This is a genomic window from Pseudomonas reinekei (assembly GCF_001945365.1).
In the GTDB taxonomy this organism is placed as follows: Bacteria; Pseudomonadota; Gammaproteobacteria; order Pseudomonadales; family Pseudomonadaceae; genus Aquipseudomonas; species Aquipseudomonas reinekei.
In genome coordinates, this window is record NZ_MSTQ01000006.1 from 113,946 (window position 1) to 342,626 (window position 228,681).

Genomic DNA, 228,681 nt, shown 5'->3' on the forward strand with positions numbered 1-228,681 from the left:
CGACGGTCTGCTCAGTGTCTCGGCCCGTGAGTTGGGTTCGGGTGTTGAGGCCAGCATCCAGGTCAAGCCGTCCTACGGTCTGACCGACGGCGAAATCGCCAAGATGCTCAAGGATTCGTTCCAGCACGCCAACGATGACAAGGTTGCTCGCGTATTGCGCGAGCAACAGGTCGACGCCCAGCGCCTGATCGAAGCGGTGCAAGCCGCTCTGGAGGCTGATGGCGAGCGCTTGCTCGACGCCGAAGAGCGAATGGTCATCGATGCGCAGGTGCAGGAACTGACCGAACTGATGAAAGGTACCGATGGTTACGCCATCGAGCAGCAGACCAAGCGTCTGTCGCAAGTGACCGATGCCTTTGCTGCCCGCCGCCTGGATTCGACGGTCAAAGCCGCGCTGGCGGGGCGCAACCTGAATGAGATTGAGGAATAACGATGCCGCAGGTCATTTTTCTGCCACACGAGAAGTTCTGCCCCGAAGGCATGGTTGTGGAGGCTGAGCCTGGCATATCCATTCTCGAACTGGCCCACGAACACCATATCGAGATGGAAAGTGCCTGCGGCGGCGTCTGCGCCTGCACCACTTGCCACTGCATCATTCGCGAAGGTTTCGACTCGCTGGAAGAGGCTGACGAGCTGGAAGAAGACTACCTTGATAAGGCTTGGGGTCTTGAACGCGAGTCCCGTCTGGGGTGCCAGGCCAAGGTCGGTACCGAAGACCTGACCGTCGAAATTCCGAAATACTCGCTCAACCACGCAGCCGAAGCGCCGCACTGATTCAAGGAATTGTCATGAGTCTCAAGTGGACTGATGTGCTGGAAATCGCAATCCAGCTGGCTGAAAGCAAGCCCGACGTGGACCCTATGTCGGTCAACTTCGTCGATCTGCGCAAATGGGTGATGGAACTGCCCGAGTTCGACGACAAGCCTGAGCATTGTGGCGAGAAGATCCTGGAGGCCATTCAGGCCCACTGGATCGAAGAACGCGACTGAGCCACGCTGCAGGTTAGGCAATACCCAAGAACCCGCGTATAATTCGCGGGTTTAATTTTTCGCAAATTACCGTTTCTGGAGTTACACCATGGCTGTTCAACGTACTTTCTCCATCATCAAGCCTGACGCCGTTGCTAAAAACGTGATCGGCAAGATCACCACTCGCTTCGAAGACGCTGGCCTGCGCGTTGTAGCTTCGAAACTGAAGCAACTGTCCAAAGCTGAAGCCGAAGGCTTCTACGCTGAGCACAGCGAGCGCGGTTTCTTCGGTGACCTGGTTGCCTTCATGACTTCCGGCCCGGTTGTCGTTCAGGTTCTGGAAGGCGAAAACGCTATCGCACGCAACCGTGAGCTGATGGGCGCTACCAACCCTAAAGAAGCTGCTGCCGGCACCATCCGTGCTGACTTCGCTGAATCGATCGACGCCAACGCCGTTCACGGTTCGGACTCCGAAGCCGCTGCTGCTCGCGAAATCGCTTACTTTTTCGCTGCTACTGAAGTAACCACTCGCTAAGCATTGGCTTAAGAGTGAAGGTGAATCCATGACTACATCGACTGTAAAAACCAACCTGCTGGGGCTGACTCAACAGGAAATGGAAAAATTCTTCGACTCAATCGGGGAGAAGCGTTTCCGTGCCGGTCAGGTAATGAAATGGATTCACCACTTTGGCGTCGATGATTTCGACGCCATGACGAACGTCAGCAAGGCCTTGCGCGAAAAGCTCAAGGCTGTTGCTGAGGTCCGTGGTCCGGAAGTGGTCAGCGAGGACATCTCCAGCGATGGCACCCGTAAATGGGTGGTGCGCGTGGCGTCCGGCAGCTGCGTCGAGACCGTTTACATTCCCCAGGGCAAACGTGGCACCTTGTGCGTTTCGTCCCAGGCAGGCTGTGCCCTGGATTGCAGTTTCTGCTCCACCGGCAAGCAAGGCTTCAATAGCAACCTCACCGCCGCCGAAGTCATCGGCCAGGTATGGATTGCCAACAAATCCTTTGGCAGCGTCCCGGCAACCGTCGACCGTGCCATCACCAACGTGGTGATGATGGGCATGGGTGAGCCGCTGCTGAACTTCGACAACGTTATTGCGGCCATGCATTTGATGATGGACGACTTGGGCTACGGCATTTCCAAGCGCCGTGTGACCCTGTCGACCTCCGGCGTGGTGCCGATGATCGATGAGCTATCCAAGCACATCGACGTCTCCCTGGCGTTGTCCCTGCACGCACCGAATGATGCATTGCGTAACCAATTGGTGCCGATCAACAAGAAATATCCGCTTAAGATGCTGCTCGAGTCGTGCCAGCGCTACATGTCGTCCCTGGGCGAAAAGCGCGTGCTGACCATCGAGTACACCTTGCTCAAGGACGTGAACGACAAAGTCGAGCACGCCGTGGAAATGATCGAGCTGCTCAAGAATATCCCGTGCAAGATCAACCTGATTCCGTTCAACCCGTTCCCGCATTCCGGCTACGAGCGGCCGAGCAACAACGCCATTCGCCGGTTCCAGGATCAGCTTCATCATGCCGGTTTCAACGTCACTGTCCGCACCACCCGTGGTGAAGACATCGACGCGGCCTGTGGTCAACTGGTAGGGCAGGTGCTGGATCGCACCCGTCGCAGCGAACGTTATATCGCCGTGCGTGAACTCAGTGCCGACAACGATATGGCGCAGAACGCCGCGAAATAACCAAGAGAGGATCTCTATGTCCCTGCGCTTTGCGCTGCTTTTGCTGTTGGCCAGCCTGTGTGCTGGCTGCGTGCTTTCGGGTGATTACAACCCGATGAAGACCAGCAAGGGCCGTGACGAAGCGCGCCAGGCCTATGTACAGCTTGGTATTGGTTACCTGCAGCAAGGCATGACCGAACGGGCCAAAGTCCCATTGAAAAAAGCGCTGGAGCTCGATGGCTCCGATCCTGATGCCAATGCAGCGCTGGGGTTGGTGTTCCAGGCTGAAATGGAGCCTGAACTGGCCGACGAGCATTTTCGCAAGGCGCTGTCTTCCCGTCCCGCCGACGCAAGAATCCTCAACAATTACGGCAGTTTTCTGTTCGAGCAAAAGCGTTACAAGGAAGCCTACGAGCGCTTCGAGCAGGCCGTCGCCGATACCCTGTATCCTGAGCGTTCGCGCGTGTTCGAGAACCTTGGCATGACCGCTTCAATGCTCGGTCAACGCGAGTTGGCCCAGCAACAACTGGAAAAAGCCCTGCGTTTGAATCGACAACAACCACGCGCATTGCTGGAAATGGCTGAGTTGTCTTACGAAGACAGGCATTATGTGCCCGCGCGTGACTATTACGACCGTTTTAGCCTGCTCGCCGAGCAAAATGCACGTAGTCTATTGCTCGGCGTTCGGCTGGCCAAAGTGTTTGAAGATCGCGACAAGGCCGCCAGTTTTGGCCTGCAATTAAAACGACTCTATCCCGGTACACCGGAATATCAGCAATACCTGTCGGAGCAATGATGAAAGCGGCGCATCCTGAAGTTGTAGCAGCGAATCGCGTAAATCCCGGTGAGACTTTGCGCCAGGCCCGCGAAAGCAATGGCTGGTCGCTGGCCGAAGTGGCCCTCAAGCTCAACCTCACCGTCAATTCCCTGAGTAATCTGGAAGCCGGTGCATTCGACAAGCTGCCGGGGCACACTTTTGCCCGTGGCTATATTCGCGCCTACGCCAAATTGCTCGGCATGGATCAGGCCGTTCTGGTTCAGCAATTCGATCAATCCACCGGCACCGATTCCCAAGGCAGCTCCGTGCATAGCCTGGGGCGTATCGAAGAGCCGGTGCGGGTTTCCCACACTATTCTGCGCATCGTCAGCCTGCTGTTGCTGGTGGCGGTGATTGGTGGTGGTTTTGTCTGGTGGCAGGATCAAACCTCGCTGCGCACCAAGGACCTGATCGGCCTCACACCGGAACACGTTGAAGTCGAGGGGGCCGACGGCACTACCCAGATTCATCCGCTGGACGAGCCGGAAGACCAGGCTGTCGTGGAAGGTCAGGCCGAAGGCGAGACTGCGCTGGCGTTGCCGCAGGCCGAGACTTCGGCAGAGGCGCCGGCTGAAACGTCGGTAGCCGCACCTGCTGCGCCGGCTGCAACAGCGCCGGCCGCGCCTGTTCATAACGCCGCTCCGGTTGCCGCCACTCCGGCAGCACCTGCCACTCCGGCTCCTGCGGTGCCGGTCGTACCCGCTCCAGTTGTGACGGCTCCTGTGGTGCCGAGCACACCTGCGTCAGCCCCGGTGACGACGGCGCCTGTTGCCGGTCAAGGCCAGGTACAAATTCAGTTCACGGCTGATTGCTGGACGCAAGTGACCGACGGTAGCGGCAAAGTGCTGTTCAGCGGTCTCAAACGTAAAGGCGACAATGTTTCCGTCAGCGGCAAACCGCCGTTCGCTGTTCGTCTGGGTTATGCCCGTGGCGCACAGGTCAGTTACAACGGTCAGGCGGTTGATGTTGCTCCGTTCACCAGTGGCGAGACTGCTCGCCTGAAGTTGGGTCAATAAGTCATGCACGGCGAATCTCCAATCAAACGTCGCGAATCGCGCAAGATCTGGGTCGGTAACGTGCCTGTTGGCGGCGATGCGCCCATCGCTGTGCAGAGCATGACCAACAGCGATACCAATGATGTCGCGGCCACCGTTGCCCAGATCAATCGTCTGGAAGCGGCGGGTGTCGATATCGTGCGGGTTTCCGTCCCGGACATGGACGCCGCCGAAGCGTTCGGCAAGATCAAGCAACTGGTCAAGGTGCCCTTGGTGGCCGACATCCACTTCGATTACCGCATTGCATTGCGCGTCGCCGAACTCGGCGTCGACTGCCTGCGAATCAACCCGGGCAACATCGGTCGTGAAGACCGCGTGCGCGCGGTGGTCGATGCCGCCCGTGATCGCGGCATTCCGATCCGTATCGGCGTCAACGCCGGTTCCCTGGAAAAAGACCTGCAAAAGAAATACGGCGAGCCGACCCCGGCCGCGCTGGTCGAATCGGCCCTGCGCCATGTCGAACACCTTGAGCGCCTGAATTTCCAGGACTTCAAGGTCAGCGTGAAAGCCTCCGACGTGTTCATGGCCGTCGAAGCCTACCGCCTGCTGGCCAAGGAAATCGTGCAGCCGCTGCACCTGGGAATCACCGAAGCCGGTGGTTTGCGTTCCGGCACAGTGAAATCTGCCGTGGGCCTCGGTATGCTGCTCGCCGAAGGGATTGGCGATACTATCCGCATCTCGTTGGCGGCCGACCCGGTCGAGGAAGTGAAAGTCGGCTACGACATTCTCAAATCCCTGCACCTGCGTTCCCGTGGCATCAACTTCATCGCCTGCCCGAGCTGCTCGCGGCAGAACTTCGATGTGGTCAAGACCATGAACGAGCTGGAAGGGCGCCTCGAAGACCTGCTGGTGCCGCTGGATGTTGCGGTGATCGGTTGCGTGGTCAACGGCCCGGGTGAAGCCAAGGAAGCCCATATCGGCTTGACCGGCGGCACGCCAAACCTGATTTACATCGACGGCAAGCCGTCGCAGAAACTGACGAACGACAATCTGGTGGATGAGCTTGAACGCTTGATCCGCCAGAAAGCGGCCGAAAAGGTTGAAGCTGACGCTGCCGTTATTGCGCGCGGCTGACCCTGACCGAAGAGCCGAACGAATTTAAGGATTTAAAGTGAGCAAGTCTCTGCAAGCCATTCGTGGCATGAACGACATCCTGCCCGAACAGACTCCCCTGTGGCGTCATTTCGAGGGCACCGTTTCGCGTTTGCTGGATAACTACGGTTACAAGCAGATCCGCATGCCGATCGTCGAGTTCACCGAGCTGTTCAAGCGCTCCATCGGTGAAGTGACCGACATCGTCGAAAAAGAGATGTACACCTTCGACGACCGTAACGGCGATTCCCTGACCCTGCGTCCTGAAGGCACGGCGGCGTGCGTGCGTGCGGTGCTCGAGCACGGCATCACCGGCGGTGGCCAGGTTCAGAAACTGTGGTACATCGGCCCGATGTTCCGCCACGAGCGTCCGCAGAAAGGCCGTTATCGCCAGTTCCACCAGATCGGTGTCGAAGTGTTCAACCTCGACGGTCCGGACATCGACGCCGAGCTGATCGTGCTGACCTGGCGCCTGTGGGGCGAGCTGGGTATTCGTGACGCGGTCAAGCTCGAACTCAATAGCCTGGGCACCAGCGAATCCCGTGGTCGTTATCGCGAAGCACTGGTCGAGTTCCTGTCCGGTCACCTGGACAAACTGGACGAAGACAGCCAGCGCCGCCTGAAGACCAACCCGCTGCGGGTCCTGGACACCAAGAACGCCGATACCCAGGCGATTCTGGTCGATGCGCCGAAAATGGCCGACTACCTCGACGACGAATCCCGCGCGCACTTCGAGGGCCTCAAGGCTCGCCTGGACGCCGCCGGCATTCCTTACGTGATCAACCCGAAGCTGGTTCGCGGGCTCGATTACTACAGCAAAACCGTTTTCGAATGGGTCACCGACAAGCTCGGCGCCCAGGGCACCGTGTGTGCCGGTGGTCGTTACGACGGCCTGGTCGAGCAGATGGGCGGCAAGCCTACGGCGGGCGTCGGCTTCGCCATGGGCATCGAGCGCCTGGTGCTGTTGCTGGAAACGCTGGAGCAGATCCCGCAAGAGATCTCCCGTCAGGTCGACGTCTACCTCTGCGCATTCGGCGAAGAAGCCGAGCTGGCCGGTCTGGCCCTGGCCGAGCGTGTGCGTGACCAATTACCCAACCTGCGCCTGCAAGTGAATGCCGGCGCCGGCAGCTTCAAAAGCCAGTTCAAGAAAGCCGACAAGAGCGGTGCGCTGTATGCATTGATCCTCGGTGACGACGAGATGGCCCAGCAAGTGGTAGGTTTCAAACCCCTGCGTGGCCAGGGCGAACAACAAAGCATTGCCTGGGATGCGCTTGCCGCTCACCTGGCCACCTGCGTCGTGCAGGGTTGAAGCTGTCTTAACAGCCGATTTAGCGATTAAGGAGTATTGGGGTGTCGAGTACCGAAGACGAACAGCTGGCGGATTTGAAGGATTGGTGGTCACGCAACGGCAAGCCCCTGGTCACTGGTGGCCTGTTGGCGCTGGTCATCGTGTTCGGCTGGCAGGCGTTCCAGAAGTATCAGAGCAACCAGTCGCAAGGCGCCTCGATGCTCTATCAGCAATTGCTGGAAACCACGCTGACGCCTGATGGCAAGCCTGATGCGGCCCGTGTTTCCGATCTGGCCGGCAAGCTCAACAGCGAATTCGGCGGCAGCGCCTATGCGCAGTACGGCAGCCTGTTCGTGGCGAAAGTCGCTGTCGACAGCGGCAAGCTCGATGACGCAGCCAGCGAGCTGAAAGCCATTGTTGCCAAGCCAGCCAACCCGGCGCTGGGCGAAATCGCCCGTCAGCGCCTGGCACAAGTGCTGGCCGCGCAGAACAAGGCCGATGAAGCCCTGAAACTGCTCGAAGGCGATGCCGACAAGGCGTTCCTGGCCACGCGTGAAGAACTCAAGGGCGACCTGCTGGTGCAGTTGGGTCGTACCGATGAAGCACACGCGGCGTATCAAAAAGCCAAGGCAGCACTGTCGGATGAAGCGGCAGTGGGTGGCCTACAAATCAAGCTGGACGACCTGGCCAAAGGGGATGCGTGACGTGATCCGTTGGAAACATGCAGCATTGCTGGCTCTGGCCATTCTGGCCGCGGGTTGCAGCAGCAACAGCAAGAAAGAATTGCCACCGGCCGAGTTGACCGACTTCAAAGAAGAAGTGGTTCTGCAGAAACAGTGGAGTCGTTCGATCGGTGACGGTCAGGGCGAAACCTACAACATGCTGGTCCCTGCGGTCGATGGCGATACCATCTATGCCGCCGATGTGACCGGTGTGGTGATGGCACTGGATCGCAGCAACGGCGACGTCAAGTGGAAGAAAGATCTCGAACTGCCTGTTTCCGGCGCCGTTGGCGTGGGTTACGGGCTGCTGACGATCGGTACGATCAAGGGTGAAATCGTTGCCCTGGACGCCATCAACGGCGAAGAGAAATGGCGCGCTCGCGTGTCCAGCGAAGTCCTCGCGCCACCGGCCAACAACGGTGACGTGGTGGTGGTTCAGACCCAGGACGATCGTCTGATCGGTCTGGATGCCGCGACCGGCAACCAGCGCTGGTTGTACGACAGCACCCCGGCGGTACTGACCCTGCGTGGCACCAGCGCACCGATCGTCACCAACCGCCTCGCGGTGGCTGGCCTGTCGACCGGTAAAGTGGTCGCCCTGGACATTTCCAACGGCGTGCCGGTGTGGGAGCAGCGTGTAGCGGTCCCGCAAGGTCGTTCGGAGCTGGAGCGTGTTGTCGACATCGACGGCGGCTTGCTGCTGTCCGGCGGTACTTTGTATGTCGCCAGCTACCAGGGTCGCGTTGCGGCACTGGACCTGGAAAGCGGTCGTCAGCTCTGGCAGCGTGATGCTTCCAGCTATGCCGGTGTCGCCCAGGGTTTCGGTACCGTTTATGTAAGCCTGTCTTCGGGCACCGTTGAAGGCGTCGACGAGCGTTCCACCAGCGCATTGTGGAGCAACGACTCGCTGGCCCGCCGTCAACTGTCGGCTCCGGAAGTGTTCTCCAGCTACGTTGCAGTCGGTGACCTGGAAGGTTACCTGCACTTGCTGAGTCAGGTGGACGGTCGTTTCGTCGGCCGCGAACGCATCGACAGCGACGGCCTGCGCGCCCGTCCGCTGGTGGTGGGTGACACGATTTATGTCTATGGCAACAGCGGCAAACTGGAAGCCCTGACCATTAAGTAAAGGTTTGACTATGCTTGGGGTTAATCCCCAAGCGGCCCCGTTCTGCGGGGCTCGCAGCGCTTACAGGCGCTGCCCCGAGCACCAGCCGCTGCCTCGCAGCGGCTTTTGTATTTTCTGAAATAACGAAGTGGAGAGCCGCATGGTTCCCGTAATCGCCCTGGTGGGCCGACCGAACGTCGGCAAGTCCACCTTGTTCAACCGCCTGACCAGGACTCGCGACGCCATCGTTGGCGACTTGTCCGGTCTGACCCGTGATCGCCAATACGGTGAGGCCAAGTGGCAAGGGCGTTCCTACATTCTGGTCGACACCGGCGGTATCTCCGGTGACGAGCATGGTATGGACGAAAAAATGGCCGAGCAGTCGCTGCTGGCCATTGAAGAAGCGGATGTTGTTCTGTTCCTGGTAGATGCCAAGGCCGGTTTTACCGCCGCCGACCAGATGATCGCCGAGCACTTGCGCAAACGTAACAAGCGTTCCTACGTGGTTGCCAACAAGGTCGACAACATCGACCCTGAAATGGCCCGCGCCGAATTCGCTCCGTTGGGCATGGGCCACGCGATTCCAATCGCCGGTGCTCACGGCCGTGGCATCACCCAGATGCTGGAAATCGCCCTGAGCGACTTCCCGAAAGACGAAGAAGAGCCGGAAGAAGGCGAGGAAGAGATCGTTGCCGAAGGCGAGGAAGCCAAGCGCATTCCTGGCCCTAGCGAAAAAGACGGGATCAAGATCGCCATCATCGGCCGTCCGAACGTTGGCAAATCGACCCTGGTCAACCGTATGCTCGGTGAAGACCGGGTTATCGTCTATGACCAGCCCGGTACTACGCGCGACAGTATCTACATCCCGTTCGAACGGAATGAAGAGAAGTACACGCTGATCGACACCGCCGGTGTGCGCAAGCGCGGCAAGATCCACGAAGAAGTTGAAAAGTTCTCCGTGGTCAAAACCCTGCAGGCGATCAAAGACGCCAACGTGGTGATCTTCGTGATGGACGCCCGCGAAGGCGTGGTGGATCACGACCTCAACCTGTTGGGCTTTGCCATCGAGTCGGGTCGTGCGCTGGTTATCGCGATCAACAAGTGGGACGGCATGACGCCGAGCGAGCGCGACTTCGTGAAGGTCGAGTTGCAGCGTCGTCTGTTCTTCGTCGACTACGCCGACATCCACTTCATCTCGGCACTGCACGGCACTGGCGTGGGCAACCTGTACGCCTCCGTCCAGAACTCGTTCAAGTCCGCGGTTACCCGCTGGCCAACCAACCGCCTGACCCAGATCCTGGAAGATGCGGTTGGCGAGCACGCGCCGCCGATGGTCAACAACCGCCGGATCAAGTTGCGCTATGCCCACTTGGGGGGGGCTAACCCGCCGATCATCGTGATTCACGGTAACCAGATCGAGAAAGTCCCGAAGTCGTACGTGCGCTATCTGGAGAACACTTACCGTCGTGTCTTGAAGCTGGTCGGCACGCCGATCCGCATCGAGTTCAAGGGCGGCGAGAACCCGTACGAAGGCAACAAGAACTCGCTCACCGACCGTCAGGTCAACAAGAAGCGTCGCTTGATGTCGCACAACAAGAAGGCCGACAAGAAGCGCCGCGACAAGCGCTGACATTCCCGTAGGAGCCGGCTTGCTGGCGATGGTGTCACCGCGGTTCATCTGAAACACCGCACTGACAGGATCGCCAGCAAGCCGGCTCCTACAGGGCTCGGTCGTAAGGAGGGCGCTCACTGGAGCGCCCTTTTTTTGTGGGCGCCGTTTGGGCTATCCTCGGGCTCTCCCGCGCCGACGTAGAGCCGGGTGTAGAGCAGGGAATCACCGATGATCACCAGTAAGCTGCCGAATGTCGGCATCACTATCTTCACTCAGATGTCTCAGCTCGCGGCGCAAACCGGGGCGATCAACCTGTCCCAGGGCTTCCCGGATTTCAATGCGCCGCAGGCCCTGTGCGATGCGGTCGGGCGTCACGTTGCCAATGGCCACAACCAGTATTCACCGATGACCGGGCTGCCGGCGCTGCGTCAGCAAGTGGTGGCGAAGATCGCCCGCAGTTACGGCATCCAAGTCGATGCCGACCACGAAGTGACCGTCACGCCCGGCGCCACCCAAGGGATCTTCTGCGCGATTCAGGCCGTAATCCACAGCGGCGATGAAGTCATCGTTTTCGATCCGTGCTACGACAGCTACGAACCGGCCACGGAACTGGCTGGCGGTCGTTGCGTGCATGTGCAACTCGGGCTGGACGATTTTTCCATCGATTTCCAGAAGCTCGCTGAGGCGATCACGCCACGCACGCGGATGATTGTTCTCAATACGCCGCATAACCCGAGCGGGGCGCTGATCAGCCGTGCCGAACTGGACCGGTTGGCGGATCTGATTCGTGACCGCGACATTTACATTCTCAGCGACGAAGTCTACGAACACCTGGTGTTTGACAGCGTGCCCCACGTCAGCGTGCTGAATCATGAAGAGCTGTATCAGCGTGCCTTTGTGGTCAGTTCGTTCGGCAAGACCTACCACGTTACCGGCTGGAAAACCGGCTACGTGGTCGCGCCACCGGCGCTGACGTCGGAGCTGCGCAAGGTTCACCAATACGTGAGCTTCTGTGGTGTGACGCCGCTGCAATACGCCTTGGCCGATTTCATGGCCGAGCACCCGGGGCACGTTGAAGAGCTTCCGGCGTTCTATCAGGCCAAGCGTGATCTGTTCTGCGATTTGCTGGCGCCGTCGCGTTTCAGTTTCACCCGGGTGACTGGCACCTATTTCCAGCTGGTCGATTACTCGCAGATCCGCCCGGACCTCAATGACGTCGAAATGGCGTTGTGGATGACCCGCGAACACGGTGTGGCGAGCATCCCCATTTCGGTGTTTTACCAGACGCCTCCCGAAGGCCAGCGCCTAGTGCGGCTGTGCTTTGCCAAACGTGAGGAGACCCTGCGTGAAGCAGCGGAAAAACTATGCGTGATCTGAGTGCTCTGCCGAACCTGACCGTTGCGTTGATACAGACTTCGTTGGCGTGGCATGACCGTCAGGCCAACCTGGAGCATTTCGAGCCGTTGCTGGAGCAGGCTCACGGCGCTGACCTGATCATCTTGCCGGAAATGTTCACCACCGGTTTCTCCATGGAGTCGCAAACCCTTGCCGAACCGGAAAACGGCCCGACCAGCAAATGGCTGCGGATTCAGGCGGCGAAGCTTAATGCAGTGATCACCGGTAGCGTGATCGTTCAGGCGGCTGACGGCAGCCATCGCAATCGCCTGCTGTGGGCGCGGCCGGACGGTGAGGTGTTGCATTATGACAAGCGCCATCTGTTCCGCATGGCCGGTGAGCACAACCACTACACCCCCGGCGAACGCCAGGTGCAGTTCGAGCTCAAGGGCTGGCGCGTGCGGCCGCTGATTTGCTACGATTTGCGCTTCCCGGTGTGGAGTCGTGATGCTCAGGACACCGACCTGCTGCTGTACACCGCCAACTGGCCGGGGGCGCGGCGCCAGCACTGGAACCGCTTGCTGCCGGCGCGGGCGATTGAAAACCTGTGTTATGTGGCGGCGGTGAATCGCATCGGCACTGACGGTAAGGGTTTTGCCTATACCGGTGACAGTCAGGTGCTGGATTTTCAGGGCGAGACGCTGCTCAGTGTGGGGGAGGCGGACGGTGTGTTCACGGTGGTGCTGAGTGCGGCGGAACTGGCGGCGTATCGCACGCGGTTTCCGGCGAATCTGGATGCCGATACCTTCGAGTTCACCTGAGTTCAGACAACACAAAACCAGCAGGCAAAAAAAGGCCCCGGGATTCGCATCCCGGGGCCTTTTGCATTTCTGCGATGGCTTACGCCGCTTTCGCTTCCGGCTGGCTCAGCGAGCGGTTCAGCGCGCTGAACAGTGCCTTGAAGCTGGCTGTGGTGATGTTTTCGTCGATGCCCACGCCGTGCACCGCACGTTCACCGTTCACACGCAGTTCAATGTAGGCCGCTGCCTTGGCATTGGTGCCCGCGCCGATGGCGTGTTCGTTGTAGTCCATGATTTCCACCGGGATCGGCAGGCCTGCCACCAGGGCCTCCAGCGCACCGTTGCCCTTGCCGCGCCAGTGCAGGTTGGTTTCGCCCTGGCCTTTGCTCGCCACTTCCACTTCGACGGCGCTGTTGCCGTTTTCTTCCTGCAGACGATGGCTGACCAGCGCGTAAGGGGTGTTGGCTTGCAAGTACTCGCTGTGGAGCAGCGCGTGGATCTGCTGGGCAGTCATTTCCAGGCCCAGGCGATCGGTCTCACGCTGCACGACCTGGCTGAACTCGATCTGCATGCGACGCGGCAGGCTGATGCCGTATTCCTGTTCCAGCAAGTAGGCGATGCCACCTTTGCCCGACTGGCTGTTGACGCGAATCACCGCCTCGTAGCTGCGGCCGATGTCAGCCGGGTCGATCGGCAGGTAAGGCACTTCCCACAATGCGTCGGATTTCTGCTGGGCAAAGCCCTTGCGGATCGCATCCTGGTGGGAGCCGGAGAACGCGGTGTGCACCAGGTCGCCAACGTACGGGTGACGTGGGTGCACCTGGATCTGATTGCACTCTTCGACGACCTTGCGCACGCCGTCGATGTCGGAGAAGTCCAGTTGAGGGTCAAGGCCCTGGGTGTACATGTTCAGGGCCACGGTCACCAGGTCGACGTTACCGGTGCGCTCGCCGTTGCCGAACAGGCAACCTTCGACACGGTCGGCGCCGGCCATCAGGCCCAGCTCGGTAGCGGCAACGCCTGTGCCACGGTCGTTGTGGGTGTGCAGGCTGATGATCACGCTGTCACGACGGTTGATGTGACGGCCGAACCATTCGATCTGGTCGGCGTAGATGTTCGGGGTCGCGCATTCGACGGTGGCCGGCAGGTTGAGGATCATCTTGTGCTCAGGCGTCGGGTTCCAGACCTCGATCACCGCGTCACAGACTTCCTTGGCGAATTCCAGCTCGGTAGCGCTGAAGGTTTCCGGCGAGTATTCGAAGGTCCACTCGGTTTCAGGCTGCTGGGCGGCGTACTTGACGAACAGCTTGGCCGCGCTGACGGCGATTTCCTTGATCCCGTCCTTGTCCTGGTTGAAGACAATGCGGCGGAAAGAAGGGGAGGTCGCGTTGTACAGGTGAACGATGGCTTTCTTCGCCCCGCGCAGGGATTCGAAGGTGCGCTGGATCAAGTCTTCACGGCCCTGGGTCAGCACCTGAATGGTGGTGTCGTCCGGAATGTGGCCGCCTTCGATCAAGGTGCGAACGAAGTCGAAGTCAGTTTGCGAGGCGGCCGGGAACGACGCTTCGATTTCCTTCACGCCCACCTGCACCAGGGTTTTCCAGAAGCGCAGCTTCTTGACGGCGTCCATCGGCTCGATCAGCGACTGGTTACCGTCACGCAGGTCGGAGCTGCACCAGATCGGCGCGGCGGTAATGGTTTTCGATGGCCAGGTACGGTCCGGGATATCAATGGTCGGGAACGCGCGGTATTTCGAAGACGGGTCTTTGAGCATGCTCATCGGGAAATCCTTATTGTGTGGGCCGAAAAAAGGCGGCCTGCCGGTGGATCAAAATGTTCTGGGGTAGAGCGTAAGACAAGGCGTCGCGATTCAGCCCGGCAGTCGTGCGCTGACTAGGCACAAACTGCGGTGCTGGCGAAGCTGAATGAGGGTGTGAGAGGTTTTCATGCCTTCAACCCTAACCGCGAGGGGGAAGGTTGGCAAGCAGTCGAAAAAAATTGAGAGAAATCCTCGTCAGGACATATTTATCGCGATTTTATTGCTGCGATTAGTCTTGATCTTTGGGTTGTTTGCGCAAGGTTTGATCGATGCGCAATTGATGAGGGGGCACTTCTGGACGCCCTTCGGTGTCTGTGAAAGGGCCATCGCGAGCAACTCGCTGCCACAGGTTCGCGCAATCCCCGTGGGAGCGGGCTTGCCCGCAAAGAGGCCATCAGCCTCGGCGAGGATTCAAGGCTGAAACGCACCAATGAAGATAGCCGGATCCACCCGCGCATCATTCAGGCTGACGTTCCAGTGCATATGCGGCCCGGTTGCCCGGCCAGTCGCGCCGACCTTGCCCACCACGCCACCGCGCGCCAGTTGCTGGCCGACCTTCACATCGATTTTCGACATGTGGCAAAACATGCTGATGAAGCCCTGGCCGTGATCGACAAACACCGTGTTGCCATTGAAGAAGTAATTGCCGATCAGAATCACCTTGCCCGCCGCCGGAGTCTTGATCGGTGTGCCCGCGCCCACGGCGAAATCCAGGCCGGAGTGAGGGTTGCGCTCTTCACCGTTGAAGAAGCGGCGCACGCCGAACTTGCTCGACAGCGGACCGTTGACCGGTTTGTCCAGCAGCAGATTGCTAGGGGTGTTCGGGCTGAAGGTGCGATAGGCGGCAATCTGTTCGGCCAGTTCCCGCTCGATGCGCTTAAGGTTGTCCGGGTCTGGATTGACCTGCTGAGTGTTCTTCAGAGTGATGCGTTGTTCCGGGTATTTCTTGGCGCCGACCGTGAAGCTCAGGTGGCGTCCGCCGCTGCTGATGGACTGGGTGCCCGGTTTGACCGTCAGCGGTACGCCGACAATGGCCAGCCAGTTGTTCTGCTCCTTGACCACTAACACCGGTTTGCCCTGATAACTGGCTTTCGGCGCTTGCGCGGAAGCGCCCAGGTCGACCACAGCCACGCCGCCCGGTACCGGTTTATTCAACAGGCGGGTGATGTAGCTGTCGGCATGGGCGTTGAAGGTCAGGCACAGCAACAGCAGCGAAGCGAAAAAACGCGGCATGGATCAGTCCAGTAAAGAAAGGGTGATGGGCGTCAGGTGATTGTCTTCGACCCGCACTTGCAGTTCGCCTTCACCCAGCTTGGCCTTCAGGCGCTGGCCGGTGTGGGTTTGGCCTGCGTTGCGGATCGCGTTGCCGCGCTCGTCGAGCAAAATGCTGTAGCCACGGCCGAGGGTCGCCAGCGGGCTGACCACGTGCAGCGTCTGCATCTGGCTTTGCAGTTGCAAGCGGCGGCTTTTCAAGCCTTCGCGCATGGCGCGGGGCAGGCGCTCGGCGAGGCTGTCGAGGCGTTGGCGCAGCATCGCCAGTTGCCGCCCGGGATGTTGCCCGGCGAGGCGGGTTTCGAGGCGGATCAGCCGCTCGCGACGGGTATTGAGACTGCGTTCGAAGGCGCGGCGCATGCGCATGTCCAGATCGTCCAGGCGTTGCGCTTGCTGGCGCAGGCGTTCGCCCGGATGACGCAGTCGGCGCGAAATACCTTCCAGGCGTAGTCGGTCGCGCATCAGGCGATCACGCATGCGCATCACCAGCCGGCGATGCAGGCTTTCAACCCGGCGCACCAGATCGCTGGAGTCCGGTGCCAGCAATTCGGCGGCGGCGGAGGGCGTTGGCGCGCGCACGTCAGCGACGAAGTCACTGATCGAGACATCGGTTTCATGGCCGACGGCGCTGACAATCGGCGTTACGCAAGCGTCTACGGCGCGGGCAACGGCCTCTTCGTTGAAGCACCAGAGGTCTTCCAGCGAACCGCCGCCCCGGGCCAGGATCAACGCGTCGAAACCACGGGCATCCGCCAGTTTCAACGCGCGAACAATCTGCGCGGTGGCTTCGCGGCCCTGCACGGCGGTGGGGATCAGCGTCAGTTGAATCTGCGGCGCGCGGCGGCGAAATACGCTGATGATGTCGCGGATCACGGCGCCGGTGGGCGAGCTGATAATGCCGATCCGCTGCGGATGCGCTGGCAACGGCACCTTGCGTTCGGCACTGAACAGGCCTTCGGCGCTGAGCTTTTCCTTCAGCGCATCGAAAGCCAGGCGCAACGCGCCATCGCCGGCCGGCTCGACTGTGTCGAGGATCAACTGGTAGTCGCCGCGTCCCTCGAACAACGAGACCTTGCCGCGCACCTTGACCGCCAGGCCATCCTTCAACGCCTGGCGCACGCGCGCGGCGTTCTGCCGGAACAGTGCGCAACGCACCTGCGCGCCGCTGTCCTTGAGGGTGAAATACACGTGGCCGGACGCCGGGCGGGCGAGGTTGGAGATTTCGCCTTCGACCCAGATGTTGCTGAACACGTCTTCGAGCAACACCCGCGCGCGGCCGTTGAGCTGGCTGACAGTCAGGACTTCGCGGTCGAGGCCGAGTCTTGCAAAGGGATCTTTAATCATGGAGCGCAGTTTAAAGGCATTAGGTGATCAATCTCCAAGATCCGCCATCAATCCCTTGAGGGAGCGAGCTGGTTCGCGATGGCGGTCTGTATGGCGAATCCGTTCTGAATGTGCCGGGCTCAACACGAGCCAGCTCGCTCACACACACACATACCTCGCCACAAATGAGCGCAAATCACTCAGTCGTTGTACTGATTCAACAAGCGCTCAAGCCGCGCACTCAGGCGCCGTTTGATTTCGGTTTCGATGTGCGGTGCGAAGTCGTCGATCACGTCTTGCATGATCAATTGCGCGGCGGCACGCAGTTCGCTGTCGAGGTACAGCAGCGCATCGGCGTTTTTCTCGGCGCTCGGCGCCGGTTGAGCGGCGGGCTTGGCAGGCTGTGTCGGTGCGACGGTCGCAGCGGGTTCGCTGACAGTGTCGAACAACATGGGAATCTGTTCCTGGTCACCGTCCTCGACCGTGTCGGTCAGCAGGGGCGGTTGCAGGTTGTCATCGCCGAGCAATTGGCGGATCGACTCGAGGTCGTCCAGCAGGTGCGCGGACTGTTGCAGCGGTTTTGGAGTGTCCATCGGAATGCTCAGAGTCGCTGTAAACGGTGATCTTGCAGAGGATAGCCCTGTTCGCGGTAGAAACGGAAACTCTCCCGCGCGGCCTGGCGTATCGCCGGATCTTCAACCACCACTTCCGCCACGCGGGCGAAGCGTTGGGCGAAGGCCGGGACTTTCAGGTCGAGGTTGACCAGCAAATCCTGATGTTGACCGCAATCATCGCCAAGTCCCAACACGATCAGGCTGTCCGGCTCGCTTTCAGCAGGGCCATGGGGCACGAAGCTTTCGCCCTTGAAGGCCCACAGGCGCGCATCAAGATCATCGCGCTGGGCGGCGTCGCTGCAATGCAGGTAGACGCGGTGGCCCATCCGCCAGGCTTTTTCGGTGAGCTTGCAGGCGAAGTCCAGGCGTGCCGAAGGATCGGCGCTGGGCAGGATATAGAAATCGACTTTGGTCATTGCGGTTCCTGAGCCGGGGCGACGTCACTGCTGAGCAACGTCGCCCGGGATCATCGGTTTCAGGCTTTTGCGCGGTCCAGCAGGTATTGGGTCAGCAGTGGAACCGGACGGCCAGTGGCGCCCTTGTCCTTGCCGCCGCTGGTCCAGGCCGTGCCGGCGATGTCCAGGTGCGCCCAGTTCAGGTTCTTGGTGAAGCGCGACAGGAAGCAGGCAGCCGTGATGGTGCCGGCTTTCGGGCCGCCGATGTTGGCGATGTCGGCGAACGGGCTGTCCAGTTGTTCCTGGTACTCATCGAACAGTGGCAGTTGCCAGGCACGGTCGTCGGCAGCCTTGCCGGCGCTCAGCAGTTGGCCGATCAGTTCGTCGTTGTTGCCCAGCAGGCCCGAGGTGTGGGCGCCCAAGGCAACCACGCAAGCGCCGGTCAGGGTGGCGATGTCGATCACCGCTTGCGGCTTGAAGCGCTCGGAGTAGGTCAGGGCGTCGCACAGCACCAGACGGCCTTCGGCGTCGGTGTTGAGGATTTCCACAGTCTGGCCGCTCATGGTGGTGACGATGTCGCCCGGACGCGAAGCGTTGCCGCTCGGCATGTTCTCGGCGCAAGCCAGGATGCACACCAGGTTGATCGGCAGCTTCAGTTCGAGCACGGCACGCAGGGTACCGAACACGCTGGCGGCGCCGCCCATGTCGTACTTCATTTCATCCATGCCGGCGCCCGGTTTCAGGCTGATGCCGCCGGTGTCGAAGGTGATGCCCTTGCCGACCAGTGCGTACGGCTTCTCGGATTTCTTGCCACCGTTGTATTGCATGACGATCAGGCGCGGCGGCTGGGCGCTGCCCTGGCCGACGGCATAGAACGAGCCCATGCCCAATGCCTTGATCTTCTTCTCGTCGAGGACTTCGACTTTCAGGTCCTTGAACGCTTTGCCGAGGTCTTTGGCTTGCTCACCGAGGAACGTCGGGTGGCAGATGTTCGGCGGCAGGTTGCCCAGGTTGCGGGTGAACGCCATGCCGTTGGCGATCGCGGTGGCGTGGGTCACGGCGCGCTGTACTTCAGCCTGTGCAGCCTTGATGGTCAGCAGGGTGATTTTCTTCAGGGCGCGGGGTTCGGCTTTCTGGCTTTTGAACTGATCGAACTGATACTCGCCGTCCACCAGGGTTTCGGCCAGCAGACGGGTCTTGCCGTAGCTGTCGCGGCCCTTGACCACCACTTCGTCCAGCGCCAGCACGGCGTCGCTGCCGCCCAGTCCTTTGAGGGTGTTGAGGATGCCGGCGACGGTTTTGCGGAACGGACGATCGCCCAGTTCTTCATCCTTGCCCACGCCCACCAGCAGCACACGTTCGGCTTTGAGGTTCGGCAGGCTGTGCAGCAACAGGCTCTGGCCGACTTTGCCGGTCAGGTCGCCGCGCTTCAGGACGGTGCTGATGGCACCGCCGCTGAGATCGTCGAGTTGTTTGGCAACGGCACCGAGCTTGCGGCCTTCGCTGACGGCAACCACCAGCGTGGCGGTCTTCAACGTTTCCGGGTTAACGCTTTTTACAACCAGTTCCATGTCCGGGTCCCTGAATTTGATGGTCAACACGCAAGCGCCCGACAACGTGGGGATGTCGTTCGCCTATAAATAGAAAGGCGCCGGTCGCGACCGGCGACGAAGGCCGCAGTTTGAACCTCGCTACCGGCGCCTGACAACCCTCGGTTGTATGATCTTCAGCGCTTTGACAGCCTGTGCAAGCGGTGCGAAGTGACAGGCGCGTTCAATCACAGGATAATGCGCCATCTTTTTCGGCGGCTCTGCATTGCGGGCCGTCTGATATGTTTGCTTGTTTGGCCGCCTTAGCCTGACAACCCTGGAGTGTCTGGTTTGATCGTCTTCCGTTATCTATCCCGCGAAGTCCTGTTGACCTTGAGCGCCGTCAGCGCCGTGCTGCTGGTCATCATCATGAGTGGACGCTTCATCAAGTACCTCGCCCAGGCCGCTTCGGGCCAACTGGATCCGGGGTCGTTGTTCCTGATCATGGGCTTTCGCCTGCCGGGCTTCCTCCAGCTGATCCTGCCGCTGGGCCTGTTTCTCGGGATTCTGCTCTCCTACGGTCGCCTGTACCTCGAGAGTGAAATGACCGTCCTTTCGGCCACCGGCATGAGCCAGCAGCGCCTGTTCCGCATGACCCTGTTCCCGGCCACGCTGGTGGCGCTGGTCGTGGCGTGGTTGAGCCTGAGCCTGGCGCCGCAAGGGGCCAATCAGTTCCAGCTGTTGCTGAACAAGCAGGATGCCCTGACCGAGTTCGATACCCTCGAGCCAGGTCGTTTCCAGGCGCTGCGTGACGGCACCCGGGTGACCTACACCGAACAGTTGTCGGATGACCGCATCAACCTTGGCGGCGTGTTCATTTCGCAGAAAAACATCAGTTCCGAGAAAAAGGATCGCGGGATTTCCGTGCTGGTCGCTGAAAAAGGCCGACAGGAAATCCGTCCCGACGGTAACCGTTACCTGATTCTCGACAATGGCTATCGCTACGACGGTAACCCGGGGCAGGCTGATTACCGGGCGATCAAGTACGACGAATATGGCGTGCTGCTGCCCAAGCCGGATGTCAGCGACGAAGTGACCGACCGCGATGCGATGACCACGGCGACCTTGCTGGGCAGTGACGACATTCGCTCCCGCACAGAATTGCAGTGGCGCCTGTCCCTGCCATTGCTGGTGTTTATCGTGACCTTGATGGCGGTGCCGCTGTCGCGGGTCAATCCGCGCCAGGGCCGTTTCCTCAAGTTGTTGCCGGCGATTCTTTTGTATATGGCTTACCTGACCATCCTGATTGCCGCTCGCGGCGCCCTCGAAAAGGGCAAGATTCCGCCGGCGCTGGGCTTGTGGTGGGTGCACGGGATATTCCTGCTGATTGGCCTGGGTCTGCTCTATTGGGAGCCTTTGCGCTTGAAGATGGCGAGTCGCCGCAGCGCGCTGGAGGTGGCCCGTGGTTAAGCTCGATCGCTACATTGGTAGCAGCGTATTCATGGCGATCCTCGCGGTACTGGGGATCATCCTTGGCCTGGCGACCCTGTTTGCGTTCATCGACGAGATGGGCGATGTCAGCGATACCTACACCCTGGTCGACGTGCTCAGCTATGTACTGCTGACCGCGCCGCGACGTCTGTACGACATGTTGCCGATGGCTGCGCTGATCGGCTGCCTGATCGGCCTCGGCAGCCTGGCCAGCAACAGTGAACTGACCATCATGCGCGCAGCGGGCGTATCGATCGGGCGGATCGTGTGGGCGGTCATGAAGCCGATGCTGGTGTTGATGGTGGTGGGATTGTTGATTGGCGAATACGTCGCCCCGGCGACCGAAGGCACCGCTCAAGCCAATCGTTCGCTGGCCCAGGGCAGCGGCGATGCGCAAAGTGCCAAGCATGGTCTGTGGCACCGTCAGGGCGACGAGTTCATTCACGTCAACTCCGTGCAACCCAACGGCATTCTGTATGGCGTCACCCGTTATCGTTTCGACAAAGAGCGCCATATGTTGTCGGCAAGCTTTGCCAAGCGTGCGGAATTCGACAAGGATCACTGGCAGTTGACTGAAGTCAGCACCACTCTTTTCCACGACAAGAGCACCGAAGTGGTCTCCGCGCCGGTCGAGCGTTGGGATGTGGCGCTGAGCCCGCAATTGCTGAGTACCGTCGTGATGTCGCCAGACTCGCTGTCGATCACTGGGCTTTGGGGGTACATCCATTACCTGGCTGACCAGGGTTTGAGCAATGGCCGCTACTGGCTGGCATTTTGGGTCAAGGTGTTGCAGCCGCTGGTCACCGCCGCGCTGGTGTTGATGGCGATCTCCTTCATCTTCGGTCCATTGCGTTCGGTAACCCTCGGCCAGCGCGTGTTTACCGGTGTGCTGGTGGGTTTCACCTTCCGTATCGCCCAGGATTTGCTGGGGCCTTCGAGCCTGGTTTTCGGCTTCTCGCCGCTGTTTGCAGTGCTGGTGCCTGCCAGCGTCTGTGCCCTCGCCGGGTTCTGGTTGTTGCGTCGCGCCGGTTGATGGCCGCTTCCTGCTGACCTCGCTGCTGATAAAAAACGCCCCTGTCGCAAGACCGGGGCGTTTTTGTACTGGCCGTCTGGCCTGCAAACGTGACGCTAGCACCGGGGATCAGGTACAATTCCCGGCTATTTTTCGGCGGGCTATGCCTGCAGCCTTTTTGAGTGTTGATCCGTGAGTGATTTGAGTCATATCCGCAATTTCTCCATCATCGCCCACATTGACCATGGCAAGTCGACGCTGGCCGATCGCTTCATCCAGATGTGCGGCGGCCTGGCCGAGCGTGAAATGGAAGCCCAGGTACTGGATTCCATGGATCTTGAGCGTGAGCGCGGGATCACCATCAAGGCGCACAGCGTGACGCTGTATTACAAGGCTCGCGATGGCGTCACCTACCAACTGAACTTCATTGATACACCCGGTCACGTTGACTTCACCTATGAGGTGAGCCGTTCGCTGGCCGCCTGTGAAGGCGCGCTGCTGGTGGTCGATGCCGGTCAAGGCGTTGAAGCCCAGTCGGTTGCCAACTGCTATACCGCGATCGAGCAGGGTCTGGAAGTGATGCCGGTCCTGAACAAGATCGACCTGCCACAGGCCGATCCGGACCGCGTTAAAGAAGAAATCGAAAAAATCATCGGCATCGATGCCACCGACGCGGTCACTTGCTCTGCCAAGACCGGTCTGGGCGTCGATGAAGTGCTCGAGCGCCTGGTGACGACCATTCCTGCGCCGACCGGCAATATCGAAGATCCGCTGCAAGCGTTGATCATCGACTCCTGGTTCGACAACTACCTGGGCGTCGTGTCCCTGGTTCGCGTGCGCCACGGCCGCGTGAAGAAGGGCGACAAGATCCTGGTCAAGTCCACCGGCAAGATCCACCTGGTGGACAGCGTCGGTGTATTCAACCCGAAACACACCGCTACCGTAGACCTCAAGGCCGGTGAAGTAGGCTTCATCATCGCCGGTATCAAGGACATTCACGGTGCGCCAGTGGGTGACACCCTGACCTTGAGCTCCACGCCCGACGTCGACGTGCTGCCTGGTTTCAAACGCATCCAGCCGCAGGTCTACGCCGGTCTGTTCCCGGTCAGCTCCGACGACTTCGAAGATTTCCGCGAAGCGCTGCAAAAGCTCACGCTGAACGACTCGTCGCTGCAATACACCCCGGAAAGCTCCGACGCGCTGGGCTTCGGCTTCCGTTGCGGCTTCCTCGGCATGCTGCACATGGAAATCATCCAGGAGCGCCTGGAGCGCGAGTACGACCTGGACCTGATCACCACCGCGCCGACCGTAATCTTCGAGCTGCTGCTCAAGACCGGTGAAACGATCTACGTCGATAACCCGTCGAAGTTGCCGGATCTGTCTTCGATCGAAGACATGCGTGAGCCGATCGTGCGCGCCAACATTCTTGTGCCGCAGGAGCACCTGGGTAACGTCATTACCCTGTGCATCGAGAAACGCGGTGTGCAGGTCGACATGCTGTTCCTTGGCACCCAGGTCCAGGTGACCTACGACTTGCCGATGAACGAAGTGGTACTGGACTTCTTCGATCGCCTGAAATCCACCAGCCGCGGCTATGCTTCGCTGGATTACCATTTCGATCGTTACCAATCGGCTAGTCTGGTGAAACTGGACGTGCTGATCAACGGCGACAAGGTCGACGCTCTGGCGCTGATCGTGCACCGTGACAATGCGCACTACAAAGGTCGCCAGTTGACCGAGAAGATGAAAGAACTGATTCCGCGGCAGATGTTCGACGTGGCAATCCAGGCCGCCATTGGCGGGCAGATTGTGGCGCGGACAACCGTCAAGGCGCTCAGAAAGAACGTATTGGCCAAATGCTACGGTGGTGACGTCAGCCGTAAGAAGAAACTGCTGGAAAAGCAAAAGGCCGGTAAAAAACGCATGAAGCAGGTCGGCAACGTGGAAATTCCACAAGAAGCCTTCCTTGCCGTGCTCAGGTTGGATAGTTAGGTCCTATGTCACTAAATTTCCCGCTGTTGCTGGTCATCGCCGTGTTCGTCTGCGGCCTGTTGGCGTTGCTTGATCTGTTGATCCTGGCGCCGCGTCGTCGTGCCGCCATCGCTTCCTATCAGGGCAGCGTCAGCCAGCCGGACAGGGTGGTGGTCGAGAAACTGAACAAAGAGCCGCTGCTGGTTGAATACGGCAAGTCGTTCTTCCCGGTGTTGTTCATCGTGCTGGTGCTGCGTTCGTTCCTGGTGGAACCGTTCCAGATTCCTTCCGGCTCGATGAAACCGACCCTGGACGTTGGCGATTTCATTCTGGTGAGCAAGTTTTCTTACGGGATCCGCCTGCCGGTGATCGACAAGAAAATCATCGAAGTCGGTGAGCCGCAGCGCGGTGATGTGATGGTGTTCCGCTACCCAAGCGATCCGAACGTCAACTACATCAAGCGTGTGGTGGGTTTGCCAGGTGACACGGTTCGCTACACCGCCGACAAGCGTCTGTTCGTCAACGGTGAGTCGATTGCCGAGAAACTGGTCGGCTCCGAGCCGGGTACGCTGGGCAGTGCCGAGCTCTACAAGGAAAAACTCGGCGCCGCCGAGCACCTGATCCGCAAGGAAATGAGCCGTTACCGCGCAACGCCGGACCGTACCTGGACCGTGCCAGCCGGGCACTACTTCATGATGGGCGACAACCGCGACAACTCGAACGACAGTCGCTACTGGGATGATCCGAGCATTCCCAAGGATCTGCTGGGCATGGTTCCCGACAAGAATATCGTCGGCAAGGCCTTTGCAGTCTGGATGAGCTGGCCGGAACCCAAACTCAGTCACTTGCCGAATTTCTCGCGGGTTGGCCTGATCCAGTAATCAAACACGGCGCTGTTGAACACAGCGCCGAATGCATTTCTGGAGTCGGCACAATCGGCGAACAGAAGCATGAACACAATGATATTCAGGACGTTATTTTTGAACACAGCGTTAATTGTCCCAAGCCTGCGCCGGATCACGGCGATGGCGGTGGAAACCAACCACGAACTCAGCGTGGGTAAACCGTGAGCGTCTCCTTAAGCCGTCTCGAGCGTCAGCTCGGCTACACCTTCAAGGATCAGGAACTGATGGTCCTGGCCCTGACCCACCGCAGTTTTGCCGGGCGCAACAACGAGCGCCTGGAATTCCTCGGTGATGCCATCCTCAACTTCGTCGCTGGCGAGGCGTTGTTCGATCGTTTCCCGCTGGCCCGCGAAGGCCAGTTGTCGCGTTTACGCGCACGGTTGGTGAAAGGTGAGACCCTGGCCGTACTGGCCCGTGGTTTCGATCTGGGCGAATACCTGCGCCTGGGCTCGGGCGAGCTGAAAAGCGGCGGTTTCCGGCGTGAGTCGATTCTGGCCGATGCCCTCGAAGCGCTGATTGGTGCGATCTACCTTGACGCCGGCATGGAAGTGGCACGCGAGCGCGTACTGGCCTGGCTGGCCGGAGAGTTCGAGGGCCTGACGCTGGTCGACACCAACAAAGATCCGAAAACCCGCCTGCAGGAGTTCCTGCAGTCCCGTGGTTGCGAACTGCCGCGTTACGAAGTGGTGGATATCCAGGGTGAGCCGCATTGCCGGACGTTCTTCGTCGAATGCGAAATCATCTTACTGAATGAAAAAAGCCGAGGTCAGGGTGTGAGTCGTCGTATTGCCGAACAGGTAGCGGCCGCCGCAGCACTGATTGCCCTGGGTGTGGAGAATGGCAATGACTGATACAAACGCAACTCGCTGTGGCTATGTTGCCATCGTCGGCCGTCCCAACGTGGGCAAGTCCACGCTGCTGAACCATATCCTGGGTCAGAAGCTGGCGATCACCTCGCGCAAACCGCAAACCACTCGCCACAACATGCTCGGCATCAAGACCGAGGGTGATGTGCAAGCGATCTACGTCGACACGCCCGGCATGCACAAGGGTGGCGAGAAAGCGCTCAACCGCTACATGAACAAGACCGCTTCGGCGGCGTTGAAAGACGTCGACGTGGTGATTTTCGTGGTCGATCGCACCAAGTGGACCGACGAAGACCAGATGGTCCTCGAACGCGTGCAGTACGTGACCGGCCCGCTGATCGTGGCACTGAACAAGACCGACCGCATCGAAGACAAGGCCGAGCTGATGCCGCACCTGTCCTGGTTGCAGGAACAGCTGCCGAACGCACAGATCATCCCGATTTCCGCGCAGCACGGGCATAACCTCGATGCTCTGGAGCGCGTGATCGCCGATCACCTGCCGGAAAACGATCACTTCTTCCCTGAAGACCAGATCACCGACCGCAGCAGCCGTTTCCTCGCGGCCGAACTGGTACGCGAGAAAATCATGCGCCAGATGGGCGCCGAGCTGCCGTACCAGATCACCGTCGAGATCGAAGAGTTCAAGCAGCAGGGCAAGACCCTGCACATCCATGCCTTGATTCTCGTCGAGCGTGACGGCCAGAAGAAAATCATCATTGGCGACAAAGGCGAGCGGATCAAGCGTATCGGCACCGAGGCGCGCAAGGACATGGAGCTGCTGTTCGACTCCAAGATCATGCTCAACCTGTGGGTCAAGGTTAAGGGTGGCTGGTCCGATGACGAGCGTGCGTTGCGTTCGTTGGGCTATGGCGACCTGTAACACGTTCTCCGGATCAACAATGATCCCCTGTGGGAGCGAGCCTGCTCGCGATAGCGGTCTGTCAGTCAACGAGTCTGTTGAATGTTAGGCCCCCATCGCGAGCAGGCTCGCTCCCACAGTGGTTTTGGGGTTGTCAGTCATGCCGTGCTCACTCATTGAGATCTGCGATTTCCATGTCCCAACCCATCCCTCAACCCGCCTACGTCCTCCACAGCCGCGCCTACCGCGAAAACAGCGCGTTGGTGGACTTCCTCACGCCGCAAGGTCGGCTGCGGGCGGTGTTGCGCAGTGCGCGGGGCAAGGCCGGGACGCTGGCGCGGCCGTTCGTGCCGCTGGAAGTCGAGTTTCGGGGCAAGGGCGAGTTGAAGAATGTCGGACGCATGGAGAGTGCCGGCGTCTCCACCTGGCTCAATGGTGAAGCACTGTTCAGTGGCCTTTACCTCAATGAGTTGCTCATTCGTTTGCTGCCTGCGGAAGATCCTCATCCTGGTGTGTTCGATCACTACGCCGCCACCCTGTTGGCGCTGGCCGAAGGCCGTCCGCTGGAGCCGTTGCTGCGATCGTTCGAATGGCGATTGCTCGATGATCTCGGTTACGGTTTCGCCCTGACCACTGACATCCATGGCGAGCCCATCGCCTCGGACGGTCTCTATCGTTTGCAAGTGGATGCCGGGCTGGAGCAGGTCTACTTGCTGCAACCGGGGCTGTTTAACGGCACCGAGTTGTTGGCCATGGCTGAAGCTGACTGGAGCGCGCCGGGTGCTTTGTCGGCAGCCAAACGCCTGATGCGCCAGGCGCTGGCGGTGCATCTGGGCGGTCGACCGCTGGTTTCCCGCGAGTTGTTTCGAAAGCCGTAAATTCCCCGTGTATGCTGTGCACCGAACTTTCTCTTCTTCTGGAGCGCTTTCCGTGACCACCAGCACCCGCATTCTTCTTGGCGTGAACATCGACCACGTTGCCACCTTGCGTCAGGCCCGGGGCACTCGCTATCCGGACCCGGTCAAGGCTGCACTTGATGCGGAAGAGGCGGGCGCCGACGGCATCACCGTGCACCTGCGTGAAGACCGCCGGCACATCCAGGAACGCGACGTGCTGGTGCTCAAGGACGTGCTGCAAACCCGCATGAACTTCGAAATGGGCGTCACTGAAGAGATGATGCTGTTCGCCGAACGCATCCGCCCGGCGCACATTTGCCTGGTACCGGAAACCCGTCAGGAGCTGACCACCGAAGGCGGTCTGGACGTGGCGGGGCAGGAGGAGCGGATCAGGGCGGCGGTTGAGCGTCTGTCGAAGATCGGCGCTGAAGTGTCGCTGTTCATCGACGCCGACGAGCGGCAGATCGAGGCGTCCCGCCGTGTCGGCGCGCCGGCCATCGAGTTGCACACCGGTCGCTATGCCGACGCGCAAACCCCGACCGAAGTCGCGGAAGAGCTCAAGCGTGTGGCGGACGGCGTGGCGTTCGGTCTGGCCCAGGGCTTGATCGTCAACGCCGGCCATGGTCTGCACTATCACAACGTCGAGGCTGTGGCGGCGATCAAGGGCATCAATGAACTGAACATCGGCCACGCGCTGGTGGCTCATGCGCTGTTCGTGGGCTTCAAGTCGGCTGTTTCGGAGATGAAGGCGCTGATTCTGGCAGCCGCTGCCAAGGCTTGAAGGTCAACCCTAAACCACTGTGGGAGCGAGCCTGCTCGCGAAGGCGGATTATCATTCAACCTCTTTGTTGGCTGACACACCGCTTTCGCGAGCAGGCTCGCTCCCACATTTGCTTTAGGGTGCCAGTTAGAGCGGCGCTGGTTCCTGCGCCGGTTTGGACTTGTCGATCCCCGGTACGTGCAGTTTGCCCTCGGCGACCTGGTCGCCTTCAAGCTGCGGCTGCGTGACCCAGGTCAGGATGTCGTAGTAGCGACGGATGTTCGCCACGAAGTGCACCGGTTCGCCGCCACGGGCGTAGCCGTAGCGGGTTTTGCTGTACCACTTCTTCTCGGACAGGCGCGGCAGGATTTTCTTCACATCCAGCCATTTATCCGGGTTCAACCCTTCCTTGGCCGCCAGTTTGCGCGCGTCGTCGAGGTGACCGCTGCCCACGTTGTAGGCCGCCAAGGCAAACCAGGTGCGATCCGGCTCCTGGATCGAATCGTCCAGTTGGTCCTTTACATAAGCCAGGTATTTGGCGCCGCCCATGATGCTCTGCTTGGGATCGAGGCGGTTGGAGACGCCCATGGCTTGCGCGGTGTTCTGGGTCAGCATCATCAGCCCGCGCACGCCGGTCTTGGACGTGACGGCCGGTTGCCACAGGGATTCCTGATAACCGACCGCCGCCAGCAGGCGCCAATCGACTTTCTCTATTTTGGCGTAGGTCTTGAAGTGCTTTTCGTACTTGGGCAGACGTTGCTGCAAGTGCTGGGCGAAGGTGGTGGCCCCCATGTAGCCGAGCACATCGACGTGTCCGTAGTAACGGTCTTTGAGCCGCTGCAGAGTGCCGTTTTTCTTGACCTTGTCGAGGTAGTCATTGATCTCGTTGAGCAGGCTGTTGTCTTCGCCTGCCGCCACGGCCCAGCTCTGGTCGCTGGCGTCACCCAGGTCAAAGGCGACCCGGATGTTGGTGAAATACACCTGGTTCATCGCGACTTCGTTGGAGTCGACCAGGGTCAGGTCGATCTGGCCTTCATCGACCATGCGCAGCAGATCGACCACTTCAACCTGGTCGGACTCTTCGTATTCGATGCCGGGAAATTTCTGCTTCAGTTCCGCCAGTTGCCCGGCGTGGGTGCTGCCCTTGAGCACCATGATTTTCTTGCCCACCAGATCCTTCGCGTCGGTCGGCCGCGACTGCCCGTTGCGGTAGATGACCTGCGGGGTGACCTCCAGATAGGAGTGGGAGAAACGCACCTGCTTCTTGCGCTCTTCGCTGCTGACCAGTCCGGCAGCCGCCAGCACCGGGCCATTGGGCTTGCCTACCTGGTTGAAAATGTCATCGAGGTTGTCGGCTGTCTCGATTTTCAGCTCAACCCCCAGATCGTCGGCGAAGCGCTTCACCAGCTCGTATTCGAAGCCGGTTTCACCGTTGCGATCCTGAAAGTAAGTGGCGGGGCTGTTTCGGGTAATCACCCGCAGCACTCCATCCTCCTTTACGCGCTCAAGCGTGTTGGGTTTATCAACACAGCCACCGAGCATCAGGAAGAGTCCGGTTGCGATCAGCCATTTGGCGTACCGCGGACGCAAAGCCGTTGGGGAAAACATCTGCGCAGTATACGCAAAGGACCACGGGCGCCATATCTCGACAGCGAAGGGCTTGTCTGCTAGAGATCACAAAACCGGTCGAAACCCCGCAGGAATGGGGCTTGTCTGCAATTTGTTACAGTAAAAATAAGCTGTCTTCACCCCTCCGGTTAACCTGACTCCGGAGGCAGAAACACAGATTGATACCCGAGTGCAACCGTGCGTAGCGTTTCGGGTGATGTCGCGGGCTGTTTAGGCTAGAATGCACGGCCTCAAAGCACACCCCTTCCCGAGGCTGTCCCGAAGATGTTGATCCTGCGCGGCGCTCCTGCCCTTTCTGCCTTTCGCCACAGCAAGCTCCTTGAGCAACTGAGCCAGAAGGTTCCGGCTGTCAGCGGCCTGTATGCTGAATTCGCTCACTTCGCCGAAGTTACCGGCGTCCTGACCGGCGACGAACAGCAGGTGCTCGCGCGCCTTCTGAAGTACGGTCCAAGCGTTCCGGTCCAGGAGCCGACCGGTCGTCTGTTCCTGGTGCTGCCACGTTTCGGCACCATCTCGCCATGGTCGAGCAAGGCCAGCGACATCGCTCGCAACTGCGGCCTGACCAAGATCCAGCGCCTGGAGCGCGGCATTGCGTTCTACGTGGCCGGCCAGTTCAGCGATGCTCAAGCGCAGCTGATTGCTGACACGCTGCACGACCGCATGACCCAGATCGTCCTGGGCAACCTCGAACAGGCTGCCGGCCTGTTCAGCCACGCCGAGCCAAAACCCCTGACCGCGATCGACGTGCTGGGTGGCGGCCGCGCCGCGCTGGAAAAAGCCAACACCGAGCTGGGCCTGGCCCTGGCTGAAGACGAGATCGATTACCTGGTCAACGCCTTCGTCGGCTTGAAGCGTAACCCGCACGACATCGAACTGATGATGTTCGCCCAGGCGAACTCCGAGCACTGCCGTCACAAGATCTTCAACGCCAGTTGGGACATCGACGGCGAGAGCCAGGAAAAAAGCCTGTTCGGCATGATCAAGAACACCTACGTGATGCACAGCGAAGGCGTTCTGTCGGCTTATAAGGACAACGCTTCGGTGATCGTCGGCTCCGTGGCCGGTCGTTTCTTCCCGGACCCTGAAACCCGCCAGTACGGCGCGGTGCAGGAGCCGGTGCACATCCTGATGAAAGTCGAGACGCACAACCACCCGACCGCGATTGCCCCCTTCCCGGGCGCATCCACCGGTTCCGGCGGCGAGATCCGTGACGAAGGCGCAACCGGACGTGGTGCCAAGCCAAAGGCTGGCCTGACCGGCTTCACCGTGTCCAACCTGCAAATCCCTGGTTTCGAACAGCCGTGGGAAGTGCCGTACGGCAAGCCTGAGCGCATCGTGACCGCGCTGGACATCATGATCGAAGGCCCGTTGGGCGGCGCCGCATTCAACAACGAATTCGGCCGTCCGGCCCTGACCGGCTACTTCCGTACCTTCGAACAGTCGATCACCACGCCGCACGGTGACGAAGTTCGCGGTTACCACAAGCCAATCATGCTCGCTGGCGGTATGGGCAACATCCGTGAAGAGCACGTCAAGAAAGGCGAGATTGTCGTCGGCTCCAAGCTGATCGTGCTCGGCGGCCCGGCGATGCTGATCGGCCTGGGTGGCGGCGCCGCTTCCTCCATGGCCACCGGCACCAGCTCGGCTGACCTGGACTTCGCTTCCGTACAGCGCGAAAACCCTGAGATGGAACGTCGTTGCCAGGAAGTCATCGACCGTTGCTGGCAGCTGGGCGACAAGAACCCGATCAGCTTCATCCACGACGTGGGTGCCGGTGGTCTGTCCAACGCCTTCCCGGAACTGGTCAACGACGGCGACCGCGGTGGCCGTTTCGAGCTGCGCAACATTCCAAACGACGAGCCGGGCATGGCCCCGCACGAAATCTGGTCCAACGAATCCCAGGAACGTTATGTTCTGGCGGTCGGCCCGGCTGACTTCGAGCGCTTCAAGGCGATTTGCGAACGCGAGCGTTGCCCGTTTGCCGTCGTCGGCGAAGCCACTGCCGAGCCGCAACTGACCGTGACCGACAGCCATTTCGGCAACAGCCCGGTGGACATGCCACTGGAAGTGTTGCTGGGCAAAGCCCCGCGCATGCACCGCTCGGTGGTCCGTGAAAACGAGCTGGGCGACGATTTCGATCCGTCGACCCTCGACATCGCCAACTGCGTCGAGCGCGTCCTGCATCACCCGGCCGTGGCGAGCAAGAGCTTCCTGATCACCATCGGCGACCGCACCATCACCGGCCTCGTGGCCCGTGACCAGATGGTCGGCCCGTGGCAGGTTCCGGTGGCCGACGTTGCCGTCACCGCCACCAGCTTCGACGTCTACACCGGCGAAGCCATGGCCATGGGCGAGCGTACACCGCTGGCGCTGCTGGACGCTCCGGCGTCGGGCCGCATGGCCATCGGCGAAACCCTGACCAACATCGCGGCCTCGCGCATCGGCAAGATCTCCGACATCAAGCTGTCGGCGAACTGGATGTCGGCGGCTGGTCACCCGGGTGAAGACGCACGTCTGTACGACACCGTGAAAGCGGTCGGCATGGAGCTGTGCCCTGAGCTGGGCATCACCATTCCGGTGGGCAAGGACTCGATGTCCATGGCCACTCGCTGGAACGATGAAGGCGTGGACAAATCCGTCACGTCGCCCATGTCGCTGATCGTCACCGGTTTTGCGCCAGTCACTGACATCCGTCAGACCCTGACCCCGCAACTGCGTATGGACAAGGGCACCACTGACCTGATCCTGATCGACCTCGGTCGTGGCCAGAACCGCATGGGCGCCTCGATCCTCGCGCAGGTTCACGGCAAACTCGGCAAGCAGGCGCCGGACGTCGATGACGCCGAAGACCTGAAAGCCTTCTTCGCCGTGATCCAGGGCCTCAATGCCGACGGTCACCTGCTGGCTTACCACGACCGTTCCGACGGTGGTCTGCTGACCAGCGCCGTGGAAATGGCTTTTGCCGGTCACTGCGGCCTGAGCCTGAACCTCGACGGTCTGGCGGAAACGTCGGCCGACATCGCCGCGATCCTGTTCAACGAAGAGTTGGGTGCGGTGATCCAGGTTCGCCAGGACGCCACCCCGGACATCCTCGCGCAGTTCAGCGCTGCCGGTCTGGGCGAGTGCGTGTCGGTGATCGGTCAGCCGATCAACAATGGCCAGATCAACATCACCTTCAACGGTGACACCGTGTTCGAAGGCCAGCGCCGTCTGCTGCAGCGCCAGTGGGCCGAGACCAGCTACCAGATCCAGCGTCTGCGTGACAACGCCGACTGCGCCGATCAGGAATTCGACGTGCTGCTGGAAGAAGACAACCCGGGCCTGAGCGTCAAGCTCAGCTACGACGTCAACCAGGACATCGCCGCGCCTTACATCAAGAAAGGCATCCGCCCACAGGTTGCCGTGCTGCGTGAGCAGGGCGTCAACGGTCAGGTGGAAATGGCGGCGGCGTTCGACCGCGCCGGTTTCAACGCGATCGACGTGCACATGAGCGACATTCTGGCCGGCCGTGTAGACCTGAACGAGTTCAAGGGCCTGGTGGCTTGCGGCGGTTTCTCCTACGGCGACGTGCTGGGGGCCGGCGAAGGCTGGGCTAAATCCGCGCTGTTCAACAGCCGTGCCCGCGATGCGTTCCAGGGTTTCTTCGAGCGTAACGACAGCTTCACCCTCGGCGTGTGCAACGGTTGCCAGATGATGTCCAACCTGCACGAGCTGATCCCGGGCAGCGAGTTCTGGCCGCACTTCGTGCGTAACCGTTCCGAGCAATTCGAAGCGCGCGTGGCGATGGTGCAGATCCAGGAGTCGAACTCGATCTTCCTGCAAGGCATGGCCGGTTCGCGCATGCCGATCGCCATCGCGCATGGCGAAGGTCATGCCGAATTCTCCAGCGAAGAAGCACTGCTGGAAGCCGATCTGTCCGGTTGTGTGGCGATGCGTTTCGTCGACAACCACGGCAAGGTCACCGAAACCTACCCGGCCAACCCGAACGGTTCGCCGCGCGGGATCACCGGTTTGACCAGCCGCGACGGTCGCGTAACGATCATGATGCCGCACCCGGAGCGCGTGTTCCGCGCCGTGCAGAACTCGTGGCGTTCGGAAGACTGGAACGAAGACGCACCTTGGATGCGTATGTTCCGCAACGCACGCGTGTGGGTTAACTAAGCGCTGTGTTCAAGCTCGGCTTTTTCGTTCCCGACAGTCATGTCGAAGTGGTCAAGAGTGCCGTATTCGCTGCCGGTGGCGGGCGGATCGGTGCTTATGACCACTGCGCCTGGCAAGTGAAAGGCCTGGGCCAGTTCCGGCCACTGGATGGCAGTCAGCCGTTCATTGGCGAGGCGGGGCAGGTCGAGCAGGTCGAGGAGTGGAAGGTTGAGCTGGTGGTGGCGGATGAGTTGATCGTGGCCGTAGTGGCTGCGCTGAAACTCAGCCATCCCTACGAGACACCAGCTTATGAGGTGTGGCGGCTGGAGGATTTCTGATCCTTCTGTCGCTCAAATAAAAAACCCGCTGAAAGCGATTTCAGCGGGTTTTTTGTTGGTTGCGATTCCCCTGTAGGAGCTGCCGCAGCCTGCGGCAGCTCCTACAGGAGTGGCGTCAACCTTATGGGCGGATTTCGATCATCGTGCCATCCGGCACCAGGTTCCACACTTCACGCATGTCCATGTTGCGCATGGCGACACAGCCGTCGGTCCAGTCCAGGGTGTGGAACAGGTCTTCCGGGTTCTCTTCGGTGTCCGGGGTGCCGTGGATCATGATCATGCCGCCGGGCTCGACGCCCTCGCGGCGGGCGCGGGCGGAGTCGCTGATGTTCGGGTAGGAGATGTGCATGGCCAGGTTGAAGCGGTCGCTGACCTTGCGCCAGTCAACCCAATAGAAGCCCTCCGGCGTGCGCTTGTCGCCCTCCATCAGTTTCGGCCCCTTGGGGTTTTTACCCAGGGAAATGCGATAGGTCTTGAGCGGCTTGCCGTCATTGATCAACTGCAATTGATGGGCGGACTTGAGAACCAGAATTTTCTCGATGGGCTTGCCGTCCAGGCTGCCCACGGCAGAAGCCTGGGACACCGCGATGAACGACAAGCAAAACAGGGCAAGCAACCAGCGCATTGAAACGATTCCCCAAAAGGTGTCGCGACTATCTATAAGTTATAGGTGTTTTTGTAGGAGCTGCCGCAGGCTGCGATCTTTTCGCGCCTGCAACGTTACCCAAAATGGAATCAGGTGATGGCCGACTGAACCAACGGCGGGATCGATTCGGACCGCACAGGGTAGACCTCGGTCCGTCGGTCAGCGAAGAAGCATTCTAAGGTACGGCCCACCGTGCGGAAAGCCAGCTCGTCCCAAGGGATGTCCGCTTCGTCGAATAATTGCACTTCGAGGCTCTCCGGACCTGCGGCAAAGTCGAGATCCGCCAGCTCGGCGCGGAAAAACACATGCACCTGGCTGATGTGTGGCACGTCGATCAGGGTGTAGATGCTCAGGTTGCGCACCCGGGCGCAGGCTTCCTCGGCGGTCTCGCGAACTGCCGCCTGCTCGATGGTTTCACCGTTTTCCATGAAGCCGGCAGGCAGGGTCCAGTAACCGCGGCGCGGCTCTATCGCGCGGCGGCAGAGCAGGACCTGGGTACCCCAGGTCGCGACGCAGCCAGCGACGATATTGGGGTTCTGGTAGTGAATGGCCTGACAACTGTCGCAGACAAACCGCAGGCGCGAATCGCCTTCGGGAATGCGTTGGGTCACCGGGTTGCCGCACTGACTGCAAAATTTCATGCTTGGGTTCCTGAATGCTGCGCCTATCTTGGCGTGCGGCGGTGTCTGTCGGCAAGTTGTCGTTTCGCGACACGTCGCTGTCCGGGGGCTTGGGCGACCGATACGATTGGTGCATGATGCAGGGTAAGGCACAGATCGAGAACACTCATGCTGGACGAGCTACTGCATCGGGTAAGTCATCACACACCGCGCACGCTGGAGACTGACCGACGTTTCCCCGAGGCCGCCGTACTGTTGCCTATCACCCGCAGTGACGAACCGGAACTGGTTCTGACCCTGCGCGCCAGCGGACTCTCGACCCACGGCGGCGAAGTCGCCTTCCCCGGCGGCCGTCGCGACCCGGAAGACCCGGACCTGATTTTCACCGCCCTGCGCGAGGCCGAAGAAGAGATCGGCCTGCCACCGGGGCTGGTCGAGGTGATCGGCCCGTTGAGCCCGCTGATCTCCCTGCACGGCATCAAGGTCACGCCTTATGTCGGGGTGATTCCGGATTTCGTCGAGTACCGGGCCAATGATGCCGAAATCGCCGCGGTGTTCAGCGTGCCGCTGGAATTCTTCCGCGAAGACCCGCGTGAACACACCCATCGTATCGATTACCAGGGCCGCAGTTGGTACGTGCCGAGCTACCGCTACGGCGAGTACAAGATCTGGGGTTTGACGGCGATCATGGTCGTCGAGTTGATCAATCTGCTCTATGACGCGAAAATCAGCCTGCATCAGCCCCCAAAAAGCTTCATCAATACTTGAAGCCGTCGTTCGAATGGCCGCAAACGCGACTGCCTGAGCCCTGAGGAAAACCACAATGAAATACCGCCTGGGCGACGCCCGTGTCGAAACCCACCCACAAAGCTGGGTGGCACCCAATGCCGTGCTGGTGGGCAAGGTCAAGCTGGAAGAGGGCGCCAATGTCTGGTTCAACGCCGTATTGCGTGGCGACAACGAATTGATCCTGATCGGCAAGAACAGCAACGTCCAGGACGGCACCGTCATGCACACCGACATGGGCTACCCGCTGACCATCGGCACCGGCGTGACCATCGGCCACAACGCCATGCTCCACGGCTGCACCGTAGGCGATTACAGTCTGATCGGAATCAATGCGGTGATCCTCAACGGCGCGAAGATCGGCAAGAACTGCATCATCGGCGCCAATTCGCTGATCGGCGAAGGCAAAGAGATTCCCGACGGGTCGCTGGTGATGGGTTCGCCTGGCAAGGTCGTGCGCGAGCTGACGGAACAGCAGAAGAAAATGCTCGAAGCCAGTGCCGCTCATTACGTGCACAACGCCCAGCGTTATGCCCGTGATCTGGCCGAGCAGGAAGAATGACCACGCCTGAACGTCCGGTGGCATCGCCCTGCGTGAGCATTTGCGCGCTGGATGACGATGATGTTTGCACCGGTTGCCAGCGTACGGTGGAAGAAATCACCCGTTGGAGCCGCATGGATAATGATGAGCGCCGCAAGGTGCTGGGGTTGTGTCATGAGCGGGCGAAGGCCAATGGTTTGATCTGGATGTTGCCGACCAAATCCAGTCACTGAATAGTGCGGGCTTTTGTGGCGAGGGAGCTTGCTCCCTCGCCACAGGTTATCTGTGCACGGAAGATGAAGTACCCTGTGCGCCAAATCAACAGGTGCCTAAATGTTCTTCCTGATCGCCTACATCAGCAGCGTCGTGCTGATCAATTTCGCGTTTTCCACCGCCCCGCACCTGGACATCATCTGGTCGGCCTGGGGTGGCTTGGTGTTTATCTTGCGCGACATGGTGCAAACCCGCTTCGGCCACGGCGCGATTGCGGCGATGCTGGTAGCGCTGGTGTTGTCTTATGTCACGTCCGATCCGTCCATTGCCCTGGCCAGCGCTACGGCGTTCGCAGTGTCGGAGTGCATCGACTGGCTGGTGTTCAGCATCACCAAGCGCCCGTTGCACGACCGCCTGTGGATAAGTTCGGCGCTGAGCATTCCCCTCGATACCTTCATTTTTTTCGGCATGATCGATGCGCTGACGCCGGGTGTGATCCTCACGGCGCTGGGCTCGAAGTTCGCCGGTGTGACCGCCGTATGGCTGATCATGGCCTGGCGCCTGCGCAAACAAGCTGTCGTCAGCTGAAGTTCATGTAAAATGCCGCGCTTTCTCCCCATGGGAAGCGTGCTTCCCTCGATGATCCGCTCCTTGAGGACCTTCAGATGACCCGTATCGGAACTCCGTTGTCGCCGACCGCGACCCGCGTATTAATGTGTGGCTGTGGCGAATTGGGCAAGGAAGTGGTGATCGAGCTGCAACGCCTGGGCGTTGAAGTGATTGCCGTGGACCGGTACGCCAACGCACCGGCCATGCAGGTGGCGCACCGCAGCCAGGTGATCAACATGCTCGATGGCGCCGCCCTGCGTGCCGTGATCGAAGCCGAGAAGCCGCACTTCATCGTGCCGGAAATCGAAGCCATCGCCACCGCGACCCTGGTCGAGCTGGAGTCCGAAGGTTTCACCGTGATCCCGACCGCACGCGCTGCGCAGTTGACCATGAACCGCGAAGGCATCCGTCGTCTGGCCGCCGAAGAGCTGGACCTGCCGACCTCGCCGTACCACTTCGCCGATACCTTCGAGGATTACAGCAAGGCGGTCGAAGACCTCGGTTTCCCCTGTGTGGTCAAGCCGGTGATGAGCTCGTCGGGCAAAGGCCAGAGCCTGCTGCGCAGCGCCGATGACGTCAAAACAGCCTGGGACTACGCGCAAGAAGGCGGCCGTGCCGGCAAAGGCCGCGTGATCATCGAAGGCTTCATCGATTTCGACTACGAAATCACCCTGCTGACCGTGCGCCATGTGGGCGGCACCACATTCTGCGCGCCGGTCGGCCATCGTCAGGAAAAGGGCGACTACCAGGAATCCTGGCAGCCACAAGCCATGAGCCCGATTGCCCTGGCCGAGTCCGAGCGCGTGGCCAAAGCGGTGACCGAAGCCTTGGGTGGTCGTGGTCTGTTTGGCGTCGAGCTGTTCATCAAGGGTGATCAGGTGTGGTTCAGCGAAGTGTCGCCGCGCCCGCATGACACCGGCCTGGTGACCCTGATTTCCCAGGATCTGTCGCAGTTCGCCCTGCATGCCCGCGCGATTCTGGGCCTGCCGATCCCGTTGATCCGCCAGTTCGGGCCTTCCGCATCGGCGGTGATTCTGGTGGAAGGGCAGTCGACCCAGACCGCTTTCGGCAATCTGGGTGCCGCGCTGAGCGAGCCGGATACCGCGCTGCGTCTGTTCGGCAAGCCTGAAGTCAACGGCCAGCGCCGCATGGGTGTGGCCCTGGCGCGCGACGAGTCGATCGAAGCCGCCCGCGCCAAGGCGACCCGTGCCTCGCAAGCGGTGGTCGTAGAGTTGTAAAAGCCGCTCTGGCGGGCCTATACCTGCTATGGGCTCGCCACAATTTACTGTGGGAGCGAGCCTGCTCGCGAAAGCGATGTTCGCACCAACATCGATGTTGAGCGTGAAGGCGCTTTCGCGAGCAGGCTCGCTCCCACAAGGATTTTGCTTAATTGCCGAGTGTTCGATTGCGCAAGTCTTTTCATTAAAGCTCCAGGCCGTTACCCATGAATTCGCAAAGCATCATCGTCCCGAAAATCTCCACACTGCCGGTGCACGAGCCCCGGGCACGGGCGATCGTGCGTTGGCTGGTGCGCAAGAACATCGTCAAGGAAGAACTGACCACCTGCGGCCGCACTGGCAATCGCATGGCGCACGCCATTGGCGACGGCGCCCGAGCAGTGGTCCTGCATCCGGAGGCCTTGCCGTTCGGCGAGCCGGTCAACGGCCTGGAGATCGTCACCAAGCGCTGCATCTACACGCCGGCCAAGGGCTTCCTTGAGGAGGCGGGCTGCGCCGAGTGCCGCAAGGAGATTGGCGAAGCGCTGTTCGAAAGCCTCGAAGACTGGATGCCCGGGCGCACCGATAACTTCACCTGCCCGGAATGCGGGCACGAAGACGACATCAACGGTTTTCTGTTTTTGCAGGAGTGCGGTTTTTCCAACCTGGGTTTCATCTTCAACAATTGGGCGGAAGCCGGGTTCAAACAGAGCTTTCTCGACGAATTCGCCGATTGGCTGGATCAGCCGGTGAGTTGGGTCAAAGTCGAGTTGTAGGCGGCAATTATTCCCGTATATCAGCAATACCGATAATAGACAGAGTTTTACATTGAACCCGAAGGGGTGTCTGACTATAATGGCGCGCTTCCATTTTCCCGCTCGGGAGCCCCCGCGATGCTGCGTATCAGCCAAGAAGCTCTGACATTCGACGACATTCTCCTAGTGCCCGGTTATTCCGAGGTGCTTCCTAACGAAGTCAGTCTCAAGACCCGCCTTACCCGTGGCATCGAACTGAATATTCCACTGGTTTCTGCCGCCATGGACACCGTCACTGAAGCCCGTCTGGCAATTGCCATGGCTCAGGAAGGTGGTATCGGCATCATCCACAAGAACATGACCATCGAGCAGCAAGCTGCCGAAGTGCGCAAGGTCAAGCGTTACGAAGCCGGTGTGGTCAAGGACCCGATCACCATCGACGCCGACGCTACCGTGCGCGAGCTGTTCGAATTGACCCGCATGAACAACATCTCCGGCGTTCCGGTGCTGCACAATGGCGACCTGGTCGGCATTGTCACCTCCCGTGACGTGCGTTTCGAGAACCGTCTGGAAGCCACCGTCCGTGATGTGATGACGCCTAAAGAGCGTCTGGTCACGGTCAAGGAAGGCGCCGACAAGAATGACGTCCGCGAGCTGCTGCACAAGCACCGCATCGAACGCGTTCTGATCGTCGACGACAAATTCGCCCTCAAAGGCATGATGACCGTCAACGACATCGAAAAAGCCAAGGCTTACCCGCTGGCCAGCAAGGACGATCAAGGTCGTCTGCGCGTTGGCGCCGCCGTCGGCACCGGTAAAGACACCGGTGATCGCGTCGCGGCCCTGGTCAATGCCGGTGTTGACGTGGTGGTGGTCGACACCGCTCACGGTCACTCCAAAGGCGTGATCGACCGCGTTCGCTGGGTCAAACAGAATTTCCCTGAAGTGCAGGTCATCGGCGGCAACATCGCCACCGGCGCTGCCGCCAAGGCCCTGGCCGAAGCCGGCGCTGACGCCGTCAAGGTCGGTATCGGCCCTGGCTCGATCTGCACCACCCGGATCGTCGCCGGTGTCGGCGTCCCGCAAATCAGTGCCATCGCCAACGTTGCCGCTGCCCTTGAAGGCACTGGCGTTCCGTTGATCGCCGACGGCGGCATCCGTTTCTCCGGTGACCTGTCCAAGGCCATCGTCGCCGGTGCTTCCTGCGTGATGATGGGCTCGATGTTCGCCGGTACCGAAGAAGCGCCGGGCGAGATCGAACTGTTCCAGGGCCGTTCGTACAAGGCTTATCGCGGCATGGGTTCGCTGGGCGCCATGTCCCAGGCACAGGGTTCCTCCGACCGTTACTTCCAGGACTCCTCGGCAGGCGCCGAGAAGCTTGTACCTGAAGGGATCGAAGGGCGTGTGCCGTACAAAGGCACCCTGAGCGCGATCATCCACCAGTTGATGGGCGGCCTGCGTTCCTCGATGGGCTACACCGGTAGCGCCAACATCGAAGAGATGCGCACCAAGCCTGAGTTCGTGCGGATCACCGGCGCTGGCATGGCCGAGTCCCACGTTCACGACGTGCAGATCACCAAGGAAGCGCCAAACTACCGCGTAGGTTGAGCCTTCAAGCAACACGACAAGCAACCGGGGCTGTTTTATTCAGCCCCGAGTTGTTTCTGAATCACGACTGTTTCCGAATTTTTTAGACGAGACTGAATCATGGCCCTCGACATTCACGCTCACCGCATCCTGATCCTCGACTTCGGTTCCCAGTACACCCAACTGATCGCCCGCCGCGTGCGTGAAATCGGTGTGTACTGCGAACTGCATCCATTCGACATGGACGAAGATGCGATCCGCGAATTCGCTCCTAAAGGCGTCATCCTCGCTGGCGGCCCAGAGTCGGTCCACGAAGCCAACAGCCCTCGCTGCCCGCAAGCCGTGTTTGACCTGGGCGTGCCGGTCTTCGGTATCTGCTACGGCATGCAGACCATGGCCGAGCAACTGGGTGGCAAGGTTGAAGGTTCCGAGCTGCGTGAGTTCGGTTATGCCCGCGTAGACGTGGTCGGCAAGAGCCGCCTGCTGGACGGTATCGAAGACCACATCGACGCTGACGGCCTGTTCGGCCTCGACGTATGGATGAGCCACGGTGACAAGGTCACCAAGATGCCGGAAGACTTCCACATCCTGGCCAGCACCCCGAGCTGCCCGATTGCCGGCATGTTCAGCGACGAGCGTCGCTACTACGGCGTGCAGTTCCACCCGGAAGTGACCCACACCAAGCAGGGCGGTCGCATCCTGTCGCGTTTCATCCTCGACATCTGCGAGTGTGAAGCCCTGTGGACACCTTCAAAGATCGCTGAAGACGCCATCGCCCAGGTTCGCGCCCAGGTTGGCACCGACAACGTCCTGCTCGGCCTGTCCGGCGGCGTGGACTCGTCCGTGGTTGCCGCGCTGCTGCACAAGGCCATTGGCGACCAGCTGACCTGCGTGTTCGTCGACAACGGCCTGCTGCGCCTGCACGAAGGTGAGCAGGTGATGGCCATGTTCGCCGAGAACATGGGCGTCAAGGTGATCCGCGCCAACGCCGAAGAGCAGTTCCTCAACAACCTGGCCGGCGAGTCCGACCCGGAGAAGAAGCGCAAGATCATCGGCCGTACCTTCATCGACGTGTTCGATGCCCAGTCCAATAAACTGGAAAACATCAAGTACCTGGCCCAGGGCACCATCTACCCGGACGTTATCGAGTCGGCTGGCGCGAAAAGCGGCAAAGCCCACGTGATCAAGTCGCACCACAACGTGGGCGGCCTGCCGGAAGAGATGAACCTGAAACTGGTCGAGCCACTGCGCGAACTGTTCAAGGACGAAGTCCGCCGTCTGGGCCTGGAGCTGGGCCTGCCGTACGACATGGTCTACCGTCACCCGTTCCCGGGCCCGGGCCTGGGCGTGCGGATCCTCGGTGAAGTGAAGAAGGAATACGCCGACCTGCTGCGTCGCGCCGACCACATCTTCATCGAAGAACTGCGCAAGGCCGACTGGTACCACAAGGTCAGCCAGGCCTTTGTGGTGTTCCAGCCAGTGAAGTCGGTTGGCGTGGTCGGCGATGGCCGTCGTTACGCCTGGGTCGTGGCCCTGCGTGCCGTGGAAACCATCGACTTCATGACCGCGCGTTGGGCGCACCTGCCTTACGAACTGCTGGAAACCGTATCCGGCCGCATCATCAATGAAATCGAAGGCATCTCCCGCGTCACCTACGACGTGTCGAGCAAGCCGCCGGCGACCATTGAGTGGGAGTGATCCCGCACCAGCCCTGAAGGGTTGATCGCAGGATGAAAAGCCGTGTGAACGAGAGTTCACGCGGCTTTTTGCATTGGAGCCGGCCGTACCTGCGGCCCGACGTCACGCCCGCTTTGCTGTTGCTTTCGCAGTTGCAGGTGTATCGTATTCGCCTTTTCCGGGCCCCAGGCCTGACGCTGATTTGTGAGGTAGTTGAGTTCATGTCCTTTTCCCGTCGACAAATACTCGGTGGACTGGCCGGTCTTGTGGTGGTTGGCGTGGGAGCCGGTGGGGCGTCGCGGTACTGGCTGGGCAAGATGGCCGATGCGGACGCCGGTCATGACTATGAACTGATCGCCGCACCACTGGACGTCGAGTTGGTGCCGGGACACAAGACCGAGGCCTGGGCGTTCGGCCCGTCGGCGCCGGGCACCGAGTTGCGCGTGCGCCAGGGCGAATGGCTGCGGGTGCGCTTCATCAATCACCTGCCGGTCGCCACCACCATTCACTGGCACGGCATCCGTCTGCCGCTGGAGATGGACGGCGTGCCGTACGTCTCGCAATTGCCGGTGCTGCCGGGCGAATATTTCGATTACAAGTTCCGCGTGCCTGATGCCGGCAGCTACTGGTATCACCCGCATGTCAGCAGCAGCGAAGAGCTTGGTCGCGGGCTGGTCGGTCCGCTGATCGTCGAAGAACGTGAGCCCACCGGCTTCAAGTACGAAAAAACCTTGAGCCTGAAGAACTGGCACATCGATGAGCAGGGCGCTTTCGTCGACTTCAGCATTCCCCGGGAAGCCGCCCGTGGCGGCACGGCGGGGCGGCTTTCGACCATCAACGGCGTGCCGCTGGCGGTGATCGATTTGCCTGCCGGGCAGATCACCCGCGTGCGTTTGCTCAACCTCGACAACACCCTGACCTATCGCCTGAACATCCCCGGCGTCGAAGCGCAGATCTATGCGCTGGATGGCAACCCCATCGAACCGCGCCCGCTCGGCAAGGAATACTGGCTCGGTCCGGGCATGCGTATCTGCCTGGCGATCAAGGCACCGCCGGCCGGTGAAGAGTTATCCCTGCGCAACGGCCCGGTGCGCCTGGGTACGCTAAGGTCTGTCGCCAATACTGACGCGCCGACGCAGTGGCCGCTCGCGCTGCCCGCCAACCCGGTGGCCGAGCCGGACCTGGCCAATGCCGAGAAACTCAACTTCAATTTCGAATGGGTCGGTTCCGTGTCGGTGAACGTCGACAACGGCAAACCGCCGAGCCTGTGGCAGATCAACGGCCAGGCCTGGGACATCACCGACAAGACCTGCGCCGACCGCCCGATTGCTAAGCTCGAGAAGGGCAAGAGCTACATTTTCGAACTGAAAAACATGACCCAGTATCAACACCCGATCCACCTGCACGGCATGAGCTTCAAGGTGATTGCCTCGAACCGGCACAAGGTGATTCCGTACTTCACCGACACCTACCTGCTGGGCAAGAACGAGCGCGCGCAAGTGGCGCTGGTGGCGGATAATCCCGGGGTGTGGATGTTCCATTGCCATGTGATCGACCACATGGAAACCGGCCTGATGGCCGCTATCGAGGTGGCCTGATGCGTCAGATTCGTCCCGCTGCCATCATCGATCGCAGCCGAGATCGCGACTTCATGCGCGAAGCGTTGGCGCTGGCTGCCCAAGGTGCGGCGCTGGGTGAAGTGCCGGTAGGCGCGGTGCTGGTGCAGGATGGAGAAATCATCGGCCGCGGCTTCAACTGCCCGATCAGCGGCAACGACCCCAGCGCCCATGCCGAGATGGTCGCGATCCGCGCGGCGGCACAGGCCGTGAGCAACTATCGCCTGCCGGGCAGCACGCTGTACGTGACCCTGGAGCCATGCAGCATGTGCGCCGGGCTGATCGTGCATTCGCGGATTGCGCGGGTGGTGTATGGCGCGCTGGAGCCGAAGGCGGGGATTGTGCAGAGCCAGGGGCAGTTCTTCACCCAGGGCTTTTTGAATCACCGGGTGTTGTATGAAGGCGGGGTGTTGGCCGAGGAGTGCGGGGCGGTGTTGAGCGAGTTTTTCAAGGCACGGCGCGCGAAGCCCTCAGACTGAACTCGACACTGTAGGAGCTGGCAAGCCAGCTCCTACAGGTTCAATTGGTACCTGGGGGATTGGGTTACTTCTTAGCCACGATCACCGCGCGCATCGGCGCCGGCAGCCCTTCGATGGTCTTGCTGTGATCCTCGGGGTCGAGGAAATCATTGAGCGATTGATACTTCATCCACTCCGTCCCGCGCTGTTCCTCAACCGTGGTCACGCTCACATCTACGCATTTCACATCGCTGAACCCGGCCCGACGCAACCACAATTCCAACGCCGGCACCGACGGCAGGAACCACACGTTGCGCATTTGTGCGTAACGATCTTCCGGCACCAGCACCTGATGTTTGTCGCCTTCGACCACCAGGGTTTCCAGCACCAGTTCCCCGCCCTTGACCAGGCAATCCTTCAGCGCCAGCAAGTGCTCGATCGGCGAGCGGCGGTGGTAGAACACGCCCATGGAAAACACCGTGTCGAAACCTTCGAGGTTCGGCGGCAGGTCTTCGAACGGGAAGGGCAGGTGCCAGGCATTCGGCTCGGACAGGTAACGCTTCACGGCCTGGAACTGACAGAAGAACAGCCAGTTCGGATCGACACCGATCACGCTGTCGGCACCGGCGCCAAGCATGCGCCACATGTAGTAACCGTTGCCGCAACCGACATCGAGGATGCGTTTGCCCTTGAGGTCCAGGTGCGGTGACACCCGCGACCATTTCCAGTCCGAGCGCCATTCGGTGTCGACGTGTACGCCGAACAAATCGAACGGCCCTTTGCGCCACGGCGACAGGCCCATGAGCGCAGTGCGCATCTGCGCGCGGGTCGCGTCGTCGCAATCGGTGTCGAGCTTCAAGCCTTTAAGCAGATCGACCTCACTCGGCTGGATCTTCGGCAGGGCGTCCAGTGCGCTCTGCCAGCGCTCCAGGTCGCCGTGACCCTTTTCCATTTTCTTGTCGAGTTGCGCCTGCAGGGTGTTGGCCCAGTCGGCCAGCGGCGTGCCGGCCAGACGCCGGGCGAGGGGGGACAGATCAATCATGGCAAGGCAATCAACGAGGCAAAGTTAAGACACTGGAACCACGGCACGACTTTCGAGAACCCGGCGACCAACAGGCGTTCGCGGTGTTCTTCGAGGCTGTCGGGCTTCATGACGTTTTCAATGGCGCTGCGCTTCTGGGCTATTTCCAGTTCGCTGTAGCCGTTGGCGCGTTTGAACGCGATGTGCAGATCGGTGAGCAGCGCGTGTTCCTGCTCGTCTTCGAAGCGCAGTTTTTCCGAGAGGATCAATGCACCGCCCGGCAACAGCGACTGACGGATGCGCGACAGCAGTGCCGTGCGCTGGTCCCGGGCGATGAATTGCAGGGTGAAGTTCAGCGCCACCACCGAGGCAGGCTGGAAGTCGAGGGCGAGAATGTCGCCTTCGATCACGTCCACCGGCAGCAACTCCTGGAACATCGAGTCCTGTCCGTTGAGGTACTCGCGGCAGCGTTCGACCATGGCCGCGGAGTTATCCACAGCGATGACGCGGCAACCGTCGGTGCGCACGTGTCGGCGCAGGGCCTGGGTCACGGCGCCGAGGGATGAGCCCAGGTCATACAGCACGCTGTGGGGCTGGGCGAACTGCGCGGCGAGCACGCCAAGGTTTTCGACGATGGTCGGATAACCCGGCACCGAGCGCTTGATCATGTCCGGGAACACCCGCACCACGTCCTCGTTAAAGGCGAAGTCAGGCACCTGGGCCAAAGGCTGGGCGAAAAGGCGATCGGGTTCTTTGCTCACGGCGGTTCCAGCGGCGTAGGTGGAAAAGGCCGGCATTTTAGCCAACTTGGCGCGGGGATGCGCGGGTTGTCTGATAAAGAGGCATGCCTCGGAATCTTCGCCATCAGTGATATTGCTTTCGCGAGCAGGCTCGCTCCCACAGGTTGATCACCGTTCCTGTGGGAGCGAGCCTGCTCGCGATGGGTCAACTCGGTTTCTGATTAAATGCCGAAGCCGTAATGCCCCATTGCCCCAGCCAATAGCTGAGGATGATCACATAAGGCGCCGCTTCAAACGGCATCACAAACCGACTGATGCCGATCACGCTGTCGGAGAACACAAACGCCACTGCGCCAGCGGCAGCCAGCAGTGCCGAACGTTTCGGCACGTCAGTGCCGAGCCGGGCCAGTGCGCGCCAGAGCATGGCGCTGATCGCCAGGCCGTAAACAATCACCGGAATCAGCAGCGACCCCAGCCCGTGAGAGATCAGAACCCCCAGCAGTAGGGCGCCAACGCCGAGGGCCAGAATCAGCGGCAACACGGCCAGACGTCGACAATCGCTCAAGTACGCTTTCAGATAAGCCAAATGGGCAACCAGAAACGCCCCCAGCCCAAACACGAACAAATCCCCGGGCCATGCCAGCAGCACATCGCCGAGCAGGGAGAAGATCAAGCCAAGACTGATCCAGCGCCGGTATTCGCTGGGCGGCGCATCGTGCAGCCAGCCGAGCAGGGCCAGAACGGGCAGCGGCTTGACCAGCAGGCACAGGAGCGAGGCGTGCACGCTCAAACCATAGAGGAACGTCACTGCGCCCATCAGCGCCAGAATCAACCAGCCCACGGTCAGTTGACCGAGATGTTGCAGTCGAAGGAATCAACCGGCAGCACTTCCGGCGCCCAGGGTTGTTGCGAAGTCAGGCGCAAACGTCCGGTGCCGGTGGCAAAGGCTTGAAAACGCCAGGTTGATACACCCGCAGACCCCACGATACCGGCGTCTTCGGGGTTGCGATAAACCTCTGGGCCTAACGGGCGCAACACGCCACCGGCCGAATCCTGAATGGCCCAGCGGTAACCCGTGGTCGGATTGCTCGGCAGGGTCAGAATCAGGTTTTGCCCGTTAACGAGTTTCACCGGGCATTCGCTTTGTTTTTCCACGGTCACGTTGTGTGCAGGTTGCGTGGCGCATCCGGCCAGCAAGGCGAGGGCGAGGGGGAGAAACAGGCGAGTGTGGGACATAGGCTCAGGGGCTCCGGCGTTTACGACGAACGGCGAGCATAACCGAGATGAGACAAATTGTGACAGCCACTGAAGGAGGCGGTGTCAGGGCTGACGCTTTCGCGAGCAGGCTCGCTCCCACAGGTTTTTTGCAGCGATCACGAAATGTGTGAACACCACCGATCATTGTGGGGCAGAGGCCTGCACAGGGGTTGGCAGTGAACACAGATTTTGTGAACACCGCCGACCACTGTGGAGCCTGCTCGCGATAGCGGTTGTGCAGTCGCTACAGGAACATCAGAAAAGCACCTTCGCCACCTCCGCAAAGCGCTTGGCAAAGTGCACGGTAATCCCTTCCTTCAGATACTCCGGCAACTCCTCGAAATTTCCCCGGTTAGCCTCCGGCAAGATCAGCTCGAAAATCTTCTGCCGCCGCGCGGCAATGACCTTCTCGCGCACCCCGCCAATCGGCAGTACATGCCCGGTCAACGTCAGCTCACCGGTCATCGCCACGCCTTTTTTCGGCGCCTGATTGCGGGCCAGGGACAGCAGGGCGCTGGCCATGGTTACACCGGCGCTCGGGCCGTCTTTCGGCGTCGCGCCTTCCGGTACGTGCAAGTGCACGAAGGCTTCGTCGAAGAACTTCGGATCACCACCAAACGACTTCAGGTTGGAGCTGACGTAGCTGTAGGCAATCTCCGCAGACTCCTTCATCACATCGCCCAGCTGTCCGGTGAGCTTGAAGCCACGGTTGAGCGTATGGATGCGCGTCGCTTCGATCGGCAAGGTCGCGCCGCCCATGCTGGTCCAGGCCAGCCCGGTGATCACGCCCGTGCCCGAGAGCACCTGTTCGTTACGGAACACCGGTTTGCCGAGTGACGGCTCGAGGTCTTTCGGGCCAAGCTTGATCACCGATTTCGGTTCGTCGAGTAGCTTCATCACCGCCTTGCGCACCAGTTTGCCAAGGTTTTTCTCCAGCTGACGCACACCGGCTTCACGGGCATAACCGTCGATCAAGGCTTTGAGCGCGCTGTCGCTGATGGTCAGGCTGCCTTTCGATACACCGGCCTTCTCAAGCTGTTTCGGCCACAGGTGACGCTTGGCGATGGCGACTTTTTCTTCGGTGATGTAGCCCGACAGGCGAATCACTTCCATCCGGTCCAGCAATGGGCCAGGGATCGAGTCCAGGGTGTTGGCGGTGCAGATGAACAGCACTTTCGACAGGTCCATGCGCAGGTCGAGGTAGTGGTCGAGGAATTCGACGTTCTGCTCCGGATCAAGGGTTTCCAGCAGCGCCGAGGCCGGGTCGCCCTGGTAGCTCTGGCCCATCTTGTCGATTTCGTCGAGCATGATCACCGGGTTCATCACTTCGACGTCTTTCAACGCCTGCACCAGTTTGCCCGGCTGCGCGCCGATGTAGGTGCGACGGTGGCCCTTGATCTCGGCTTCGTCGCGCATACCGCCGAGGCTGAAGCGATAGAACGGCCGGCCCAGGGATTCGGCGATGGATTTGCCGACGCTGGTTTTACCCACACCTGGTGGTCCCACCAGCAACACGATGGAACCGCTGATCTCGCCTTTATAGGCACCGACTGCGAGGAATTCGAGGATGCGGTCCTTGATGTCGTCGAGGCCGGCGTGGTGTTGGTCCAGCACCTTGCGCGCGTGTTTGAGGTCGAGTTTGTCCTCGCCGTACACGCCCCACGGCACCGAGGTCGCCCAGTCGATGTAATTGCGGGTCACCGCATACTCCGGCGAGCCGGTCTCAAGGATCGACAGTTTGTTCATTTCCTCTTCGAGGCGTTTCTGCACCTGCGCCGGCAGGACTTTGCCTTCCAGCCGCTGTTCGAATTGTTCGAGATCGGCGCTGCGGTCGTCCTTGGTCAACCCCAGTTCCTGCTGGATGACCTTGAGTTGTTCCTTGAGGAAGAACTCGCGCTGGTGCTCGCCGATCTTGCGATTCACTTCGGCGGAGATTTCTTTTTGCAGGCGAGCGACTTCGACTTCCTTGCGCAGCATCGGCAGGACTTTTTCCATGCGCTTGAGCATCGGCACGCAATCGAGCACTTCCTGCAGTTCGCTGCCGGTGGCTGAGGTGAGGGCGGCGGCGAAGTCGGTCAGCGGCGACGGATCGTTGGGGCTGAAGCGGTTGAGGTAATTCTTCAGCTCTTCGCTGTACAGCGGATTGAGCGGCAGCAATTCCTTGATCGCATTGATCAGCGCCATGCCGTAGGCCTTGACCTCATCGGTCGGCTCGGTGGGCTGGTGCGGGTATTCGACCTCCACCAGGTACGGCGGGCGATGGTGCTTGAGCCAGGTCTTGAGGCGGACGCGGGTCAGGCCCTGGGCGACGAACTGCAGTTTGCCGTTTTCGCGGCTGGCGTGGTGCACCTTGACCAGCGTGCCGTACAGCGGCAGGGCCGAGGTGTCGAAGTGGCGCGGGTCTTCCTGGGGCGTGTCCATGTAGAACAGGGCCAGGGAGTGGTGATCGGACTTGCTGACCAGGTCGAGGGTCTCGGCCCACGGTTCTTCATTGACGATGACCGGCAGCACTTGGGCCGGGAAGAACGGTCGGTTGTGGATCGGGATGATGTAGACCTTGTCCGGCAGGTTCTGGCCGGGCAGGGCGAGGCCTTTGCCGGTGGAGTGATGGGCGGCGTTTTCCGGGTCGGCGTATTCACTCGGGTCTTCGGGAAACTCTTGCTTATCGGTCATGGGGCACCTGCGCAATGGGGTATGGGTCTTAGATGGGGCAGGTTGGCGGTGGTTTCAATGATGCGTTGGCGTTAATGAATCATTCAAAGGTGTGTTCAGTCGACAGACAGGTTAGCTGAACCATGGCTGTTCACAGGCAAAGGTGGGAGGGAGCCTGCTCGCGATGGCTGTTGAATATTCAGCATCAATGTTGGCTGACCTGCCGCCCTCGCGAGCAGGCTCGCCCCCACAGTTTGTTCCGCGCAGGCAATAAAAAAGGCGACGCCTGTGAGGGCGTCGCCTTTTGTCTTACTGCCGTTACAACTTACTCGGACAGTTTGTACGCAATCACGTAGTCACCCTGTTTGGTGCCCAGCGAGCCGTGACCGCCGGCGACGACGAGCACGTATTGCTTGCCGTCCTTGCCGGTGTAGGTCATCGGTGTGGTTTGTGCGCCGGCTGGCAGGCGGCCTTCCCACAGTTGCTTGCCGTTTTTCACGTCGTAGGCGCGCAGGTACTGATCGAGCGTGCCGCTGAGGAAACCGACGCCACCGGCGGTGGTGAAGGTGCCGCCCAGACTTGGCACGCCCATGCTCAGCGGAATCGGAACCGGCGAGCTGTCGCGCACGGTGCCGTTTTTGTGTTTCCACAGGACCTGGTGGTTGGTCAGGTCGATTGCGGCCACATAACCCCACGCTGGCGCCTGGCACGGCAGCCCCATTGGCGACAGCAGCGCTTCGAGGACGACGCCGTATGGCGCGCCTTTATTCGGCTGCACGCCTTCGGTTTCGCTTTTGCGCGGGCCTTGGGCGGCGATCTCTGCGGCCGGGATCATTTTCGATTTGAACGCCATGTAGCTCGGGTTCACGAAAGCGATCTGACGCACCGGGTCAACCGAGATACCGCCCCAGTCGAACACACCGAAGTTGCCTGGATACACAATCGAACCCTGCAGCGATGGCGGTGTGAACGGGCCTTCGTAGCGCATGGATTTGAAATCGATCCGGCAGATCAATTGGTCGAACGGCGTAACGCCCCACATGTCGCGCTCTTGCAGCGGCGGCGGCATCAGGTTGAGGTCGGATTTCGGCTGGGTCGGCGAGGTGTGATCGCCTTCCACCGCGCCTTGCGGCACCGGCACTTCATTGATCGGCACGATGGCCTGGCCATTGCTGCGGTCCAGCACGTAGATGCTGCCTTGCTTGGTGGAGGCCAGTACCGCTGGCTTGACACCGTCTGCGGTTTTCAGGTCCATCAGGGTCGGCTGGCCACCCACGTCCATGTCCCACAGGTCATGGTGGGTGAACTGGAAGTGCCAGCGCACCTTGCCGGTGGCGATGTCCAGCGCCGTCAGGCCAGCGGCGTGCAGTTCCGATTCAGGCGTGCGTGCGCCGCCGAACTGGTCCGGGGTCTGGTTGCCCATCGGCAGGTAGAGCATGCCGAGTTTTTCATCCACGGCGAACATGGACCACATGTTCGGCGAGTTGCGGGTGTAGACCTTGCCTTCGGCAATCGGCGTGGTGTCGTCCGGGTTGCCGCTGTCCCAGTTCCACACCAGTTTGCCGGTGTGCACGTCGAACGCGCGGATGACGCCGCTTGGCTCATCGGTGGAAACGTTGTCGGTGACGTGTCCGCCAATCACCACCAGGTCCTTGGTGACCGCCGGTGGCGAAGTGGAGTAGTAACCACCGGCGGTGAAGCCGCCGATGTTGGCGCGCAGGTCGACCTGGCCCTTCTCGCCGAAGTCTTCGCACATCTTGCCGGTGTCGGCGTTGAGCGCGATCAGGCGGGTGTCGGCGGTCGGCAGGAAGATCCGGCGCGGGCAGACACTGGCCACCGGAGCGCTGGCGCTGCCGGTGGGGCTCTGCTCGGTGGCATACACCGCGTCATCGTGATAGGTCACGCCACGGCAGGTCATGTGCGCCCAACCCTTGAAGTTCTCCGCGTTCTGCGTGGAGAGCTTCGGATCGAAACGCCAGATTTCCTTGCCGGTGTCCGGGTCCAGTGCAATTACCTGGCTGTGCGGCGTGCACACGTAGAGCATGCCGTTGACTTTCAGCGGGGTGTTTTCGGCCGTGGTTTCGCCCGGGTCGTTCGGCCCTGGCAGGTCGCCGGTGCGGTAGGTCCAGGCCGGAACCAGTTTGTTGACGTTCTGCGGGGTGATCTGCGCCAGTGGCGAATAACGGTCACCGTGGGCGCTGCGGCCGTAAGAGTTCCAGTCGCCATCCGGCATGGCCGGGGCGGTGTTGGTCATGCCGGGTACGCTGTCGCGGTCCAGTTGGCCCTTGATCTCACCTGGGTTGGTGAACTGGCTGGCCAGTGCCGTCACGCCAGCGAGCACCACGGCCACGCTCAGCGCGCCGGTGCCCACTGGTGCGGCACCGTCACGCAGCAGCGGACGACGCAACCAGGGCAGCAGCATCACCAGGCCCAGGGCAAACAGCATTGCCAGGCGCGGCACCAGTTGCCACCAGTCGAGGCCGACTTCCCACAGCGCCCATACGGTGCTGGCGAACAGCACCAATGCGTACAGGCCCAGCGCGGCACGGCGTGCCAGCAACAGCAGGATGCCGGTCAGCGCCAGGCCGATACCGGCCAGCAGGTAATACAGCGAGCCGCCGAGCATGCTCAGCTTGATCCCCCCGGCCAGCATGGCCAGGCCCATTAGCAGAAGCAGTATGCCAAGCAGGCTTGGCCATAGACGGCTTCGACCCAAGGCACCATCAGTGCTCATAGTGTGATTCTCCGTGACGTTTCAAGTAGTCCCGCGCAAGTTCACTGTAGATGACGATCATGTGCGGGCAGGGTTCAGTTGCAATGTGTTCGGTAGACGCAATCTCCCTGTAGGAGCTGGCTTGCCAGCGATAGCAGTGTTTCAGTTGGCACGGATGTCGACTGATACGCCGCCATCGCTGGCAAGCCAGCTACTACAGGGTTTTGTGGTGTTGGTTAGAACGATGACTGGATCTTGATCCCGCCAATCAGCGCGTCGTCGACGTCGTTCACGCCACCGGGGTGGCGGATGTATTGCAGGTTCGGGCGCACGGTCAGCCAGTGGGTGACGTGCACGCCGTAATAGAGTTCGGCGCTGTATTCGGTGTCTTGCGGCGGCAGGAAGGCCGGGTCGTCATAGTCGAAAACCGCGCGGGCCTGGTTAGTTGCCTCGGCATTCTTGCGATAGGCCGGGTTGACGTGCACGCGGGCCATGGCGAAACCGATGTCGTCCTTGGCTCGGGCGTCAAACAGGCCTTTGTAGACGACGCCGGCCTGGACATAGTTGTCGATGGCGTTGGTCTTCTTGTCGTGCAGGGTGCCGTTGGCGAACACGCTCAGGCCGCGGGAGTGGTCGCTGGCGATGCTGGTGATTTGCTGCTGAATTCCCAGCCACACACCGTGTTTGCTTGACGCGCTGCGGTAAGCCTCGCCACTCAGGGCGGCGGGCTGGCCGTTGCTGTCCTTGTAGGCGTCGGTCGCGTCGGCGTTGCTGTAGTAATAACCGGCGCGGTATTCACCCGGCAGGCCATTGAGCTTGGGCGACCACACCAGTTCCACCGGCAGGATTGCGCCCTGGGTGCCGCTGCCGCTGAGCTTGAAACCGTTGTCGCGATCGAGGTTCGACGGGTTCTGCTCGTACACGCCGACCTGCGCGTACAGCTCTGGGGTCAGGTGATACTTGACCCGCATCGCCCATTGGCTGACCGGCCAGTTGTACCAGATGCCGCCGACCCAGTTGCCGACCTGGGAACCGCAGAACGCCAGGTTCTGGAAGTCGCAGGGGAAGCTGTTGAAGTCTTCGCCCTCACCGAGGCGGCCGACCTTGAGGTCGAGTCGCTGGTCGAAGAATTTCTGCTGATACCACATCTGTGTCAGGCGCCAGGTCTGGCCGCGCCCCCAGACTTCCTGGGCCGAGGTGAAACCACCGACACGCGGATCGTTGATGCGGTCGTTGCTGATGTTGTTGCCACTGCGTTCGGTGATGGTCAGTTGAAATTCAGCGTCGTGCCAGCCGAGGATTTTTTGCAAGTCCAGATGGCTGCCCAGCGCAAACTGATCGCTGTAGCGCGCTGTGCGGTCGTGATCGTAGCCACCGCGCAGATTGCTGCCCATTTCGCCGGTGTAATCGACGTTGAACTCGTAGCCTTTTTCCGCCAGTTCCGTACGTGTGCCGTTCCAGTCGCCGAGCATCCACGGAGAATCGCTATCGAAAGCCGGTGCAGCCTGGGCGCAAGTGGCAAGGCTCAGTGCGGCGCAACTGCCAAGGAATGTCAGGGGTTTTCGGCAGGCGACTGGCGTAGAGACAGCGCTGTCTTGCAAGAATGGGGCATCAGGCATAAAAGGAAATTCTGGGTTCTTTTCAGTGGGATGAACGTAAAAGCAGAGGGGGAAGCGAGTTAGCAAAAGCGTTTCAGCTAAAGCGGGCGCAAGGATAATGTTCTGTTACAAATAGAGAAAGGTCTTTTACTGACATGCATCTTTTCGGATTTGGTAACAGTCCACGAAATGTCGCAGCCTGCGATCTTTTCCGTTTCACCTACATTTAACGTAAGGTGCGCGGCTTCCTCATCCCAACACGCGAAAGGCCCGGCATGACCGAACACAATACTGACCCGCTGCACGGCGTCACCCTGGAGCAAATCCTCAATGCCCTGGTCGAGCACTACGAATGGTCCGGGCTGGCCGAGCGCATCGATATCCGCTGCTTCAAGAGCGATCCGAGCATCAAGTCGAGCCTGACGTTTTTACGTAAAACGCCGTGGGCGCGGGAGAAGGTCGAGCGCTTGTATGTGAAGTTGATGCGCACCAAGCGCCCACTCTGAACATGCTCAACGCGCCTGCCATGCGACGTCGATTTGTGGTCGTGGCTGCCATCCTCGGTTGGGCCGGTTTGAGCATCCAGATGTACCTGATCTTTCATTCGCGCTGGACCCTGGGCGCGAGTCTGTTGGGTGGGCTGATGAGTTTCTTCAGCTATTTCACCGTGCTGAGCAATACGCTGGTGGCCACCGTGCTGACCTGTGAAATGACGTCTCGCGAGTCGGCTGCGCGCCGCTGGTTCTTGCAGCCGTGGGTCAGCAGTGGCATCGCCGTGAGCATCGTTGTGGTTGGGTTGGCGTACAGCCTGTTGCTGCGCCATCTGTGGCATCCCGAAGGCTGGCAATGGCTGGCCGATGAGTTGCTGCACGACGTGATGCCCGTGCTGTTTCTGGTGTACTGGTTTTGCTGCGTGCCCAAGGGGGCTTTGCGTCTGCGCCATATTGCTCTGTGGATGATTTATCCACTGGCGTATTTCGGCTATGCGCTGTGGCGCGGGCATTTTCTGGCGGTTTATCCATACCCGTTCATTGATGTGGAGAAGCTGGGTTATCCACAGGTGTTTATCAATGCCGGGGGATTGTTGGCGGGGTTTGTGGTGATTGCGTTGGCGCTGATCGGGCTCGATCGGTGGCGCGCTCGAATCTGAACGCGGAAAGCATTTGTGGCGAGGGAGCGAGCTCCCTCGCCACATGTACGGTTTCCGCCTTCTACTCCTCGTCGGTGTCATCCAGGCGCCAGTAGCCCACGGCTTTGACGAACTGCTCGTCCAGCCCATGCTCATCGAGCAACACCCGGCGGATCTGCCGCGATACCCTGGATTCCGTCGCGACCCACGCGTACAGGCTGCCGGCCGGGACATCGATCTGCCGTACGGTGCTGAGCAAATGGTCCTTGCCACCCTCGCGCAGTACCCAGATCACACTGACCTCGGCCGCGCTTTCCAGTACTTGCTGTTCCTTGCCGTTTTCCACTTCGATGATCACCAGCGCACGGCGGTTGGCTGCCAGGCCTTCGAGGCGCCGGGCAATGGCGGGCAGGGCGGTTTCATCGCCGATCAGCAGATAGCTGTCGAACATGTCCGGCACGATCATCGACCCCCTTGGCCCGCCGATGTGCAGGAACTGCCCGGGTTTGGCCTGCTCGGCCCAGGTCGAGGCGGGGCCGTCGCCGTGCAAAACAAAGTCGATGTCCAGCTCCAGGCTGTCCAGGTCGTAGCGACGCGGCGTGTAGTCGCGCATGGCCGGCATCGGGCCGTCGTTCTTACCGGCGCCGAGTACCAGGGTTTCCATTGCCGCCTGTTCCGCCGCGTTCTGCGGGAACAGCAGTTTGACGTGGTCGTCGGTGCCGAGGCTGACGAAGCCCGCCAGCTCTGGCCCGCCCAGGGTAATCCGGCGCATGCGTGGCGTCAGATCGACCACCCGCAGCACCTCAAGGCGACGGCGCTTGATTTCGTGCATGACGCGGTGAATGGCTTGTGTGTTCACTTCAGTCATTCGCTTTCTCCTGGGTAACTTGAACGGCGGGCCCGTCGACAATGGCTTTGGCGGTGTCGTTGAGCAGTGCAGCGACACGCTGGATTTCTTCGGCGCTCCAGCGCCCGTGGTGCAGTTGCAGCGCGTGACGCAGGTTGTGCACGGCTTCGTGAATTTCCGGCGGGCGATCATGGCCGCGCAAGGAGCGTTTGCTCACATCGATGCGCACCCGCACCCCGTCAAGGGCGACGGCCTGTTCGGCCAGGGACTGGCGACCGGTGTCGGTCACGCAGTAGCGCTTTTTCCCGCCTTCAGCGTCGCCCAGGATCATTTCGCTTTCTTCGAGAAAGGTCAGGGTCGGGTAGATCACGCCGGGGCTTGGACTGTAGGCGCCATCGAACATGCCTTCGATCTGGCGGATCAGGTCGTAGCCGTGGCACGGCTGTTCGGCGATCAACGCCAGCAGCAGCAATTTGAGGTCGCCGGGGGCAAATACCCGGGGGCCGCGCCCACCGCGTTCGCGGCCGGGTCGTTTTTCGAAGCCATCGCGGCCGTCGCCGTGTTCGCGGTGGGATAAATGATGGTCTCTCATTTTCTTCGTTCTCTCGTCGTATTTAGATACAACTTAAGATATATCTTATGGCTATACAAGAAGGTCCGACCAGCGGTCGGCGACTTCGTGCCGGACGACGCGCGACAGATTCTTCAGTGCGCTATCGCCCGTTTTCAAATGGCGGTGTCCTGGCCTGGCCCGGTCTGGATGTAAACGTTTTTATGAAGTTTGAACGGTCATTCATATGTTTTGATTTGTTTCTTTTGAAACGTTTTAACTTGAATGTTGTTTTGTTGTGGTTGTTACCGTTTGTGATCTTTTGTTTTCCTTCTTGGTTGGTTCTTTGTGGCTACGTGTGAAGTCGAATTTTCCTACTTACTTTAAATATTATTTGAATGATCATCTGCGCCGCTAAAGTTGAGTGACGGTTCTTCAACTTCCTTAAGTTGGTTGTTGATGACGTGTCTGTTTTAACTTTTTTGCGAAACCATTCTTTTAATAACGGGTACGTAAGCATGTTCAAAAAAATTGCCTTCGCCGCGTCCATGGTTGTTGTTTCTTTGAGTTCTGCCGTGGCGTTCGCTGCTGAAGAATCGCGCAATGTCATCCACATCAGTGCCAGCATTCCGAGCAAGGTTTTCCACGCTCAGCCGCGGGACCCGAACTTCGGTAAAGACGAAAAAATGAACTATGTCCTGGCAACCGGGGAACTGACCGCGTTGCGCGCGCTGTATGACGTCAGGCACACCTCCGGCGGTGTAGGTGCTTACATCGAAGGTGGCCCGCAGGCATTGCATAACGGTGTCAACAGCATTCCACTGACGTACACCTTCAATGGCGTCACCCTGACAGGCGCCTCCCAGGAAGTGGTGACCGAGGCCGCAGCGGCGGGGGGGATCTCCGCCGACCTGGTCATCACGGCGGCGAAACCGGGTGACACCCAGAATGGCGAATACAGCGCCACTCCCGTATTGATCTTTGATGCCCTTGCCAAGGCTCCGTAATAAAACGCCGTAGTTTTATTTAAGTTGTCGATCGGCGAGTGACTTTCTGCTCGTCGATCCTGGATCGATATATTTATTTTTCGAGTATTAACTACATGTTCCCGATGACGCCCATCGCGATGGCGCTCGCACTTGTTTTTTGCGCAAACGCTTTGGCCGTGGCAGCGGATAGCGGCCTTACTCCGCGAAGTTTGCTGGCTCAGTCCAAGGGCTTGCCCCGGGAATTCGAAGAGCACTTCTTTGATGTTCCGTTAGCGGTCCGTGTGGAACTTGACCAACAGTTTCTCGGTGAGGCGATGGTGGTGTTAAGTCGCGACGATCGCATCACCCTCGTTGATTTCACCGAAGTCAGTGGCAGCAAGATCAAGTCGGTCGAGCGAGACACCTGGTCGACCTACCTCAAGCAAGGAATAGCGCTCGGCGCCTGCCAAACCAAATGCCCGGAGCAGTTGCTCGCCGTGTACTACAGCCTTGAAAACTCAATGCTGTCGATCCTCACTGAGAACGTCGAACGTGATGATCAGGCACGACGCTTCTACCACTTGCCGCAGGGCGGTAGCAGCGGCCTGATCGTGCGCAATCAACTGAATCTCAATGGCGGTCAGCACCAGGATCTCGGCGGGCGCTACGGCCTGCAAGCCAGCGGCAGCCTGGGCAACTGGTCCCAGTCCGTCAACCTGCAACTGTCCCGAACCGGTGGCATCGACAACCAGGTCAATCACGCCGTGCATGACCTCTATACCCAGCGCGAACTGGAGGGCAACTTTGTGCGTCTGGGCTACTTCACTCCAACCTCCGAAGGGCTGAGCCGCCAGCCACGTACATTCGGCGCGAGTCCGGATACGGCATTGGGTGTCATGTATGGCAGTTCCGACAGCCTGGTGATCAACAACCCGAAGCCGTCGATCTATCCGATCTACGTGACTGCCAACCGCCAGGGCTCGGTGGAAATCTACCGCGACGGCTTGTTGATCAATACGCAAGCGGTTCCGGCCGGATTACAAACGCTGGATACGCGCCCGCTGCCGGGTGGCATTTATGAGGTCGAAGTGCGACTGGTCGTGGATGGCCAGACCATGTCCAGCACTCAGGAGCTGGTCTACAAGCCGAACAACTGGCGCAATCATGACGAGCGCTGGCGCTACAACCTTTTCACCGGACGTGAATCCAGTTTGCTCAGTAACTGGGACAGGCAGGCTGACGGCGATTGGGTCGCCGGTGCGGCATTCAACTACCTGCTGCACCCGCGAGTGATCCTCGGCATCAGCGGTCGACAGGTACGCGACACCCAGCAATACGGCACATCGATCGACTGGACAGTCATCAATAATGCCAGCCTGTTCGCCAATATCTACCAGACCGAAGACTATGGAACCGGTCTCGATTTACAGGGCATGTACGCTTATGGACGGGGCAGTATTGTCGCCAGCCATAATCGTAGCTGGCTCGACACGACGCGACTCTACGACACCTTGCCTGACGGGACGCGGTCGCGGCAGCGTCATGTGTTTGTCGGCCAGACCCGTCACTCATCGTTGGCGCTCAATCACCGGCTGACCCCCAAAAGCTCGGTCAATGCCCGGTTCTCCCACAGCCAGGGCAATACCGTGGGCACGGGAGTGGATCTGGGCTGGACTCAGCGCACTCAACTGTTTGGCAATGATGCCAACTGGCGCTTTTCACTGTTCGATCGACCGGGCAGCTACAGCGCGGGGAACGGCCGGGATCGCGGGATTGACATCAGTCTCAACCTCGCTCTGGGCGGTCCGGAAGAACAACTGACCGGCAGCATTGGTTCGCGTACGGCACGAAACGGCGGCAACGATCACAATGCATCGCTGACCTATCGCAAAAGCCTTCAGGATCACCTGCTGCAAAGTGTCTCGGCCACGGCGACCACCGACACCTATGGCGTGGGTTTGTCGGCCATGGCGACGATGCATTCGGACAGGGTCAGTGGCGATGGTTTTCTCCAGCGTTCCTCCTACAACAATGACCTTACCGGTGGCCTCAATCTGGACAGCACCGTGGCGATCGGTGCGCGGAAAATGGTCATGACCAGCCAGGCACACCGTGATGGTGCGGGCATGATCATCGACGTGGAATCGGACATCGACGGTATTGCCCTGCGTGCCGACGATTTGAGCGGCGGCAGTGCAGTACTGCGACCAGGTCGCAACTTTGTACCGCTCACGGCTTTTAAAAGCAGCTCGGTGCACTTCGATTTCGAAGGCAATCATGTGCCCGCCGCGAGCATCCAGCCGCCACGCTCCAGCTATCACCTGAACAAGGGGGGCGTGGACTACCGCAAGATCACCATCAGCAAAACGGTCACCGTGCTCGGTCGCCTGATTGATCCTCAGGGTAATCCACTCAAGGGTCATCACATCATCAATCACGCCAGCCGCGGCGTGAGTGAAGTCGACGGTTTTTTCTCCATGGAAATGAACGCCGGTTCACCGACGCTGGAAGTGCGTTCCGGCAACCGGTTGCTCTGTCAGTTCCGCCTCGATCCGGAGAACTCACGTCGAGAGAACGATGTGCTGATGATCGGTGATTTGCGCTGCTCGCCGAAGACGTTGGTCGATGCAAATTCCAAGTCCGAGAGACCCGGTTGAGGCGCCGTTGAAATAACAGTGGATGCACCGCTGAGCCGGCCTTCACCGGACCGGATTCGGCTGAATTCAATATTGAGGGGGTACGTCATGAAACGTCTGTTGGCATTGTTCGGCTTTTCGCTGTTTTCTCACGCGTCCCTGGCCGCTCCGCAAATCAATGTCGGGGTGGTTCACGATTATCTGGATGGCGATAAGAGCTCTTATCTGAAACGCATATTCAATGGGGGCGACAGCACGGCTTTCGTCAAAATCAATATTCTGGAAATCATCTATGACGCCGATGGCAATGCCAGGGAAGTCCCGTTGGTCAATCAAGCCGACGGCACTTCGCGCGATGGCTTGATGGCCAGCCCGGCGCGATTGATCGTGCCGGCCAATGGTTTACAGGGCAGCCGATTGCTGTATTTGGGGGCGCGCGCGAAAGAACGTTATTTTCGCGTGCGTTATGTGCCCGTCGTGCCAGAAAAGGAAGATGAATTCGCCCTCTCGGCAGAAGAACGTGACGACTATAAAAAGAGCCTGTCGGCCGGGGTAAACGTCCTGGCCGGTTATGGCACGGTGTTCTTCGTCCGGCCCAAGGAAACCCGTTTTGACAGCGTGAGCGAGAACGAGGCAGAGCAATATCGGATCCGCAACAACGGTAACAGCGTGGTGGTGATCGACGAGTTAAAAAATTGTTCGATCAAGAACCCGCAGGAGTGCCTGCCCACTACCAAACATCACATTCTGCCCGGTCGGACTTTTCAGTTCGAAAAACAATCAGGCCGTCACTATCGTTTCACCCTGATTGAAGGAAGCAAAAGCCAAAAACTGGATATCAAGGGTTGAGTCCGGTTTAGCGGCCTTATCAGTTGAGTTGCTTTCTTGAAATCTCATATCAGCTTCGGCTTCTTTGTTTGCAGCATTGAAGTGCTAGTCATAGGTGAAGGTCATGTTTGAGAAGTGGATAACCGTCATCTCGACGGTGTGTCTGACGCTGTCCAGTGCTTACGCATATGCCGTTATGGAACGCGAAACGTTCGAAGTGTCTGTTTCTATTCCGACCGCGGAGTTTCATGTATTGCCGGTGGACCCGGGCTGGATGGGGCATGAGCAGAAACTGCACTGGAATCTGGCGACGGATGAACTGGGGTCGCTGCGCAAACAATTCGATGTCAAAAACACTCACGGTGCCATTGCTGCTCGATTGAGTGAAGAACCCTATATCAGCAACGGCCGGGAGGTCGACAACATTGCGCTCGCCGTCATGTTCAATCGAATAAAACTCACGGTGGACAATGCCCAGGTGATTACAGCGTCAGAGGCGAATATCGGCAAACGCGTGGAGTTGTTGGTTGCGGCGATCAAACCGGACGAAGGTTATAAGCCCGGAGATTATTTCGGCAGTGTGCATTTGATTTTCGAGGCCCTCGCGCCTTGATGCCTCAGGGGCAACCGAGTGGCGTTTATATCGCCTTATTGAAAATCCAGGTTAATTCAAAATGAAGTTATTCTTTTCGTCAGGAGCGATGGCTGCGCTCTCGTTGGCGGGTGGCTTGCTGGCCGGGTTGCATACTTCGTCAGTGGCAGCAGTGGAGCAGGAAATAACCGCGAAGTTTGTGCCTGATCCGGCAAATCCCTTGGTCAACCGGTTTGTTAACACAACGCCAGAGAGCGGGGTGTGTCCAAGGTTCATAGCGGCTCGCTGCGCGCAATTGGGTATTTTCAGTCTGCAAGTTCCCCGACTGAAATTCCGCTCTATGCAGCCGATTCCGGCCGGTCATGTCGATCCCAGGCAAGGGGCAACCTTCAGTGTGCCGTCGAGCTGGCGCACCGTGGACGTCGTCCATAATCGTACGGGTGAGCGAGAGGTGGTTGAGGTGCGCATCGCCGGAATTGGCGGTACGTGGTCCCTCGCAAGGCCGCCGGGAGTTAGTGCCTGGACGCCTCCGGGAGGCGGCTATTGGCGCAACCCATGGATATCACCGCCTGCCCCCTGTACCGGTCTCAATATCAACATAGCCGGAGTCAACCATGCGTATTTCTTTTGGCTTGTTCCTGAAGGAGCAGGGGCCTGTGGCGTAGTGCCCACGATGGATATTCCCTGGTTCGAGCACGCCACAGTCGAATACGTCTATGAACTCAAGACCCCCAACCCTCTGGGGATGTCATCAGGGGAATATCGTGGTTCCTTGACCTACACCACAGGACCTGGGGGGGATTTCGATTTCGGCGACGTGATGTTGCCAAACGACCCGGTCATCACGCTCAACTTCACCCTGGACGTTCAGCATTCGCTAAAAGTCGAAGTACCGCCGGGCGGTCATCGAGTCGAGCTGATTCCTCAGGGCGGCTGGCAGGCCTGGTTGAATCAGGGGCGCAAGCCTGTGCGGTTGTTCCGGGACCAGACGTTCAGTGTATCGGCGTCCTCGCGCTTCAAGATGCAGCTCGAATGCCAGTACTCCGCTGGCAATACCTGCGCATTACGCGATACCGGATCTTCTCAGCAAGTGCCATTGAACATCGGCGTGAGTCTGCCAGGTGGCTTGGCGGATGCCGCCGGCCAACCGGTGCAGCGTCGCCCGTTGCGTCTGGATGGCAGTGGCACCGAGTTGTTTCAGCCGGGTTACTACGTCGACCGCAAGCCGGGCACGCTGCACTTTGAAGTGGCCGGGGAGCATGTCGAACAGATGTTGCGCGAGGGAGCAGGGAACACGTGGTCGGGCAATGCCACGGTGATCTGGGATTCGGAAGTGCTCTGAACCTCCAGCCCTGAAGGCTCGTCAAGCGAGTGCTTCAGGGCGATCCGCAGCCTTTTTCGAGACGATGAATGTAAAGAGCCTGTTTTTTTGGATGTCAAGGCAATGAATTTAGTGTTAACTCTCTAATGTTGGCTTTTGGGCCTTAGTTTACGGCTTGTGTAGTATTATTCTTACGGAAGTTCTTCCGCTCAGATGAGCTTGTTGATATTGATTATCGGCGTTTTGTAGTACTCTTCTTACAGCAAAGCATTGTGTTTTAGTTTATCAGGCGTTTTTTCTTTCTACTGTGGTAGCACTTTGGCTACGCACTTGCAGGAACTTGCCTGCTTACTTTCCAGATAAATTGGTCGATCATCTTTCGGCGTTGAAAGTTCAGCTGAGCAAATAGCTGCTCGTGACAGTTTTGCTCAGCTTGAACTTTCTGCGCTTATCCTTTTTAAAAAACAGGTACTGAAAGATGTTCAAGAAAATTGCGTTCGCTGCCCCTCTGGCTGTTCTGGCACTGAGTTCTTCCGCCGTATTTGCCGCGGGTGAAGCCCGTCATTCCATTAACCTTGTCGCTCACGTACCCACCAATGGTTTCTACGTGGTGCCGGTCGATCCGGACCTGGTCAATAAGGACCAGAGAATGGATTACTTGCCAAGCAAAGGCACCATGGATGAGGTCAACGGTTTCTTCGACGTGCGCAACAACAATGGTTCGGTGCACGCCAGCCTTGAAAGTGTGCCGAAGCTGATCGGCGGAGCTTCGGAGATTGGTCTGCAAGTGGCACTCAACAATGTGGTGCTCACCACCACTCCGCAAATGGTCGTCGGTGAAAGCGAATCGAACGTGAACTATCGTGCACCTCTCAACATCAAGGCGCTGGGCACTACCTTTGCACCCGGTGATTACACTGGCGCGGTCACCATGATGTTCGATGCTGTTCCTCCTGCTCCTTGAACAAGAGTCATAAACGCTTACTTGCATAAGTAACGTGACCGGTCGGCAATGTAAAAGTTGCCGGTCGGGATTCAACTTCTTTGTTATTAGAGTATTTGTTCATGTTCCCGATGACGCCCATCGCGGCAGCGCTTGCGTTGCTGTTATGCAGCAGTGCATTTGCGGCGCCCACTTCTGTTGATAATACGCCGCGAAGTTTGCTGGCCCAGGCCAAAGGCCTGCCCACAGAGTTCGAGGAGCATTTCTTTGACGTTCCGCTGGCGGTTCGGGTCGAGCTCGATCAGCAACCGCTCGGCGAGGCGATGATTGTGTTGTCCCGCGATGACCGGGTGACGTTGCTCGATTTCACCGATACCAGTGAAAGCCGTTTAGGTGCCGGGGAGCGCGAGACCTGGGCAGATATCCTCAAGCCCGGCGTGGCTTTGGGAGCCTGTACGGGACAATGCCCGGAGCAAATGCTGGCTGTTCACTACAACCTGGAAAATTCCTTGCTGTCGATCGTCACCGAAAATGCCGAGCGCGACAGCGAAGCCAAGCGTTTCTACGCTCAGCCGGAGGGCGGCAGCAGCGGCCTGATGGTGCGTAACCAACTCAATCTCAACGGCGGCCAGGATCAAGACCTGGGCGGTCGTTTCGGTCTGGAGGCCAGCGGCAGCCTGGGCAACTGGAGCCAGACTTTCAACATGCAACTGGCACGTCTGGGCGGACCGGATGACAAAACCTACCACTCCGTGCATGAGCTTTTCACCCAGCGCGAACTGGAGGGCCGTTTTGTCCGCCTGGGCTACTTCACGCCCAACTCCGAAGGCCTGACGCGCCAGCCCCGTTCGTTCGGCACCAGCCCCGACATCGCCGTGGGCGTGATGTATGGCAGCTCCGACAGCCTGGCCATCGACAGTCCGAAACCCAGCGTGTACCCGGTTTATGTCACGGCCAACCGCCAGGCATCGGTGGAGATCTATCGCGATGGCCTGTTGATCAACACCCAGTCGGTCCCGGCCGGTTTGCAGACCCTCGACACACGGCCATTGCCTGGCGGCATTTACGAAGTGGAAGTACGACTGATCGAGGATGGTCAAATCACCTCGACCACTCAGGAGCTGATCTACAAACCGAGCAACTGGCGCAACCACGATGATCGCTGGCGCTACAACCTGTTCGCGGGGCAGGAAAGCAAACTGCTGAGCAACTGGGATCAACAAAGCAGTGGCAATGCCACGGCGGGCGCCTCGATCAACTATCTGCTGCACCCCCGGGTGATTCTCGGCCTGTCTGCACGCCAGGTGCGGGAAAAGCTCCAGTACGGCAGCTCGATCGACTGGACCCTGGGCAACAGCACGAGTGTCTACGCCAACCTCTACCAGACTGAAGACCACGGCACCGGTGCCGACCTGCAAGCCCTGTACAACTATGGTTCCGGCAGCCTGGTGATCAACCACAACCGTAGCTGGCTCGACACCACCAATACCTACGACACGCTGCCCGACGGCACCCGCGTACGCCAACGCAATGTATTCAACGGCCAGACCAGCAATTCATCGCTGGCGCTGAACCACCGCATCAGCGGCAAGAGTTCGCTCAATGCCCGGGTGTCCCACAGTGAGGGCAACGTCGAAGGTGTTGGCGTCGACCTCGGTTGGACCCAGCGGACCCAGTTGTTTGGCAGCGATGCCAATTGGCGCCTGTCGCTGTTCGACCGCCCGGGCAGCTACAGCAGCGGCGATGCGCGCAATCGCGGGGTCGACCTGAGCATCAACATGGCCCTTGGCGGTCCCGGCCAGCAGATTTCCGGCAGCATCGGCAGCCGTACCGCCCGTGAGGGTGGGCGCGATAACAACGCTTCGCTGGGGTGGCGCAAAGACTTGCAAGACCACGTACTGCAGAGCGTGTCGGTGACCGCGCTGACCGATACCTATGGTGTCGGGCTGTCGAGCCTGGCGAACTTTCGTACCGACGAAATCAATGGCGACGGATTCATCCAGCGCTCGTCCTTCAACAACAAATTCACCGGTGGCCTGAACCTCGACAGCACACTGGCGCTCGGCGCGCAGCGCATTGCATTGACCAGCCAGCATCAAGGGCGCGGCGCCGGGATGATCGTTGACGTCGAGTCCGACATCGACGGTATCGCCTTGCGCGCCGACGACCTCAGCGGCGGCAGTGCAGCCCTGCGGCCGGGGCGCAATTTCATTGCGCTGACGGCCTACAAAAACAGTTCGGTGAGCTTCGACTTCGAAGGCAATCACGTGCCGGCAGCCAGCATCGAACCTTCGCGCACCCGCTATCACCTGAACAAGGGCGGCGTGGAGTACCGCAAGGTGCGGGTGATGAAAACCCTGACCGTGCTCGGGCGCCTGCTCGACCCGCAGGGACGGCCGCTCAAGGGGCACCACGTGATCAACCACGCCAGTCGTGGGGTCAGTGAAGTCGATGGTTTCTTCTCGATGGAAATGAACGCGGGCTCACCGACCCTGGAGGTGCGTTACGCCGACCAGTTGCTGTGCCAGTTCCGCCTCGATATCGACAAACACCGCAGCGAAAACAACGTGTTGATGATCGGTGATTTGCGCTGTTCGCCGGACACCCTGGCGGACGCCACCCACAGCGCCGAGACGGCGGGCTGAACGGCCCGCGGTTGAATCTGGTTATCGGAGGTCAGACTTACATGAACGTCTCGCGTTCTTTCATTTCACGTACCAAGGGGTGGGTGGCTGGCGCATTGCTCACCAGCACCATGACCGCTCCGGCCAGTGCCGAGGACGTCACGATCACTGCCGTGTTCAAGCCGGACTCAGCCTATCCGCATCTGAACAAGTTCAAGAACACCACGCCGCCCAGTGGTTATTGCGGGAATTGGCCTGACCAGTGTGAATTGGAGCAGTTCTTCAGCTTGAAGGTGCCGATTCAGTTCAATTCACGTTCACCCATACAGGCCAATCATGCATCCGTGCGTCAGGGGGCGATGTTGAAAGCGCCGGCGCAATGGCGCGAGTTGACTGTCTATCACGAAACGACCAGAGAACCCGAGACGGTGAGGGTACGGATAGCCGGCATTGGTTCGCAGGCGGTGACCGATGATGTGATGGAACTGGTGGGAGGCGCCGATGATTACCGCATTGCGCACAACCTGTTATGGGGCCTGAGTTGGGTGAGTGCACCGTCACCCTGCCTCTACAGCGGGGTGGGCTGGTACACCACCACCACCTACGATTTTTTCTGGCGAACGCCCACCGAAGGCATCTGCGCAAAACAGGCAAAGTTCAATGTTCCGTGGCTTCGCTTCAATCACCTGGATTTCGCCTATGAACTGGAGACCCCCAACCCCTTGGGCATGTCTTCAGGGCACTACACCGGCTCACTGACTTACAGCATCGGCCCCAATGGCGATTTCGATTTTGGCGATGTACTGATACCGAGCGATTCGGCGTTGACGATGAACTTCAATCTCGACGTGCAGCACACCCTCAAGGTCGACATCCCGCCCGGTGGCGAAAAGGTCCAGTTGGTCCCGGCCGGTGGCTGGCAGAGCTGGCTGCAGGCGGGACGCAGGCCCGTGCGGCTGTTCCGTGACCAGACCTTCAATATTTCGGCGTCTTCGCGTTTCAAGATGCAGATGGAGTGCGAGTTCACCGGCTCCAGTTACGACTGCCTGCTGGATGATCGCGTCTCCAAGCGGGGCGTGGAGCTGCAGGTCTTTGTCACCCTGCCCAATGGCCTGACCGACATGAGCGGGCAACCCGTCAGGCACATGCGACTGCGAGCGGGAGCCGCCAACGCACTGTATTTCCAGCCGGGTTTCTACGTCGACAGGGCACCGGGTGTCCTGCACTTCGAGGTGCCCGAAAGGGAGATGGAATTCATGTTGGAGCCCGGTGCCGGTCCCTATTACAGGGGCAAGGTCACCGTGATCTGGGATTCGGAAATTTGATGGGCCGCCTATCGAGGGTCCGCGCCTGTGTTGTGTTCAATGTCATGAGGTTCAAGGGTATGAAACGTCTGTGGTTGCTGTTGGGTTTGAGCGGGTTTTCTCTGGCGGTTCAGGCCGGTCCGCAGATCAATGTCGGAACGGTGTACGACTATCTGGACGGCGACAAGAGCACCTACCTCAAACGCGTCTACAACAGCGGCGACAGCACCGCGTTCGTCAAGGTCAACATCCTCGAAATCATCTACGACGCCGATGGTAGCCACCGCGAAATACCGGTCGCAACGCAAGCGGATGGCAGCGGCCGGGATGGACTGATGGCCAGCCCGGCACGGCTGATCGTGCCGGCCAAAGGCATGCAGGGCACGCGCTTGCTGCACATGGGCGCCCGTGACACCGAGCGTTATTTCCGCGTGCGCTTCGTGCCGGTGGTACCGGAAAAGGAAGATGACTTCGCGGTGTCCAGTGAAGAGCGCGATACCTACAAGGAGAACCTGTCGGCGGGGGTCAACGTCATGACCGGCTTCGGCACGGTGTTTTTTGTTCGCCCGAAGAACAGCCGTTTCGACAGCGTGATCGATGACAGCCCCGGTGTTTATCGACTGCGCAATAACGGCAACACCGTGGTGGTGATCGACGAGTTTCGCAACTGCTCGCTGAAGAATGAAACCGAGTGCGAAGCAACTACCAAACATCACGTTCTGGCGGGCAAATCGTTCGAGTTCGAGAAGAAACCCGGTCGGGAATACCGCTTCAACCTGATCGAAGGCGCCGACAAAAAAGCGTTGCGCATTGCCAGCCAGTGACACCGCCAAAGGCGAGTCGCGCTGAAGGACTCGCCGCTTTTTTTCACGCAACAGGTAACTGACATGATCAAGCAATCGGCCATCGCCCTGTGTGTGGGCGTGATGATGTGTGCCCAGGTTTTCGCGGCACGGGAAGAGCGCACATTCGAGGTGTGGGCGGACATTCCGACCCTGGGCTTTTACGTGATACCGGCCGAAACCAACTGGATTCATCTGGAACAGACCCTGCCGTGGAATCGCAACACGTCGCGGCTTGAAGGGCTGCGCAAGAATTTCGACGTCAAGCACGACACCAGTGCAATCGAAGCGCGGCTGGATGCCGAGCCCTATCTGTTCAACGGGCGTGAAGACCAGAACATCTACTTGCGGGTCAGCTTCAACGGCCAGGAACTGAGTCACGATCCGCAACCGCGCGAAGTGGTGTCGGCGACGCAAGCCATGGCCGGGGGGCGCTTTGCCCTGGACATCCAGCCGAAAGAGCCGGCCGGTGGCTATAAGCCGGGGACCTACTACGGCACTGTCCAGCTGATTTTCAGTGCGGCGGCACCCTGACCTGTGTTTGCCAGGGATCAAAAATGTGGGAGCGAGCCTGCTCGCGATGGCGGCGTGTCAGGCGCCATGGAGGCTGAATGTGCCGGCCTCTTCGCGAGCAGGCTCGCTCCCACAGTGATTTTCGTTGCACTGCATCCCCTTTGCTTATGCCGGGCTTAACAGCATTTGAAATGTCGAATGGAAATCGACTCTCGCCGGGAACAGGGCGGGGGTTATCGGAGATGGATACAGATGAGTGTCACCGGTTTTTTGTTTTCAACTAGGCATCCAGGGTTGTGGATTCTTTTGATGGTGTGGTGGCTGATGCCCCAGGCGTTGGCCCAGGACGTTTCAATCACTGCGTTGTTCAAGCCTGATCCGACGCACCCCCATCTCAACCAGTTCAAGAACACCACCCCGCCCAGCGGTTACTGCGAGCGATACCCGGGGCAATGTGTCGAAAATCAGACGTTCAGCCTGCAAGTGCCGATTCAGTTCGAGTCCAGCCAGGCGATCCCGGCCAACCATGGGTCGCCGCGCCAGGGCGCAACGTTCAGGGTGCCGGCGCAATGGCGCGATCTGACGGTTCGTCATGAATCCGGAGCGGTGGAGACGGTAAAAATGCGCATTACCGGTGTGGGCTCCAAGTATGTGACGGAGGATGTTCGGCAACTGACGGGGGACACCAACGAAGACTACCGATTTGCACATAACCTGTTATGGGGATTGAGCTGGGTGAACAGCTCGGCGCCGTGCCTTTACAGTGGAGTGGGTTATTACGGGACCAACTACTACGGTTTTTTCTGGAAGACGCCGGTTGACGCCGCCTGTAATAAACAGGCGAAATTCCAGGTGCCATGGATGCGTTACGAGTTTCTGGATTTTGCCTATGAGCTTGTCACGCCCAATCCGTTGGGCATGTTGGCGGGCCATTACACGGGGGCATTGACTTACACCGTCGGCCCCAACGGCGACTTCGACTTCGGCGATGTCATGCTGCCGAGCAGTCCCCTACTGACCATGAACTTCAATCTCGACGTTCAACATACGCTCAAGGTCGATGTCCCGCCCGGTGGCGAAAAGGTCCAGTTGCTCCCGGCCGGCGGCTGGCAGAGCTGGTTGCATGCCGGGCGTAAACCGGTGCGGCTGTTCCGTGACCAGACCTTCAATATCTCGGCCAGTTCTCGCTTCAAAATGTTTTTGCAGTGTTCAATCACCGATGGACGGGTCTGCTATATGGCTGATCGGAATTTGATACTGACCGCACCATTGAAAGTCAGCGTGAGTCTACCGGGTGGCTTGACCAATAGCGCCGGAAGACCGGTCCAGCGCCAGGAACTGCTGACTGAGGGCGGGAGCGAGATTTTTCAGCCAGGCCACTATGTGGATCGTAAGCCGGGCACCTTGCACTTCGAGCTTGAGAAACCCGATCATCTTTTTTTGCCGGGGGCACCCAAACAGTATTTCGGCAGCGTCACCGTGATTTGGGATTCCGAAGTGTAAGGCCAGTGCCCTGAACCTGACGGCGCAAACCGCCGTCAGGCTGTCCTCACTTGCTTGGGTTTTAATGGCCGGCGCGCTTCATGGCAGCACGGGTCAGGCTTCGCGACAGTTCTTTCTCGGCGTCGCCCAGGTCGACCAGCAATCGGTCGAAGATCGCATCGCTGAACGGCTCATCGGCAAAGACCACGGTGTCCGGCACCGGCAGATCGTTTATCAGTTCCCTGAGTTGGCTGCGCAATTCGGCGCGGCGCAGATCCGATGTCGACTCGACCCATTCGCGCTGGGTATCGCGCAGGGTGTCCAGTTGATCCGACAGGCGCTGATAGCGATGTTTATTGGTTTGCAACGGGTTCGCATAGCGCTCGTTCAAATAGTCTTGCCAGAAATCCTGTTCGAGCATCCGGTCGACCAGACCATCGCCTTCGCCCAAGGCCAGGACCGTGTCATAGGCTTGATCGATCATTGCGTCAGTGACGCCGGACACTGGCCGGTAAAGCATGCCTTTTGATTGCCAGGGCAAGTCGAGGCGCTCTGCCAATCCGGTCTGATAGGCCAGGTAGACCTCGACTTCGTCCGGGTTGCCGCCCCGACCGGCGACATCGGCGCGGGCAATGTCGTTGACCTGTTCCAGTCGCGCCGCGCCTTTGGCCAGGGTCACCAGTTTCTGCTCCAACTGAGCCGTGTCGGTGGTGTACGCATGGGCCTCGTAGGCGAGCACGTGGATCCCCATGTGATTGAACAACTGGGCGCCGGCGTCGGCGCAATCCACTGGCGCGATGGCCATGGTAAACAGCTTCTCCCGAAGAGATGTGTCGACGTACACGGCATCGAGCATGCGCCAGACACGTTGCACCAGTTTATCCCGGGCTTTGTCGCCGGCCCGGTAGTCAGCGGAGAGCCGGGTATCGAGCAGCACGTTCAAGAAGCGCTCGGCCTGGGGCTCGTCGACCAGCTCCGACCACAGATTGGCCCGGTCGACGCCCCAGCCGGGCACATCCCTCCAGTGGTCCGCGCTGTAGTCGGAACTGACCACCCATTCGGCCTGGCTGTTTGAGGGCACGATGGGCTCAGGGGGCAATTGCACCGAACGACGGATCGCCTGATAGCGAACCTGGTCTAACTCCGACAGGTTGCCGACATCCAGCCGGGTGCGTCCCACGACCCAGGCCTGCGGTGAGCCTGGGACCACTTCGGGAATCAGGCTGATCGGGTTATCCCGAAGATCCAGCAGAAAACCACGAGGCCTGGTTTTGCTCAACGTACCTTCAGGCCAGCTGACAATGACCGTGTCCCGCAGACCGACGACTTTCAGCCGGGGCATGCGTGAGATGTCAACAACCCTGCCCAAGGGGTTTTCATCCAGGCGCAGGATCTCCAGGTAGGTCAGGTGTTTGAGTTGCTCGACGGCGGCGGCGTCCAGCACGATCTCATTGTCACTCAAACGCAGGCGTTCGAGCCGGTGCATGGCGCCGATGTTTTCCGGCAGACTCGTCAGGCTGCATCGACTGGCGCTGAGTTCGCGAAGGTTGGGGAAGTCTTTCAGCAAACCGTTGGCTGTGGCGGAAAAACGGGTGTTGTCGAGTTTCAGGATCGTGACCTTGTCCAGAAACTTTTGCAGCTGCGGCAGCTCGGGCCACTCGGATCCCAGGTTCGTAGACATCAGAAATCGTTCCTGTGACAGATCCAGCGAATAGCCATGCAGATCCGTACGACTATCGAACCCGGTGTTCTTTCGGTGAAAGCAGTCGAGCAAGCGATCGGCAATCCGTGCCCGGACGGGGTTACGTGGCCAGTGTGTTCCGGATTCCTCATCGTAATGCGTTCGGCTCCAGCGAGTCATGATTGTTCTCAACTCGTTGAGCTCGTTTTCTTGCTCCTCCAGAAACTGCATCGGCTCGCCCCTTTCAGTCAGGGCACGGGCAAACGTATCGACCTCGGAATCGCTGAAGTGCGGATAAAGGTCATGGATGCGTTCGTGTACGGTCTGGCCATCTCTGCTGAGCCAGCCCCCACGCACCAACAGCATCGTTTCGTGCTCGGCCACCATGCGAACGGGCGGCTCGGCGAGCACGACCCGGCGTTCGCTCGGCGGAGCCGATTTGACCATGACCCACTGCCTGAACAGTTCGGCCTCCCCCGGTTTGTAGCCCAGGGCGTTTTGTCCATTTTCCTGCGTGGCCTGCAGCACGGCTTCGAAAAAATCATCGGCCTCATGGATCGGCTGATCGTCACCATCACGCACCTGATACTGCCCGGCCTCGTCGCGAATCAGGACTCGCACCCGCTTGGCGTCATCGGGGCCGACGCTGTAACGCAGCTCGCCATCGAAGGTGCCCTGACGAATCTCCAGGCGCAGGTCGCCGAAGGTATCGGTGTTAAAGCGCAAGGTGCCTAGCACCAGTCGCTCGGTGTCGGGGGTAATTGATGCGCTCGGGTATAGACCCTGGGCGGCCCGCACCGCCCGGGTTTCGAATTGCAGCTCTCGGGCTTGGGTTTTCAGGCGCAGGGGCAGGCGTTTCTTCTGGGCAATGTGCTGATCTTCCGTGGCACTCGCGCCCTCGATGATGTGTTCGGCAACGGTCGCCGGCAGCTCGGGGAATTCGCTGAACAGCGGCGCGATTTCAGGGGATAGCGGCGCAGGCGCAATGGCGGGTGTAGCCAGGCGTTGCAGGGTATCGGTCAGCAGCGGCGGGGGCGGGGTGTTTTCAATGTGTACCCTGCGCAGCACGCCTTCATCGGTGCCGCTGATCTGGCGGATCTCCTCCAGCTGTTCATCGTTGAAACCCTCGGTGCTGTGGCCGAGGCGGCGCATCAGGGTCGAGCCTTCCCACTGGCGGGGGGGTTCGGTTTCGCAGACCCAGGCCCCATGGCCGTTGTGGCGCAGGGTCGGTGCGTAAGCGTCGAAGCGCTGCGGATGGCGGATGCGCTGTTGGCCGGTGACGGCGTCTTCCAGCACTTCGAAGTGTTGATCGTCCAGGCGCAGGATGCGGCGGCCCTGATGCTGGTGAATACCCTGGTTATCAGGCCGGGCGTCCGCCGGCAAATCCACGTCGGTGCGTTGATAGGGACTGAGGTCAGGGTTCCACAGTCGTCTATCGCCGTTGGCCAACTGCACCGGTTTCAGACTTTCGAAAAACGGCGAGAGCTTCGCCTGTACGACGTGGCCGACCGCACCTGCCGCCGCGAACACGCCCAGCTGGACGACGCTTTCCAGCACGCCGAGGGTCTGCTCTCCGGCCTCGGCCAAATGTCCTTCGGCCAGATCGACCAGGCCCTCGACCACGCCATCGGTCAGTTGCCAGGCCGTGTACGCCAGCATCAGTGGACCCAGGCCAGGCACCAGTGGTGTTGCTACCAGCAAGGCAACATTGAGAATGTCCGAGAGCATTTTTTCCAGATTGTCCCACCAGGCCCACCTGGCCATGCGGTCGGCGTATTCGGTGGAGATGGCGATCTGCCGGGCATCGTTGAACACCTTGTTGAGGGTCTGCCGGTAGCGGTAGCCCCACAGATCATTGTTGAAGGTCGTCTCGCGGTCGATCTTGATGCTCGACACACTGAATTGCAGATCGGGTTTATCCACAGGCGTTTCCCGCCAGCTCGGCAAGTGTGAGCCGGCGGCCACCGGTTGCCATTTCACCGTGCTCAGACGCGCGTTCAACCCGGCAAAAAAAAGGCCGCGCTGATCATGGGGCACGAACTGGCTGAAGAACTGCTGATAGCGGTTGGCGGGTGCGCCGTCGCGCAACTGGCGTGTGAGTTCCTCCATGAATTCGAGTGACGAGGGGTATTGCTTGAGCGGGTGCAGCGGATCTTGGGGAACATAGGCAATCACCGGCACCGGGCCGCTTGCGCTGGAGGTGTCCGCCGCGATCAGGATGATGCCGCTCAGGCGCGTGTCCATCATCGCCAGGTTGTAATAATCGACGGTTTGGCCTTTCCACTTCAGTCGCGAACGATCATCGAGCATACCTTGCACGACATCAAAGGCCTCCTGGTCGATGTCGTTCTTCATCAGGGCCATTTGCGCGGCGACATTCAGTGCGCTTTTCTGGCTGAGAATGACGTTGTGGCGCAGGACATTGCTCGCCGTTTTGTCGGTGGGACGTAAAACGTCTTCAAGGTGCTGTTGGTATTGGGCGCCGATGTCCAGCTCGCGACACAAGGACTTGAACTGTTCGAGGCTGAGTTTGTGTTTGAGCTTCACCACGTTGAAATGCCCGCGTGCATCGGGGCGGGTGATGAACTCCGAGTCCTGGGTGAATGCCTCGTCCCGGGAAAAATTGTGCAGGGCGGCGTCCAGCAGCGAAACGGTTCGACTGGTGGTTCCGCCGGAAAAGTCGTGCACCCACCAGGCCGTCGTCACCGGGGCATACAGCCGCAACCAGGTTTGCTCGACATCGTCTTCAACGCCGAAGCGGTCCCTCAAGGCTTTCTGCAGCAGGGGTTTGGCAAAGGCGGAAATATCCTGCACATCACTCAGTGTCTTATCCACGGTGTTTTGCGCGGTCCAGCCGAGCTGGATGGCTTTTTTCAACTGGCGGTGAGCCGTGGTGGACGCGTTCTTGTGCCAGTCGGGCAACGTCAGCCTGACCGATTTCAGGGCGTCGACACGCGATGGCGAGGTGTTCAGCAGCCAGGCAGGTATCGCCTTTCTGACCTGATGGAAATGGATGCTTTTATCGAAAGGGGGGAGGTCGAGCAGGGTTGATCCCTGGATCGCCGAGGGTGAAATAGGCATTGCGTGATCGTCCGTTGATCAGAAGTGGGACGATCAGACTAGGTAAGCGAGTCAGGCAAAAAAAGCGCAAAAAACTGGTGGGTCAGGCGTGTGGAAACGCTTTGAATCTGCGAAAAACATGGCGTGAAAAATACATATGTACCGCCATTGCGAAACCGCTGTGTGCGCTCGCTCAACGGCCAGCCGTCACCTGGCTTGGCTGGCACATGGTATGGGTGCCGGGTTGCAGGTATTGCGTCAGGATCGGCGCCATGCCCTTGAGCACTTGCACAGGCAGCGCCGAGGTGAAGGTGAAGTTTTCCGCCGAGCGGCCTGGCACATAAGCGGTCAGCGTGCCGAAGTGGCTTTCGCCGATATAGAACACGAACGTGGCCGTGCGGTTGACGGATTTCGAACTGAGAATGCGTCCACCCGAGCCGATGGCTTCGATACGGTTGTCGCCGGTACCGGTCTTGCCACCCATGGACAGAGGTGTGCCATCGGGCAGTTTGAAACTGCCGGCCAAGCGCCTTGCGGTCCCGGCGTCCACCACTTGCGAGAGGGCTTCGCGCATGGCGCTTGCGACTTCCGATGGCATCACCCGTTTGCCGACATCCGGGTCGTTGGTCAGCCGGGTTTCATAAGGGGTATTGATTGCGAACTGCAGGCTGTCGATCCGCAGTGTCGGCATGCGCACACCGTCGTTGAGTATCGTTCCGATCAGTTCGGCCAGGGCTGCCGGGCGGTCGCCGGAGCTGCCGATGGCGGTGGCCAGTGACGGCACCAGATGGTCGAACGGGTAGCCGACTTTCTGCCAGCGCTGGTGAATGTCGAGGAACGCTTCGATCTCGAGCATGGTGCGGATGCGGTTGTCTCGGGCACCTTTGTGCCGGCTCTTGAACAGCCAGCTGTAGACTTCCTGACGTTCAAATTTGCTGGCCTTGACGATGTCCTTGAAAGTCGCCTCCGGATGATTGAGCAAGTAGCCCATCATCCACAGGTCCAGCGGATGCACCTTGGCAATGAAGCCCTGATCGGGCAGGTCATAGCGGCCGGGGCCGTAGGCTTGATAGAGCCGCTCAAGGCGTTCGTCGGTGAGTTTTTCCGTGAGTTTGGCGCCGGTGAGGTGCGAGCGCACGAAAGTGTTGAAGCTTTGCTGACTGGCCTGCGGCAACAGGTAGCGGTGCACGGCGGCCAACCGGATCGGGGTCGGGCGCATGCTGTCGAGGAAGGTTTCGAGCCGCGCCTGGGTGTCTTTGTTGCGGTATTTTTTCCAGAACTTGAGCAGGAACGATGTGCCCTCACGGTCGGCGAACGAGGCCAGGTATTCCTGACGGCGCGGATCGCGGTCGTCCTTGAGCAGTTCGGCACTGTTGTTGGGGCCGGAGTAGGTGGTGTAGCGCACCAGGTCACGCATCAGGCGAATGAACGGCAGGTTGATCGACTCCCGCAAGGCGTCGCGCAGGGTTGGCAGGCGACCGTTGTCTTCCTTGCGGAAGTTATGGAACGTGTGCAGCCCGCCGCCGGTGAAAAACGCTTCGCCAGGGCTGGCGGAATATTTGCGGTCCAGCGCGGCACTGAGCAGGGGCTGCAGGCTGTGGTCCTTGTTCTCGATCAGGTAGTCGACGACCCAGCGACTGAGGCGGTCCTGTTCCGGTACTTCGACTTTCTTCAATTCCGGTACGCCCATGTCGGCATATTTTTCGTGCAGTTCGGCGATGATTTGCAGGTACGTCGTCATCACCCGCATTTTCGCGGTGGAGCCCAGTTCCAGTTTGCTGCCTTCGTTGATGTCGAACGGCTGGTCGGTACTGTCGGTCTGGACCCGCACCCGCGAACCGTCCGGGGTCAGTTCGAACAAGGTGAAGCTGTAGCGCACCTGGGTGGTGCTGGTGGGGGTCAGCAAACGTTCGCCCATCAGGCCGATTTCGGCGGCATAGGCCGGGTCGGCGAGTTTTTTCAGATAGGCGGTTGCCTGAGTTTGCAGTTCACCTTGCAGCGTGCTGGTAGCCGAGAGGTCGAGGCGGTCGAGGTCGTACAACGGACGGTTGAGCAATCCGGCGAGCCGGCTGCGCGCCACGCTAATACCCTTGTTGGTTTCGATCGGCTGTATGGTCGGCTGGGTCGCCCAGTCGCGGTAGGTGACTTTGCTGGACAGTGCTGCCGCGGCGAACGGCGCATCGATGACGTTATTCTGTGCCAGCAGGCGAATATGGCTGTCGGTGAGGTCGGCCAGTTCATCCCGGCCTTTGGTCAGGTAATGCGAAGGGCGGCGCTGGGCGATCATCAAAGACAACATTTCGCGCAAGGCCAGGCCTTTCTCCGCGAGGCTTTTTGGATCCGTCGCATTGCTGGCCAGGCGTTCGTTGGCCGTGTTGAAATCGGCGCCGTACCATACGCGCAAACCTTCAGCCATGCCGTGGACTTCACCGTGGCCCGGCACGGCTGACAGAGGCACGCTGTTGAGGTAATCGCGGACCACGTTCTGCCGCGACTTGAGTGTTTGCGGGCCATCCTGATAAGCACGCACGCTGGCGGAAATCATCTGGCGGATCTTTTCGCCGCCCGATACGGTCAAGCCATCGGGCGAATGCCGGTATTTTTCCAGTTGCGTCGCCAGGGTACTGCCGCCCGCCGATTGACCGGGCAGATGCAGCATCTTGGCGACCTGGGTATAGGCCGCCATGCCGAACCGTGGCCAGTCCACCGCCGGGTTGGCCAAGGGTTGGCGAGGGTCGAGCAGGAAGCGGTTTTCGATGAACAGCAGGCTGTTGACCACGACCGGCGGGATCGCCTCGAAGCTGGCATAGAGCTGTTGCGGATAGTTGTACTGATACAGCGGCGCCGCGCGGCAATCGGTGATCGACAGGCCGGCCTGGATTTTTTCCGCATAGGGCACGAACAGGCCTTTGTCGGTGTAGTTCATCAGCGCCGGGGAAAAGCGCGTTTGCTCGGTAATCACGTAATCGCGCTTGAGCAAGCGTGGCAGGAACTCGCCCAGGGAGCTGTAGCCCAGGCGCAGGTCGAACGGACCGGCCCCCGGATAGTGAATTGCATCGCTGGGGCCGGGTTTTAGCTCATACGTGAGGGTCTTGGCGAACTTGCTGACTTCCCGGGCTTGAAACCTTGAGGTGCGCATTTCCTTGGCAGCCGCGAGCCCTACCACAATGGCAATGATCACCAACAACAGCCAAAACGCCTTCCAGCCGTGCTTGACGCGGCTGCGAGGAGGTTTTTCAGGTAATGGCGCTTCATCCACAGGTTCAGTCTGGACCACGGTTTTACTCGAATCGGTTTGCCATAAAGCGCCCATAGTCGACTGATCCATTCACGCAGATTGATCGGACTTGTCTGAAGCTTAGACGGTGGTTGGCGTTGGTGAAAAAATTGTGGACCTCCAGACATCGGGTAGCTGCTCCTCCTGTGGCGAGGGAGCAACGTTGGGTTCAGGGCCAGCGGGCATCTGGGTGTGGAAGATTTCTTTGCCTGCGGGCAGCTTCAACGTCTGCGGGACATGTCCGAAATCCCTAAGGGAAAGTGAGCCCCTGTGGCGAGGGCGCAAGTTCCCTCGCCACCGGTGACTGATTGCTCGCTCTATTTCTGATGAGCATCACTGCGGTCGATTGGCCGGGGCGTTTGCATGTCAGGCTGTTGCGCTGCGCGTTGATCGGTTCAAACGCTTGTTGAACTCCAGCCAAACCGCCAGCAACGCCATCAACCCAGCCCCCACCAACGCCGTAAAAATCTGCATGGCGAACGCATCGTCAGTCAGCGCATTGATCATGTCCGCGAGGGGCGCCAACAAAACGCCCAGACAGAAAACCTCCAACGAAAAACGTCCCATGCGACAGCTTTGCTGTGCCAGCCAGTTTTGCGTCCATCCGGTATCGGGCAGCAGTTTCGCGGTGACATAGGCCAGCGCCAGGAAGTGCAGCAAGCGTTGGGGTGACAGGTTGGTCTTGCTGATCGGGTACAGCAGATTGCTCAGGCTTGATGGCATCAAGGCGTCGTGGACCTGAGGCCAGCGCCACAGGACAGTCAGCACCCCAGCGACCGCAATGTACACTGCCGCGGTCATGAACAACGGCTGACGAATCAACGGTCGGGTTTGCGGTATCCGCGGACGCTGTGAGTGAATCGCTGCGGCGCCGCCAAGGATAAACAGCAACTGCCAGGCCACGGGATTGAAGTACCACACGCCATCCTTGATGGCGGCCAGGTTCCAGCCGGCCAACGGCACCATCAGGTACAACGCCACTGACATCGCCACCACCACCCAGGTCTTGCGCACCAGGATCGGCAGCACCAGCGGCAACCCCGCCAGCAACACGATGTACAGCGGCAGCGGGTCCATCAGGTTCGGCTTGAAGCGCAGCAGCAGCTCATCGATCAAGGCCTGTTGCGGGTCGCTGATGAAGTGGTGCATGCCCATTTCTTCGACCAGGTCGCGGGTTTCCACGTGGCTGTTGGCGAAGAACACGATCCCCATCAGCATCGCCAGCAAGAAAATATGCACCACGTAAAGCACCCAGGCACGGCGCAGGATTTTCACGCAGGCGATCAAAAAACCCTCGCGCGCGAGGATTTTGCCGTAGGCCAGCACGGCCGCGTAACCGGCCAGGAACACGAAGACTTCGGCAGCATCGCTGAAGCCGAAATTACGCATTGTGATTTGACCCAAAGGGTTATGGGGCACGTGATCCCAGAAGATGAAGATCAGTGCCAGACCGCGAAAAAAGTCGATCCGGTGATCGCGCGCTAGCGTCATGACGGCAGGCTCGTGTTCGGAGTGTTGAACAAAGGAGTATCCGAAAGCGGCAAAGATTACAGGCCGCTCATCGGCGGCGCGCAGGGTGGACTGATTCGCCTTCAATTGCAAAGTCGGGATATTTCGGAATGTCTCCTGGCCGGGTCCCCGATGATAACCGCTGGTCTGAAAGACAGGCCAACCTGCGATTTCTGACAGTAGACAAGCTCCAATGCTTAGGGTACGCAACGGATTCCAGCAGGATCGTCAGCATGAGACGTTTGTGGCGAGGGCTATCCAGCTATACGGTGATCGGGGTCGCCAACACCCTTATTCACTGGCAAATCTTCTTCCTGCTCAGCGTGGCGGCCGGGTTCAGTCAGGCTGTCAGCAATCTGGCGGCGTTTTGTGTGGCCGCATCGTTTTCCTTCTACATGAATGCGCTCTATACCTTTGACAGCAAAATGTCGGTCGGTGGTTACCTGCTGTTCATGGTGGCGATGGGCGCCTTGAGTTTTAGCGTCGGCCATGCCGGTGATAGGTGGCGGCTGCACGGTCTGCTGACCGTGGCGTTGTTTTCGGCGTTGAGCCTGGTACTGGGTTTTCTGTTTTCCAAGTACGTGGTGTTTCGCGAGCGTGAGGCATGAAAATCTCGCTTATTGTTCCGGTGTTCAACGAAGAACAGTCAATCGACATTTTCTACCGGGCTGTTCGACGAGAGTTGAAGCTCGATGCCGAGGTGGAGATTGTATTTATCAATGACGGCAGTTCCGACCGCACGGCCGAACAGGCCGCCGCGCTGGCGGAAGCGGACGAGTTGGTCATGCTGATCAACTTTTCCCGCAACTTCGGCAAGGAGCCGGCATTATTTGCCGGCCTTGAGCATGCCACCGGCGATGCGGTGATCCCGATGGATGTCGACCTGCAGGATCCCGTCAGCGTCATCCCGCTGCTCGTGGACCGATGGCAAAAAGGCGCGGATGTCGTATTGGCCAAACGTCGCGACCGGGGCGCCGACGGCTATCTGAAGCGCCACAGTGCGTCGCTGTTCTACCACCTCTTGAATCGTATCTCGTACACCCGGATCGAAGAAAACGTCGGCGATTTCCGGCTGATGGACCGCAAAGTGGTCGATGTGATCCGCACCTTGCCCGAGCACCAGCTGTTCATGAAAGGGGTATTGTCGTGGGCCGGCTTCACTACCGTGGTCGTGGAATACGAACGGGCTCGGCGTGTCGCGGGCAATAGCAAGTTCAACGGCTGGAAGCTATGGAACCTGGCGCTGGAGGGGGTGACGTCGTTCAGCACCGTGCCATTGCGACTATGGACTTACGTCGGTGGCGCCGTGTCGATCTTCGCCGTGCTGTACGCGGTGTACATGGTGCTGGACAAGATTTTCTTCGGCAACAGCGTGCCCGGGTATCCGTCGCTGATGACCGCCATTCTGTTTCTGGGCGGTGTGCAGTTGATCGGCATCGGCATCCTCGGTGAATACGTCGGGCGGATTTACATCGAGGCCAAGCATCGGCCTCGATATGTCATCAAGGACATCGTTGGCGGCAAAGACCGGCATGAGCGCTGACATGGGCAGGCTCGGCGACTTTTTCATAAAGGAGCTCGGGGGCCGCCAGGTCTGGCTGTTTTTTCTGATCGCGACGTTGCTGTACGTCTTGCCACTGATCCTCGCGGACTATCCCTACATCGATGACAACTGGCGTTCACTGTCGGGCGGCATGGCCTGGGCAGAGCAGGGGCGATTATTCACCGAACTGTTCTACAACGCGCTGACCTTCACCGGCGCCGCGCCGAACATCTTTCCCTTGCCGTTGTTGTTAGCCACGCTGGCGATGACCTCGGCGCTGACCAGCCTGACTTTCCACTATTTTCGCCAGCCGACCATCGCCTGTTGCCTGGTGTTGTTGCCGCTCTGGTACAACCCGTTTTTCCTGCAGAACCTGTCCTACCAATATGACGGCGCGCCGATGGTCTTGAGCGTGGTCGCGGTGATTTACGCGATCACCTGGCGTCACCCGCGCCGCAGTCTGCAATGGCTGGTGCCTGCCTTCCTGATCGCGCTGGCGCTGGGTTTGTATCAGGTGAGCCTGAATGTGTTTCTGGGCCTGTGTTGTCTTGAGGTGCTCAGGATCGCCCACGATAAACAGGCGTGGCCGGCATGGTTGAGTGTGATCGGCGGGAAATGTGCGCAGGTCTTGCTTGGCTGGTTGATCTACGGCGTCAGCGCGTTCCCGTTCATGGGCCATGGTCGGACGTTGATGTTGAATCTGTCAGCGCAGCCCTGGCTGCAATTGCAGATAAACGCCGAACGTGTGCTGGAGAAAATCATGCTGCTGTTTCATGGCGGCTTTGCGTGGGTGTTCGCCGGGCTGTTGTTATGCGCCATCGCCGGTGCGGTCCGGCTCGCATTGACCCTATGGCAGCGCGAAGACAGTGGGACTGCAAAACTTCTGGCCGGTCTCTTGTGCGTGCTGGTCGTGCCAGTGGTGGTGGTGCTGGTGTCCGGTATTGCGTTGCTGTTTCGCGACTTCAATGAAGGCGCCAGAACCTTGATGGGGTTTGCCGTGTTGCTGGTGCTGCTGTTCTATTTGAGCCATTTGGCGCTGGCGTCGGTGCATGAGCGGTTGCCGCTGTTGCTGGTAGTGCCGCTGCTGGCGATGCTGTCGTTGTCATTCGCCTATGGCCGGGTGCTGACGGTGCAGAAAACCTTCGCCGCCAGTGCCTTGTTCAGCCTTGAGCGCGACATTGCGAGCCTGCAAGGGCTGCGTGACGCCAAGCGCATCTACATGTCGGTGACCTATTCAGACCTTTGGCTGGTGGGGGCGGCGGGTTCTTACAAACGCCTGCCGGTGCTGCACTATCTGCTCAATATCGACTTTTACATGTTGGCCGAGAATCTGCCCAAGGTGGGCATTACCAACGTGGTCGCCGAGAAGGAACGGCGTAACGCCACGCGCGTGGGCTACCAGCATTTCCCGGCCCTGGTGGAGAACCGGTACTACCGGATTTACCTGATTGGCGATTACGGATTTATCGTCTTCAAAGAGCCGGGTCGGATCAAAACGTTGCGTTGGTGAAGATCAAGAGATCGCAGCCTGCGATCTCTTGATCTTTGATCAGGCCGCCGCTACTTCATTGGGCTCAAAACTGTCCGCCCGCGCCATCTGCCACATCCGCGAATAGAACTCGCCATTCACTTCGCCGGTGAGCAGTTCGCCGGGTTTGAGGAAGACATGCAGCTGCGAGAACAGCTTGATCTCGGTGGCCGACATGCGCCGCACCAGATGCTTGGCCGACAGCTGCGACGGATGTTCGAGACCGGCGGCAGCCAGCATTTCGGCCAGGCCCTTGAGGGTGTTGCGGTGGAAGTTATAAACGCGCTGGGCCTTGTCCGGCACCACCAGCGCGCGTTGGCGCAGGGTGTCCTGGGTGGCGACGCCGGTCGGGCATTTGTTGGTGTGGCAGCTCTGCGACTGAATGCAGCCGATGGCGAACATGAAGCCTCGCGCCGAGTTGGCCCAGTCGGCGCCGATGGCCAGCACGCTGGCGATGTCGAAGGCGCTGACGATCTTGCCGCTGGCGCCGAGTTTGATCTTGTCCCGCAGGTTCAGGCCGACCAGGGTGTTGTGCACGAACAGCAGGCCTTCGCGCATTGGCACGCCGATGTGGTCGGTGAACTCCACGGGCGCGGCGCCGGTGCCGCCTTCCTTGCCGTCGACCACGATGAAGTCCGGGAGGATGCCGGTTTCCAGCATGGCCTTGGCGATGCCCATGAACTCCCACGGATGACCGAGACAGAACTTGAAGCCCACCGGTTTGCCGCCGGACAGCTCACGCAGTTGCTGAATGAAATGCATCAGTTCGATCGGCGTGGAAAACGCGCTGTGGCGTGACGGCGAAATGCAGTCTTCGCCCATCAGGATGCCGCGGGTGTCGGCGATTTCCCGGGTGACCTTGTGCTTGGGTAGGATGCCGCCATGTCCGGGTTTGGCGCCTTGGCTCATCTTGATTTCGATCATCCGCACTTGTGGCGTTTGCGCCTGCGCGGCGAAGCGCTCCGGGTCGAAGCGGCCATCGCTGGTGCGGCAACCGAAGTAGCCGCTGCCGAGCTCCCAGGTCAGGTCGCCACCGTGTTCGCGGTGATAGGGGCTGATGCTGCCTTCGCCGGTGTCATGGGCGAAATTACCGAGTTTGGCGCCCTGGTTCAGCGCGCGGATGGCGTTGGCGCTGAGCGAGCCAAAACTCATGGCCGAGATGTTGAACACCGACGCGGAATACGGCTGGGTGCACTGCGGGCCACCGACCATTACGCGAAAACCGCTGGGGTCGCTCAACGGCGCCGGGCGCATGGAGTGGCCGATGAATTCGAAGCCCGACTGGTACACATCGATCAGCGTACCGAACGGTTTGTCGGCGCTTTCATTCTTCGCCCGGGAATAAACCAGCGAACGCTGGGCGCGGGAGAAGGGCAGGGCGTCGCTGTCGGATTCGAGCAGATACTGGCGGATCTCCGGGCGAATGCCTTCGACCAGATATCGAATGTTGCCGAGGATCGGGTAGTTGCGGCGCACCGCATGAGGGCTTTGCAGCAGGTCGAACAGGCCGAGCAGGCTGAGTACGCCGGTGATGGCGGTAATTGGCCAGAGCCAGTCATGTTCGAGGAAGGGCAGGCTGGCGAGGGTGAAAATCACGCAGACGGCAAAGAAGGCGTAGCGGCTCAGGAGTGACAGGCTCATACGGTTTCCTTGGGTTCGGACTCGATGGTTCGGTGCAGACAGCTTTTGTGGCGAGGGAGCTTGCTCCCGCTCGGCTGCGCAGCCGCCGCAAAACCTGTTGACGGATTTTTTCTTACTGTACGCGGTGTTGGTTGGGGGACCGCTTCACGGTCCAGCGGGAGCAAGCTCCCTCGCCACAGGTGTCCTGCAATGCAAGGGTTATCAGGCATTTTGCGCCTGCAGAAAAATCGAAAACAGCTCGGACTGGGACTTGATCCCCAGCTTGCTGTACATGTGTTTCATGTAACAGGCACAACGTGCAGTCGCCTTCGGGCTGACAATTTAACTGGATTTCGTCGGCCACGACATTCACACGAAAGTATCGATGATAGTACTCGGTGAGTTCGAAATGCACCGGCGCCACCTCCGACAAACGATACAAACCGGTGCGCGAGTGTTCGCGGCAGGCGATGTAGAACGAATCGAGCAGGTACAAACCGCGCAGGTAGTCCTGGAACAACGGGGCGGGGCCGCCGTCTTCGCCTGGGCACTCGGCGAATACTTGCGGGTGCTGGTCGGCGCTGAACAGCAACGCCACCCATCTGTCGCAGGGCACGTACTGATCCAGCAACCGGACAAGCTGAGTCCAGAAATTGGGGGGCAGGTCAGTTAGTCAGTGGTTTCTTTCGCTCGCTCTTCTTTTTGTCGCGGGCCAGGGCGTTGATGCAGTAGTTGATGTGATAGAAGGTGAATAGCACCGAAAAGACGCGATTTATACGCGGTTCAAAACCGTGTTTGGTCATGGTGTAAATCCTAAGCGCCCTTCGTACTCGGAAGCACCAAGCCACGGCAAGCAACCAAACCGTAGCGGCCCACAAAAGACTCAATCCTGGAAAGAAATGGCTAATGGAGAGAGCAGCCACATAAACCCAGGTCACGGTAATCAGATATCCAATCAGAAAACCCTTACTCATTACCTTGATATGCGTCACTTCTTCGATTGCGGTGGAGGCTTTGTATAGCCAGATGTACATGTAAGCCCCTGCCGTCACGATCGTCAGCAGGCATAGATAAAAAGTATTGGTATCGATTTTTTCTTTCAATGTCGAAATATCGGACATGCTGGACGTTCCATTGGCAGCGGTTTTGGCGGTTCAGCACGCTATCAAACTCGAACGTGGGAAATTTCTGGGCTTGCTGGCGGAGCATTCCGTTTCTATTAGAACTCAATCCTTGGCGGTGCCATTAGGGCATGGGATTCTATGCACCCGTCAGCATGGACCCGTGCCAAACAATGTGTTTTTCCACCGAGGTAGCCCCTAACGATTCGACACTTATCCACATCGCCGCCGCCCTGCTGATCGGCCCCGATGGCCGAACCCTGCTGGTGCGCAAGCGTGGCACCACGGCATTCATGCAACCGGGAGGCAAGATCGAGCCCCATGAATTGCCGGTCCACGCCCTGGCCCGGGAGCTGGAAGAGGAGCTGGGTCTGGATATTGACCCGGCTCAGGCCGTTTACCTCGGTCATTTTTCGGCACCGGCCGCGAACGAGCCGGGCTTTGTCGTACACGCCGAGCTTTTTCAGCTGAGCATTGATCCGGATGTCACCCCGCAGGCAGAGATCGAAGAGGTGATCTGGATCGATCCGGCCACCGATGGCGGTGTCAGCCTGGCGCCATTGACACGGGACCTGATCCTGCCGTTTTATCGAGCATCGCTGACCGCGATTGCCTGATCAATCACGCCAAGGAACCGCCATGATCCCGCTTCAGGACCTGCTGATTTTCGCCGCTGCCGCGTTGCTGATGGTGCTGACGCCGGGGCCGAACATGATCTACCTGATCTCCCGTTCGATCTGCCAGGGGCGCAAGGCCGGGGTCACGTCGTTGCTCGGGGTGGTCGCGGGTTTCTTCGTGCATCTGTTTGCGGCGGCGGCCGGTTTGACCGCGGTGTTCCTGGCGGTGCCGATGGCTTATGAAGTGCTGAAATGGGCCGGCGCTTTGTACCTGTTGTGGCTGGCCTGGCAGGCGGTCAAGCCCGGTGCGCGGTCGCCGTTCGAAGCCCGGCAGTTGCCGCCGGACTCTGCGCGAAAACTGATCACCATGGGCTTTCTGACCAGCGCCTTGAACCCGAAAATCGCGGTGTTTTATCTCTCGGTCTTTCCGCAGTTCATCATTCCGGAACACGGTTCGGTGTTCACCCAAAGCATTGTGTTGGGCCTGACCCAGATCAGCGTCAGTTTTTGCGTCAACCTGCTGATTGCCCTGTTCGCGGCGGGCATCGCCTCGTGGTTCGTCAACAACCCGACCTGGCTGGCGATGCAGCGTTACTTCATGGGCTTCGTGCTGGGCGGTTTGGCATTGCGCCTGATGCTTGAACAGCGCAGGACGGCGTGAGCATGTGGATCGAACGACTGAATGCCAGTCACGCCCTGGCTTATCGGGAATTGATGCTGGAAGCTTATGACCGTCACCCGCAGGCGTTTACCTCCAGCGTGCGCGAACGGGCGACCATGCCATTGCAATGGTGGGAGTCGCGCCTGATCAGCAAGCTCGACGCGGTTTTCGGCGCATTTGAAGAGGGCAAGCTGGCGGGCATTGTCGGGCTGGCGTTCGAACCTCGGGAAAAGGCCCGGCACAAGGCGACGCTGTTTGGCATGTACGTGTCGGCCAATGTCCGTCAACGCGGACTCGGCTATCAGCTGGTGCAGGCGGTGTTGGCCGAGGCGCAGCAACATCCGCAACTGCGCCTGATCAAACTGACCGTCACCGCCGGCAATGACGCGGCGTTCAAGCTGTACCAGCGCTGCGGCTTCATCCAGTTCGGCCTGGAACCGATGGCGGTGCGGGTCGGTGAAGAATACTTCGACAAAATTCACATGTGGCGTGAACTCTAAACCTCACCAGGATCCCCACAAAGAAAGGTGCTGTTCTAGCGAACTGCGCTAACCCCATCCAGCGTCGAAAACGACGTGTCTTTCGCCGTCAGCAAGAAATCACGCATGTACGGCGCATCCAGCATGTCCGCCCGAATGGCCGCATACAGCGTTGCGAACAGACCTTTCTCGCCCAGGCGCTTGGCCTTCACATAGCCCCGTGAGCTGTATTCATGCAGCGCCCAATGGGGCATGCCGCACACACCGCGTCCGCTCGCTACCAGTTGCATCATCATCACCGTCAGTTCCGACGTGCGGACCTGGGCCGGTTCGACGTCGGCGGGTTCGAGGAAGCGGGTGAAGATGTCGAGGCGATCCCTTTCCACCGGATAGGTGATCAAGGTTTCCGTCAGCAAGTCTTCCGGGACGATGTAGGCCTTGCTCGCCAGTTTGTGCTGGTTGGCCACGGCGAGCATCGCTTCGTAAGTGAACAGCGGCACATAGGTGATGCCCACCAGATCCACCGGATCGGACGTCACCACGAGGTCCAGGTCGCCACGGGCCAAGGCTGGCAATGGTGCGAAAGAGAAACCCGACGCCAGGTCCAGCTCGACCTCCGGCCAGGCATCGCGGAACTGGTCGATGGTCGGCATCAGCCACTGGAAGCAACTGTGGCACTCGATGGCCATGTGCAAGCGTCCGGCGGTGCCACCAGCCAGCCGCGCTATGTCGCGCTCGGCAGCGCGCAGCAGCGGCAGGGTGGCGTCGGCCAGTTGCAGCAGGCGCAGACCGGCGCTGGTGAAACGCACCGGTTTGGTCTTGCGCACGAACAGCGGCATGCCCATGCGCTCCTCCAGTTCCTTGAACTGGTGGGACAGCGCCGATTGGGTCAGGTGCAAGCGGTCGGCCGCATCTACCAGGCTGTCGGCTTCGCGCAAGGCGTGCAGGGTCTTGAGGTGACGGATTTCAAGCACCGTGGGGCTCCATGAGGAAAACTTGTGATCAACACGAAAAGGTTGAGTTTGTCTCATGTTGCCCTGGCTGTCGACAATAGCGCCATCTTTTACACAGGAGCACCTTCGACATGGCCGTGGCCCACACCCTTGGTTTCCCGCGCATCGGCGCCGACCGCGAACTGAAAAAAGCCCTCGAAGCCTACTGGAAGGGGGACATCGACAAGCACGCGCTGAACAGCGTCGGTCGCCAGTTGCGCGCTACCCACTGGCAATTGCAGAAGGATGCCGGCATCGACCTGCTGCCGGTTGGCGACTTCGCCTGGTACGACCAGGTGCTGACCCACTCCCTGACTTTTGGGGTGATCCCCGAGCGTTTCGACAACACCAAGGACGAGCGCGGCCTGCCGACCCTCGACACGCTGTTCGCCATGGCCCGTGGCGCCACCGCGACCTGCTGCGGCGGTGAGCATGGCCAGGCGCAATACGCCCAGGAACTGACCAAGTGGTTCGACACCAACTACCACTACCTGGTCCCGGAGTTCACGGCTGACCAGACATTCAAGTTGAGCTGGGAACAGCTGTTCAACGAAGTCGACGAAGCCAAGGCGCTGGGCCATACCGTCAAACCGGTAATCATCGGCCCTTTAACTTACCTGTGGCTGGGCAAGGCTAAAGGCAACGATTTCGACAAGCTCGACCTGCTGGAACGCCTGTTGCCGATCTACGGCGAGATCCTCGGTCGCCTGGCTGCACAGGGCGTGGAGTGGGTGCAGATCGACGAACCGATCCTGACGCTCGACCTGCCGCAAGAATGGAAAAACGCCTTCGAACGCGCTTACCACATCCTCCAATATTCACCGCTGAAAAAACTGCTGGCGACCTACTTCAGCGGCCTGCAAGACAACCTCGGCCTGGCCGTCGGCCTGCCGGTGCAAGGCCTGCACATCGATGCGGTGCGTGCGCCGGACCAATTGCTGCACGTGCTCGATCGCCTGCCGATCTACAAGATTCTTTCGGTAGGGCTGGTTAACGGCCGCAACGTCTGGCGCTGTGAGCTGGAGCCAGTACTGGCACAGCTGCAATTTGCCCAGGAACGTTTTGGCGACAACCTGTGGGTCAGCAGTTCCTGTTCGCTGCTGCACAGCCCGGTGGATCTGGAGCGCGAAGACAAGCTCGACCCGGAACTGAAAAGCTGGCTGGCATTTGCCGTGCAAAAGTGTGGCGAAATCGCGGTACTGCGCGATGCCTTGAACGATCCGCAAGCGCCCAAGGTGCAAGCGGCCCTGGCCGAAAGTCGCGCCATTCAAGTCAGCCGTGCCGAGTCGCCACGCATCCACAAGACCGCAGTGCAGGCACGTCTCGCGGCGATTGGCCCCAGTGACAGCCAACGTCATTCGCCATTTGCCAAGCGCATCGAGCAGCAGCGTGCCCGACTGAAACTGCCGGCATTCCCGACCACCACCATCGGCTCGTTCCCGCAGACCGGTTCGATTCGTCTGGCGCGTCAGGCGCACAAGCAAGGCAAGTTGTCGGCCAACGATTACACCGATGCCATGCACCACGAAATCCGCCACGCCGTGCAGGTTCAGGAACGCTTGGGCCTCGACGTGTTGGTGCATGGTGAAGCCGAACGCAACGACATGGTCGAATATTTCGCCGAGCAACTCGATGGTTATGCCTTCACCCGTTTCGGCTGGGTACAGAGCTACGGTTCGCGCTGCGTGAAGCCGGCGATCATCTATGGTGACCTGAGCCGCCCGAAAGCCATGACTGTCGACTGGATCAGCTATGCGCAGAGCCAGACCGACAAGGTCATGAAAGGCATGCTCACCGGTCCCGTGACCATGTTGATGTGGTCGTTCCCGCGTGAAGACGTGTCGCGCAAAGTCCAGGCGCAACAGCTGGCTTTGGCCCTGCGCGACGAAGTGCTGGATCTGGAAGCCGCCGGCATCAAGATTGTGCAGATCGATGAAGCTGCATTCCGCGAAGGCCTGCCGCTGCGCCGGGCGCAATGGCAGGAGTATCTGGACTGGGCCGTGCAAGCTTTCCGTTTAAGCGCCAGTGGTGTGCAGGACGAAACCCAGATCCACACCCACATGTGCTACAGCGAATTCAACGACGTGATCGAGGCCATCGCGGCGATGGATGCCGACGTCATCACCATCGAAACCTCGCGTTCGGACATGGAGCTGCTGGAAGCCTTCAAGGCGTTCGACTACCCGAACGACATCGGCCCGGGTGTCTACGACATCCACTCGCCACGGGTGCCGGACACGGCCGAGATGGTCAAGTTGATGGTAAAAGCCGTGCAGCGCATTCCGGCCGAGCGCTTGTGGGTCAACCCCGATTGCGGCCTGAAAACCCGCGCCTGGCCCGAGACCGAAGCGGCGTTGGTGAACATGGTGGCGGCGGCACGGCAGTTGCGCAGACAGTTGGCTTGATTGATGTAGCGTCTGTCCGGATGTCATCGCGAGCCTGCTCGCGATGAACGATAACGCGGTCTGGAAAATGACCGCCCGGCACTCTTCATCAAACTGTCATGGAACTGTGGCAGCGCGCTTGAACAAACTTCATCAGACTCGCGCTCTACTGGGGTGCTGCGTTTCGGTGTTTCTTCATGCGTGTTTTTTTATCAAGCGTTGTATTTTTGGCCGCTCTTGTGTTCGGCCTGCCGTCATGGGCGGCGTCTCGCTGCGATGTCAATGTGCCGACCGAACGGGCCGATCTGGATCAGGTGAGCCTGGCGTACCAGAGCATTGGTCGTGCGTCGGACCCGGCATTGCTGCTGGTGATGGGCCTGGGCGGGCAACTGATTCACTGGCCCGACGAGGTGGTGGTGGCGCTGTGTCAGCAGGGCTTTCGGGTGATTCGTTATGACAATCGCGATGTCGGCCTGTCGACCTGGCGGCAGGCGCCGCTCGAAGCCAATCTGACCTTCGAAGTGCTGCGCTACAAACTGGGTTTGCCGGTGTCGGCACCCTATTCGTTGACCGACATGGCGAGCGACGGCCTGGGCCTGATGGACGCGTTGCACATCGAGCAATTCCACGTGCTGGGCGCGAGCATGGGCGGGATGATCGCCCAGCACATGGCGGCCATGGCGCCGCAACGGGTCGAGAGCCTGACCCTGATCATGACCACGTCCGGTGCCGAAGGCTTGCCGGCGCCAAGTGCGGCACTGGTGCAATTGCTCTCGCGTCGCGGAGCGCCCAATCGCGAGGTCGCCCTGGAGCAACAGGCTGACTTGCTGGCGGCGTTGGGCAGTCCGACAGTGACGGATGATCGCCAGGCCCTGCTGCATCAGGCGGCGCTGTCCTATGACCGGGCGTTCAATCCCGAAGGCGTGAAGCGCCAGATCATGGCGATCCTCGCCGAGCCGAGTCGCGTGGCGCTGCTTAACCAATTGCGCGTCCCGGCGCTGGTGGTGCACGGCACCGCCGATCCATTGTTGCCGGTGATGCACGGCGTGCACTTGGCGGCGCATTTGCGCGGCAGTCAGTTGAAGCTGATTCCGGGGCTGGCCCATCGCTTCCAGGAGGCTTTCAAGGCACCGTTGCTGGCGGCGGTGCTGCCCTATTTGCGTGAACACCGTGAAGACACGTCCCATTGGGCGCAGATCGAACCGGTGGCCGAACACAACCTCCTTTAACACGCCTGCAATCAGTTGACAGGATCCTGTCGTCAAAAATATATCAATGTGCCACTATTGATTGCGCCGTCGCTGCCGATACAGGCAGCGACTTTCAATCATAGGGACTTGATCCATGCCATTCCACGCTCTACGCACCATCGCTGCACTCACATTGCTCGCCTGCCTGACCCTCACCGGCTGCGCCAACGTACAACCCCCTGTACCGTTAGACCAACAATTCTGGGATGCGAAGGAGCCGACCATCGGCGTCGCCATCAGCGAATTGCCGCCGCCGGTACTGGCCTTGACCGGTAACCAGGGGCTTCTCGATTACGCGATCAACGCGGGCGTCAACAGCAAGCTCAGCGACAACGTCAAAACCTGGCAAGTGCGCGATTTCGACACCCTGCCGGATGCCATCGTCGCCAAGTTGCAGGCCAAGGGTTACAAAGCCAAGCGCATCGACGACAAGATCGACCTGAAGGCCTACAAGGAAACCAAGTTCCGCGAAGGCTACACGATCAAAGACCTGACCCCGATGAAAGCCAAATACGGCGTCGATCGCCTGTTGCTGGTGTATGTCACCGCCACTGGTGCGACCCGCAGCTACTACAGCATCGTGCCGACCAGCGTGCCGATGGCGCAGGTCGGCGGGCAGGGCATGGTGGTTGATCTGGCTGACAACAAACTGCTGTGGTTCCAGCCATTTGCCGCGATACAAGCCGCACAGGGCGAGTGGGACGAGCCGACCTACACCAACCTGTCCAACGCGTTCTACCAGGCTGTGGATAACAGCCGTCAGCAAATGATCACCCCGTTCGCCAAATGAAGCGTGCAATCGTAGCGGCCAGCGCGCTGGTCCTGCTGATGCTGGGTGGCTGTGCACAGAAACCGGCTCCCGAGGCCGGTTTCAAGGATCAGGGCGCGTTGCCTTACGTTCAGGCGCACGGGCTCAAGGTCGATGTGCAGGTGCCGCCAGCTTTCGTCGGGGCCAGTACCGTGATTGATAGCAAAGACGCGCTCAAGGCGGCGTCCTCGAGTCAGGCGTTATTGCTGAACTCGGGCACCAGTGCCGGGTTGGCGGGCGTGTTGGTAGCCAGTCTGGTCAATACCCAGATGGGCAGCGGCACCTTGCAACGTGATGCGGAAAAATCCGCCCTCAAGGACTCACGTCCCATGGCGGATCTGCTCGCCGGCGTTCCCTTGCAGGAACGCCTGCAGCAACGCTATCAGCACGCCTCGCATGTGGCCGGGCTCAAGCAGGGCGAAGGGCAGGTCACGGCGCGTTTGTTGATCGAGCCGAAACTGATGCTGACCCCGGATCGCGGCAGCTTTGTGCTGATCAATCAGGTCCAGGTCCAGGACATCGCCGGTTCGGCGCTCTACCGCATGCGTATCGAAGTGACCAGCCAGCCGATCCGTCGTTGCGGCAGCCAATGCATCGACGACGGCAGCCTCGAACTGGCAAAAGTCACTGCGGTGCTCGACGAGTGCATCGACGAATCCATGCGCGTTCTGGCCACGGACCTGATGCAGCCGACTCCGCCACCGGCCGCGCAGGAAACCTTGCGGTATGTGCTCGATGGTCAGCGTGTGGTCGAGCGCGGCTATCAATTGGCGAACAACGGCAGCTACTGGCGTTATCGCAACCTCTACGGTGCGGTGAAGTCGGTGCCGGTGCCGTTTGAGGATGCGCTGACTCAGGCGCAACTCGAGAAGGTCTACGGACGCTAAACACCAAACCGGCAGGAGCCAGCAAGCCGGCTCCTGCCAGGCTTGCACTTCTCAGTGGCTCAACCCGTACTTCTTCACTTTGTCGAACAAGGTGGTCTTGGCCATGCCCAGTTCCTGGCTGGCCTGGGTCAGGTTGCCGCCGCTGCGCTGCAAGGCGTCGCTCAACAGGTTACGTTCGAACGCTTCCACCGCTTCGGCGAATGCCAGGCCTTGCGCACTCACCCCCGCGCCGGTTTTTTTGAACGCCGGCAGGCCGAGAGCAAAGCGTTCGGCGACGTTGCGCAGTTCCCGCACGTTGCCCGGCCAGTCGTGGCTCATCAGGTTCGAGACGGTCTGGTTATCCAGCTCCGGCGCGATCCGGTCGAAGCGCAGGGACGACTGCTGCAAGAAGTATTCGAACAATTGCAGGATGTCTTCGCGGCGTTCACGCAACGGCGGCAGTTCCAGGGTCACCACGTTGAGGCGGTAATACAGGTCGCTGCGGAATTCGCCGGCCTTGCTCGATTCGACGAGGTCGGATTTGGTCGCCGCGATCACCCGGCAATCCACCGCCACGCTCTGGTTCGAGCCGAGGCGTTCGAGGGTGCGCTCCTGTAAAACCCGCAGCAGTTTGATCTGCAGGGGCAGGGGCATGCTTTCCACTTCGTCGAGGAACAGCGTGCCACCGTCGGCGTGTTCGATCTTGCCGATCCGCCGTTTGCCGGCGCCGGTGAAGGCGTTGGCCTCGTGGCCGAAAATTTCGCTTTCGAACAGGTTCTCCGGCAGGCCGCCACAGTTCAGCGCCACGAATTGCTTGGTGTGACGACGGCTGAAGTCATGCAGGCAGCGGGCGACCAGTTCCTTGCCCGTGCCGGTTTCGCCCTCGATCAGTACGTTGGCTGACGTGTCGGCGACGTTGGCAATCAGTTCGCGCAAGTTCTGCATGGCCGGCGAGCGACCGATGATTCGGCCTTCAAGGGAATCGCGTTCAGCCAGTTGCCGACGCAACGACGACACTTCCCGCGCCAGGCTGCGTTGTTCCAGTGCGCGACGTGCCACATCCACCAGGCGCTCGGGGGAGAAGGGTTTCTCCATGAAGTCGTAGGCACCTTTCTGCATGGCGCCGACGGCCATGGAGATGTCGCCGTGGCCGGTGATCAGCACCACCGGCAAACTTCGATCACGCTCCTTGAGACGGCCCAGCAACTCCAGGCCATCGATGCCCGGCAGGCGAATGTCGCTGATGACGATGCCGGCAAAGTTGTCGCCGACTCGCTCCAGCGCTTCTTCGGCACTGCCCACGCCGATGCAGGGAATGTCTTCCAGGGTCAGCGCCTGTTGGCAGCCGAGCAGCACATGGGGGTCGTCTTCGACGATCAATACACTAAGGTCGTTGTTCATATTGGCTCGGCGGGAGTGGGGCTTACCAACGGTAAACTGAGGACGAATGCGGTGCCACCGCTGGCCGGGTGCTCGACACCCAGGTGACCGCCGGTAGCGGCGGCGAGGCTGGCCGAAAGGGTCAGGCCAAGGCCCAGGCCCTGTTCGCCGGGTTTGGTGGTGAAGAACGGTTCGAACAGATGCTTGCGCGCTTCGGCGTCGATACCGTGGCCGTTGTCGCGTACACGCAGTCGATACTTGCCCTCGAACGCTTCACCTTCAAGCCACAGCTCGGGTTGCGGTTGCGCCTGCATCGCGTCGAGGGCGTTGCCGATCAGGTTGACCAGAATCTGTTCGAGGCGGGTCTGGTCGATCTGTACCTGTACCTCTTCGAAAAGGCGATGCAACCGGGTGTTTTTCATTCGTCCATCGAGCAACTGCAACGCCGCTTCCACGCCTTTGCCCAGGCACGCCTGGCCCTTGTCGTCACCGCGCCGGGCGAAGGAGCGCAGGCTGGCGGTGATGCGGCCCATGCGATCGATCAGTTCATTGATGGTCTTGAGGTTGGTGCTGGCGACATCGAGTTGGCCACGCTCCAAAAAGCGCACGGTATTCCCGGACAGCGTGCGCAGCGCCGCCAGTGGCTGGTTCAATTCGTGGGCGATGCTGGTGGACATCTGGCCGATGGCCGCGAGTTTTCCGGCCTGCACCAGTTCATCCTGGGCGTGGCGCAAGGTCTCTTCAGCATGACGCCGTTCGCGGATCTGGCTCTTGAGCCGTTCGTTGCTGGCGCGCAGGTCGACGGTGCGTTCGGTAATCCGACGCTCCAGTTGATTGTTGGCTTCCTGCAAGGCTTCCCGGGCCGCGAGGCGAGTGGCGATTACTTTGCGCCGCTCGTTCCAGGCAATCAGCAGGAACGCCACGAGGGCAAACGCCACCGCCACCAGAATCCCCTGATTGATCGCTTCGCGCCGCAGATCCTGCAGCGGCGTCAACAGGGTGAAGTTCCACGGTGTATCGCTCAGTGGGCGGGACTGCGACAGATAACTGATGTTTTCATCGTCGGACACCAGTTCGCTGTTGGCCGGGAAGGTGAGTTTTTCCACGCCTTCGGACAGGGTTTCCCGGGCCAGCGGTTGCAGTTCGTTCAGCGGGAACCAGTAGTACTGCAGGCTGCGGGCCAGTTTCTCTTTGGTCTCATCACTGAGCGGCACCACGGATTTGAGGCGACGCGCCGGATCGCTGGAGAGAATGATGATGCCGTTCTCGTCGCTGACGAAGGCTTCCAGGCGCGCCCGTTGCCAGCGTTCTTCCATGGCTTCGAGGCGGACCTTGACCACCGCGACGCCAATGATCTTGCCGTGTTCTTCCAGGCCATGGGCCAGGTAGTAACCGGGTTCGCCGTTGGTGCTGCCGATGCCGTAGAAACGCCCGGGCTGACCGCGCACGGCGTTCTGGAAATAGGCACGGAAGGACAGGTCTTCACCGAGGTAACTGTCGAAATCGCGCCAGTTGCTGGTGGCCATGACGCGACCGGTGGTGTCCATCACATAAATGGCCCGACTGCGGCTGCGCCGGTTCAGGCCTTCGAGGTAATCGTTGACCGTTTGCCGGTGTTCCGGGCTCGGGTCGGCCAGCAGCTTGGAAACACTGGTTTCGAGTTCCAGCAGGCTGGGCAGGTAGGTGTATTTGCTGATTTCGCTTTCCACTGCACGGGCATGCAGTTCCAGCTGGCGCTCGCCGTTTTCGCTGAGGCTGCGAATGCCGTAATGCTCACTGACCCAGAAGCCGATGTAACCCAGTCCGATCATCAGCGCGATGATCAGCGGCGGCAGGAACAAATGGCGAATCAGACGGGGTTTCACGGCAAGTGATGGCGACGTGGCGCGGTAAAGTTCGGGGTCGCATTTCATCACAGATGCCTTGGGTCAACCAGCATGGCAACGTGCTTGCTCTGGTTCCTGCCGAACGAAGAACCTGTGGCGAGGGAGCTTGCTCCCGCTCGGCTGCGAAGCAGTCGTAAAACCGATGAATGCGGTGTGTCAGAAAAATTGCATTTACAGGTTTCGGGGCCGCTGCGCGACCCAGCGGGAGCAAGCTCCCTCGCCACAAGGAGCAAAGCCAGTTGCTGATTAGTGCTGCAGAATCTTGTTCAGGAAGTGCTGCGTACGCTCGGCGCGGTGGCTGATGTCGCCGAAGAACTCTTCTTTCTTGCAGTCTTCGATGATCTTGCCGGCGTCCATGAAGATCACGCGGTCGGCCACTTTACGGGCGAAGCCCATTTCGTGGGTCACGCACATCATGGTCATGCCTTCGTGGGCCAGTTGCACCATCACGTCCAGCACTTCGTTGACCATTTCCGGGTCCAGCGCCGAGGTCGGTTCGTCGAACAGCATGACGATCGGGTCCATCGCCAGCGCACGGGCAATCGCCACACGCTGCTGCTGACCACCGGACAGTTGGCCCGGGTGCTTGTGGGCATGGGCCGAGAGGCCTACACGCTCGAGCAACTGCAGGCCTTTCTTGGTGGCCTCTTCCTTGCTGCGGCCCAACACCTTGATCTGCGCGATGGTCAGGTTTTCGGTGATGGTCAGGTGCGGGAACAGCTCGAAGTGCTGGAACACCATGCCCACGCGCGAACGCAGTTTCGGCAGGTTGGTCTTCGGGTCGGCGATGGAGGTGCCGTCGACCACGATGTCGCCTTTCTGAAACGGCTCCAGGGCGTTGACGCACTTGATCAGGGTCGACTTGCCGGAACCCGAGGGCCCGCACACCACGATCACTTCGCCTTTTTTGACCTCGGTGCTGCAATCAGTCAGTACCTGGAAGTCCCCATACCACTTGTTAATGCTTTTGATAGAGATCATACGGCGAACCTTTTTTGCAGACGCTTGACCAGCAGCGAGGCGGAAAAGCTGATGATGAAGTACACGAGACCTGCGAAGATCAGGAACTCATTGGAGCGGCCAATGATGTCGCCACTGGCGCGCGAAGCATTGAGGAAGTCCACCAGGCCGACGGCGTAAACCAGCGAGGTGTCCTGAAACAGGATGATGCTCTGTTGCAGCAGCAACGGCGTCATCTTGCGGAACGCTTGCGGCAGGATGATCAGGCGCATCATCTGGCCGTAAGTCATGCCCAGCGCCTGGGCAGCACCCATCTGGCCCTTGGGAATCGACTGCACACCGGCACGGACGATTTCGCAGAAGTACGCCGCTTCGAACATCATGAACGCCACGATGCAGGAGGCGAACGCGCCGATCGGCGTGTCTTCGCCGGTGATCCAGCGCAATACGAACGGTACCGCCAGGTAGAACCAGGTGATCACCAGCAGCAACGGGATCGAGCGGAAGTAGTTGACGTAGGCACCGGCAAGGTTCGACAGCAGTTTGCTGTGGGACAGGCGCATCAACGCCAGGAGGGTGCCGAGGATGATCCCGCCGATGACGCCTAGCGCCATCAGTTGCAGGGTCATGACCATGCCGTTCCACAAGCCCGGCAGGGACGGGATGATGCCCGAGAAGTCGAATTCCATCATTTACCCCCTACGGAAATCAGGCCCGGTACGGCGACTTTCTTCTCGACCATACGCATCAGCAACATCAGGCTCATGTTCAGGGTGAAGTAGATCAGCGTGGCCAGGGTGAAGGCTTCGAACAGGTTGGCAGAGAACTCGGCGGTCTGTTTGGTCTGCGCGAGCAATTCCATCAAACCGATCAGCGAGGCCACGGAGGTGTTCTTGAAGACGTTCAAAAATTCCGAGGTGAGCGGCGGAATGATGATCCGGTACGCCTGGGGCAGCAGCACGTTCCAGTAGATCTGCGGCAGCTTGAAACCCATGGCGCGGGCCGCGGATTCCTGGCCTTTTGGCAGGGCCTGGATACCGGTGCGCACCTGTTCGCAAACGCGGGCGGTGGTGAACAGGCCCAGACAGACGACGACGCTGAGGAAAGCCGAGGTCGTCGGGTTCAGGTCCTGTTTGTACCACTCTTGCAGGTCCGCCGGCAGCAGGTCGGGTACCAGGAAGTACCAGATGAACAGCTGAACCAGCAGCGGCACGTTACGGAAGAGTTCGACGTAGCAGGTGGCGATGCCCGATACGATGCGGTTCGGCACGGTACGCATGACGCCCAGGATCGAGCCCAGTGTCAGGGCGATGATCCAGGCCGCGATGGCGATACCGATGGTCCAGGCCAGACCGGACACGTACCAGTCGAGATAGGTCTCGCTGCCCACGCCGGTGGACTTGAAGAACACGCTCCAGTCCCAGTTGTAGTTCATTAGGGTCTCCCCTCAGATCGATCGATGTACAAGTACCCGCTTGGGGGAAGCTCCGTTCCCGCCCGACTTGGGAGTCAGGCACACGCGATCGGCTCGACAGCCACCGGTCCGAGTGTTTCCAAAAATGCCAGCAGGGAGTGACAACCTCCTGAAAGGGCTGCGGCCCTCTCAGGAGATAAGGTTAGTCAGAAATCAGGACTTCTTGTCGTCAGCCGCTTTATCGGTCGGATTGGCGATCAGGGCCTTGAGCTCGTCGCTCATCGGGAAGTTCAGGTTCAGGCCTTTTGGCGGGATTGGCTGCATGAACCATTTTTCGTAGATCTTGTTGATCTCGCCCGATGCGTAGGTGGCCTTGATGGCGTCATCCACAGCCTTTTTGAACGGCGCGTCGCCTTTGCGCACCATGCAGCCGTAGATTTCGTAGGACTGTGGAGTACCGGTTACGGCCCAGTCGCTGGCTTTCTTGGCTTTGGCGGCTTCACCGGCCAGCAGTGCGTCGTCCATCATGAAGGCCACGGCACGGCCGGTTTCCAGCATCTGGAAGGACTCGCCATGGTCTTTGGCGGAGATGACGTTCATGCCCATTTGCTTGTCGGCGTTCATCGCCTTGATGATGCGCTCGGACGTGGTGCCAGCGGTGGTCACGACGTTCTTGCCGGCCAGATCAGGGAAGTCCTTGTACTTGGAGTCTGCCTTGGACAGCAGGCGAGTACCGATTTCGAAGATGCCGACGGAGAAGTCAACTTGCTGCTGACGCTCGACGTTGTTGGTGGTGGAACCGCACTCAAGGTCCACGGTGCCGTTCTGCACCAGCGGGATACGCGTCTGCGAGGTGACCAGGTTGTATTTGACCTGCAGGTTCGGCAGGTCCAGGTCTTTTTTCAGCGCTTCGACGACTTTCAGCTGGATGTCGTGGGAGTAGCCGACCGGTTTGCCGGAAGCGTCTGCGATATAGGAGAAAGGAATGGAAGCGTCACGATGCCCGAGGGTGATGACACCGGACTCTTTGATCTTCTTCAGGGTGCCGGTGAGTTCGGCGGCGAAAACTGGCGTGCTGATCAGAGCGGCAGCAATGGCTGCGCCCAGGATATGGGGAACGATGCGCATCAAATTTTCCTCGACATTGTTTTTTTTATGGAGCCAGTTGATCGGCCCTTTTTGTGCTGCAAATGCCAGAGCGCTACTGAGAGTGCACGCTAAGGACATCCGTCGAAGAAGTGTAGAGCATGACTCGTGCCAGACCAGTGCGTATTGGTTAATACATTGATTTATAAGGAAATTAAATTTTTATTGGGTGGATATTGAGGTCTGAAAATCCGGTTATCCGAACCGACCCGCAGGTCGCGTTCGGAAAACCGAATGGTGGCAGGGTGCTACCTGCGGATCACGGGTATTTGCGCTTGTCCGGCGCGGGTGGGAAGTACTGGTACAACCAGGTTTCACTCAGCGTGCGGTCGTTGGTACGGATGAACAGGCGCAGTTCGACGGGTGCGACGCTGTCATTGGTCGGGTACCAGTCGAACAGGATGCGATAGCCCTTGATGTCATCGAGCTTGAGCACGCTGAAATCCTTGACCTCGCCGTTTGAACACGTGACCACCGGCTCGATACCCGTGCCTTCCGGCAAGCGGTCCAATCCGCCACCGGTGAAGTCCACGGCAAAGCGCCGTGCCCAGACGGGTGGGTAATGCTCGCCCGGCGCCCAGCCTTCGGTGAAGCCGCCCATGCCCGAACGGGTCGCGTTGACCCGCGCCAACGGCGTGCCCACGGGTGGCAACGCGCTCCAGTAGAGCTTGTAGCCGTAGTTCAGCGAGTCGCCTGCAGCCACCGGTTTCTTCGGGGTCCAGAAGGCAACGATGTTGTCCATGGTTTCGCCGGTGGTAGGGATTTCCAGCAGATCGATCGAGCCTTCGCCCCACGCCGTGGTCGGTTCGACCCACAGGCTCGGGCGGCGGCTGTACCAGTCGACGGTGTCTTGATAACTGGCGAATTCGTGATCGGTCTGCACCAGGCCGAAGCCTTTAGGGTCGGTGTCGGCGAAGGCGTTGAATTGCAGGGTGGCCGGGTTGTTCAACGGGCGGCAGATCCACTCGCCGTTGCCGCGCCACATCGCCAGGCGATCGGAGTCGTGGATTTGCGGGTGGATGGTGTCGCACATCCGGCGCTCGTGGGTGCCGCAGCTGAACATGCTGGTCATCGGCGCGATGCCCAGTTGATCGATGGCGGTGCGAGCATTCACGTGGGCGTCGACTTCCATCACCACGCGCTCGGCCTGGCAGTCGATGTCGAAACGGTAGGCGCCTGTGGCACTCGGCGAGTCGAGCAGGGCGTAGACCACGAAGCGGGTGCTGTCCTTGTTCGGTGTCTCGAACCAGAACTTGGTGAAGTCGGGAAATTCTTCACGCTTCTTGGCGTAGGTGTCGATCGCCAGGCCACGGGCCGACAGGCCGTACTGGCCGGTGGCGTCCACCGCACGGAAGTAGCTGGCGCCAAGGAAGGACACCACGTCGTGCTTGTCCAGTTCCGGCGCCTTGAACAGCTTGAAGCCGGAGAAGCCCAGGTCGCCAGTCAGCTGCTTGGTGTCGACCGTGGTGTTTTCGTAGTTGAACAGCGATGGGCGGAAATGCACTTCGCGCGCCATGCGGGTTTTCGGATCGACGCTGTACATGCGCACCGGCTGCTTGAAGCCCATGCCGACATGGAAGAACTGCACGTCGAGCTGACCCTTGTTGTCTTTCCACAACGAATGCTCAGCGTCGTAGCGGATCGCATTGAAGCTCTGCGGGGTCATGGTTGCCAGGGTCGGCGGCAGCACCTGTTTGGTGTCCTGATAGGGCTTGTTGGCCAACTGTTTGGCCTGCATTTTCAGCGACTCGAAATCGAAGGCCCTGGCCTCACCGTCTGCCGTCTCAGGTGTCGCCCAGGCACGGGCGGCCAGCAGGCCGGTGGCGGACAAACCGGTGTAGGCCGCGATGGCCATGGAGGCTTTGAGCAAATTCCTGCGGTGCATAAATACAACCTGTCGTGAACAATCCCGCGCCGTTCCTGGCACGTGCTGGATCAGAAATATCGGTTCGGACATGCCTTCGGCCAAACGCAACGGACTTTTAAACAGATGCCCGCTAGCTTAAACGGTTCGATAGCCGAGCAAAATTGCTTGATGGCACCCCGCTAGTTCGGCAATGAAACAAGACATGTCGGGAAACAATTCCGACAGGGCTTTCTGATTTACAGGGCATTTCTGCTTTTTTCGACTAATTACTCTAAAAACCGCTTTTCAGCGCCCGGATTATTTCTATTCTGTGCACATGACCGGTTTATGCCCTTCGGGCCGGTGCGATTCAGTTGGCACGTGGCGCTGCTGAAAAAGGGTGAGGGCGATGCGGTTTTTGAAGGTTTCTTTGACGTAGAGAAGGACATCGTCCATGTCGAAAGTACAAGGCATCACCGAGATACTGGGAATCTTTCCGTGCCTGGCCAGTGGGCGGCGAAGACGTCGATTGAATTCCGAAGAGATGAAGCTGGTGGAGCGCTATCGGGAACTGTCGGAGAGCGACCGTATTGCGATGAGGTATCTGGTGGATGCGATGAGGAGTGTTTCGCGGTTTTGAAGAGGGCGGGTATCCAGTCGCGGCAAGGTCGTCGCGGCTGAGTGCTTTCTACCAGTCTTGCGAGCGCTCCATTCGCTGATGGAGCACTCGTAAAACTTGTATTGTTCCTTGAGAAAATCGGTAAGGGGCAATGAACGGATAACGATCAAGAACCAGCTCTCGTACATCCGGCATGACGGAAGGTCTGCCTGAGCCAGGAAACACTTCCAGCTGTTTGAAGGACTGCAAAATCGTCGAGATGATCTTCATGGCGGCGTCTGCGACTGCAGTCTCTCGGGAGTGTTCGTGGATATTGTCGAGGTCGCTTTCCGCTTTTTCAGTCAGTACTACGTTCGGCACGTTTTTCCCACTTGGCCTTCACGGCATCCAGATCGGTGAGTTTTCCAGCATCCGCATCAGCTATACCCTCGCTGATGGCTTGTAGATGCCAGGACTCGGCTTCCACGTATCGAACCAGTGCACGCTTGAGATGATATTGACGGTCGCGATCGGTCGCGGCCGCCAGTTGGTCCAATTGTTGAGCCAGAAGCTCTTCGACGCGAAAAGATAAAACGGAAATGTTGCGAGTGATTGCTTTGTAAGGGAAATGTCCGCTGACGTTGGGCTTGGTTGTCTTGCATGAAGGCGCGGAGGAAGCGGTTGTGGCGGGTGAAGACGGTAGGATCGAAATAGGGAAGAGATGAGCTTTGAGGATGCATTGGCATGGCGTTTTTTCCGTTTTGGCTTGGAAAGTCGCCACCACGGAGTGAAGCCTATCGGTCAGGCGCTCGCGGCGCCAAGTCTGCTTTCCAAGCATCCCCAGCAGGCTGGCTCCCACAGGGAAAAGCATTCCAGACTGTAGGAGCCGGCTTGCTGGCGATGCTTTTAATGTTTGAACATCACATGCCGCACCACGGTGTAGTCCTCCAGCCCGTACATCGACATGTCCTTGCCATAACCGGACAATTTCTGACCGCCGTGCGGCATTTCGCTGACGAGCATGAAGTGCGTGTTGACCCAGGTACAGCCGTACTGCAAGCGCGCCGACAGGCGATGAGCGCGGCCGACGTCGGCGGTCCATACGGACGAGGCGAGGCCGTAGTCCGAATCGTTGGCCCAGCCCAATACCTGCGCTTCATCAGTAAATTTGGTCACCGACACCACCGGTCCGAACACCTCGCGACGGACAATTTCGTCATCCTGCTGCGCGTCGGCCAACACCGTTGGCTCAAAGAAGAAACCATTGCCCTCGACCGACTTGCCGCCGGTGATCAAGCGAATGTGCGACTGCGCCACGGCGCGTTCGACGAAACCGGCGACGCGGTCGCGGTGTTGTGCGGTGATCAGTGGGCCAAGCTCGGTGGCCGGATCATCCTGCAAACCGTACTTGATGCTGCTGACCGCCGCGCCCAGTTTCTCGACGAACTTGTCGTAGATGCCTTCCTGCGCATAGATGCGGCAGGCGGCGGTGCAATCCTGGCCAGCGTTGTAGAAGCCGAAGGTGCGGATGCCTTCGACGGCGGCGTCGATGTCGGCGTCGTCGAAGATGATCACCGGGGCCTTGCCGCCCAGCTCCATGTGCATGCGTTTGACGGTGTCGGCGGTGCTGGAAATGATGTTCGAACCGGTGGCGATCGAGCCAGTCAGCGACACCATGCGCACTTTCGGGTGAGTGACCAGTGGGCTGCCGACCGTAGGGCCACGACCGAACACCAGGTTGAGCACGCCGGCCGGGAAGATTTCCGACGCCAGTTGCGCCAGGCGCAAGGCGGTCAGCGGGGTTTGTTCCGACGGCTTGAGCACCACGGTGTTGCCAGCGGCGAGGGCCGGGGCGATTTTCCAGGCGACCATCATCAGCGGGTAGTTCCACGGTGCGATGGACGCGATCACGCCCACCGGGTCGCGACGGATCATCGAGGTGTGGCCGGGCAGGTATTCGCCGCCGGCCGAACCGCTCATGCAACGGCTGGCTCCGGCGAAGAAACGGAACACGTCGGCAATCGCCGGGATCTCGTCGTTCAGCGCGGCGCTGTAAGGTTTCCCGCAGTTGTCCGATTCCAGTTTGGCCAGTTCCTCGCCGTGAGCCTCGATCGCGTCGGCGAGTTTAAGCAGCAACAGCGAGCGGTCTTTCGGCGGGGTCTGCGACCAACTGTCGAACGCGGCGTCGGCGGCGCGCACGGCGGCATCGACCTGGGCTTCACTGGCCTCGTTGATTTCCACCAGCACACGGCCCAGCGCCGGGTTGAAAACGGGTTGGGCGGGGCCTTCGCCGTTGATGAGCTGGCCGTTGATCAAGAGTTGGGTTTGCATGGTTTTGTCCTCACTAACACTTTTGTTTTTTTGCCGAAACCGGATCAAAACTGTGGGAGCGAGCCTGCTTGCGAAAGCGCTGTATCCGTCGGCATCAATGCTGGATGTGACGGCCTCTTCGCGAGCAGGCTCGCTCCCACAGGGGGGCGTGATGTTTGTCAGTTATTTATTTGCCACCGCTACCCGCCACGCTCTCACCACCCCGGGTCAGGTAATAAGCTCCGAGGATCGGCAGCATGGTCACCATCATCACCAGCATGGCGACGACGTTGGTCACCGGCACGTCCCGTGGGCGGCTGAGCTGGTTGAGCAGCCACAGCGGCAGGGTGCGTTCATGGCCTGCGGTAAAGGTGGTAACGATGATTTCGTCGAACGACAGCGCGAACGCCAACATGCCGCCAGCCAGCAACGCCGAGCCGAGGTTCGGCAGGACGATGTAGCGGAAGGTCTGCCAGCCATCGGCGCCGAGGTCCATCGAGGCTTCGATCAGACTGTGCGAGGTGCGGCGCAAACGGGCGATGACGTTGTTGTAGACGATCACCACACAGAAGGTCGCGTGGCCGACGATGATGGTGAACATCCCCGGCTCGATGCCCAGTGTCTTGAAGGTCGCCAGCAGCGCGATCCCGGTGATGATCCCCGGCAGCGCGATCGGCAGGATCAGCATCAGCGAGATGCCCTGCTTGCCGAAGAAATCCCGGCGATAAAGCGCCGCCGACGCCAGCGTGCCGAGCACCATGGCAATCAGTGTCGCAATCGCAGCGATCTGCAACGACAGCTTGATCGCCTCCAGTACGTCGGGCCGAGAGAACGCGACACCGATCCACTTCAGGGTGAAGCCCTTGGGCGGAAAGCTGAACGCCGCGTCTTCGGTGTTGAAGGCGTACAGGAAGATGATCAGGATCGGGAAGTGCAGAAACACCAATCCGCCCCAGGCCGCGATTTTCAGGCCTACAGAAGCTTTCTCAGAGTGCATCGAAGGCCCCCAGTCGTTTGACGATGGTCAGGTAAATGGCGATCAACACGATTGGCACCAGGGTGAACGCAGCCGCCATCGGCATGTTGCCGATCGCACCTTGTTGGGCATAAACCATGCTGCCGACGAAGTAGCCCGGCGGGCCGACCAGTTGCGGCACGATGAAGTCGCCCAGGGTCAGCGAGAACGTGAAGATCGACCCGGCGGCAATGCCCGGAATCGACAGCGGCAGAATCACTTGCATGAACGTCTGGCGCGGCTTGGCGCCGAGGTCGGCAGACGCTTGCAGCAGCGATGGCGGCAGGCGTTCCAGCGAAGCCTGGATCGGCAGGATCATGAACGGCAGCCAGATGTAGACGAACACCATGAAACGCCCCAGGTGCGAGGTCGACAAGGTGCTGCCGCCCACGCCCGGAATGCCCAGCACGAACTGCAACACCGGCTCCAGCCCCAAATGCTGCACGAACCACTGCGCTACGCCGCCCTTGGCCAACAGCAAGGTCCAGGCGTAGGCCTTGACGATGTAACTGGCCCACATCGGCATCATCACTGCAATGTAGAAAAACGCCTTGGTTTTACCGGTGGTGTAGCGCGCCATGTAGTAGGCAATCGGGAACGCGACGATGGCGCTGGCGATGGACACGACGATGGCCATGCTCAGGGTGCGCAGGATGATGTCGAAGTTCGAGGGCTGGAACAGCGCGGCGAAGTTGGCCAGGGTCAGGTCGGGGGTGACCGCCATGGTGAAGTCGTCGAAGGTGTAGAAACCTTGCCACAACAAGGTCAGCAACGAACCCAGATAGATCGCGCCAAACCACAGCAATGGCGGCACCAGGAGCATCGACAGGTACAGGTTTGGCCGGCGGTACAGCAGGTTGGAAAACCTGCGCAACGGCGAGCCGCCTGCCGAGGTGTGAGAAATGGCCAAGGTGCTCATCTCACACCCCGCCGACAACGGTGTCGTGCAACTGCACCATGGCCTCTCGCGCCCAGCGTGCGCTTAGGCGTTGCCCGGTCTGGTGTTGCGCGCTGCTGTCGAGCCACTGATTGTTGGCCTGGCTGATGTTCAGGGTCTGGCCGTTTTCCAGTTTCAGTTCGTAGCGAGTGGCGCTGCCCTGGTACTGGATGTCGTGCAGCAGACCACTGACCTCGATCTCATGGCTGGCCAGCGGCCCCTCGGCGAAACGCACGTGTTCCGGGCGAATCGAAAACGGTTGTGGGTTGCCGCTCAATTGCCTGGCCAGATCGCCACGAATCACGTTGGAGGTGCCGACGAATTCCGCGACGAAGGTGGTCGCCGGTTTCATGTACAGATTGCGCGGCGAGTCGACCTGCTCGATGCGGCCCTTGTTGAACACCGCCACCCGGTCGGACATCGACAGCGCTTCGGTCTGGTCGTGGGTGACAAAAATGAAGGTGATGCCGAGCTGGCGTTGCAGCTTTTTCAGTTCGCCTTGCATTTGCTCGCGCAGTTTCAAATCCAGCGCGCCAAGCGGCTCGTCCAGCAGCAGCACTCGCGGGCGATTGACCAGTGCTCGGGCAAGCGCCACGCGCTGACGCTGACCGCCGGAGAGTTGCACCGGCTTGCGCTCGCCGTAGCCGCCGAGGGCGACCATTTCCAGGGCTTCGGCGGCGCGCGTCAGGCGTTCGGCCTTGCCGACGCCTTTGACTTTGAGGCCGTAGGCGACGTTGTCGCGAACGTTCATGTGCGGGAACAGCGCGTAATCCTGGAACACGGTGTTCACATCACGCTGATAGGGCGGCAGGCCGGCGGCCTCTTCGCCATGAATGCGGATCGAGCCTGCGCTGGGTTGTTCAAACCCGGCGATCAGGCGCAAACAGGTGGTTTTGCCCGAGCCGGAAGGCCCCAGCATGGAAAAAAACTCGCCGTCCTGGATGTCGATGGAAACCCGATCGACGGCTTTCACTTCGCCGAATAGACGGGAAACGTTGGTGAACTGGACTGCAAGCGTCATGGTGCGGTGCTCCAAAAAAGGCGAGGGCCGTCGCAGCGGCCCTGCCTGGACTTCTGAAAAAACAGTCATTCGAAAATCAGTTTTTGCTTCTTGAAAAGCGTCGATCACATAAAGTCGTTTCGGGAGCGTAGCGAGCGGCGATTAGCCGTGTCCGGCCAGCGCGCAGCCCCCGGAGCGTACGTCAGTACGTGAGGAGGCGAGCACTGCCCGGGCGCGGCTGGTCGACGCGCAGTAGCTACCGGAATGACTTTTAGCGGCCGCCCATGATCGCGATGTAGTCCTGGGTCCAGCGGCTGTATGGCACGAACTTGCCGCCTTCGGCCTGCGGGGTTTTCCAGAAGGCGATCTTGTCGAACTGGTCGAAACCGTTGGTCTTGCAGCCTTCAGCACCGAGCAATTCACTGCCCTGGCACGCCGCCGGCACCGCTGGCAGCGAACCGAACCACGCGGCTACGTCGCCCTGGACTTTCGGTTGCAGCGACCAGTCCATCCACTTGTAGGCGCAGTTCGGGTGCTTGGCTTCGGTGTGCAGCATGGTGGTGTCGGCCCAACCGGTGGCACCTTCTTTCGGGATGGTCGAGGCAATCGGCTGTTTCTCGTTGACCAGGCCGTTGACCTGATACGGCCAGGCGCCGGACGCGACCACGCCTTCGTTTTTGAAGTCACTCATTTGCACGGTGGTGTCGTGCCAGTAGCGATGGATCAACGGCTGCTGGGCGCGCAACAGGTCGAGCACGGCCTTGTACTGCGCTTCGGTCAGTTCGTAGGGATTCTGAATGCCCAGCTCCGGCTTGGCAGATTTGAGATACAACGCCGCGTCGGCGATGTAGATCGGGCCGTCATAGGCCTGCACGCGGCCTTTGTTCGGTTTGCCGTCCGGCAGGTTTTGCGCATTGAACAGCACGCTCCAGCTGTCGGGGGCGGTCTTGAATACGTTGGTGTTGTACATCAGCACGTTCGGCCCCCACTGATACGGGGTGCCATAGGTCTGATTGTTGACCACGTACCACGGCGCATCCTTGAGGCGCGGGTCGAGGTTTTTCCAGTTCGGGATCAGCGCGGTGTTGATCGGTTGCACACGCTTGCCGCCAATCAGCCGCAGCGAGGCGTCACCGGACGCGGTGACCAGGTCGTAACCACCCTTGGCCATCAGGCTGACCATTTCATCGGAAGTGGCCGCAGTCTTCACATTAACCTTGCAGCCGGTTTCCTTCTCGAAACCGGTGACCCAGTCGTAGGCCTTGTCGCTTTCGCCACGTTCGATATAGCCGGGCCACGCCACGATATCCAGCTGACCTTCGCCAGCACCGACAGCCTTCAACGGCTCGGCGGCCTGGACACTGGCACTGGCCAGCAGCGCGGAGGTGATTGCACTGAGCAGTGCGGTCTTGTGCACGAACATGGGGTTTCCCTCTTCTTTAAATTATGGTCGGGGCAGTGTTTGAACGTGGTGAAGCATGCCGTTGGCGGCTTGTTATTAGCGTAGTCAGAGATGTTGTCCGTGGCGCGCCATGATATGTCGCACCACGCTGTAGTCCTGGAGCGAATCGCTGGACAGGTCTTTGCCGTAGCCCGAGCGCTTGAGGCCGCCATGGGGCATTTCGCTGACCAGCATGAAATGGCTGTTGATCCAGGTGCAGCCGTACTGCAATCGCGCGGCGACCTGCATCGCCTTGTCGAGGTTTTGCGTCCACACCGAAGACGCCAGGCCGTATTCCGAGTCGTTGGCCCACTCCACCGCTTGTTCGAGTTCCTCGAAGCGGGTCACGGTGACCACCGGGCCGAATACTTCGCGCTGGACGATTTCATCGCTCTGTTTGCAACCGGCGAGCAACGTCGGCTGGTAGAAGAATCCGGCCCCGGAATGTACGGCGGCACCGGTCACTCGTTCGATGTGCGGCTGGCCGAGGGCGCGTTCGACAAAACTGGCCACGCGGTCACGCTGGCGGGTGCTGATCAGCGGGCCGATTTCGTTGTCGGCGTCACGTTTGCCGGCGAAACGCAGGCTGCTGACGGCGGCGCCGAGTTCGGCCACCAAACGGTCGTGAATCCCCGCCTGTGCATAAACCCGGCACGCGGCGGTGCAATCCTGACCGGCGTTGTAATAGCCGTAGGTGCGCACACCTTCGACCACCGCCTGAATGTCAGCATCGTTGCAGACGATCACCGGGGCCTTGCCGCCGAGTTCGAGGTGAGTGCGCTTGAGGGTTTTAGCCGCGGCTTGAAGAATTTTCTGTCCGGTGACGATATCGCCGGTCAGCGACACCATGCGCACTTTAGGATGGCTGACCAAATGGCTGCCGACACCTTCACCGCCACCGCAAACAATATTGATCACGCCGCGCGGCAGGATGTCGGCCAGCGCCGGCGCCAGGGCCAGGATCGACAATGGCGTGTGTTCCGATGGCTTGAACACCAATGTGTTGCCGGCGGCCAGGGCCGGGGCGATTTTCCACGCTGCCATCATGATCGGGTAATTCCACGGCGCGATGGACGCTACGACGCCGATAGGATCGCGTCGCACCATGCTGGTGTAGCCCGGCAGGTACTCGCCGCTGAGCTGTCCGGTCTGGCAACGCACGGCCCCGGCGAAAAAACGGAACACGTCGACCGTGGCGCTCAGGTCGTCCTGACGGGCCAGGTGCAGCGGCTTGCCGCAGTTCAGGGCTTCGAGACGGGCCAGCTGGTCGGCGTTTTTTTCGATGGCGTTGGCGATGTCCAACAGCAGGGTAGAGCGCTGTTGGGGCGTGGTCCGCGACCAACCGGCAAAGGCGCGATGGGCGGCGAGGATGGCGGCTTCGACTTGTTCGGTGCTGGCTTCGGCAATCTGCGTCAGGATTTCGCCCGTGGCCGGATTGATGATGGGTTCGGCACGGCCTTGCCCGGCGACTAATTCACCATCGATCAACAATGCGGTGAACAACGGGGCCTGCGCGCCTGCCATTTTTCGGATTCTCTTTTCTTGTGTGGCCATGTTGCTCCCTGTGACTGGGGCCGGCCGTCTTATATAGATGCAGCCAGACTAGTGCGCAGCCCCGAGGTCGACAAATACTAAATACTGAAGGTGGCGTTCGATTAAATAGATGGCTTGCGACCGCCGTGGGGTTGCTCCCGCGCGACGGTGAGAAACGGGTCGACCAGCGCCGGGCGCGCCGTGCCGCGACGCCATGCAAGGCCGACATCGAGGGTCTGGCTCAGGTCGGCAATGGGCCGCGCTTCAATGATGTCGCCCTCCAGCGACCACGGGCGATAGGTCATGTCTGGCTGGATCGACACGCCTAAACCAGCGGCCACCAGACTTCGCACCGCTTCGGTCGAGGCGGTGCGCAACGTGATGCGCGGTTGCAACGAAGCCGCCGTCCACATGCGCTGGGCGTTGCGGTCCATTTCATCGACATTCAGCTGAATCAGCGGCTCGCGGGTCACGTCCGCGAGGTTGATGCTGTCGTGTTCCAACAGCGGATGCTGGGCCGGCAGCCATAGCCGGTGGGGCGAGTGGGTCAGCACCTCGGTCTGCAAGGCGTGGCGGTCTTCGAGGTTGGAGAGGATCAGCACGCCGACATCGATCTCGCCGCTGACCAGCAAATGCTCGATATACGGGCGCTCGTCCTCCATCACGCGAATCTCGACGTTGGGGTAAGCGCGCTGAAATCTTGTCAGCAAATCCGCCAAGTAATAACCGGCCACCAGACTGGTCACCCCGATGATCAACTGCCCGGCCACCTGGTCGGTGCTCTGTTGCAGGCTGCGTTTGGCGTTGTCGACGGTGGCCAGGATCAAGTGCGCCTGCCGCAGGAACTGATGCCCCTGGTGGGTCAGGGTCATGCCCTTGGCGTGGCGATTGAACAGGCTGACGCCGATCTCTTCTTCCAGTTGCTGGATCGCCAGGGTCAGTGTCGATTGGGAAATGAACGCGGTTTGCGCGGCGGCGGAGATCGAGCCCGTCTCGGCCACGGCGATGAAATGACGGATCTGACGCAGGGTCATCATGAAGGGATACCCGGTGGGCGGTTTTTTTAGATGGGTTCGAGTGTATATCCATTTTTAAGAAAGGCAGGATGGCTTCGAGCAACATCTGGAAGCACTCTCACCGCCAGGCCTCGGGCACTTTCGATCTAGGCTGGTGGCCTCAAGGTTCGGTAAACCTTTTAGTGGAGGCAAAAAATGAACACCCGTGGATTGCTCGACCAACTCCTCAAGTCTGGCCAGGACATGTTGCAGAACAAGGCGGGCGGGTCGCAGAAACAGTCGTCCGGTGGCGGTCTGGGCGGGTTGCTCGGCGGTAGCGGTGGCTCGGGCGGCCTCGGCAGTCTGCTTTCCGGTGCCGGCGGCGGGGCCTTGGCCGCCGGGGCCATGGGCCTGTTGTTGGGCAACAAAAAGGTGCGCAAGGTCGGCGGCAAGGTGGCGGTGTATGGCGGCCTCGCGGCATTGGGCGTGATTGCCTACAAGGCCTATGGCAATTGGCAGGCCCAGCAAGGCACGGCGCCGAAAACCGAACCACAGACCCTGGATCGCTTGCCGCCGGCACAAGTCGAACAGCACAGCCAGGCGATTCTCAAGGCGCTGGTGGCGGCGGCCAAGGCTGATGGGCACATCGACGCCCGGGAGCGCGAGCTGATCGAAGGCGAGTTCACCAAACTCGACAACGATCAGGAACTGCAACACTGGCTACACGCCGAACTCAACAAGCCGCTGGACCCGAGCGATGTCGCCCGCGCCGCCAGCACCCCGGAAATGGCCGCCGAGATGTATATCGCCAGTGTGATGCTGGTGGACGAGGAGAGCTTCATGGAGAAATCCTACCTCGATGAGCTGGCGCGTCAGCTCAAGCTTGAGCCGGGTTTGAAGGTCGAGTTGGAGAAGCAGGTTCGCCAGGCCTCGATCTAGGCCCTGAAGAGATCGCAGCGGCGATCTTTGATCATTCCCACGCCGAACGTGGGAATGATCTGGCGCAAGGCAATCGCTCAATGACCATTCCACGGTCCCTTTCTACCGAATCACCCCTAACACCCGACCCCGCAATTAACGGACAGTCCCTACCCAGAGCCCGTCCCCGTTTTTTTGCGCGGGATGCGAAGTGGCGCGCAACCGTCTTATAAATGAAACAGCGCCCTCGGCTATACTCCCCGCATTTCGAAATACCCCCGAGGACTGACTGTGAAGAACTGGACGTTGCGCCAACGCATTTTGGCGAGCTTTGCGGTAATCATCGCCATCATGTTGCTGATGGTGGTCGTCTCGTACTCCCGGCTTTTGAAGATTGAAAGCAGCGAGGCCAGCGTGCGTGAGGACGCTTTGCCGGGGCTTTATTACAGTTCCATGATTCGTGGCGCGTGGTCCGACAGCTATGTACACGTTCAGGCCATGCTCGGCCTCGAGCAAGGGCAGGGCTTCACGGCAGAGGAAGCGGCCAGCTTCAAGGGCTACGCTGCGCGGTTGAAAGAGCAGATGGAGCTCTACCGCAAAACGATTACCGACGAAGAAGACAAGAGCGAATACGCAGCCTTCGAAAAAATCCATGAGGAATACCATCGGATTCTCTCCGCGGTGATCGAGTTGCATAAACGCGACCAGAACGCCGAGGCCATCAACATGTTCACGACTGAACTGACCCCGACCTGGACAGCGGGTCGCATGAAGGTCAGCGACATTCTGCGGCATAACAAGGCCGTGGCGGACGCCGATATCGCGGCCATTGATGACGCAGTGCTCACCGCCAAAGTCATCATGGGCATTTCCCTGGTGATCGCAGTGCTGGCCGCGGCCCTTTGTGGCCTGTTGCTGATGCGCGCCATCATGGCGCCAATGAACCGCATCGTGCGAATCCTCGAAATCATGCGCACCGGCGACCTCAGCAGCCGTCTGAATCTGGAGCGCAAGGACGAATTCGGTGCGGTGGAAACCGGCTTCAACGACATGATGACCGAACTCACCTCGCTGGTATCCCAGGCCCAGCGCTCGTCGGTGCAGGTCACCACATCGGTCACCGAAATCGCCGCCACCTCCAAGCAGCAACAGGCCACCGCCACTGAAACGGCTGCCACGACCACCGAAATCGGCGCGACATCTCGTGAAATTGCGGCGACGTCCCGTGATCTGGTGCGCACCATGACCGAAGTGTCCACCGCGGCCGATCAGGCCTCGGTCGCCGCCGGTTCCGGTCAGCAAGGGCTGGCGCGCATGGAAGAAACCATGCACTCGGTGATGGGCGCGGCGGACCTGGTCAACGCCAAACTGGCGATCCTCAACGAGAAGGCCGGCAACATCAATCAGGTGGTGGTCACCATCGTCAAGGTCGCCGACCAGACCAACCTGTTGTCGCTCAACGCCGCCATCGAGGCCGAAAAGGCCGGTGAGTATGGTCGCGGTTTCGCCGTGGTCGCCACCGAAGTGCGCCGCCTGGCCGACCAGACCGCTGTCGCCACCTACGACATCGAACAAATGGTGCGGGAGATTCAATCGGCGGTGTCGGCCGGCGTGATGGGCATGGACAAGTTCTCCGAAGAAGTGCGCCGCGGCATGTCCGAAGTGCAGCAGGTCGGCGAGCAACTGTCGCAGATCATCCATCAGGTGCAGGCGCTCGCGCCTCGGGTGTTGATGGTCAACGAGGGCATGCAGGCCCAGGCCACCGGCGCCGAGCAGATCAATCACGCCCTGGTGCAATTGGGCGATGCCAGCAGCCAGACCGTCGAATCCCTGCGCCAGGCCAGTTTCGCCATCGACGAACTGAGCCAGGTAGCCGTCGGGCTGCGCAGCGGCGTCTCGCGATTCAAAGTCTGATGAACGAGATCACGGCTAAACGCACTGCCGTGAAGCAGGCGTTGCACGCGTTGTTCCTGGTGTTTCGCATCGGCAGCGAGCGCTATGCCTTGCAGGCCATCGAAGTGGTGGAAGTGCTGCCACTGCTGCCAGTGAAACCCATCGCCCACGCGCCGCACTGGGTCGCCGGGGTGTTTGCCTATCGTGGTGCGGTGGTGCCGGTGATCGACCTTAGCGCGCTGACCTTCGGTACGGCTGCGCAAGTGCGCACCAGTACACGGCTGGTGCTGGTGCATTACCGAGCGGAGAAAAGCGCGCAGGCGCAAATACTCGGGTTGATTCTGGAGCAGGCCACCGACACCTTGCGCTGCAACCCGGCGGACTTTCAGCCCTATGGCCTGGACAATGCCCAGGCACCGTACCTGGGGCCGGTGCGCGAAGATGCTCAAGGCCTGCTGCAATGGGTGCGGGTCGCCGATCTACTGGATGAGCCGGTGCGGGCGCTGCTGTTTCCCACGCCGCCCCTGGACCTGACGCTGCTTGAGGACCGGTCATGAGCAGCGACCAGCGTTTTTTCGATTTCCTCAAGGAGCGCATCGGCCTCGACGTAACGTCGGTCGGCCCGGCGATCATCGAGCGTGCAGTGCGTCAACGCAGCGTGGCGTCGCAGGCGCTGTCGGCCGACGAATACTGGCGCACGCTGCAGGGATCAAGGGACGAGCAACAGGCGTTGATCGAGGCAGTGATCGTCCCTGAAACCTGGTTTTTCCGTTACCCGGAATCTTTCGCCACCCTGGCGAAACTGGCGAGCAGACGCTTGGCCGAGATCAACAACATGCGCGCCCTGCGGATTCTCAGCCTGCCGTGCTCCACGGGCGAGGAGCCGTACTCGATTGCCATGGCACTGCTGGATGCCGGGTTCAAGCCGCACCAGTTCAAGGTCGAAGGCATGGATGTCAGCCCGCTGTCGGTGGAGAAAGCCCGGCGCGCGTTGTACGGCAAGAACTCGTTTCGCGGACAGGACATCGCGTTTCGCGACCGGCATTTCATCGCCGAAAACGAGTGTTATCGGCTCAGCCCTCGCGTGCTCGATCAAGTACGCCTGCAGGTGGGCAACCTGCTCGATCCGGCGTTGCTGGCCAACGAGCCGTCCTATGATTTTGTGTTCTGCCGCAACCTGCTGATCTATTTCGATCTGCCCACGCAAAAACAGGTGTTCGAGGTGCTCAAGCGCCTGACCCATGTCGACGGCGTGCTGTTCATCGGCCCGGCCGAAGGCAGTTTGCTGGGGCGTTTGGGCATGCGTTCGATCGGCATCCCGCAATCCTTCGCCTTCAGCCGTCATAGCGCGGCGGAACCTGAACCGTTGCCAGTCTTCGCCCCTGCACCCTTGCCGTTATCGCAACCGCAACCGCAACCGCTGCGCAATGTGCCGCCGCCAGCGCTCGGCAAGCGCCCATTCACCCGCGTTGAACGCCCTGTGCAAGCAGAGAAGCCGGGCCACGCCGACGCAGCCCAGTTGCTGGCGAACATTGCCGCGCTGGCCAATGAAGGTAAGAGTGCCGAGGCGCGTGCCGCGTGTGACCGTTACCTGCGCAGCCACGAACCGGTGGCCCAGGTGTTTTACTGGCTGGGTTTGCTCAGCGATGTCGCCGGCAGTGTTCTGGAAGCCCAAGGGTATTATCGCAAGGCGTTGTACCTTGAACCGCAACATCCCGACGCATTGATGCACCTGGCCGCCTTGCTGCAATCCCAGGGCGACACGGCGGGAGCCCGACGATTGCAGGAACGCGCCGCCCGCAGCGAGCGCGCCGCTGACAGTGAGCGTAAACGATGATCGCCTCCGACACCTTTAGCGTCACCCATGAAGATGCCCAGGCCATCGATGATTGCTGGAACCGCATCGGGATCCACGGCGACAAATCCTGCCCGCTGCTGACCGAACACATTCATTGCCGCAATTGCGCCGTGTATTCGGCGGCGGCGACACGCTTGCTGGATCGCTACGCCTTGCAGCAGGAAGACCGTGAACATGCGCCCGGAACGTTGCAAAGCGAGGTGAAAACCCGCTCGTTGTTGATGTTCCGTCTCGGCGAAGAATGGCTTGGGCTGGCGACGCGCAGCCTGGTGGAAGTGGCGCCGATGCAAACCATTCACTCCTTGCCGCACCAGCGCTCGCGGGCCTTGCTCGGCGTGGCCAACGTACGCGGTGCGCTGGTGGCGTGCCTGTCGTTGGTCGAATTGCTAGGGCTCGACGGCGCCAGCAGCGTGGCGACGGGCGCGCGAGTCATGCCGCGCATGCTGATCATCGCCGCCAACGGTGGGCCGGTGGTGGTGCCGGTGGACGAGGTGGACGGGATTCACGCCATCGACGAGCGCCTGCTCGAGGATGCGTCGAAATCCGGCAGCCAGGCCAATGCCAAGTACACGCAAGGCGTGTTGCAATTCAAAGGTCGCAGCCTGCGATGGCTGGATGAAGAACAGCTGTTGTCCGCCGTGACCCGGAGCCTCACATGACCCCCGAGCAAATGCGCGACGCCTCTTTGCTGGAGCTGTTCAGCCTGGAAGCCGAGGCCCAGACCCAGGTTCTGAGCGCGGGGCTGTTGGCGCTGGAACGTGATCCGACCCAGGCCGATCAGCTTGAATCGTGCATGCGCGCAGCGCACTCGCTCAAGGGGGCCGCGCGCATTGTCGGCGTCGATGCCGGGGTCAGCGTTGCGCACGTCATGGAAGATTGCCTGGTCAGCGCCCAGGAAGGGCGGCTGTATCTGCGCCCGGAACATATCGATGCGTTGCTGCATGGCACTGATCTGCTGATGCGCATTGCCATCCCGGCGAACACACCGGTGCCTGCGGAGATCGACGCCTATGTCGCGTTGATGGCGCGCTTGCTCGATCCGGCCGCTGCCGTTGTACCGGTCCAGGCCGCGGTTGAACCAGCGATGGCCGAGCTTCAGCTCGAAGCACCCGTGGCCAGGGTTGAAGTCCCGGAACCGCTGATTGAAGCGTCACCCGCGCCGAAAAAGACCAAACGCACCACCGAAAGCGGCGAGCGCGTGCTGCGGGTGACCGCCGAACGCCTGAACAGCCTCCTCGATCTGTCGAGCAAATCCCTGGTGGAAACCCTGCGGCTCAAACCGCATCTGGCCACCATGCAGCGCCTCAAACGCATGCAGAGCAACAGCCTGCGAGCGCTGGAAAACCTCAATGCCCATCTCAAGGACCATGCCCTGAGCCTGGAAGCCCGGGAAGCCCTCGAAGATGCCCGTCGATTGCTGGCGGAATCCCAGCAGTTACTGGCGGAAAAAAACGCCGAGCTGGATGAGTTCGCCTGGCAGGCCAGCCAGCGCGCACAGGTGCTCTACGACACGGCGCTGGCCTGTCGTATGCGGCCGTTCGCCGATGTGCTGACCGGGCAAGTGCGGATGGTTCGAGACTTGGGTCGCAGCCTTGGCAAACAGGTACGGCTGGAGATCGAAGGCGAGAAAACCCAGGTCGACCGCGACGTGCTAGAGAAACTCGAGGCACCACTGACGCACTTGTTGCGCAATGCCGTGGACCACGGCATCGAAACGCCCGAGCAACGGCTGCTGGCCGGCAAGCCGGAAGAAGGCCGGATCCGCCTGCGCGCTTCCCATCAGGCCGGATTGCTGGTGCTGGAGCTCAGTGATGACGGCAACGGCGTCGATCTGGAAAAGGTCCGTCGCAGCATCATCGAACGCCAGTTATCCCCGGCCGAAACCGCCGCGCAGTTGAGTGAAGAAGAGCTGCTGTCGTTCCTGTTCCTGCCGGGTTTCAGCCTGCGCGACACCGTCACCGAAGTCTCCGGGCGTGGCGTCGGCCTGGACGCCGTGCAGCACATGGTCCGCCAGTTGCGCGGTGCGGTGGTGCTGGAGCAGACGGCGGGCGAGGGCAGTCGCTTTCACCTTGAAGTGCCGCTGACTCTGTCGGTGGTGCGCAGCCTGGTGGTGGAGGTCGGCGACGAAGCCTATGCCTTCCCGCTGGCGCATATCGAACGCATGTGCGATCTGGAGCCGACGGACATTGTTCAGGTCGAGGGCCGCCAGCATTTCTGGCATGAAGGCCGGCACGTCGGGCTGGTCGCCGCCAGCCAGTTGTTGCAACGGCCCGCGAGCCAGGGCAGTCATCAGACTCTGAAAGTTGTGGTCATTCGCGAGCGCGACACCATTTATGGCATAGCGGTCGAGCGCTTCATCGGCGAGCGCACGCTGGTGGTGTTGCCGCTGGATGAGCGCTTGGGCAAGGTTCAGGACATTTCCGCCGGGGCGTTGCTCGACGACGGCTCGGTGGTGTTGATTGTCGACGTCGAAGACATGCTCCGGTCAGTGGACAAACTGCTCAACACCGGGCGTCTGGAGCGTATCGCCCGTCACAGCAGCCAGGCGACAGAAGCCGCGCGCAAGCGGATTCTGGTGGTCGACGATTCGCTCACCGTGCGCGAGCTGCAACGCAAATTGCTGCTCAATCGCGGTTACGACGTCGCGGTGGCGGTGGACGGCATGGACGGCTGGAACGCATTGCGTTCGGAGAATTTCGACCTGCTGATTACCGATATCGACATGCCACGCATGGACGGTATCGAACTGGTGTCGCTGTTGCGCCGGGACAATCGCCTGCAATCGTTGCCGGTGATGGTGGTGTCCTACAAGGATCGTGAAGAGGATCGCCGTCGTGGACTGGATGCCGGGGCCGACTATTATCTAGCCAAAGCCAGTTTTCATGATGACGCCCTGCTTGACGCAGTGGTTGAGCTCATAGGAGGAGCGCGGGCATGAAGATCGCAATCGTCAACGACATGCCCATGGCCGTGGAGGCCTTGCGCCGGGCCCTGGCCTTCGAGCCGGCGCACCAGGTGATCTGGGTGGCCGGCGACGGCAAGGAAGCTGTGCGGATGTGCGTCGAACAGACGCCGGACCTGATCCTGATGGACTTGATCATGCCGGTGATGGACGGAGTGGAAGCCACCCGCCGGATCATGGCTGAAACGCCGTGCGCCATTGTCATCGTCACCGTGGATCGCCAGCAGAACGTCCATCGGGTGTTCGAAGCCATGGGCCATGGCGCCCTGGACGTGGTCGACACCCCGGCCATCGGTGCCGGCAACGCGCAGGAAGCGGCGGCGCCGTTGTTGCGTAAAATCATGAACATCGGCTGGCTGATCGGCGAAAAGGGAACCCGCGTGCGATCGGTACCGACTCCGCTGCGCAGTAGTGGTTCGCCTCAGAGTCTGATTGCCATTGGTTCGTCCGCTGGCGGGCCAGCGGCGCTGGAAGTCCTGCTCAAGGGGCTGCCGAAGAATTTTTCCCCGGCCATCGTGCTGGTGCAGCACGTCGACCAGGTGTTCGCCGCCGGCATGGCCGAATGGCTCGCCAGCGCCAGCGGGCTCAACGTGCGCCTCGCTCAGGAAGGCGAACCGCCACAAAGTGGCACGGTATTGCTGGCCGGCACCAATCACCATATCCGCTTGCTGAAAAACGGCACGCTGGCCTACACCGCCGAACCGGTCAATGAGATCTACCGGCCCTCGATCGATGTGTTTTTCGAGAGTGTGGCCCGTTACTGGAACGGTGACGCGGTCGGCGTTTTGCTCACCGGCATGGGGCGTGATGGCGCGCAGGGGCTTAAACTCATGCGCCAGCAGGGGTACCTGACCATCGCACAGGACCAAAACAGCAGTGCGGTGTACGGCATGCCGAAGGCGGCCGCGGCCATCGATGCCGCCGTGGAAATACGCCCGCTGGAAAAGATCGCGCCGCGATTGCTGGAGATTTTTCCAAAATGACGACCTTTAGCAGCAATCCTGGCCCAGGCAGTATTCAGGTGAACGCACATGAATGAATTACAGCTCGACGACTTCAAGACTGACGAAAATGCCGCCATGGTGTTGCTGGTGGACGATCAGGCGATGATCGGCGAGGCGGTAAGGCGCGGCTTGTCGAACGAAGAAAACATCGACTTCCACTTCTGCGCCGATCCGCACCAGGCCATCGCCCATGCGGTGCGCATCAAACCGACGGTGATCCTGCAGGATCTGGTCATGCCTGGCCTGGACGGCTTGAGCCTGGTGCGTGAGTACCGCAATCATCCGGCGACCAAGGACATTCCGATCATCGTCCTGTCGACCAAGGAAGACCCGCTGATCAAGAGCGCAGCATTCGCCGCCGGGGCCAACGATTACCTGGTCAAGCTGCCGGACAACATCGAGCTGGTGGCGCGCATCCGCTATCACTCGCGCTCCTACATGACCCTGTTGCAGCGGGATGCGGCTTACCGTGCGTTGCGGGTCAGCCAGCAGCAGTTGCTCGACACCAACTTGGTGCTGCAACGCCTGATGAACTCCGATGGCCTGACAGGGCTGTCGAACCGTCGGCATTTCGATGAGTACATGGAACTTGAATGGCGGCGTTCGCTGCGTGAGCAGAGCCAGTTGTCGTTGCTGATGATCGACGTGGATTACTTCAAGACCTATAACGACAGCTTCGGCCACCTGGAAGGCGATGAAGCCCTGCGCAAGGTTGCCTCGGCGATCCGCGAGGCGAGCGCCCGACCTTCGGACCTGCCGGCGCGTTACGGCGGCGAAGAGTTCGCCCTGGTGCTGCCCAATACGTCCCAGGGCGGGGCGCGGCTGGTGGCGGAAAAACTGCGCATGACCGTGGAAGCCTTGAAGATCCCGCACATTTCACCGATCGAAGGCTCCAGCCTGACGATCAGCATCGGGCTGTCGACTGTCACGCCGACAGCGGGCAGCAATTGCCGGGAACTGATCCTGGCGGCGGACAAGGGGCTGTATCTGGCGAAACACAATGGGCGTAATCAGGTCGGTATCGGCTAAGCACCCTGCAGGTGGCCCCAAACCATTCGCCGCGAAAGCCGCCAGGCGGGCTGCCGTGACAGCCTGATTACGTTATACTCGCCGGCTTTCAAAAGTTCGCCAACGAGTGCTGCCCGCCATGGAAATCAACCCGATCCTTAACACCATCAAGGACCTGTCCGAGCGCTCCGAAACCATTCGGGGGTATCTTTGACTACGATCAAAAGCATGAGCGTCTGACCGAGGTCAATCGCGAGCTTGAAGATCCGAGTGTCTGGAACAAACCTGAGTACGCCCAGGAGCTGGGCCGCGAGCGTTCTGCGCTGGCACAGATCGTCGAAACCCTCGACGAACTGACCGCCGGCCTGGCCGACTGCCGCGACCTGCTGGACATGGCTGTCGAAGAAAATGACGAAGGCGCGGTCGGTGATGTCGTCGCCGAGCTGGCCCGTCTCGAGGAAAACCTCGCCAAGCTTGAATTCCGCCGCATGTTCAGCCACGAAATGGACCCGAACAACGCCTACCTGGACATCCAGGCCGGCTCCGGCGGCACCGAAGCCCAGGACTGGGCCAACATCCTGTTGCGCATGTACCTGCGCTGGGCCGACAAACGCGGTTTCGACGCGACCATTATGGAACTGTCCGCCGGTGAAGTCGCCGGGATCAAGGGCGCCACCGTGCACATCAAGGGCGAATACGCCTTTGGCTGGCTGCGTACCGAGATCGGCGTGCACCGTCTGGTGCGCAAGAGCCCGTTCGACTCCGGCAACCGTCGCCACACGTCTTTCTCGGCGGTGTTCGTTTCCCCCGAAATCGATGACAAGGTGGAAATCGAAATCAACCCGGCAGACCTGCGGATTGACACCTATCGTTCCTCCGGTGCCGGTGGTCAGCACGTCAACACCACCGACTCGGCCGTACGTATCACTCACGTACCGACCAACACCGTGGTCAGCTGCCAGAACGAACGTTCCCAGCACGCCAACAAGGACACCGCCATGAAAATGTTGCGGGCCAAGTTGTACGAGCAGGAAATGCAGAAGCGCAACGCCGCGTCTCAGGCCCTGGAAGACACCAAGTCCGATATCGGCTGGGGTCACCAGATCCGCTCGTACGTGCTGGATGCCTCGCGGATCAAGGATCTGCGGACCAACATCGAACGCAGCGACTGCGACAAGGTGCTCGATGGCGACATCGACGAGTACCTCGAAGCCAGCCTGAAGTCCGGGCTGTAAGCTACTGACTCACCGCGATCCCCTGTAGGAGCCGGCTTGCCGGCGATCCCCGGCCGCAGGCCGGGGGCAATGAACCAGATGGAATATTTAAAGACATGAGCGACCTAGAACTCGACCCGCAAGCCCTGCAACAGGAAGAAAACTCCCTGATCGCCCTGCGCAAGGAAAAGCTTGCTGCCGAGCGCGCCAAGGGCAACGCCTTCCCGAACGACTTCCGCCGCGAAAACTACTGCGATGCCTTGCAGAAACAGTACGCGGACAAGACCAAGGAAGAGCTGGCAGAGGCTGCGATCCCGGTCAAGGTTGCCGGTCGCATCATGCTCAACCGTGGCTCGTTCATGGTGATCCAGGACATGACCGGTCGTATCCAGGTCTACGTCAACCGCAAGACCTTGTCCGAAGAAACCCTGGCCGCGGTGAAAACCTGGGACATGGGCGACATCATTGCCGCCGAAGGCACCCTGGCCCGTTCCGGCAAGGGCGACCTGTACGTTGAAATGACCACCGTGCGCCTGCTGACCAAATCCCTGCGCCCGCTGCCGGACAAGCACCACGGCCTGACCGACACCGAACAGCGCTATCGCCAGCGTTACGTTGACCTGATCGTCAACGAAGACGTGCGCCAGACCTTCCGCGTGCGTTCGCAAGTCATCGCCCACATCCGCAGCTTCCTGATGAAGCGCGACTTCCTGGAAGTGGAAACGCCGATGCTGCAAACCATCCCGGGCGGCGCGGCAGCCAAGCCGTTCGAAACCCACCACAACGCGCTGGACATGGAAATGTTCCTGCGTATCGCGCCTGAGCTGTACCTCAAGCGCCTCGTTGTCGGCGGCTTCGAGAAAGTGTTCGAGATCAACCGCAACTTCCGTAACGAAGGCGTTTCAACTCGTCACAACCCTGAATTCACCATGTTGGAGTTCTATCAGGCTTACGCCGACTACGAAGACAACATGGACCTGACCGAAGAACTGTTCCGTGAGCTGGCGCAGCTGGTGCTGGGCAGCACCGACGTGCCGTACGGCGACAAGGTCTTCCACTTCGGCGAGCCGTTCGCGCGTCTGTCGGTGTTCGACTCGATCCTCAAGTACAACCCTGAACTGACCGCTGACGACCTGAACGACATCGACAAGGCCCGTGCCATCGCCAAGAAAGCCGGCGCCAAGGTGCTGGGCTTCGAAGGTCTGGGCAAGCTGCAAGTGATGATTTTCGAAGAGCTGGTCGAGCACAAACTGGAACAGCCGCACTTCATCACCCAGTACCCGTTCGAAGTGTCGCCGCTGGCCCGTCGCAACGACGACAATCCGAACGTCACCGACCGTTTCGAGCTGTTCATCGGTGGCCGTGAAATCGCCAACGCCTACTCCGAGTTGAACGATGCGGAAGACCAGGCCGAGCGCTTCATGGCGCAGGTGGCCGACAAGGACGCCGGCGACGACGAAGCCATGCACTACGACGCCGACTTCGTTCGTGCGCTGGAGTACGGCATGCCGCCGACCGCGGGTGAAGGCATCGGTATCGACCGTCTGGTGATGCTGCTGACCAACTCCCCGTCGATCCGCGACGTGATCCTGTTCCCGCACATGCGGCCGCAAGCGTAAGTGTTTTCAATTAAAAAGCCGCCGTTCAGGCGGCTTTTTATTGCCTGTCTGGTACAAACGTATCAAATGGTTACTTTAGAAGTGAGAGAGGAGTTCCTGTCGTGAACGGTGTAATGGCTCAAGAAGGTGCGGCGGGGATTGCCACTGCAGTCGCTGAAAGCGTTCAGTACCAGGGGCGCAAGGCCAGCCGACAGGGCAGCGAACAGCGTCGACAGGACATTCTCGATGCCGCGATGCGCATTGTCGTGCGTGACGGTGTGCGGGGCGTCAAGCACCGGGCGGTGGCGGCGGAGGCTGGCGTGCCGTTGTCGGCAACCACCTACTATTTCAAGGATATCGATGACCTGCTCACCGATACCTTCGCTCAATACGTGGAGCGCAGTGCGGCCTACATGGCCAAACTGTGGGTGAACAATGAGGGCCTGCTGCGCGAAATGGTCGCCCGTGGCGACGGCAGCCCCCAGGCGCGTTCGACACTGGCGGACGACATTGCCCGACTGATGGCGGACTATGTTCACCGGCAATTGATCACCCGTCGTGAGCATTTGATGGCCGAGCAGGCGTTCCGCCAGGAAGCGCTGTTGAACCCACGCCTGGCGGTGTTGGTGCGCTCACATCAGCAAATCCTTTTGCAGGGTTCTTGCCAGCTTTTTCAGGTTTTGGGTTCCCGCGAGCCACAACAGGATGCCAAAGTGTTGACGTCTATAATCGGACGGATGGAATATCAGGGCCTGCTCAATGACGCCGAGCCGGTCGCCGAAGAAGAAATGCTCGGCATACTGACGCGTTATATGCATTTGGTGCTGGCATCGGTTTAATCCCGTGTGGGTGATGTCCCTTCAGGGGCAGTGGTCACTTGGATGCGTGCGTCGATAGGGAGTGTTGAATGAGAGCCTGGCGTGTCGTCGTGATCGCCTTGTCGTTTCTGCTGCTCAGTGGCTGTCTGGTGACTTTCAAGGAACCGCTGCCCGCGAGCGAGCCTGCGCCCAAAGGGTTGCTTGGCAAATGGACCAGCAGCAACGCCTGGGGTGAGCCGGTCAACCTTGAACTGACGCGCATCGGTGATAATCGCTATCAGGCGGTCAGTTACTTCCGGGCCACGCCCCGGGAGCGCGAAGCCTATCCTTTCACGGTGTCGCGCCACGGCAATCGCTGGTATCTGTCAGCGAAAGTGCCGGCGCAGTTCGGTGGCAACTTCACCATTGCCGGCTTTGAAATCACCGACAAGCACGAGTTGGTGGTCTATAACCTCGATCTTGAACAGATCAGGCAGGCACTGCAGCAAAAAGCCTTGAATGGTCAGGTCTTCCAGACTGACGATGGCGATGGCGTGCTGATCGACAACAGCATGGACCAGGTGTCCGCCTACCTTGATGACCCGGCCAACTCCGATGTGTTTGTCGAAGTGGTGCGTTACCAGCGCCAGGTCAAAGCCAAATAAACCCAGCACATAACGGTTTCTACAGGAGTTTCGGGTGGACGATTACCAGCAGTCGATACGCATTTTGTCCGATCGCATTGTGCTGGCGCAGACGCCGATCCGCGTGCTCGACGCGGTCAAATGGGACGAAAATATTCGCAAGGGCTTCCTCAAGGCCAAGGGCAAGGAAATGCCGGCGGTGGACCGCGACTACTACCTCAACCGGCCGCTCGCCTTCGACTCCAGCAAAGTGAAGCTGGAGTTCCAGAACATTGAGCGCGACATCACCCGCCAGCTCGGCCAGTTCAACCCGGTCGGGCAAATCATGCGCCGCATGTGCAAGGAATACCGCATGGTGGTGCGCATGCTCGAAGCGCGCGGCACCGAGGATTTCGGCCTGATTTCCCAAGAGTTGTACGGCGCCGCATCCGATGCGTTCCATGCCGGCGACCCGACGCTGTCCGACCTGGGCATGATGTTGTCCGAATACCTGAATAATATCGACGGCCGTGGCGATCTGAAGGATGAGCCTAAGACCCTGACGGCCAAGGACGCCGTCCACCTGCTGCAAACCCGCTTGAACAAGGTGTTTGGCGAGGCCGAGGAAACCATCCGGGTGTTCGAGTCCGACGGCATCGTCGCCGACGCGGCGGCGGGCGCTGACTACATCAAGATCCGCACCGACGCGATGTTCAACGAGCGTGACGTACGCGCCCTGGAAGTCCACGAAGGCCTGGTGCACGTCGGCACCACGCTCAACGGCTTGAACCAGCCGATCTGCACCTTCCTGGCCAAAGGCCCGCCCTCATCGACAGTGACCCAGGAAGGCCTGGCGATCCTGATGGAAATCATCACCTTCGCCTCCTACCCGAGCCGCCTGCGTAAACTGACCAACCGCACCCGCGCGATCCACATGGTGGAGGAGGGCGCGGACTTTCTGCAGGTGTTCGAATTCTTCCGCGAGCAAGGCTTCGAAATGCCCGAGAGTTACAGCAACGCCAGCCGTGTTTTCCGTGGCTCGGTGCCGACAGGTCTGCCGTTCACCAAAGACTTGTCCTACCTCAAGGGCTTCATCATGATTTACAACTACATTCAGCTGGCGGTGCGCAAAGGCAAGCTGGAGCAGATTCCGTTGCTGTTCTGCGGCAAGACCACACTGGAAGACATGCGCACGTTGCGCCAATTGGTGGATGAAGGATTGGTGGTGCCGCCCAAATACTTGCCGGAACAGTTCCGCGACATGAACGCGTTGTCGGCGTGGATGTGCTTCTCGAACTTCCTCAATCACCTGAGCCTGGACCGGATCGAGGCGGATTACTCCAATATCCTGTGAGCCTGTGGCGAGGGAGCAAGCTCCCTCGCCACAATCATTGCTCGGTTCACGAATGTCTGATCACTCTGCGAGGTTTCACCGGATGAGAATCCTCGGCACCCTCTGCCTTCTGCTGGCCCTGAGCGGTTGCAGCTCGTTGCTGTTCTATCCCGAACCCGGACAGTTGTTCACCCCGGAAAAAGCCAGGCTCGAATACCGCGAAGTCACCTTGATCACGGCCGACGGCCTCAAGCTGAACGCTTGGTGGTTGCCGGCGAAGGCCGGTGTCGAGGTCAAAGGCACGGTGCTGCACTTGCATGGCAACGGCGGCAATCTGCCGATGCACTTGGGCGGCAGCTATTGGTTGCCGGAGCAGGGCTACCAAGTGCTGATGCTGGACTATCGCGGTTACGGCTTGTCCGAAGGCAAACCGAGTCTGCCGGATATCTACCAGGACATCGACGCCGCGTTCAAATGGCTCGACCAGGCGCCCGAGGTCAAGGGCAAGCCGCTGATCCTGCTCGGCCAGAGCCTCGGTGGCTCGATGGCGGTTCACTACCTGGTGCAACACCCCGAGCGGCAAAAACGGCTCAAGGCTTTTGTGCTCGATGGGGTACCCGCCAGCTACCGTAGCGTTGGTCAATTTGCGTTGAGTCAATCGTGGGTGTTCTGGACGTTCCAGGTGCCGCTGTCCTGGCTGGTGCCGGACGGTGACAGCGCGATCAACGCCATCGACCAGCTCAATGGCGTACCGAAACTGATCTTCCACAGCATCGACGATCCGATCGTGCCTCTTTCCAACGGCATCCGTCTGTATCAAGCTGCGCCGCCGCCGCGAGTCTTGCAGTTGACCCGTGGCGGTCATGTGCAAACGTTCGCCGACCCGGTCTGGCGCACCGTCATGCTGCGCTACCTTGACGACCCGCAGCATTTCAACGGCCTGCGCCGCCTGGGTGAAATTCCCAATTACCCGGCAGCCAAGCCTTCAGAAACCGAACCACCAGAGAGCCCGCAATGAGTGAAGAACGTAACGCCATCCCGCTGATCATCACCGGTATCTGCAGCATCCTCGGCACCGTGGGCGCCCTGTGGTGGTACGGCTACCTGCACTTCGCCAAGCCCGAGGATGCGTTGCTGCTCAACGAATTCACCATGCTCAAGACCGTGCCGGGCGAAGACTATAAAGTCTCCCTGGAGCCGGCCGCGCAAGTGGCGCAGTGCATCGATGGCGTGCTGGTGTTGTTCGACACCGAACAGAAGGGCCTGACCGGCGTACTGGTCAACAACCGCAAGAAAGCCGTGCGTTGCATGGGCCAGGAAACGCCGCAGAAGCTGGAGCCATAAACCGATTTTCACAGGCAACACAGAACCAAAGTGGGAGCCAGCCTGCTGGCGATTGCGATTGAACATTCAACAATGATGTTGACTGATCCACCGCTATCGCCAGCAGACTGGCTCCCACAGGTTTTTGCGTGATGACAACTTACTGGGCGTAAGCGCTCACCGCCGAACGCGGCATCACCGGCTGGTTGTCATTGGAAATGGTCACTTCCACGCGACGGTTTTGCGCCCGGCCCGAGGTGCTGGTGTTATCCGCCACCGGGTATTCCTTGCCATAACCCTGAGCGACGATGCGGGTCGGGTCGACACCCATCTTCACCAGTGCCATGCGCACGGAGTTGGCGCGACGTTCCGACAGCGACTGGTTGTGCGCCGCTGTACCGGTGCTATCGGTGTAGCCCTCGACGATCGCTTTGCGATCAGGATTTTCCTGGAGGTACTGCGCCAGTTTGTTGATGTTCATCAGACCGTTGGACTTCAGCTCCGCCTTGTCGGTGGCGAACAGCACGTCGCCGAAGGTCACCAGCGTGCCGCGATCGGTCTGCTTGGCATTGAGGCTGTCCTGCAGCTGTTTGATCTGCTGATCGCGAGCGTCGAGACGGGCCTGGGCACGTTGCGCCGAAGCGTTTTTCAGATTGGCTTCCGCGGTGCGCAGGGCAATGGTCTGCTTGGCGACTTCAACGCGCTGGTTGGTCAGGTAGGCCAGCTGATCGACCTTGGCTTGATCTTCCTTATCCAGATACGCCTTGTCGGCCTTGTCCAGATAGTCGCTCGCTTCCTTGGTTTCCAGTGCCGCGACTTTGCTGGCCTGCGGGTTGGCTTGCAGGCCGGTGTAGTTCGAACGTGCCTGTTCAAGGTTGGCGTTGGGCGGCGTGGAACAGGCAGCCAAGGCAACGCTGGCGGCCAGCAGAGCAGGGATCATCAGATGTTTGGAATTCATGGTGTCGTCCTTTTAGTCGGTTGAGAATGACGTCATGCCGCGCCGTTACTGAACGGTACGCTGGCTTTCCTGACGCAGTTCCTGAACCCCTTTCTGAGAGTCCTTCACAGCCTGTTCGGCTTTCATCGCCTGGGCTTTGCGCTCGGCCACGCGAGCATCCCACTCAGCCTGTTCGGCCAGGGTTTTGGCCTGGTCGTACTGTTTGTCGTGCATGGCAATTTCGGCTTGCTTGAGCTTGTCTTGTGCCGCCTTCATTTCCACGGCCGCGAATTCGGTACCGCCCGCGCTGACGGCGCTATTGACTGCAGACTCGGTGACAGCGAATTGTTCGGTCGGTGGATTGCCGGCGCAACCGGCCAGCACAAGGCTGCCACCGATGGCCAGGGCTGCCATTTTCAGGCCATGTAACGGGGTAAACGAGGATTTGCCGGTTCTGGTTTTCATGGTCTTCAACTCCATTGGACTACTTCCTGAACAACGTGAACATCCATCCTGGGCAAGGAGCCGCAACCGTCATTTTCGGGTCGTTTTGAAACGGCCGTCCCAGGCTTGGTTATTTGGGTTGACCCGCGGCGTTTTTTGAAAGTTCAGAGAATTTAGCCAGCTATCGAAAAAAACTGTGACGGAGGACAGGGCTCTATATCGGGAACTTTGGCGATGCGTGGCGGTATTTCCGACCTTCCGGGAGTGCGCAAGTACGCAATGACTGAGGGAGTTTCAGACGCATGTGGGAGCGAGCCTGCTCGCGAAAGCGTCCGTCAGCAGTCATTGATATCGACTGACACAACGCCTTCGCGAGCAGGCTCGCTCCCACAGTTCAATCAGTGTTTTTGTTTGTCGTTACCGGCCGACAAATCGTGCAGATGGCGCCGCGATAGCGCGAGAAAACGTGGCGTCGGGCCGATGTCTTCGTACAGCGGATCACCTTCCTCGTCGGTGGCCACCACCGTCGGACCTTTCACGTACGGGAAGCTCTTTTCGAGTTCTTCGAGGGCGGCGCCGATCAACTCGCCAAGCAGTTCTTCGGGATGCCGTTTAGGGTACATCTCGGTAATCGCCGCCAAGCGTGCGGCCGCTTCGACGTCCAGGTGAATCGTATAGCCGGTCTTGGTCAGGCGACCCTTGGCGTTTTCTTCCCAATGCTGGGCGAGTTCACGGATTTTCATAATGACCTCATTGCGCGCCTGCTCGTGGCAGGCCGGGAGAATATCCGGCGTTGGCCGGCGACAGCCGTTGTGCGGCTTACTGTTCAGACTAGCTTCAACGCACAAGGTTTAAAGGTCCTTCGTCGTCTTGCTTGTAAGAAGACCTCTGGAGCGGCACTCTTGGGTTTGCTGGCCGCCCGGATTCTTTGTTGGAGAACTGCTGATGACCGATATCGATGCACGCTTGCGCGAGGACGTTCACCTGTTGGGTGAACTGTTGGGCAACACCATTCGTGAACAGTACGGGGAGGGCTTCCTCGACAAGATCGAGCAGATCCGCAAAGGCGCCAAGGCTGACCGTCGCGGCTCCATGGACGCCGAACTGAGCGCGAGCCTCAACCAGTTGACGGAAGATGAGTTGCTGCCGGTGGCGCGGGCGTTCAACCAGTTCCTTAACCTGGCCAATATCGCCGAGCAGTACCAGCTGATTCATCGTCGCGAAGAATCCCGACAGGCGCCGTTCGAGGCTCGGGTGTTGCCGGAGTTGCTCGCGCGCTTGCGCGCCGAAGGCCACGGCGCCGAGTCACTGGCCCGGCAACTCGGGCGACTGGAGATCGAACTGGTGCTGACCGCGCACCCGACCGAAGTCGCGCGCCGCACGCTGATTCAGAAATACGATGCCATCGCCGCGCAACTGGCCGCCCAGGATCACCGAGACCTGACCAGCGCCGAGCGCGAAAAGATCAAGTCGACCTTGCAGCGCTTGATCGCCGAAGCCTGGCACACAGAAGAAATCCGCCGCACGCGCCCGACACCGGTCGATGAAGCCAAGTGGGGTTTCGCGGTGATCGAGCATTCGCTGTGGCAGGCGATTCCCAACTATCTGCGCAAGGCCGACCAGGCACTGCACGCCGCCACTGGCTTGCGCTTGCCCCTGGAAGCCGCGCCGATTCGCTTTGCCTCGTGGATGGGGGGCGACCGCGACGGCAACCCCAACGTGACGGCGGCGGTCACTCGTGAAGTGCTGCTGTTGGCGCGCTGGATGGCCGCTGATTTGTACCTGCGCGACGTCGATCACCTTGCAGCCGAACTGTCGATGCAGCAAGCCAGCGACGAACTGAAGGCCAGGGCCGGTGACAGTGCCGAGCCTTACCGCGCGGTACTCAAGCAACTGCGCGAACGCCTTCGCGCGACCCGCAACTGGGCTCACACGGCGCTGACTACGCCGACGCCGGCACCGGCCGATGTACTGCAAAACAACCGCGAACTGCTTGATCCGCTGGAGCTGTGCTACCACTCGCTGCATCAGTGCGGCATGGGCGTGATCGCCGACGGGCCGTTGCTCGATTGCCTGCGCCGGGCGGTGACGTTCGGCCTGTTCCTGGTGCGGCTGGACGTGCGCCAGGACTCGTCGCGGCATAGTGCTGCGATGACCGAAATCACCGATTACCTCGGGGTGGGCCGTTACGAGGATTGGAGCGAGGAGGAGCGCATCACCTTCCTGACCCGTGAACTGAACAACCGTCGGCCATTGCTGCCCGCCCACTACAAACCGTCCGCCGACACCGCCGAAGTGCTGGCGACCTGCCGGGAAATCGCCGCCGCGCCGGGCGCATCCCTGGGCTCGTACGTGATCTCCATGGCCGGTGCCGCTTCCGATGTGCTGGCGGTGCAACTGCTGCTCAAAGAGTCCGGCGTGTTGCGGCCGATGCGCGTGGTGCCACTGTTCGAAACCCTCGCCGACCTCGACAACGCCGGCCCGGTGATCGAAAAACTGTTGCTGCTGCCGGGCTATCGCTCGCGCCTGCAAGGGCCGCAGGAAGTCATGATCGGTTACTCCGACTCGGCCAAGGACGCCGGCACCACGGCGGCGGCGTGGGCGCAGTATCGGGCGCAAGAACGTTTGGTGGACATTTGCCGCGAGCAACAAGTGGAACTGCTGTTGTTCCACGGTCGTGGCGGCACCGTGGGCCGTGGCGGTGGCCCGGCGCATGCGGCGATTCTGTCGCAGCCACCGGGTTCGGTGGCGGGGCGTTTCCGTACCACCGAGCAAGGGGAAATGATTCGTTTCAAATTCGGCCTGCCGGACATCGCCGAACAAAACCTCAATCTGTACTTGGCGGCGGTGCTCGAAGCGACCTTGCTGCCACCGCCACCTCCGACGCCCGAATGGCGCCACTTGATGGACGAACTGGCCGCCGATGGGGTCAGCGCCTACCGTGCCGTGGTGCGGGAGAACCCGCAGTTCGTCGAGTACTTCCGCCAGTCGACCCCGGAACAGGAATTGGGACGCTTGCCACTGGGCAGTCGCCCGGCCAAGCGCCGCGCCGGCGGCATCGAAAGCCTGCGGGCCATCCCGTGGATCTTCGGCTGGACGCAGACGCGCCTGATGCTGCCGGCCTGGCTAGGCTGGGAGGCGGCGCTAAGCAATGCGCTGGAGCGTGGCGAGGGCGAGTTGCTGGGGCAGATGCGCGAGCAGTGGCCGTTCTTCCGCACCCGCATCGACATGCTGGAAATGGTCCTGGCCAAGGCCGACGCCGATATCGCGCAATCTTACGATGCGCGCTTGGTCGAGCCGGATCTGCTGCCGTTGGGCGTGCACTTACGCGACCTATTGTCGCAGGCGTGCTCGATCGTGCTGGGGCTGACCGGTCAGTCGCAACTACTGGCACATAGCCCAGCCACCCTCGAATTCATCCGCTTGCGCAACACCTACCTCGACCCGCTTCATCTATTGCAGGCCGAGTTGCTGGCGCGTTCACGGCAACAGGATGTGGCGCAGGGCAGCCCGGTGGAGCAAGCGTTGCTGGTGTCTGTGGCGGGGATTGCCGCCGGTTTGCGAAATACCGGCTAAGGTTTTTGTCGTTGGCCATGGCATCCGGAGCATTGGCCGGATGCCGCCGCGCGCCGCGGATAAAAGTGCGGCCAGGCGACAGTTAATGTTGGGGTTGCGACTAGGCAAACCGTGTCCAAAGGTCTCAGCCGAGGCTGGTTTCTCCGACTTTTGGCGGCTTGTGTGGGCGCAGCCTGCTGTGTATCTTGATCAGCCTTTGGCCGTTTGGGCGGTCACGACCCTATTTTTGAGATTGGCCCCACGAGGCGAATCTGACGTTATCTATATAAAAAATTGAGGAGCACATCGATGCGCGTCATTCTGCTGGGAGCTCCCGGGGCCGGTAAAGGTACTCAGGCTAAGTTCATCACCGAAAAATTCGGCATTCCGCAAATCTCCACCGGCGACATGCTGCGTGCTGCGGTCAAGGCCGGCACCGAGCTGGGCATCAAGGCCAAGAGCATCATGGATGCCGGTGGCCTGGTCTCCGACGACCTGATCATCGCGCTGGTCAAAGACCGTATCGCCCAGGCGGATTGCGCCAACGGTTTCCTGTTCGACGGTTTCCCGCGCACCATTCCTCAGGCTGAAGCCCTGGTGACTGCCGGCGTCGAGCTGGATGCCGTGGTCGAGATCGCCGTTGAAGACGAAGAAATCGTCCAGCGTATTGCCGGTCGCCGTGTTCACGAGGCCAGCGGCCGCGTTTACCACATCGTCTACAACCCGCCGAAAATTGCCGGCAAAGACGACATCACCGGTGAAGAGCTCGTACAGCGCAAGGACGACACCGAAGAAACCGTGCGTCATCGCCTGTCGGTCTACCATTCGCAAACCAAGCCGCTGGTGGATTTCTACCAGAAGCTGTCGGCTGCCAATGGCAAGCCGAAGTACAGCCATATCGAAGGCGTCGGTTCGGTAGAAGCGATTACCGCCAAGGTACTTGCAGCCCTGAGCTGAAAAGTCTGATCCGCTGCATCACCCACGGCCCGCTTGCGGGCCGTAGTTGTTTATACTGACGCACTTTTTTCTGACCTCTTGTTACGGAAACATCGATGAGCACCTTGTTGGCCCTGGACACCGCGACTGAAGCTTGCTCCGTTGCCTTGCTGCATGACGGCAAAGTCACGAGCCATTACGAGGTGATCCCGCGCTTGCATGCGCAGAAACTGCTGCCGATGATCCAGCAGTTGCTGGCCGACGCCGGCACCACCCTGCAAGCGGTCGATGCCATCGCTTTCGGCCGCGGCCCGGGCGCCTTCACCGGCGTGCGAATTGCCATCGGCGTCGTCCAGGGGCTGGCGTTCGCGCTGGATCGCCCAGTGTTGCCGGTGTCGAACCTCGCCGTACTGGCCCAGCGCGCTTACCGCGAACAGGGTGTGAGCCAGGTTGCAGCCGCTATCGATGCACGCATGGACGAGGTGTATTGGGGGTGTTACCGCGAAACGGCAGGGGAGATGCGGCTGGTCGGCGCTGAAGCCGTATTGCCGCCCGAGTCCGCCGCATTGCCGGCTGATGCCAGCGGCGAATGGTTTGGCGCCGGTACCGGCTGGGGTTATGGTGAGCGTATCGCGGTCAGCCTGAGCGGGCAGGACGCGGGCATGCTGCCCCATGCCGAAGACTTGCTGACCCTGGCGCGGTTTGCCTGGGAGCGTGGCGAGGCCATCGTCGCCGATAATGCGCAGCCTGTTTATCTGCGGGACAAAGTGGCGACGCCGAAGGCACGTTAATCCACCAGGTTCGCCGGTGAGGATGCGTTTGTGGCGAGGGAGCTTGCTCCCTCGCCACATCTTGTTCCAATTTGGCCAATCGTCGTTTTCTAACCGTAGCTTTTAAACCTTTTGCCTTTTATGTGTTCTAGTTATCACTCGGCGGTTTGCGAAGTGGGCTGTGCGCCACTAAACTGCCATCACTGATACCGAGCATGCATTTATGCGTATAGACGGCATTTCCTCTCAGTCCTACCCCATCAAGCGCAAGCCTCGCAAAGGCCATGTGGTGGAGGACGAGTCCGTCGAAATTGACGGCGATGCGGAATTTCCGTCCGAAGAGCAACTGGCCGCTCGTGCCGCCAAATCCGCTGCGCAACGCCTGAGCAATCTTCCCGCCCGCCAGCAAGACATGCTTTACCACCGCGCGATGAGCAAAAGTGTGGCGATGGCCCTGGCCAGCTACCTCAGCACCGCCGGTTTCGTCGATTGGGATGCGGAAGTGCTGGGTCTCGACCTGTACATCTGATGTTGCTGCCTTACTACCTCGGCTGCCCATCCTGGAGTGAAAACGCCTGGCGCGACTCTCTGTACCCGCCGGACGCCAGGTCCAGCGACTTTCTTGCTCTCTATTCCCAAGTATTCAACGCCGTAGAAGGCAATACGACCTTCTACGCGAGCCCGGCTGCCAGTACCGTGCAGCGCTGGGCCGAGACGATGCCCGAGCACTTCCGTTTCACCGCCAAGTTCCCCGGCGACATCAGCCACGGTGGTGACCTGCGTGAACAGCTGACCGCCGCTGAAACCTTCACCCGACTGCTCAGCCCCTTGGGCGAACGGGTATCGCCGCTGTGGCTGCAACTGTCGAAAAGCTTCACCCCGCAACGCTTGCCCGAGCTGGCTGCGTTCATCGATGCGCTGGAGCGGCCATTGGCAGTGGAAGTGCGGCACGATGATTTCTTTGCCAAGGGTGACAGCGAACGAATGCTCAATCGCCTCTTGCTGGATCGCGGCGTTGAACGCATCTGTCTCGACCCGCGCGCCCTGTTCAGCTGCACGTCAACCGCTCCGTCGGTGCTTCACGCGCAATCGAAGAAACCGCGTGTTCCTCCTCGTCCGGCGGCGTTCACCCAGTTCCCGCAGGTGCGTTTCATCGGTCATCCAGAACTGGAGGCCAATGACCCGTTTCTGCTGCCATGGGTGGAGAAAATCGCCCAGTGGATCGAAGAAGGTCGCACGCCGTATATCTTCCTGCACACCGCCGACAACCTGCTGGCGGCGAAACTGGCGCAGCGTTTTCACCGTCGCCTGATGCTGCGATTGCCTGGCTTGCCAGCGTTGCCTGAGTTATACAGAGAACCCGCCGCCGAGCAACTTGGCTTACTCTGAAGGCGGATTCGTTCGCCCTTCAGGAGCCTGCCAATGGATGCGCAAACCCTTCGAGCCCAAGCGTTCAAAGCCTTGCATGAGCGCAACGGCGTTTTTGTGATTCCTAATCCTTGGGATGCCGGTTCGGCAAAAATGCTCGCCAGCCTGGGGTTCGAGGCGCTGGCAACCACCAGTGCCGGTTACGCGTTTTCCAAGGCACGCCCCGATGGTGGATTGACTCTGGACGAAACCCTGGACAACGTCCGGGCGATCGTCGCCGCCACCGATTTGCCGGTCGCAGTCGATCTGGAAAACGGTTTTGCCGATGACCCGGTCGATTGCGCAAAAAGCCTATTGCGCGCGGCGGAGGCCGGGGCGGTGGGGGGCTCGATCGAGGATGCCACCGGCCGTGCGGATGCTCCAATCTTTTGTTTCGAGCACGCCGTGGCGCGCATTGAGGCCGCCGTCGCTGCCGCCCGCAGCTTGCCTTTCCCTTTCACGCTGACAGCCCGGGCGGAAAACTTCCTGCATGGCAATCCGGACCTCGACGATACCATTCGCCGTCTGCAAGCGTTCGCTGAGGCTGGCGCCGACGTGTTATATGCGCCGGGGTTGCGCAGTGCCGAAGACGTGCTGGCGGTGGTCCGCGCGGTGGCGCCGAAACCGGTCAATGTGTTGATGTCCGGCGGCCTGAAGCTGAAGGTCGAGCAGTTGAGGGGAATGGGCGTCAAGCGCATCAGTGTCGGCTCGGCGCTGGCACTGGCGGCGTTGGGCGAGTTCTACCGCGCCGCCGAAGAAATCCAGACGTCAGGCACTTTCGGATTCACTTCTCGAAGCATGCCGTATGCCCAAGCCAATCAATTGTTCAAGGGTTAAGCATGGGCGGCGGCCGTTGGTTCCTGCTGCTGTTGCTGATCATTGGCGGCGCGGTGTTCAGCGTCTGGCGCGGGTGGCTGGACATCCCGCCGCAGTGGAATCCATGGGCACCGCTGGACGTGAAAGCCACGCCGAACCTGCTGACCCGCTACAAGTTGATGCGCCTGCACGATGAGCCGCAGCTCTGCATGCAAGCCTTGAGCAGTTCCGGTTTGCGGGTAGCCCCGCAAGCCGACAGCCCCGACGCCAAATGCCCGCTCACCGACGCACTGCGCGTGCAGGGCGGCGATGTGGCCCTGAGCAGCAGTTTCATCGCCAGTTGCCGCCTGGCCGTGTCATTCGCGCTGTTCGAGCATCACGCCCTGCAACCGGCGGCGCAGAAGGTCTACGGACAAGCGGTCACGCGTGTCGATCATCTCGGCAGCTTTGCCTGTCGCAATGTCTACAACCGTGAGAGTGGCCGGCTCAGTCAGCACGCGTCGGCCAATGCGCTGGACATCGCCGGTTTTCGACTGGCGGATGGTCGAACCATCAGCGTGCTCAAGGATTGGCCCAAGGACAATCAGGATGCGCAGTTTCTAAGACAGGTCCGCGATGGCGCCTGTGGCCTGTTCAGTGTGGTCTTGAGTCCGGATTACAACGCCGCCCATCGCAATCACTTTCATGTGGATGCCGGGCCTTGGTGGGTGTGTCGTTGAGTCGGTCGTTGAGGCTCAGGCGGCGAGGCGCAGGTTCTGCAGGATGATCGGTCGCGCCCAGCCATTATCGAAATCGAGTTGTTTCTGTTGCTCCACCAATTCCTCTGGTGAGAACGGCGGGAACGGTTTGTCCAGCAGATCGAGTTCGAACTCGGCAACCGGCAGGTGCAGCGGACGCGGTTGCGGGGCGGGGCCGGCTTCTGGCAACGGCTGACCGGCGGTCAACACGATCGGACGCACCCAGCCGCTTTCGAAATCCTGTTGTTTCTGTTGAGCGACGATTTCTTCCGCCGGGAACGGTGGGAACGGCTTGTCAGCCAGGTCCATTTCGAATTCGGCGATCGGCAGGAAGAGGGGCTCGGGCGGGCGAATCTCGTTGTCCTTCACATCGCATTCACGCTGGGAAACGATGTGCGCCAGCAGATCGCTGCCGACGGTGGGTTCAACCGGGCTTTCGATATCGACCGGTGGAAAGTTCAGCGATTCAGGCAGCACTGCACCCGACTGCTCGGCCAGCGCTCGGGCAAAGAAATCCTGCCAGATGTGGCTGACGCCGCTCAGTGCCTGGGTGTTTCGCAGGTTGTAGTCGCCGTAGGGCGAGATAAAACCTGAGATGGTGGGTTGAATGTCTGACATTTCTCTCGGTCGACGCTCAGCTCTGGCAAAATGCTCGATAGTTTTGTTATCGGCCGTTTTTGCCGATCATTAATTTTTTGAGCGTGTTTTCCGATGATTGATCAACCCGCGGCCTGCCGCATCCATGTCGAGGCGTTGAGCGCAGCCTTCGAACCACAAGCCGAGCAATGGGCCGAACGTCTGGGCCTGCCGCTGCAGGTGGATGAGGGTGAGTTCGCGTTGCAGGTGGGCGACCAGGGTTTACAGCTGCAACAGCTGGGGCCGGATGCACCGGGGCCGGTGCGGGTGGACTTCGTCGAGGGTGGCGCGGCGCATCGTCGTTTGTACGGCGGTGGCAGCGGGCAGATGATCGCCAAGGCTGTTGGCATCGCGCAGGGCGTGCGTCCGCGGGTGCTGGATGCCACGGCGGGGCTGGGCAAGGACGCATTCGTGCTGGCCAGCCTCGGCTGCGAGATGAGCCTGATCGAACGTCAGCCATTGATCGGCGCCTTGCTCGAGGATGGTCTGGCCCGTGGTGCGGAAGATTTCGAGGTGGCGCCGATCGTGGCGCGGATGCGTTTGCTCAAGGGCAACTCGATCGAGGTAATGCGCAACTGGGAAGGCGAGCCGCCGCAGGTGATCTATCTCGACCCGATGTTCCCGCACCGCGAGAAAACCGCGCTGGTGAAGAAGGAAATGCGCCTGTTCCGGCCGTTGGTGGGTGATGACCCGGATGCTCCGGCGTTGCTTGAAGCGGCTCTGGCCCTGGCCAGCCACCGGGTGGTGGTCAAGCGCCCACGCAAGGCGCCGAGTATCGAGGGGCCGAAGCCGAGTCACGCGCTGGATGGCAAGTCCAGTCGATATGACATCTACCCGAAGAAAGCGCTGAAGCCCTGAGACCGAGTCGCCCCATCGCGGGCAAGCCCGCTCCCACGGGGTTTGTGGTGGGCTCAAGAAATGAGATCACCCCGGACCCTGTGGGAGCTGGCTTGCCAGCGATAGCGCCTGTTCAGACACAACAATCCCGTCAGGCTCACTCAGGCCGATAAGCCCGCATGAACAACTCCACCACTTCCTGCACATGGCTCTCGGCGGCCTCGTCATCCAACGGTTCGCCACAGCCAAACAGCAAGCGGAAATTTGCTGCCCCCTTGAGCAGGCAGAAGAAGTGTTCCGCTGCATTGCGCGGTTTATTGATGCTCAGCACGCCACTCTGATCGATCTTGGTCAGCAACCGCTCCATGCCTTGCAACATGCGCTGGGGCCCCGCCTCGAAGAAGATCAGCGATAATTTCGGATCCTGGCTACCCAGGGCCATGATCAGGCGATGCAGGTTCAGCGACTCGTCACTGTTGATCAGATGATGAAAGCCGCGCGCGATGTTCAACAGCACGGTGTCCACCGAAACGCCTTCCGGCAATTCAAAAAACAGCGTCGGCAGTTGTTCTTCGCACTTGGCCATTACGGCGGCGGAGAACAGCGTTTCCTTGTCGTTGAAATGGCTGTAGACCGTCAGCTTCGACACCCCGGCCTCGGCTGCGACGGCATCCATGCTGGTGTTGGCATAACCCTTACTCAAAAACAGCGTTTTCGCCGCATCGAGAATGGCCTGGCGCTTGACCAAATCCTTGGGTCTGCCTGGGCCACTGGGTGCTGAAGGATTGTTCGACATATTCGCTTTTATTACTGGACTGGTGAGTTTGCTATTAATAACATACTCGTCAGTATAATTATTCCAAGCACCATTAGCGAAAGGTCCTTCACCATGTTCCGCTATGCCTTGCCCCTCGCATTGCCAGTCAGTCTGGCGTTTTTATTGACTGCGTGTGGTCACGACGAGGCGCCGCAGGTCAGCGTTCGCCCGGCCATTGTGGTTCAGCCAGAGGCTTCGACACAGGCGATGGAAAGCTATCCCGGTGAAGTCCGTGCCCGCTATGAACCGGATCTGGCGTTCCGCATCGGCGGCAAAGTCAGCCGACGACTGGTCGATGAGGGGCAGCGGGTCAAGGCCGATCAACCGCTGGCCGAGCTCGATCCCCAGGACGTACGCCTGCAACTGGAGGCCACCCGCGCCCAGGTCGCTGCCGCCGAAGCCAACCTGAACATGGTGCGCGCCGAGCGTGATCGCTATAAAACGTTGATGGATCGTCAGCTGGTCAGCCGCTCGCAGTACGACAATCACGAAAACCTTTACCGCTCCGGTGAAGCGCGTCTCAAGCAAATCAAAGCCGAATTCAACGTATCGACCAACCAGGCCAGTTACGCGGTGCTGCGTGCGCCGCAGGACGGCGTGGTGGCCAAGCGCTCGGTGGAAGTCGGGCAAGTGGTCGCGGCCGGGCAAACGGTGTTTACCCTGGCTACGGATGGCGAGCGCGAAGTGTTGATCAGCCTGCCGGAACAGAGCTTCGGCCGTTTCAAGGTGGGTCAGCCAGTGTCGGTGGAACTGTGGACGCAACCGGATCAGCGTTTCGCCGGGCGCATTCGTGAACTGTCGCCTGCGGCCGATCCAAAGTCCCGCACCTTCGCCGCTCGCATCGCATTCACCGGTGGCAAGGTGGCGGCCGAACTTGGCCAGAGCGCCCGGGTGTTCGTGCAGACGGCCGAAGCCGCGCCTTTGTCAGTGCCGCTTTCTGCACTGACGGCGGAAAATGGCGTGACGTATGTCTGGGTCGTCAGCGCCAATAACACCTTGAAAAGGACCCCGGTGCGGGTCGGTGCCTTCGGCGAGAAAACCGTGCCGGTGCTCGAAGGCCTCAACGCCAGCGACTGGGTAGTGGCCGCTGGCGTCCATGTGCTTCTCGACGGGCAACAAGTGCGCCCGGTGGATCGCTCCAACCGCGTGGTCAACCTGGCCGACAAGGAGTAATCCCCGATGGGTTTCAATCTTTCCGCGTGGGCGTTGCGCAACCGTCAGATCGTACTGTTCCTGATGCTCTTGCTGGCGATCGTTGGCGCACTGTCCTACACCAAACTCGGCCAAAGCGAAGACCCGCCGTTCACCTTCAAGGCCATGGTGATCCGCACCAACTGGCCGGGGGCGACCGCGCAGGAAGTCTCGCGCCAGGTCACCGAGCGCATTGAAAAGAAGCTGATGGAAACCGGCGAGTACGAGCGCATCGTTTCGTTCTCCCGCCCGGGCGAATCCCAGGTGACGTTCATTGCCCGCGACTCCATGCACTCGGTGGACATCCCGGAACTCTGGTATCAGGTGCGCAAGAAGGTCAGCGACATCCGCCATACTTTGCCGCCGGGAATTCAAGGGCCGTTTTTCAACGATGAATTCGGCACCACCTTCGGCAACATCTACGCCCTCACCGGCGATGGATTCGACTACGCCGTGCTCAAGGATTACGCGGACCGCATTCAGATCCAGCTGCAACGGGTCAAGGATGTGGGCAAGGTCGAACTGCTCGGGCTGCAGGATGAAAAGATCTGGATCGAACTCTCCAACGTCAAACTCGCCACCCTCGGCTTGCCGTTGGCGGCGGTGCAGCAGGCGCTTGAAGAACAGAACGCGGTGTCCACCGCTGGCTTCTTCGAAACCAGCAGCGAGCGATTGCAGCTACGAGTCTCGGGGAATTTTCAGACAGTCGATGAGATAAGAAACTTTCCGATACGGGTCGGTGACCGGACCTTCCGCATCTCCGATGTGGCTGACGTGCGCCGTGGGTTCAACGATCCGCCGGCACCGCGCATGCGCTTCATGGCAGAGAACGCCATTGGACTTGCGGTAGCGATGAAGGACGGCGGCGACATCCTTGTGCTGGGCAAGGCACTGGAAGTCGAATTCGACCGCATCCAGAAAAACCTCCCGGCCGGGATGCAGTTGCGCAAGGTGTCCGATCAGCCCGCCGCCGTGAAAACCGGTGTCGGCGAGTTCGTCCAGGTACTGGTTGAAGCGCTGGCTATCGTGCTGCTGGTGAGCTTCTTCTCCCTTGGCGTGCGCACCGGCATGGTGGTGGCGCTGGCGATTCCGCTGGTGTTGGCGATGACCTTCGCCTGCATGTATTACCTGGGCATCGGTCTGCACAAGATTTCCCTCGGTGCGCTGGTGTTGGCCCTGGGCTTGCTGGTGGACGACGCGATCATCGCCGTGGAAATGATGGCGATCAAAATGGAGCAGGGCTTCGACCGGATCAAAGCCGCGAGCTACGCCTGGACCAGCACCGCGTTCCCGATGCTCACCGGCACGCTGATCACGGCGGCCGGTTTCCTGCCGATTGCCACGGCGCAGTCGGGCACAGGCGAATACACCCGCTCGATCTTCGAAGTGGTGACCATCGCGCTGTTGGCGTCGTGGGTGGCGGCGGTATTGTTTGTGCCTTATTTGGGGGAAAAACTCCTGCCGGATCTGGCGAAAATACACGCCGCCAAACACGGTGCCGGCCAACCCGATCCCTACGCTACGCCGTTTTATCAGCGTGTTCGGTGCCTGGTGGAATGGTGCGTCCGTTGGCGCAAAACCGTGATCACCGCGACCGTTGTGCTGTTCATTGCCTCCATCGTGCTGTTCCGCTTCGTACCGCAACAATTCTTCCCGGCATCCGGCCGTCTGGAACTGATGGTCGACCTGAAACTGGCCGAAGGCGCTTCCCTGAGCAACACCGCCGATGAGGTCAAGCGCCTCGAAGCACTGCTCAAGGACAAGGCCGGGATCGACAACTACGTGGCTTACGTGGGTACCGGTTCGCCGCGTTTCTACCTGCCACTGGATCAGCAACTGCCTGCGGCGAGCTTCGCCCAGTTTGTCGTGTTGGCGAAAACCATCGAGGAGCGCGAAAGCCTGCGCACCTGGCTGATCGCAACGCTCAACGAGCAATTCCCGACCTTGCGCTCACGGGTGACACGTCTGGAAAACGGTCCGCCGGTTGGCTATCCGGTGCAGTTCCGGGTCACGGGTGAACACATCGAGGAAGTCAGGGCGCTGGCGCGCAAAGTCGCGGCCAAGGTTCGCGAGAACCCGCACGTGTCCAACGTCCACCTGGATTGGGAAGAACCGAGCAAAGTCGTCTATCTGAACATCGATCAGGACCGCGCCCGGGCGCTCGGCGTGAGCACGGCGAACCTGTCGAAGTTCCTGCAAAGCTCGCTGACCGGTTCCAGCGTCAGCCAGTACCGCGAAGACAACGAATTGATCGAGATCCTGTTGCGCGGCACCTTGCATGAGCGCACCGAGTTGTCGTTGCTGCCAAGCCTGGCGGTACCGACCGACAACGGTCGCAGCGTGGCGCTGTCGCAGATTGCGACGCTGGAGTACGGCTTTGAAGAGGGGGTGATCTGGCATCGCAACCGCCTGCCGAACGTCACCGTTCGTGCCGATATTTATGGCAAGGAGCAACCGGCGACGCTGGTGCAGCAGATCATGCCGACGCTCGATCCGATTCGCGCTGAATTGCCGGATGGCTATTTGCTGGATGTGGGTGGCACCGTCGAGGATTCGGCCCGCGGGCAGAACTCGGTGAAGGCGGGCGTGCCGTTGTTCATCGTGGTGGTGCTGACCTTGCTGATGCTGCAGTTGCGCAGCTTCTCGCGCACGGCGATGGTGTTTCTGACGGCACCGTTGGGGCTGATCGGGGTGACGCTGTTCTTGATGGTGTTCCGTCAGCCGTTCGGTTTTGTCGCGATGCTCGGGACCATCGCATTGTCCGGAATGATCATGCGTAACTCGGTGATTCTGGTGGATCAGATCGAGCAGGATATCGCGGCGGGGCTCAAGCCCTGGGAGGCGATTATCGAGGCAACGGTGCGGCGGTTCCGGCCGATCGTGTTGACGGCGCTGGCGGCGGTTCTGGCGATGATTCCGCTGTCGCGCAGCGTGTTTTTCGGGCCGATGGCGGTGGCGATCATGGGCGGGCTGATTGTGGCGACGGCGTTGACGCTACTGTTTTTGCCGGCGCTCTATGCAGCCTGGTTTCGGGTCAAGAAAGAACCGGTTTGATGGTTGGAGCGTGTGCACCTGCAGGAGCTGACGCAGTCAGCGGCAGCTCCTGTTACAGGGGATCGGTGTTGATATTTACAGGGTACCAAACACCTTCTTCGCCAAACTGGTCGCCGCAGCCGCCGGGTTCTGGCGGATGGTTTCTTCCTGTTTGCCGATCATCTCGAACAGGCCATTCAGCGCTTGTTCGGTGACGTAGCTTTCGATGTTGGCATTTTTGGTATCGATCACGCCCATGGTTGCGGCTTGCCCGGCGAACGAGTTGTACTGCTTGGCCAGGCCCACCTGGTCGGTGGCCTGCTTGACGATCGGCAGGAACTTGGCGCGGATCTGTTCGCGGCTGGTTTTGTTCAGGTATTGCGTAGCCGAATCGTTGCCGCCGCCGAGGATGCCCTTGGCGTCTTCCACGGACATTTTCTTCACTGCATCGACGAGGATCGGCTGGGCCTGGGTCACGGCGGTTTCAGCGGCTTTGTTCATGCTGATTTCCAGCTGATCGACCTGGTCGCCCATGCCGAACTGTTTCATTTTGCTGGCGACCTTGCCCAGCTTGCCCGGCAGCTCGATTTTCACATCCGGGTTGTTGCTGAAACCACCTGGAGTGCCGAGTTGTTTCACGGCCAGTTGTGCGCCTTGGGTCAAGGCGTCCTTGAGCCCGCCGGTGGCGTCTTTTTGCGACAGGTCGCTGAGGGACAGCGCCAGGGCACTGGCGGAAATCATCAAACCTGCACACAGGCCGGCGAAGCGTAGGGTTGGGCGGAACATGGCAACTTCCTTTTTCGAGAAAGACACTCAGCGGGCCGGGTCGACACGGACCTTCACTGGCTGTGGATCGGTACCGTCCAGGCGCACGGCATGATTTTCGGTGGTAATGAACATCAACTGACCGTCGACCTCAATGCGGGCACTGACTGAGTAACGGTGGTCAGGTTCTATCTTCAGCGGGTCGTAGCTGAGATGGAACGCCAATGGTACCTGACCTTTTACCGGGCCTCGTTGTTCGTCGATGACCTTCGCCGGGGCGTCGGCGAGGGAGATGTCCTGCAGGCTGACGCTGAGGGTCGCGTTCGGTGGCAGGGCGATGCGTTGCAGGTAGAAAACCTCGCCATCGAGGCTGGCTTTGGCGGCGGGATGCATGGATTGGCAGGCTCCCAGTAGAGCAGTCATGGCCAATAGCGAAAGTTTTTTCACTGGAGAACTCCTTTCAAAATGGGAGCAGGCTTGCTCCCACATGTTTTTGCGTCAGGGCTCGGGCTGCACGGCAGGCTGGTCCGCCGCATCTTCACTGCGATGCAACGCCACCTGACGGATCGACAAGCGAATCTCCGCTGGCAGTACCCGTTTGGCTGCACCTTCGGCCAGTTCGCCGAGCAATTCGTGATAACTCAGCTTGCCGGCTTCATCGCGCTTGAGCACGTCGAGATCGAGCAGGGTCTGGATGAAGTGGCGGAACAGGCTCTTGTCGAAGAACTCCGGGGCGTTCAAACCATGCAGGATCGACAGGCGCTGGGCCATGACCGTACACAGGTCTTCCAGCTCTTCGGCACTGATGCTGTTCTGGCCGCTGTTGAGCAGCAGGGACACGGTCATGTAGAAGCGCTGCAAGGTCTGGGCGATGCTCTTCGACAGCAGGGTCAGCAGAACGAAATGCCGCGAACTTGGTGCCGGACGCAGGTAGACGTCGTTCTCGAAACGCAGCAGGCCTTGCTCGACGAACGCTTCCAGCCATTGATCGATCACCGCATCGAGCTCTTCCAGCGACCAGCGAATGAACAGCTCCGCCTGCAGGTAGGGATACAGTGCGCGGGTGTAGCGCAGGATCTGCTCGCGGCTCATGCGCGACGCACTCTGGAAGAAGCTCGCCAGCAGCGCCGGCAGCGCGAAGATGTGCAGCACGTTGTTGCGGTAGTAGGTCATCAGGACGGCGTTCTGCTCATCCAGATACAGAATCTTGCCCAGCGCATCGCTCTGCTCGGACAGCAAGTCCATGTCCTTGACGTGTTCGATCAGCGCGCGACCGTCGCCTTCCGGCAACGTGGTGTGCGGTGAGTACGGCACCTTGCGCAACAGCGCCAGATACAAGTCCAGCACCCGCGCCATCGCGCGGTCATCCAGGGCCAGGCGGCTGGTGGACAGCAGCGCCAGCGCGACCAGGTTCACCGGATTGATCGCCGCCGCTTCGTTGAGATGCTGTGCGACTTTCTCGCCAAGGCGGTTGGTGGTTTCGTTGAGCCAGGCTGGTTTGAACTGTGGGCCGAGTTCCTGTTGGCGCCAGTCGGGTTGCTCGCTGTCGAGGAATTGCGCCAGTTTGATCGGCTCACCGAAGTTCACCGCCACCTGGCCGAAACGCTGCTTGAGGGCGCCGATCACTTTGAAAATATCGAAGATCGATTCTTTCTTTTTGCTCGCACCGCGCAACTCGCCCAGGTAGGTCCGGCCTTCCAGCACGCGCTCATAGCCGATGTACACCGGCACGAAGACGATCGGCATGCGTGAGGAGCGCAGGAAGCTGCGCAGGGTGATCGCGAGCATCCCGGTTTTCGGTTGCAGCATGCGACCGGTGCGGGAGCGACCGCCCTCGACGAAGTATTCCACCGGGAAACCCTTGGTGAACAGGGTATGCAGGTATTCGTTGAACACCGAGGTGTAGAGCGGGTTGCCCTTGAACGTGCGGCGCATGAAGAACGCACCGCCACGGCGCAGCAGGCTGCCGATCACCGGCATGTTCAGGTTGATCCCGGCGGCAATGTGCGGCGGGGTCAGGCCGTTGCGGAACAGCAGATAGGAGAGCAGCAGGTAGTCGATGTGGCTCCGGTGGCACGGCACGTAGATCACTTCGTGACCCTGGGCGACCTGCTGCACACCTTCGATGTGGTTGACCTTGATGCCGTCGTAGATCTTGTTCCAGAACCAGCTCAGCACCACTTCGAGGAAACGAATGGCCGTGTAGGTGTAGTCCGAGGCGATCTCGTTGCCGTAGCGCAGGGCCTGGGCCTTGGCTTTCTCCGGCGAGATGTTCTCGCGCTCGGCCTCATCGAGGATCGCTTGCCTGACCAATGGCTGATTGAGCAGACCTTTGACCAGGTTGCGCCGGTGGGAAATGTCCGGGCCAATGACGGCGGCTTTCAGGTTGCGAAAGTGCACCCGCAGGATGCGTTGGGCCATGCGCACGGTGCGCTCGTGACCCTTGTTGTGCTCGATCAGTTCGCGCAAGTGAATCGGCGCGGAGAACTGCACGCGGGTCTTGCGCCCCAGTACGATGATGCTGAGCAGGCGCCGCAAGCGGCCGGTGACGGCCCAGCTGTCGGCGAACAACAGTTTCCACGGACTCGATTCGCTGTCGGGCGACTGGCCCCAGAACACGCTGACCGGAATGATCTGCGCGTCTTCGGCGGCGTTCTGGCTCAAGGCGCTGACCAGCCGGGTCAGGGCCGGCGGTGCGCCGCGCTTGTCCTGGCGGCCAAGCCAGTCGGGATCGGGTGTCAGGTAGAAGAACGCCGCAGGTTCCAGCAGATTGCCCACCGATACGGGCAGCACCGGGCGCGGCAGACCGGCCTTGGTGCATTCGGTGTCGACCACGGCAAGGTCGGTCAGCGAAGGGTTTTGCAGGACGTAGAACACCGGGCGACTGCGGTCGAGGTTGAGGGTGAACGACGACTGGTTGATCGTCTCCGAGCGAACCCAGAGGTACAACAGTCGGCGCAGGGTGCCAAACACAAGACGGCGGAACGGGGAGCGGGTCATACGGCTTCTGCATGAGTGAATAAAACCGAGCGTTTGCTCGGGAGGGCGATAGTGTGCCGGATTCGTCGAAAATCGGCAAAAAAGCAGTCAACCAATCTGTAGTTGAGAGTTTCTGTGCCTGTCATATACTCGGCCGCTCAAAATAAAAACAAGGGGGTACTGACATGGCTACGCGCGAAACCGGCAATGTGAAGTGGTTCAACGACGCCAAGGGCTACGGCTTTATTCAACGCGAGGACGGGGTGGACGTGTTCGTGCATTACCGCGCGATTCGCGGTGAAGGCCACCGTTCGCTGACCGAAGGCCAGCAGGTTGAATATGCGGTGGTGACCGGCGAGAAGGGCTTGCAGGCCGAAGACGTCGTCGGCTTGTAAGAAGACCTTGTAGGAGCTGGCTTGCCAGCGATGACGGAGTGTCAGGCAGACGGCGTCGTCATGATCGCCAGCAAGCCGGCTCCTACAGGTTTAAGTTGCTCTCGGATTACGCGGTTTTCCAGGTGATCTCTTCTTCACCATCGGCGCTGATGCGAATCCAGCGATCCGCCGTCTCTTCACCTTCTTCCTCGACCCAGCTGCCCGGCGCGCAACGCACTTCGACGTTCAGTGCGGCAAACGCAGCGCGGGCGCAAGCGATGTCGTCTTCCCACGGCGTCTGGTCGCTTTCCAGGTACAGGCTGTTCCACTTTCCTACGGCTTTTGGTAACCAGGTCACCGGCACGTTACCGGCCTTGCATTTGTAGGTCTGGCCTTTCTGGACCCAGTCCGTGCACGGACCCAACGCGGCACCGAGCCAGGCCGAGATGGCTTTGTGGTCGACGTCGGCGTCTTTCAGGTAAATTTCGATATCGGGTTGGCGCATGGATGTCCTCACTGCGTGTCTGAAAAATCCATTCGCGGATTTAGCCGGCCCCGGGCACGTGCCCGAGGTCAAAGGGTTATTGAAGAACGAAGTAATCGTAGCGCATCGATACGGTGGTCTCGAACGGCTCGACCTGCTCGATCACCGCCGCACGACGCTCGGCGCTGGCGCGCCAGCCGTGGGGTGTCATCGCCAACAGGTTGGCGCGGTCCTGGCCACTGACCAGCGTCAGCTTGAACGTCAGCGTCTCGCTGTGCGCCAGGGTCATGCCTTCCGGCACCAGGTCCAGGTGCTTGTCGTCAATGTATTCACGGACTTCGTCGTACAGACGCTCACGCAATTCCATCAGGTGGCCGCTGGTCGGTCCAACTTTCATCAGACCGCCGCCGGGGCTGAGCAGGCGTTTCGCTTCATCCCAGTCCAGCGGACTGAAAACACTGGCCAGGAACTGGCAGCTACCAGAAGCCAATGGCACCCGTGCCATGCTGGCGATCAACCAGGTCAGTTTCGGATTGCGTTTGCAGGCGCGTTTGACTGCTTCGCGGGAAATGTCCAGGGCGTAGCCTTCGGCATCCGGCAAGGCATCGGCGATTTGCGCGGTGTAGTAACCCTCGCCACAACCGATGTCGAGCCAGCGTTGCGGCGCATAGCTCGCCGCCAACTCGGCCAGACGCTTGGCCACCGGCGCGTAGTGCCCGGCGTTCAGGAAGTCGCGGCGGGCTTCGACCATCGCCTGGTTATCCCCGGGGTCACGGCTGTTCTTGTGCTGCACTGGCAACAGGTTCAGGTAACCCTGACGCGCGCGGTCGAAACGATGCCCGGCGGGGCAGGCCACGCCGTTGTCCACCGCGTTGAGCGGTTCGCTGCAGATCGGACACGCGAGCATCAGGCGAGCAACTTGATCAGGGTCTGATAGTAGATTTCGGTCAGCACATCGAGGTCGGCCGCCAATACCCGCTCGTTGACCTGGTGGATGGTGGCGTTGACCGGCCCCAACTCAACCACTTGCGTGCCCATGGTCGCAATAAAACGCCCGTCGGAAGTGCCACCGCTGGTGGACGCTTTGGTCTCGCGGCCCGTGATGTCCTTGATGCTCGACGACACCGCGTCGAGCAGTGCGCCTGGTTCGGTGAGGAACGGCAGGCCGGACAGAGCCCAGTCGATGTGCCAGTCCAGGGCGTGCTTGTCGAGGATGTCGGCGACGCGCTTTTGCAGGCCTTCAACGGTGGACTCGGTGGAAAAGCGGAAGTTGAACACCGCCACCAGGTCACCCGGAATCACGTTGGTCGCGCCGGTGCCGGAATTGAGGTTGGAGATCTGGAAACTGGTCGGCGGGAAGAAATCGTTGCCGTGGTCCCAGTGCTCGGCGGCCAGTTCGGCCAGTGCCGGGGCAGCGAGGTGGATCGGGTTTTTCGCCAGGTGCGGATAAGCCACATGGCCCTGCTTGCCGCGCACGGTCAGCCTGGCGCCGAGGGAGCCGCGACGACCGTTCTTTACCACGTCGCCCACCAGCGTGGTGCTCGACGGTTCGCCGACGATGCACCAGTCCAGACGCTCCTTGCGCGCCGCCAGACGTTCAACCACAGCCTTGGTGCCGTGATGCGCCGGGCCTTCTTCGTCGCTGGTGATCAGGAACGCGACCTTGCCCTTGTGATCCGGGTAGTCGGCGACAAAGCGCTCGGCGGCCACGGTCATCGATGCCAGGCTGCCTTTCATGTCCGCCGCGCCACGGCCGCAGAGCATGCCGTGTTCGTCGATCAGCGCGTTGAACGGGTCGATCTGCCAGGCGGCTACCGGGCCGGTCGGCACTACGTCGGTGTGGCCGGCGAAGCACAGCACCGGGCCGTCGTGTTTGCCGTGGGTGGCCCAGAAGTTATCCACATCTTCGATGCGCATCGGCTCGAGTGCAAAACCGGCATCGCCCAGGCGCTGCATCATCTGCTTCTGGCAATCGGCGTCGACCGGCGTCACGGACGGACGGCGGATCAGGTCGATGGCGAGTTGGAGGGTCGGCGAAAGGTCGGCGTGGGCCGTCATGGAAAACTCCGGAAATCATGGAATATGGGCTTGGGGATGCATGTGGGAGCGAGCCTGCTCGCGAAAGCAGTGTGTCAGTCACTCTGAACATTGATTGTGACAACGCATTCGCGAGCAGGCTCGCTCCCACAGGTCTCGGGTTCGGATGGAAACCGCACGCCGCCAAGCCCTGCAAAATGGCGGTTATCTTAAAGCAAAACGGCGACCATTGGCCGCCGTTTAGTGCATCCGCCGATATTTAGACGGCAGGTACCGTTTCAGCTTTGGATGCCGGTTTCGGCAGCGACGACAGGAACGCCATGATCAGCGCCGCGAGGTAAGGCAGCGACTGCACCAGCAACATGGTTACCCAGAAGCGCATGTCATTGCTCGGCATGCCGTTGACCAGGAAGATCCCCAGCGCCGCGCCCCATAGCAGCAGCATGATGAACACCTCTTCGCGAGCTTCCGAAATCGCCACCCAGAAGCCGTGGTTATCGGCATTCTTCGGCGTACGGAAGAACGGAATGCTGCTGGTGAAAAAGCCGTACAGCACCGCTTTGGCGATGGTGTGCGACAACGCCAGCCCGGCCAGCGCCGCGCAGAACGCATCTTTGAGATTCACGCCCACCGCACGGCGGTAGAGGAAGATGATCTTGCCGACCTTGAACACGAACAGCGCCAGAGGCGGGATCGCGAAAATCAGCAGCGGCGGATCGACCCGTTGCGGCACGATGATCATCGCCGCCGACCACAACAACGCGCCGACGGTGAAGAAGATGTTCATGCCGTCCGCCACCCACGGCAACCAACCCGCGAGGAAGTGATAGCGCTGGCCCCGGGTCAGTTCGGTGTCCTTGCCGCGCAGCAGGCTGGCGGTGTGCCGCTTGATGATCTGAATCGCACCGTAGGCCCAGCGGAAGCGCTGCTTCTTGAAGTCGATAAAGGTATCTGGCATCAGGCCCTTGCCGTAGCTGTCGTGGTAGTACGCCGCCGACAAGCCTTTTTCGAACACGCGCAGGCCCAGTTCGGCGTCTTCACAAATGCACCAGTCAGCCCAGCCGAGTTCTTCGAGCACCGAGCGACGGGTCATGGTCATGGTGCCGTGCTGGATGATCGCGTCGCGGTCGTTGCGGGTGACCATGCCGATGTGGAAGAAGCCTTTGTATTCCGCGTAGCAGAGCTTCTTGAAAGTGCTTTCGTTCTGGTCGCGATAGTCCTGCGGCGACTGCACCACGGCGATTTTCGGATCGGCGAAGTGCGGCACCATGTGCTTGAGCCAGTTCGGATGCACGCAGTAATCGGAGTCGATCACCGCGATCACTTCCGCGTCCTTGGCGGTGTGCGGAATCAGGTAGTTCAACGCGCCGCCCTTGAAACCGGCCAGTGGCGCAACGTGGAAGAACTTGAAGCGCGGGCCGAGGGTTTCGCAATAGTCGCGGACCGGTTCCCACACCGCCGGATCCTTGGTGTTGTTGTCGATGATCAGGACTTCGAAGTCCGGATAGTCGAGGTTGGCCAAGGCGTTGAGGGTCTGTTTGACCATCTCCGGCGGCTCGTTGTAGCACGGCACATGGATCGAGACTTTCGGGCGGTACGTGGAATCGCCTTCGACCGGCAGGAACTCGCGCCGGCGTTTTTGGACCCACACGGCCTCTGCCAGCTCATGGGCTTCGGTGAGCAACACGATGAACACACCGAGCGCACCGAGAGCGAGCAGGAATCCGACCGTCAGGCTGAACCAGGTGCTGTATTGCTGGCTGTAGTCATAACCGATCCACACTAGCACCGAACCGCACAGGAACGCGATAAAGGTCAGGAAGGTCCGGCCACGTTGGCGCAGGGCCGAACCGTCGATCATCAACAGGGTCAGCGATAGCAGCGCCAGCACCACGGAACCGATGGCCAGCACGCGCCATTGCGGAATCGCCACTACCGGGCCTTCGAAATTGAATTTCTGCTGGCGCGCGGCGTTGAACACGCCCCAATAGGCGCCCACCGACCCTTCGTCGCTGGCCTTCCAAGGCTGGTCAAACGCTTCGATCACGAAGTAGTTGAAGCCCTGGCGGTTGAGCTTGTTGACCAGCGTGCGCAGGTAGATCGCCTGATCCGCCGGCGACGCATCGGCGCCACCGCGCATACGGCCGTTGCTCGGCCAACCCACTTCGGACAGCAGCAGGGGTTTTTTCGGGAACATCTTTTTCAGGTCGCGGGCGCGGTCGAGGACGAACTGCCCGGCCTTGTCCATCGGAATGAACTCCCAGTACGGCAGGACGTGCGCGGCAATCAGGTCGACGTGCTTGGCCAGTTCCGGGTGTTCTTCCCAGACGTGCCACTGTTCGGAAGTGGTCACCGGCACTTTCACGGCAGCACGGACGCGGTCCAGCAGAACGCTGAGCTCCTGGGCGGTGATTTCCTTGCGGAAGATCGCTTCGTTACCGACCACCACGCGAACCACGCTGCGCGAGGAATTGGCGATTTCGATGGCGCGGGTGATTTCCCGTTCGTTGCGTTCCTGGTCCGGGCTGATCCAGATCCCCAGCGTTACCCGCAGACCGAATTCTTCCGCCAGTTTAGGGATGTTCTCCAGTGTCCCGTCGACCGAGTAAGTACGGATGTTGTCCGTCAGCTTGCTCATGATCTCCAGGTCGCGACGCATTTGATCGTCGGTCGGGTACTGTTCTTTTTGTGGGAATTGGCCTTGCTGGAACGGCGAATACGAGAAGCCGGAGATTTGTTCAGGCCAGTTGGGAGCGGTGACCGGGCGATTGATCAACGCCCAGAAGCCGGTAAACAAGGCAGCGATGGCGAGCACTACCACCAGGTTGAGTCCAAATTTACGCGATGACATAGCTATTTCGGGTTCCAAAGACTGTGGAACAAATGAACGGTCGGCGGCCGCAGAAGGGCGCGCATCCTACACTGGCGCTTCACTGAACGTACACCGGACAGGGAAATACCGGACATTGGGCAATGTGCTTTCACATAAGTTCTTACACTTGTAGCGGGAAACTTAAAACTTGGCGCCGCGAAGCCCTATAATGCGCGCCGGTTTTTGGGGTAATGGTCATGAGTACAGAAGATCCGCGGTTTGCTGGCATCGCCCGCTTGTATGGCATCGAAGGCCTGGAGCGCTTGAAAGCCGCCCATGTGGCGATCGTCGGCGTCGGCGGCGTCGGTTCCTGGGCGGCGGAAGCCATGGCCCGATGTGGAGTGGGCGAGATTTCGCTGTTCGACCTCGACGACGTTTGCGTCAGCAACGCCAACCGTCAGTTGCATGCACTGGACAGCACCGTCGGCAAACCCAAAGTAGAGGTGATGGCCGAGCGCCTGCGCGGCATCAACCCGGACTGCACGGTGCACGCCGTGCCGGACTTCGTGACCCGCGACACCATGGCTGAATACATCACGCCGAACATCGATTGCGTGATCGACTGCATCGACAGCGTGAATGCGAAAGCGGCGCTGATCGCCTGGTGCAAGCGCCGCAAGATCCAGATCATCACCACCGGCGGCGCGGGCGGGCAGATCGATCCGACGTTGATCCAGGTGTGCGACCTCAACCGTACATTCAATGACCCGCTGGCCTCGAAAGTGCGCTCCACGCTGCGTCGCGACTATGGCTTCTCGCGCACCGTGACCCGCCATTACAGCGTGCCGTGCGTGTTCTCCACCGAGCAGCTGCGCTATCCGAAGCCGGACGGCAGCATTTGCTTGCAGAAGAGTTTTGTTGGCGACGGCGTGAAGCTCGACTGCGCCGGTGGCTTTGGCGCGGTGATGATGGTGACGGCGACGTTTGGCATGGTCGCGGCGACCAAGGCGGTGGACAAGATTGTGGCGGGGGTGCGGCGGCCGGCGGAGCGCATTAAGCCGCAGGTCTGAGTTGTGTGGGCTGCGAAGCAGCCCCGTTACTGAGCCAATTCCCGCATACGCTGAAGCACGGCATTCAATCCGTTACTGCGCGACTGCGACAACTGCCGCCCCAGCCCCAACTGGTTGAACCACTGCGGCAAATCCACCTGCTGCAACTCAATCGCCGATAAGCCATTGACCCGCGCCAGCAGCAACGCCACCAACCCACGAATCAACCGCGCATCGCTGTTGGCGCTGAATTGCCAATGGCTATCGCGTAATTCGCCCACCAGCCACACCTGGCTTTCACAGCCGTGCACGCGGTTGGTCTCACACATTTGCACATCGCTCAGCGCAGGCAAACGCTCGCCCCACTGCATCAGTAATCGCGCGCGTTGTTCCCAACCAGCGGCAGCCTCAAAGGTTTCAAGCGCCGTGACGGCATCGGCAGGCAAGTTCATCGCAACAACTCCAGCGCCTGATCCAGCGCCTCAAAGAACCGCTCAAGGTCCTCGGAATCGTTGTACAGCGCCAACGACACCCGAATCGCCCCGGCGAGCCCGAGGCCTTTAAGCAACGGCATGGCGCAGTGATGACCCGCGCGCACCGCGATGCCTTGCTCGGTCAGCAAATGCGCCAGATCCGAGTTATGCACACCCTCGATGGTGAAGCTGGCCAGCGCCAGATGCGGCTTGCCGAGCAAGCGAATGCCGTTGCGTGCCTCAAGACCTTTGAGCAGATAGTCGTGCAGCGCCGCTTCATGGGCAGACACGGCGTCCTGATCGAGCCCGGCGAGATAATCCAGGGTCGCCCCCAGGCCGATCACACTGGCGATTGGCGGTGTTCCCGCCTCGAAACCCAATGGGGCCGGGCGAAAACGTGCGTCGTGGTAATTAGCGTCCAGCACCATCTCGCCACCGAACTGCCAAGGCCGCAATTGTTGCAACGCTTCACTGCGGCCGAACAACACACCGACGCCATCGGGGCCGTAGAGCTTGTGGCTGGAAAATACATAAAAATCACAGCCCAGCGCCTGCACGTCATGGCGACCATGGACCACGCCTTGTGCGCCATCGATCACGGTCAACGCGTTGTGCGCCTTGGCCATCGCCAGCAACTCAGGCAGAGGCTGCCAGGCGCCGATCACGTTGGACAATTGGCTGATGGCCAGCAGACGGGTGCGCGGGCCGATCAGGTCGGCGGCGGCTTCAAGGTCGATCACACCGTCGGCATCCAGTGGCAGGATCACCAGTTTCAGGTCGCGACGGTGCACCAGTTGCTGCCATGGCAGCAGGTTGGCGTGATGCTCCAGGGCGCTGATGACAACTTCATCGCCTGGATGGAAGAGGTGTTCCAGGCCATAGGCCAGGAGGTTCAGCGCAGAAGTGGCGCCGTGGGTAAAGATAATCTGTCCGCGGTCACCGGCATTGAGCCATTGCGCGACTTTGCGGCGGCTGTCCTCAAAGGCCTGGGTAGCGTGAGCGCCGGGCAGGTGTTGCGCCCGATGTACGTTAGCTGCGCCGTTGGCGTAGTAATGCGTCAGGGCATCCAGCAGGGCTTGAGGTTTTTGCGTGGTGGCGGCGTTGTCCAGATAGGTCTGGCCTTGCCGTTGCAGGGCGGCGATGGCCGGAAAATCGGCGCGCCAGGGAGAGGGAATCATCATGCTATCGGGCCCTGGTGAACATGGGCGGGGTGTACACGGCACCTTGTGGGAGCGAGCCTGCTCGCGATGGCGTCCGTAAGGCCGCCAAAAAGCATCGCGAGCAGTCTCGCTCCCACAGGTGCCTGCGGCACTCAGTTGTGAGCGTGCAGCGCTTCGTTCAGTTCGATCGCCGATTTGTGGGTTTTGCATTCCACGGCACCGGTTTCCGAATTGCGACGGAACAGCAGGTCGGTCTGGCCAGCCAGTTCACGGGCCTTCACCACTTTGACCAGCGTGTTGTTCTCGTCCAGCAGCGCCACTTTGGTACCCGCGGTCACGTACAGGCCGGACTCAACGGTGTTGCGGTCGCCCAGCGGGATGCCGATACCGGCGTTGGCGCCGATCAGGCAGCCTTCACCCACCTTGATCACGATGTTGCCGCCGCCGGACAGGGTGCCCATGGTCGAGCAACCGCCGCCCAGGTCCGAACCCTTGCCGACGAATACGCCAGCGGATACGCGGCCTTCGATCATGCCCGGGCCTTCGGTGCCGGCGTTGAAGTTGATGAAACCTTCGTGCATCACGGTGGTGCCTTCGCCCACGTAGGCACCCAGGCGCAGACGCGCTGCGTCAGCGATACGCACACCGGCCGGAACCACGTAGTCGGTCATTTTCGGGAACTTGTCCACCGAGAACACTTCCAGCAGCTCGCCACGCAGACGGGCTTCCAGTTGATGCTCGGCCAGTTCGGACAGGTCGATCGCGCCCTGGCTGGTCCAGGCCACGTTCGGCAGCAGCGGGAAGATGCCGGCCAGGTTCAGGCCATGCGGCTTGACCAGGCGATGGGACAACAGGTGGAGCTTGAGGTACGCCTCGGGGGTCGAAGACAGTTGGGCGTCTTCAGCCAGCACGGTGGCGACCAGCGGCTTGTGACTTTCGGCCAGACGGGTCAGCAGAGCGGCCTGGGCAGCGTCGACGCCTTTGACGGCGTCGGCCAGTTGCGAAGCCTGGGCGGTGGTGAAAGCGATGGCCTGGTTGCCTTCGCTGTAGCCCAGGATCGGAGCGATGGCAGCAACCAGTTCGACCGCCGGGTTGAGCAGTGGCTGTGCGTAAAACACTTCCAGCCATGCGCCTTGACGGTTTTGCGTGCCGACACCAAAGGCCAGGCTGAATGGGGTAGTGGACATGTTGATACCTCTAACAAATTGAACGGGCTGCTTACTTGAGTGCGGCCGCGTAGATATCTGGCTTGAAGCCAATCAGGGTTCGGTCACCGAGATCGAGCACCGGGCGCTTGATCATCGAAGGTTGTGCGAGCATCAGTTCAATGGCTTTCGACTGGTCGAGATCGGCTTTGCGTTCGTCGTCGAGCTTGCGAAAGGTCGTGCCTGCACGGTTCAACACCACTTCCCAGCCGTGCTCGTTGCACCATTGGGTCAGGTGTTCGCGGTCTATACCGACCGCTTTGTAATCATGGAAGTCATAGCTGACAGCGTGTTCATCGAGCCAGGTGCGCGCCTTTTTCATGGTGTCGCAGGCTTTGATGCCGAAAAGGTGCAACGTTTTGCTTGAAACGGTCAAGGAATTGCCCCCTTTACAGGTGCTGGAGAAAAAAGGTGTCGGATTATGCCATGACCGGATGGTTTCGCGGCGCTTGAGGTCGATTTCCCGCAAAAGGGACTGCAACATAGGTACAACGGTCTGAAGCATCCTAAGCGGCTAATATGGCAGTTCAATGCTGTCGATTGTCTGAGATTTCCGCTTTATGCAAACCGCTTATACCGTCCTGATTCTGTTGATGCTGGTCGGCGTTTCACGCCTGATCGGACGGGTGGTGCCGCTGCCATTGCCGCTGGTGCAGATTGCCGCCGGCGCCTTGCTCGCCTGGCCGACCCTGGGCCTGCATGTCGCGCTCGACCCCGAACTGTTCCTGTTTCTGTTCCTGCCACCGCTGCTGTTCTCTGACGGCTGGCGCATGCCCAAGCGTGCGTTCTGGCACCTTCGCGGGCCGATTCTGACGCTGGCCGTGGGGCTGGTGCTGTTCACCGTGGTCGGTGCCGGCTATTTCATTCACTGGCTGTTGCCCAGTGTGCCGCTCCCGGTCGCGTTTGCCCTGGCTGCCGTGCTGTCGCCGACGGATGCGGTCGCCGTTTCTGCAATTGCCCGCAATCGCCTGCCAACGCCGTTGATGCACATTTTGCAGGGTGAAGCGTTGATGAACGATGCCTCGGGTCTGGTGACGTTCAAGTTTGCCCTGGCTGCTGCGGTGACCGGTGTGTTTTCGCTGGCCAATGCCAGTGTCACTTTTGTTCTGGTCGCGGTCGGCGGCCTGGCGATCGGTGTTGCTTTGAGCTGGCTGGTCGGGCGTCTGCGCGCGTGGATGATCGCCCGCGGCTGGGACGATCCGGCCACGCACGTGGTGTTCATGTTGCTGTTGCCATTTGCCGCCTACGTGTTGGCCGAACGGGTGGGCGCGTCCGGCATTCTTTCAGCGGTGGCGGCGGGGATGATGCAGAGCTGGCTCGATCTGCTGCCGCGCCAGACCAACACCCGTCTGCTCAATCGCAGCGTTTGGTCATTGCTCGAGTTCGCGTTCAATGGGCTGATCTTTCTGTTACTGGGCTTGCAGTTGCCGGATATCGTCAAGGCCGTGACCAGTCACGAAACCTCGTTGTGGCCGACGTTGCTGTATCGCGGGCTGGACGTGGTGGCGATTTTTCTGGTGCTGCTGGCCCTGCGCTTCGTTTGGGTGCAGAGCATTTGGCGCTTGTCGGTGCTGCTGCGGCGTCTGCGAGGCAAGGGTGAAGTGACCCAGGTACCGACCGCGCGATCCTGTTGGTTGTTGACGGTCGGCGGGGTGCGCGGTGCCGTGACGCTGGCGGGTGTGTTGTCCGTGCCGATGCTGATGAGCGGTGAGGTGTTTCCGGAGCGCGACCTGCTGATTTTCATTGCCGCCGGGGTGATCCTGTTGTCACTGATCGTGGCGTGTATCGCATTGCCCATTTTGTTGCAGGACATCGAAGCAAGCCCTGATGACAAGCGGCGCGATGAAGTGCGCGATGCCTGGCGCAAAACCGCTGAAGCGGCCATTCATGCGCTGGAAACAGAAGAGGTGAACCCGCAGGACGCCGCCCAGGCAGCATTGGCTGCAGAACTGAAAGCGCGGATCATGTCCGAATATCGCTATCAACTGGAGGTATTCAACGATTCGGCGGAAGCGCAGGCTCTGGCGTTTCAGATGGACTTGCTTGAGCGGCGTCTGCGATTGAAGGCGCTGCGGGCGCAGCGCCTGGAGTTGTACAGCCTCAGTCGTCACCACCAGATTGGTGATGACGTGTTGCGGGAAGTATTGGGGGAGCTGGATTTGAGTGAGGCCAAGTTGGGTGTGGTGAAGTAACGGCGACAGCCTGCTCAATCATCAATAGCGTGTTTAAGGATAAGCTTTGCGAGCAGCCGCTTTGTCACCTTCACTAAGCTGGAGGTTCACCGGCTGCTCCCAATCGCCGATGGTACAAATGTTCAATACGTCGTAATGCATGATCGAGTGGCGATCATAGGGTTCATAGGTTTGGCTGGCATCGCGGGGAAGAGGGAATACAGCGCCGTCAACAAGCGCTCTGGACCACCCGAATTCCAGAGCGTATTGCTGGTAAGTTTTTTCTCTGTTCCATGGAATGCTGGCGTCGGGGTGTTGGTGCTCATGGAGAAACCCGAGAGCGTGCCCGAACTCGTGGAGGACAAGTGCTTCATAACCGATAGAAGTGTAGTTCATCCCCAACTGCATCGTGTGCAAATAAGCAGGTACGGTGAGTGCGTCGGTGCCGATGGATGAATAGCCAGTTCTATTTGATAGTGGTGTCAGGTAAATCCGAATGTCGCCCTCGTAAAGTTCATCGTTGTCAGGGAGTTCTATGAATTCGAATTTTAAATTAACGTAGGGCAGCCATTTTTCAACGGCGTTCTTTACGATGTCGAAACCTCCATCCTGATGATCGGTTATGGCGATTTTTAATGTTCTTCCCGGTTTCCAGTATTTTGTGTGGTCGCTCACCGTCCTTTTATTGCGTCCGGAGTAAGCAGGGCCGTTGGCTGGGTTTTCGCTGATCGCCGCTTCATAAGACAGTTGGTTATTAACGGGTGGCTTGATCAGGCAGGGGGGTGCCGTTGTCATAAATAACTTCCATGTTTGTTATTTTTTAAAAAAATGGGTGTGTGAATCTGTTGGTTGTTTTATTGGGTCTTTTTGATCTGCTTGTTTAGTTTGTCGGGTGTTGGTTGGATCGTAAGTTATGAGTTTGACTTGTGCCAGTTTAATGCTGTTGCTTGATATTTATTCAAGCCTGCACGGCATTGCGCCGAGCAGGCTTAGTTTAAAATTAGATGAGGTTTATTTCCGGCGAATAATAAAGTCTCGAATACGCTCGGCGGCTTCGACACACTCCGCCAGCGGCGCAACCAGTGCCATGCGAACACGTCCAGCACCAGGGTTGGCGCCCTGGACATCCCTCGACAGGTAGGATCCCGGAACCACAGTCACATGTTCTTCAACGAACAGGTCGCGGCAGAATGCTTCATCATCACCTTCAACATTCGGCCACAGGTAAAAACCACCGTCCGGACGTTGCACGTCCATGACCGGGCTGAGAATCTCCAGCACCGCATCGTATTTCTCGCGATACAACGCACGGTTAGCGCGTACATGCACTTCGTCGTTCCACGCGGCAACGCTGGCCAGTTGTGTTTGAACCGGCATCGCGCAGCCGTGGTACGTACGATAGAGCAGGAAGCCTTTGAGAATATCTGCGTCACCCGCGACAAAGCCCGAACGCAGGCCGGGCAGGTTGGAACGCTTGGACAAACTGTGGAACACCACGCAACGCTTGAAGTCCTTGCGACCCAGTTCCACGCAGGCGCTGAGCAGCCCTGGCGGCGGGGTTTGTTCGTCGAAGTACAGTTCGCTGTAGCACTCGTCAGCGGCGATCACGAAGTCGTATTCGTCAGCCAGGGCGATCAGCTTCTTCAGCGTGTCGACGGGAATCAACGCGCCCGTCGGATTACCCGGCGAGCACAGGAACAGGATCTGGCAGCGTTTCCAGATGTCCGGCGTGACTGCGTCGAAATCCGGATTGAAGCCGTTCTCGTCCAGGCACGGCAGGTAATGCGGTTTGGCCCCGGCGAGAAACGCCGCGCCCTCGTAGATTTGGTAGAACGGGTTCGGGCTGACCACCAGCGCATCGTCGCCACGGTTGACCACGGTCTGGGTGAAAGCGAACAGCGCCTCACGGGTGCCGTTGACCGGCAGCACGTTGCGCGCCGGGTCGAGCCAGTCGCTCGGGACGCTGAAGCGGCGCTCGCACCAGGCGGCAATGGCTTCACGCAGCTCAGGGATGCCGAGAGTGGTCGGGTACACCGCCATTTTTTCCAGATTGCTGGCCAGTGCCTCGGCGACGAAGCTTGGCGAGCGGTGCTTCGGCTCGCCGATCGACAGCGCGATAGGGCGCTTGTCCGGGGTCGGCGTGACGCTGCCGAGCAGGGCGCGGAGCTTTTCGAACGGGTAGGGCTGAAGCTGGGACAGGGCGTTGTTCATCGATCGATCTCGTTCAATGTGAAGACCTCACTCTGTAGGAACGCCGCCCGCAGCAAGCCGGCGCCTACAGAGGCGGAAATGTGTTGGTTCAGATACTGATGCGCGACAGTTTGATATCGGGTTCCTGGCTCACACTCAACTGCTCGACGATTGCATCCTGTAACCGACTGCACAGCAGCGGATCGGACAGCGGGTGGTTGTTGGCGTCGGTGATGAAGAATACGTCTTCCACGCGCTCGCCGAGGGTGGCGATCTTGGCGTTCTGCAGCGACAGGTCGAACTCCAGAAATATCGTACCGATTCGCGCCAGCAGGCCGGGGCGGTCGGGCGCTGTAAGCTCCAGCACGGTCACTGGGCGCTGAGCATCGTTGTGGATCGTCACCTGCGGCGCAAAGGCGAAATGCTTGAGCTGGCGCGGCACCCGTCGCTGGATGATGGTCGGATAGTCGTCAGGATTGCGCAGGGCTTCGGTCAGGCCGTCACGAATCTGTTTGACCCGTGCCGGATTGTCGCCGATCGAGTCGCCGTCGGTGTCGAGCACGATGTAGGTGTCGAGGGTGAACTGGCTGCTGGATGTGATGACCCGGGCGTCGTGAATGTTCAGGTTGAGCTGGTCCATCGCGGCCACGGTCACGGCGAAGAAGTCGTGCTGGTCCGGCGCATAGATGAAGATCTGCGTACCGCCCTCGAATTCCCGTTGCGTGGTTTCCTTGATCAGCACCAGCGGTCCGCCGTCTGCCGGCTGCTGGAGGATCGCATCGCTGTGCCAGGCGACATCGCCGGCGGTGTGACGCAGGAAATAGTCATCGCCCAATTGTGCCCACAATTGCTCGACGTCATCCGGATCGGTGCCGCCGCGCACCAGAATGTCCAGGGCTGCGCTCTGGGTCTGGCGGATCTGCTCTTCGCGATCCACCGGGTTCTCCAAGCCGCGACGCAGGGCGCGCTTGGTCTCGGTGTAGAGCTGGCGCAACAGGCTGGCGCGCCAGGAATTCCACAGTGTCGGGTTGGTGGCGTTGATGTCGGCCACGGTCAGCACGTACAGGTAGTCGAGGCGGGTTTCATCGCCTACGGTCTGGGCGAAATCGTGAATCACCTGCGGATCGGACAAGTCCTTGCGCTGGGCGGTGGTCGACATCACCAGGTGGTTCTGAACCAGCCAGACGATCAGGCGGCTGTCCCACACCGGTAACTGGTGGCGCTGGCAGAAAGCCTCTGCGTCCACAGCGCCAATTTCCGAATGATCGCCGTGCCGGCCCTTGCCGATGTCGTGGTACAGCCCCGCCATGTAGATCAGCTCGGGCTTGGGCAGCTTGGCCATGAGCTTGGCGGCCAGCGGGAATTTTTCCGACACCTGGGTGTACTGCAACTTACGCAGGTGTTTGATCAGGTTCAGCGTGTGGGCATCGACCGTATAGATGTGAAACAGGTCATGCTGCATCTGCCCGACGATGAAGCCGAACTCCGGCAAATAACGCCCGAGGATGCCGTAGCGATTCATCCGGCGCAGGTTGCGATGGATGCCGATCTTGCACTTGAACAGCTCGATGAACAGGCTGGTGTTGCGAATGTCGTTGCGGAAGTCATCGTCGATCAGGTGACGATTCTCGCGCAGCAGGCGAATGGTATCGGCGCGTACGCCCTTGATTTCCGGCTGCTGGGCCATCAGCACGAAGATCTCGAGCATGGCGAACGGCGTACGGCGGAACACATTGTCGTTGCGCGCCTCGATGTAGCCATCGTGCAGCTGGAAGCGCGAGTTGATCGGCTGCGGCGGCGCCTCGTCTTCCGGCGCGAGGATGACTTCCTCGAAGTGCTGGATGATCAAGTCGCTGAGCTGGGCAATGCTCATCACCACACGGAAATACTGCTGCATGAAGTTTTCGACGGCTTGCTTGGCATCGTCACCTTCAAAACCCAGCAGCCCGGCTATGGCGCGCTGGTGATCGAACAGCAGGCGGTCTTCGGAACGACCGGCCAGCATGTGCAGCGCGTAGCGCACCTTCCACAGGAACTCCTGGGAGGAGGCGAGCAGGGCGTTCTCGCTTTCGACCAGGAAACCTTCTCCGGCCAGCGCCCGCAGGTTAAGGGTGCCGTACTCGCGACGGGCGAACCACAGGATCGTCTGGATATCGCGCAGCCCGCCGGGCGAGCCTTTGACGTTGGGTTCCAGGTTGTATTCGGTGTCGTTGTACTTGTGGTGGCGGGCCTTCTGCTCGGCACGCTTGGCCAGGAAGAACTCCTTGCTCGGCCACATGTGAGCAGTGCTGGTGACATCCAGCATGCGCTGACGAAGATGTTCGGGCCCGGTTATGGTCCGGCTCTCCATGAGGTTGGTCACCACCGTCAGGTCGGCGCGGGCCTCGACCGCGCATTCTTCCACCGAGCGAACGCTCTGGCCAACTTCCAGGCCAATGTCCCACAGCAGCGTTAGAAAACGCTCGATGGAATCACGGAAAACTTCGTGGTCGGCGCTGTCGAGCAAAATCAACAGGTCGATATCGGAATAGGGGTGCAGTTCGCCACGACCGTAGCCGCCGACCGCGACCAGCGCGATATCGGCGTCTTCGCTCCAATTGAACTGATCCCAGGCCTTTTGCAGGATATTATCGACGAACCAGGCGCGATCCTCGATCAACCGACGTATATCCCGGCCACTGCGAAAGCGTGCATCGAGCACTTCGCGGGCCTGGCGGATCGCCTTCTTGAAAGCAGCGATGGGGCTTGCCTTCAGGGCCAGTTCAGCCTGGAACTGGCCGCGGTCGAAGAGTTCGGGGTCCACCTGCGGCATCGATTGGCTTTCCTTTCTATAGGCTGGGTTCTGTAACGGGATCAGGCCGAGATGCGGGGGATGGTGTCATCGCTGCGCAGGGTGAAGATCTCGTAACCGGTTTCGGTCACCAGCAGGGTGTGTTCCCACTGTGCCGACAGCTTGCGGTCCTTGGTGATCGCGGTCCAGCCGTCGCCCAACACTTTGGTGTCGGCGCGACCCTGGTTGATCATCGGTTCGATGGTGAAGGTCATGCCTGCCTTCAGTTCCATGCCGGTGCCGGCGCGGCCGTAGTGCAGGATCTGCGGTTCTTCGTGGAATACCTTGCCGATGCCGTGGCCACAGAACTCGCGAACCACCGAGAAGCCGTTCTTCTCAGCGTGCTTCTGGATCACTTCACCGATATCGCCCAGGCGGCAGCCGGGCTTGACCAGCTCGATGGCCTTGTACATGCATTCCTGGGTCACTTGCGACAGGCGCTCGGCCCAGACCGGCACGTTGCCGACGTGGAACATGCGGCTGGTGTCGCCGTGATAGCCGTCCTTGATAACCGTCACGTCGATGTTCAGGGTGTCGCCATCTTTCAGCGGCTTGTCGTTCGGGATGCCATGACAGACCACATGGTTGATCGACGTACAGATCGACTTTGGATAGCCCTTGTAGTTGAGTGGGGCAGGGATCGCTTTCTGCTCATTGACGATGTAGTCGTGGCAGATCTGGTTCAACTGATCAGTGGTAACGCCCGGTTTGACATGTTCGGCAATCATTTCCAGCACATCGGCGGCCAGTTTGCCGGCGATGCGCATTTTTGCGATGTCCTCGGGAGTTTTGAGGGTGACGGTCATACAGGCTCTCTCTGCGCTCGATGGCGCTTTCATAACGAAAAGGGCGTTGCGCAATCGATCTTCGCAGCCCTGAAAAACGCGATTCTATCAGACGATCAGCGCAAATCCGCGCCTCTGTGCATCGCTTCTCTCTATAGAATGGTGCATTCTGGGCGGATTCCAAGGGCAGGAGTATTCCGGTCGCCGGCATTTCAGAATCCGGGTTCCGTTTTTTCCTGCCCTGTGATATAAAATGCGCCGCTTTCCGGGGATGCCCCGAAAAGCCTAAATCCACACACGTGTCGACACGATGACCTGGGTGCCTTCAGCTGATGCTGCTGGTTGGTCATTGGGATACGTGGAGGCCAAACCCGACTTATTAAGGAACTATCATGTCCCAAGTCAACATGCGCGATATGCTGAAGGCCGGTGTGCACTTCGGTCACCAGACCCGTTACTGGAACCCGAAAATGGGTAAATACATTTTCGGCGCGCGTAACAAGATCCACATCATCAACCTCGAAAAAACCCTGCCAATGTTCAACGAAGCTCTGACTTTCGTAGAGCGTCTGGCCCAGGGCAAAAACAAGATTCTGTTCGTCGGCACCAAGCGTTCCGCTGGCAAGATCGTTGCTGAAGAAGCAGCACGTTGCGGTTCGCCGTACGTCGATCACCGCTGGTTGGGCGGCATGCTGACCAACTTCAAAACCATCCGTGCTTCCATCAAGCGTCTGCGTGACCTTGAAGTACAAGCCGAAGACGGTACCTTCGCCAAGCTGACCAAGAAAGAAGCGCTGATGCGCTCCCGTGACCTGGAAAAGCTGGATCGTTCCCTGGGTGGTATCAAGGACATGGGCGGTCTGCCAGACGCTCTGTTCGTTATCGACGTTGATCACGAGCGCATCGCGATCACCGAAGCCAACAAGCTGGGTATCCCGGTTATCGGCGTAGTCGATACCAACAGCAGCCCGGAAGGCGTTGACTACATCATCCCAGGCAACGATGACGCAATCCGCGCTATCCAGCTGTACATGGGTTCGATGGCTGACGCTGTAATCCGTGGTCGCAACAACGTTGCTGGCGGCACCGAAGTTTTCGTTGAAGAAGCTCCGGCAGCTGCAGCTGAGTAATTGACGCCCTGGCGTTGACTCAGTAAGCAAAAAGGGGGCTTGGCCCCCTTTTTGCCACCTCGAAAACCATTTGTCGGCAGCGCAGCTACAGCATTTGTAACGTGCAGCAGCTTACAAGGGTGGTTCGGGAAGAATTGAACGCCCGTTCGATCGGGTGGAATGGTTGATAACCTATCCAAGAGGAATTTTGAAATGGCAGAGATTACTGCAGCGTTGGTCAAAGAACTGCGCGAGCGTACTGGCGAAGGCATGATGGACTGCAAAAAGGCCTTGACCAAGGCTGGCGGCGACATCGAAAAAGCCATTGATGACATGCGTGCTTCGGGCGCCATCAAGGCAGCCAAGAAAGCCGGCAACGTTGCCGCTGAAGGCGCTATCGCCATCAAGGCAGACGACAAGTCCGCCGTACTGCTGGAAGTGAACTCGCAGACCGACTTCCTGGCCCTGCAAGACGACTTCAAAAATTTCGTGGCTGCCAGCGTGGAAAAAGCCTTCGCCGAAAAACTGACCGACGCAGCTCCGCTGATCGCCGCTCAGGAATCGGCTCGTGAAGCCCTGGTGGCCAAAGTTGGCGAAAACGTCAACATCCGTCGCCTGGTTCGCGTTGAGGGTGACGTGGTCGGTACTTACCTGCACGGTAACAAGATCGGTGTTGCTGTTGTTCTCAAGGGCGGCGATGTACAGCTGGCCAAAGAGATCGCCATGCACGTGGCGGCAAGCAACCCTGAGTTCCTGCTGCCATCGCAGGTTTCGCCAGAAGCCATCGAACGCGAGAAGGGCGTTTTCATGTCTTTGAACGAAGACAAGATGAAAGGCAAGCCTGCTGAAATCGTCGAGAAGATGATCGCTGGCCGTATCACCAAGTTCCTGGCCGAAGCCAGCCTGGTAGAGCAAGCTTTCGTGATGAACCCAGAAGTCACCGTTGGTGCTCTGGCCAAGAAAGCCGGTGCTGAAATCGTTTCCTTCACCTACTTCAAAGTAGGCGAAGGCATCGAGAAGCCAGTGGACAACTTCGCAGAAGAAGTGGCTGCCCAACTGGCTGCTGCCAAGCAATAAGACGGTTTTTTAACTGTCGCCCTGAAGAGGCTGCCCGCTCACGCGCGCAGCCTCTTTTCAGATGGGTTGCCAATTTTTTATTTGGTTTCCAGTTGGAACTGGCTTACAAAGCCATGTTCCGATGGCGCTGAAGCAGCGCCAAGCTAGAGTGAGCGCAGCTGAAAACAGCTCGCAAAGAATTTTTTAAAATACGCCGCAGGAGAGATTCGCAATGGCTCAGCAGGGCAGTGGTTATCAGGCTCGCTATAAACGCATTCTACTCAAACTTAGCGGCGAGGCCCTGATGGGCTCGGAAGAGTTCGGGATCGATCCGAAAGTTCTGGATCGCATGGCATTGGAAGTCGGCCAGCTGGTTGGCATCGGTGTTCAGGTCGGTCTGGTGATCGGCGGTGGCAACCTGTTCCGCGGTGCGGCGCTGAGCGCGGCCGGCATGGATCGGGTCACGGGCGACCACATGGGCATGCTGGCCACTGTGATGAACGCTCTGGCCATGCGCGACGCGCTTGAACGTGCCAATATCTCCGCCATCGTGATGTCGGCCATTTCCATGGTAGGTGTGACCGATCACTACGATCGCCGCAAAGCCATGCGTCACCTGAACTCCAAGGAAGTCGTGATTTTCGCGGCCGGTACTGGTAATCCGTTCTTCACTACGGACTCGGCTGCCTGCCTGCGCGCAATCGAAATCGATGCTGATGTCGTACTCAAGGCAACCAAGGTCGATGGTGTCTACACGGCTGATCCATTCAAAGACCCGCACGCCGAGAAGTTCGATCATCTGACCTACGATGAAGTGCTGGATCGCAAGCTGGGCGTGATGGATCTGACGGCCATTTGCCTGTGCCGCGATCACAAGATGCCGCTGCGGGTATTTAACATGAACAAACCCGGCGCCTTGCTGAACATCGTGCATGGCGGCGCCGAAGGAACCCTGATCGAGGAAGTTCAACAATGATCAATGAAATCAAAAAAGACGCTCAAGAGCGCATGCAGAAATCCGTGGAGTCGCTGGCGCACAATTTCGGCCGTATCCGTACCGGCCAGGCGCACCCAAGCATTCTCGAAGGCGTGATGGTGCCGTACTACGGTTCCGACACTCCGATCAAACAAGTCGCCAACATCACCGTTAAAGACGCCCGTACCCTGCAAGTCGTTGCCTTTGAGCGCAACATGCTCGGTGCCGTCGACAAGGCGATCGGTAGCGCAGGTCTGAACCTGAACCCGACCAACCTGGGTGAGTTGCTGCTGATCTCCATGCCGGCCCTGACTGAAGAAACCCGTAAGGGCTTCACCAAGCAGGCTCGCGATGTTGCAGAAGACGCCCGTGTGGCCGTGCGTAACATCCGTCGTGATGCCAACAGCCAGCTCAAGGATCTGGTCAAGGAAAAAGAGATCAGCGAAGACGAAGAGCGTCGTGCGACGGGCGAGATCGACGATCTGACCAAGAAGTACGTGGCTCAAATCGACGCGAACCTGGCGCAGAAAGAAAAAGACCTGATGGCCGTATAAGGGTCGATTTTTCATGGAAAAGACCAAGCAGATTGCGCCCTCCGCGGTGCCGCGCCATGTCGCGATCATCATGGATGGTAATAATCGCTGGGCGAAAAAACGCTTTATGCCGGGTGTCGCCGGGCATAAAGCGGGTGTCGATGCGGTGCGTGCAGTCATCGAAGTGTGTGCTGAGTCAGGCGTCGAGGTATTGACCCTGTTCGCGTTCTCCAGTGAGAACTGGCAGCGCCCGGCCGATGAGGTCAGTGCCTTGATGGATCTGTTCTTCAAGGCATTGCGTCGTGAGGCCAAGCGCCTCAATGACAACAACATCAGCTTGCGAATCATCGGTGATCGTTCGCGGTTTCATCCGGAGCTTCAGGCAGCCATGCGTGAGGCCGAGAACATGACCGCTGGCGCCAACCGTTTCGTCCTGCAGATCGCTGCCAACTACGGTGGCCAGTGGGATATCGCCCAGGCCGCTCAGCGTCTGGCGCGGGAGGTTCAGGCCGGGCATTTGCGTCCGGAAGACATCACCCCGGATTTGCTGCAAACCTGCCTGGCAACCGGAGATCTGCCGTTGCCGGACTTGTGCATTCGCACCGGCGGCGAGCATCGCATCAGCAACTTCCTGCTGTGGCAACTGGCGTACGCCGAGCTGTACTTCTCCGACCTGTTCTGGCCGGACTTCAAACACGATGCCATGCGTAATGCGCTGGCCGATTTCGCATCCCGCCAGCGTCGCTTCGGTAAAACGAGCGAGCAGGTCGAGGCTGGAGCCCGGGTTTAATGCTTAAACAACGAATCATCACCGCGCTGATCCTGTTGCCGATTGCCTTGGGCGGGTTTTTCCTGCTGGAGGGGTCCGGTTTCGCGCTGTTCATCGGGCTGGTCGTGACCCTTGGTGCCTGGGAATGGGCGCGTCTGGCGGGCTTCACCGCTCAGTCTGTTCGCGTTGCCTATGCCGCTATCGTCGCGTTGATGCTGTTTATCATGTACATCCTGCCCGGTCTTGCTCCGTGGGTGCTGGGTGCTTCCGTGCTGTGGTGGGCGATTGCAACCTATCTGGTGCTGACGTATCCGCGCTCCAGCGAGCATTGGGCCAGCGCGGCCTGCAAGCTGGTGATCGGTCTGCTGATCCTGCTGCCCGCCTGGCAAGGTCTGGTGCAGATCAAGCAGCAGCCCTTGGGCAACTGGCTGATCATGGCGGTGATGGTGCTGGTCTGGGGTGCCGATATCGGCGCGTATTTTTCCGGTCGGGCTTTCGGCAAGCGCAAGCTGGCGCCGCAGGTCAGTCCTGGCAAGAGCTGGGAAGGTGTATACGGCGGCTTGGCCCTGAGTCTGGTGATCACCGTGATTGTCGGCTTTGTTCGTGACTGGACCGTTGCCGAACTGTTCAAAGGCCTGATCGGCGCGGCCGTGATCGTGTTCATTTCCGTTGTCGGCGACCTGACCGAAAGCATGTTCAAGCGCCAATCCGGGATCAAGGACAGCAGCAATCTGCTGCCAGGTCACGGCGGCGTGCTGGATCGCATCGACAGCCTGACTGCAGCAATACCAGTGTTCGCCGTTCTGTTGTGGATGGCCGCACCATGAGCCGTCCTCAGCAGATTTCCGTTCTGGGGGCAACCGGCTCGATCGGTTTGAGCACCCTTGATGTCATCGCTCGCCATCCCGAGCGCTATCAGGCCTTTGCATTGAGCGGATTCACTCGATTGAGTGAATTGCTGGCGTTGTGCGTGCGTCATGCACCACGCTTTGCTGTTGTGCCGCAAGCCGCGGCTGCGCGCAGCCTGCAGGACGATTTGCGCGCGGCAGGCCTTTCGACTCGTGTGCTGGTGGGCGAAGAAGGTTTGTGTCAGGTCGCTGCCGATCCTGAAGTGGATGCAGTGATGGCGGCCATTGTCGGTGCAGCAGGTCTGCGGCCGACTCTGGCAGCAGTCGAGGCGGGCAAGAAAATCCTCCTCGCCAACAAGGAAGCGCTGGTCATGTCCGGTGCATTGTTCATGCAGGCTGTGCGCAAAAGCGGCTCCGTACTGCTGCCGATCGACAGTGAGCACAATGCAATATTCCAGTGCATGCCAGCGGATTTTGCCCGTGGTCTCAGCTCGGTTGGCGTGCGTCGGATATTACTGACGGCCTCTGGTGGCCCCTTCCGACAGACGCCCATGGCAGAGTTGGCGCATGTTTCACCTGATCAGGCGTGCGCTCACCCTAACTGGTCCATGGGGCGCAAGATTTCGGTCGATTCGGCCAGCATGATGAACAAAGGGCTCGAGTTGATCGAGGCCTGCTGGTTGTTCGATGCCAAGCCGTCCCAGGTCGAGGTGGTGATCCACCCGCAAAGCGTGATTCATTCGTTGGTCGACTATGTCGATGGCTCGGTTTTGGCCCAGTTGGGTAATCCGGATATGCGCACGCCTATTTCCAACGCACTGGCCTGGCCGGAGCGGATCGATTCGGGTGTGCCGCCGTTGGACCTGTTTGCGGTCGCGCGACTGGATTTCCAGGCGCCGGACGAAGAGCGTTTCCCTTGTCTGCGCCTGGCGCGGCAGGCGGCAGAGGCTGGCAACAGTGCTCCGGCCATGCTAAATGCGGCGAATGAAGTGGCTGTAGCAGCGTTTCTCGACGGACGGGTTCGTTACCTGGAAATCGCGAGTATCATCGAGGAAACCTTGAATCTTGAGCCTGTGGTAGCAGTCGATGATCTCGAGGCAGTGTTCACGGCGGATGCGAAAGCGCGTCTGCTGGCCGAGCAGTGGTTGAGTCGTCACGGGCGATAAGTGCTGCAACGCGTTGGCCCATGCAGCACCGGATAGGAATGCGGAGAAAGTAGATGAGCGCGCTCTATATGATTGTCGGCACCCTGGTGGCTTTGGGTGTGCTGGTTACCTTCCACGAGTTCGGCCACTTCTGGGTCGCGCGTCGCTGTGGGGTCAAAGTGCTGCGTTTCTCCGTAGGCTTCGGCGTGCCGCTGCTGCGCTGGCACGACAAGCAAGGCACCGAGTTCGTGGTGGCTGCCATCCCGCTGGGCGGCTACGTGAAAATGCTCGACGAGCGAGAAGGCGAAGTTCCGGCGGATCAGCTTGATCAATCCTTCAATCGCAAATCCGTTCGCCAGCGTATTGCCATCGTGGCGGCCGGGCCGATTGCCAACTTTCTGTTGGCGTTGGTGTTTTTCTGGGTGCTGGCCATGCTCGGCAGCGATCAGGTGCGCCCGGTCATTGGTGCTGTGGAATCCGGCAGCATCGCCGCCAAGGCCGGCCTGACCGCGGGTCAGGAGATCATTTCCATCGACGGCGAGCCGACTTCCGGCTGGGCGGCGGTGAATTTGCAGTTGGTACGTCGCCTCGGCGAGAGCGGTTCACTGCAGCTGGTGGTTCGTGATCAGGGCTCTTCGATGGAGTCGCCCCGTGAGCTGGCGCTGGATAAGTGGTTGAAAGGCGCCGACGAGCCGGATCCAATCCGCTCGCTGGGTATTCGACCATGGCGCCCGGCACTGCCGCCGGTGCTGGCGGAGCTTGATCCGAAAGGTCCGGCACAGGCTGCCGGGCTGAAGATGGGTGACCGTCTGCTGGCACTGGATGGCAAGGCGCTGGACGACTGGCAGCAGGTGGTCGACACCGTGCGTACGCTTCCTGATACCAAAATCATGCTGCGGGTTGAGCGCGAGGGTGCTCAAATCGACATCCCGGTGACACTGGCTGCCCGTGGCGAGAGCAAGGCGCCCAGCGGATACCTGGGGGCAGGGGTGAAGGCGGTCGACTGGCCACCGGAAATGATCCGCGAGGTCAGCTATGGGCCTTTGGCTGCGATTGGGGAGGGGGCTCGACGCACCTGGACCATGAGCGTGCTGACCCTCGATTCACTGAAGAAAATGTTGTTCGGCGAGCTCTCGGTAAAAAACTTGAGTGGACCGATAACCATTGCTAAAGTGGCGGGCGCTTCGGCCCAGTCGGGCGTTGCTGATTTCCTGAATTTCCTTGCTTATCTGAGTATTAGCCTGGGAGTTCTGAATTTGCTGCCCATTCCTGTGCTGGATGGGGGGCATTTGTTGTTTTATCTGATCGAGTGGGCGCGTGGTCGCCCCTTGTCGGATCGGGTGCAGGGTTGGGGGATACAGATCGGTATCAGTTTGGTGGTCGGAGTGATGTTGCTTGCTCTGGTCAATGATCTGGGTCGTCTGTAACACTTCGCTGAATTGCGAATCTGCCGCATTTTGCGGCAGTTTGTTTATTGCCAGTTGGAATAAGAAAGGACTTCATGAAACGTCTGCTGCTAACTGCGGTTCTCACCGTATTGATGATCGCCGAAGTTCACGCCGAGTCCTTCACTATCTCTGATATTCGCGTCAATGGCCTCCAGCGGGTCTCCGCGGGTAGTGTCTTTGGTGCTTTGCCGTTGAACGTCGGTGAACAGGCGGATGATCGTCGCCTGGTGGAATCCACTCGTGCGCTGTTCAAAACCGGGTTCTTTCAAGATATCCAGCTGGGCCGCGATGGCAACGTCCTTGTCATCACCGTAGTCGAGCGCCCGTCGGTTGCCAGTATCGAGATCGAAGGTAACAAGGCCATCTCCACTGAAGACCTGATGAAGGGCCTCAAACAGTCCGGCCTGGCCGAAGGCGAAATCTTCCAGCGCGCCACCCTCGAAGGCGTGCGTAACGAACTGCAGCGCCAGTACGTGGCCCAGGGTCGCTACTCCGCTACCGTCGACACCGAAGTGGTGCCGCAGCCGCGTAACCGCGTCGGTCTGAAGGTCAACATCAACGAAGGCACCGTTGCGGCGATCCAGCACATCAACGTGGTGGGTAACACGGTCTTCCCTGATGACGACCTGATCGACCTGTTCGAACTCAAGACCACCAACTGGCTGTCGTTCTTCAAGAACGATGACAAGTACGCCCGTGAAAAACTGTCCGGTGACCTGGAGCGTCTGCGTTCCTATTATCTGGACCGCGGCTATATCAACATGGATATCGCTTCGACCCAGGTGTCCATCACCCCGGACAAGAAGCACGTCTACATCACCGTCAACATCAACGAAGGTGACAAGTACACCGTTCGTGACGTGAAGCTGAGCGGTGACCTGAAAGTCCCTGAAGACCAGGTCAAGTCCCTGCTGCTAGTGCAGAAAGGCCAGGTGTTCTCGCGCAAGCTGATGACCACCACTTCCGAACTGATCACCCGTCGCCTGGGCAACGAAGGTTATACCTTCGCCAACGTCAACGGCGTGCCACAGCCGCACGATGACGATCACACCGTGGACATCACGTTCGCGGTCGATCCGGGCAAGCGTGCCTACGTGAACCGTATCAACTTCCGCGGCAACACCAAGTCCGAAGACGAGGTGCTGCGTCGTGAAATGCGTCAGATGGAAGGTGGCTGGGCTTCGACCTACCTGATCGACCAGTCCAAGACCCGTCTGGAACGTCTGGGCTTCTTCAAGGAAGTCAACGTTGAAACACCGGCGGTGCCAGGTGTCGATGATCAGGTTGACGTCAACTACAGCGTTGAAGAGCAAGCCTCCGGTTCGATTACCGCCAGCGTCGGTTTCGCCCAGAGTGCCGGTCTGATCCTCGGTGGTTCGATCACCCAGAACAACTTCCTCGGTACCGGTAACAAGGTCAGCATCGGCTTGACCCGCAGCGAATACCAGAGCCGCTATAACTTCGGTTATGTCGACCCCTACTGGACTGCTGACGGCGTGAGCCTGGGTTACAACGCCTTCTACCGCACCACCGACTACGATGACCTCGACGTCGACGTAGCCAGCTACTCCGTAGACAGCCTGGGTGCAGGCGTGAGTGTTGGGTACCCGATCAGCGAGACTTCGCGTCTGACCTTCGGTCTGACGGCTCAGCAGGACGAAATCAAGACCGGTGTGTACACCGTTGACGAGATCTTCGACTTCGTTGACAAGGAAGGCGACAAATACCTGAACTTCAAGGCTTCGGCCGGTTGGTCCGAGTCCACCCTGAACAAGGGCGTACTCGCGACACGTGGTCATTCCCAGAGCCTCGTGCTGGAAACCACGACGCCGGGCAGCGACCTGTCTTTCTTCAAGCTCGACTACCGTGGCCAGTTGTTCCAGCCATTGAGTGACAACTACACCATGCGCCTGCATACCGAGTTGGGTTATGGCGATGGTTACGGTTCGACCGATGGGTTGCCTTTCTATGAAAACTACTATGCTGGTGGTTTCAACTCGGTTCGCGGCTTCAAGGACAGCACACTGGGTCCTCGCAGTACGCCAAGTACCGGCAAGAACCCTGGCACTGGGGTCGATCCGGACCAGGATCCGCTGCCGTTCGGTGGTAACGTCCTGATCCAGGGTGGCGTGGAAGTTCTGTTCCCGCTGCCGTTCGTCAAGGATCAACGTTCCCTGCGCACTTCGGTATTCTGGGATGTGGGTAACGTGTTCGACTCGTCGTGCTCGGATACCACCAACGCGGATGGCACCAAGTCCAACACCAAGTGCAACGACATCAGCCTGAGCAACATGGCCAGTTCTGTGGGTGTAGGTGTGACATGGGTCACCGCACTGGGTCCTTTGAGTTTCGCGTTGGCCATGCCAGTCAAGAAACCTGATGACGCTGAAACTCAAGTGTTCCAATTCTCCCTCGGTCAGACGTTCTAAGCGTTTGACCCAAGATAACGACAATGGATTTTGTAGGAGTGCATCGTGCGTAAGTTGACTCAATTGGTTCTCCTGGCTTCCGTACTGGTAGCAGGTCCGGCATTTGCCGACATGAAAATCGCCGTCCTGAACTATCAGATGGCCCTGCTGGAATCCGATGCAGCCAAGAAGTACGCTGTGGATGCCGAGAAGAAGTTCGGCCCGCAACTGACCAAGCTCAAGACGCTGGAAAGCAGCGCCAAGGGTATTCAGGATCGTCTGATGGCCGGTGGCGACAAAATGCAGCAAGGCGAGCGTGAGCGTCTGGAGCTTGAATTCAAGCAAAAGGCTCGTGACTTCCAGTTCCAGTCCAAGGAACTGAACGAAGCCAAGGCTGTTGCCGACCGTGAAATGCTGAAGCAGCTCAAGCCGAAACTGGATAGCGCTGTGGAAGAAGTCATCAAGAAAGGTGCTTTTGACCTGGTCTTCGAGCGTGGCGCAGTGATTGATGTCAAGCCTCAGTACGACATCACGCGCCAGGTTATCGAGCGCATGAATCAGCTGAAGTAATCCATGACCGCGACTATAAAGCTCGGCCAATTGGCCGAGTTCCTTGGCGCCACACTGCGTGGCGACCCGGAGAAAGAAATTACTGGGCTAGCCACCTTGCAGGAGGCTGGCCCAGCTCAGTTGAGCTTTCTCGCAAACCCCCAGTACCGTAAATACCTGGCAGGCAGTCAGGCGGCAGCGCTGTTGCTGAAGGCCGCCGATGCTGAAGGTTTTTCCGGTAACGCGCTGGTGGTGCCTGATCCGTATGCGGCCTACGCGCGTATTTCCCACTTGTTCGATCCAAAGCCGAAGGCGGTCGCCGGTGTTCATCCGACGGCAGTGATCGCGGCGGACGCTGTGGTTGACCCGACGGCAAGTATCGGTGCTTTTGCCGTCATCGAAAGTGGCGTGCGTATTGCGGCCGGTACCACCGTTGGCGCGCACTGCTTTATCGGCGCCCGTAGCGTGATCGACGAAGGTGGCTGGCTGGCTCCGCGCGTGACCTTGTACCACGACGTGCGCGTCGGCAAGCGCGTGGTCATTCAGTCCGGTGCGGTACTGGGTGGCGAAGGTTTCGGTTTTGCCAACGAGAAAGGCATCTGGCAGAAAATTGCCCAGATTGGTGGCGTCCTGATCGGCGATGACGTGGAGATCGGCGTGAATACCGCCATCGACCGTGGTGCGCTGGCCGATACCATCATCGGTAACGGTGTGAAACTCGACAACCAGATTCAGATCGCCCACAACGTCCAGGTCGGTGATCACACCGCCATGGCCGCGTGCGTGGGGATTTCCGGCAGCACCAAGATCGGCAAGCACTGCATGCTAGCCGGTGGCGTAGGGCTGGTGGGGCATATCGATATTTGCGACAACGTGTTCATCACCGGGATGACCATGGTGACCCACTCGATTACCGAGCCAGGCGCCTATTCATCCGGCACGGCGATGCAGCCAGCGGCCGAATGGCGCAAAAGCGCGGCACGTCTGCGTCAGCTCGATGACATCGCGCGACGTTTGCGACAGCTGGAAAAGCAAACAGGGGAAGTGACCCCTGGCGGTAATGCTTCATCAGATGGCTGATACCATTTCCATATCAAGTGTGCACAGCCGCTAGACTGCGTCCTTGATTTGCTAGAGGAGTGTGCGTCAGTCGCGCGCTCCCAATCTTTACATAGGCTTCCCCCCGAAATGATGGACATCAACGAGATTCGCGAATACCTGCCTCACCGTTACCCGTTCCTGCTGGTGGACCGGGTCGTGGATCTGGATGTGGAAGGCAAGCGCATTCGCGCCTACAAGAATGTCAGCATCAACGAACCGTTCTTCAATGGTCACTTCCCTGCGCATCCAATCATGCCGGGCGTTCTGATCATCGAAGCAATGGCTCAGGCTGCCGGGATCCTTGGTTTTAAAATGCTCGACGTGAAGCCGGCCGATGGCACGCTTTATTACTTCGTCGGCTCCGACAAACTGCGTTTCCGTCAGCCAGTGCTGCCGGGCGATCAGTTGATCCTCGAAGCCAAGTTCCTGAGCTGCAAGCGTCAGATCTGGAAATTCGAATGCCAGGCTTCGGTCGACGGCAAGCCGGTCTGCTCTGCTGAAATCATCTGTGCGGAACGCAAACTATGAGTTTGATTGACCCTCGTGCAATCATCGATCCGACGGCTGTTCTGGCCGACGGTGTCGAGGTCGGCCCGTGGTCGATCATCGGCGCAGGTGTGGAAATCGGCGAGGGGACAGTGATCGGGCCGCATGTGATTCTCAAAGGCCCGACCCGAATCGGTAAGTACAACCGCATCTACCAGTTTTCGTCGGTAGGCGAAGACACGCCTGATTTGAAATACAAAGGCGAGGAAACCCGCCTGGTGATCGGTGACCACAACGTCATCCGCGAAGGCGTGACGATTCACCGTGGGACCATTCAGGATCGTTCGGAAACGACCCTGGGTGATCACAACCTGATCATGGCATACGCGCACATCGGTCATGACAGCGTCATCGGTAACCATTGCATCCTGGTCAACAACACCGCGCTGGCTGGCCACGTCCACGTTGAAGACTGGGCGATCCTCTCTGGTTTTACCCTGGTCCACCAGTATTGCCATATCGGCGCCCACAGCTTTTCCGGTATGGGCACGGCGATTGGCAAGGACGTTCCAGCGTATGTCACGGTGTTCGGCAACCCGGCCGAAGCCCGTAGCATGAACTTCGAAGGCATGCGCCGTCGCGGTTTCAGCGAAGATGCGATCCACGCCCTGCGTCGCGCCTACAAGGTGGTTTACCGTCAGGGCCTGACAGTTGAGCAGGCTCTCGCCGAGCTGGCCGAACCCTCGATCCAGTTTCCGGAAGTCGCCGTGTTCCGCGACTCCATCCAGTCTTCGACCCGCGGCATCACTCGCTAACCATGGCCAATCTGCGTATTGCGCTGGTAGCGGGTGAGGCTTCCGGCGACATTCTCGGCGCGGGTCTCATGCGTGCGCTCAAGGCGCGTCACCCGGCGGTCGAATTCATGGGTGTCGGTGGTCCGTTGATGCAGGCCGAAGGCCTGAATCCGTATTTCCCGATGGAGCGCCTGTCGGTGATGGGCCTGGTGGAAGTGCTGGGCCGGTTGCGTGAGTTGCTGGCGCGGCGCAAGAAGCTGGTGGCCGACCTGATCGCTGCGAAGCCGGACGTGTTCATCGGTATCGATGCGCCGGACTTCAACCTCAATATCGAACTCAAGTTGCGTCAGGCCGGGATCAAGACCGTGCATTACGTCAGCCCGTCGGTATGGGCCTGGCGGCAGAAGCGGGTACTGAAGATTCGCGAAGGCTGCGATCTGATGCTGACGCTGTTTCCGTTCGAAGCCAGATTCTATGAAGAAAAGGGTGTGCCGGTGCGGTTCGTCGGGCACTCCCTGGCTGACGCCATTCCGCTGCAGGCTGATCGTGCCGCCGCTCGTGCCGAGCTGGGCTTGCCTGACGGGCCGCTGGTCGCGCTGATGCCGGGCAGTCGCGGCGGTGAAGTCGGCCGCCTCGGTGCGCTGTTTCTTGATACCGCCCAGCGCCTGCGGGCCTTGCGCCCCGGCGTCAGGTTCGTCATGCCGTGCGCCAGTCCTGAGCGTCGTGCGCAGCTTGAAGAAATGCTCGCCGGCCGCGACCTGCCGCTGACCTTGCTCGATGGCAAATCGCACCTGGCCCTGGCCGCCTGCGATGCGGTACTGATCGCTTCCGGAACGGCGACGCTTGAGGCCTTGCTGTACAAGCGGCCGATGGTGGTGGCTTACCGCCTGGCACCGCTGACGTTCTGGATTCTCAAGCGGATGGTGAAAAGCCCTTACGTGTCCCTGCCGAACCTGCTGGCCCAGCGTCTGCTGGTGCCCGAGTTGCTGCAGGACGATGCGACGGTCGAAGCGCTGGCCCAAACCTTGTCGCCGCTGATCGAGGGTGGCGAAGAGCAAACCCGTGGCTTCGATGAAATTCACCGGACCCTGCGTCTGGATGCCTCCAACCAGGCGGCGGATGCCGTGCTCAACCTGATCGGCGACGTACAATGAGTAAGACAAGCATGCAGATGGGGCTGGATTTCACCTTGGTCGCCGAAGTTGAAGAATTGGTTGCCGGTGTCGACGAAGTCGGTCGCGGGCCGCTCTGTGGCGCGGTGGTCACGGCTGCCGTGATTCTCGATCCGAATCGGCCGATCCTCGGTTTGAACGACTCGAAGAAGCTCACCGAAGCCCGGCGCGAGAAGCTTTACGACGAGATCTGCGAAAAAGCCCTGAGCTGGTGCATCGCTCGCGCCGAAGTCGAAGAAATCGATGAACTGAACATCCTGCATGCCACCATGCTGGCCATGCAGCGCGCCGTCGCCGGGCTGCACATCCAGCCGAAACTGGCGATGATCGACGGCAACCGTTGCCCGAAATTGCCGATGCGCGCCGAAGCGGTGGTGCAGGGCGACGGCAAGGTTCCGGCCATCGCTGCGGCGTCGATTCTGGCCAAGGTCAGCCGCGACCGTGAAATGGCCGCGTTTGAATTGATCTATCCGGGTTACGGCATTGGCGGCCATAAAGGCTACCCGACACCCGTTCATCTGGAAGCGCTGTCACGCTTGGGGCCTACCCCGATCCACCGCCGTTCGTTTGCCCCGGTACGCCTCGCTTACGAAGCTCGGGAAAGCCTGATCGAGAGTTAATCTCAAGCTGATTTTTTCTACCAAGGCCCGGTACAATCCGGGCCTTGTTGTTTTCATGACTTAACGCAGGATCACTATGCCGGCTTCATTCGTTCATCTACGCCTGCACACTGAATACTCCCTGGTCGACGGTCTGGTGCGGATTAAACCGCTGGTCAAGACCCTGGTCGGCATGAACATGCCTGCCGTCGCGGTCACTGACCAGAACAACATGTGTTCCCTGGTCAAATTCTATAAAAACGCCATGGGTGCCGGGATCAAGCCGATCTGCGGCGCCGACCTGTGGCTGTCGAACAAGGATCCGGACAATGCCCTGAGCCGGATCAGCCTGCTGGTGATGAACGCCGTCGGCTATCGCAACCTGACCGAGTTGATCTCCCGCGGCTTCATCGATGGCCAGCGCAATGGCTCGATCATCATAGAGCGTGAGTGGGTGGCCGAGGCCAATGAAGGCTTGATCATGCTGTCGGCGGCCAAGGAAGGTGAGATCGGTCAGGCCATGATCAGCGGCAATCCGGACGAAGCTGAAACCCTGGCGCGCGAATGGATGGCGGTTTTTCCGGACCGTTTCTATCTGGAGATTCAGCGGACCAATCGGCCGAATGACGAAGAGCAGTTGCACGGTGCAGTCGCCTTGGCCGAGAAGATCGGCGCGCCACTGGTGGCGACCAACGATGTGCGCTTCATCAAGCAGGAAGACTTCGCTGCCCACGAAACCCGCGTATGTATTGGTGAGGGCCGCGCCCTTGACGATCCGCGGCGTTCGAAGAACTACAGCGATCAGCAATACCTCAAAAGCGCCGAGGAAATGGCCGAGCTGTTCAGCGACATTCCCGAAGCGCTGGAAAACACCGTCGAGATCGCCAAGCGCTGCAACATCGATGTGAAGCTGGGCAAGCACTTCCTGCCCAACTTCCCGATCCCCGATGGCATGACCATCGATGAATATTTCCGCAAGGTGTCCTTCGATGGCCTTGAGGAACGGCTTGCTGTCCTGCTGCCCAAGGACACCACCGAAGATTACGAAGCCAAGCGCCAGGTCTATGTCGACCGATTGAATTTCGAGCTGGATATCATTATCCAGATGGGCTTCCCCGGTTACTTCCTGATCGTGATGGACTTTATCCAGTGGGCCAAGAACAACGGCGTGCCGGTAGGTCCTGGCCGTGGATCGGGTGCCGGCTCGCTGGTGGCTTACGTACAGAAGATCACTGACCTCGACCCGCTGGAATATGACCTGCTGTTCGAACGTTTCCTTAACCCGGAACGGGTTTCGATGCCCGACTTCGACGTCGACTTCTGCATGGACGGTCGTGACCGGGTGATCGACTATGTGGCCGAGAAGTACGGCCGCAACGCCGTGAGCCAGATCATCACCTTTGGTTCCATGGCGGCAAAGGCGGTAGTCCGCGACGTGGCGCGGGTGCAGGGCAAGTCCTATGGCCTGGCGGATCGTCTGTCGAAGATGATTCCGTTCGAAGTCGGCATGACCCTGGAAAAAGCCTACGAACAGGAAGAAATCCTGCGTGACTTCATCAAGGTCGATGAAGAAGCCGCGGAAATCTGGGAGATGGCCCGCAAGCTCGAAGGCGTTGTGCGTAACGTCGGCAAGCACGCCGGTGGTGTGGTGATTGCGCCGACCAAGCTGACTGACTTCTCGCCGATCTATTGCGACGAAGCAGGCGACGGCCTGGTGACCCAGTTCGACAAAGATGACGTTGAAGCCGCCGGTCTGGTGAAGTTCGACTTCCTGGGTCTACGGACCCTGACGATCATCGACTGGGCGCTGAAAACCATTAACCGCGATCGCGCCAAGGTCAACGAACCGCCGCTCGACATCGCATTCATCCCGCTGGACGACAAACCGACCTACACGCTGCTGCAAAAAGCTGAAACCACGGCGGTGTTCCAGCTTGAATCGCGCGGCATGAAAGAGCTGATCAAAAAGCTCAAGCCCGACTGCCTGGAAGACTTGATCGCACTGGTGGCACTGTTCCGTCCGGGCCCGCTGCAATCGGGCATGGTGGACGACTTCATCAACCGTAAGCACGGGCGCGCCGAACTGGCGTATCCGCACTCGGACTACCAGTACGAAGGCTTGAAGCCGGTATTGGCGCCGACCTACGGCATCATCCTGTATCAGGAACAGGTGATGCAGATCGCCCAGGTCATGGCCGGCTACACCCTTGGCGGTGCGGACATGCTGCGTCGAGCCATGGGTAAGAAAAAGCCGGAAGAAATGGCCAAGCAGCGTGGCGGTTTCATTGAAGGTTGCGCCACCAACAATATCGACGCGGACCTGGCCGGTAACATTTTCGACCTGGTGGAAAAATTCGCCGGTTACGGCTTCAACAAATCCCACTCCGCTGCCTATGGTCTGGTGTCGTACCAGACGGCATGGCTGAAAGCGCACTACCCGGCACCGTTCATGGCTGCGGTACTCTCGGCGGATATGCACAACACCGACAAGGTCGTGACCTTGATCGAAGAAGTGCGCACGATGAAGCTGCGTCTCGACGCGCCGGACGTGAATACTTCGGAATTCAAGTTCACCGTGAACGACGAGGGCCGGATCATTTACGGGCTCGGTGCAATCAAGGGTGTGGGTGAAGGTCCGGTGGAAGCGATCACCGAGGCGCGCCTGAAAGGCCCGTTCAAGGACCTGTTCGATTTCTGCGCCCGGGTCGACCTCAAGCGCATCAACAAGCGTACCCTCGACGGCTTGATCCGCAGCGGTGCACTGGATCGTCTTGGCCCGTATTTCCATGACGAGCAGAAAGCCTACCAGGCCAACATCGACCGCAATCGCGCGGTGCTGCTGACGGCCATGGAAGAAGCGATAAAGGCCGCCGAACAAACCGCACGCACCCAGGACAGTGGTCACTCCGACCTGTTTGGCGGTTTGTTTGTCGAAGAAGACGCCGACGTCTACGCCAACCATCGCAAGGCCAAGGAACTGACCCTCAAGGAACGCCTGAAAGGGGAGAAAGACACCCTCGGCCTGTACCTGACCGGTCACCCGATCGACGAATACGAGGGTGAAATCCGTCGTTTCGCCCGCCAGCGCATCATCGATTTGAAACCGGCGCGCGACACCCAGACGGTCGCCGGGATGATCATCGCCCTGCGCGTGATGAAGAACAAAAAGGGCGACAAGATGGGGTTCATCACCCTTGACGACCGCTCTGGCCGAATCGAGGCCTCGCTGTTTTCCGAGGCTTTCCATGCTGCGCAATCGCTGTTGCAGACCGACGCGATGGTGGTGGTCGAAGGCGAGGTCAGCAACGACGACTTCTCCGGTGGCCTGAAGCTGCGGGTCAAGCGGGTGATGAGCATGGAAGATGCGCGCACCAACCTGGCCGAGAGCCTGCGTTTGAAACTGCACGCCAAGGATCTCAAGGGTGATCAGCTACGCTGGCTGGGTGAACTGTTGAAGCGTCACCGCGGTGCGTGTCCGATCACCATGGACTACACCAGCCCCGATGCAAAGGCCTTGCTGCAGTTCGGTGAAGGCTGGCGAATCGATCCGGCGGATGCGTTGATTCAAGCCCTGCGTGACCAGTTCGGGCGAGACAACGTCTTCCTCCAATACCGTTGACCGGCAGGTAATATCAGAATGCCTGCCCGCAACCTGAATTTTTAATCTCGACCTCAGCGCGCCTGTCCCTTAAGGTAGGGCGCGAATAGACAACCGGCCGGCCCAAGATCACTTGGACTCGACCCAAGACGGACGCCTATGAACCCGAATTTTCTAGATTTCGAACAGCCGATCGCCGACCTGCAAGCCAAGATCGAAGAGTTGCGCTTGGTCGGTAATGACAATTCGCTGAATATCGGCGATGAGATCTCCCGCCTGCAGGACAAGAGCAAAACGCTGACCGAAGACATTTTCGGCAAGCTGACCAGCTGGCAGATCGCACGTCTGGCGCGCCACCCGAAGCGTCCTTACACCCTGGACTACATCGAACATATTTTCACCGAGTTCGACGAATTGCACGGTGACCGCCACTTCTCCGACGACGCAGCCATCGTCGGTGGCATCGCCCGTCTGGACGACCAGCCGGTGATGATCATCGGTCACCAGAAAGGCCGTGAAGTACGCGAGAAGGTTCGCCGCAACTTCGGCATGCCGCGCCCGGAAGGCTACCGCAAGGCTTGCCGCCTGATGGAAATGGCCGAACGCTTCAAGATGCCGATCCTGACCTTCATCGACACCCCGGGCGCCTACCCGGGCATCGACGCGGAAGAGCGCAACCAGAGCGAAGCGATCGCCTGGAACCTGCGCGTGATGGCTCGCTTGAAAACCCCGATCATCGCCACCGTAATCGGTGAAGGTGGTTCCGGCGGTGCATTGGCCATCGGCGTTTGCGATCAGTTGAACATGCTGCAGTACTCGACCTACGCGGTGATCTCGCCGGAAGGTTGCGCTTCGATCCTGTGGAAAACCGCCGAGAAAGCACCGGATGCCGCTGAAGCGATGGGCATCACCGCCGAGCGCCTTAAGGGCCTGGGTATCGTCGACAAGGTGATTGGCGAGCCTTTGGGCGGCGCCCACCGTGATCCGGCGGCTGCAGCGGCTTCGATCCGTGCCGAGCTCAGCTCGCAACTGGCGATGCTCAAGAAGCTCGACCACAAAGCTTTGCTGGACCGTCGTTACGAGCGTCTGATGAGCTACGGTCTCTGATCGGACACGCAGTACCCATGTGGGAGCGAGCCTGCTCGTGAACGCGGTATGACATTCAGCCAATGTGTTGGATGTTAAGCAGCCTTCGCGAGCCGGCTCGCTCCCACATTTGATTTGTGCAATGAGGCAGAAATGAGTCAGTCCGCGATTGATTTGCCTTCCAGGCTTCTGCTGAACCTGAAGCCCTGGCGCAATGCAACAGCCTGGCACATCGCCTTCTCCGGTGGCCTCGACTCCACCGTCCTCTTGCACCTTCTCGCACACCTTGCCAAAACCGAATCCCTGCCGCCACTCACCGCCATCCATGTCCATCATGGCCTTCAGGCTGTGGCGGATGCGTGGCCGGATCATTGTCGGTCGGTCTGTGACGCTTTGGGTGTGCCGCTGCAGGTTGTTCGCGTGCAGGTGCAACCCGGCGCCAGCCTGGAGCGCGCGGCGCGGGACGCGCGTTACGGCGCGTTCATGGATGTCACTCAAGCCAATCAAGTGCTGCTGACCGCGCAACACCGAGACGATCAGGCGGAAACGTTGCTGTTCCGTCTGTTGCGTGGGGCCGGGGTGAGGGGGTTGTCGGGCATGCCACGCCGGCGTCCACTGGGGGGCGGGCATTTAGTCAGGCCTTTGCTCGATATCACCAGGACGGAACTGGAAACCTACGCCAGCGAAAACCATCTGAACTGGATCGAGGACCCTTCCAATCAGGATCGGCAGTTCTCGCGCAATTACCTGCGTCATCAGGTGTTCCCGGCATTGACGGCACGCTGGCCACAGGCGATGGCGACGATGGCTCGCAGCGCCGCACATCTGAGTGAGGCGCAGGGATTACTCGATGATCTTGCGCAAATCGATTTGAGCCAGGCGAGCACGCCCAGTGATTTCGATTGGCTGGGCTTGCCGTCTCTGGAGCTGGCCGCGCTGGAAAAGCTTTCCGTTGCCCGCCAGCGCAACGCGCTCAGCCACTGGCTCGAACCGCGCACACGACTGCCCGAGAGCGACCATTGGTCGGGTTGGGACAGTTTACGTGATGCCGCAGTGGATGCCCGACCGATCTGGCGGCTGGCGGATGGCGAGTTGCATCGGGCAGGTGGGCGTCTATGGTGGTTGTCGGGTGGTTGGTTGAGCCCGGTGCTCGCAGCAGGGGAGTGGCCTGACCCCGCGCTGCCGCGCGCGTTGCCTGGCAATGGGGTACTGACGTTGACGGGGCAAATCCCCGATGGCCCGTTGCAGATCCGCTATCGTGAAGGGGGCGAAATCATGGAGCTGCCGCCGCGTGGCCATCGCGATCTGAAGCGTTTGCTTAACGAGCGGGGAGTGCCGCAGTTCGTGCGCGGCAGATTGCCGCTGCTGTTCAAGGGCGAGCAATTGCTGGCGGTGCCGAACCTTCAGGGGCTGGAAGGGGGGGCAGCAGGAAGCTGGAATTTGCATTGGCAACCGCCGAACGAAGATCAAGGTTTGAGCTGAAAGGGGCTTTCCGGTAGACTACGCTCCCTTCTTGATACAACTTCTGTGGATTCGCCTGAATTGCAGGAGTTGCCGATTACCAAGCAGTCTTTGCTGGGCGATTCCAAAAAATGTGTAGCGAGCAACGTACCGGTGTTTCATCTTCCGGTCTGTCCCAACGCGGCGGTTTTTTTGAAAGGTGCACTGTGATTAATGCAGGTGATCGGGGGCTTCGGCCTTCCTTCGCTTTCCCCGGCGGCTCGGACCGCTTTAACGCAGACTTCTAGGGTTTTTCATGACGCGCTACATATTCGTCACGGGCGGTGTTGTTTCTTCATTGGGGAAAGGCATTGCATCGGCATCATTGGCGGCCATCCTGGAGGCGCGGGGACTTAAGGTCACCATGCTGAAGCTGGACCCGTACATCAACGTCGACCCGGGCACCATGAGCCCGTTCCAGCACGGTGAAGTGTTCGTCACCCACGACGGCGCCGAGACCGACCTGGACCTGGGCCACTACGAGCGGTTCATCCGCACGACCATGACCCAGAACAACAACTTCACCACCGGCCGTGTCTACGAACACGTGCTGCGCAAAGAGCGCCGTGGTGATTACCTGGGCGCAACCATCCAGGTGATTCCGCACATCACCGACGAAATCAAGCGCCGCATCATCAAGGGTGCAGGCGATGCCGACGTGGCCATGGTCGAGATCGGTGGCACCGTGGGTGACATCGAGTCGCAACCGTTCCTCGAAGCCATCCGCCAGCTGCGTTTCGAAGTCGGCGCCAAGCGCGCGATGCTGATGCACCTGACACTGGTGCCGTACATCGCCACTGCTGGCGAGACCAAAACCAAGCCAACCCAGCACTCGGTCAAGGAACTGCGTTCCATCGGCCTGCAGCCAGACGTGCTGGTCTGCCGCTCCGACCACCCGATCGATGTGTCCTCGCGTCGCAAGATCGCGCAGTTCACCAACGTTGAAGAGCGTGCGGTCATCGCGCTGGAAGACGCCGACACCATCTACAAGATCCCGGGCATCCTGCACTCCCAGGGCCTGGACGATTTCGTCGTCGAGCGTTTCGGCTTGCAGTGTGGCGGTGCCGATCTGTCCGAGTGGGAAGCCGTGGTCGACGCCAAGCTCAATCCTGAGCACGAAGTCACCATCGCCATGGTCGGCAAGTACATGGAACTGCTGGACGCCTACAAGTCGCTGATCGAAGCGATGAGTCATGCCGGCATCAGCAACCGCACCAAGGTCAACCTGCGCTACATCGATTCCGAAGACATCGAGAACCAGGGCACCGCGCTGCTCGAAGGCGTCGATGCGATTCTGGTGCCGGGCGGCTTCGGTCTGCGTGGTGTGGAAGGCAAGATCACTGCCGTTCAATACGCTCGAGAAAACAAGGTGCCGTACCTGGGCATCTGCCTGGGCATGCAAGTGGCTGTCATCGAGTTCGCGCGTAACGTCATGGGCTGGAAAGACGCCAACTCCACCGAGTTCGATCGTGCGAGCGGTCACCCGGTCGTGGGCCTGATTACCGAGTGGGAAGATGCCACCGGTGCCGTCGAAATCCGTACCGAAACTTCCGACCTGGGCGGCACCATGCGCCTCGGCGCGCAGGATTGCCTGCTGGAACCGGGTTCGCTGGTTCACGATTGCTATGGCAAGGACGTGATCGTTGAGCGTCACCGTCATCGCTATGAAGTGAACAACAACCTGCTGCCGCAAATCATGGAAGCCGGCCTGAAAATCTCCGGTCGCTCCGGTGATGGCGCACTGGTTGAAGTGGTTGAAGCACCGGATCATCCATGGTTCGTCGCTTGCCAGTTCCACCCTGAGTTCACCTCGACGCCACGCGACGGTCACCCGTTGTTCAGCGGTTTCGTCAAGGCAGCTTTGGCTCAACACCAGAAGAAGGCGTAAACCTGATGGCGCAGAAGATCATCCGCGTAGGCGATATCGAGATTGCCAACGACAAGCCAATGGTGCTGTTCGGTGGCATGAACGTGCTTGAAAGCCGCGACATGGCGATGCAGGTCTGCGAAGAGTACGTGAAGGTTACCCAGAAACTGGGTATCCCTTACGTGTTCAAGGCCAGCTTCGACAAGGCCAACCGTTCCTCCGTGACTTCTTATCGTGGCCCCGGCCTGGAAGAGGGCATGCGGATTTTCCAGGACATCAAGCAAGCCTTCGGCGTGCCGATCATCACCGACGTCCACGAGCCAGAGCAGGCTGCAGTCGTCGCTGAAGTCTGCGACATCATCCAGTTGCCGGCCTTCTTGTCGCGCCAGACCGACCTCGTGGTCGCGATGGCCAAGACCGGCGCTGTCATCAACATCAAGAAAGCCCAGTTCCTCGCGCCTCAGGAAATGAAACACATCCTGAACAAGTGCGTGGAAGCGGGTAACGATCAGTTGATCCTCTGCGAACGCGGTTCGAGCTTCGGCTACAACAACCTGGTTGTCGACATGCTCGGCTTCGGCATCATGAAGCAGTTCGAATACCCGGTGTTCTTCGACGTGACCCACGCGCTGCAAATGCCGGGTGGTCGCGCCGACTCCGCTGGCGGTCGCCGCGCACAGGTGCTGGATCTGGCCAAGGCGGGCATGAGCCAAAGCCTGGCGGGTCTGTTCCTCGAAGCTCATCCGGATCCGGACAACGCCAAATGCGACGGCCCATGCGCCTTGCGTCTGGACAAACTGGAGCCATTCCTGGCCCAGCTCAAGGCTCTGGACGAACTGGTAAAGAGTTTTCCGACGGTAGAAACCGCGTAAACCTCAATTCTCCGGTAAAGTACCGCACGATTTGTCGCTCATGCCCTCGGGCATGAGCGTTATCGTCTGCAAGTTTGCCCGCTGCACATCCCCTTGCCGACGGTAAAAAGATTTCCTCTAGCTGCGTCGTTTTCGTCAACTTTGGAGTGTTTACAACAATGGCTAAAATCGTCGACATCAAAGGTCGTGAAGTTCTCGACTCCCGTGGCAATCCCACCGTGGAAGCGGACGTGCTTCTCGACAACGGCATCATCGGCAGTGCTTGCGCGCCGTCCGGTGCTTCCACTGGCTCGCGTGAAGCGCTCGAGCTGCGTGATGGCGACAAGAGCCGTTACCTGGGCAAGGGCGTTCTCAAAGCCGTAGCCAACATCAACGGTCCGATCCGCGACCTGTTGAAAGGCATGGACCCAAGTGACCAGAAAGCCCTCGATCTGGCGATGATCAAGCTCGACGGCACCGAAAACAAAGCAACCCTGGGCGCCAACGCCATCCTCGCCGTTTCCCTGGCTGCGGCCAAGGCAGCAGCACAGGACCAGGACCTGCCGCTGTACGCTCACATTGCCAACCTGAACGGCACCCCGGGTGTTTACTCGATGCCGGTTCCGATGATGAACATCATCAACGGTGGCGAGCACGCCGATAACAACGTCGACATCCAGGAATTCATGGTTCAGCCGGTGGGCGCCAAGTCTTTCTCGGAAGGTCTGCGCATGGGCACCGAGATTTTCCACCACCTCAAAGCCGTGCTGAAGGCCCGTGGCCTGAGCACTGCCGTTGGTGACGAAGGTGGTTTCGCACCAAACCTGGCTTCCAACGAAGACGCGCTGAAAGTGATTTCCGAAGCCGTGGCCAACGCTGGCTACAAACTCGGCACTGATGTGACCCTGGCTCTGGACTGCGCGGCCAGCGAATTCTACGAAGACGGCAAGTACAACCTGTCCGGCGAAGGCCAGGTGTTCACCGCTGAAGGTTTCGCTGATTACCTGAAAGGCCTGACCGAGCGTTACCCAATCATCTCCATCGAAGATGGCCTGGACGAGTCCGACTGGGCTGGCTGGAAAATCCTCACCGACAAGATCGGTGAGAAGACTCAGCTGGTAGGCGACGATCTGTTCGTGACCAACACCAAGATCCTGAAAGAAGGCATCGATAAAAAGATCGCCAACTCGATCCTGATCAAGTTCAACCAGATCGGCACCCTGACCGAAACCCTGGAAGCCATCCAGATGGCCAAGGCTGCCGGTTACACCGCTGTGATCTCGCACCGCTCCGGCGAAACCGAAGATTCGACCATTGCCGACCTGGCCGTGGGCACGTCGGCTGGCCAGATCAAGACCGGCTCCCTGTGCCGTTCCGATCGCGTTTCCAAGTACAACCAACTGCTGCGTATCGAAGAGCAGTTGAACGGCAAAGCCAAGTACAACGGCCGTAGCGAATTCCGCGGCTGATCGTTTGCTGGTAAAAAGACACCGGATTGTGTCGGAAAAATCGCTACAGCGACGTTTTTGCCACTAATCTGATGCCTTAAGAGCACAAGCCTGGTTCTTCCAGGCTTCGTGCTATCAGTAGCTTCATGTTTGGGTGTGGCTGTCTTTTTTCACTGGATACCTGATATTCGATGCGCAGTCCCAATTGGTTGTTCCTCGTCTTGCTCCTGTTGCTGGCTGGCCTGCAATACCGCCTGTGGGTGGGGGATGGCAGCCTGGCGCAAGTGGCCGAGCTGACTCAGCAGATTGCCGATCAGCAAGCTGAGAACCAGACTTTGTTGGAGCGTAATCGGGTGATGGACGCCGAAGTCAGCGAGTTGAAAAAAGGCATGGAGACCGTTGAAGAGCGGGCTCGCCACGAGTTGGGCATGGTCAAGGACGGTGAAACCCTTTACCAGTTGGCACAATGAACCAGACGTTACCGGCCTTCTGGGCCGTGATTCCTGCCGCGGGCGTTGGTGCCCGTATGGCCGCGGACCGTCCCAAACAGTATTTGCAATTGGGCGGACGCACTATTCTCGAACACAGCCTTGGCTGTTTCCTTGATCATCCTTGTCTGAAGGGCGTGGTGGTCAGTCTTGCTGTTGATGATCCTTATTGGCCGAATCTGGCGTGTGCCGCCGATGCCCGTATTGCGCGGGTCGAGGGTGGCTCGGAGCGTTCCGGATCGGTACTCAATGCCTTGCTGCATTTGCATGCACAGGGTGCGGATGATGAGGATTGGGTGTTGGTACACGATGCCGCACGGCCGAATCTCAGCCGTGACGATCTCGACAAGTTGCTGGCTGAACTGGCTGATGACCCCGTGGGCGGGTTGCTGGCGGTGCCGGCGCGGGACACGCTCAAGCGGGTCGATAAACACGGGCGTGTCGTTGAAACCGTGGATCGCAGTGTGATCTGGCAGGCGTACACGCCTCAGATGTTCCGCCTCGGAGCGTTGCATCGGGCGTTGGCCGACAGCCTGGTGGCCGATGCGGTGATCACTGACGAAGCATCGGCGATGGAGTGGTCTGGCATGGCGCCGCGCTTGATCGAAGGACGGTCCGATAACATCAAGGTCACCCGTCCCGAAGATCTGGATTGGTTGCGTCAGCGTTGGGCCCATCGCCGCTAGATGGCGTACTCCGCCCGCTTGGCCAATCCTTCTTTCAAGTAATCCACCAATTTGCGCACCTTCGGCGACAAATGCCGTTGCTGCGGATACAGCGCCCACACCGCGGTGTTAGGCGGTTGATGCGCCTCCAGCAGCGAAATCAACGCGCCGCTTTTCAGATGCTCCAGCACGTAATAATCCGGCAACTGACACAACCCTACGCCTTGTAGCGCAGCGTCCAACACCGCCTGCCCACTGTTGCATCGCCAGTTTCCCTGCACCCGTTGCGAATATTCCCGCCCGTTCTGTTCCAGTTGCCACAGATCCGAACTGCCGATGAGGCAGTTATGGCGGCTCAGTTCCGACAAACTGTGTGGCCGACCGTACCGCTCAAGGTAGGACGGAGAGGCGCAAAGAAACATGCGCCGTGGCGCGAGGCGGGTGGCGACCAGTCTTGAGTCCTGCAAGCGCCCTAGGCGGATCGCCAGGTCGAGGCCTTCGTGCACCAGGTCGAGTTGCCGATTGCTTAGCTCGATGTCGATCCGCAGTTGCGGATACAGCCCCATGAAACGAGTAACCAAGGGCACGATGAAGCGTTCGCCGTAAGCCACGGCGCAGGTCATGCGCAACATGCCTTTGGGTTCGCTGGTCAGGTCGCCGACTGCGCGCAATGCTTCTTCGCGTCCATCCTGCAGACGTTGGCAATGTTGTAGAAATGTCTGTCCGGCTTCAGTCAGCGTCACCCGTCGCGTACTACGGTAGAGCAAACGGGTTTGTAAACGCTCTTCCAGGCGTACGATCTGTCGACTGATATGCGAGGAAGAAACGCCCAAGCGTTCGGCGGCAGCGGTAAATTGGCTGCATTCGGCGACGGCGACGAATTCGTCGATTCCTTCCCAGCGGTTATCGGCCATAGAAGATTATCCCTGTGTGGCAATAATGTTTTCCTTTTTCCCGGATTATTCACCGTAAGGCGCTGTATTACACTCCCTGTCTCGTTTTTATTCACTGGAGAATCACCATGATCAAGTCGCGCGCCGCCGTTGCCTTCGAAGCCAAGAAACCTTTGGAGATCGTTGAAGTCGATGTCGCCATGCCCAAGGCCGGTGAAGTGTTGCTGCGCGTGGTGGCTTCCGGTGTCTGCCATACCGATGCCTACACATTGTCCGGCGCGGATCCGGAAGGCATCTTCCCGTCTATCCTCGGTCACGAAGGCGGGGCGATTGTCGAAGCGATCGGCGAGGGTGTGACTTCCGTCGCAGTCGGCGATCACGTCATCCCGCTGTACACCCCGGAATGCCGTCAGTGCAAATTCTGCCTGTCGGGCAAGACCAACCTGTGCCAGGCCATTCGCGCGACCCAGGGTAAAGGCCTGATGCCGGACGGTACTTCGCGTTTTTCCTACAAGGGTGAGACGATTTTCCACTACATGGGTACGTCGACGTTCTCCGAGTACACCGTGCTGCCGGAAATCTCCGTCGCCAAAATTGCCAAAGAAGCACCGCTGGAAAAAGTCTGCCTGCTGGGTTGCGGTGTCACCACCGGCATCGGCGCGGTGCTCAACACTGCCAAGGTGAAACCAGGTGATACCGTGGCCATTTTCGGCCTCGGCGGCATCGGTCTTTCCGCTGTCATCGGCGCGGTAAAAGCCAAGGCTGCGCGGATCATTGCCATCGATATCAACCCGGCCAAATTCGAGATCGCCAAACAGTTGGGTGCAACCGACTGCGTGAATCCGAAAGACTTCGATCGTCCGATCCAGGAAGTCATCGTCGACATGACCGATGGTGGCGTCGACTTCTCGTTCGAGTGCATCGGCAACGTCCAATTGATGCGTGCCGCACTGGAGTGCTGCCACAAGGGCTGGGGCGAGTCGGTCATCATCGGTGTGGCCGGTGCTGGTCAGGAAATCTCCACCCGTCCGTTCCAGCTGGTCACCGGTCGCGTCTGGCGCGGTTCGGCGTTCGGTGGCGTGCGCGGCCGTACCGAGTTGCCAAGCTACGTGGAAATGGCCGAAACCGGCGAAATACCGCTGGACACGTTCATCACCCACACCATGGGCCTTGAAGATATCAACAAGGCTTTCGACCTGATGCATGAAGGGAAAAGCATCCGCACCGTCATTCATTTCTGAGGTCTGTCATGAGCCTGGAAAACATTTCCTGCCAGAAAAGCTTCGGCGGCTGGCACAAGCGTTATCGTCATCGCTCAGAAGTGCTTGGCTGCGACATGGTGTTCGCCGTGTACCTGCCGCCGCAAGCGGAGCAGGGGGGCAAGCTGCCGGTGCTGTACTGGCTGTCCGGCCTGACCTGCACTGACGAGAACTTCATGCAGAAGGCCGGCGCCATGCGCATGGCCGCCGAGCTGGGGCTGATCATTGTGGCGCCGGACACCAGTCCTCGCGGTCCTGATGTGCCGGGGGATCCGGACGGTGCGTGGGACTTTGGCCTCGGCGCCGGGTTCTATCTGAATGCAACGCAGGAGCCGTGGTCGCGGCACTATCGGATGCATGACTATGTCGTGCAGGAATTGCCTGACTTGGTTGAAGCCCATTTCCCGGCATCGGACAAGCGCGGCATCAGCGGTCACTCCATGGGGGGCCACGGTGCGCTGGTGTGTGCCTTGCGCAATCCGGGGCGTTATCTGTCGGTGTCGGCGTTCTCGCCGATCAACAATCCGATGGACTGCCCGTGGGGGCAGAAGGCCTTTACCCGTTACCTGGGAGAAGACCGTTCGAAATGGCGCGAATGGGATGCCTGCGCATTGATTGCCGAGGCCCGCGAGCAACTGCCGCTGTTGGTCGACCAAGGTGATCGCGACGATTTCCTGGCCAGCCAGCTCAAGCCTGAAGCCTTGCAACAGGCGACCAAACTGGCCGGTCACCCGCTGACGTTGCGTCTGCAACCTGGCTACGACCACAGCTATTTCTTCATCGCCAGCTTCATCGAAGACCACTTGCAACATCACGCGCATGCTCTAGGTACTCAATAGCAGGTAGAATCACGCCCTGACAAAAATCGGGGCGTTTTTTTATGCGTATTGGCCACGGCTATGATGTGCACCGTTTCGCTGAAGGCGATTTCATTACTCTGGGCGGCGTGCGCATCGCACACGGCTTCGGGCTGCTCGCTCATTCCGACGGTGACGTCCTGCTGCACGCCTTGAGCGATGCCTTGCTCGGCGCGGCTGCGCTGGGTGACATCGGCAAGCATTTCCCGGATACCGACCCGCAATTCAAGGGCGCCGACAGCCGTGCGCTGTTGCGTCATGTCGTCGCACTGATCCACGCCAAAGGCTGGAAGGTTGGCAACGTCGATAACACCATCGTCGCCCAGGCGCCGAAAATGGCGCCGCATATCGAATCGATGCGTGCGCTGATTGCCGCGGATCTCCAAGTTGAGTTGGATCAAGTGAATGTAAAAGCTACCACCACCGAAAAGCTTGGCTTTGTAGGTCGCGAAGAAGGCATTGCCGTGCACTCCGTTGCCTTGTTGCTGCGCGCATGAACGAACTGCAACTGCTCGGCCCACGGGCCTATGGTGAACCCCTCGGCACTGCGGTGCTGAAAGCCATCGCCGAAGATTTCCAGGTCGATGAAGTCCTTGATATTCCCTTGAGTGGCGACGGCGAGCACCTGTGGATCTGGGTGGAAAAGCGCGGCCTCAATACCGAAGAAGCCGCGCGGCGGATTGCCAAGGCTGCGGGCGTTTCCTTGCGTACGGTCAGCTATGCCGGGCTCAAGGATCGTCAGGCGCTGACGCGTCAGTGGTTCAGCGTGCAACTGCCCGGCAAGGCCGATCCGGATCTGTCGGCAGCCGAAAACGATACGTTGAAAATCCTCAAGACCCGCCGCCACAAGCGCAAGCTGCAACGCGGTGCGCACTCGGCCAATGGTTTCACGCTGCGACTGACCCAGTTCGCCGGCGACAAGGCTGCGATCGAAGCGCGCCTGCAACTGATCGCCAAGCAGGGCATTCCCAATTATTTCGGTGCCCAGCGTTTCGGACATGATGGTGGCAATGTGGTGGACGCCCGAGCCTGGGCCGCGCGCAAGGCTTTGCCGGAGCAACGCAACGTGCGTTCGCGCCTGCTGTCCACGGCCCGCAGTTTTCTCTTTAACCAGGTACTGGCCGCGCGCGTTGCCGACGGCACCTGGCAGCATGCCCAGATCGGTGACTTGCTGGCGTTTACTGACAGCCGCAGTTTTTTTTCGGCCGGTGAGGCCGAATGCAGCGACCCGCGCCTGGCGATTCTCGATCTGCACCCGACAGGGCCGCAGTGGGGCGAAGGTGACTCGCCCGCCACGGGCGCTGTCCATGAACTGGAGCAGGCAATCGCCGCGCGCGAAGCAGACCTTCGCGATTGGTTGATTAACGCCGGTATGAGCCACGAACGTCGCATCCTGCGGCTGCCCATTGGTGGTTTGACGTGGCATTATCCCGAGCCTGACATTCTGCAACTGGAATTCGTCCTGCCGGCCGGATGCTTTGCCACCGTATTGGTGCGCGAGCTCGTTGATCTGGTGCCGGTGGGGCAGACGGACAGCCCATGCGTATTCTGATTTCTAACGACGATGGGGTAACCGCACCCGGTCTCGCCGCGCTTTATGCTGCGCTGGCGGATTACACCGAGTGCGTGGTTATCGCCCCGGACCAGGACAAAAGCGGCGCCAGCAGCTCGCTGACGCTCGACCGTCCGTTGCACCCGCACACGCTGGCCAACGGTTACATCAGTATCAACGGCACACCGACCGATTGCGTGCACCTGGGCCTCAATGGCTTGCTGGAGCGCGAAGTGGACATGGTGGTTTCCGGGATTAACCTGGGTGCCAACCTGGGCGACGATGTACTGTATTCCGGCACGGTGGCGGCAGCTTTGGAAGGGCGTTTTCTTGAGCGTCCTGCGTTCGCCTTTTCGTTGGCCTCACGCCAGGTCGAGAACCTTCCCACGGCGGCGTACTTTGCGCGCAAGCTGGTCGAGGCCCATGGGGATCTCGACCTGCCACCGCGCACGGTACTCAACGTGAACATCCCCAACCTGCCGCTGGAACACATCCGTGGCATCCAGCTGACCCGCCTCGGGCATCGCGCCCGCGCCGCCGCGCCGATCAAAGTGGTCGACCCGCGCGGCAAGGCCGGTTTCTGGATCGCGGCTGCCGGGGATGCCGAAGACGGCGGTCCGGGCACCGACTTCCACGCGTTGATGCAGGGCTATGTCTCGATCACTCCGCTGCAACTGGATCGAACCTTCAATGATGCCTTCAGAAGTCTTGATGGCTGGCTGGAGGGGCTGCGCTGATGACTCGTGGACAGGACGATATGCTGCATCGCGGCATAGGCATGACCTCGCAACGGACCCGCGAGCGACTTATCCAGCGACTGTATGAGGAAGGGGTGTCCAACGCCAGGGTGCTGGAAGTCATCCGTCGCACACCGCGTCATCTGTTCGTCGACGAGGCGCTGGCGCATCGGGCCTACGAAGACACTGCACTGCCGATCGGCCATAACCAGACCATCTCCCAGCCTTATATGGTGGCTCGCATGAGCGAGTTGCTGCTGGAAGCCGGGCCGTTGGACAAGGTCATGGAAATCGGAACCGGTTCTGGCTATCAGACCGCGGTATTGTCGCAACTGGTGGAGCGGGTGTTTTCCGTCGAGCGCATCAAAGTGCTGCAGGATCGGGCCAAGGAGCGTCTGGTTGAGTTGAACCTGCGCAATGTGGTGTTTCGCTGGGGCGATGGCTGGGAGGGCTGGCCGGCGTTGGCACCTTACAACGGCATCATCGTGACTGCGGTGGCCACTGATGTCCCACAAGCCTTGCTCGATCAATTGGCGCCCGGCGGGCGTCTGGTGATTCCGGTGGGGTCCGGTGAGGTTCAACAATTGCTGCTGATCATTCGGGAAGAGCAGGGCTTTTCCCGGCGCGTTTTGGGGAACGTTCGCTTCGTTCCTTTGCTCAATGGACCACTGGCCTGAGCATTTATATAGACGCGCTGAATTCTCTTCGATTGCCTCTGTCTTACAGCGGCATCGATTGGTTAAACGGGTTGTTTTGTCGAACAGCAAACGTGTGCGCCCGGCCATATCGCTTCATTAAGCGTAAAGCCTGCACGGCCCGTTATACTGGCGACATAGCATGCCGGATCACGGTAAATCACATTTTCAGCCACCACAAAGGGAGCGGCGGGTGAGTCTCACAGTCATTGCGCAGCGTATGGGTACAAAGAGCTTTCAGCGCCTGGTGACTGGCCTTGTCTTGAGCACCTTGCTGGTGGGTTGTTCCAGCACGAAAACCAGCAACGTCGGGGTGGTCGATCGTAACAATGCCGCGCCCCAGCGCCCGACCGTGACGACCGGTCAGTACGTGGTTCGACCGAAAGACACCCTGTTTTCGATCGCCTTCCGCTACGGCTGGGACTACAAGGCTTTGGCGGCGCGTAACAACATTCCCGCGCCTTACACGATCCGCCCGGGTCAGGCGATTCGCTTTGATGGCCGTACCGGTTCAACGCCGACAGCGGTGGTGAGTTCGTCCAGTTCGTCGCCTTCATCCTCGAGTAAAACCACGGTCATCCGGCGCCCGGTTGACGGTTCTACCCCGACCACGACCACGGTTGTACCGTCCGTCGCCAACAAGCCGGCACCCGCTCCATTGCCTCCAGCCGGCCCGGCCCCGACCGGCTGGGGATGGCCATCCAATGGCATTTTGATTGGAAAATTCTCTTCAAACGGTAGTTTGAATAAAGGAATTGATATCGCCGGAGATTTGGGACAGCCTGTTTTAGCTGCGTCTGATGGGACGGTGGTATACGCCGGGAGTGGCTTAAGGGGCTACGGCGAATTAGTCATCATCAAACACAGCGAAACCTACGTCAGTGCCTACGGACATAACCGCAGGCTGTTGGTTCGGGAGGGGCAGCAGGTCAAGGTCGGACAGACAATTGCCGAAATGGGGTCCACGGGTACAGACCGGGTGAAACTGCATTTTGAGATTCGCCGCCAGGGTAAACCCGTAGATCCGCTGCAATTCCTGCCACGCCGTTGATCGCTACCAGCCTGTTCCGTCGCGTAGAGGGGACAGGCTCCAGCGTTGCCAAGGATAAAGGCGCCGCTTGAGCTTGAGGTCGAACTCACCAAAGGACTATAACAATGGCTCTCAGTAAAGAAGTGCCGGAGTTTGACATCGACGATGAGGTTCTCCTGATGGAGACCGGCATCGGTACGGATTCGATGTCGAATGATGAAGGGGCGGCTCCACCTTCCGTTCGTGCCAAATCCAAACACTCCGCGTCGTTGAAACAACACAAGTACATTGACTACACGCGTGCGCTTGATGCCACGCAGTTGTACCTCAATGAAATCGGCTTTTCCCCTCTGTTGTCCCCCGAAGAAGAAGTTCATTTTGCGCGCTTGTCGCAAAGTGGAGATCCGGCCGGGCGCAAACGCATGATTGAAAGTAACTTGCGACTGGTGGTGAAAATCGCCCGGCGCTATGTCAATCGTGGGTTGTCGCTGCTGGATCTGATCGAAGAGGGCAACCTCGGCCTGATCCGGGCGGTGGAGAAGTTCGACCCTGAACGCGGCTTCCGCTTTTCGACCTACGCAACCTGGTGGATTCGTCAGACCATCGAGCGCGCGATCATGAACCAGACCCGGACCATCCGGTTGCCGATTCATGTGGTCAAAGAGCTCAACGTGTACTTGCGGGCTGCACGGGAGCTGACGCAAAAACTCGACCATGAACCCTCTCCCGAAGAAATCGCCAACCTGCTGGAAAAACCGGTAGCGGAGGTCAAGCGCATGCTCGGCCTCAACGAGCGGGTTTCTTCGGTCGACGTCTCGCTGGGTCCGGATTCGGATAAAACCCTGCTGGACACCCTCACCGACGATCGTCCAACCGATCCATGCGAACTGCTGCAGGATGACGACCTGTCCCAGAGCATCGATCAATGGCTCTCCGAGCTCACTGACAAACAACGTGAAGTGGTTGTACGCCGCTTCGGTCTGCGTGGTCACGAGAGCAGCACCCTAGAAGACGTAGGCCTGGAAATCGGCCTGACCCGGGAACGAGTCAGGCAGATTCAGGTTGAAGGTCTCAAGCGTCTGCGGGAGATCCTGGAGAAAAACGGCCTGTCCAGCGAGTCGCTGTTTCAATAAGCGATACGTTTGTCGGTCAACAAAAAGCCCCGATCTTCGGGGCTTTTTGCTATCTGGAAACCTGGCGTTCAGTGCGGAGGTTAACACCGCGGGTTTGTCGTCTCGCGATGTAAGCCTTTGCTTACTCTTTCGTAAGTGTTCAGTATTTTTACACGGTGGCAGTCGGCCACGATTTGCATTAAGGGTCTCTATCGAATTGATAATAAAGGGAATATTTAAAGATTAAGGATGTGTGACAGGCGATTCCGGCGCAGGAGGGCGATTGCTCTTGGCGAGGAACGCTCTAGTATCCGGGGTGTGTCGACGGACAGACACGCCCTTCAAGGATGAGGGGAAAGGAATTCGCAGGATGCGATTCATCAGGACGATGAAAAGGAACACAGGGAATAGGGAAAAAATGTGGGCGGGTCAAACCGCCCCTTTTTTTGCCCGCAGAAAAGCAAAAAGGCCCTTGTGAGGCCTTTTTTGGGAACGCGGGGGTAATCAGCGTTCGAGGTGTTCGAGCTTGCCTGGCTTGCCATCCCAATCAGCGGAATCTGGCAGCGGATCTTTGCGTTCGGTGATATTCGGCCAGACTTCGGCCAGTTCCATGTTCAGCTGAATAAAGTTTTCCATGCCGCTAGGCACTTCATCTTCGGAGAAGATGGCCACAGCAGGGCATTCAGGTTCGCACAGTGCGCAGTCGATGCACTCATCCGGGTGAATCACCAGGAAGTTCGGGCCTTCGTAAAAGCAGTCCACCGGACAGACTTCTACGCAGTCGGTGTACTTGCACTTGATGCAGTTGTCGGTGACGACGAAGGTCATTTCTAATTTTCTCCTCAGGCGCGGCTTGCTGCGCCCCTTCACGTGGGGGTCGCAAGGTTTGGGAGCGATAGTCTGCAGGTCAGGCTAAACGCCTGCAGCATCCCAAACCGCGCGAGATTCTAACAGCTTGCAAGCGTATGCGTTAGATCCGTGTCTTTAGTGTATAGAGCATTTCGAGTGCACGACGGGGTGTCATGTCGTCCAGATCGAGTTTGGCCAGTTCATCCAGCACCGGGTGCGGCAGGCTGGCGAACAGGTCGCTCTGTTGCGGCGCGGCCGGTTTGCCCTTGGCAGGCTTCGGCGCTTCATGGGGCAGAGCGGTGTCTTCCAGCCGGCTCAGATGCTCACGGGCACGCACGATCACTTCGCTCGGTACGCCGGCCAACTGTGCCACCGCCAGGCCATAGCTCTGGCTCGCAGGCCCCGGCAGCACGTGGTGCAGGAACACGATGCGTTCGTTGTGCTCGGTGGCATTGAGGTGCACGTTGGCCACCAGCGGTTGGGCCTCCGGCAGGACGGTCAGTTCGAAGTAGTGGGTGGCGAACAGCGTGTAGGCACGCAAATGCGCGAGACGCTCGGCGGCGGCCCAGGCCAGGGACAAACCGTCGAAAGTACTGGTGCCGCGTCCGACTTCGTCCATCAGCACCAGGCTGCGCTCGGTGGCGTTATGCAGGATGTTGGCGGTCTCGCTCATTTCGACCATGAAGGTCGAGCGGCCACCGGCCAGGTCATCACTGGAGCCGATCCGGGTGAAGATCCGGTCAACCAGCGACAATTCGCAACTGGCCGCCGGCACGAAGCTGCCGATGTGCGCCAGCAATACGATCAGCGCGGTCTGACGCATGTAGGTGGATTTACCGCCCATGTTCGGACCGGTGATCACCAGCATGCGCGTGTTGTCGTCAAGGCTCAGGTCGTTGGCCACGAATGGCGTGGTCAAAACCTGTTCGACCACCGGGTGACGACCCTGGGTAATTCGCATGCAAGGCTCGCTGACGAAGCGCGGGCAATTCAGGTCGAGGTTCAGCGCACGTTCGGCCAGGTTGCTCAAGACGTCCAGCTCGGCCAGTGCGCCGGCGGTGTCTTGCAGCGGCGGCAATTGCGAGATCAGGTCTTCGAGCAGTGCTTCGTAGAGCATCTTCTCGCGGGCCAGGGCACGGCTCTTGGCCGACAGTGCCTTGTCTTCGAAAGCCTTGAGTTCCGGAGTGATAAAACGCTCGGCACCCTTGAGGGTCTGGCGCCGTATGTAATCGGCCGGGGCGGATTCGGCCTGCTTGCTCGGCAATTCGATGAAGTAACCGTGGATGCGGTTGTAGCCGACCTTCAGGTGCGACAGGCCGGTGCGGGCCTTTTCGCGGGCTTCGAGGTCGATCAGGAACTGCCCGGCGTTTTCGCTGAGCGATTGCAGTTCGTCGAGTTCGCTGTCGTAACCGGTCTTCAACACACCGCCGTCACGGATCACCGCTGGCGGGTTATCGATAATGGCTTTTTCCAGCAACGCGGCCAGTTCCGGGTAGGTGCTGGTGATCGTCGCCAGTTGCTGGAGGTGCGGAGCTTCAAGTTCGGTCATTGCCACTTGCAGCTCAGGCAGTGCGCCGAGGGCATCCCGCAGGCGTGCAAGGTCCCGCGGGCGAGCATTGCGCAGGCCGATCCGCGCGAGAATCCGCTCGATGTCGCCGATTTCCTTGAGTTGCGGTTGCAGCTTTTCGAAACGGTAGCCGTCGAGCAGGCAGGTGATCGAGCTCTGGCGTGCCAGCAAAACGGTCAGGTCGCGCAGCGGACGGTTCAGCCAGCGGGTCAGCAGGCGACTGCCCATGGCGGTCTGGCAACGATCGACCACCGATTGCAGTGTGTTGTCACGGCCGCCGGCGAGGTTGGTATCCAGTTCCAGGTTGCGACGGCTGGCGCCGTCCAGCACCACGGTATCGTCCAGACGCTCATGGCGCAGGCTGCGCAAGTGGGGCAGGGCGGTGCGCTGGGTTTCTTTGGCGTAGGCCAGCAGGCAACCGGCGGCGCCAATGGCCAGGGTCAGGTTCTCGCAGCCGAAACCTTTGAGGTCCTGGGTGGAAAACTGCTGGCAAAGACTTTTCAACGCCGAGTCGCGTTCGAAATCCCACGGCGCGCGACGGCGAACCCCACGGCGTTTTTCCGCCGGCAGATCTTTTGGCCAGTCGTCGGGGATCAACAGCTCCACCGGATTGACCCGCTCCAGCTCTGCCAGCAGGTTCTCCCAGCCCTTGATTTCCAGCACGCTGAAATTGCCGCTGGTGATGTCCAGCACGGCCAGGCCGAACAGGCGCTCATCCCCCAGCACGGCTGCGATCAGGTTGTCGCGGCGCTCGTCCAGCAGCGCTTCGTCGCTCACTGTCCCCGGCGTAATGATCCGCACCACCTGACGCTCCACCGGCCCTTTGCTGGTGGCCGGGTCGCCGACCTGCTCGCAGATCACCACCGACTCGCCGAGCTTCACCAGTTTCGCCAGATAACCCTCGGCGGCATGGTAAGGAATCCCGCACATCGGAATTGCCTGCCCGGCCGATTGCCCGCGAGCGGTCAGGGTGATGTCCAGCAACTTGGCGGCCTTCTTCGCGTCTTCATAGAAGATCTCGTAGAAGTCACCCATGCGGTAGAACATCAACTGGTCGGGGTGCTGGTTTTTCAGGCGCCAGTACTGCTGCATCATCGGCGTGTGGGAGGACAGGTCGGAGAGTGCTTTATTCATTGGGGATCGGAAAACTCGTCGAAAGGTGTGGGGCAAAAGAGGGGCATCGGCCCGGCTTTTCCGCAATGGGCGCAAGATTAACATGGGCGGTCTGCCGGACGCAGGCACGAACGCCACGCGGTCTGTTTCCGCGGGTTTACGCGCTGCTTATGCGTTTTTAATGCGAATCTGCATTTGCCTCCCGGCAAAAGAACAAGCACTATGCGCGTTATGCAAAAACGCAATGTTTCTACCGTATTAAGAGCGCTGCTCGATCAGCACGGGATCTCCCCCACGGAGCTACACCGTCGTACCGGCGTGCCTCAATCCACACTCTCGCGGATTCTCAGCGGGAAGATCGTCGACCCTTCGGATAAACACATTTCGAAGATCGCCGAGTACTTCGCCGTGAGCACCGACCAGTTACGTGGCCGCGCCGACGTCGCGCCCGCAGCGGCTGGCGGACGTGCAGAGCTGCATTCGGAACTCAAGGATATAAGTCTGTGGGACGACGATACCCCCATCGATGACGACGAGGTGTCGGTCCCCTTTCTTCGCGAGGTTGAATTGGCTGCGGGTTCAGGAAGATTCGTCATCGAAGAAAGCGAGCGCTCCAGCCTGCGCTTCGGCAAGCGTAGCTTGCGCCATAATGGTGTGCAGTTCGACCAGGCCAAATGCGTCACCGTGCGCGGCAACAGCATGTTGCCGGTGCTGCGCGATGGGGCAACGGTTGGGGTCAATGCCGGCAAATGCGGGATTGGCGACATCATTGATGGCGATCTTTACGCAATCAACCATAACGGCCAGCTACGGGTGAAACAGCTTTATCGGCTGCCGACCGGGATTCGACTGCGCAGCTTCAATCGCGATGAGCACCCGGACGAGGACTACAGCTTCCAGGAAATGCAGGAAGAGCAAATCGTGATCCTCGGTCACGTCTTCTGGTGGGGCATGTACGCCCGTTAACCACCTCACTGTCAGATAGAACCCGCCCATTGGCGGGTTTTTTTTCGCCTTCAAAAAGCTGCAGGCGCCTTTGTTTTTGGAACATTCGATGCGCAGGTGCATTTGTTGCGCATAAATAAATGCATTCATGCATTGACTGTATATGCAGTGATGCATATTCTTTGTCTCAAGCCGCTCAACAAAGCGGCTGGCAACGAAGCTCTTTAGATCCACCACAAAAAGGCAGCGATGAACCGGCCTCAACGGTTCAGAGGGTTGGCAACTGACCCGGGTGTGCAGCGTAAAGCACCAGAAGCAGTTATCCGGCGGGCAGGGACCGCGGTCGGAAAAACAATATGAAAGGACCCGTACCGCGCCAGTAGCGCCGAAAGGTCGACTTCATCTCTCACCGTCAGACAGATGAAGGCGAAGGACCGCATTACTGAAAAGCCCGGCGACCCCGGGCTTTTTGGAATGCCTACCTGACAGGCACACATGAGACATCGATTCAACCCAACACCTATCCCTCATCAATCACCCCAGGAGGCGTGACATGACAAACGAGCAACAAGCGTTGCTGGACATGCCGATCTGGCTGGTCATCGTCCTCGCCCTGGTGGGCGGGGTGTCCGGCGAAATGTGGCGTGCCGACAAAGAGGGCGCCCGCGGCTGGTCATTGCTGCGACGCCTGGCCTTGCGCTCCGGCGCCTGCATGGTCTGCGGGGTCTCGGCGATCCTGCTGCTGTACGCCGCCGGCATGTCGATCTGGGCCGCCGGCGCCTTTGGTTGCCTCACGGCCATGGCCGGGGCGGATGTGGCCATCGGGCTTTATGAGCGCTGGGCGGCCAAGCGTATCGGCGTTTGCGAAGTACCGCCCCGGGACAGCCGCCCGGACCAGTAATCCATCCAACGACGCATGAACAGGAAGTTTTTATGCCCCCGATCATCGATAAGCCCTCGCAACTGGTGGTTGCCATTGTCGAGGCGTTACGCCGCTCAGTACCCGGCATCAACGTCGGCAGTCGTGAAGACTTTACCGATGTCGTCGCACAGCCCTGGGTGTTGATTGCCATTGAACGTGATGCCACGGCCAGCCGTGCCGCTGATGGCCGCATCGCTCATGTTCTGTCTGTCTCGCTGAAAGCAGTGGTGCACCCCGAATCTGCTGATCCGCAACTGGCGGCCTGCGATCTGACCAGCGTGCTCAAAGATTTTGTCACGGACAACCTGTGGGAGCTGCCGGGCGATCAATGTGGCTTGCCGTCGACCCTCGACGCAATCCCTTCGACCTTCGTCAGCGGTACACAGTCGTTCCCCGCCTGGACCCTGACCTTCACCCAGACGCTTTACTTCGGAACACCTCTGCTGGACGACCCGGTCGGCATCGCGAAATACGCCCGCACTTGGGAAGTCTCGAACATTGACGACCCCGACCAATACACCGAACTGGAGGGCTAAGCCATGTTCGATGCCCTTTTACGCCTGCAACTCGGGCCGATCATCGAGCGCCTGGCGGAGATGGAGGCAGAGCTCGAAGACCTGCACCGACGTACCGACAGCGTGTGCCGGATAGGTGTGTGCCAAGAGGTCGATGCGGCCAGCAATACCTGCCGCGTCAGCCACGGTGAACTGCTGACGCCGGCCATTCGTTTTTTCAATCCCAGCGCCGGGGCGCAGAGCGAGTCGCGGATTCCCACCTTGGGCGAGCAATGCCTGTTGCTGAACCATGGCGGCGGTGAGGGCGGTGCTCAATCCGTTGCGCTGTTCGGGCTCAACGGCAATCAATTTCCGCCGGTCTCGGCCCAGGCTTCGTTGACGCGTCGCCTCTATCGCGACGGCACACAAAGCGCCTACGACGACGCCAGCCATACGCTGAACTGGAGCAACGGCCCGGCGACATTCAACGGTAATCGCCAGGCGCTCGAGTTAAAGATCGGCCCGGCGCGGCTGGCCATGGCGCCCGAGGCCATCGAACTGCAACTGGGGGCGGTCGGGTTGCGACTCGACGCATCCGGTGTGCACCTGAGCGGCCCGCTGGTGGATCACCAGGGTCGCGTGATCAGTACCGCTTGAAGAGTGCTCCCATGATTGGAATCGATAGAAACACCGGCGCGGCGGTCGACGACTGGCCGCAGTTCGTGCAACGCGCAACCCGGGCGCTGACCACGCCTTTGGGCACACGGCAGAAACGTCCTTTGTATGGTTCGGCCATCCCGCAGTTGTTGGGGCAAAACCTCGGCGACGACCTGTTGATCCTGGCCCAGAGTCACGCGGCCCAGGCGTTCTACAACAGCCAGAACGGCATCGGCGATTTCCTGCCGCAGGTCATTGTTGCCAGTCGACTGGGCGCCGGCTTGTTGCTGCGCTTCGCTGGCACGTGGAAAAACCGAAACCAGACGTTCGAGGTGGTGACATGAGTATGTTGATACCGGGTCAGAATCAGTTGGCCGAGCCTTCGATCGTCACGGTCGAAACGTTCGAAGATCTGTTGGCTGAATTCAAGACCTTCGTCCTCGAATACGTCGGCCCCCGCGCTCCCGAGAGTGCGGTCAAACTCAAGGCCAGCCTGGAAAATGAAAGCGAACTGCTGACCCTGGCCCTCGAAGCTTTTTGTGTGCGCCTGCAATTGCACGAACGCAAATACAACGTTCGCATCAAACAGATGCTGGCGTGGTGGGCGACGGGCAGCAATCTGGATGCCCGTCTGGCGGACATGGGCCTTGAACGTCAATTGCTCGATCCGGGTGATCCGGCGGCGTTCCCACCGATTGCACCGGTCCATGAGAGCGACGACGACGCTCGTCTGCGCTACTACCTGGCCCCCCACGCGCCGGCCGCAGGTTCGCGCATGCAGTATCGCCGTGAGGTCTTCACCCTGGGCGAGCGCCCGGTGGTGAAGGTGGATGCGGCGGCAGCGGGGAAGGTGACGGTCACTTACACCTTTGATCCAGACGGTTTTGCCGCGCAGGTCAAGGATGGCAATGGGCGACGCACCGGCCCCGGCGAAGTGATGGTCACGGTGCTTTCGCGGGAAGGCGATGGCACGGCGCCGGAGGCACTGCTTGAAGGCGTGCGCCGGCATTTCGAGCGACCGGATGTGAGGCCGGAAACCGATCGGGTCACGGTGCAAGGCGCGCACATCAAACAATACAAAATTCGCGTCGTCGTGCGAATCAACGCCGGTCCGGATTCAGGGCTGACGAAACTCGCCGCGCAACAGCAACTGCAATCCTATGCAGACAGCTGTCATCGCCTCGAAGGGCGGGTTGATCCGAGCTGGATCGACTACACGTTGCACAGCGCCGGAGCGGTTCAACTTGAGATTCTCGAACCGCTCGAGCCCATCGTGACGACGGCATTCGAAGCGCCTTACTGCACCGGCGTCGAGGTGGAGGTGCTCACGCTATGAGTGACTCACGACCTTATCCAAGCCTGTTACCCGCCAATAGCTCTGCGCTGGAAAAGGCGCTCGACCTGGGGTTCGGCACCTTGCTTGATCGCATTGCGCCGCCGTTTCCCGAGTTGATGAACCCGGCGGCCACGCCCTCGGCGTTCCTGCCCTATCTGGCGGCGGATCGTGGTGTCAGCGAGTGGAGTACGACAGCGGCCGAAGCGGAAAAGCGCTTGACCGTTGAGCTGGCCTGGCCCACGGCGCGTCAGGCCGGCACCCGTCTGGCACTGGAAAACGCCGCCAAGGGTTTGCGTCTGACACCCGAGGTCCGGGCCTGGTACGAGCAAACACCCATTGGCCAGCCCTACAGCTTTTCCGTCAGGGCGTTCACCGAACAGCCCTACAGCGAAGAGATCGATGCACGTCTCGACCGACGTCTGGCTGATGCCAAAAGCGAGCGTGACACCTTGAAAGTCTCTGTCGGCTTGAGTGCCTTCGGCAGTCACTCCATAGGTGCAGCGACGGTGTGTGGCGAACTGACCACGGTTTATCCCGTGGTTATCGAAGGGCTGGAAACGTCGGGCGTGGCTTTCATGGCTGCCGGGCTCTACAGCGTCGAAACATCCACAATTTATCCTCAGGGGGCCTGAATGGCTGACTATTACACCCTGCTCACGAATGCAGGGATTGCCTACGAAACCGCCTGCAAGGCGGCGGGCGTGCCGATCAAACTGTCGCAGATTTCGGTTGGCGATGGCGGTGGCGCGGTCTACAACCCGGCGGCAACCGCCACCGCGCTCAAGCGCGAAGTGTGGCGCGGCCCGCTCAACGCACTGTTCCAGGACGAGAAGAATCCCAGCTGGCTGCTGGCCGAAGTCACTATCCCGCCAGAGGACGGTGGTTGGTATGTGCGCGAAGCCGGCCTGTGGACAGACACCGGCATCCTGTATGCCATCGTCAAATACCCGGAGTCATTCAAACCGGTGCTGGCCACTTCCGGCTCGGGCAAAGAGTTCTACATCCGCTCGATTTTCGAGACCAGCAACGCGGCGTTGGTGACGCTGCTGATCGACGACACGGTGGTCAAGGCCACGCGAGCCTGGGTGATGAGCTACCTCGCCGAAGAGCTGGCCAAGCTCGATGGCAAGCAATCGGTGCGGGTGGCGGCGACGGGCAACATTGTATTGAGTGGCGCGCAGCAGATTGATGGTGTGGCGGTGGTCGCGGGTGATCGTGTGTTGCTGCCGTCCCAGACGCAGGCCAGGGACAACGGCATCTGGGTCGCGTCCAACAATGGCTGGTCACGCGCTGTCGATGCCAATAGCAGCGCCAAGGTGACGCCTGGCCTGACGGTCATGGTTGAAGAGGGTGCGAGTAACGGTGATTCGCTCTGGCACCTGACCACCAATGGCCCGCTTACGCTGGGAACTACGGCGCTGAGCTTTGAGATGCTCGCGGGCAGGACCGGAATCCAGCCTGGCAGCTATCGGGGACTGACTGTCGACAAGTATGGCCGGGCCATCGAGGGCTACAACCCAACCACGGTGGCGGGTTACGGGTTGACTGATGTTTACACCAAGGCGCAGGTCGAAGCGTTTGCGCTGAGCGTAGCGGGTGACCGGGTGGGCGAAGTCACGCACTTCGCGATGGCCACACCACCCGCGGGCTTTTTGAAACGCAATGGCGCAGCGGTGTCGAGAACGACCTATGCCGCGTTGTTCGCCCGAATCGGCACCCTGTACGGCGCGGGAGATGGTGCAACGACGTTCAATCTGCCGGATTCCCGTGCGCATTTCGATCGGGCGCTCGATGACGGGCGCAACGTCGATCCGGGGCGCGGGCTCGGCAGCGTCCAGGCCAGCCAGAATGCCGCCCACGCGCATACCGCCAGTGCGGCGGTGGCCGGTGCCCATACCCATGCGATCTGGATCAATTTGGACCGGGGGCCGGGGACGGACGGCAACGCTATTTGGGGGGATGAACCCTGGTACGGCTCCGCGGGTACGACCACCAGCGCAAACGGCGATCACTCCCATTCAATCACCATCGCCAGTTCGGGGGGCACGGAGTCCAGGCCGCTCAACACGGCTTTCCTCGCCTGTATCAAATACTAATCAGAACCACATTGGAGTTTTTGCGAATGTCAGACGAACGCATGGCCATTGAAGGCGAGGTGTCCTGGTGGCTCGCTGATGAGGTCACACCACCGACAATCTGTAATGTGCACCCGGTCACCGCCGAGTTCATCGGCACCGGGCAAGCGGACCCCAGCCCTTTGGAACCCTTTACCTGGTTGATCCCCGCGCATGCTTATCAGTGCGAGCCTCCCTCGCCAACTCCGGGACAAGCGGCGGTCAGGGATACGGCTTCAGGCTGGAAACTGGTAGAGGATCATCGTGGTTCAACGGTCTACAGCACCGAAACCGCAGAGGCGCAGGTGTGGGAAGAATTAGGAGACTTGCCCGAAGGCTATACGCTTGAAGCGCCGCAAAGCCCCTTCGATAAATGGCAGGACGATCAATGGGTCATTGATGAAGAAGCAACTGCAGTCGCGCTGAAAAGGAAAGCGGCGAAGCGCAAAGCGCTGATGACGCAGTTCAGCACCAATATGATTGCCACCTTGCAGAACGCGTTTGATCTGGGCATTGCCACTGAGACCGAGGTCGCGGCGCTCAAGTCCTGGAAGATCTACGGCGTTGAACTCAATCGTGTCGAAATCGTTGGCCATTCACCGCTGGACAGTGAATGGCCGACCAGCCCGAATGACACCTGGATGGCTGACTGGCTCGTGTCTCAGGGCTTTGATGATCCTCCTCTGGAGAGTTTCATCGTTACCGAATAAACGCCCCGAACCCCGGGGCGTTTTCTTTTGCGCCAAACAAACCCCGCCACACCAACAGCCCCTTCCCCAAGGGGCTTTTTCATTCATGGAGAAACACAAATGGCAGAACGCCAAACCTACACCGTGCTCGTCCCGTTCCCCACCGGAGGGGGTCATTGGTCGAGTGTCGGTCAGCAATTGCAATTGCTCGATGTGGAGGCCAGTGCGTTGCGCAGCGCCGGTCGCCTGGAGCTGAAAAAAACCGAGGCTGCCGAGTCGGCCTCTCCATCCACTGCGGCCAAAAAGGCCGCTGCCAAGAAGGCTGAATAACCATGGCTGAGGTTTTGAACTTCGAGCACAACGGCATTACCGTCAATGCCACCGAATCCCCCGAGGCCATGGGTGGCCTGGGTGACAACGTCATCGGGCTGATCGGCACCGCGCCGAAGGCGGACCCGTTGATTCCACGCAATGCGCCGTTTCGCATCAACAGCTTCACCACCCAGGCGCTGCTGGACCCGACCGGCACCGAAGAAGGCACGCTGTTTCACGCGGTGTTCCAGATTCTGAAAGTGGTCAAGGTGCCGGTCTACGTGGTCATCGTCGAAGAGGGTGCGACCCCGGCCGACACGCTGAACAACGTCATTGGCGGTATCGATCCACTGACCGGTCGCAAGCTCGGTCTCGCCGCGCTGGGCGGTGTTGCCGAAGATCTGACCATCATCGGCGCGCCTGGCTTCACCGGCACTAAAGCAGTGGCCGGCGAATTCGCCTCTTTCGGCAAACGCATCAAGGCCCGTGTGGTGCTCGACGGCAAGGACGCCGCCGTTGCCGATCAGGTGACCTATAGCCAGGAACTGGGCGGCGCGGAGTTGGGCTTCGATCGCTGCCTGCTGGTCCACAACATGCCGTCGGTGTACTCCAAGGCCGCGAAGAAAAACGTGTTCCTGTCGCCATCGAGCCTGGCCATCGCGGCCCTCGCCAAGGTCAAGCAATGGGAAAGCCCTGGCAACCAGGTGACCTTCGCCGAGGACGTTTCGCGGGTGGTGGAATACAACATCCTCGACAACTCCACCGAGGGCGATCTGCTCAACCGCTACGGCATCAGCTACTACGCCCGCACCATCCTCGGCGGCTTTTCGCTGCTGGGAAACCGCTCGATCACCGGCAAGTTCATCAGCTACGTCGGCCTCGAAGATGCGATTAGCCGCAAGCTGGTCAAGGCCGGTCAGAAAGCCATGGCCAAGAACCTCACCAAGTCCTTTATGGACCAGGAGGTCAAGCGCATTAACGACTGGCTGCAAACCCTGGTCGCCGACGAAACCATTCCCGGTGGCAGTGTGTACCTGCACCCGGAACTGAACAGCGTCGAGAAGTACAAGAACGGCACCTGGTACGTGGTCATCGACTATGGCCGCTACGCGCCGAACGAGCACATGGTTTATCAACTCAATGCCCGCGATGAAATCATCGAGCAGTTCCTGGAGGATGTTCTCTAATGTTTACCAACCGCGTAAGACAGGCCATCGCGGCCACCCTGCAAGGCCTGCCGTTGTCGGCGACGGTCGAAGAGTTCACCCCGCCGAAGATCGAGTTCGAGATGGACGAGATGCGTGGCGGCCGTTTCATCGGCGAGGAAATGGCCAAGGGCGGCAAAGTCCTCGGCGCCTCGCTCAAACTGCAAGGCATGGGCCCGGAAATCTTGCTGGCACTGGGGGTGAATCTGGGTGATGACATTCTCTTGAGCGTTCGTGAAGGCGGACAGGACCAGGACGGAAACACCTGGTTCACCTATCACACGGTCGGCGGCAAGCTGAAGTCGCTGACTGAAACCGCGCTGAAGATGAACGAAAAACCCACCACTACGCTGGAACTGTCCTGCCGCACCTACAGCCGTCTGGAAAACGGCGTCACGGTGATCGACATCGACGTGCGCACCCAGAAGTTCGTGCTCAGCGGCGTCGACATTCTTGGCGATGCACGCCGTGCGGTATTGCTGCCTTAACCCCCCAGCCATCCACATAACCTGCAGGCGCCGGCCTGCTCGCGATGACGGCGTGCCAGTCGACACTGACATCGCCTGACACACCGCAATCGCCAGCAGGCTGGCTCCCACAAGGATTTTGGCCCTACGCGACATCCCGCCACGCATCAAAAAGGAATTTCCGACATGTCCTGGACACCTCCCACACACGAACTGTTGTCGCCGATCACCGGTGACGACGGATCGCACATCGAGCAGATCCTGCTCAAGCCGCTGTTCTACGCCGCCCAGAAAGAGGCGCTGGCCCGCGCCGGTGATGATGAGGACGATCAGTTCTTTGAGCTGGCGCTGCTGGCCACCGGTTTGTCGGTCAAGGAACTCGACCAACTCAAACGCCCGGACTTCGTCAGCATTGCGCAGTACGTGCACGAAATGTCGACCCGGCCGACCTCGTTCTTTCTACAGCCGGTTGAGCAGGACGATCCGGCCATCGATCCCGATCAAGTGCAACTGCTGCAACCGCTCGCCGTTGCCGGTCGCACGCTGACCGAGTTGACCCTGGAAATGCCGGTGCTGCGTGCCACCAAAGCCATGAAGAAACTCAAGACCGGCAAGGAGCGTGCCGAATTCATCACCGCCCATTGCACTGGCCTGATGCTGCCCGACCTGGCCCAGTTGACCGTGCCTGACTGGACGCAATTGCAGGTGCGCATCGACGATTTTTTAAACCAACCGGCGGCCTTCTTTCGGAACGCGACATCGAAGTGATCCTCGATGTGGTGCCGCTCATTTACCCGGTAAGTGAGACGGAAATTCTGGAGTGGGACGTCGAAAAGGCGTTGCGCCGCTATGACATAGCGATCTCTCGCCTTGGCGTGAAAGAGGAGTAGAGGAGGATGGCAGACAGCAAGTACTCGACGGTCGATGCGAGGCTCAATAGTTTCGAACTACCGACCTTCAATATTGCGTCGGAACCCTTCGGGTTAATTGGTTTCAAGGATGCATTGACGCAGCTCGGCATGGCGTTGAACACGGTCAGCCTCGACATCCGTTTGTTGACGACAGGGCAGGGCAAGCTCGGTGAGGCATTGGCGTCGCTGACGGCAGTGTTGTCCTCTCCTCGTTCGCAACTCAAAGCATTTACGGGTGTGGCGGATGCTCGAAGTGAGTCGCTACCCAGACTCGACGCCGATATTGGCCCGCGCTCATCTTCCGATGCGCCCCGTTTGGTGATGCCAATCAAAGTGCAAAACCAGGCGTGCACCTGTGATTTGAAGTCGCTGATACACGGGCCGACAGAGCATCAAGTTGCATCGCCCTTGGCATTGCCTGCCAAGGATAAGAGCCTTGGCAAAACGCTGGAGACGACTCAAGCCGCTGAAGCTCCGAAGAGCCGCACACCAGTGTCTGCGGATGCTTTGGATGCGAGTCTCGATCGATTGCGCGAGGCGGTAACACCGGACTTTTCCAACGGGCTCAGCACACAGGTTGATAAGTTGAGCTCGTTTGCCGAAGAAAACCCCAAATTGGCCACCGGGCTTGCGGCTGTCGCGGTAGGGTTGTATTCCATCGCATCGAAGTTGGTGGAATCGGTGGTTGACGAAGCGTTCACCAATGTTGCTAAAAAAATCCTCAAGCGAGGAGCGCCGCGCCTGCCTTTTGGTTTGGGAAAGCTGTTGGGGGAAGAGGGTGGCGGTAGTGCTCAAGGTGAGATGCCTACCCAAGAGAAAAGCCGCAAAGGCGAAAATCCACAGCCCAGGGAGGGCGGCGCAGACAAGAAAAAAGAACAGAAGTCACGCGGCAAAAAGAAGAGACTGAGCCCTCTCACGCAACCGGACTATTCCAGGGACTCCAGGGGTTTCGAGAGCTCGAGTAACGTCAGGGAAACCAGGGGTTCCAAGGTTCTTGTCAACGCCACGAATCCGGTGATACGCAACGTCGACGTGCAACCCCGCTCGATGAGACCCGCAATGACCCAGGCCCAGAGCCTGATGACGCTGACTGGCTCCGCGCAGGCCATCCCTCTGCAAGGCAAAGTGGCAGCGGCGGGCTCCTTTCTAGCCAAGAGGGCGCAACCTTTGCGGTTACTCGATGCCGGTATTGGCATTGCTCAGGGCGTTGCGCAAGGTGACAGCAAAGCCGTTGTCTCATCGGCCGGACTGTTGGCCGGTTCCTATGCCGGGGCGACCGCGGGTGCGGCGCTCGGCACGCTGATTCTCCCGGGTGTAGGCACCGCCATCGGCGGTTTGCTGGGAGGTTTTGCCGGGTCTGAGCTCGGCTCGATGCTGGGCGAAAAACTCAGCGTCCTGGTCGACCGCCTTAAAGCTCCGGCACAGGTCAGCAAAGACCTGACGAGTACCCGCACGGACAATCAACCCATCACGTTCAACTCCACCATTCAGATCAACGGCCAGGATCTGGCCAGCGCCAAGGAGCTGGCGAATCTGGTGGTGCAGACGACGCTGGGACAATTGGGTCAACTCATGCCGGCCAACGCATTGGCCACACGACGTGACACGGCCCTGACAGATGGAGTGGCTTGATGAAGCAGCAGATGATCCTGGGTGATTTCATATTCGGCCTGTCCAGAAACTTCGCCTACAGCAACTTGCAGCGAAAATCGGACGGTGGCTGGGCAAACATCGACATCCTCACCAGTAAACCCAAGTCCAGCCAGACCGGCCAAGGCCTGCAAACCCTGGTCATCGGCGGCAAGTCGATGTATGCGCAGGCGATGGGGCGTCTGGATGAATTGCGTGCCTTGCAGGCCTTGCGGGTGCCGTTGCCGTTGGTTGATGGCGTTGGCCGTAACTGGGGGCTGTGGCGAATCAACGACCTGACTGAGAATCAGAGCCTGGTGATTGATGACGGCACAGCGATGGTCATCGACTGGACGGTCGAATTGGCGGAGTACACCAATGCGTAGAGTCAGAAGTATTGCCGGTGATTCGGTGAACCTGTTGCTGTTTCGAGAAACGGGGCGTAGCGATGATGCCGCCGAGGAGGCGCTCTGGCGCCTCAATCCGGCGTTGAGCGAGCAGGCCGCGGTACTCCCGGCCGGCGTGTGGGTGAGCCTGCCGGAAGTGGAACGTCATCCGATGGCCGTCGCGCCGGTTTCAGCCTGGGATTAAGGAGGCGATATGACACTTGGATTCACCCCGGCCGTGGAAATCTACGGGGCCAATGCGGCCCTGCTCAACGAACGATTACTCAGTTGGCAACACATCGATGCGGCGGGTATCGAGTCCGACCAACTGTCCCTGACCATTGATCTGGAAGGCTTGCCCGGGCTGCCGAGCCTGGATGGAAAAATCGGCTTGCTTGTCGGTTATCGTGAGTCGGGACTGGTCGACAAAGGCGAATTTGTCATCACCCGCCGCACACCGACCCTGTTTCCCCTGCGCCTGACGCTGGTGGCCACGGCCGCGCCCTTCAGCGCCAGGGACGAAACCGGCTTCAAGCAGCGGCGCTCTGCCAGTCATGGGCCAACCACCCTCGGCGCACTGTTCCGCCAACTGACCTCGCGACACGGGTTTTCTCCCAGGGTCGCGCCGGATCTGGCGCTGATCAAGATTGATCATGTCGACCAGTCCAATGAAACCGACATGGGCTTTCTGACGCGTCTGGCCCGGACTCACGACGCGGTGGCCAAACCGGTCAACGAGCTGTATGTGTTGGCGCGGCGCGGTCAGGCGAAATCGCTGTCGGGCAAGGTCTTGCCCAACGTGCGCCTGTCGGTGACCACCAACAACCGCCCGGACGATCACGGCTTCATCTCCGCGACCCTCGATGAAACCGCGCGGGCGAAATACCAGGGCTGCAAAATGAGTTGGTGGGACGCCGCCGCTGGCGAGGAACGCATCGTCGAAAGCGGCATCGCACCCTTCAAGACCATGCGCCGACGTTGCCAGAATGCTGAAGAGGCTCGGGCAGCCTGCGAAGGCGAAGTGCGCCGGATGATGCGTGAAATGCTCAAGGTCACCATCAGTTGTCCGGGCGACCCGGCACTGTGTGCAGAAGGGCTGGTGGTACTTGACGACAGTTGGCCTGACTTCATGCGCGGGCATTGGTCGATCGACAAGGTCACCGCCAGCGGCAGCCGTCAGAACAGCTATCGCTGCACCCTCGCAGCGACCTGTCTGGGTTCAACGCAATAACACGCGCAGACAATGCCGGCGGGCGCGCCATTCATCTATCACAGGAGCGAGCGATGCAGTGCACCGAACAACAGCTACTCAAGATCTATCCGAACGCCCGCACCCAAGCGGGCGTTTTCATTTCCGCCCTCAACAGCGCCATGGCCCGGCACAACATCAACACGCCCCTGCGCATTGCCGCCTTTCTGGCTCAGGTCGGCCATGAATCGGGCCAGTTACACTACGTTCGCGAACTGGGCTCTGATCAATACCTGAGCAAATACGATACCGGTGCGCTGGCGGCACGTCTGGGCAACTCGCCGGAGACGGATGGCGACGGCCAACGATATCGCGGACGAGGCCTGATCCAGATCACCGGTCGGCACAATTATCGCCAGTGCAGCCTCGGCTTGTTTGGTGATGAGCGTTTGCTGGCGTCGCCTGAACTGCTGGAGCAGCCGCAATGGGCCGCTGAATCCGCCGCGTGGTTCTGGGCGCGCAACGGTCTCAATGAACTGGCCGATCGCGACCAGTTCAACAGCATCACCCGGCGCATCAACGGTGGCCTGAACGGCTTGCAGGATCGCTTGCAGCTTTGGGCGCGGGCGAGGGCGGTGCTATGCCAGCCTTCGGTCTGATTCCGTTGCCTTACCGGGCCTTTGGCGCTGCCGTGTTGCTGGCCGTATTGGTGGGCAGCTCGGCAGCGATGGCGTGGCGAGTTCAGGATTGGCGATACGGCCGGCAACTGGCAGAGCAGGCCAGGCTGCATGGCGAAACGCTGAACCAGCTGACGCTGGCGGCGGCCACTCGGCAGCAAGCGGTTCATGAGCAGCGATTGCGGCTTGAGCAACAACTGGCCGCCAGCGAGAAAAATCATTACCAGGTGCTAACCGATGTTGAACGTGATCAAGCTCGTCTGCGTGATCGTCTTGCCACTGCTGATGTGCGGCTGTCAGTCCTCCTCGATGTCGCAGACACGCCGTCAATCGGATCAGTGCCTGCCGCCCCCGGCCCCGGCGGCGTGGGTCATGGTGCCGTACGCGCCCGACTTGACCCGACGCATGCTCAACGAATTATCGCCATCACCGACGCCGGCGACCGTGGACTGATCGCCTTGCAGGCCTGTCAGGCGTATGTCAGAGCACTCACCCGTTAACACTTTGATCAGTCCTGTAACTTGCAAGTGCGATGCGCTGGTGTACGGTTAGTCTCATTCCGCCCGATCTGGAGATGACCGTGAAATTAACCACTCAACTGGCCGCTGACCTTGGCAGGCAATTGCAGCTTCTCAATGCCCACGTGTCCACCGCCGAGTCTTGTACCGGTGGCGGGATTGCCGAGGCGATCACCCGGATTCCCGGCAGTTCGGCCTGGTTCGAGGCCGGTTATGTCACCTACTCCAATCTGCAGAAGAACCTGCAATTGAACGTTCCGGTCGAGTTGTTCACCACGGTGGGGGCGGTCAGCCGCGAGGTGGTCGAAGCGATGGCCAAGGGCGCTCAGTATAAAAGCCGGGCGTTTTTTTCCGTGGCGGTCAGTGGCGTGGCCGGGCCGGACGGCGGTTCGCCAAGCAAACCGGTGGGTACCGTTTGGCTGGCCTGGGGCGTTGGCGAACGGGTATTCAGCGAGGTGCAGCACTTCCCCGGTGACCGTGACGAAGTCCGCCGACAAACGGTGAGGGCCGCTCTAGAGGGGCTGCTGCGCTATACCGCGGCAGAAATCTCAAATCAGGGGTAGGCGATCCGTAATCGCTGTGGAATAATACTGGCTACTTATACAGGTGTTGGCCGTCAGGCCTTATTGATTACGTGAGGACTTTAATGGACGACAACAAGAAGAAAGCCTTGGCTGCGGCCCTGGGTCAGATCGAACGTCAATTCGGCAAGGGTGCCGTAATGCGTATGGGCGATCAGGACCGTCAGGCGATCCCGGCTATCTCCACTGGCTCTCTGGGGCTGGACATCGCTCTCGGCATCGGCGGTCTGCCAAAAGGCCGTATTGTTGAAATCTACGGTCCTGAATCTTCCGGTAAAACCACGTTGACCTTGTCCGTGATCGCCCAGGCTCAAAAAGCCGGCGCGACCTGCGCATTCGTCGACGCCGAACACGCCCTCGACCCGGAATACGCCGGCAAGCTGGGCGTCAACGTCGACGACCTGCTGGTTTCCCAGCCGGATACCGGCGAACAGGCCCTGGAAATCACCGACATGCTGGTGCGCTCCAACGCGGTTGACGTGATCATCGTCGACTCCGTGGCGGCTCTGGTACCGAAGGCTGAAATCGAAGGCGAAATGGGCGACATGCACGTGGGCCTGCAAGCCCGCCTGATGTCCCAGGCGCTGCGTAAAATCACCGGTAACATCAAGAACGCCAACTGCCTGGTGATCTTCATCAACCAGATCCGTATGAAAATCGGCGTAATGTTCGGTAGCCCGGAAACCACCACCGGTGGTAACGCGCTGAAGTTCTACGCGTCGGTTCGTCTGGACATCCGCCGTACCGGCGCGGTGAAAGAAGGTGATGAAGTCGTCGGTAGCGAAACCCGCGTCAAGGTTGTGAAGAACAAAGTGGCTTCGCCGTTCCGTCAGGCCGAGTTCCAGATTCTTTACGGCAAGGGCATCTACCTCAACGGTGAGATGATCGACCTCGGCGTTCTGCACGGTTTCGTCGAGAAGTCCGGTGCATGGTATGCCTACAACGGCACCAAGATCGGTCAGGGCAAGGCCAACTCGGCCAAGTACCTGGCGGATAACCCGGACATCGCCGCAACGCTCGAGAAGCAACTGCGCGACAAGCTGCTGTCCCCTTCGTCGGTAGCAGACGCCAAGGCTTCTGCAGTCAAAGAGACTGAAGACGACCTGGTTGACGCTGATATCTGATTGATCCGATGACTGCCGTACTCGATACACTCGTCGCGGTGCGGCGAACCGCAATGGACCTGCTCGCGAGACGCGAGCACGGTCGGGTTGAGCTGGCGCGTAAACTGCGCCAGCGCGGCGCCCTCCCTGAAATGATCGACACGGCGCTCGACCGATTGACGGAAGAGGGTTTGTTATCCGAATCCCGTTACCTCGAAAGTTTTGTTTCCTACCGTGCCCGTTCCGGTTATGGCCCTTTACGAATTCGTGAAGAGTTGAGCCAGCGTGGTCTGCAACGCAGCGATATCGAACAGGCCTTGCGCGAGAGCGGCATCGACTGGCAGGAGCAGTTGGCAGATACCTGGCGGCGTAAATTCTCCGGGCAATTGCCGATCGACGCCCGGGAACGTGCCAAGCAAGGCAGGTTCCTGGCGTATCGGGGATTTTCCATGGAGATGATCAACCGCTTGTTCAGCGGTCGAGGGATGGACGATTAATTGAAGCGGCCCGCTATTTCGATAGCGGGCCGTTTTTTTTGCGTTAAGTAACCTTGGATGGCGTGCGTGTGCGCTGTTGTGCCTGAGGCTGGGATTGCGCCCAGTTGTCCGGCAAGTTGATGTAGTCCACCAGCGCCCGCAATCGACCATGGTCACGTGCGTTGAAGGTGAAGGCCAGCCGCGCCAGGTGGCTGAACTGTGCTTCGTCGTGTTCTTCGCCACTGTACGCGTGCTGATGGAAGTGATCGCTCAGGCACAGGTCGGCGAAGGCTTCCTGCATGTGTTCGAGCGCGCGGTCGCTGAGTTTGTGGTTCATGCGAATCACGAACTGATGCTTGAGCCAGCGGCTGGAGTGGAAGTTGCTGTAGAACTGGTTGATGTGCTCCACGGCCTCCTCGGCGGTGTAGACCAGGTTCACCAGGTTCATGTCGGTAGGCAGGATGTAGCGATTCTCCACCAATTGCTGCTGAATGAATGCCAGCGCGCCTTGCCAGAACGTGCCACCCGGTGCATCGAGCAGTACCACGGGAACCAGCGGGCTTTTGCCGGTCTGGATCAGCGTCAACACTTCCAGCGCTTCATCCAGCGTGCCAAAACCGCCCGGGCACAGGACAAGCGCGTCGGCTTCCTTGACGAAGAACAGCTTGCGGGTGAAGAAAAAGTGGAAGGGCAGCAGATTGGTCGTGCCCTGGACGGTGGGGTTGGCATGCTGTTCGAAGGGCAGGGTGATGTTGAAGCCCAGGCTGTGATCCAGGCCGGCACCTTCGTGAGCCGCGGCCATGATGCCACCCCCAGCGCCGGTAATAACCATCATGTCCGAGCGTGCCAGCGCGGCACCGAGTTCGCGGGCGAGGCCATACAGCGGGTGTTCTATCGGGGTGCGGGCAGAGCCAAATACCGTGACTTTGCGCCGCCCCTTGAACTGTTCCAGCACCCGAAAGGCTTGCTCCAGCTCGCGCAGGGCTTGCAGGGTGATCTTGGCATTCCAGCGGTTGTGGTCATCCTGGGCCATGCGCAGCACCGTCAGGATCATGTCACGGTAGATCGGGATGTTCGGGCTGTTGGGGGAAACAAGGCTGAGTTGCTCTTCGACCTTGCTGATGAGGTCGTGGCCGCTTTCTTCAAAATGGCGGCTCAGGAGGTCATTCGGTTGGTAAGGCATTCAACTTCTCCTTCTGCACAGAGCCCACGGCTGCGACTACGCAATCGTCGGTGCCACGACACTTCATGTGTCGCTGTCTGCCCAAGCCCATGCCTGGGCGATCCACGGGGTCCGAAGAGTCATCGGACCATCCAAACAGGCTCTGTTTATCCCTTGGATGAAAGTAGCGTTCGCACGACACAATTCGTAGCGGGCGGCCCCTTCCTGCCCTGACAAGTGAGTGTGGATACTTAGAATCTAGACCCTCGCGGTGATTTGCGCTGCCTTGATCATTGCGCCGCAAAGTCTTTCATGGCAACCGCTTATTGACGATTTGCAAGGTGGTTTCACCGCTCGTCTGAACGCAAGCCGAACGTCCAGCACTCTGATTTACTAAGTTACAGGCGTGACACGACAACTTTGCGTCAACGGCAGGGCGCACGATACAAGCAGTTCAAGGATTTATCGCTCAACGCGAGTGAGGAGCAGGGAGGCGGGAAACCATGGCCAGAGTCATTCTGGAAATCGATACACAGCTGTATCGATTGCTGAAGTCAGCAGCCGAGACCAATCATTTGAGTCTCGAAGAGGAGTGCTGCCGGCGTCTTATGGGCGCGGAGCGGCGCTCACGTTATTTGCAGGCATTGCTGGCAGAATTGCGCGCCGAGGATGAACAACGGCGCGCCAAATCCCACTGATTACTTCTTCTTCGGCGCCGCTTTCGGGCAGTCCGATTCCTGATAGCTGGCAGAACCCACTGCGCGGTTGGTCTTCACCTCGGTGAAGTCGTAACGCATGACGGCGCCCTTGGCCATCAATTTACGGTAGGCCGGGTTGTTGCAAACCGAGGCGCCCAGCTGGAAGTACACGGCTTTGGGGTCGGCGCGCATCTGGTTGGCGTGGCTGCTTTGCACGCTCAAATGGTTGATCAGGACATTGCCTTCGACGGTGTAGCCCTGATCGAGAATGTCTTCATTGATCGCCCGTGGCGTACCAACGCTGCTTTGTGCGGCGACGTTGCGCAGCTCTCTGTTCAGATTCTGCTCGCTCAAGGATGCAGCCTGAGCGTTGAAGGACGAAGCCAGCAGAATGGCAGCGGTGGGAACGATAAGGCGCAGCATGAAACTCTCCTGGGGCAGTGATGGGTGGTTTGACCCGTCACGTGACTGTGCGTTCAGTGGCGGCGAATTATAGGGGAGGTGGCCTGGACGGTACAGGCTTGGCCCTGCCGGTCTGGTAAACTGCCGTACTTTTTGCCTTGCCGAGTGTTTTTCGTGTCGACCCCACTGTCCTGTCAGCGTTGCCTGCAATGAGCCATGCCCCCAACGCTGTAGCCCGCCTGCGCGATCAGCGCGAAGACGAAGGCATCAAGCCGATCCAGGCCCGTGGCTGGCGCGCCACCCGCTGCCGCGCCTGCCGCGTGATTGAGAGCCATTGCCTGTGCGCCTGGCGTCCGCAAGTCGAGGCCCGCTCCGGGGTGTGCCTGATCATGACCAGCAAGGAAGTGTTCAAACCGAGCAATACCGGTTGGCTGATCGCCGACGTGGTGCGTGATAACCACGCGTTCATCTGGTCGCGCACCGAAATCGACCCCCGCCTGCTGGCGCTGTTGTCCGACCCACAATGGCAGCCCTATCTGGTGTTTCCGGGGGAATATGTTGCGCCTGAGCGCGTGACCCACAGCGTGGCGGTGGATAGCGGCAAGCGGCCGCTGTTTATTCTGTTGGACGCGACCTGGACCGAAGCCCGGAAGATTTTCCGTAAAAGCCCTTACTTCGACTCGCTGCCGATCCTGAGTCTGCTGCCAGAAAAACTGTCCCGCTATCAATTGCGCCGCTCCACACGCAGCGAGCACCTGTGCACCGCGGAAGTCGCGGCACTGTGCCTCGATCTGGCGGGTGACGAGCAGGCGGCATCGGCGCTGGACGCTTATTTCGATGTGTTCAGCCAGCATTATCTCGATGCCAAGCGTCAGCTTGAAATGAACGTTGAAACACCGGCACATGCCGAGTTGTTACCGTTCGTGCAGAATGCCGCCGCGAGCATGCGTTGATTGTCGCCCATACTGCAAAAGACTGTAGTGGCCTTGTAGCTTGACCACCCCGGTTTCGCTGGGCATGCTTGGCGCCGTTCAGGGCGCGGCCGAAGTTTGATACGCCGTATTCGTTATTTGAATAGCGACGTGAATTGCCACGTATTGGCGTTGAGCGTGCCCCCAGGTGCAGCTTCTTGGCTGCATCTCGAGTTGTTAGAAGAACAGGATCATTTGAAAAATGGCCACATACGAAATCCTGATTGCCGATGACCACCCGCTTTTCCGCTCTGCCTTGCATCAAGCGTTGACCCTGGGCCTCGGTCCCGATGTGCGCCTGGTGGAAGTGGCAAGCATTGCCGAGCTGGAAACCCGCCTGACTGAAAAAGCCGATTGGGATCTGGTGCTACTGGACCTGAACATGCCCGGGGCGTATGGCTTTTCCGGCCTGGTGCTGTTGCGCGGACAGTACCCGCAGATTCCGGTGGTCATGGTCTCCGCTCAGGAAGAGGCTACGATCATGGTCAAGTCCCGTGAATTCGGCGCCAGTGGTTTTATTCCAAAATCCAGTGACCTGAGCGTGATCCAGAAAGCCGTGCGTGCGGTACTCGACGGCGATGTGTTCTGGCCACCGCAGGCGTTCGAGGCCGTCAGTGTTTCCGATGAGGCCAAGGCCGCCAGTGAAGGGCTTGCCAGCCTTACGCCGCAGCAGTTCCGTGTGTTGACGATGGTCTGCGAAGGATTGCTGAACAAGCAGATCGCTTATGAGCTGAGCGTTTCCGAAGCGACCATCAAGGCGCACGTTACGGCTATATTCCGTAAACTGAATGTGCGGACCCGGACTCAGGCGGCGTTGCTGCTGCAACAACTTGAGTCAATTTCGAGCCACTAAGGGTTGGCATCTTCACGCTTTTTTGACTTTGGTTCATCTAGCTTTCCCACTCCTTTTCGGTCAGTTGCCCACTCTATGTCACCTTTCAAAGGCCAGACCGGCCTTAAACGTATCCTCAATGCCTCCGGCTACTCGCTGGACGGCCTGCGCGCAGCTTTTACCGGCGAAGCCGCCTTTCGCCAGTTGGTTTTGCTCAATGTGATCCTGATCCCGCTGTCGTTCTTCCTGAACGTCAGCCGTGTCGAGCAGGCCTTGCTGATTGCCGTCTGTTTGCTGGCACTGATCGTCGAGTTGCTCAACTCGGCGGTAGAAGCGGCCATCGACCGTATTTCCCTTGAGTTGCACCCGCTGTCGAAAAACGCTAAGGACATGGGCAGCGCCGCACAGCTGGTGGCGTTGACCATGATTGCGCTGGTGTGGGCCGTGATCCTGCTTTAAGCGATGGTCGGCAACACGATCTCGTCGCTGCGCTGAACCCCGGCGGTGAAGGCGCGGCACAGATCGAGGAACTCGCGCATCGCCGATGTCTGGTACTTCTGTTTGTGCCAGATGAAGTAAAACTGCCGCGCCAGATCCAGATCCGGCGTTTCCACCGCCACCAGGCTGCCGCGGCGGAAGGCGTCCCGCAGTGCCAATCGCGATATGCACCCAATCCCCAGGCCGGACTCCACCGCGCGCTTGATCGCTTCGGTGTGCTCGAGCTCCAGGCGGATATTCAGCGCGCTGCGGTGATGACGCATGGCCTGGTCGAACGTCAGGCGCGTACCGGAACCTTGTTCACGCAAAATCCAGGCTTCGTGGCTTAATTCATCCATGGTGGCGGTGCCGCGCTTTGCCAAGGGATGCTGCGGCGCGCAAAACACCACGAGTTCATCTTCCACCCAGCTCTGCACTTCGATGTCCGGGTGGCTGCAATCGCCTTCAATCAGACCCAGATCAATTTCATAGTGCGCCACTTGTTGCACGATATTGGCAGTGTTTTGCACATGCAGCTTCACTTGGCTTTCCGGGTGGCGCTGCATGAAGCTGCCGATCAGCAGGGTGGCCAGGTAGTTGCCGATGGTCAGCGTCGCACCCACCGCCAGCGAGCCGAAACCGGACTTGCCGTTGAGCAGGTCTTCGATTTCCTTGGCCTGGTCAAGCAGCGCCACCGCCTGCGGCAACAACTGTTTGCCCAAGGCGTTGAGGCTCAGCCGTTTGCCGGCACGGTCGAACAATTGGCAGCTGCACTGGCGCTCCAGTTCGGTGATCGAGGTGCTTGCCGCCGATTGCGAGAGGTTGAGCAGTCCCGCAGCACGGGATACGCTTTCCTGCTGGGCGACGGCGACGAAGACTTGAAGTTGACGGAGAGTAAATCGCATATCGATATAACCGATAACCCTTATCTTAATAATCCAGTTAACAGATATTGTCGTCGCTATTAGAATGCGATGCAATTGCGCACCCCGGCTCTGCAAGAGCACGCGCAGACCCATCTCCAGGAGTCCCACGTACATGAGCAACATGAACCACGAGCGTGTCCTCAGTGTTCATCACTGGAACGACACTCTGTTCAGCTTCAAGTGCACCCGTGATCCGGGCCTGCGCTTCGAGAACGGTCAGTTCGTGATGATCGGCCTGCAACAGCCCAACGGCCGCCCGCTTATGCGCGCTTACTCGATCGCCAGCCCGAACTGGGAAGAGCATCTCGAGTTCTTCAGCATCAAGGTGCCTGATGGTCCGCTGACTTCCCAGTTGCAGCATTTGAAGGAAGGCGACGAGATAATCATCAGCAAGAAGCCTACCGGCACGTTGGTACTGGACGACTTGAAGCCTGGCAAACATTTGTACCTGCTCAGCACCGGCACCGGGCTGGCGCCGTTCATGAGCGTCATCCAGGACCCGGAAACCTACGAGCGTTTCGAAAAAGTGATCCTGTGCCACGGCGTACGTTACGTCAACGAAGTCGCTTACCGCGAATTCATCACCGAGCACCTGCCGCAGAACGAATTCTTCGGCGAGGCGCTGCGTGACAAGTTGATCTACTACCCGACCGTGACCCGCGAGCCGTTCGAGAACGAAGGCCGTCTGACCGATTTGATGCGCAGCGGCAAGCTGTTCAGCGACATCGGCCTGCCGCCGATCAATCCGCAGGACGACCGCGCCATGCTGTGCGGCAGCCCAAGCATGCTCGACGAGACCAGCGAAGTGTTGAACAGCTTCGGCCTGAAAGTTTCGCCGCGGATGCGCGAGCCGGGTGATTACCTGATCGAGCGTGCGTTCGTCGAGAAGTAAGTCTTAAAACTGCATCTGCTTTACCTGTGGGAGCGAGCTTGCTCGCGATAGCGGTGTGACAGTCAACATAATGTTGGCTGATACCCCTTCGCGAGCAGGCTCGCTCCCACTGTTGTTTCCGGGGTTCAGCTTTTTGCGGGAATGACTTC

Annotated in this window: 210 protein-coding genes and 2 pseudogenes (2 of these 212 running past the window's edge); 144 read left to right on the top strand and 68 right to left on the bottom strand. The window is 59.8% G+C overall.

Annotation, left to right across the window (positions count from 1 at the left end; all coding sequences use genetic code 11):
- The 14 genes from hscA to BVK86_RS11895 all read left to right on the top strand — a co-directional run.
- Positions 1–430: the 3' end of a Fe-S protein assembly chaperone HscA gene (gene hscA / locus BVK86_RS11830; protein WP_075946615.1), read on the top strand. It extends 1,433 nt beyond the left edge of the window; only the last 430 of its 1,863 coding nucleotides appear in the window; its start codon lies off the left edge, out of view; it ends in the stop codon at positions 428–430.
- A gap of 2 nt (positions 431–432) precedes the next feature.
- Positions 433–774 (top strand): ISC system 2Fe-2S type ferredoxin, encoded by a 342-nt coding sequence (gene fdx / locus BVK86_RS11835; protein WP_020795601.1) that lies wholly within the window; start codon positions 433–435, stop codon positions 772–774.
- A 14-nt stretch (positions 775–788) separates the two neighbouring features.
- The gene (gene iscX / locus BVK86_RS11840) at positions 789–989 is read left to right on the top strand and encodes a Fe-S cluster assembly protein IscX (protein WP_017123703.1); all 201 of its coding nucleotides are present in this window, start codon (positions 789–791) and stop codon (positions 987–989) included.
- A gap of 88 nt (positions 990–1,077) precedes the next feature.
- Entirely contained in the window at positions 1,078–1,503 is a 426-nt protein-coding gene (gene ndk, locus BVK86_RS11845) for a nucleoside-diphosphate kinase (protein WP_024014216.1), read from the top strand.
- Positions 1,504–1,531: 28 nt separating this feature from the next.
- Entirely contained in the window at positions 1,532–2,674 is a 1,143-nt protein-coding gene (gene rlmN / locus BVK86_RS11850; protein WP_056855164.1) for a dual-specificity RNA methyltransferase RlmN, read from the top strand.
- Between the two features lie 16 nt (positions 2,675–2,690).
- A complete protein-coding gene (gene pilW / locus BVK86_RS11855; protein ID WP_075946616.1) occupies positions 2,691–3,449 on the top strand; it encodes a type IV pilus biogenesis/stability protein PilW in 759 nt (252 codons plus the stop codon).
- Positions 3,449–4,486: a RodZ domain-containing protein gene (locus BVK86_RS11860; protein WP_075946617.1), complete on the top strand. Its 1,038-nt coding sequence runs from the start codon at positions 3,449–3,451 to the stop codon at positions 4,484–4,486. Before pilW ends, BVK86_RS11860 begins: the two co-directional genes overlap by 1 nt.
- A gap of 3 nt (positions 4,487–4,489) precedes the next feature.
- Positions 4,490–5,599 (top strand): flavodoxin-dependent (E)-4-hydroxy-3-methylbut-2-enyl-diphosphate synthase, encoded by a 1,110-nt coding sequence (gene ispG, locus BVK86_RS11865; RefSeq protein WP_003185136.1) that lies wholly within the window; start codon positions 4,490–4,492, stop codon positions 5,597–5,599.
- Between the two features lie 37 nt (positions 5,600–5,636).
- Positions 5,637–6,926 carry a histidine--tRNA ligase gene (hisS, locus tag BVK86_RS11870; protein WP_075946618.1) on the top strand — a complete coding sequence of 430 codons (1,290 nt, stop codon included), beginning with the start codon at positions 5,637–5,639 and terminating at the stop codon, positions 6,924–6,926.
- A 41-nt stretch (positions 6,927–6,967) separates the two neighbouring features.
- The gene (locus tag BVK86_RS11875; protein ID WP_075946619.1) at positions 6,968–7,609 is read left to right on the top strand and encodes a tetratricopeptide repeat protein; all 642 of its coding nucleotides are present in this window, start codon (positions 6,968–6,970) and stop codon (positions 7,607–7,609) included.
- Positions 7,602–8,753: an outer membrane protein assembly factor BamB gene (gene bamB / locus BVK86_RS11880; RefSeq protein WP_075946620.1), complete on the top strand. Its 1,152-nt coding sequence runs from the start codon at positions 7,602–7,604 to the stop codon at positions 8,751–8,753. The genes BVK86_RS11875 and bamB overlap by 8 nt, the downstream gene beginning before the upstream one ends.
- Before the next feature lie 139 nt (positions 8,754–8,892).
- Positions 8,893–10,362 carry a ribosome biogenesis GTPase Der gene (der, locus tag BVK86_RS11885; RefSeq protein WP_034150831.1) on the top strand — a complete coding sequence of 490 codons (1,470 nt, stop codon included), beginning with the start codon at positions 8,893–8,895 and terminating at the stop codon, positions 10,360–10,362.
- Positions 10,363–10,572: 210 nt separating this feature from the next.
- Entirely contained in the window at positions 10,573–11,721 is a 1,149-nt protein-coding gene (locus tag BVK86_RS11890; RefSeq protein WP_075946621.1) for a pyridoxal phosphate-dependent aminotransferase, read from the top strand.
- Positions 11,709–12,500: an amidohydrolase gene (locus BVK86_RS11895; RefSeq protein WP_075946622.1), complete on the top strand. Its 792-nt coding sequence runs from the start codon at positions 11,709–11,711 to the stop codon at positions 12,498–12,500. The genes BVK86_RS11890 and BVK86_RS11895 overlap by 13 nt, the downstream gene beginning before the upstream one ends.
- A 79-nt stretch (positions 12,501–12,579) precedes the next feature.
- On the opposite strand, the gene leuA is transcribed toward BVK86_RS11895, so the two are convergent.
- The 6 genes from leuA to BVK86_RS11930 all read right to left on the bottom strand — a co-directional run bounded on the left by leuA (position 12,580) and on the right by BVK86_RS11930 (position 19,473).
- Complete coding sequence (leuA, locus tag BVK86_RS11900; RefSeq protein ID WP_075946623.1) at positions 12,580–14,259, bottom strand: 2-isopropylmalate synthase; 1,680 nt, start codon at positions 14,257–14,259, stop codon at positions 12,580–12,582.
- A 450-nt stretch (positions 14,260–14,709) separates the two neighbouring features.
- Positions 14,710–15,531 carry a peptidoglycan DD-metalloendopeptidase family protein gene (locus BVK86_RS11910; RefSeq protein WP_075946624.1) on the bottom strand — a complete coding sequence of 274 codons (822 nt, stop codon included), beginning with the start codon at positions 15,529–15,531 and terminating at the stop codon, positions 14,710–14,712.
- A gap of 3 nt (positions 15,532–15,534) precedes the next feature.
- Complete coding sequence (gene xseA / locus BVK86_RS11915; RefSeq protein WP_075946625.1) at positions 15,535–16,914, bottom strand: exodeoxyribonuclease VII large subunit; 1,380 nt, start codon at positions 16,912–16,914, stop codon at positions 15,535–15,537.
- A gap of 179 nt (positions 16,915–17,093) precedes the next feature.
- Complete coding sequence (locus BVK86_RS11920) at positions 17,094–17,486, bottom strand: DNA polymerase III subunit chi (RefSeq protein ID WP_075946626.1); 393 nt, start codon at positions 17,484–17,486, stop codon at positions 17,094–17,096.
- A gap of 8 nt (positions 17,487–17,494) precedes the next feature.
- Positions 17,495–17,923, bottom strand: a complete 429-nt coding sequence (locus BVK86_RS11925; RefSeq protein ID WP_075946627.1) for a DNA polymerase III subunit chi — start codon at positions 17,921–17,923, stop codon at positions 17,495–17,497.
- Between the two features lie 59 nt (positions 17,924–17,982).
- Complete coding sequence (locus tag BVK86_RS11930) at positions 17,983–19,473, bottom strand: leucyl aminopeptidase (protein WP_075946628.1); 1,491 nt, start codon at positions 19,471–19,473, stop codon at positions 17,983–17,985.
- Positions 19,474–19,782: 309 nt separating this feature from the next.
- On the opposite strand from BVK86_RS11930, the gene lptF (BVK86_RS11935) reads away from it, so the two are divergent.
- From lptF (BVK86_RS11935) to pdxJ, 8 genes are all read left to right on the top strand, one after another.
- Positions 19,783–20,901: an LPS export ABC transporter permease LptF gene (gene lptF / locus BVK86_RS11935; RefSeq protein ID WP_075946629.1), complete on the top strand. Its 1,119-nt coding sequence runs from the start codon at positions 19,783–19,785 to the stop codon at positions 20,899–20,901.
- Positions 20,894–21,955: an LPS export ABC transporter permease LptG gene (lptG, locus tag BVK86_RS11940; RefSeq protein ID WP_075946630.1), complete on the top strand. Its 1,062-nt coding sequence runs from the start codon at positions 20,894–20,896 to the stop codon at positions 21,953–21,955. The genes lptF (BVK86_RS11935) and lptG overlap by 8 nt, the downstream gene beginning before the upstream one ends.
- A gap of 171 nt (positions 21,956–22,126) precedes the next feature.
- On the top strand, positions 22,127–23,926 hold the full coding sequence (gene lepA, locus BVK86_RS11945) for a translation elongation factor 4 (protein ID WP_034150820.1): 1,800 nt from the start codon (positions 22,127–22,129) through the stop codon (positions 23,924–23,926).
- 5 nt (positions 23,927–23,931) lie between these two features.
- Complete coding sequence (gene lepB / locus BVK86_RS11950) at positions 23,932–24,786, top strand: signal peptidase I (protein WP_075946631.1); 855 nt, start codon at positions 23,932–23,934, stop codon at positions 24,784–24,786.
- A gap of 185 nt (positions 24,787–24,971) precedes the next feature.
- Positions 24,972–25,661, top strand: coding sequence for a ribonuclease III (rnc, locus tag BVK86_RS11955; protein WP_018927089.1), 690 nt, complete (start codon positions 24,972–24,974; stop codon positions 25,659–25,661).
- Positions 25,654–26,556 carry a GTPase Era gene (gene era, locus BVK86_RS11960; RefSeq protein WP_008056597.1) on the top strand — a complete coding sequence of 301 codons (903 nt, stop codon included), beginning with the start codon at positions 25,654–25,656 and terminating at the stop codon, positions 26,554–26,556. The genes rnc and era overlap by 8 nt, the downstream gene beginning before the upstream one ends.
- Before the next feature lie 173 nt (positions 26,557–26,729).
- Positions 26,730–27,413 carry a DNA repair protein RecO gene (gene recO, locus BVK86_RS11965; protein ID WP_162279043.1) on the top strand — a complete coding sequence of 228 codons (684 nt, stop codon included), beginning with the start codon at positions 26,730–26,732 and terminating at the stop codon, positions 27,411–27,413.
- A gap of 52 nt (positions 27,414–27,465) precedes the next feature.
- On the top strand, positions 27,466–28,212 hold the full coding sequence (gene pdxJ / locus BVK86_RS11970; protein ID WP_075946632.1) for a pyridoxine 5'-phosphate synthase: 747 nt from the start codon (positions 27,466–27,468) through the stop codon (positions 28,210–28,212).
- A gap of 126 nt (positions 28,213–28,338) precedes the next feature.
- On the opposite strand, the gene mltF is transcribed toward pdxJ, so the two are convergent.
- The gene (gene mltF / locus BVK86_RS11980; RefSeq protein ID WP_075946634.1) at positions 28,339–29,799 is read right to left on the bottom strand and encodes a membrane-bound lytic murein transglycosylase MltF; all 1,461 of its coding nucleotides are present in this window, start codon (positions 29,797–29,799) and stop codon (positions 28,339–28,341) included.
- A gap of 285 nt (positions 29,800–30,084) precedes the next feature.
- Here mltF and purL point away from each other — a divergent pair, with 285 nt between their 5' ends.
- Together purL and BVK86_RS11990 are read left to right on the top strand one after the other, a co-directional pair.
- Positions 30,085–33,981, top strand: coding sequence for a phosphoribosylformylglycinamidine synthase (gene purL, locus BVK86_RS11985; protein ID WP_075946635.1), 3,897 nt, complete (start codon positions 30,085–30,087; stop codon positions 33,979–33,981).
- A gap of 5 nt (positions 33,982–33,986) precedes the next feature.
- Positions 33,987–34,298 carry a YqfO family protein gene (locus tag BVK86_RS11990; RefSeq protein ID WP_075946636.1) on the top strand — a complete coding sequence of 104 codons (312 nt, stop codon included), beginning with the start codon at positions 33,987–33,989 and terminating at the stop codon, positions 34,296–34,298.
- Between the two features lie 121 nt (positions 34,299–34,419).
- Here the strand turns inward: BVK86_RS11990 and BVK86_RS11995 are convergent, their stop codons facing one another.
- Both BVK86_RS11995 and BVK86_RS12000 read right to left on the bottom strand, forming a co-directional pair.
- Positions 34,420–34,923, bottom strand: a complete 504-nt coding sequence (locus tag BVK86_RS11995; RefSeq protein ID WP_075946637.1) for a L,D-transpeptidase family protein — start codon at positions 34,921–34,923, stop codon at positions 34,420–34,422.
- Between the two features lie 110 nt (positions 34,924–35,033).
- Complete coding sequence (locus tag BVK86_RS12000; RefSeq protein WP_075946638.1) at positions 35,034–35,585, bottom strand: NUDIX hydrolase; 552 nt, start codon at positions 35,583–35,585, stop codon at positions 35,034–35,036.
- A gap of 147 nt (positions 35,586–35,732) precedes the next feature.
- Between BVK86_RS12000 and BVK86_RS12005 the strand changes: the two genes are divergently transcribed.
- The 10 genes from BVK86_RS12005 (at position 35,733) to tadA (ending at position 45,044) form a co-directional block, all read left to right on the top strand.
- A complete protein-coding gene (locus tag BVK86_RS12005) occupies positions 35,733–36,332 on the top strand; it encodes a CoA pyrophosphatase (protein WP_075946639.1) in 600 nt (199 codons plus the stop codon).
- 55 nt (positions 36,333–36,387) lie between these two features.
- Positions 36,388–36,912: a gamma carbonic anhydrase family protein gene (locus BVK86_RS12010; RefSeq protein ID WP_075946640.1), complete on the top strand. Its 525-nt coding sequence runs from the start codon at positions 36,388–36,390 to the stop codon at positions 36,910–36,912.
- Positions 36,909–37,124: a DUF1289 domain-containing protein gene (locus BVK86_RS12015; RefSeq protein WP_075946641.1), complete on the top strand. Its 216-nt coding sequence runs from the start codon at positions 36,909–36,911 to the stop codon at positions 37,122–37,124. The genes BVK86_RS12010 and BVK86_RS12015 overlap by 4 nt, the downstream gene beginning before the upstream one ends.
- A 100-nt stretch (positions 37,125–37,224) precedes the next feature.
- Positions 37,225–37,692, top strand: a complete 468-nt coding sequence (locus BVK86_RS12020) for a preQ0 transporter (RefSeq protein WP_075946642.1) — start codon at positions 37,225–37,227, stop codon at positions 37,690–37,692.
- 77 nt (positions 37,693–37,769) lie between these two features.
- Positions 37,770–38,951, top strand: a complete 1,182-nt coding sequence (purT, locus tag BVK86_RS12025) for a formate-dependent phosphoribosylglycinamide formyltransferase (protein ID WP_075946643.1) — start codon at positions 37,770–37,772, stop codon at positions 38,949–38,951.
- 206 nt (positions 38,952–39,157) lie between these two features.
- Entirely contained in the window at positions 39,158–39,706 is a 549-nt protein-coding gene (locus BVK86_RS12035) for a sugar ABC transporter ATPase (RefSeq protein WP_075946645.1), read from the top strand.
- 117 nt (positions 39,707–39,823) lie between these two features.
- Positions 39,824–41,293 (top strand): IMP dehydrogenase, encoded by a 1,470-nt coding sequence (gene guaB, locus BVK86_RS12040; RefSeq protein ID WP_075946646.1) that lies wholly within the window; start codon positions 39,824–39,826, stop codon positions 41,291–41,293.
- Between the two features lie 99 nt (positions 41,294–41,392).
- A complete protein-coding gene (gene guaA / locus BVK86_RS12045) occupies positions 41,393–42,970 on the top strand; it encodes a glutamine-hydrolyzing GMP synthase (RefSeq protein WP_075946647.1) in 1,578 nt (525 codons plus the stop codon).
- Positions 42,971–43,170: 200 nt separating this feature from the next.
- Positions 43,171–44,547, top strand: a complete 1,377-nt coding sequence (locus tag BVK86_RS12050; RefSeq protein ID WP_075946852.1) for a multicopper oxidase family protein — start codon at positions 43,171–43,173, stop codon at positions 44,545–44,547.
- A complete protein-coding gene (gene tadA / locus BVK86_RS12055) occupies positions 44,547–45,044 on the top strand; it encodes a tRNA adenosine(34) deaminase TadA (protein WP_047538171.1) in 498 nt (165 codons plus the stop codon). Before BVK86_RS12050 ends, tadA begins: the two co-directional genes overlap by 1 nt.
- A gap of 64 nt (positions 45,045–45,108) precedes the next feature.
- On the opposite strand, the gene cmoB is transcribed toward tadA, so the two are convergent.
- The 7 genes from cmoB to BVK86_RS12090 form a co-directional block, all read right to left on the bottom strand.
- Positions 45,109–46,065 (bottom strand): tRNA 5-methoxyuridine(34)/uridine 5-oxyacetic acid(34) synthase CmoB, encoded by a 957-nt coding sequence (gene cmoB / locus BVK86_RS12060; protein WP_075946648.1) that lies wholly within the window; start codon positions 46,063–46,065, stop codon positions 45,109–45,111.
- Complete coding sequence (cmoA, locus tag BVK86_RS12065; RefSeq protein WP_173668850.1) at positions 46,062–46,841, bottom strand: carboxy-S-adenosyl-L-methionine synthase CmoA; 780 nt, start codon at positions 46,839–46,841, stop codon at positions 46,062–46,064. Before cmoA ends, cmoB begins: the two co-directional genes overlap by 4 nt.
- A 148-nt stretch (positions 46,842–46,989) precedes the next feature.
- A complete protein-coding gene (locus tag BVK86_RS12070) occupies positions 46,990–47,625 on the bottom strand; it encodes a lysoplasmalogenase (protein WP_075946649.1) in 636 nt (211 codons plus the stop codon).
- Positions 47,626–47,627: 2 nt separating this feature from the next.
- Complete coding sequence (locus BVK86_RS12075; RefSeq protein WP_075946650.1) at positions 47,628–48,020, bottom strand: protease inhibitor I42 family protein; 393 nt, start codon at positions 48,018–48,020, stop codon at positions 47,628–47,630.
- A 276-nt stretch (positions 48,021–48,296) separates the two neighbouring features.
- Positions 48,297–50,714 carry an endopeptidase La gene (gene lon, locus BVK86_RS12080; RefSeq protein ID WP_075946651.1) on the bottom strand — a complete coding sequence of 806 codons (2,418 nt, stop codon included), beginning with the start codon at positions 50,712–50,714 and terminating at the stop codon, positions 48,297–48,299.
- Between the two features lie 304 nt (positions 50,715–51,018).
- The gene (locus BVK86_RS12085; RefSeq protein WP_075946652.1) at positions 51,019–53,427 is read right to left on the bottom strand and encodes a glucose/quinate/shikimate family membrane-bound PQQ-dependent dehydrogenase; all 2,409 of its coding nucleotides are present in this window, start codon (positions 53,425–53,427) and stop codon (positions 51,019–51,021) included.
- A 215-nt stretch (positions 53,428–53,642) separates the two neighbouring features.
- Positions 53,643–55,025 carry a carbohydrate porin gene (locus tag BVK86_RS12090; RefSeq protein ID WP_075946653.1) on the bottom strand — a complete coding sequence of 461 codons (1,383 nt, stop codon included), beginning with the start codon at positions 55,023–55,025 and terminating at the stop codon, positions 53,643–53,645.
- 254 nt (positions 55,026–55,279) lie between these two features.
- On the opposite strand from BVK86_RS12090, the gene BVK86_RS12095 reads away from it, so the two are divergent.
- Together BVK86_RS12095 and BVK86_RS12100 are read left to right on the top strand one after the other, a co-directional pair.
- Positions 55,280–55,510: a VF530 family protein gene (locus tag BVK86_RS12095; protein WP_007985772.1), complete on the top strand. Its 231-nt coding sequence runs from the start codon at positions 55,280–55,282 to the stop codon at positions 55,508–55,510.
- 20 nt (positions 55,511–55,530) lie between these two features.
- Positions 55,531–56,154, top strand: a complete 624-nt coding sequence (locus BVK86_RS12100) for a Pr6Pr family membrane protein (protein WP_408002966.1) — start codon at positions 55,531–55,533, stop codon at positions 56,152–56,154.
- A gap of 61 nt (positions 56,155–56,215) precedes the next feature.
- On the opposite strand, the gene BVK86_RS12105 is transcribed toward BVK86_RS12100, so the two are convergent.
- Both BVK86_RS12105 and BVK86_RS12110 read right to left on the bottom strand, forming a co-directional pair.
- A complete protein-coding gene (locus tag BVK86_RS12105; protein WP_075946655.1) occupies positions 56,216–57,001 on the bottom strand; it encodes a siderophore-interacting protein in 786 nt (261 codons plus the stop codon).
- Positions 56,994–57,572: a PadR family transcriptional regulator gene (locus tag BVK86_RS12110; RefSeq protein ID WP_075946656.1), complete on the bottom strand. Its 579-nt coding sequence runs from the start codon at positions 57,570–57,572 to the stop codon at positions 56,994–56,996. The genes BVK86_RS12105 and BVK86_RS12110 overlap by 8 nt, the downstream gene beginning before the upstream one ends.
- Before the next feature lie 476 nt (positions 57,573–58,048).
- Between BVK86_RS12110 and BVK86_RS12115 the strand changes: the two genes are divergently transcribed.
- The 11 genes from BVK86_RS12115 (at position 58,049) to BVK86_RS12165 (ending at position 71,604) form a co-directional block, all read left to right on the top strand.
- A complete protein-coding gene (locus BVK86_RS12115) occupies positions 58,049–58,537 on the top strand; it encodes a CS1 type fimbrial major subunit (protein WP_075946657.1) in 489 nt (162 codons plus the stop codon).
- 95 nt (positions 58,538–58,632) lie between these two features.
- Positions 58,633–61,155 (top strand): CS1-pili formation C-terminal domain-containing protein, encoded by a 2,523-nt coding sequence (locus BVK86_RS12120; RefSeq protein WP_075946658.1) that lies wholly within the window; start codon positions 58,633–58,635, stop codon positions 61,153–61,155.
- 87 nt (positions 61,156–61,242) lie between these two features.
- The gene (locus BVK86_RS12125; protein WP_075946659.1) at positions 61,243–61,983 is read left to right on the top strand and encodes a pilus assembly protein; all 741 of its coding nucleotides are present in this window, start codon (positions 61,243–61,245) and stop codon (positions 61,981–61,983) included.
- 103 nt (positions 61,984–62,086) lie between these two features.
- Positions 62,087–62,575: a CS1 type fimbrial major subunit gene (locus BVK86_RS12130; protein WP_075946660.1), complete on the top strand. Its 489-nt coding sequence runs from the start codon at positions 62,087–62,089 to the stop codon at positions 62,573–62,575.
- A 652-nt stretch (positions 62,576–63,227) separates the two neighbouring features.
- The gene (locus tag BVK86_RS30120; RefSeq protein WP_231977953.1) at positions 63,228–63,896 is read left to right on the top strand and encodes a hypothetical protein; all 669 of its coding nucleotides are present in this window, start codon (positions 63,228–63,230) and stop codon (positions 63,894–63,896) included.
- A gap of 457 nt (positions 63,897–64,353) precedes the next feature.
- A complete protein-coding gene (locus BVK86_RS12140) occupies positions 64,354–64,839 on the top strand; it encodes a CS1 type fimbrial major subunit (protein ID WP_075946662.1) in 486 nt (161 codons plus the stop codon).
- A 101-nt stretch (positions 64,840–64,940) separates the two neighbouring features.
- Positions 64,941–67,463: a CS1-pili formation C-terminal domain-containing protein gene (locus BVK86_RS12145; protein WP_075946663.1), complete on the top strand. Its 2,523-nt coding sequence runs from the start codon at positions 64,941–64,943 to the stop codon at positions 67,461–67,463.
- A gap of 41 nt (positions 67,464–67,504) precedes the next feature.
- The gene (locus tag BVK86_RS12150; RefSeq protein ID WP_075946664.1) at positions 67,505–68,767 is read left to right on the top strand and encodes a hypothetical protein; all 1,263 of its coding nucleotides are present in this window, start codon (positions 67,505–67,507) and stop codon (positions 68,765–68,767) included.
- Positions 68,768–68,826: 59 nt separating this feature from the next.
- Positions 68,827–69,570 (top strand): pilus assembly protein, encoded by a 744-nt coding sequence (locus BVK86_RS12155; RefSeq protein WP_075946665.1) that lies wholly within the window; start codon positions 68,827–68,829, stop codon positions 69,568–69,570.
- Between the two features lie 63 nt (positions 69,571–69,633).
- A complete protein-coding gene (locus tag BVK86_RS12160) occupies positions 69,634–70,122 on the top strand; it encodes a CS1 type fimbrial major subunit (protein WP_075946666.1) in 489 nt (162 codons plus the stop codon).
- 303 nt (positions 70,123–70,425) lie between these two features.
- A complete protein-coding gene (locus BVK86_RS12165) occupies positions 70,426–71,604 on the top strand; it encodes a hypothetical protein (RefSeq protein WP_231977952.1) in 1,179 nt (392 codons plus the stop codon).
- Positions 71,605–71,665: 61 nt separating this feature from the next.
- Here BVK86_RS12165 and BVK86_RS12170 read toward each other — a convergent pair whose 3' ends face one another.
- The 3 genes from BVK86_RS12170 to BVK86_RS12180 all read right to left on the bottom strand — a co-directional run bounded on the left by BVK86_RS12170 (position 71,666) and on the right by BVK86_RS12180 (position 81,092).
- Positions 71,666–76,345 (bottom strand): NEL-type E3 ubiquitin ligase domain-containing protein, encoded by a 4,680-nt coding sequence (locus BVK86_RS12170; protein WP_075946668.1) that lies wholly within the window; start codon positions 76,343–76,345, stop codon positions 71,666–71,668.
- Positions 76,346–76,517: 172 nt separating this feature from the next.
- Entirely contained in the window at positions 76,518–79,637 is a 3,120-nt protein-coding gene (locus BVK86_RS12175; protein ID WP_075946669.1) for a transglycosylase domain-containing protein, read from the bottom strand.
- Positions 79,638–79,967: 330 nt separating this feature from the next.
- Positions 79,968–81,092, bottom strand: a complete 1,125-nt coding sequence (locus BVK86_RS12180; RefSeq protein WP_075946854.1) for an OpgC family protein — start codon at positions 81,090–81,092, stop codon at positions 79,968–79,970.
- 251 nt (positions 81,093–81,343) lie between these two features.
- Here BVK86_RS12180 and BVK86_RS12185 point away from each other — a divergent pair, with 251 nt between their 5' ends.
- From BVK86_RS12185 to BVK86_RS12195, 3 genes are read left to right on the top strand one after another with little or no spacing between them, the layout of a single operon-like run.
- Entirely contained in the window at positions 81,344–81,718 is a 375-nt protein-coding gene (locus BVK86_RS12185; protein WP_075946670.1) for a GtrA family protein, read from the top strand.
- On the top strand, positions 81,715–82,653 hold the full coding sequence (locus tag BVK86_RS12190; protein ID WP_075946671.1) for a glycosyltransferase family 2 protein: 939 nt from the start codon (positions 81,715–81,717) through the stop codon (positions 82,651–82,653). Before BVK86_RS12185 ends, BVK86_RS12190 begins: the two co-directional genes overlap by 4 nt.
- A gap of 1 nt (position 82,654) precedes the next feature.
- Positions 82,655–84,163 (top strand): glucosyltransferase domain-containing protein, encoded by a 1,509-nt coding sequence (locus BVK86_RS12195; RefSeq protein WP_075946672.1) that lies wholly within the window; start codon positions 82,655–82,657, stop codon positions 84,161–84,163.
- Positions 84,164–84,202: 39 nt separating this feature from the next.
- Here BVK86_RS12195 and BVK86_RS12200 read toward each other — a convergent pair whose 3' ends face one another.
- The 3 genes and pseudogenes from BVK86_RS12200 to BVK86_RS12210 form a co-directional block, all read right to left on the bottom strand.
- A complete protein-coding gene (locus BVK86_RS12200) occupies positions 84,203–85,822 on the bottom strand; it encodes an FMN-binding glutamate synthase family protein (RefSeq protein ID WP_075946673.1) in 1,620 nt (539 codons plus the stop codon).
- A 286-nt stretch (positions 85,823–86,108) separates the two neighbouring features.
- Positions 86,109–86,465: pseudogene (locus BVK86_RS29050) on the bottom strand (helix-turn-helix transcriptional regulator); the annotation flags it as partial.
- A gap of 1 nt (position 86,466) precedes the next feature.
- Complete coding sequence (locus tag BVK86_RS12210; RefSeq protein ID WP_075946675.1) at positions 86,467–86,922, bottom strand: hypothetical protein; 456 nt, start codon at positions 86,920–86,922, stop codon at positions 86,467–86,469.
- Between the two features lie 173 nt (positions 86,923–87,095).
- Between BVK86_RS12210 and BVK86_RS12215 the strand changes: the two genes are divergently transcribed.
- Genes BVK86_RS12215 through BVK86_RS12225 form a run of 3 tightly spaced genes read left to right on the top strand, consistent with a single transcriptional unit; the run spans position 87,096 to position 88,700 of the window.
- Positions 87,096–87,539, top strand: a complete 444-nt coding sequence (locus tag BVK86_RS12215) for an NUDIX hydrolase (protein WP_075946676.1) — start codon at positions 87,096–87,098, stop codon at positions 87,537–87,539.
- A 22-nt stretch (positions 87,540–87,561) separates the two neighbouring features.
- Positions 87,562–88,200 (top strand): LysE family translocator, encoded by a 639-nt coding sequence (locus BVK86_RS12220; RefSeq protein ID WP_075946677.1) that lies wholly within the window; start codon positions 87,562–87,564, stop codon positions 88,198–88,200.
- Positions 88,201–88,202: 2 nt separating this feature from the next.
- Positions 88,203–88,700, top strand: coding sequence for a GNAT family N-acetyltransferase (locus BVK86_RS12225; RefSeq protein ID WP_075946678.1), 498 nt, complete (start codon positions 88,203–88,205; stop codon positions 88,698–88,700).
- 35 nt (positions 88,701–88,735) lie between these two features.
- Here BVK86_RS12225 and metR read toward each other — a convergent pair whose 3' ends face one another.
- A complete protein-coding gene (gene metR, locus BVK86_RS12230) occupies positions 88,736–89,653 on the bottom strand; it encodes a transcriptional regulator MetR (RefSeq protein WP_056855241.1) in 918 nt (305 codons plus the stop codon).
- Between the two features lie 110 nt (positions 89,654–89,763).
- Between metR and metE the strand changes: the two genes are divergently transcribed.
- The 4 genes from metE (at position 89,764) to BVK86_RS12250 (ending at position 95,000) form a co-directional block, all read left to right on the top strand.
- Positions 89,764–92,076 carry a 5-methyltetrahydropteroyltriglutamate--homocysteine S-methyltransferase gene (metE, locus tag BVK86_RS12235; RefSeq protein ID WP_075946679.1) on the top strand — a complete coding sequence of 771 codons (2,313 nt, stop codon included), beginning with the start codon at positions 89,764–89,766 and terminating at the stop codon, positions 92,074–92,076.
- Positions 92,077–92,252: 176 nt separating this feature from the next.
- Positions 92,253–93,284, top strand: coding sequence for an alpha/beta fold hydrolase (locus BVK86_RS12240; protein WP_075946680.1), 1,032 nt, complete (start codon positions 92,253–92,255; stop codon positions 93,282–93,284).
- Between the two features lie 115 nt (positions 93,285–93,399).
- Positions 93,400–94,095: a hypothetical protein gene (locus BVK86_RS12245; RefSeq protein WP_075946681.1), complete on the top strand. Its 696-nt coding sequence runs from the start codon at positions 93,400–93,402 to the stop codon at positions 94,093–94,095.
- Complete coding sequence (locus BVK86_RS12250) at positions 94,092–95,000, top strand: hypothetical protein (RefSeq protein WP_075946682.1); 909 nt, start codon at positions 94,092–94,094, stop codon at positions 94,998–95,000. Before BVK86_RS12245 ends, BVK86_RS12250 begins: the two co-directional genes overlap by 4 nt.
- Before the next feature lie 51 nt (positions 95,001–95,051).
- On the opposite strand, the gene aauR is transcribed toward BVK86_RS12250, so the two are convergent.
- The 7 genes from aauR to BVK86_RS12285 all read right to left on the bottom strand — a co-directional run bounded on the left by aauR (position 95,052) and on the right by BVK86_RS12285 (position 103,650).
- Entirely contained in the window at positions 95,052–96,380 is a 1,329-nt protein-coding gene (gene aauR, locus BVK86_RS12255; protein ID WP_075946683.1) for a two-component response regulator AauR, read from the bottom strand.
- Positions 96,377–98,272 carry a two-component sensor histidine kinase AauS gene (gene aauS, locus BVK86_RS12260; RefSeq protein ID WP_075946684.1) on the bottom strand — a complete coding sequence of 632 codons (1,896 nt, stop codon included), beginning with the start codon at positions 98,270–98,272 and terminating at the stop codon, positions 96,377–96,379. The genes aauR and aauS overlap by 4 nt, the downstream gene beginning before the upstream one ends.
- A gap of 219 nt (positions 98,273–98,491) precedes the next feature.
- On the bottom strand, positions 98,492–99,226 hold the full coding sequence (locus tag BVK86_RS12265; RefSeq protein WP_007975082.1) for an amino acid ABC transporter ATP-binding protein: 735 nt from the start codon (positions 99,224–99,226) through the stop codon (positions 98,492–98,494).
- On the bottom strand, positions 99,223–99,894 hold the full coding sequence (locus BVK86_RS12270; RefSeq protein ID WP_075946685.1) for an amino acid ABC transporter permease: 672 nt from the start codon (positions 99,892–99,894) through the stop codon (positions 99,223–99,225). Before BVK86_RS12270 ends, BVK86_RS12265 begins: the two co-directional genes overlap by 4 nt.
- A complete protein-coding gene (locus BVK86_RS12275; protein ID WP_075946686.1) occupies positions 99,894–100,640 on the bottom strand; it encodes an amino acid ABC transporter permease in 747 nt (248 codons plus the stop codon). Before BVK86_RS12275 ends, BVK86_RS12270 begins: the two co-directional genes overlap by 1 nt.
- A 192-nt stretch (positions 100,641–100,832) precedes the next feature.
- Positions 100,833–101,747 carry a glutamate/aspartate ABC transporter substrate-binding protein gene (locus BVK86_RS12280; RefSeq protein ID WP_075946687.1) on the bottom strand — a complete coding sequence of 305 codons (915 nt, stop codon included), beginning with the start codon at positions 101,745–101,747 and terminating at the stop codon, positions 100,833–100,835.
- A 277-nt stretch (positions 101,748–102,024) separates the two neighbouring features.
- Positions 102,025–103,650, bottom strand: a complete 1,626-nt coding sequence (locus BVK86_RS12285) for a glucan biosynthesis protein D (protein ID WP_075946688.1) — start codon at positions 103,648–103,650, stop codon at positions 102,025–102,027.
- Positions 103,651–104,065: 415 nt separating this feature from the next.
- Between BVK86_RS12285 and BVK86_RS12290 the strand changes: the two genes are divergently transcribed.
- Positions 104,066–104,251: a hypothetical protein gene (locus tag BVK86_RS12290; protein WP_075946689.1), complete on the top strand. Its 186-nt coding sequence runs from the start codon at positions 104,066–104,068 to the stop codon at positions 104,249–104,251.
- Positions 104,252–104,299: 48 nt separating this feature from the next.
- Here BVK86_RS12290 and BVK86_RS12295 read toward each other — a convergent pair whose 3' ends face one another.
- The 9 genes from BVK86_RS12295 to BVK86_RS12340 all read right to left on the bottom strand — a co-directional run bounded on the left by BVK86_RS12295 (position 104,300) and on the right by BVK86_RS12340 (position 113,482).
- Positions 104,300–104,590 carry a type II toxin-antitoxin system RelE/ParE family toxin gene (locus BVK86_RS12295; RefSeq protein ID WP_075946690.1) on the bottom strand — a complete coding sequence of 97 codons (291 nt, stop codon included), beginning with the start codon at positions 104,588–104,590 and terminating at the stop codon, positions 104,300–104,302.
- Entirely contained in the window at positions 104,568–104,810 is a 243-nt protein-coding gene (locus BVK86_RS12300) for a CopG family ribbon-helix-helix protein (protein WP_075946855.1), read from the bottom strand. The genes BVK86_RS12295 and BVK86_RS12300 overlap by 23 nt, the downstream gene beginning before the upstream one ends.
- A 305-nt stretch (positions 104,811–105,115) precedes the next feature.
- Complete coding sequence (locus BVK86_RS12310; protein ID WP_075946691.1) at positions 105,116–106,540, bottom strand: gamma-aminobutyraldehyde dehydrogenase; 1,425 nt, start codon at positions 106,538–106,540, stop codon at positions 105,116–105,118.
- Between the two features lie 166 nt (positions 106,541–106,706).
- Positions 106,707–107,516: an ABC transporter permease gene (locus BVK86_RS12315; protein ID WP_075946692.1), complete on the bottom strand. Its 810-nt coding sequence runs from the start codon at positions 107,514–107,516 to the stop codon at positions 106,707–106,709.
- Positions 107,506–108,453, bottom strand: coding sequence for an ABC transporter permease (locus tag BVK86_RS12320; protein WP_075946693.1), 948 nt, complete (start codon positions 108,451–108,453; stop codon positions 107,506–107,508). The genes BVK86_RS12315 and BVK86_RS12320 overlap by 11 nt, the downstream gene beginning before the upstream one ends.
- A 1-nt stretch (position 108,454) precedes the next feature.
- Positions 108,455–109,492, bottom strand: a complete 1,038-nt coding sequence (locus BVK86_RS12325) for an ABC transporter ATP-binding protein (RefSeq protein ID WP_075946694.1) — start codon at positions 109,490–109,492, stop codon at positions 108,455–108,457.
- Between the two features lie 250 nt (positions 109,493–109,742).
- On the bottom strand, positions 109,743–110,894 hold the full coding sequence (gene ydcS, locus BVK86_RS12330) for a putative ABC transporter substrate-binding protein YdcS (protein ID WP_075946695.1): 1,152 nt from the start codon (positions 110,892–110,894) through the stop codon (positions 109,743–109,745).
- An 84-nt stretch (positions 110,895–110,978) separates the two neighbouring features.
- Positions 110,979–112,436, bottom strand: a complete 1,458-nt coding sequence (locus BVK86_RS12335; RefSeq protein ID WP_075946696.1) for a gamma-aminobutyraldehyde dehydrogenase — start codon at positions 112,434–112,436, stop codon at positions 110,979–110,981.
- Positions 112,437–112,567: 131 nt separating this feature from the next.
- Complete coding sequence (locus tag BVK86_RS12340) at positions 112,568–113,482, bottom strand: LysR family transcriptional regulator (RefSeq protein WP_056856294.1); 915 nt, start codon at positions 113,480–113,482, stop codon at positions 112,568–112,570.
- A 174-nt stretch (positions 113,483–113,656) separates the two neighbouring features.
- Between BVK86_RS12340 and BVK86_RS12345 the strand changes: the two genes are divergently transcribed.
- The 15 genes from BVK86_RS12345 to BVK86_RS12415 all read left to right on the top strand — a co-directional run bounded on the left by BVK86_RS12345 (position 113,657) and on the right by BVK86_RS12415 (position 129,992).
- Positions 113,657–114,379 (top strand): tellurite resistance TerB family protein, encoded by a 723-nt coding sequence (locus tag BVK86_RS12345; RefSeq protein ID WP_075946697.1) that lies wholly within the window; start codon positions 113,657–113,659, stop codon positions 114,377–114,379.
- Between the two features lie 270 nt (positions 114,380–114,649).
- Positions 114,650–116,272, top strand: coding sequence for a methyl-accepting chemotaxis protein (locus BVK86_RS12350; protein ID WP_075946698.1), 1,623 nt, complete (start codon positions 114,650–114,652; stop codon positions 116,270–116,272).
- Complete coding sequence (locus BVK86_RS12355) at positions 116,272–116,808, top strand: chemotaxis protein CheW (protein WP_075946699.1); 537 nt, start codon at positions 116,272–116,274, stop codon at positions 116,806–116,808. Before BVK86_RS12350 ends, BVK86_RS12355 begins: the two co-directional genes overlap by 1 nt.
- Positions 116,805–118,088, top strand: coding sequence for a CheR family methyltransferase (locus tag BVK86_RS12360; protein WP_075946700.1), 1,284 nt, complete (start codon positions 116,805–116,807; stop codon positions 118,086–118,088). The genes BVK86_RS12355 and BVK86_RS12360 overlap by 4 nt, the downstream gene beginning before the upstream one ends.
- The gene (locus tag BVK86_RS12365) at positions 118,085–118,768 is read left to right on the top strand and encodes a chemotaxis protein CheW (RefSeq protein WP_075946701.1); all 684 of its coding nucleotides are present in this window, start codon (positions 118,085–118,087) and stop codon (positions 118,766–118,768) included. Before BVK86_RS12360 ends, BVK86_RS12365 begins: the two co-directional genes overlap by 4 nt.
- The gene (locus BVK86_RS12370) at positions 118,765–121,047 is read left to right on the top strand and encodes a hybrid sensor histidine kinase/response regulator (protein WP_075946702.1); all 2,283 of its coding nucleotides are present in this window, start codon (positions 118,765–118,767) and stop codon (positions 121,045–121,047) included. The genes BVK86_RS12365 and BVK86_RS12370 overlap by 4 nt, the downstream gene beginning before the upstream one ends.
- Entirely contained in the window at positions 121,044–122,054 is a 1,011-nt protein-coding gene (gene cheB / locus BVK86_RS12375; RefSeq protein WP_075946703.1) for a chemotaxis response regulator protein-glutamate methylesterase, read from the top strand. Before BVK86_RS12370 ends, cheB begins: the two co-directional genes overlap by 4 nt.
- A 48-nt stretch (positions 122,055–122,102) precedes the next feature.
- A complete protein-coding gene (locus BVK86_RS12380) occupies positions 122,103–123,104 on the top strand; it encodes a response regulator (RefSeq protein WP_075946704.1) in 1,002 nt (333 codons plus the stop codon).
- A gap of 118 nt (positions 123,105–123,222) precedes the next feature.
- Positions 123,223–124,318, top strand: a protein-coding gene (prfB, locus tag BVK86_RS12385; RefSeq protein ID WP_139315765.1) for a peptide chain release factor 2 whose coding sequence is annotated in 2 segments (ribosomal slippage) — positions 123,223–123,294 and positions 123,296–124,318 — 1,095 coding nt in all. Because the reading frame shifts where the segments join, the coding sequence is not laid out codon by codon here.
- 95 nt (positions 124,319–124,413) lie between these two features.
- Positions 124,414–125,916 (top strand): lysine--tRNA ligase, encoded by a 1,503-nt coding sequence (gene lysS / locus BVK86_RS12390; protein WP_075946705.1) that lies wholly within the window; start codon positions 124,414–124,416, stop codon positions 125,914–125,916.
- Positions 125,917–126,029: 113 nt separating this feature from the next.
- Positions 126,030–126,734 (top strand): TetR/AcrR family transcriptional regulator, encoded by a 705-nt coding sequence (locus BVK86_RS12395; RefSeq protein ID WP_075946706.1) that lies wholly within the window; start codon positions 126,030–126,032, stop codon positions 126,732–126,734.
- 68 nt (positions 126,735–126,802) lie between these two features.
- On the top strand, positions 126,803–127,357 hold the full coding sequence (locus BVK86_RS12400) for a hypothetical protein (RefSeq protein ID WP_075946707.1): 555 nt from the start codon (positions 126,803–126,805) through the stop codon (positions 127,355–127,357).
- Positions 127,358–127,391: 34 nt separating this feature from the next.
- Positions 127,392–128,669, top strand: a complete 1,278-nt coding sequence (locus tag BVK86_RS12405) for a flavohemoglobin expression-modulating QEGLA motif protein (protein ID WP_075946708.1) — start codon at positions 127,392–127,394, stop codon at positions 128,667–128,669.
- Positions 128,670–128,751: 82 nt separating this feature from the next.
- Positions 128,752–129,666: an alpha/beta hydrolase gene (locus tag BVK86_RS12410; RefSeq protein ID WP_075946709.1), complete on the top strand. Its 915-nt coding sequence runs from the start codon at positions 128,752–128,754 to the stop codon at positions 129,664–129,666.
- A complete protein-coding gene (locus BVK86_RS12415; protein WP_075946710.1) occupies positions 129,663–129,992 on the top strand; it encodes a PA3694 family proteiin in 330 nt (109 codons plus the stop codon). Before BVK86_RS12410 ends, BVK86_RS12415 begins: the two co-directional genes overlap by 4 nt.
- Positions 129,993–130,131: 139 nt before the next feature.
- Here the strand turns inward: BVK86_RS12415 and lptF (BVK86_RS12420) are convergent, their stop codons facing one another.
- The 3 genes from lptF (BVK86_RS12420) to BVK86_RS12430 all read right to left on the bottom strand — a co-directional run bounded on the left by lptF (BVK86_RS12420) (position 130,132) and on the right by BVK86_RS12430 (position 132,095).
- Complete coding sequence (gene lptF / locus BVK86_RS12420; RefSeq protein ID WP_075946711.1) at positions 130,132–130,929, bottom strand: lipotoxin F family OmpA-related lipoprotein LptF; 798 nt, start codon at positions 130,927–130,929, stop codon at positions 130,132–130,134.
- A gap of 45 nt (positions 130,930–130,974) precedes the next feature.
- Entirely contained in the window at positions 130,975–131,388 is a 414-nt protein-coding gene (locus BVK86_RS12425; protein WP_075946712.1) for a DUF4398 domain-containing protein, read from the bottom strand.
- Between the two features lie 362 nt (positions 131,389–131,750).
- Positions 131,751–132,095: a pilin assembly protein gene (locus tag BVK86_RS12430; protein ID WP_075946713.1), complete on the bottom strand. Its 345-nt coding sequence runs from the start codon at positions 132,093–132,095 to the stop codon at positions 131,751–131,753.
- A 202-nt stretch (positions 132,096–132,297) separates the two neighbouring features.
- Here BVK86_RS12430 and ppc point away from each other — a divergent pair, with 202 nt between their 5' ends.
- From ppc to BVK86_RS12465, 7 genes are all read left to right on the top strand, one after another.
- The gene (ppc, locus tag BVK86_RS12435) at positions 132,298–134,928 is read left to right on the top strand and encodes a phosphoenolpyruvate carboxylase (RefSeq protein ID WP_075946714.1); all 2,631 of its coding nucleotides are present in this window, start codon (positions 132,298–132,300) and stop codon (positions 134,926–134,928) included.
- A 288-nt stretch (positions 134,929–135,216) separates the two neighbouring features.
- A complete protein-coding gene (gene adk / locus BVK86_RS12440; RefSeq protein WP_075946715.1) occupies positions 135,217–135,864 on the top strand; it encodes an adenylate kinase in 648 nt (215 codons plus the stop codon).
- Between the two features lie 95 nt (positions 135,865–135,959).
- The gene (tsaB, locus tag BVK86_RS12445) at positions 135,960–136,634 is read left to right on the top strand and encodes a tRNA (adenosine(37)-N6)-threonylcarbamoyltransferase complex dimerization subunit type 1 TsaB (protein ID WP_075946716.1); all 675 of its coding nucleotides are present in this window, start codon (positions 135,960–135,962) and stop codon (positions 136,632–136,634) included.
- A 202-nt stretch (positions 136,635–136,836) separates the two neighbouring features.
- On the top strand, positions 136,837–137,142 hold the full coding sequence (locus BVK86_RS12450; RefSeq protein ID WP_075946717.1) for a hypothetical protein: 306 nt from the start codon (positions 136,837–136,839) through the stop codon (positions 137,140–137,142).
- Positions 137,142–138,002: a DUF72 domain-containing protein gene (locus tag BVK86_RS12455; protein ID WP_075946718.1), complete on the top strand. Its 861-nt coding sequence runs from the start codon at positions 137,142–137,144 to the stop codon at positions 138,000–138,002. Before BVK86_RS12450 ends, BVK86_RS12455 begins: the two co-directional genes overlap by 1 nt.
- A 33-nt stretch (positions 138,003–138,035) precedes the next feature.
- Positions 138,036–138,857, top strand: coding sequence for an isocitrate lyase/PEP mutase family protein (locus BVK86_RS12460; protein ID WP_075946719.1), 822 nt, complete (start codon positions 138,036–138,038; stop codon positions 138,855–138,857).
- A gap of 2 nt (positions 138,858–138,859) precedes the next feature.
- Entirely contained in the window at positions 138,860–139,555 is a 696-nt protein-coding gene (locus BVK86_RS12465) for an extensin-like domain-containing protein (protein ID WP_075946720.1), read from the top strand.
- Positions 139,556–139,570: 15 nt separating this feature from the next.
- Here the strand turns inward: BVK86_RS12465 and BVK86_RS12470 are convergent, their stop codons facing one another.
- A complete protein-coding gene (locus tag BVK86_RS12470; RefSeq protein WP_075946721.1) occupies positions 139,571–140,191 on the bottom strand; it encodes an energy transducer TonB in 621 nt (206 codons plus the stop codon).
- Between the two features lie 93 nt (positions 140,192–140,284).
- Here BVK86_RS12470 and BVK86_RS12475 point away from each other — a divergent pair, with 93 nt between their 5' ends.
- Positions 140,285–141,067, top strand: coding sequence for a class I SAM-dependent methyltransferase (locus BVK86_RS12475; protein WP_075946722.1), 783 nt, complete (start codon positions 140,285–140,287; stop codon positions 141,065–141,067).
- A gap of 136 nt (positions 141,068–141,203) precedes the next feature.
- On the opposite strand, the gene BVK86_RS12480 is transcribed toward BVK86_RS12475, so the two are convergent.
- Positions 141,204–141,842, bottom strand: coding sequence for a TetR/AcrR family transcriptional regulator (locus BVK86_RS12480; RefSeq protein ID WP_075946723.1), 639 nt, complete (start codon positions 141,840–141,842; stop codon positions 141,204–141,206).
- A gap of 93 nt (positions 141,843–141,935) precedes the next feature.
- On the opposite strand from BVK86_RS12480, the gene BVK86_RS12485 reads away from it, so the two are divergent.
- Both BVK86_RS12485 and BVK86_RS12490 read left to right on the top strand, forming a co-directional pair.
- Positions 141,936–143,036, top strand: a complete 1,101-nt coding sequence (locus BVK86_RS12485; RefSeq protein ID WP_075946724.1) for an efflux RND transporter periplasmic adaptor subunit — start codon at positions 141,936–141,938, stop codon at positions 143,034–143,036.
- Positions 143,037–143,042: 6 nt separating this feature from the next.
- Positions 143,043–146,108 (top strand): efflux RND transporter permease subunit, encoded by a 3,066-nt coding sequence (locus BVK86_RS12490; RefSeq protein ID WP_075946725.1) that lies wholly within the window; start codon positions 143,043–143,045, stop codon positions 146,106–146,108.
- 75 nt (positions 146,109–146,183) lie between these two features.
- Here BVK86_RS12490 and BVK86_RS12495 read toward each other — a convergent pair whose 3' ends face one another.
- The 3 genes from BVK86_RS12495 to plsB are packed head-to-tail and all read right to left on the bottom strand — an operon-like array spanning position 146,184 to position 149,852.
- A complete protein-coding gene (locus BVK86_RS12495; protein WP_075946726.1) occupies positions 146,184–146,873 on the bottom strand; it encodes a DUF4197 domain-containing protein in 690 nt (229 codons plus the stop codon).
- Between the two features lie 27 nt (positions 146,874–146,900).
- Complete coding sequence (locus tag BVK86_RS12500; protein WP_075946727.1) at positions 146,901–147,299, bottom strand: YbaY family lipoprotein; 399 nt, start codon at positions 147,297–147,299, stop codon at positions 146,901–146,903.
- 51 nt (positions 147,300–147,350) lie between these two features.
- Positions 147,351–149,852, bottom strand: a complete 2,502-nt coding sequence (plsB, locus tag BVK86_RS12505; protein ID WP_075946728.1) for a glycerol-3-phosphate 1-O-acyltransferase PlsB — start codon at positions 149,850–149,852, stop codon at positions 147,351–147,353.
- Positions 149,853–150,016: 164 nt separating this feature from the next.
- Between plsB and BVK86_RS12510 the strand changes: the two genes are divergently transcribed.
- Positions 150,017–150,226 (top strand): cold-shock protein, encoded by a 210-nt coding sequence (locus BVK86_RS12510; RefSeq protein WP_007964248.1) that lies wholly within the window; start codon positions 150,017–150,019, stop codon positions 150,224–150,226.
- Between the two features lie 106 nt (positions 150,227–150,332).
- Here BVK86_RS12510 and BVK86_RS12515 read toward each other — a convergent pair whose 3' ends face one another.
- The 4 genes from BVK86_RS12515 to BVK86_RS12530 all read right to left on the bottom strand — a co-directional run bounded on the left by BVK86_RS12515 (position 150,333) and on the right by BVK86_RS12530 (position 155,577).
- Positions 150,333–150,710 (bottom strand): hypothetical protein, encoded by a 378-nt coding sequence (locus BVK86_RS12515; RefSeq protein ID WP_020799880.1) that lies wholly within the window; start codon positions 150,708–150,710, stop codon positions 150,333–150,335.
- Positions 150,711–150,786: 76 nt separating this feature from the next.
- A complete protein-coding gene (locus BVK86_RS12520) occupies positions 150,787–151,596 on the bottom strand; it encodes a putative RNA methyltransferase (protein WP_075946729.1) in 810 nt (269 codons plus the stop codon).
- Positions 151,596–152,747: a succinyl-diaminopimelate desuccinylase gene (gene dapE, locus BVK86_RS12525; protein ID WP_075946730.1), complete on the bottom strand. Its 1,152-nt coding sequence runs from the start codon at positions 152,745–152,747 to the stop codon at positions 151,596–151,598. The genes BVK86_RS12520 and dapE overlap by 1 nt, the downstream gene beginning before the upstream one ends.
- A 238-nt stretch (positions 152,748–152,985) precedes the next feature.
- Positions 152,986–155,577, bottom strand: coding sequence for a glycosyltransferase (locus tag BVK86_RS12530; RefSeq protein WP_075946731.1), 2,592 nt, complete (start codon positions 155,575–155,577; stop codon positions 152,986–152,988).
- Between the two features lie 212 nt (positions 155,578–155,789).
- Here BVK86_RS12530 and tcdA point away from each other — a divergent pair, with 212 nt between their 5' ends.
- A complete protein-coding gene (tcdA, locus tag BVK86_RS12535; RefSeq protein ID WP_075946732.1) occupies positions 155,790–156,608 on the top strand; it encodes a tRNA cyclic N6-threonylcarbamoyladenosine(37) synthase TcdA in 819 nt (272 codons plus the stop codon).
- 26 nt (positions 156,609–156,634) lie between these two features.
- Here tcdA and BVK86_RS12540 read toward each other — a convergent pair whose 3' ends face one another.
- From BVK86_RS12540 to BVK86_RS12555, 4 genes are all read right to left on the bottom strand, one after another.
- Positions 156,635–157,039, bottom strand: coding sequence for a SufE family protein (locus BVK86_RS12540; RefSeq protein ID WP_075946733.1), 405 nt, complete (start codon positions 157,037–157,039; stop codon positions 156,635–156,637).
- Positions 157,036–158,241, bottom strand: coding sequence for an aminotransferase class V-fold PLP-dependent enzyme (locus BVK86_RS12545; protein ID WP_075946734.1), 1,206 nt, complete (start codon positions 158,239–158,241; stop codon positions 157,036–157,038). The genes BVK86_RS12540 and BVK86_RS12545 overlap by 4 nt, the downstream gene beginning before the upstream one ends.
- A gap of 131 nt (positions 158,242–158,372) precedes the next feature.
- Positions 158,373–159,407, bottom strand: a complete 1,035-nt coding sequence (gene dapD, locus BVK86_RS12550; RefSeq protein ID WP_075946735.1) for a 2,3,4,5-tetrahydropyridine-2,6-dicarboxylate N-succinyltransferase — start codon at positions 159,405–159,407, stop codon at positions 158,373–158,375.
- Positions 159,408–159,438: 31 nt separating this feature from the next.
- Positions 159,439–159,801, bottom strand: coding sequence for an ArsC family reductase (locus tag BVK86_RS12555; protein WP_008057297.1), 363 nt, complete (start codon positions 159,799–159,801; stop codon positions 159,439–159,441).
- 184 nt (positions 159,802–159,985) lie between these two features.
- Between BVK86_RS12555 and BVK86_RS12560 the strand changes: the two genes are divergently transcribed.
- Entirely contained in the window at positions 159,986–161,617 is a 1,632-nt protein-coding gene (locus tag BVK86_RS12560; RefSeq protein WP_075946736.1) for a Na+/H+ antiporter, read from the top strand.
- Between the two features lie 33 nt (positions 161,618–161,650).
- Here the strand turns inward: BVK86_RS12560 and BVK86_RS12565 are convergent, their stop codons facing one another.
- From BVK86_RS12565 to map, 4 genes are all read right to left on the bottom strand, one after another.
- A complete protein-coding gene (locus BVK86_RS12565) occupies positions 161,651–162,391 on the bottom strand; it encodes a M12 family metallopeptidase (RefSeq protein ID WP_075946737.1) in 741 nt (246 codons plus the stop codon).
- A 216-nt stretch (positions 162,392–162,607) separates the two neighbouring features.
- Positions 162,608–163,807 carry a succinyldiaminopimelate transaminase gene (gene dapC, locus BVK86_RS12570; RefSeq protein WP_075946738.1) on the bottom strand — a complete coding sequence of 400 codons (1,200 nt, stop codon included), beginning with the start codon at positions 163,805–163,807 and terminating at the stop codon, positions 162,608–162,610.
- A gap of 88 nt (positions 163,808–163,895) precedes the next feature.
- Positions 163,896–166,598 carry a [protein-PII] uridylyltransferase gene (locus BVK86_RS12575; protein ID WP_075946739.1) on the bottom strand — a complete coding sequence of 901 codons (2,703 nt, stop codon included), beginning with the start codon at positions 166,596–166,598 and terminating at the stop codon, positions 163,896–163,898.
- Positions 166,599–166,639: 41 nt separating this feature from the next.
- The gene (map, locus tag BVK86_RS12580) at positions 166,640–167,422 is read right to left on the bottom strand and encodes a type I methionyl aminopeptidase (RefSeq protein ID WP_075946740.1); all 783 of its coding nucleotides are present in this window, start codon (positions 167,420–167,422) and stop codon (positions 166,640–166,642) included.
- 371 nt (positions 167,423–167,793) lie between these two features.
- On the opposite strand from map, the gene rpsB reads away from it, so the two are divergent.
- The 23 genes from rpsB to ispD all read left to right on the top strand — a co-directional run bounded on the left by rpsB (position 167,794) and on the right by ispD (position 193,918).
- Positions 167,794–168,531 (top strand): 30S ribosomal protein S2, encoded by a 738-nt coding sequence (rpsB, locus tag BVK86_RS12585; protein WP_008057307.1) that lies wholly within the window; start codon positions 167,794–167,796, stop codon positions 168,529–168,531.
- A gap of 192 nt (positions 168,532–168,723) precedes the next feature.
- Positions 168,724–169,587 (top strand): translation elongation factor Ts, encoded by an 864-nt coding sequence (gene tsf, locus BVK86_RS12590; protein ID WP_075946741.1) that lies wholly within the window; start codon positions 168,724–168,726, stop codon positions 169,585–169,587.
- A 211-nt stretch (positions 169,588–169,798) separates the two neighbouring features.
- The gene (pyrH, locus tag BVK86_RS12595; RefSeq protein WP_003198235.1) at positions 169,799–170,542 is read left to right on the top strand and encodes a UMP kinase; all 744 of its coding nucleotides are present in this window, start codon (positions 169,799–169,801) and stop codon (positions 170,540–170,542) included.
- The gene (gene frr / locus BVK86_RS12600; RefSeq protein ID WP_075946742.1) at positions 170,539–171,096 is read left to right on the top strand and encodes a ribosome recycling factor; all 558 of its coding nucleotides are present in this window, start codon (positions 170,539–170,541) and stop codon (positions 171,094–171,096) included. Before pyrH ends, frr begins: the two co-directional genes overlap by 4 nt.
- A gap of 13 nt (positions 171,097–171,109) precedes the next feature.
- Entirely contained in the window at positions 171,110–171,865 is a 756-nt protein-coding gene (uppS, locus tag BVK86_RS12605; protein ID WP_075946743.1) for a polyprenyl diphosphate synthase, read from the top strand.
- Positions 171,865–172,671, top strand: a complete 807-nt coding sequence (locus BVK86_RS12610) for a phosphatidate cytidylyltransferase (protein WP_075946744.1) — start codon at positions 171,865–171,867, stop codon at positions 172,669–172,671. Before uppS ends, BVK86_RS12610 begins: the two co-directional genes overlap by 1 nt.
- Complete coding sequence (gene ispC, locus BVK86_RS12615) at positions 172,668–173,858, top strand: 1-deoxy-D-xylulose-5-phosphate reductoisomerase (RefSeq protein WP_075946745.1); 1,191 nt, start codon at positions 172,668–172,670, stop codon at positions 173,856–173,858. The genes BVK86_RS12610 and ispC overlap by 4 nt, the downstream gene beginning before the upstream one ends.
- Before the next feature lie 53 nt (positions 173,859–173,911).
- A complete protein-coding gene (gene rseP, locus BVK86_RS12620; RefSeq protein ID WP_075946746.1) occupies positions 173,912–175,264 on the top strand; it encodes a sigma E protease regulator RseP in 1,353 nt (450 codons plus the stop codon).
- A gap of 74 nt (positions 175,265–175,338) precedes the next feature.
- Positions 175,339–177,714 carry an outer membrane protein assembly factor BamA gene (bamA, locus tag BVK86_RS12625; protein WP_075946747.1) on the top strand — a complete coding sequence of 792 codons (2,376 nt, stop codon included), beginning with the start codon at positions 175,339–175,341 and terminating at the stop codon, positions 177,712–177,714.
- A 45-nt stretch (positions 177,715–177,759) separates the two neighbouring features.
- Complete coding sequence (locus BVK86_RS12630; RefSeq protein WP_007990260.1) at positions 177,760–178,263, top strand: OmpH/Skp family outer membrane protein; 504 nt, start codon at positions 177,760–177,762, stop codon at positions 178,261–178,263.
- A 3-nt stretch (positions 178,264–178,266) separates the two neighbouring features.
- Positions 178,267–179,322: a UDP-3-O-(3-hydroxymyristoyl)glucosamine N-acyltransferase gene (gene lpxD / locus BVK86_RS12635; RefSeq protein ID WP_075946748.1), complete on the top strand. Its 1,056-nt coding sequence runs from the start codon at positions 178,267–178,269 to the stop codon at positions 179,320–179,322.
- A gap of 108 nt (positions 179,323–179,430) precedes the next feature.
- Positions 179,431–179,871, top strand: a complete 441-nt coding sequence (fabZ, locus tag BVK86_RS12640) for a 3-hydroxyacyl-ACP dehydratase FabZ (RefSeq protein WP_007907157.1) — start codon at positions 179,431–179,433, stop codon at positions 179,869–179,871.
- Positions 179,868–180,644 (top strand): acyl-ACP--UDP-N-acetylglucosamine O-acyltransferase, encoded by a 777-nt coding sequence (gene lpxA, locus BVK86_RS12645; protein WP_075946749.1) that lies wholly within the window; start codon positions 179,868–179,870, stop codon positions 180,642–180,644. The genes fabZ and lpxA overlap by 4 nt, the downstream gene beginning before the upstream one ends.
- Before the next feature lie 2 nt (positions 180,645–180,646).
- A complete protein-coding gene (gene lpxB / locus BVK86_RS12650) occupies positions 180,647–181,777 on the top strand; it encodes a lipid-A-disaccharide synthase (RefSeq protein WP_075946750.1) in 1,131 nt (376 codons plus the stop codon).
- An 11-nt stretch (positions 181,778–181,788) separates the two neighbouring features.
- Entirely contained in the window at positions 181,789–182,415 is a 627-nt protein-coding gene (rnhB, locus tag BVK86_RS12655; RefSeq protein ID WP_139315768.1) for a ribonuclease HII, read from the top strand.
- 76 nt (positions 182,416–182,491) lie between these two features.
- Positions 182,492–186,013 carry a DNA polymerase III subunit alpha gene (dnaE, locus tag BVK86_RS12660; protein WP_075946752.1) on the top strand — a complete coding sequence of 1,174 codons (3,522 nt, stop codon included), beginning with the start codon at positions 182,492–182,494 and terminating at the stop codon, positions 186,011–186,013.
- Positions 186,014–186,151: 138 nt separating this feature from the next.
- A complete protein-coding gene (locus tag BVK86_RS12665) occupies positions 186,152–187,099 on the top strand; it encodes an acetyl-CoA carboxylase carboxyltransferase subunit alpha (RefSeq protein ID WP_056856237.1) in 948 nt (315 codons plus the stop codon).
- Between the two features lie 132 nt (positions 187,100–187,231).
- Complete coding sequence (gene tilS / locus BVK86_RS12670) at positions 187,232–188,560, top strand: tRNA lysidine(34) synthetase TilS (RefSeq protein ID WP_075946753.1); 1,329 nt, start codon at positions 187,232–187,234, stop codon at positions 188,558–188,560.
- A 274-nt stretch (positions 188,561–188,834) separates the two neighbouring features.
- Entirely contained in the window at positions 188,835–190,466 is a 1,632-nt protein-coding gene (locus tag BVK86_RS12675; protein ID WP_075946754.1) for a CTP synthase, read from the top strand.
- A 5-nt stretch (positions 190,467–190,471) separates the two neighbouring features.
- Positions 190,472–191,317 (top strand): 3-deoxy-8-phosphooctulonate synthase, encoded by an 846-nt coding sequence (gene kdsA, locus BVK86_RS12680; protein WP_008057333.1) that lies wholly within the window; start codon positions 190,472–190,474, stop codon positions 191,315–191,317.
- A gap of 158 nt (positions 191,318–191,475) precedes the next feature.
- Entirely contained in the window at positions 191,476–192,765 is a 1,290-nt protein-coding gene (gene eno / locus BVK86_RS12685; RefSeq protein ID WP_075946755.1) for a phosphopyruvate hydratase, read from the top strand.
- Positions 192,766–192,935: 170 nt separating this feature from the next.
- Positions 192,936–193,214, top strand: a complete 279-nt coding sequence (gene ftsB / locus BVK86_RS12690) for a cell division protein FtsB (protein WP_075946756.1) — start codon at positions 192,936–192,938, stop codon at positions 193,212–193,214.
- On the top strand, positions 193,211–193,918 hold the full coding sequence (ispD, locus tag BVK86_RS12695; protein WP_075946757.1) for a 2-C-methyl-D-erythritol 4-phosphate cytidylyltransferase: 708 nt from the start codon (positions 193,211–193,213) through the stop codon (positions 193,916–193,918). The genes ftsB and ispD overlap by 4 nt, the downstream gene beginning before the upstream one ends.
- Here ispD and BVK86_RS12700 read toward each other — a convergent pair.
- On the bottom strand, positions 193,915–194,811 hold the full coding sequence (locus BVK86_RS12700; protein ID WP_075946758.1) for a LysR family transcriptional regulator: 897 nt from the start codon (positions 194,809–194,811) through the stop codon (positions 193,915–193,917). The two genes, ispD and BVK86_RS12700, sit on opposite strands and share 4 nt — an antisense overlap.
- Before the next feature lie 107 nt (positions 194,812–194,918).
- Here BVK86_RS12700 and BVK86_RS12705 point away from each other — a divergent pair, with 107 nt between their 5' ends.
- From BVK86_RS12705 to rpoS, 8 genes are all read left to right on the top strand, one after another.
- Positions 194,919–196,031 carry an S-(hydroxymethyl)glutathione dehydrogenase/class III alcohol dehydrogenase gene (locus BVK86_RS12705; RefSeq protein WP_047526341.1) on the top strand — a complete coding sequence of 371 codons (1,113 nt, stop codon included), beginning with the start codon at positions 194,919–194,921 and terminating at the stop codon, positions 196,029–196,031.
- Between the two features lie 8 nt (positions 196,032–196,039).
- Positions 196,040–196,888 (top strand): S-formylglutathione hydrolase, encoded by an 849-nt coding sequence (fghA, locus tag BVK86_RS12710; RefSeq protein ID WP_075946759.1) that lies wholly within the window; start codon positions 196,040–196,042, stop codon positions 196,886–196,888.
- A 41-nt stretch (positions 196,889–196,929) separates the two neighbouring features.
- Positions 196,930–197,403: a 2-C-methyl-D-erythritol 2,4-cyclodiphosphate synthase gene (ispF, locus tag BVK86_RS12715; protein WP_020795989.1), complete on the top strand. Its 474-nt coding sequence runs from the start codon at positions 196,930–196,932 to the stop codon at positions 197,401–197,403.
- Positions 197,400–198,458: a tRNA pseudouridine(13) synthase TruD gene (truD, locus tag BVK86_RS12720; RefSeq protein WP_075946760.1), complete on the top strand. Its 1,059-nt coding sequence runs from the start codon at positions 197,400–197,402 to the stop codon at positions 198,456–198,458. Before ispF ends, truD begins: the two co-directional genes overlap by 4 nt.
- A complete protein-coding gene (gene surE, locus BVK86_RS12725) occupies positions 198,446–199,195 on the top strand; it encodes a 5'/3'-nucleotidase SurE (protein WP_075946761.1) in 750 nt (249 codons plus the stop codon). Before truD ends, surE begins: the two co-directional genes overlap by 13 nt.
- A gap of 41 nt (positions 199,196–199,236) precedes the next feature.
- Positions 199,237–199,872, top strand: a complete 636-nt coding sequence (locus BVK86_RS12730) for a protein-L-isoaspartate(D-aspartate) O-methyltransferase (protein ID WP_167371505.1) — start codon at positions 199,237–199,239, stop codon at positions 199,870–199,872.
- Between the two features lie 211 nt (positions 199,873–200,083).
- Positions 200,084–200,941, top strand: a complete 858-nt coding sequence (locus BVK86_RS12735) for a peptidoglycan DD-metalloendopeptidase family protein (protein ID WP_075946763.1) — start codon at positions 200,084–200,086, stop codon at positions 200,939–200,941.
- A gap of 104 nt (positions 200,942–201,045) precedes the next feature.
- A complete protein-coding gene (gene rpoS / locus BVK86_RS12740; protein WP_056856224.1) occupies positions 201,046–202,053 on the top strand; it encodes an RNA polymerase sigma factor RpoS in 1,008 nt (335 codons plus the stop codon).
- 483 nt (positions 202,054–202,536) lie between these two features.
- On the opposite strand, the gene fdxA is transcribed toward rpoS, so the two are convergent.
- Together fdxA and mutS are read right to left on the bottom strand one after the other, a co-directional pair.
- On the bottom strand, positions 202,537–202,860 hold the full coding sequence (gene fdxA, locus BVK86_RS12745) for a ferredoxin FdxA (protein WP_075946764.1): 324 nt from the start codon (positions 202,858–202,860) through the stop codon (positions 202,537–202,539).
- Positions 202,861–203,002: 142 nt separating this feature from the next.
- Positions 203,003–205,582 carry a DNA mismatch repair protein MutS gene (mutS, locus tag BVK86_RS12750; protein WP_075946765.1) on the bottom strand — a complete coding sequence of 860 codons (2,580 nt, stop codon included), beginning with the start codon at positions 205,580–205,582 and terminating at the stop codon, positions 203,003–203,005.
- 210 nt (positions 205,583–205,792) lie between these two features.
- Between mutS and BVK86_RS12755 the strand changes: the two genes are divergently transcribed.
- The 22 genes and pseudogenes from BVK86_RS12755 (at position 205,793) to recX (ending at position 222,193) form a co-directional block, all read left to right on the top strand.
- Positions 205,793–206,527, top strand: coding sequence for a LexA family transcriptional regulator (locus BVK86_RS12755; protein WP_075946856.1), 735 nt, complete (start codon positions 205,793–205,795; stop codon positions 206,525–206,527).
- Between the two features lie 532 nt (positions 206,528–207,059).
- Complete coding sequence (locus BVK86_RS12760; RefSeq protein ID WP_075946766.1) at positions 207,060–207,407, top strand: phage holin family protein; 348 nt, start codon at positions 207,060–207,062, stop codon at positions 207,405–207,407.
- 32 nt (positions 207,408–207,439) lie between these two features.
- Entirely contained in the window at positions 207,440–207,964 is a 525-nt protein-coding gene (locus BVK86_RS12765) for a hypothetical protein (protein WP_075946767.1), read from the top strand.
- A 3-nt stretch (positions 207,965–207,967) separates the two neighbouring features.
- Positions 207,968–208,579: a phage baseplate assembly protein V gene (locus BVK86_RS12770; protein WP_075946768.1), complete on the top strand. Its 612-nt coding sequence runs from the start codon at positions 207,968–207,970 to the stop codon at positions 208,577–208,579.
- A gap of 11 nt (positions 208,580–208,590) precedes the next feature.
- Entirely contained in the window at positions 208,591–208,923 is a 333-nt protein-coding gene (locus BVK86_RS12775) for a phage baseplate protein (RefSeq protein WP_075946769.1), read from the top strand.
- Entirely contained in the window at positions 208,920–209,915 is a 996-nt protein-coding gene (locus BVK86_RS12780; RefSeq protein WP_075946770.1) for a baseplate J/gp47 family protein, read from the top strand. Before BVK86_RS12775 ends, BVK86_RS12780 begins: the two co-directional genes overlap by 4 nt.
- Positions 209,912–210,547 (top strand): phage tail protein I, encoded by a 636-nt coding sequence (locus BVK86_RS12785; protein ID WP_075946771.1) that lies wholly within the window; start codon positions 209,912–209,914, stop codon positions 210,545–210,547. The genes BVK86_RS12780 and BVK86_RS12785 overlap by 4 nt, the downstream gene beginning before the upstream one ends.
- Positions 210,548–211,759 (top strand): annotated as a pseudogene (locus tag BVK86_RS12790) (phage tail-collar fiber domain-containing protein); the annotation flags it as partial.
- Positions 211,760–212,037: 278 nt separating this feature from the next.
- Positions 212,038–212,739: a tail fiber assembly protein gene (locus BVK86_RS12795; RefSeq protein WP_075946773.1), complete on the top strand. Its 702-nt coding sequence runs from the start codon at positions 212,038–212,040 to the stop codon at positions 212,737–212,739.
- A gap of 99 nt (positions 212,740–212,838) precedes the next feature.
- Positions 212,839–213,048: a hypothetical protein gene (locus tag BVK86_RS12800; RefSeq protein ID WP_075946774.1), complete on the top strand. Its 210-nt coding sequence runs from the start codon at positions 212,839–212,841 to the stop codon at positions 213,046–213,048.
- A 2-nt stretch (positions 213,049–213,050) separates the two neighbouring features.
- Positions 213,051–214,217 carry a phage tail sheath protein gene (locus BVK86_RS12805; RefSeq protein ID WP_075946775.1) on the top strand — a complete coding sequence of 389 codons (1,167 nt, stop codon included), beginning with the start codon at positions 213,051–213,053 and terminating at the stop codon, positions 214,215–214,217.
- Positions 214,217–214,723: a phage major tail tube protein gene (locus BVK86_RS12810; RefSeq protein WP_075946776.1), complete on the top strand. Its 507-nt coding sequence runs from the start codon at positions 214,217–214,219 to the stop codon at positions 214,721–214,723. Before BVK86_RS12805 ends, BVK86_RS12810 begins: the two co-directional genes overlap by 1 nt.
- 165 nt (positions 214,724–214,888) lie before the next feature.
- Positions 214,889–215,470 carry a phage tail assembly protein gene (locus BVK86_RS12815; RefSeq protein WP_075946777.1) on the top strand — a complete coding sequence of 194 codons (582 nt, stop codon included), beginning with the start codon at positions 214,889–214,891 and terminating at the stop codon, positions 215,468–215,470.
- A gap of 128 nt (positions 215,471–215,598) precedes the next feature.
- The gene (locus BVK86_RS12820; protein WP_075946778.1) at positions 215,599–217,245 is read left to right on the top strand and encodes a glycine zipper domain-containing protein; all 1,647 of its coding nucleotides are present in this window, start codon (positions 215,599–215,601) and stop codon (positions 217,243–217,245) included.
- On the top strand, positions 217,245–217,628 hold the full coding sequence (locus tag BVK86_RS12825; RefSeq protein WP_075946779.1) for a phage tail protein: 384 nt from the start codon (positions 217,245–217,247) through the stop codon (positions 217,626–217,628). Before BVK86_RS12820 ends, BVK86_RS12825 begins: the two co-directional genes overlap by 1 nt.
- Entirely contained in the window at positions 217,621–217,833 is a 213-nt protein-coding gene (locus BVK86_RS12830) for a tail protein X (RefSeq protein WP_075946780.1), read from the top strand. The genes BVK86_RS12825 and BVK86_RS12830 overlap by 8 nt, the downstream gene beginning before the upstream one ends.
- A 9-nt stretch (positions 217,834–217,842) precedes the next feature.
- A complete protein-coding gene (locus tag BVK86_RS12835) occupies positions 217,843–218,859 on the top strand; it encodes a contractile injection system protein, VgrG/Pvc8 family (RefSeq protein WP_075946781.1) in 1,017 nt (338 codons plus the stop codon).
- A gap of 53 nt (positions 218,860–218,912) precedes the next feature.
- Positions 218,913–219,476, top strand: coding sequence for a glycoside hydrolase family 19 protein (locus tag BVK86_RS12840; RefSeq protein ID WP_075946782.1), 564 nt, complete (start codon positions 218,913–218,915; stop codon positions 219,474–219,476).
- Positions 219,458–219,994 (top strand): lysis system spanin subunit, encoded by a 537-nt coding sequence (locus BVK86_RS12845; RefSeq protein WP_075946783.1) that lies wholly within the window; start codon positions 219,458–219,460, stop codon positions 219,992–219,994. The genes BVK86_RS12840 and BVK86_RS12845 overlap by 19 nt, the downstream gene beginning before the upstream one ends.
- An 80-nt stretch (positions 219,995–220,074) precedes the next feature.
- A complete protein-coding gene (locus BVK86_RS12850) occupies positions 220,075–220,575 on the top strand; it encodes a CinA family protein (protein ID WP_075946857.1) in 501 nt (166 codons plus the stop codon).
- An 83-nt stretch (positions 220,576–220,658) separates the two neighbouring features.
- Positions 220,659–221,717, top strand: coding sequence for a recombinase RecA (gene recA / locus BVK86_RS12855; RefSeq protein ID WP_075946784.1), 1,059 nt, complete (start codon positions 220,659–220,661; stop codon positions 221,715–221,717).
- Positions 221,718–221,725: 8 nt separating this feature from the next.
- The gene (gene recX, locus BVK86_RS12860) at positions 221,726–222,193 is read left to right on the top strand and encodes a recombination regulator RecX (RefSeq protein WP_075946785.1); all 468 of its coding nucleotides are present in this window, start codon (positions 221,726–221,728) and stop codon (positions 222,191–222,193) included.
- Positions 222,194–222,236: 43 nt separating this feature from the next.
- Here recX and BVK86_RS12865 read toward each other — a convergent pair whose 3' ends face one another.
- On the bottom strand, positions 222,237–223,355 hold the full coding sequence (locus BVK86_RS12865) for an LOG family protein (RefSeq protein ID WP_075946786.1): 1,119 nt from the start codon (positions 223,353–223,355) through the stop codon (positions 222,237–222,239).
- Positions 223,356–223,837: 482 nt separating this feature from the next.
- On the opposite strand from BVK86_RS12865, the gene BVK86_RS12870 reads away from it, so the two are divergent.
- The gene (locus BVK86_RS12870; RefSeq protein ID WP_075946787.1) at positions 223,838–224,032 is read left to right on the top strand and encodes a hypothetical protein; all 195 of its coding nucleotides are present in this window, start codon (positions 223,838–223,840) and stop codon (positions 224,030–224,032) included.
- On the opposite strand, the gene BVK86_RS12875 is transcribed toward BVK86_RS12870, so the two are convergent.
- Positions 224,033–224,455, bottom strand: a complete 423-nt coding sequence (locus tag BVK86_RS12875) for a PA3611 family quorum-sensing-regulated virulence factor (RefSeq protein ID WP_075946788.1) — start codon at positions 224,453–224,455, stop codon at positions 224,033–224,035. It abuts the gene before it with no gap.
- A gap of 188 nt (positions 224,456–224,643) precedes the next feature.
- Here BVK86_RS12875 and BVK86_RS12880 point away from each other — a divergent pair, with 188 nt between their 5' ends.
- From BVK86_RS12880 to BVK86_RS12890, 3 genes are all read left to right on the top strand, one after another.
- Positions 224,644–225,387 carry a tRNA-uridine aminocarboxypropyltransferase gene (locus tag BVK86_RS12880; protein ID WP_075946789.1) on the top strand — a complete coding sequence of 248 codons (744 nt, stop codon included), beginning with the start codon at positions 224,644–224,646 and terminating at the stop codon, positions 225,385–225,387.
- A 220-nt stretch (positions 225,388–225,607) separates the two neighbouring features.
- Positions 225,608–226,258 carry a response regulator transcription factor ErdR gene (erdR, locus tag BVK86_RS12885; RefSeq protein ID WP_034149864.1) on the top strand — a complete coding sequence of 217 codons (651 nt, stop codon included), beginning with the start codon at positions 225,608–225,610 and terminating at the stop codon, positions 226,256–226,258.
- Positions 226,259–226,333: 75 nt separating this feature from the next.
- Entirely contained in the window at positions 226,334–226,696 is a 363-nt protein-coding gene (locus BVK86_RS12890; protein ID WP_008060649.1) for a diacylglycerol kinase, read from the top strand.
- Here the strand turns inward: BVK86_RS12890 and BVK86_RS12895 are convergent.
- Positions 226,693–227,619, bottom strand: a complete 927-nt coding sequence (locus tag BVK86_RS12895) for a LysR family transcriptional regulator (protein WP_075946790.1) — start codon at positions 227,617–227,619, stop codon at positions 226,693–226,695. The two genes, BVK86_RS12890 and BVK86_RS12895, sit on opposite strands and share 4 nt — an antisense overlap.
- A 133-nt stretch (positions 227,620–227,752) precedes the next feature.
- Here BVK86_RS12895 and fpr point away from each other — a divergent pair, with 133 nt between their 5' ends.
- Positions 227,753–228,532: a ferredoxin-NADP reductase gene (gene fpr / locus BVK86_RS12900; protein ID WP_003443014.1), complete on the top strand. Its 780-nt coding sequence runs from the start codon at positions 227,753–227,755 to the stop codon at positions 228,530–228,532.
- A gap of 125 nt (positions 228,533–228,657) precedes the next feature.
- Here fpr and tsaA read toward each other — a convergent pair whose 3' ends face one another.
- Positions 228,658–228,681 carry the 3' portion of a tRNA (N6-threonylcarbamoyladenosine(37)-N6)-methyltransferase TrmO gene (gene tsaA / locus BVK86_RS12905; protein ID WP_075946791.1) on the bottom strand. Its footprint extends 675 nt past the window's final position, so the window shows 24 of its 699 coding nt (coding positions 676–699); the start codon falls outside the window, past its right edge — the gene reads right to left on this strand; it ends in the stop codon at positions 228,658–228,660.

Excerpts from the sequence above, each read along its gene's own strand:
- fdx (WP_020795601.1), top strand. The coding sequence starts at position 433 with ATGCCGCAGGTCATTTTTCTGCCACACGAGAAGTTCTGCCCCGAAGGC.
- iscX (WP_017123703.1), top strand. The coding sequence starts at position 789 with ATGAGTCTCAAGTGGACTGATGTGCTGGAAATCGCAATCCAGCTGGCT.
- ndk (WP_024014216.1), top strand. The coding sequence starts at position 1,078 with ATGGCTGTTCAACGTACTTTCTCCATCATCAAGCCTGACGCCGTTGCT.
- rlmN (WP_056855164.1), top strand. The coding sequence starts at position 1,532 with ATGACTACATCGACTGTAAAAACCAACCTGCTGGGGCTGACTCAACAG.
- pilW (WP_075946616.1), top strand. The coding sequence starts at position 2,691 with ATGTCCCTGCGCTTTGCGCTGCTTTTGCTGTTGGCCAGCCTGTGTGCT.
- BVK86_RS11860 (WP_075946617.1), top strand. The coding sequence starts at position 3,449 with ATGAAAGCGGCGCATCCTGAAGTTGTAGCAGCGAATCGCGTAAATCCC.
- ispG (WP_003185136.1), top strand. The coding sequence starts at position 4,490 with ATGCACGGCGAATCTCCAATCAAACGTCGCGAATCGCGCAAGATCTGG.
- bamB (WP_075946620.1), top strand. The coding sequence starts at position 7,602 with ATGCGTGACGTGATCCGTTGGAAACATGCAGCATTGCTGGCTCTGGCC.
- der (WP_034150831.1), top strand. The coding sequence starts at position 8,893 with ATGGTTCCCGTAATCGCCCTGGTGGGCCGACCGAACGTCGGCAAGTCC.
- BVK86_RS11890 (WP_075946621.1), top strand. The coding sequence starts at position 10,573 with ATGATCACCAGTAAGCTGCCGAATGTCGGCATCACTATCTTCACTCAG.
- BVK86_RS11895 (WP_075946622.1), top strand. The coding sequence starts at position 11,709 with ATGCGTGATCTGAGTGCTCTGCCGAACCTGACCGTTGCGTTGATACAG.
- leuA (WP_075946623.1), bottom strand. The coding sequence starts at position 14,259 with ATGAGCATGCTCAAAGACCCGTCTTCGAAATACCGCGCGTTCCCGACC.
- BVK86_RS11910 (WP_075946624.1), bottom strand. The coding sequence starts at position 15,531 with ATGCCGCGTTTTTTCGCTTCGCTGCTGTTGCTGTGCCTGACCTTCAAC.
- xseA (WP_075946625.1), bottom strand. The coding sequence starts at position 16,914 with ATGATTAAAGATCCCTTTGCAAGACTCGGCCTCGACCGCGAAGTCCTG.
- BVK86_RS11920 (WP_075946626.1), bottom strand. The coding sequence starts at position 17,486 with ATGGACACTCCAAAACCGCTGCAACAGTCCGCGCACCTGCTGGACGAC.
- BVK86_RS11925 (WP_075946627.1), bottom strand. The coding sequence starts at position 17,923 with ATGACCAAAGTCGATTTCTATATCCTGCCCAGCGCCGATCCTTCGGCA.
- BVK86_RS11930 (WP_075946628.1), bottom strand. The coding sequence starts at position 19,473 with ATGGAACTGGTTGTAAAAAGCGTTAACCCGGAAACGTTGAAGACCGCC.
- lepB (WP_075946631.1), top strand. The coding sequence starts at position 23,932 with ATGTCACTAAATTTCCCGCTGTTGCTGGTCATCGCCGTGTTCGTCTGC.
- era (WP_008056597.1), top strand. The coding sequence starts at position 25,654 with ATGACTGATACAAACGCAACTCGCTGTGGCTATGTTGCCATCGTCGGC.
- recO (WP_162279043.1), top strand. The coding sequence starts at position 26,730 with ATGTCCCAACCCATCCCTCAACCCGCCTACGTCCTCCACAGCCGCGCC.
- mltF (WP_075946634.1), bottom strand. The coding sequence starts at position 29,799 with ATGTTTTCCCCAACGGCTTTGCGTCCGCGGTACGCCAAATGGCTGATC.
- purL (WP_075946635.1), top strand. The coding sequence starts at position 30,085 with ATGTTGATCCTGCGCGGCGCTCCTGCCCTTTCTGCCTTTCGCCACAGC.
- BVK86_RS11995 (WP_075946637.1), bottom strand. The coding sequence starts at position 34,923 with ATGCGCTGGTTGCTTGCCCTGTTTTGCTTGTCGTTCATCGCGGTGTCC.
- BVK86_RS12000 (WP_075946638.1), bottom strand. The coding sequence starts at position 35,585 with ATGAAATTTTGCAGTCAGTGCGGCAACCCGGTGACCCAACGCATTCCC.
- BVK86_RS12005 (WP_075946639.1), top strand. The coding sequence starts at position 35,733 with ATGCTGGACGAGCTACTGCATCGGGTAAGTCATCACACACCGCGCACG.
- BVK86_RS12010 (WP_075946640.1), top strand. The coding sequence starts at position 36,388 with ATGAAATACCGCCTGGGCGACGCCCGTGTCGAAACCCACCCACAAAGC.
- BVK86_RS12015 (WP_075946641.1), top strand. The coding sequence starts at position 36,909 with ATGACCACGCCTGAACGTCCGGTGGCATCGCCCTGCGTGAGCATTTGC.
- BVK86_RS12020 (WP_075946642.1), top strand. The coding sequence starts at position 37,225 with ATGTTCTTCCTGATCGCCTACATCAGCAGCGTCGTGCTGATCAATTTC.
- purT (WP_075946643.1), top strand. The coding sequence starts at position 37,770 with ATGACCCGTATCGGAACTCCGTTGTCGCCGACCGCGACCCGCGTATTA.
- BVK86_RS12035 (WP_075946645.1), top strand. The coding sequence starts at position 39,158 with ATGAATTCGCAAAGCATCATCGTCCCGAAAATCTCCACACTGCCGGTG.
- guaB (WP_075946646.1), top strand. The coding sequence starts at position 39,824 with ATGCTGCGTATCAGCCAAGAAGCTCTGACATTCGACGACATTCTCCTA.
- guaA (WP_075946647.1), top strand. The coding sequence starts at position 41,393 with ATGGCCCTCGACATTCACGCTCACCGCATCCTGATCCTCGACTTCGGT.
- BVK86_RS12050 (WP_075946852.1), top strand. The coding sequence starts at position 43,171 with ATGTCCTTTTCCCGTCGACAAATACTCGGTGGACTGGCCGGTCTTGTG.
- tadA (WP_047538171.1), top strand. The coding sequence starts at position 44,547 with ATGCGTCAGATTCGTCCCGCTGCCATCATCGATCGCAGCCGAGATCGC.
- cmoB (WP_075946648.1), bottom strand. The coding sequence starts at position 46,065 with ATGATTGATCTGTCCCCCCTCGCCCGGCGTCTGGCCGGCACGCCGCTG.
- cmoA (WP_173668850.1), bottom strand. The coding sequence starts at position 46,841 with ATGCCGGCCTTTTCCACCTACGCCGCTGGAACCGCCGTGAGCAAAGAA.
- BVK86_RS12075 (WP_075946650.1), bottom strand. The coding sequence starts at position 48,020 with ATGTCCCACACTCGCCTGTTTCTCCCCCTCGCCCTCGCCTTGCTGGCC.
- lon (WP_075946651.1), bottom strand. The coding sequence starts at position 50,714 with ATGACCGATAAGCAAGAGTTTCCCGAAGACCCGAGTGAATACGCCGAC.
- BVK86_RS12085 (WP_075946652.1), bottom strand. The coding sequence starts at position 53,427 with ATGAGCACTGATGGTGCCTTGGGTCGAAGCCGTCTATGGCCAAGCCTG.
- BVK86_RS12090 (WP_075946653.1), bottom strand. The coding sequence starts at position 55,025 with ATGCCTGATGCCCCATTCTTGCAAGACAGCGCTGTCTCTACGCCAGTC.
- BVK86_RS12095 (WP_007985772.1), top strand. The coding sequence starts at position 55,280 with ATGACCGAACACAATACTGACCCGCTGCACGGCGTCACCCTGGAGCAA.
- BVK86_RS12100 (WP_408002966.1), top strand. The coding sequence starts at position 55,531 with ATGCGACGTCGATTTGTGGTCGTGGCTGCCATCCTCGGTTGGGCCGGT.
- BVK86_RS12105 (WP_075946655.1), bottom strand. The coding sequence starts at position 57,001 with ATGACTGAAGTGAACACACAAGCCATTCACCGCGTCATGCACGAAATC.
- BVK86_RS12110 (WP_075946656.1), bottom strand. The coding sequence starts at position 57,572 with ATGAGAGACCATCATTTATCCCACCGCGAACACGGCGACGGCCGCGAT.
- BVK86_RS12115 (WP_075946657.1), top strand. The coding sequence starts at position 58,049 with ATGTTCAAAAAAATTGCCTTCGCCGCGTCCATGGTTGTTGTTTCTTTG.
- BVK86_RS12120 (WP_075946658.1), top strand. The coding sequence starts at position 58,633 with ATGTTCCCGATGACGCCCATCGCGATGGCGCTCGCACTTGTTTTTTGC.
- BVK86_RS12125 (WP_075946659.1), top strand. The coding sequence starts at position 61,243 with ATGAAACGTCTGTTGGCATTGTTCGGCTTTTCGCTGTTTTCTCACGCG.
- BVK86_RS12130 (WP_075946660.1), top strand. The coding sequence starts at position 62,087 with ATGTTTGAGAAGTGGATAACCGTCATCTCGACGGTGTGTCTGACGCTG.
- BVK86_RS30120 (WP_231977953.1), top strand. The coding sequence starts at position 63,228 with ATGGATATTCCCTGGTTCGAGCACGCCACAGTCGAATACGTCTATGAA.
- BVK86_RS12140 (WP_075946662.1), top strand. The coding sequence starts at position 64,354 with ATGTTCAAGAAAATTGCGTTCGCTGCCCCTCTGGCTGTTCTGGCACTG.
- BVK86_RS12145 (WP_075946663.1), top strand. The coding sequence starts at position 64,941 with ATGTTCCCGATGACGCCCATCGCGGCAGCGCTTGCGTTGCTGTTATGC.
- BVK86_RS12150 (WP_075946664.1), top strand. The coding sequence starts at position 67,505 with ATGAACGTCTCGCGTTCTTTCATTTCACGTACCAAGGGGTGGGTGGCT.
- BVK86_RS12155 (WP_075946665.1), top strand. The coding sequence starts at position 68,827 with ATGAAACGTCTGTGGTTGCTGTTGGGTTTGAGCGGGTTTTCTCTGGCG.
- BVK86_RS12160 (WP_075946666.1), top strand. The coding sequence starts at position 69,634 with ATGATCAAGCAATCGGCCATCGCCCTGTGTGTGGGCGTGATGATGTGT.
- BVK86_RS12165 (WP_231977952.1), top strand. The coding sequence starts at position 70,426 with ATGCCCCAGGCGTTGGCCCAGGACGTTTCAATCACTGCGTTGTTCAAG.
- BVK86_RS12170 (WP_075946668.1), bottom strand. The coding sequence starts at position 76,345 with ATGCCTATTTCACCCTCGGCGATCCAGGGATCAACCCTGCTCGACCTC.
- BVK86_RS12175 (WP_075946669.1), bottom strand. The coding sequence starts at position 79,637 with ATGGGCGCTTTATGGCAAACCGATTCGAGTAAAACCGTGGTCCAGACT.
- BVK86_RS12180 (WP_075946854.1), bottom strand. The coding sequence starts at position 81,092 with ATGACGCTAGCGCGCGATCACCGGATCGACTTTTTTCGCGGTCTGGCA.
- BVK86_RS12185 (WP_075946670.1), top strand. The coding sequence starts at position 81,344 with ATGAGACGTTTGTGGCGAGGGCTATCCAGCTATACGGTGATCGGGGTC.
- BVK86_RS12190 (WP_075946671.1), top strand. The coding sequence starts at position 81,715 with ATGAAAATCTCGCTTATTGTTCCGGTGTTCAACGAAGAACAGTCAATC.
- BVK86_RS12195 (WP_075946672.1), top strand. The coding sequence starts at position 82,655 with ATGGGCAGGCTCGGCGACTTTTTCATAAAGGAGCTCGGGGGCCGCCAG.
- BVK86_RS12200 (WP_075946673.1), bottom strand. The coding sequence starts at position 85,822 with ATGAGCCTGTCACTCCTGAGCCGCTACGCCTTCTTTGCCGTCTGCGTG.
- BVK86_RS12210 (WP_075946675.1), bottom strand. The coding sequence starts at position 86,922 with ATGTCCGATATTTCGACATTGAAAGAAAAAATCGATACCAATACTTTT.
- BVK86_RS12215 (WP_075946676.1), top strand. The coding sequence starts at position 87,096 with ATGTGTTTTTCCACCGAGGTAGCCCCTAACGATTCGACACTTATCCAC.
- BVK86_RS12220 (WP_075946677.1), top strand. The coding sequence starts at position 87,562 with ATGATCCCGCTTCAGGACCTGCTGATTTTCGCCGCTGCCGCGTTGCTG.
- BVK86_RS12225 (WP_075946678.1), top strand. The coding sequence starts at position 88,203 with ATGTGGATCGAACGACTGAATGCCAGTCACGCCCTGGCTTATCGGGAA.
- metE (WP_075946679.1), top strand. The coding sequence starts at position 89,764 with ATGGCCGTGGCCCACACCCTTGGTTTCCCGCGCATCGGCGCCGACCGC.
- BVK86_RS12240 (WP_075946680.1), top strand. The coding sequence starts at position 92,253 with ATGCGTGTTTTTTTATCAAGCGTTGTATTTTTGGCCGCTCTTGTGTTC.
- BVK86_RS12245 (WP_075946681.1), top strand. The coding sequence starts at position 93,400 with ATGCCATTCCACGCTCTACGCACCATCGCTGCACTCACATTGCTCGCC.
- BVK86_RS12250 (WP_075946682.1), top strand. The coding sequence starts at position 94,092 with ATGAAGCGTGCAATCGTAGCGGCCAGCGCGCTGGTCCTGCTGATGCTG.
- aauR (WP_075946683.1), bottom strand. The coding sequence starts at position 96,380 with ATGAACAACGACCTTAGTGTATTGATCGTCGAAGACGACCCCCATGTG.
- aauS (WP_075946684.1), bottom strand. The coding sequence starts at position 98,272 with ATGAAATGCGACCCCGAACTTTACCGCGCCACGTCGCCATCACTTGCC.
- BVK86_RS12265 (WP_007975082.1), bottom strand. The coding sequence starts at position 99,226 with ATGATCTCTATCAAAAGCATTAACAAGTGGTATGGGGACTTCCAGGTA.
- BVK86_RS12270 (WP_075946685.1), bottom strand. The coding sequence starts at position 99,894 with ATGGAATTCGACTTCTCGGGCATCATCCCGTCCCTGCCGGGCTTGTGG.
- BVK86_RS12275 (WP_075946686.1), bottom strand. The coding sequence starts at position 100,640 with ATGAACTACAACTGGGACTGGAGCGTGTTCTTCAAGTCCACCGGCGTG.
- BVK86_RS12280 (WP_075946687.1), bottom strand. The coding sequence starts at position 101,747 with ATGCGCATCGTTCCCCATATCCTGGGCGCAGCCATTGCTGCCGCTCTG.
- BVK86_RS12285 (WP_075946688.1), bottom strand. The coding sequence starts at position 103,650 with ATGCACCGCAGGAATTTGCTCAAAGCCTCCATGGCCATCGCGGCCTAC.
- BVK86_RS12290 (WP_075946689.1), top strand. The coding sequence starts at position 104,066 with ATGTCGAAAGTACAAGGCATCACCGAGATACTGGGAATCTTTCCGTGC.
- BVK86_RS12310 (WP_075946691.1), bottom strand. The coding sequence starts at position 106,540 with ATGCAAACCCAACTCTTGATCAACGGCCAGCTCATCAACGGCGAAGGC.
- BVK86_RS12315 (WP_075946692.1), bottom strand. The coding sequence starts at position 107,516 with ATGCACTCTGAGAAAGCTTCTGTAGGCCTGAAAATCGCGGCCTGGGGC.
- BVK86_RS12320 (WP_075946693.1), bottom strand. The coding sequence starts at position 108,453 with ATGAGCACCTTGGCCATTTCTCACACCTCGGCAGGCGGCTCGCCGTTG.
- BVK86_RS12325 (WP_075946694.1), bottom strand. The coding sequence starts at position 109,492 with ATGACGCTTGCAGTCCAGTTCACCAACGTTTCCCGTCTATTCGGCGAA.
- ydcS (WP_075946695.1), bottom strand. The coding sequence starts at position 110,894 with ATGTTCGTGCACAAGACCGCACTGCTCAGTGCAATCACCTCCGCGCTG.
- BVK86_RS12335 (WP_075946696.1), bottom strand. The coding sequence starts at position 112,436 with ATGGCAGGCGCGCAGGCCCCGTTGTTCACCGCATTGTTGATCGATGGT.
- BVK86_RS12340 (WP_056856294.1), bottom strand. The coding sequence starts at position 113,482 with ATGATGACCCTGCGTCAGATCCGTCATTTCATCGCCGTGGCCGAGACG.
- BVK86_RS12345 (WP_075946697.1), top strand. The coding sequence starts at position 113,657 with ATGAACACCCGTGGATTGCTCGACCAACTCCTCAAGTCTGGCCAGGAC.
- BVK86_RS12355 (WP_075946699.1), top strand. The coding sequence starts at position 116,272 with ATGAACGAGATCACGGCTAAACGCACTGCCGTGAAGCAGGCGTTGCAC.
- BVK86_RS12360 (WP_075946700.1), top strand. The coding sequence starts at position 116,805 with ATGAGCAGCGACCAGCGTTTTTTCGATTTCCTCAAGGAGCGCATCGGC.
- BVK86_RS12365 (WP_075946701.1), top strand. The coding sequence starts at position 118,085 with ATGATCGCCTCCGACACCTTTAGCGTCACCCATGAAGATGCCCAGGCC.
- BVK86_RS12370 (WP_075946702.1), top strand. The coding sequence starts at position 118,765 with ATGACCCCCGAGCAAATGCGCGACGCCTCTTTGCTGGAGCTGTTCAGC.
- cheB (WP_075946703.1), top strand. The coding sequence starts at position 121,044 with ATGAAGATCGCAATCGTCAACGACATGCCCATGGCCGTGGAGGCCTTG.
- BVK86_RS12380 (WP_075946704.1), top strand. The coding sequence starts at position 122,103 with ATGAATGAATTACAGCTCGACGACTTCAAGACTGACGAAAATGCCGCC.
- lysS (WP_075946705.1), top strand. The coding sequence starts at position 124,414 with ATGAGCGACCTAGAACTCGACCCGCAAGCCCTGCAACAGGAAGAAAAC.
- BVK86_RS12395 (WP_075946706.1), top strand. The coding sequence starts at position 126,030 with ATGGCTCAAGAAGGTGCGGCGGGGATTGCCACTGCAGTCGCTGAAAGC.
- BVK86_RS12400 (WP_075946707.1), top strand. The coding sequence starts at position 126,803 with ATGAGAGCCTGGCGTGTCGTCGTGATCGCCTTGTCGTTTCTGCTGCTC.
- BVK86_RS12410 (WP_075946709.1), top strand. The coding sequence starts at position 128,752 with ATGAGAATCCTCGGCACCCTCTGCCTTCTGCTGGCCCTGAGCGGTTGC.
- BVK86_RS12415 (WP_075946710.1), top strand. The coding sequence starts at position 129,663 with ATGAGTGAAGAACGTAACGCCATCCCGCTGATCATCACCGGTATCTGC.
- lptF (WP_075946711.1), bottom strand. The coding sequence starts at position 130,929 with ATGAATTCCAAACATCTGATGATCCCTGCTCTGCTGGCCGCCAGCGTT.
- BVK86_RS12425 (WP_075946712.1), bottom strand. The coding sequence starts at position 131,388 with ATGGAGTTGAAGACCATGAAAACCAGAACCGGCAAATCCTCGTTTACC.
- BVK86_RS12430 (WP_075946713.1), bottom strand. The coding sequence starts at position 132,095 with ATGAAAATCCGTGAACTCGCCCAGCATTGGGAAGAAAACGCCAAGGGT.
- ppc (WP_075946714.1), top strand. The coding sequence starts at position 132,298 with ATGACCGATATCGATGCACGCTTGCGCGAGGACGTTCACCTGTTGGGT.
- adk (WP_075946715.1), top strand. The coding sequence starts at position 135,217 with ATGCGCGTCATTCTGCTGGGAGCTCCCGGGGCCGGTAAAGGTACTCAG.
- tsaB (WP_075946716.1), top strand. The coding sequence starts at position 135,960 with ATGAGCACCTTGTTGGCCCTGGACACCGCGACTGAAGCTTGCTCCGTT.
- BVK86_RS12450 (WP_075946717.1), top strand. The coding sequence starts at position 136,837 with ATGCGTATAGACGGCATTTCCTCTCAGTCCTACCCCATCAAGCGCAAG.
- BVK86_RS12455 (WP_075946718.1), top strand. The coding sequence starts at position 137,142 with ATGTTGCTGCCTTACTACCTCGGCTGCCCATCCTGGAGTGAAAACGCC.
- BVK86_RS12460 (WP_075946719.1), top strand. The coding sequence starts at position 138,036 with ATGGATGCGCAAACCCTTCGAGCCCAAGCGTTCAAAGCCTTGCATGAG.
- BVK86_RS12465 (WP_075946720.1), top strand. The coding sequence starts at position 138,860 with ATGGGCGGCGGCCGTTGGTTCCTGCTGCTGTTGCTGATCATTGGCGGC.
- BVK86_RS12470 (WP_075946721.1), bottom strand. The coding sequence starts at position 140,191 with ATGTCAGACATTCAACCCACCATCTCAGGTTTTATCTCGCCCTACGGC.
- BVK86_RS12475 (WP_075946722.1), top strand. The coding sequence starts at position 140,285 with ATGATTGATCAACCCGCGGCCTGCCGCATCCATGTCGAGGCGTTGAGC.
- BVK86_RS12480 (WP_075946723.1), bottom strand. The coding sequence starts at position 141,842 with ATGTCGAACAATCCTTCAGCACCCAGTGGCCCAGGCAGACCCAAGGAT.
- BVK86_RS12485 (WP_075946724.1), top strand. The coding sequence starts at position 141,936 with ATGTTCCGCTATGCCTTGCCCCTCGCATTGCCAGTCAGTCTGGCGTTT.
- BVK86_RS12490 (WP_075946725.1), top strand. The coding sequence starts at position 143,043 with ATGGGTTTCAATCTTTCCGCGTGGGCGTTGCGCAACCGTCAGATCGTA.
- BVK86_RS12495 (WP_075946726.1), bottom strand. The coding sequence starts at position 146,873 with ATGTTCCGCCCAACCCTACGCTTCGCCGGCCTGTGTGCAGGTTTGATG.
- plsB (WP_075946728.1), bottom strand. The coding sequence starts at position 149,852 with ATGACCCGCTCCCCGTTCCGCCGTCTTGTGTTTGGCACCCTGCGCCGA.
- BVK86_RS12510 (WP_007964248.1), top strand. The coding sequence starts at position 150,017 with ATGGCTACGCGCGAAACCGGCAATGTGAAGTGGTTCAACGACGCCAAG.
- BVK86_RS12515 (WP_020799880.1), bottom strand. The coding sequence starts at position 150,710 with ATGCGCCAACCCGATATCGAAATTTACCTGAAAGACGCCGACGTCGAC.
- BVK86_RS12520 (WP_075946729.1), bottom strand. The coding sequence starts at position 151,596 with ATGCTCGCGTGTCCGATCTGCAGCGAACCGCTCAACGCGGTGGACAAC.
- dapE (WP_075946730.1), bottom strand. The coding sequence starts at position 152,747 with ATGACGGCCCACGCCGACCTTTCGCCGACCCTCCAACTCGCCATCGAC.
- BVK86_RS12530 (WP_075946731.1), bottom strand. The coding sequence starts at position 155,577 with ATGTCATCGCGTAAATTTGGACTCAACCTGGTGGTAGTGCTCGCCATC.
- tcdA (WP_075946732.1), top strand. The coding sequence starts at position 155,790 with ATGGTCATGAGTACAGAAGATCCGCGGTTTGCTGGCATCGCCCGCTTG.
- BVK86_RS12540 (WP_075946733.1), bottom strand. The coding sequence starts at position 157,039 with ATGAACTTGCCTGCCGATGCCGTCACGGCGCTTGAAACCTTTGAGGCT.
- BVK86_RS12545 (WP_075946734.1), bottom strand. The coding sequence starts at position 158,241 with ATGATGATTCCCTCTCCCTGGCGCGCCGATTTTCCGGCCATCGCCGCC.
- dapD (WP_075946735.1), bottom strand. The coding sequence starts at position 159,407 with ATGTCCACTACCCCATTCAGCCTGGCCTTTGGTGTCGGCACGCAAAAC.
- BVK86_RS12560 (WP_075946736.1), top strand. The coding sequence starts at position 159,986 with ATGCAAACCGCTTATACCGTCCTGATTCTGTTGATGCTGGTCGGCGTT.
- BVK86_RS12565 (WP_075946737.1), bottom strand. The coding sequence starts at position 162,391 with ATGACAACGGCACCCCCCTGCCTGATCAAGCCACCCGTTAATAACCAA.
- dapC (WP_075946738.1), bottom strand. The coding sequence starts at position 163,807 with ATGAACAACGCCCTGTCCCAGCTTCAGCCCTACCCGTTCGAAAAGCTC.
- BVK86_RS12575 (WP_075946739.1), bottom strand. The coding sequence starts at position 166,598 with ATGCCGCAGGTGGACCCCGAACTCTTCGACCGCGGCCAGTTCCAGGCT.
- map (WP_075946740.1), bottom strand. The coding sequence starts at position 167,422 with ATGACCGTCACCCTCAAAACTCCCGAGGACATCGCAAAAATGCGCATC.
- rpsB (WP_008057307.1), top strand. The coding sequence starts at position 167,794 with ATGTCCCAAGTCAACATGCGCGATATGCTGAAGGCCGGTGTGCACTTC.
- tsf (WP_075946741.1), top strand. The coding sequence starts at position 168,724 with ATGGCAGAGATTACTGCAGCGTTGGTCAAAGAACTGCGCGAGCGTACT.
- pyrH (WP_003198235.1), top strand. The coding sequence starts at position 169,799 with ATGGCTCAGCAGGGCAGTGGTTATCAGGCTCGCTATAAACGCATTCTA.
- frr (WP_075946742.1), top strand. The coding sequence starts at position 170,539 with ATGATCAATGAAATCAAAAAAGACGCTCAAGAGCGCATGCAGAAATCC.
- uppS (WP_075946743.1), top strand. The coding sequence starts at position 171,110 with ATGGAAAAGACCAAGCAGATTGCGCCCTCCGCGGTGCCGCGCCATGTC.
- BVK86_RS12610 (WP_075946744.1), top strand. The coding sequence starts at position 171,865 with ATGCTTAAACAACGAATCATCACCGCGCTGATCCTGTTGCCGATTGCC.
- ispC (WP_075946745.1), top strand. The coding sequence starts at position 172,668 with ATGAGCCGTCCTCAGCAGATTTCCGTTCTGGGGGCAACCGGCTCGATC.
- rseP (WP_075946746.1), top strand. The coding sequence starts at position 173,912 with ATGAGCGCGCTCTATATGATTGTCGGCACCCTGGTGGCTTTGGGTGTG.
- bamA (WP_075946747.1), top strand. The coding sequence starts at position 175,339 with ATGAAACGTCTGCTGCTAACTGCGGTTCTCACCGTATTGATGATCGCC.
- lpxD (WP_075946748.1), top strand. The coding sequence starts at position 178,267 with ATGACCGCGACTATAAAGCTCGGCCAATTGGCCGAGTTCCTTGGCGCC.
- fabZ (WP_007907157.1), top strand. The coding sequence starts at position 179,431 with ATGATGGACATCAACGAGATTCGCGAATACCTGCCTCACCGTTACCCG.
- lpxA (WP_075946749.1), top strand. The coding sequence starts at position 179,868 with ATGAGTTTGATTGACCCTCGTGCAATCATCGATCCGACGGCTGTTCTG.
- lpxB (WP_075946750.1), top strand. The coding sequence starts at position 180,647 with ATGGCCAATCTGCGTATTGCGCTGGTAGCGGGTGAGGCTTCCGGCGAC.
- rnhB (WP_139315768.1), top strand. The coding sequence starts at position 181,789 with ATGCAGATGGGGCTGGATTTCACCTTGGTCGCCGAAGTTGAAGAATTG.
- dnaE (WP_075946752.1), top strand. The coding sequence starts at position 182,492 with ATGCCGGCTTCATTCGTTCATCTACGCCTGCACACTGAATACTCCCTG.
- BVK86_RS12665 (WP_056856237.1), top strand. The coding sequence starts at position 186,152 with ATGAACCCGAATTTTCTAGATTTCGAACAGCCGATCGCCGACCTGCAA.
- tilS (WP_075946753.1), top strand. The coding sequence starts at position 187,232 with ATGAGTCAGTCCGCGATTGATTTGCCTTCCAGGCTTCTGCTGAACCTG.
- BVK86_RS12675 (WP_075946754.1), top strand. The coding sequence starts at position 188,835 with ATGACGCGCTACATATTCGTCACGGGCGGTGTTGTTTCTTCATTGGGG.
- kdsA (WP_008057333.1), top strand. The coding sequence starts at position 190,472 with ATGGCGCAGAAGATCATCCGCGTAGGCGATATCGAGATTGCCAACGAC.
- eno (WP_075946755.1), top strand. The coding sequence starts at position 191,476 with ATGGCTAAAATCGTCGACATCAAAGGTCGTGAAGTTCTCGACTCCCGT.
- ftsB (WP_075946756.1), top strand. The coding sequence starts at position 192,936 with ATGCGCAGTCCCAATTGGTTGTTCCTCGTCTTGCTCCTGTTGCTGGCT.
- ispD (WP_075946757.1), top strand. The coding sequence starts at position 193,211 with ATGAACCAGACGTTACCGGCCTTCTGGGCCGTGATTCCTGCCGCGGGC.
- BVK86_RS12700 (WP_075946758.1), bottom strand. The coding sequence starts at position 194,811 with ATGGCCGATAACCGCTGGGAAGGAATCGACGAATTCGTCGCCGTCGCC.
- BVK86_RS12705 (WP_047526341.1), top strand. The coding sequence starts at position 194,919 with ATGATCAAGTCGCGCGCCGCCGTTGCCTTCGAAGCCAAGAAACCTTTG.
- fghA (WP_075946759.1), top strand. The coding sequence starts at position 196,040 with ATGAGCCTGGAAAACATTTCCTGCCAGAAAAGCTTCGGCGGCTGGCAC.
- ispF (WP_020795989.1), top strand. The coding sequence starts at position 196,930 with ATGCGTATTGGCCACGGCTATGATGTGCACCGTTTCGCTGAAGGCGAT.
- truD (WP_075946760.1), top strand. The coding sequence starts at position 197,400 with ATGAACGAACTGCAACTGCTCGGCCCACGGGCCTATGGTGAACCCCTC.
- surE (WP_075946761.1), top strand. The coding sequence starts at position 198,446 with ATGCGTATTCTGATTTCTAACGACGATGGGGTAACCGCACCCGGTCTC.
- BVK86_RS12730 (WP_167371505.1), top strand. The coding sequence starts at position 199,237 with ATGACCTCGCAACGGACCCGCGAGCGACTTATCCAGCGACTGTATGAG.
- rpoS (WP_056856224.1), top strand. The coding sequence starts at position 201,046 with ATGGCTCTCAGTAAAGAAGTGCCGGAGTTTGACATCGACGATGAGGTT.
- fdxA (WP_075946764.1), bottom strand. The coding sequence starts at position 202,860 with ATGACCTTCGTCGTCACCGACAACTGCATCAAGTGCAAGTACACCGAC.
- mutS (WP_075946765.1), bottom strand. The coding sequence starts at position 205,582 with ATGAATAAAGCACTCTCCGACCTGTCCTCCCACACGCCGATGATGCAG.
- BVK86_RS12755 (WP_075946856.1), top strand. The coding sequence starts at position 205,793 with ATGCAAAAACGCAATGTTTCTACCGTATTAAGAGCGCTGCTCGATCAG.
- BVK86_RS12760 (WP_075946766.1), top strand. The coding sequence starts at position 207,060 with ATGACAAACGAGCAACAAGCGTTGCTGGACATGCCGATCTGGCTGGTC.
- BVK86_RS12765 (WP_075946767.1), top strand. The coding sequence starts at position 207,440 with ATGCCCCCGATCATCGATAAGCCCTCGCAACTGGTGGTTGCCATTGTC.
- BVK86_RS12770 (WP_075946768.1), top strand. The coding sequence starts at position 207,968 with ATGTTCGATGCCCTTTTACGCCTGCAACTCGGGCCGATCATCGAGCGC.
- BVK86_RS12775 (WP_075946769.1), top strand. The coding sequence starts at position 208,591 with ATGATTGGAATCGATAGAAACACCGGCGCGGCGGTCGACGACTGGCCG.
- BVK86_RS12780 (WP_075946770.1), top strand. The coding sequence starts at position 208,920 with ATGAGTATGTTGATACCGGGTCAGAATCAGTTGGCCGAGCCTTCGATC.
- BVK86_RS12785 (WP_075946771.1), top strand. The coding sequence starts at position 209,912 with ATGAGTGACTCACGACCTTATCCAAGCCTGTTACCCGCCAATAGCTCT.
- BVK86_RS12795 (WP_075946773.1), top strand. The coding sequence starts at position 212,038 with ATGTCAGACGAACGCATGGCCATTGAAGGCGAGGTGTCCTGGTGGCTC.
- BVK86_RS12800 (WP_075946774.1), top strand. The coding sequence starts at position 212,839 with ATGGCAGAACGCCAAACCTACACCGTGCTCGTCCCGTTCCCCACCGGA.
- BVK86_RS12805 (WP_075946775.1), top strand. The coding sequence starts at position 213,051 with ATGGCTGAGGTTTTGAACTTCGAGCACAACGGCATTACCGTCAATGCC.
- BVK86_RS12810 (WP_075946776.1), top strand. The coding sequence starts at position 214,217 with ATGTTTACCAACCGCGTAAGACAGGCCATCGCGGCCACCCTGCAAGGC.
- BVK86_RS12815 (WP_075946777.1), top strand. The coding sequence starts at position 214,889 with ATGTCCTGGACACCTCCCACACACGAACTGTTGTCGCCGATCACCGGT.
- BVK86_RS12820 (WP_075946778.1), top strand. The coding sequence starts at position 215,599 with ATGGCAGACAGCAAGTACTCGACGGTCGATGCGAGGCTCAATAGTTTC.
- BVK86_RS12825 (WP_075946779.1), top strand. The coding sequence starts at position 217,245 with ATGAAGCAGCAGATGATCCTGGGTGATTTCATATTCGGCCTGTCCAGA.
- BVK86_RS12830 (WP_075946780.1), top strand. The coding sequence starts at position 217,621 with ATGCGTAGAGTCAGAAGTATTGCCGGTGATTCGGTGAACCTGTTGCTG.
- BVK86_RS12835 (WP_075946781.1), top strand. The coding sequence starts at position 217,843 with ATGACACTTGGATTCACCCCGGCCGTGGAAATCTACGGGGCCAATGCG.
- BVK86_RS12840 (WP_075946782.1), top strand. The coding sequence starts at position 218,913 with ATGCAGTGCACCGAACAACAGCTACTCAAGATCTATCCGAACGCCCGC.
- BVK86_RS12845 (WP_075946783.1), top strand. The coding sequence starts at position 219,458 with ATGCCAGCCTTCGGTCTGATTCCGTTGCCTTACCGGGCCTTTGGCGCT.
- recA (WP_075946784.1), top strand. The coding sequence starts at position 220,659 with ATGGACGACAACAAGAAGAAAGCCTTGGCTGCGGCCCTGGGTCAGATC.
- recX (WP_075946785.1), top strand. The coding sequence starts at position 221,726 with ATGACTGCCGTACTCGATACACTCGTCGCGGTGCGGCGAACCGCAATG.
- BVK86_RS12865 (WP_075946786.1), bottom strand. The coding sequence starts at position 223,355 with ATGCCTTACCAACCGAATGACCTCCTGAGCCGCCATTTTGAAGAAAGC.
- BVK86_RS12870 (WP_075946787.1), top strand. The coding sequence starts at position 223,838 with ATGGCCAGAGTCATTCTGGAAATCGATACACAGCTGTATCGATTGCTG.
- BVK86_RS12875 (WP_075946788.1), bottom strand. The coding sequence starts at position 224,455 with ATGCTGCGCCTTATCGTTCCCACCGCTGCCATTCTGCTGGCTTCGTCC.
- BVK86_RS12880 (WP_075946789.1), top strand. The coding sequence starts at position 224,644 with ATGAGCCATGCCCCCAACGCTGTAGCCCGCCTGCGCGATCAGCGCGAA.
- erdR (WP_034149864.1), top strand. The coding sequence starts at position 225,608 with ATGGCCACATACGAAATCCTGATTGCCGATGACCACCCGCTTTTCCGC.
- BVK86_RS12890 (WP_008060649.1), top strand. The coding sequence starts at position 226,334 with ATGTCACCTTTCAAAGGCCAGACCGGCCTTAAACGTATCCTCAATGCC.
- BVK86_RS12895 (WP_075946790.1), bottom strand. The coding sequence starts at position 227,619 with ATGCGATTTACTCTCCGTCAACTTCAAGTCTTCGTCGCCGTCGCCCAG.
- fpr (WP_003443014.1), top strand. The coding sequence starts at position 227,753 with ATGAGCAACATGAACCACGAGCGTGTCCTCAGTGTTCATCACTGGAAC.